Origin of the sequence: Mucilaginibacter phenanthrenivorans, from assembly GCF_024721155.1 — a bacterium.
Classification (GTDB): domain Bacteria; phylum Bacteroidota; class Bacteroidia; order Sphingobacteriales; family Sphingobacteriaceae; genus Mucilaginibacter; species Mucilaginibacter phenanthrenivorans.
This window is the reverse complement of the sequence record NZ_JAHVAP010000001.1, coordinates 287,424-518,109: the sequence shown is the minus strand read 5'-3', so window position 1 is coordinate 518,109 and position 230,686 is coordinate 287,424. Positions and strand designations below refer to the sequence as shown.

Genomic DNA, 230,686 nt, shown 5'->3' with positions numbered 1-230,686 from the left:
AGGTATGTGATTTTGAAACAGGTGCAGTTAATTCTGGTACCTGCTGAAGTAAAGGAAAAACTGTTGTCACAAAAAATCGCATGGATTAAACCACTCCTTTTGTCATACAAGCTTTTGCGTATAGTTAAATTAGAGGGTGGGCTAAAAAACGCATTGTTACCGCCTGCTTACCGGGAGAGAGTTCAAGGCTTAAACTACGCAAATTAGCGGGGCATGTCGGGCTTCCTTTAAAGCCATTAAAAATTTATACCTGGCATAAGTATAATATGATTAAACATATACAAACTTAAGCCAGGTATGATCGGTCATCAGTTTTATATAAAACTAATGATTAATGCGAACAAGTTGCAGACTACCAGCCAGAACCTTTTTTAGCAGCTCCGCTTTTTATGTGTTCTTCAGCAGTTGCCTTGCCCATAATTGCAGCCATCTTGTTACCGGCGCTGTCTTTTCCTGTTGCAATGTACCTACCTGATTTAATATCAATAACAGGATCGATCATTGGTACATTCTTAGTTTTTGTTTTTACTGAATAAGCAGTAATGCCATTTGTTGTTGCCATGATAAGTTTTTGTTTTTTTTAAGTTAAACCCTTGTTTGGGCATTTTGTTTTATAAATTGGTTTCAACTAATATAGTTATTCAAAATATATCTATATCTGGGTGGCAAGTTATATAATTATGCTTAACAAACAAATTTAACTTAACGGTGCTTAATTAATAGTTATTAACAATAGCTGCTTCGATTTAGCAAACAGGCTTTACGTTATGCTAAAAATTATATAAAATGTGTTAAATAACGGTCGGATTTGCTTATAATTGAAAACAATTTACAACAATTAATCAATTAAATTATGGGAAAAAGAGACTCAAGTATCCTGTACCTCGTGTTAGGTATTTACTCGCTAATGGTTAACTGGTACTACAATCATAATCTTATATTGCTTTTAATCAGCTACATATTCTGGCCGTTATATCTTATTTACGAATTGCTCACAGGCCACCTGTCAGGCGGAATGTGGAAGGAGATCCCGTTATCCTATTTTAAATAGTTTTTTTAGCTGTAAAGCCGCAAAATCAGCTGTCCTAAAATGTTAATAAAATTGGCCCATAAAAGGGCCAATTGTTAAAAAATGTAAAAAACGAAATACTTTATATTAAATTTAGCTAAAAGTCGTTCCTTTGCTAAATAATCATATATGAAGAAAATTTCACTTATTGCTATTTTGTTATCGGGCCTTTTATTTCTGGAAAACTGTAAAAAAGACACAGTAGTCGCCACCTCAGTCTCAACCTCCTTAATGATCGCTAATATACGGGACACTTCCTGGTACACTGATACTGTAACATCAACGTTAGTATATAACTCCGCTGCTAAAACAAAAACCTTCACTTGCGAGGGCACTGCCAATAGCAAAAAAGTAACCATATCCCTCACACGACCTTCATCTTCAAATACCAGCGGCTTTCCGTTGGGTACATTTACAGTTGATGCCACGCCTAACCTGCAAATGGCATTTTTAACGCCCAAAAGAGATTCGAACGGTAATATAGTTTATACGCCTAACGGCGTTATTCAGCCGGGGTCGGGTACGGTTGTTGTTAGCACGGTAGATTCTGTTAAGAATAAGATGACCGGAACTTTTAACTTTACAACTGTTGTAAACAATTACGACAGTAGTGGCAATGTGATATCACTTACTGTGGTGGCTGTTTCTGGCGGTGGATTTAACGGGGTCCCTTATACGTTTACTTCAAATTAAAATATTTTATCCTTCAGGATACTTAATAAAGGCATGGTGACGCTGTTACCGTGCCTTTTTGCTTTAGCGCCATGTGTTCCAAAACACATATTTTAAGAATTGTTACCTTTGCAAAAATTTAACTGAATGCCACCTAAAAACAAAGCCGTTTTTTTAGACCGCGACGGAGTGCTCAACCAGGAAATGGGTGATTACGTACGCAGAATTGAAGATTTCCATATCCTTGACAATTTCAATGCATTGAAATCGCTGCAGGACAAAGGCTATATGCTGTTAGTGGCCACCAACCAGGGTGGCCTTGCAAAAGGCTGGTATAGCGAAGATGAGCTAGCTAAAATGCACAACAGCCTAAAAAAAGTATACCATGAACACGGCGTTGAATTAACTGACTTTTTTTACTGTCCGCACCATCCTGCTTTTACAGGCGACTGTGACTGCCGCAAGCCAAAGCCGGGTTTATTACTGCAGGGAATTGAAAAATACAACCTCGATCCGGCAAAATCATATTTTATCGGCGACAGGGAAAGAGACATTGAGGCCGGCACAGCCGCTGGCGTAAAAGGCATTCTGATTAACAGCGACCAGCCAATTAGCGAAGTACTTTACTTAATTGAGTGAGGGTTGGAATAAGTTGTAGACGTTGTAGTGGTTGTAAGTGTTGAAAGCGCTTTTATTGTTATGGGCCATTATTAGCGGTTCATATTTATTTCTTTTTTTACAACCTTTGTAACCTTTACAACAACTACAACTTTTACAACCCTTAACAACATGAACGGTAAACGCTATTTAAATAATCTCGATTCATTAATAGCCGCCATTATTGGTTTTATAGTTATCTACCTGTTCACAAAGTACAGCGGAGTCGGCATTTCGCCCGATTCAATTATGTATGCCAGTACCGCAACTAATATCCAGGCTCATGGGTCGTTGTTGACTTTTAACAAGGGGCCGCTTGTTTTCTTCCCGGTATTCTACCCGTTTTTTCTTTCCATTATCCAATTTATAACAAGAGTTGACCCCATTGAAGCCGGTGCCATGATCAACGCAACCTTATTTGCAGCTGTGATATTTACCAGCGGCTGGATCATGGAGAAATTCATCTCGCATTCGCGGATTTATAAATGGCTCATATTGATCGCCATAATTTTAAGTCCCGGATTGCTGGAGATCTATACCTACCTGTGGTCTGAAACTTTATTCATTTTTGAGATCCTGCTCTTTATTATTGCTTACTGGAAATACCTGCAAACACACAGCACAAAAGCTTTAATATGGGTTGCGGTTATCACGGCAATCAGCTTTATTACCCGTTATGCAGGCGTGACAGTTGTAGGTGCTGGCGGGTTGATGTTGCTGCTGGATAATAAACTGACCATCAAAAAGAAGATCAGTCATATTTTAATATTTGGTTTTATTTCCATTTCGCTGATAGTTGGCAATTTGGTGCTAAACAGGATAAATTCAGGCTTAAGCACGGGCACGCGGTATCCGTCAATCACCCCATTTAAAGATAACCTCTATTATTTTGGCACTGTAATTTGCGACTGGGGCAGTTTAAGCAAAGCTGCATATCCCTTTGCTGCTGCTATTACTTCAATAGTTTTGCTGGCTTTAATCGGTATTTTGCTTTGGAAGGCTTTTAAAGGCCGCATAAACAGCTATGAGAACATTGTAATTGCATTTGCCATAGTTTACGGACTATTTATAGTGATCTCGGCTAGTATTTCCCGTTATGAACGCATCAATAGCCGCTTGCTTTCGCCGATGTTTATTCCGTTACTTATATCGTGTACCAGTTGGGTTCCTGATGTATTGATACTGGTTAAATCGAAAGCCAAGTATGCCCTGGCATCAGTTGCAATTATTTTGATGCTGGCCTTTGAGTATTTCACAGTTTTAACTGATTATCAGCGCTATGATGATGAATGTGACTACGGCGTGCCCGGTTATAGCGACGACGACTGGAATAAGTCGGAATTTATAGTGTATTTAAGACATCATAAAGATTTGTTTAAGCCCGGCATCCCAATCTATACGGATGCTGATGAAGCAGTTTACCTTTTTACCCGGATGTCGTCTACCGTGATACCGCATAAGGAACCCAAAGCCGGTGTAGAGAAATTTTACGCACAAAAACGATTCTATTTGATCTGGTTCACCAATCTGTATAACACTGAGCTAATCAGCCTGCCGGATATCATGAAGAACAAAAAGCTGGTAAGAATTGGCGGCGCAAAAGAAGGTGATATTTATTACTACGAGGGCAACTAGGTAATATGAAAAGAAGGAGATTCCTGCAAAATGCCGGTATATTAGGTATAGCGCCGCTGGTATCTTCTTCCATTCCAGTTGATGCGGAGAGTTTTCCATCATCCGCCACAAATACCCGAAAACTTTGGGTTAACTATCTCGAAAAACTGGCTGATCCGGTATTGACTGCACTTGCAGCTGATCAGCTTAAGGAAAAAATGCCTGTAGAGGCAAGGGAATCATCGCTGGTTAATGATCGGGCAAAATATACGCATCTCGAAGCCTTTGGGCGTTTGCTTGCAGGTATTGCACCGTTTTTGCAGTTGGATGAATTAAATCCCACAGAAAAAAAACTCCAGGACAAATATTTCAAACTCGCATTAAAGGGAATAGAAAACGCCACAAATCCAAATGCCCGGGACTATATGAACTGGGGTGATGAGGGCGGCCAGCCGTTGGTAGATGCTTCCTTTTTCGCCTATGCACTTGTGCGTTGCCCGAAATTATGGAGAAGTGTGGATGGTGATGCGCAGAAAAACGTTGTCGCCTGCTTACTGAAAACCCATAAAATTAAGCCGCCCGAAAATAACTGGCTGTTATTCGCCGCGATGATTGAAGTGTTTTTCATCACTGTAAACGAACCATTTGACTTGCCGCGGATAACATATGCCGTAAAACGTCATGAGGAATGGTACAAAGGCGATAGCATGTATGGCGACGGGGCAGAGTTCCATTGGGACTATTACAACAGCTTTGTGATCCACCCCTACCTTTCTGATGTGTTAAAGATAGCAGTTGTTAAAAATGCAGATTTCGAACCTATCCAGAAAAAAGTACTGGCCCGTAATTTAAGATATGCCGTTATCCAGGAGCGCTTAATAGCGGCCGACGGCACTTATCCAATAATAGGCAGATCGATAACATACCGTACCGGCGCTTTTCATCATTTGGCCAATATGGCGCTGCAACATCAATTGCCTGAACAGATCAAACCGCCGCAGGTACGTTGTGCACTAACCTCGGTAATAAACAAATTCACAACATCCAAAGATTTGTTTGATGATAATGACTGGTTACGCATTGGATTATACGGACATCAGCCATTATTGGCGGAAAGCTATATTTCAACGGGCAGCTTATATCTTTCCTCTGCAATATTACTCCCCTTAGGCCTGCCTGAATCCGATCCATTTTGGAGTGCCCCGGATGAGGACTGGACAGCCAAAAAGATTTGTAATGGCGTAGATTTGCCGGCAGATCACGCATTATAAATTCCGGAATTAAATTTTGCCGCGTGAACTAAACAATAATCAAATCGAAATTTAATTTTGATTTAATAAACAGTTGCCTATATTTGCGCTCAATATCTATCGTTTTACTATACAAAAAAATGAACGGTTATACATTATATCATTTGCACCTGCACCATCACCACCATGTGGTGATTAGATAATGTATGTTTCTACGCGAAATAACAACCCTCCGTTTATATTTTTATTATAGTTCCTTTAAACTCAATCAGTGAAAACACTTAAAATAGCGATCCAAAAATCGGGTCGGCTCAACGAAAAATCCGTTGAATTATTAAAAAATTGCGGCCTTAATTTTGAAAATTATAAGAGCTCGCTTATCTCCCCTGTTTCAAACTTCCCGCTCGAAATTCTTTTTCTGCGTGATGATGATATCCCGGAATATGTTCAGGACGGCATTGCCGACCTGGGTATAGTTGGTGAAAATGTAATTGAAGAAACCGAGGTTAAGGTTAGCTACCTGCAACGCCTTGGCTTTGGCAAATGCTCGCTTAAAATAGCTGTGCCAAATACCAACAATATTCAAAGCCTGGCCGATTTGAACGGCAAATCCATCGCCACCACCTACCCTGTTATACTGGGTAAATTCCTTAAGGAACAAGGCATAACATCTGATATCCGTACTATATCGGGCTCGGTTGAAATTTCACCCGGTCTTGGCTTAAGCGATGCTATTTGCGATTTGGTATCAACAGGCGGCACGCTGAAAAGCAATGGGTTAAAGCCATTTGCAGATGTAATGTCGTCAGAAGCGGTATTGATCGGACGTAAGGGAAGTGAAGATGAAGATTTGGTAAAGGAGTTGATCCAGCGAATCCAGTCTGTACTGCGTGCAAAGGAAACCAAATACGTAGTTTTGAACGTTCATAAGGATAATCTGTCGGCAGTTACGGCTTTATTACCAGGCGTTAAAAGCCCATCGGTGGTGCCCTTGGCTGAAGAAAATTGGGTTGCTGTACACACCGTTATCCCTGAACGTGATTTTTGGGACAGGATTAGCCAGCTAAAACAAGCCGGCGCACAAGGTATTGTGGTAATGCCGATAGAGAAGATAATACTATAAAGGCGAAGCCCCCCGGCCCCCTAAAGGGGGAGCAAAAGGCGGACGGGGTATAGAAATAATTAAAACAAAGCGGACATAACACCCCTTTAGGGGGTTTGGGGGCGTGAACTATGAAGGTATTCAACTATTCCGATTTAAGTAAATCTGAGATCCAAAAACTGGTTCAGCGCAACGTTGACCCGGCAAATGAAATCCGTGCTATAGTTGAGGATGTGATTGCGCATGTTCAGCAAAACGGGGACAGTGCTTTACTTGATTATGCTTTAAAGTTTGACAAAGTTGAGCTGGATAAGCTTTATCTTGATAAAAATGAACTAATCGAAATTGCCTCGACTGTTACCAACGAGCAAAAGGCGGCATTAAGAATAGCTTACAACAATATCTACAAGTTTCATGCTGCGCAGCTTAAAGGTGAGGACAAAGTAGAAACCATGCCTGGCGTAACCTGCTGGCGCGAATTAAGGCCGATTGAAAAAGTTGGCTTGTATATTCCCGGCGGCTCAGCGGTTTTACCAAGTACCTTTTTAATGCTGGGTATTCCTGCAAAAATTGCCGGATGCGGTGAAATAGTAGTTTGCTCTCCCCCACAAAAAAATGGGAGGGTAAATGCCTTTATAGCTTACGTTGCTTTGTTGCTTGGTGTAGATAAAATCTACCTCGCTGGTGGTTCACAGGCAATTGCCGCAATGGCTTACGGCACCGAAACAATTACAAAGGTTGATAAGATTTTCGGTCCTGGAAATCAGTTTGTAACTAAGGCTAAAACTATTATTCAGTCAACTACAACCACCGCTATTGATATGCCTGCAGGGCCTTCAGAAGTATTGGTTATAGCGGATGAAACGGCCAACCCTGTTTACGTTGCTGCCGATTTACTGGCACAGGCAGAACACGGCATGGATAGTCAGTCGATATTGGTTTGTACATCAACCAAAATTACTGAAGAAGTTTTGGCTGAGCTCGACAAGCAATTACCTGTACTGCCCCGCGCCGAAATTGCTAAAGTAGCTATGGTTAATTCATACATCGTTGTAGCGGATAATCTTTCCAAAGCAATGGACTTTAGTAACGCTTACGCACCCGAGCACCTGATATTGGCTACAGAAAACTGGCAAAGCATCACTGCGAATATCATTAATGCAGGTTCGGTTTTTCTCGGCAACTTAACTCCGGAAAGCGCCGGCGACTATGCATCGGGAACAAACCACACCTTACCAACAAGTTCTTATTCAAGGGCGTACTCCGGGGTATCAGTTGATTCGTTTGTAAAGAAGATCACATTCCAATACATCACACCCGAAGGTATTCAAAATATAGGCCCATCGGTTGAGATATTAGCGGAATTGGAGGGCTTGCATGCGCATAAGAATGCGGTGACAGTGAGAAGGTTTGAACCATGATTCATAAGATTTAAGGATTACCTCGATAAAAAAAAAGATCAAGACAATCCTTAAATCAGGCAAATCAAGGTTCAGAAAGTAACAAAATAGAATTTAAGACAATGTTCAGCATAAATAACATATTAAGAGAAAATATTAAAAACCTAACCCCCTATTCATCCGCGCGCGACGAATACCAGGGTGAGGCAAGTGTTTTTTTGGATGCGAACGAAAATGCTTATGGCTCACCGTTGGAGCAGGCATATAACCGCTATCCGGATCCATTGCAATTTGAAGTTAAAAAACGTTTAACCGAGATTAAAGGCGTGCCACCACGCAATATTTTTTTAGGCAATGGCAGCGACGAGGCCATAGATATCCTGTTCCGCAGCTTTTGTAACCCCGGTGTGGATAATGTGATCCTGGTTCCGCCTACTTATGGCATGTACCAGGTATCCGCCAATATAAATGATGTAGCTGTAAAAAATGTGCCGCTTACAGAAGAGTTTCAGCTTAATTTGGACGGTATTGCCGAAGCCATTGATGAGCATACCAAACTCATCTTTATTTGTTCGCCTAACAACCCTACCGGCAATTCTATTGATCGTACTGATGTAGAAACTTTACTGGCTAATTTTAGCGGCATTGTTGTGGTTGATGAGGCTTATATCAATTTTAGTCGCCAAAAAACCTTTATACAGGAGCTTACAGAATATGCTAACCTTGTAGTATTGCAAACGCTTTCAAAAGCCTGGGGACTTGCGGGCTTACGTGTGGGAATGGCCTTTGCCAGCGAAGAGATCATCGAAGTGATGAACAAGGTTAAGCCACCGTATAACGTTAACGAAGCCTCACAACAACTGGCTTTACAGGCATTGGCCAATGTTGATTTAGTAAATCTTTGGATAAAGGAAACCTTACAACAAAGAGACCTGCTGGTTTTGGGTTTGAAGGACTTTGATTTTGTGGTAGACATCTACCCATCTGATGCTAACTTTATCCTCGTAAAAACTACAAATGCAAACGGCATATACGATTTCCTTGTTAGCCAGGGCATTATCGTTCGCAACCGTTCAAAAGTTGAACTTTGTGAGGGCTGCCTGCGCATAACAGTAGGTACCCCGGACGAAAACAACATATTACTCCAAACTTTACAAAATTTTAAATGAGCAATCTGCAAAAAATACTCTTTATAGATCGTGACGGCACACTTATAGAAGAAACCCCGGATGAGCAGATCGACTCATTTGCAAAACTTACGTTTTATGCCGGTGCCTTGCAATACCTGCCTAAAATCGCAAAAGAACTCGATTTCGAGCTGGTAATGGTCACCAACCAGGATGGTTTAGGAACAGCGTCGTACCCGGAAGACACCTTTTGGCCGGTGCAGAATTTTGTTTTAAAGACTTTTGAGAATGAAGGCGTAGTGTTTTCAAATATTTGTGTCGACCGTACCTTCCCTGCCGAAAACGCACCCACCCGTAAACCGGGAATTGGGATGCTGCTGCAATATTTTGACAGAGAGAAGTATGATTTAAAAGGTTCGTTTACAATAGGTGACCGTAAGAATGACGTATTACTTGGGCATAATTTAGGTGCAAAAGCAATCTGGCTGAACGATGGTTCAAACATGGGAAGTCATGAATTTAGCGGGCAGGTCGAGGAAGACGCCGTAAAAAGCACAGTAGCCCTCGAAACTACCGACTGGCAAAAGATCTACGAATTTTTAAAGTTGGGCGAACGGACGTTTGAACATCGCCGCAGCACCAAGGAAACCGACATCTACATAAAAATAAACCTTGATGGTACCGGCGAATCAAAAGTATCAACAGGCGTTCATTTTTTTGATCACATGCTTGACCAGATTGCACGCCACGGCAGCATTGATTTAGAAATTGTTGCTAATGGTGATCTGCATATCGATGAACATCATACGATAGAGGACACAGGCATTGCGCTGGGTGAAGTTTTTGCTTTAGCCTTAGGGAATAAAAAAGGGATCGAGCGTTACGGTTTTTGTTTGCCGATGGACGATTGCCTGGCACAGGCAGCCATCGATTTTGGCGGCAGAAACTGGATTGTTTGGGACGCTGAATTTAAACGGGAAAAAATAGGCGAAATGCCAACAGAGATGTTCTTCCATTTCTTTAAATCGTTCAGCGATGCCGCAAAATGTAACCTGAATATAAAAGCAGAAGGCGAGAACGAGCATCATAAAATTGAAGCTATCTTTAAGGCCTTCGCGAAGGCTATAAAAATGGCTGTGAAACGGGATGTGAATAAGATGGTTTTACCAAGCACAAAGGGATTACTGTAGAGGCCCCCTAGCCCCCTGAAGGGGGAACACAAGTGGATTATGAAAAAGCGGATGTTTTTAGGTGCAAGCAATCTGATCTTTAAAAATGCAGAGGCACTACGAAATAACATGACGGCTGCTGAAACGTTATTATGGGGGTATTTGAAGGGCAATCAACTTGGTGCGAAGTTTAGGAGACAACATCCTTTAGGAATTTATATTGCTGACTTTTATTGTCATCAGCATAAATTAGTGATTGAAGTGGACGGGAGTATCCATGAGGTTGCCGAGATTGCCAAAAACGATTTAGAACGACAACTTAATATTGAAAATGATGGTATCAGGGTACTTCGATTTAAAAATGAAGAAATATACAATCAACCAGAAAAAGTATTGGAGACAATAACGCAAGCTCTTAGCTCCCCCTTTAGGGGGCGGGGGGGGCTAGGCATCATTCGATACGGTGCCGGGAATATTTTCTCATTAACTGCTGCCCTGGAGCGGCTGGGGATTCCTTATGGGATGATCAATAAGGAAGAAGATTTTGACCAGTTCGATCGTTATATTATTCCGGGTGTCGGGCATGCGGGTGCGGCCATGCATAAACTGGAAAGTACCGGGCTGGTACCGGCTATAAAAGCGCTTAAAAAACCGGTTTTAGGGATTTGTGTGGGAATGCAATTGCTTACTTCATATTCTGAAGAAGGGGACTCTAATCTCCTTGATCTTTTCCCGATAAAGACTTTAAAATTCGCCGGCGGTACTGACCTTAAAGTGCCACACACCGGCTGGAACCAGGTTTACCCGGAGTTGGAGAATCCTTTATTTGAAAATATTCCGGGCGGTTCCCACTTTTACTTTGTACATTCATACTTTATTGAGTATAATAATTTATACACTTTATCGTCAACAACTTATATAAACAAGTTTTCGGCATCAATTATGCGGGACAATTTCTATGGTGTACAGTTCCATCCCGAAAAATCAGGCGCATATGGTGAAACATTACTAAAAAACTTCTCAAACATTTAAAAACATGTACATTATTCCTGCAATTGATATTTTGAACAAAAAGGTGGTGCGCCTGCGTGAAGGCGATTACCAACAGGTTACAGAATACGACGTTTCCTTAGAGGAAATGATAGAAAAATATCAATCAAACGGCACGAACTTTATTCACATCATCGACCTTAACGGCGCGAAAAATGATTTCTCGAACCAGGAGTATCTTTTTGATGTGATCCGTAAAACTGACATGAAAGTGCAATACGGCGGTGGTATCCGCAGCATTGAAAAAGTTAAGGAGTTGATAGACTCCGGTGTTCACCGGGTTATTGTTGGTACACAGGCGCTTACCAACCCAACATTTTTACCGGAACTAAGCAAAGAGATCTGCGGTAAAGATAAATGTTCCGACCAGGTGGTTATCGCCATTGACGTGTTGGACGAAGTGATCAAGTATTCCGGATGGATGGAAAGCTCGCCAATCAAGCTGATGGATTACGTCGATAAATGCCTGCAATTGGGTTTCTTCCGCTTTTTATGTACCGATATCGACAAAGATGGCAAGCTTGGTGGTGCCGGGATTAAGCTTTACGAAAAGCTGCTTGACCACTCCCCTTTTATTAAGCTGATTGCATCAGGTGGTGTAAGTTCAATGGACGATGTGGAGCAATTAAGCAGGATAAAAGTTGAATCGTGCGTGGTTGGTAAAGCAATTTACGAGGGTCACATCACTGTTGAAGACGTAAAAAACTGGAACCTGGATGCCCTAATTTCTATTTAGCCCCCTAGCCCCCTAAAGGGGGAACAGAAGTTTGTTATGAGAAAGCAAATGTTTATGGGAGCTGATCGGATTATTTTTAAGAATGCTCACGCGCTTAGAAATAACATGACTCCCGCTGAAATGCTGTTATGGGGATATTTGAAAGGCGGGCAACTTGGTACAAAGTTCAGGAGGCAACATCCCTTGGGAATTTACATCGCAGACTTTTATTGTCATCAGTATAAGCTTGTAATTGAATTAGATGGCACAATACATAATCTTACTGAAATAGCAGCACAGGATGTTGAAAGACAGCTTAATATTGAAAACGATGGAATAAAAGTTCTCCGTTTTAAGAATGAAGAAATATTTAATCAGTTACAAAAAGTTTTGGACACTATAACACAACACGTTTCTTACTCTCCCTTTAGGGGGCCGGGGGGCCTCGCAAAGCGAATTATCCCTTGTTTGGACGTAAAAGACGGCCGCACTGTAAAAGGTGTGAACTTTGTTGATCTGCGCGATGCAGGCGACCCGGTTGAGCTTGCCTGGAATTACTCGCAACAAGGCGCCGATGAACTTGTATTCCTGGATATTACCGCGACTGTTGAACGCCGCAAAACAATGGTTGAGTTGGTAAAGGCCGTAGCACGCCAAATAAATATTCCCTTTACCATTGGCGGCGGAATTAATGAAATAGCAGATGCAGACGCGCTTTTAAACGCCGGGGCAGACAAGATCTCCATTAATTCGGCAGCAGTGCGTAATCCGGCTTTAATTGATGAACTGGCGAGGGCATTTGGAGTACAGTTTGTAGTGATCGCGGTTGATACAAGAGTTATCGCCAATAAAAATATTGTACACTTAAACGGCGGCAGGCTACCAACTGAAAAGGAAACACTCGACTGGATTCTGGAGGCGGAAAGCCGTGGCGCCGGAGAGATACTTTTAACATCGATGGATCATGACGGCACAAAGGCTGGCTTTGACAACCATTTTTTAAAACAAGTGAATAACGCGGTTAATATCCCGGTGATTGCATCAGGAGGAGCCGGTTCAGTACAGCATTTTGTAGATGTATTTGAGCAAAGTAATGTTGACGCAGCACTGGCGGCTTCAGTATTTCATTATGGTGAGATTTTGATCCCGGATTTGAAGAAGATCCTGAGGCGGAATAATATTGAGGTGAGGGAAGTTTAAACATAACACTTTTGTCATTGCGAGGAGGTACGACGAAGCAACCTCGTAACTGTGCATGTCCGCAATGCATTCGACGAGGTTGCCACGCTATCGCTCGCAATGACAAATCCGTATATAAAATAATATGAACATCGATTTCAACAAAACAGACGGACTAGTTCCGGTTATTATACAGGATGAGCAAACACTTGAAGTGCTGATGCTTGGCTACATGAACCAGGAAGCTTACGATAAAACTGTACAGGAAAATATAGTAACATTCTTTTCCCGCTCAAAACAACGCCTTTGGACTAAGGGCGAAACCAGCAACAATTTCCTGCATGTAAAAAGCATCGACATTGATTGCGATAACGATACCTTACTAATAAAAGTTAAAGCCGACGGTCCTACTTGTCATACAGGCTCGCGTAATTGTTTTAAAACGGAATATAACCAGAACTTTATACTACAGTTGGAAGCCATAGTTGCCGACAGATATGAGAACCCACAAGAGGGATCATACGTTAATAAACTACGTAGCAAAGGTTTAAATAAAATCGCACAAAAGGTTGGTGAAGAGGGAGTTGAAACCGTTATAGCTGCCCTTGCAGAAACTGAAACGGACCTTATTAATGAAGCTTCCGATCTTGTTTTCCACCTGATAGTTTTACTCCGCGAAAAGGGGTTAAACCTGGAGCGGATAGCTAAGAATTTAGAGGAAAGACATAAGTAGTTGATAGATCATAGTTCATGGTTCATAGCCGAAAAATGCAGCTGCCATGACCTATGAACCATTAACCATGAACTAAAAAACATGCTCGTAGAAAAAATAGCTGAACTAACCGGCCACGGCAACCCGATATTTACGCTTGAGCTTTCGCAAAAGCCGGGCATTTTGTTTACCGGCGGTAACGACAAGGGGTTAGTGGAATGGAGCCTGAAGAACAATGCCTTCATTAAGGTAATGTTTCCGGTTGTGGCATCGATCTACGCTATTCATTGCCCGGTTGACTTACCTTTATTATTTACAGGCTTACGCAGCGGTGATGTTTTAGCTTTTGACTTCCTCAAACAGCAATTGCTTCCACCACTGAGGTATCATCAAAAACCCATATTCGATATTAAGTCTGTTAAACGGAAACAAGAGCTATTGGTAGCATCGGAAGATGGTTCAGTTTCTATCTGGAGCTTAACAACATTGGAACTGCTCCATACGGTAAAAGTTTCAGATGACACAATACGGTGTATCAGTGTTTCGCCGGATGAAAAGCAGGTGGCATTTGGCTGCAGGAACAACCAGATCCATATTTACGACCTGGATGACTATACGCTGATAAAAACGCTGCAAGGACATACCATGTCGGTTTTTTCGCTGCAATATTCGCCTGATGGTAATTACCTGGCTTCAGGCGGGCGGGATGCGCAGGTAAAGATTTGGGATACCGCAACGTACAGCCTTTTGTACAATATCCCAGCGCACTTGTTTGCAGTGAATAGCATTGCATTTCATCCCGCCCAACCCTATTTTGCTACCGGAAGCATGGATAAAAGCATAAAGATCTGGGGCGCTGATGATTTTAAATTATACAAAAATATTAGTCGGGAAAAAGGCTACGCCGGGCACCAATTATCCATAAATAAGCTTACCTGGAATAGCAATCAACTGCTATCTGTTAGTGATGATAAAAAAGTGATTGTTTGGGATATTAACTTTGGAGGTTAAAGGAGTCTTCTAACTGTAGTTAACTTGTGCGTGTAGCGTTTTTGATCTTCAGAGTAAATACCTTTCTGGTCAATACCATCTATCTTAACTTTTCCTGATGCATGAATTATCCGCTCATTATTGAGCATAATGCCCACGTGAACAATCTTTCCCTCCTGGTTCTCAAAAAAAGCAAGGTCGCCTAACTGGGCATCATGTAGCGAATTGATGGCATGCCCCTGCTCAACTTGCATACTGGCATCCCGCTTAAGGTTAATACCCTGCGAACGAAAAACAGCCTGCGTAAACCCGGAACAGTCAATCCCAAAATGGGTACGACCGCCCCACAAATAAGGCGCATTCAAAAAGGAGCTTGCTGTTATGGCTATATTTTCAGTCTCACCGATCTCACCTATTATCTCAAATTTTTCGTCCCCTATCCTGCAGGTAGTGCCCTCTAAAAAAGACAGTGAACTACCCACTGGTAAATAAAGTATACTATTATTGGTTATTTTCCAGGCTTGGGTTACCGCCCGGTGAGTAATTGGCGGCGGGGTTTGCCGAATGCGCTTATAGGCCAAATGGCCCAGCATATTAAATTGCAGCTTACCTATCCAGCCGGGATAATTATCAAGGGAGGTTATAATCTTTACCCAGCTATCCTTCCACTCGGTGATCTCAAACGTTTCCCCAAACAAAACCTGGGATACCTGCTCGCTCCTATCGTTTGCTTCAGCACGAAGGGGTATAACAGAAAGATTACAAATACCGTATTCCATATAAAAGTGAAGCTGTGTACGAAAGACCAGGTTTAATGTTTCGACATACAAAAAAAGGGAAAAGTATCATATACCATTCCCTTTTTCAGATTGTAACAGACTTGTTACTCTCCCATATGAAGCCATTCTTTCTTGGCCAGCAACTCTTCCTTCGTTTCACGAATATCTTCATCATCCACACAACAATCAACCGGACAAACTGCGGCGCACTGCGGTTCATCATGAAAACCAACACATTCAGTACATTTATCAGGAACTATATAATAGATATCATCAGATAATGCGGCTTGTGTTTCTTCCGCACTCAGCGTGTTCCCATCGCCAAAATCAATCACGCCCTTTAATCCCGTACCATCAGAAAAGCGCCAGGCAGCGCCCGCGTCGTAAATAGCATTATTAGGGCATTCCGGCTCACAAGCTCCGCAATTTATACATTCATCGGTGATTTTAATCGCCATCGTTCTTTTAATATTATAATCTCAATAACTTTGCCTGCTGTTAACAAACATGCAAATATAACAAAAAAAAGATTTTAAGGGTTTCAATCCTTACCATATATATGTCAAAATTTACTAAAACGCAATTAATAGAGATCTTTGCCACCCTTGGAAACCGCTTATCCACCCCTGACGAGGAGTTATTAGCATTAATAGAAACAGAAAAACAATACAACGCCTGGTTTACTCCAGAAAGCGTCACCGAAGCTATAGACGCTATCAGCAGGATGTTAAACAAGGAGGATCTAAGCACATGGTTGAACAATTATACCATTGAAGGCGATAGATCTATTAAAAAAATAGGGCTGATTTTGGCAGGGAATATTCCGCTGGTAGGTTTTCATGATGTTTTATGTGTGTTAATTTCTGGAAATTTTGCGTTGATAAAGACATCATCACAGGATTCCCGGCTTATCAAGCACATTTTACAGATCCTGGCTGATATCGAGCCATATTTCGCCGAACAATACAGTTTGGTTGAGCGGCTGGAGAACTTCGATGCCGTTATCGCTACCGGCAGCAATAACTCATCGCGCTATTTTGATTATTACTTTGGCAAAGTGCCGAATATCATCCGCAAAAACCGCAACAGCATTGCCGTGCTTACCGGTGATGAAACTACTGATCAGTTATCAAAGCTTGGGCATGATATTTTTGACTACTTTGGTTTAGGCTGCCGTAGTGTATCAAAGTTAATGGTACCGAAGGGATATCGTTTCAACACTTTTTTTGAATCTATCGAGTCATTTAACCCGATCATCCACCATAATAAATACAACAACAATTATGGTTATAACCGCTCTATATACCTGGTAGGTAACGAACAGCACCTGGACAACAACTTCCTGTTGCTAAAGGAAAACCCGTCACTATCCTCTCCCCTTTCTGTGTTATTTTATGAATATTATGATGACCTGCAATCGGTACAAGATCTTTTGCAGCAACAAAGCGACAACATTCAATGTATAGTTAGCGCTGCACCAATAAAATCTGGTAGCCAGGTAGTTGATTTTGGAATGAGCCAACAGCCCGCTCTATGGGATTATGCTGATAACGTGGATACGATGGGGTTCTTGTTGGGAGTTCATGGTTCATAGATCATGGTTCATGGCAAAATCTCAATGAAGCGGCTATGAACTATTAACCGTCAACCAAAAGTCAATTCTCCTTCCCGGATAACGACAATGCAATTCCGTTGGGATAGGCCTGGTATAAAACGTAGGAGCCTTTTTCGTCCTTAGCCGCATCAACCCTTTGCATCCGCTTTCCCTGCCAAACCCAGGCTTTCTTCCAGTCGGCGGGCACATACGTTTTTAGGGTGAGCGGCAGGTCGTACATTATTTTATCGAGCGATTGCGTGAGCGTAATAAGTATTTTATCGTCCTTCTTCTCGTGTTCTACCTTACTGTGCTCACGTTCGCGCATGTACCGCGTAACATCCCCAAAAGTTGCAATCCACAGCTCTTTTTGATTCACCTTAATGTATTGAAAATATTCATCAAGCATGGTGTGTTGCAAAGCTTCATACCCAAGGTTATCAACGCCATGGATTACCAATACCAGCCAGATATTATTTTTTGCAACAGCGGTATCAACCCACGATTGCATTAACGACAATGGCGTTTTGGTAGTTGCGCCACGCTGCCATTGGATATAATCTTTATTTGTACTGCCGGGCGTTTGTTTGCTGGCGCGATCAATCTCCTTTAACCAGGGCTCAGGCATCCGGTTACGTAACGCCGGATAAATTTTATAGGCAATCTTCATTACCCGCTCATTTTCATATCCGTACGGCACCTCCGCCGAAAAAGTGTACCTCGCCCCCATTTTATCCCGGATCTCCTCCTTGCTTTTCTCTAGCTCATATTGGATATTAACAGAATCGAGGCCCGGCATGCTGGCATGGGTTATGGAATGGCTGGCAATTTCATATCCCCGGCCCCCATAGTTTTTTAAGTCCTCCCAGGTGAGGCCATCCTCCTGTAAAACCTCGTCGCAGGGCTGATATCCCGGCTGAAACTCACCATTACGTACCTTCCGGTAAAGCTCATCCATCACCTTAATACCTTCTTCCCTTGTTTTAGCCTCGTCATAAAGACTGGCTGCTTTGGTAACATAACTGATAGTCCCTTTATAGCCTAAATACCCCCCGGCGGAGCAGCGTTCAAGAAAATTATGCTCATTTGTTGGGATGGTAGCAGATTCCTTAATTATAGTTTTTACGGAGCGCCCAATAAATTTACCATGATATTTTGACTCGGGAATGCCGCCGGTTATCACGAAAAATGTGGCCGGTAGTTTAAGACGTTCCATTATCGGCAGGGCGTATTTGAACTGGTTGATGGAACCATCGTCGTAGGTAATTGAGAGTGCACCGTTTTTACCATCCTGCCACTTCGTAATTTCGGTTTGGCCAATTTTGGCTTGCTGGGCCTTACTTACAATAGTCGCCAGGCATAAGATCATTAAAATGAGAAAGCCTTTAAGAGGGGTATTTACTGCGCGCATAACTCAAATTTAACTGAATTAAGGCGTATTAATAGCAATAACGTAAATTTTACAAAACAAGATACGGATTACATGTTGAAGTTAATGCCAACCGACTTTCCGGTAAAGCCTATAGGGTTCTTCTCTAAAAATCGCCTCAGCTTATTTCCGTTATGCCTGTGAGTAGAATACATTGTTCCATCAAATATTAAAAGGAATATGCTTTGAACTATTATAGCAGAACCATCGCCCTTTAAATCGGAGAAGTTTTTATGATCGCCCCTTTGTTTAAGATAGATTCCGACACCTAAATAAGCTACATCCACGCAACCATTTATAAGAAAGGTTCTTTCTATTTTTCGTTGGGCCGCCAAGGTGGCCTGCCCGTTGAGTGACAGGTTCTGGTCGTTCTGCAGGGTACCAATAACTGCGGCAAGTAAATTTGTCGCTCCCCATATGGTCGTCATCTTATAAAACGACCTGTTAGCTCCTCCCTTTGAGTTCGACAAACCGGCAATACCAATACCAACGTTTGCGATTCCCCAACTTCCCAAAACCTCCATGCCGGCTCTTGTTGTATTAACCCGGTTGTAGTTAAATACTTTAAGGGAATCCTGGGCAAAGGCGCCCGAACAAATAATAAGCAGCAAAGCGGTAAAGATTCTTTTCATAGATATCAATTGTGCCGCAAGTTACTGAATTAAATTATCTAACCTATTGACTGGTCGTCACTTCCCCAGGCTGTAACTATTATATTCCTGGGCGTTGCATTATCCCGGTGTTCGCACAGGTATATGCCTTGCCACACGCCAAGGGCGAGGCGCCCGTTGCGGATAGGGATAGTAACCGAACTCCCTAAAATGGCGGCTTTAAGGTGCGCAGGCATATCATCGGGGCCTTCATCGTCGTGCTGGTAATCAGGATCATTTTCCCGTACGGTTTTATTAAAGTACATTTCAAAGTCCTTACGTACCGTAGGATCGGCATTTTCATTAATGGTAAGTGAAGCCGAAGTGTGCTGAATAAAAACCTGGCAAATGCCTACAGCCAATTCACTGATTTGCGGCAGTGCGAGGGTAACCTCGGATGTTATCAGGTGAAATCCTCTCCTTCGCTCCTTTAACTGCAACGCCTGCTGAAATATCTTCATTATAAAACTCGAATAAGAATATACAAATAAGGGCAATATTTGTACCACGTAAAATGTTCGTGGAGTAACAATCATGCAACAATAGCATTTCAAACATACTCACATTAATTACATTTACACATTATTTATATTTCGTTAACATCCCGGTATGAAAAAGTGCCTTTTAGTTATTTTTTTATCGTTCCTGTTTTGCGCGGCATTTGCACAAACCGGGCAAAATTTACCCGCCTCAATTGCCAATAACGGGAAGGTGTGGGCTTCTGTCTACCAGCAAAGGGCGGCAGAATACAAGGCATTATGCTTCCAGGCCTATAATATTGCCTGCCTGCGCTTGAACGAAGCCTTGCGAAAACATCATAAAAAACCATATGCGGTGGTTACCGATATTGATGAGACGCTACTTGATAACAGTCCCTACGATGCCCAACGCGCATTGAACAACCAGGAGTTTGATTTAAAAGCCTGGAAGGAATGGACGAGCAGGGGCATTTGCGATACCGTGCCCGGAGCGCCATCGTTTTTTAAATACGCTGCTTCAAAAGGAGTTGCGGTTTATTATATCACCAACCGCGATGAGGACGAACTTCCGGGCACCATGAAAAACCTTGCGCGTTATCATTTGCCTTACGCAGATGCTGAACATGTGATATTAAGGGCCAAAACATCAAGCAAGGAACAGCGCAGACTTGATGTTTTGAAAACCCATGAGATAATCTTGCTATGCGGTGATAACCTTCCCGATTTTGATGCCTTATACGATAATCACCCTACTGAAGAAAGCAGGAATGCTGCTACCGAAAAATTAAGAGCCCAATTTGGCAACAAGTATATTATTATACCAAACATAAGTTATGGCGATTGGGAAAGTTCCTTGTTCAAGTATGATAATAAGCTAAGCGGCGCCCAAAAGGATTCGATTATAAGGGCTAACATTAAGACCGACTAATCATCAAACGAGCAATCCTTCCATGATGAGACTTTGAATTTATAGCCAAGTACGTCATTTATTGCCCTGCTGCCGATTATTTTCCACCCGGTTAGCTCATCGCGGAACTGAGGGATTATCAAGCCAGCCTTCCTTGCCGATTCTGAATAAAATTCAGCCTTGGTTGGATGATCGGGTGAACTGGCATTGACTACAAGGCCAAACGCATTCTTGTTGATAATTTCAAGTGTAATACCAATGCAATCATCAAGGTGAATAAGATTAACAGGAGCTTTTCCGTTAGGGATATCAGCTTTTCCTGCAAAGAAACGTCCCGGATGCCTGCCCGGCCCAACCAATCCTGAAAAACGGAGTATAGTTGTTTTGAATGATGTTTGGTGCTGAAGATGCCGCTCGGCTGCCAGCAATATTTTGCCTGCTTCGGTATCAGGTAAAGGTACCGTAAACTCGTCGACCTCACTGTTAATGTCGCCATACACAGCGGTCGAGCTGATATAAATTACCCTCTTTATTTGATATTTAAGAATGGCTTCAATTATCCCATTTATCTTAGGAAGATAATCGCTTGCCTCGCCTTGCCTCGTTTTCGGCGGGATGCTTATGATAAGAATATCGCATTTAAAAAATTCCGGATCGTAATCTTTGCTTGCTGACTTAAAGCTAACTACGTATGGGGTGATACCCAATTCACCAAGCGAATTTAATTTTTCAGCAGAAGTGACAGAACCGTTGACGGATACGCCTTGCGCTAACAGCGTTTTTGCAAACGCTTTTCCGTACCACCCACACCCTAAAATACTAACGATCATGCTTTATAAAAGCACAAAGGTATTTTAATATTCCAGCTTTTGGCTGTTGAATCCTTTAGCCCTGGTAAGCCATCGATTTTGACAATTCTTCGTTCAAACGAAATTCCTTTTCAAGAACGCCGAGCTTCGTCATTGCCCGGGTGTACGCATCTTCTCCTAAAAGTAAATGGACGGGAGGGTTATCATCATCAGCAAGGCTGATCATTGCTGCTGCAGCCTTTTCCGGATCGCCGGCCTGGTGGCCATCCATTTGAAGGTATCGGGTGTGCGAATCTCTTACCTCCTGGTAATCATGAATAGGCTTTTTAGTCATTACTAACGAATCCCCGGTTAAGAAATTAGTTCTGAACGCACCCGGAGCCACAACCGTAACTTTTATTCCCATTGATTTCACGTCATCTGCCAATACTTCTGATAAGCCGATCACCGCAAATTTTGTGGCTGCATATAAAGCCCAGCCTGTTCCTGGAGCAATACCTGCTATTGAAGAAATATTAATAATGTGCCCCGATTTCCTTTCGCGCATAAAAGGCATCACCTCGCGGATAACGTTCAATGTACCGAACACATTGATGTCAAAGCTTTCACGCGCTTCCTCGTCCGTTAGCTCTTCAACGCTGCCACCTATGCCGTAACCGGCATTGTTTATAACCACGTCTATCTTATCAAAGGTACCAACGGTTATTTGAATAGCTTCCGCAACACTTTTTTCATCGGCAAGGTTAACGTACAGTGGTAAAAAGTTGTCAGATATATCACCCACAGCTTTAACAAGACTGGATACGTAACGCGAGGTAGCTGCTACCTTATGCCCGGCTGCCAGTAGCTGCTTTACTAGGCTCAGTCCAAATCCTTTGGAAGCGCCTGTAACAAACCATACTTTGTTTTCAATAATTTTGTCGTTTTTCATACAACAAAAATACGGCACGCCGGAGGGCAAGCGCTTGCATCATTCAAACCAATACTTACAAAATTCAAACAATTCTATAAACAGATGGCCTTGAATTAGTTTGTTTTTTAAAAAAGTTGTTGAAATGGGCGGGTTCTTCAAACCCAAGACTATAACTTATTTCAGATATATTCCAGTTGGTGTGCTTTAACAGGGCGATAGCTTCACTGGTAAGGCGCTCAAAGATATGTTCGGTGGTAGTTTTGCCTGTGGTTTGACGAATGGCCCGGTTGAGATGATTTACATGAACAGCCAATTGTGATGCATAATCCTTAGCAGACCGCAGGGTAAACCGCTGGGATGGTGATTCTATAGGAAACTGGCGTTCAAGCAATTCAGTAAAAACAGAGGTAATCCTTGAGTTTGCGTCGGGATGCTGATAAAGTGTTTTTGTGGGAGAAACTTTAAGCGCATAATGAATAAGCTCCGTTACATAGCTCCTCAGCAGATCATATTTAAATTTATAGTCTGATTGTATTTCATTCAACATTTTGTCGAACAAATCACTTACGTATTTATCCTGTTCGAGGTTCAGTGCATAAGCGGGCTCACCTCCTATTGCAAACATCGGCAATTCATGTATGTTATTCCGCAGCATCTCGGTGAAAAACGATTCCCTGAAGATGCAAAAGTACCCGGTCCGGTCGCCAGACATCGATTCAAGCGTATAGGGTACCTGTGGATTAAAGAAGATCAGCGTAGTGCCATCGGCATTAATGCTTTTGTCAGCATAGTGATAAATAGTTTTACCCCTAAACAGGCTGATCTTGTAAAAGTCGCGGCGGCTGTATTTTACAGGTGTAGCGTTAGGCCCGGTGCAATCCTCAATCCTGAAAACGTTAAAATGACCAATATCCTGGCTAAGATTTTCGGGCAGCCAATTGAATTTGTTCTGATAAAACTCCTGGAGTGTTTCGGTGTTTGCCATATAGCAAAGTTACACAATTCAAACCAATCAACACAAATAGCTAAATTAATGTTTGACCCACACCTCAATGTCCGCTGATTTTTGTCCCGCTTCCGAAAATGGTACAAGAATAATACTTTGGGTTTTATATCCAACCTTCATTTGCAGGCTATAGGCCTCCTTCCATCCCCAATCTGCTGGCAATGCCGATTTTGTGTCGCTTAGTTGAGATGTGCTATTTACATAATCAACCATCTTTAATGATGTAAGCCCTTTGTTTAATCCCTGGTCTATCGCCAATACCTGGGGGCCGCGTTTAAAGGCAACCGCATTTGGATATGACATACCTCCGGGCAAAACCTCCAGCGGCATATCAAATGAAACGACCACATTATCGCCCGGTTTCCACACCCGGTTAACACTTAACAATTGGCCATTTTTACCGGTATACGCTTCGTTCCCGACTCTAGCCACGAAGTTTTTCGCCCACAAAGGAACCCGAAAATCAATGGTAAAGGTTGCCGCTTTCGCAGGGTTTACAACATAAGTGACCTTGCCATCCAATGGAAAACTGGTCGTCGATTTTATCTTCAACAAAATATTTGAATTATCATTAGTAGTGATATCTGTAGTTGCCTCCGCATTTTCATACATCAGTACCGTGAAAACATGATCAATGGTTCCGCCCAGCATTTCCGGAATTAACGAGATGCCGCGGGGAACGCTCGATAAACAACAGGAATATCCCTGGTCGCAACGGTAAGGTTTTGCGCCCTGTAACGCGGTATAATAGCTTACACAGCCCGTTTGCGGATTTTCAGCCGCCAGCAAATGGTTATATACCGATTTCTCTAATTCCTCTGCATATTTGGCTTCCCCGGTAATTTGCAGCAATTGCAGGTTAAACTGGATCCAGGTAACAGTTACGCAACCTTCGCCCATATCATTTTTATTTTCAGCACCAAGAATGCCGGGCGCAACAAAGATCTCGTGATCGCTTGATGTACCGGTTATGTACAAACGATGCGTTGCAATATCAGTCCAGGCTGTTTGTAAAAGTTTCAGGTATTTATCTTCCCCGGTCAATTTGTAATATTTCAGGATCCCTAAAAAGCAGGATAACATTTCGTAAGCCTTCGCGTCCCCCACTTTTGTTACGTCTCCATATTTTTCCAGTTGACCAATGATCTTCGGGCCGGTTGGCTGCTCGTAAGCCCTCAGAATGTATTTACAAAAATCGAAGTATTTTTGGTCGCCGGTGTACCTGTACAGGTCAACCATTGGTTCCAGGATGCTGCCCGGCGCTAAGCCATTGTGATCCCCGGCTAACATCAGGTCCCGTTTGCCTTGGTCGTCGCCAAATGTTCTGCAGATCAAATCGGCAGCCTTTTTGGCGGTTTCCAGCGCGGGTTGATAACCGGTAACCGAATAATAGTTTAGCAAACCGATAATAGCATATTTATGCGCCCAAACGTCCCACTCCGTCCAGCGATCCTTCAGCAGGTATGTCCCTAAATAACCGTCCGGCATCTGGCAGGCAATGTATTTTTGCACCATGTCATCCATCAGGTGTTTTATTCGAGGATCGTGGCTATAGGCGTAAGTTTTTGATGCGGAGAACAGGAATTTCCCAACGTGCTCCCCTATCCAGGTTTGCGCTCCCGGCCTTTTTTTAAAGCCGGATAAAAGCGTGGCTGAATCTATTTGCAGTAGCCTTTTTTCAAGATTAATGTTCATCCGGTAGCCAAGCAGGCCGCCGATATTTTGATAATAAGCAGGAATATACCTGTCTGTTATTTTGTTGGGAGCAATTGGATCGTAAATTTTATGGGCACTTGTGGCTTGCGAGCCTGTAAAAATAAAAAGCAGCAGGTAAAAAAGTTTTTTCATGTGCAGGATATTTATGATAAATATACCACAATTTAGACTTGAAATTTAGGTTGATCGCGCCATCTAATTTCAATTTGCATTATCTTTAGCATCTACCAATTAAAGCAACAATGCCAGCTGTAAAAACTAAAATCCCGTGTTTACTGTCAATAGTTTTATTTTTTAGCCTGTATATACCTCATGCTAAGGGAATACCGGCTACAAAGGACTCTACCCTAAAAAAGGAAAACATTTTAAATATCATGCGCCAGGTTGCTGACTGGCAGCTGAACGAATGGAATACAAAAGGATTTAACCATCCGCCGGTAGACTGGACAAATGCCGCGTGTTATACCGGCTTTTATGCCCTGGGTGCAATAAAGGGAAATGATAAATACCTGGAAGCGTTAACCAAGATTGGAAGCGACCTGAACTGGAATACCGGCCGCAACCGTTTTATGGCTGATGATTATTGCATTGGTCAAACGTATTCATTGTTATATACAAGGTATCATGATAAAAAAATGATCGCCCCGTTTATAAAATTGGCTGATAGCATTTTAGATAAACCACACGATGAATCGCTGGAATGGAAGGATAACATTGCATCGCGCGAATGGGCATGGTGCGATGCACTGTTTATGGGGCCGACGGCTTTAAGCTATTTAAGTACGGCAACCAAAGATCCTAAGTATTTAAACACAGCCGTAAAACTTTGGTGGAAAACCACCAATTACCTTTATGATCCCACCGAACACTTGTATTTCAGGGACGGCAGCTATCTGAACAGGAAGGAGAAAAATGGCAAAAAGGTATTTTGGTCGAGGGGGAACGGCTGGGTATTGGCTGGGTTGGTTAGGGTGATGGAAAATATGCCTGCAAATTATCCTGATAAGTCGAACTTTGAAACGCTGTATAAGGACATGGCTGCCAGGATAGCGTCGCTGCAGCAGCCGGACGGCAGCTGGCACGCCTCGTTATTAGATCCGGAAAGTTACCCTGTTAAGGAAACAAGCGGCACAGGTTTTTATTGCTATGCGCTGGTTTGGGGGCTAAACCATAACCTGCTTGATGAGAAAACATATTTACCGGTTGTTAAAAAGGCGTGGGCCGCGCTTACGTCTTCTGTTCACCCGAACGGGATGCTCGGTTATGTGCAGCGCATTGGAGACAGCCCGGATATGGTTACCGAAAACAGTGCAGAAGTTTATGGAGTTGGTGCATTTTTGCTTACAGGGTCGGAATTATATAAATATGTGAGCCATCACCCGGCAATAAAGTAGTTTAGTTGCTGATTCGCAGATTTTTCCAATCGCCTCCGGAACCATTACCCGCCCAAAAGCCTATCATATCCCCAGTTAGTTTTACCAGTTGCTCCACTTCAAGGGATGGCTTTGCGTCGCCGTTAACAAATACGCTGAACTTTTTTCCCTTCACCGCTATCCGTACATGGAACCAACCATTGGGATCGGGTGGTACGGTTATGCCTTTTTCATATTTGCCGGGAAACTCAGCGCGTAGCTTCATCCATTCAAATTTCGGATCAGAGATATACTGGACATGATGAACCTTCTTTTCCGGGTCTGCTGATCTGAAATTAAATGGCCGGAAATAAATTGCATCATAAGTGGTATCATTAACCCCATGAAAGGCAACCCCTACGAAGCTCTGTTGTAAAACATCTTTACCCATTACATCAAATTCAATATTTCCGTTGGTAAATTTCATGCCTTTTATCCACGCAACACCATTATTTGCTGATTCATTTAAATGAATGACAGATGCCCTGCCATCGTTATTAATAGTCAATACGCGATTATAAACAGCAAAGTCGTCTATCTTTTTTACCTGGCCAAAACAATTTGAAATGATAAGGAATAACGCTGCGGCAAGAATGATTTTCATGATTTGATTGAGTTAACGCCCATATACAATAAGGCTTCAATAAATATGCCATCTACATAAACATCTGATTAATAATTTTTTAAGCTAATTTACCTAAAACAATCGTACGGTTTTGATATAATGATACGTACGGATGTGAACGAGGGTTAGTGACTTCGCGATTGATCAGGGTGAGCTATTGCCACCCGGCATAAAAGTTAATTCCGCTTATCAACTTCATTATTACCTGGCTATAGATTTTATGCTGTATATTTAATAAACAATTGCACACCTATTTTGTACTTATAAAAACCTGAATATTACCAAAATGAAGAAGCTATTTTTTATCATGATTACCTTGTTGCCTGTTACGGCAATTTGCCAAACCCTTAAAGAATATAAAGCGCCTAATGGAAAAACCTATCATATAGGCGATACGGTTAAAGTAGGAATGGGATCAATGCCTGATGGTAATTTTAAATATATCCAGGTAACCCAGCCATCATTTTTACCGCCGCGTCGTAATGGCAATGAGATGAATGCCCGCAAGGACTTTTCGCTTACCAATGCCATCATTAAAAAGATTAAATCTGTTTCACAAATTTCTGGAGGCGAGAAGATCATATTTACAACAAAAACCGGGGGATTGAATAATTACGACATCTGGATTGTTGAGGCAATTGCCGCCTGTGAGGTAACCCCTTGCACTGCCGCAGGATCAAATGCCGCCAGCCATGTTGGGGTTGCCGATGAGTTGCTGAAGCTTAAAAAACTATTGGATGCCGGAGGGATTACCCAGGCTGAATATAACGCGCAAAAGAAGAAGCTTTTAGGAGAATGATTTTCTTGACCAATAAAACTTACGAAGTTTCGAAAACTTCGTAAGTTTTACCGTCGGGTATTTTCATACCGGGCTTACTATTTAAACGAAACGCAAATGGTTTATGGCACCAGGTTCGATATCTGCGGCTATGCCACATGCTAAATTTGGCTAAAGCCGACATTTGTTTTGTTCTCTAACCCGTCGGTTAAAACCGACGGCAATGAAACAAGAACTAACTAATTCATTGCCGTCCCTTTTAAGGCTACCGTGTACCTGCATCTTTTTGCCAGGCAGATTTTTCCTGACCCATAGGGTCTACCGCTTTGTAGCTAATAGAAAGAGAGATATTTTGCCCCGTAGGTGGCTACCCTTTACCATCATTTCTGGCACGATGCGAGTACGGTGGTTACAAATCTAACGGCTGGGTAGCCTCTATGAGGCAAAAATCTTAATCAACGTTTTTCTACAAAGCGGTAGAGCCTACGGCTCATTGTCCTTCAGTATTCTTAAAAATTGTGGGGTACACGGTAGCCTTTCAAGGGACGGACTATAAATAACCTAACAAGGCCTTTAGTTAAAAATTCAGGGAGCAACAATTTGAAATGCACCCGTCGCGTCTCACCCATAAAAAGATTCAATATATTTAGCGGCAAGTATTATTCAATATGGACAGACGCACTTTTGTACAAAGCGCTGCAATATCAGGCGCTGGCCTGGCAGCTAACAGATCTGATTTATTTAAGGGTATGGGGTTACTGTTAAGCAACCGGCCACCTGTTTCCCTAAATGGCAACAGGTTTGTCACCTTCTGTATCATGATCCGAACTACACCGTGGGAGGTGTCCAGGGATGTTAAACTGCATCCGCGGGATGAAGCTGCATGGCATACTTTGGAGGGCGTTAAATGGATGCGGGAGGCCTTTGCCAAAAACAACCCTGACGGCAGGCTTACCTGGGGATTTACGCTGAATGCGCTGGAAGACAAACGAAAGAATTATGTTGAGATCAGGAACTATGCTGCAGAATGCCAGGAAAAATACGGCGACGAAGTTTCCTATTTCCCCGGATACTTCCCGGCCATGTACCTGCCGCGCGAACGGATAAACCGGGAGATGACCGAAGCGATTGAGACAATCACCGGTTTTGTAGGCAAGGGTTACCGGCCCCAGGCTATAATGGGTGGATTTTTATCGGCCAATAATTTACAATACCTGGCAGAAAAGGAAAAGATCCACGCGGTCCATGCAGTGATCTGGAGCCAGTCGAACATAGACGGCGGCGGGGCGGACGGCTCACCCTCCTATCCTTTTTATCCATCGAAGGAGCATTTTTGCAAGCCCGCGCAAAACAGCAGCGACTTTATTGATTGCGTAAACTTAGATGGCTGGACGATGGACTTCATTTGCGCACGCCGAAGCGGGGCATCGGATCAAAAGATAACCGGCTTTAACAGTCGACGCGGTGTCGGGCCGCTGGAAACATACGTTGGCTGGGGATTGGATCTGGGGCACAGGGAAGTGATGCACACCCAGTCCATCCATTTTGACAAAGGTTTTGAGTTAAATGGCTTTGGCTGGGTAACCAATATCTGGGAAGCCCAGCTGGTTTATGAGTTTGGGAAGGACCTGATCTGCGGTGCGCTGGAGATGTGGGTAACCGATACCAAAAAGCGCTGGCCCGATACCCAATTTGTAACTTTTGGCGAATATGGTAACATCTGGCGAAACCAATACAAAAACAACGACAAATGGAATTACCGCTTCGAGGAACGCGGCTCGGGTCTTGGTGACTCGTACAATAACCTGGAGATCAAATGGTTTATGAACAAGGAATTCCGGTTGGCAATATTACACGACTGGCACCAAAACACACCCGAAATGGTGATAGATTTTACCCGGTATGACCTGCACGCCAAAGAACCCGCAGACCCAAGTCCGGCGCATCCTGACAAAAACTGGAGCCTGATCAATGAAATTAACCAAAAAGGATTAAGGCCGCAGGATAAACCGCAATTGATTAAGGAATTGAGTAAAAAGGATCAGGATCTGATTACGGGGTATTATCCGGGGTTAATGTAAAACTTCGTTATTCATCCATCAAATGGCGAAGATATAAACGAAGAGCAACTCACTCTATTTTAAATTAACTTGGTACTATGTCACATCAGAAGAACCCTAAAGAAGCATCCAACATATTTCATCGTTTTATTACAGCGTCTGTTAGTAAAACATCTGTCGAAAACAAGCCTAAGAAAGAGGTTAAACCTAAGAAGTAATTTATTTCCCGTTAAATAGCAATGAAAATAAAGAAGTATTTAGCTTATTCTGCTCTTTCAATATTTATATTGTATTGGAGTTTTTCTGCTTACAAAATTTACAGGACGTTGAATTATGATTTTAACGGCAGGATTCAAAAAGTATCTTACGAATCTGGTAAATACCGTCCAACAATAACTGTAAATAATAAGCAATTTGATTTAGAATGGATAAGGTGGGTTGGCGACGAAGACAATGTAGTAGTGGGGGATAGTGTTGTAAAACATCAAAAGAGCCAATGGATGACCGTGATAAAAAAATAAACTGGTCTGATCTAACATGTATATTGTCCTGCAGCCTGTTCAAGTGTCCCACCTGAACAAATTAGACCTTGAGTGTCCACGCTCAAGTAAAACACTTGCAAAGCATTCCGCAGATGCTCTTCAAGTGTTTTAATAAATTTTCATCATATCATACGCTATTCACCTTTGCCAAAACGGAAGCCTACGATTTTTGGTTCTTCGTTTTCTATGGCTAAGCCTTGAATAAACAGCTGGTCGTCAATCAGCTTGTAATTGAGCGATGCCTCATCAATCTTATAGTTCTCCTGTTTAAAGATCTCTTTAAGCGGTTCCAGTATAGCCTTGCGGTCAAAGACCGGGCTGATGCTAAGATCATCATCAATTGTTTGCAACGTTACACCCGGCACCTTGTAGGAAAATATTTTTGAATTCATTTAACGAAGATACTGGTCATTACCATATCATGCAGGAATTTAATATATCATTCACTCCTCAAACTCTTTACCGGATTGGTGAGCGCCGCCCTGACGGATTTATACCCAACCGTAATCCATGCAATAAAAACCGAGGTAATGATCGCCAGGATAAATATGCCGGGGCCAATGGTGATCCGGTACGTAAAATCCTCCAGCCATGCATGCATAAAATAATAGCCAAGCGGTGCAGAGATGGCGAATGCAATAACAATAAGCACCGTAAATTCTTTGGAGAACAGGTACACGATGTCCCCTACCGAAGCGCCCAATGTTTTACGGATCCCTACTTCCTTAATGCGCTGCACCGCCATAAATGATACCAGGCCATACAAGCCCAGGCAGGAAATGAATATGGCAATCCCGGCGAATATTTTATAAAGCGAGGCTAATTCGTCCTCACTTTTATAAAAATCAGCGATCGTTTTGTCGAGGAATTGATATTCGTAAATGCCATCCGGGAAAGTTTTGTTCCATAGGCCTTCAATACCAGCCAGCGTTTGGTGCACATCCTTCGATTGAATTTTGATATTGAACTTTGAATAATGATCCTTCCATGGCCCCATCAAAACCGGCGGTATAGCTTTTCGCAACGAACCTGCGTTAAAGTCCTTCACCACGCCGGTTATCCGGGCATTCAGTTTTGGAACACCCCATAGCATAATGTATTTTCCTATGGCCTGTTTTGGATCGGTAATACCCAGTTTATGGATCAACGTTTCATTCACCACGTAACCGGATATGGTATCCGTGTTTTTGTAGGGCCCACCGGCTACAAACCGGATATCGTATAGTTTGAAATATTCCGGGTCGGCCCATTTCAGGCTTGAGTTAAAGTCGACTGCCTTTGGCGCGTTATCGAACCTAAAATCACTGAACCAGCCGCTGTTCTCGGCCGGCCCGTATAGGCTGATACTTACGTCCTTGATTCCCGGTTGCTGTAAGAGTTGCTCTTTTAATGCATTTATCCTTGTCTCACTAACGCTGTCGCCCGGAAACGGAACTGTAATTACGGCGTCCTTATTAAACCCCAGCGATTTATTCTTAAAGTAATTCATCTGGTAGATCAACACCAGCGTACCAATCACCAGGAATTGCGCGATACAAAATTGTGTTACTACCAATACCCGGCGCAAAGAGACTCCGCTTGAGCGTCCGGCTTTAATCTTGTTTTTCAACGCTTCTATCGGGTTAAACCCGGATAACACCAGGGCCGGATAGAACCCCGCAAGGAGGGTAACACCAACAACCACACCTATTAAAAACAAGAGCACCAATGTATTCAGTAAAAAGTCGCCGCTCAAATGTATTTCAAGCAGATCGTTTAACAGTGGTAATGCGATCATAGAAATTACCGAGGCAAGTATAACTGCAAATAAGGTGATGATGAGTGTTTCGCTGATAAATTGCAACACCAACTGGTAACGGTTACTACCCAGCACCTTTCTGATCCCTACCTCCTTCGAGCGGTTTATAGCCTGGGCCGTGGCAAGATTAACGAAATTCACACAGGCTATAATCAGCAGAAACAAGCCGATTAAGCTGATCACATTAATGAGCTGCTTACTAAATGGGTGCCCACCGTACACGCCAACCGACGTATCGTAGTGCATATCTGTTAACGGCTGCAATTGCAGGGAGTTAGTTTTATTATACGGTGGCGGGATGTGCTTCTTAGCGAATGCAACCAGGTCGGCGTTGAACTGCTTTTCGGTTATACCTGCCGGTAGAATTAGGTAGGTATTCCTGTCGCTGAATGTGCTTATCCAATCCTGTACGTTGCCGTTAAGATCGCCGCCCTTACTTACCAGCGTAGTCCATGACAACAATAACCTCATCGGGAAATCGGTATTTGCCGGTGTATTCTCAATGATACCTGTAACTTTAAAATCGCGCTTGTTTTCGTATTTAACCGTTTTACCCATTGCCGTGTTCCAGTCGCCGAAAAATCTGTCTGCTTCAGCGCGGCTCAATACCATCGCATTTGGTTCAGCCAATGCTGTTTTCTTATCCCCGGCAAGCCATTTGAAATTAAATATCTGAAAGAATTGCGGGTCAGCGTAGTAGGCAGAATCTTCCTTGAATTTTTTTACGGTGCTTCCGGCTATAGAGTAATGCGTACCGTCGTTCAGCATAATAGAACCTACATTCTTTAATTGCGGAAAATCAAGCTTCAGACCGTCTGCTAATGGCACTTGCGTTCCGCCACCCATCTTTACGCCATCAGGGCCGTGCGTGACATTTACTACCCGATAGATCCGTTCCCTATTCGTGTGGAAGTTGTCAAAGCTCGTTTCATACTGAACCACCAGGAATATCAGCAGGCAAGCGGCGATACCAATTGCCAGACCGGTAATATTGATAGCAGCGTAACTTTTATTACGCGTAAGGTTACGCCAGGCTGTCTTAAAATAATTCTTAAACATAAAATTGCGGTTTGATTTCTGGTTCGAAATTACCTCCGCAAACCCGGGATGACTGCCCAACTTATAAGATGGGTAATCTTTTTTCAAATCATTTTTATATTCCAGCGGGCTTTTCCCCGTTACCTGCTTAAAAATGCGGGTAAAAGTGCTTTGGGAGTTAAACCCCGATTCAAATGCGATCCCCAGCAGGGTGATATGATCATACGCCGGATCCTGCATTTTCCGCGTCACTGCCCAAACGCGAAACTCATTAATAAAATCATTAAAGCTTTTTTTGAGCGCCGTATTGATGATCCGGGATAGTTCATGGGTAGTTAGCTCCAGCTTTATCGCTAGTGAACCCAGGCTTAGTTCAGGATCTTCATAGCAGCGATTTTCTTTAACCACGTTTTTTAGCCAGGCCCCTTTTTGCTTCAGCTCTGCTGGCATAGTTGGTTTTAAAAACACGGGTGGATTATTTATTTCGCTCGCTTCCGGCCTCAAGAATGCTTTCGCCGCCATCCAAATCATCATAGAGAATAAAAGGAGGTACATAAAACAGGTGATTTGCAAGCCCGCGGAGAAAATCGCAACGGGGATCCACAGCAACCATACCAACCCAAAACCAGCCAATAAGTTGTCCAGCCACCGCAGCTCCAGCCGGTACCGGTCTCCGCCATTAAATTTGAGCTGTTTATAGTAATTTTCAATGAGCCTGTGGCATTGAAAGAGATAGCTAATAACCGAGATGAAAGCCAGTAATTGTAAAACCGGGTTTAACCGGTGCAAAATTTCTGTATCGTAAGTTTCCGTGCCTGTTATGATACTTTCCCGTACCCCCAAAGCAAAAGCAACAAACTCCAGCAACAGCGGGCTAAGATGCAGCCAATCCTTCCGGCCGAACTTATATTCCGGCCTGGCTATTTTCAACACATAAAAGTACAAAAGCGGCCCAAACGCAAGTGAAAACTGCATCGGTAAACGGCTCCAAAAAGGAACGAAAACTGCCAGGTGAATGTCAATAGCTAAGATCCTTGCTATCCACAAAAAAGCAACACCCAGCGCCATGGTCAAAAAGCGGTTAGCTGAACGGTTCTCCCGGTTCGAAAAGCACAAAAGCAAAATAAAAGTAAGGCCGATAAACAGCGCGCCAAAGAACGCTGCATCAAAAAGAGTAATATGAAATGTATATAGTTTCAAGTAATCAATCAGATCAATTCATGTTCCAAATTCATAAAACATTAATAAGCAGAATATTAATAAATAACTTAAACGAACAATTGTAACAAAACCGAACGGAAAGATGTTCGTTTTTAAACTTAAGACAGTACACGCAAACGCCTGGAAAGAGGGTTTTGCACGCTTTTAAGTTTACACCGGGTATTATCCGGGGTTGCTTTAAGCCTTATTACTCATCCATCAAGTGGCGAAGATATAACGCCGGGTTATCCAGGAACGATTTGGTAAGATAAAAATGTTCGGTGTTTTCGTACGTTGTTTCGCGAACGCCGTCTTCATCAAACTGGTAAATAGCGGCACCCGGATAACAAATAAGCATTGGCGAATGGGTGGCGATCAGGAACTGGGCCCGGCCGCTCCTATCAAGTTCATGGATAACCGACATGAAAGCTAAGATCCTTGCCGGCGATAAGGCGGCCTCGGGCTCGTCGAGGATATAGATGCCGGATTCAAACTGGTTGTTAAATAAGGAGAGGAAAGATTCTCCATGCGACTGTTCATGCAATGACCGCCCGCCATAGGCATTGAAAATGCGGCGGTCGTCCACAGCCAGTTCATCGATGTAGGAAGCAAAATTAAAAAAGCTTTCTGCCCGCATGAAAAAGCCTTCGTTGATCCGGCGTGGCGTCCATAACAGTTGCAAGTATGGCGCTAATGCTGATTCATACCCTTCAAACCTATGCCCGGTATTTAAATTGTGGTTCCTGTTACCTCCCCTCAGGCTGAACCCGCATTGTTCGGCAATCCCCTCCAGCAACGTAGACTTACCCGATCCGTTCTCGCCTACAAAAAATGTAACATTATTTTTCAGCCTGAGTTGCAACCCATTATTAAGGCTCGGGATGTTTTGCAGGTAACTGCCATCCTGCACAGGCGGGAGCGATATTTGAGATAAAAATGGCATGTGGTGCTTTTAATATTTCATATTTAGGATAATTTACTAACTAGCAAAATTAGAAACACTGATAATCAGCATGTTTCATAGCGTTCCGGGTGTTCCACTGTGAAAAATGGAACACTTCGCGGGCACGGACAAGGTAAGTGGGATAATTAATCACTCCACCCTACTCACACTATAAATCTTCAACGGCGCCACCAAATATTGGTCTTTATCTTTTTGTGCCTGAATTTTTTTCACAACACCCATACCGGCGATTACTTTACCGAAGGCGGCAAAGCCCTGCCCGTCGGGGTTGCGGGCACCGCCGTAGTCTAAAGCGGGCTGGTTACCGATACAGATGAAAAATTCGCTTGTGGCAGAGTTTGGGCCACTGCGCGCCATGGAAAGTGTGCCGTTTTGGTGTAGTAGCCCGGTAACTTTAGTTGTCTCAATTTTTATGCTCGGCAGGCTCGACTTTTCAGGCACATTGCCACCCTGTATCACCTGGATCTTTACTTTTCGTGTGGCTTCGTTAGCCGGGGTGCATACCCTGAAAAAACTGCTGCCATTGTATAGCTTTTTGTCGACATACTGCATAAAGTTTGCCACAGTTACCGGCGCTTTGGCGGGGTAAAGCTCGATAGCAATATTACCGAGCGGGGTTTTAATCAAGCAGTGCACTAGCTTCTGTGCAAACGCAGTGAATGATATTGTTAGTGCTAAACAAAGGGCGACAATTTTTTTCATGTTGCGATTATATCAAAATATTGAGAAAGTTACTATTTATCCGGTTTGGTTGGTCGCTATTTCAATCTTTTTGAGACAACGCCCGGTAATTAGCTGTTACAAATCCAGCCTCCTCCCAATTGCATCAAAAAATTTTCAAAAACATTTGCGTAGTTAAATAGCTACATATATATTTGTAGTCAAATAACTACACGATGAATTTAAGACGAGACGTATTCCAGGCCATAGCCGACCCGACTAGACGGGCTATACTCCTGTTGGTTGCCTCACAAACCATGACGGCAGGCGCAATAGCCTCAAATTTTGATACGGCCAGGCCAACAGTTTCAAAACACCTGCAGATCCTTACCGAGTGCGAATTACTTCAACAAAAGCAAAATGGCAGGGAAATTTACTACTATATCAACGCAAAAAACATGAAGGAAGTAGCAGACTTCATAGAGCCATTCCGCCAAATGTGGGATGACAGGTTCAATAAACTGGAAAGCATAATGAAAAACTATAAACCCAAAAATTAGATTACGATGGAACTAAAAACAAAAATCAGCGCAAACGACGACGAGCAAGGCCTGACAATTACGAGGGAATTTGACCTCCCGTTAGCATTGCTTTTCACAGCCCATATTGAACCCGAAATTGTTGAACAATGGATGGGAACGAAGGTTTTGAAACTCGAAGCCAAAAAAAACGGCAGTTACCAGTTTGAAACATCTGATGCTAAAGGAAACGTGGTATTTCGGGCGAATGGGGTAATCCACGAGTTTATTCCAAACCAGAAAATCACACGGACATTTGAAATGGAAAATGCACCTTTTGGGGTTCAGCTTGAGTTTTTAGAATTTGAACAGCTCACCGACGACACCAGCAAACTCACTATACATTCGATATATAAATCAGTTGCTCTCCGGGATCAAATGTTGAAGCTGCCTTTTGCCCAGGGTATAAACATGGCGCATAACAGGTTGCAAGACATCGTAAACAAATTAAAATAATTATAACATGGGAAAGAGAAAGTTGCTTTGGTATTGGATAATTACGGTATTATTATCCTTTTGTATTTTTTCGGGTGGATTGGCACAAGCTGTGCAGGTAAAAGGGGTTGTGCAGGGTTTTAAACCCCTTGGGTATCCTAATTACTTTATTTCGCTTATAGGGATTTGGAAGATGCTGGGCATAATTGCGATATTAATCCCTAATTTTAAATTGCTTAAGGAATGGGCCTACGCAGGCATATTTTTCGTAATGAGCGGAGCGGTGATCTCGCATATTGCCAGCGATGACGTTTCAATTCAAATAATTGCCCCGGTTGTGTTGGCCATTTTTACTGTATTATCATGGTATTTGAGGCCTGCTGATAGAAAAATTATTTCCATAAACCAATAGCAGATTTTCGAGGTTTGCTAAGAAAATGCATTAAACAAAATACATACACCATGATAGCACAAGAAATGAATCCCAAGGTCGATTTCTATTTCAATAAAGCCAAAAAGTGGCAGGAAGAAATCGAAAAACTAAGAATGATCGTTCTCGACTGCGGACTTACTGAAGAATTGAAGTGGGGTTGTCCGTGTTACACGCTTCAGAAAAACAACGTCGTATTGATCCACACATTTAAAGAGTACTGCGCGTTTTTGTTTTTTAAAGGTGTATTGTTAAATGATCCCGAGGGTATCCTGGTACAACAAACAGAGAATGTGCAGTCGGCGCGCCAAATCAGGTTCACCAATATCGAGGAGATTGTGGCGATGGCGGCCACCCTGAAAGCTTATATTTATGAAGCCATTGAAGTTGAAAAAGTTGGTTTAAAGGTGGAATTTAAAAAGACAGACGATTTCAAAATGCCCGAAGAATTTCAATATAAGTTAGAACGGATCCCTGCTTTAAAAACAGCTTTTGAGGCACTCACACCTGGGCGGCAAAAAGGGTACCTGCTTTATTTTTCGCAAGCCAAGCAATCCAAAACCCGGCAGGAAAGGGTTGAAAAATGGATCCCGCAAATTTTAGATGGAAAAGGGTTGGATGATTAATACACCTATAAGAAACAAATTGAACAGCCTTTAACATATCATCAATAATCGCCAGGTTAAGATTTTCAAAAAAATAACACTAATTTTAGGGCTATCAAATACCAATACAATTACTGTTAATTTTCGATTTTTTAAACCAGGTTAATAATCTAGATTAAGTTCTATAATCGCTTTTATATGAAAAGATATGTTTTAGTGTTCTTTTTATTCATCTATTTTTCAAGCTATTCGCAAAACACCATTAATAACTACAAATATGTAGTGGTGCCCGAAAAGTTTAATTTCCTTAAGGAAAATGATCAGTACTCACTAAACAGCTATACCAAAGGCTTTTTACAAGATAAAGGTTTTACAGTTTATTTTGATAATGCCGAATTGCCTAGTGACATAGCTAACAATAAATGCAGCGCATTAAATGCTGACGTATTGGAAAAAAGCGGAATGTTTAGCACCAGCCTTACGGTTATATTAAAAGATTGCCGGGGTAATGTTGTTTTCAAAAGTAAGGAAGGTAAAAGTCGGGAAAAAGATTATAAAACTGCCTACTATTTGGCTTTGAAGGGTGCTTTCGCATCGCTAGACAAAGTTTCGTATGTCAATAAAGGATCAACCAATGAGCCAGCTCAGCCGGTGGTTACATCAGCAGCTTCAACAGCTGCTGAAAAACCCACAACAGTAGCTTCAACAACACCAGAAAAACAAATAACTATTCCAGCAACTTCGGCAGAACCTGAAAAATCAAAAATAGCGACTTCAGTTCCCCCTGCAAAAACAACAGAAACGGTAACCAACCAGCCGGCTGGTACATTATATGCCCAGGCAATTGTCAACGGGTATCAATTAATTGATACTACACCGAAAATAGTTTTAACCCTCCTGAAAACTTCGGCGGAGAATTATTTTATAGCCAACAATGCTACTGCTAACGGAATAGTACTGAAAAAGAACGACGCCTGGTTTTTCGAGTATTACAAGGATGGTAAGCTTGTTTCTGAAAAGCTACTGGTTAAATTTTAACAGATGTAAATTTGATTACGGAAAGTAGTATTTTATTGAGCGTTTGATGTACCACACTTAATCAAGGGACAAAAAACTTTTATGCCGTCAGTTTGTTATCAAACAAGACACTAAAACGCTGATATCATGAATGCAAAAAGCACAGTTGGTACGGTCACTTTATATTTAGTAACCTACCTGGTTCTATTTTTTTCAGGATGTTCGACACCTCTTCTGGTATGTATGTTTCTGGCATCGCCATTCCTTATAATAGGGATGGTTTATATCGTTATAAAAGACGATCGTTACCAGTACCCTGAATTAAAAGAAGGTGAAGAATGGAGCTACCGCGACAAGAAGAAAGAAACCCTTGGTTTATTTTGGTAAAAGAACCTGGATATTTTCGAATTCCTGTTTATTCACTTCCTGTTAGTATATGCTAATGCAATCTTGCCCGGGCGGGTTAGCGTTCCGTTTTTTCACATGGAACACCCGGAACACTTTGAAACACGTTCATTATCAGACAATTTAGTTTTTACATCCCTGCCCCACTACTGTTTTTAATACCCTCCTTCTGCGCAGCAAAGGGAGGGTCGCCCAGCGAAGCGTCGGCGGGGAGTGTAAAACCGCCATGCATTCACGCAATTGCATTCACGCCGGTATCGCGCGCCTCTCAACCTAATAACATCACCCACCTCTCAAACCACTGACAAAACAGTGTCAGCACTTTAACCAAATCAACTCCGTAAATTTGTAGTAATCCATTATCACCATGCCAACCTACCCTCCCCGGAACTCCTTCGGACCTTCTTCCGAACGCCCGTCCTACATCGAACAACTGCGCGCCGAAAGCCGAGGACTACCGCTCCGTCCGGCTACAAAACAACGCCCCGAACGCGCACGACCCACGCCCGAAGACGCTCACCGCCTGTTCACCATCGAAAGAGGCAACCGCTGGCTCGAGCTGGCCCGCCGCGAACCCGAAGCCAAAATGCTGCTCGGCGAGCTTTGGCACTGGGGCGAACTCTGTATGCTGTTTGCGGATACCAATATCGGCAAATCAATACTCGCTGTGCAGATTGGCGAAAGCATCGCACGCGGACAAAGCCTCGCACCCTTTGCCTGCCAGGCGCCGCCCGCCCGGGTGCTCTACATCGATTTCGAGCTTGGACAAAGCCTCGCACCCTTTGCCTGCCAGGCGCCGCCCGCCCGGGTGCTCTACATCGATTTCGAGCTGAGCAAAACCCAGTTCGGTATGCGGTACAGCAAGGGCGAAGAGGATCACCAATTTTGGATAACTTTTTCCGCGCACAATACAATTTCCTGCCCGACCCGCCGCCCAATGTCGACGAAAACGAGCTGCTGATTGCGGCCATTGAATATAAAATAACCCAGTGTAAGGCCACGGTGCTCATCATCGACAACATCACCTGCCTGCGCGGCGGCACCGAAAATTCGGCGGTGGCGCTTGTGCTCATGAAAAGCCTTAAGTCGCTAAAAAACGACCACAACCTGTCCATCCTCGTACTGGCGCATACCCCCAAACGGCGCAACGCCACACAACCCATCAGTTCCGACGACCTGCACGGCAGCAAACTCCTCGTCAACTTTGCCGACAGCGCCTTTGCCATTGGCAAAAGCACCCTCGACAATGAGCTTTGCTACCTCAAACAGATCAAGCAGCGCAACACCCGCCAGCGCTACGGCCACGACAATGTATGCCTCTGCCGCATCCAAAAACCCGGCGCCTTTTTACATTTCGCATTCGAAGGCCACAGCCCCGAACGCCTCCACCTGCTCACCCGCACCGCCACAGACCGCCTGCAACTGGCCCAAAAAATAGCAGCCCTCTCCGCCAAAGGTTTCAGCCAGCGCGACATCGCAAAACAGTTAAACATAAGTTTGACTACGGTAAATAGGCTCCTTAGATGTGCAGATGGGGAAGAATGTGCGGATATGCGGATGCGTGGATGTGCGAATGAGGAAGAAGCATGTGCAGATGTGGAGGAAAAATGTGCGGATGGAGAAGTATATGCAAATGACCTAATGACCAATGACCAAAACAACCCGCCTGCAAATTCCCGACCTTGGGAGGGCAGGGAGGGGTTAACGAACTATGCAATCTCGCCGGAGACACAGACAGAGCATACAACAATCAGTGAGAATCCTGGCCCCGAGCGAATCCGAAAAACATCAACAATTGATGAACTGCTCTCGCCAGAACTGCTGGATCATATACTTAGGACGACGACGCGCGAAAAGGCCTCCCCCACGCGTCATTGCGAGGAACGAAGCAACCTCTACACATGCAAATCAGGAAGCAATAGCATTGTGGCGACCAAACAGCGGTCGTAAGGTCCCACCGAAATTAAGGTCCGTTGATTGTCCTACGCAGAGGTTGCTTCGTTCCTCGCAATGACGGTATGGTGGCAACGTCTCCGGGCAAGTCCACGCCAGGACATTTGCGTTAACGCCGCGCGTATATTTGACTCACCCCGGCGTTGCTGCGCTCGCCACCCCTCTCTGCTGCGCAAAGAGGGGATGAAATTTGTATTTCTTTTTTTCTTACCTCTTTACCGCTTGCGGAAGAGAGGTCGGACAGCGTAGCGTCTCCGGGTGAGTCCACTCTGCAACATGCTCAGCACGTGGACAGGCCGCTGCACACGTCGTCCTTCGAGAGGCTCAGGATGACACCCCATTTCCAATTCAATATAAACTTGTCCTGACGGTAATGACACCATGAAATCACTTTTTAGCTTTGCTCAATCTCTTTTAAGCTATTCATTTTTTTATAGGCTAAAAACCCTTTGATATCCTCAAAGTGCTCGCGTACACGTTTATTACCAAATTCAAATACTTTTTGCGCCAGGCCATCTAAAAAATCACGATCGTGCGACACGAGGATCAAAGTGCCATCAAAATCCCTAAGGGCATCTTTGATAATGTCTTTGGTCTTCATATCCAAATGATTGGTAGGCTCATCCAGTATCAATAAATTCACGGGTTCTAACAGCAGCTTGATCATGGCCAAACGGGTTTTTTCTCCCCCGGAAAGTACCTTGACTTTTTTGGTGGTGTCATCACCGCTGAACATAAACGCACCTAACAGATCTTTGATCTTTAGCGTACCATCACTTAACTGGATTTGATCAATGGTGTCAAATACGGTTAAGTTTTCATCAAGCAAGGCGGCCTGGTTCTGGGCAAAGTACCCAATTTTGGCATTATGCCCCACCTTTAAACTTCCTTCAAAATCTATCTCGTTCATGATGGCTTTGATCATGGTGGATTTACCTTCCCCGTTTTTGCCGACAAAAGCAACCTTTTCTCCCCGCTCTATCACCATAGATGCGTTTTTGAAAACTACATGATCGCCATAGGTTTTGGTCAGATCTTCCACTATTACCGGGTACTGGCCCGAACGTGGTGACGGTGGAAATTTCAACCGTAAAGCAGAAGTATCTACTTCGTCGATCTCTATAACGGTAAGCTTTTCAAGCATCTTCACGCGCGATTGCACCTGCAAAGTTTTGGAGTAAGTGCCCCTAAAGCGGTCTATAAATTCCTGGTTATCGGCAATAAATCGCTGCTGCTCTTCGTAAGCCTTCAATTGGTGCACACGGCGGTCGGCACGTAACTGCAGATAATGGCTGTATTTGGCTTTATAATCATAGATCCGGCCCATGGTCACTTCAATGGTCCGGTTGGTGATGTTATCTACAAAAGCACGGTCGTGCGAGATCACCATTACGGCCTTTGCCGAATTGATCAGGAAGTCTTCCAGCCACTGGATACTCTCAATATCCATGTGATTGGTCGGCTCGTCCAATAAAATAAGATCAGGCTTCTTTAATAAAATTTTGGCCAGTTCTATCCGCATGCGCCAGCCGCCGGAAAACTCAGAAGTCTGCCGGCCAAAGTCCTTCCGCTCAAAACCCAGGCCCTTGAGTACCTTCTCCGCCTCGGCATCGTAATTGGTTTCTTCTACTGTATAAACCTTCTCGCTGAGTTCCGATACCCTTTCAATCAGCTTCATATACTCATCGCTCTCGTAATCCGTACGAATATTAAGCTGCTCATTCACCTCATCAAGTTCCTTTTGCATTTGGTTTACCTCTGCAAAGGCCTTCATGGTCTCTTCAAAAACGGTAACCTTATCCAGCGTAAGCAAATGTTGAGGCAGATAGGCAATTACGGCTTCTTTGGGGCCGGTCACGCTGCCGGTGGTAGGCTTGGCTTCGCCCGCTATGATTTTAAGGATGGTGGATTTACCGGCACCATTTTTACCCATCAGGGCTATTTTATCGTTCTCGTTTATCGGGAAGGTTACGTCACTAAATAAGGTGGTTCCGCCAAATGAAACGGAAATGTTATTTACATTTATCACAGTATGGGAATATTGAAATCAGCCGCAAAGATAAACGAAAGTCATAGGTTTTCATTATGCGGCTTAACTTCCGGAGACTTTTTCTAAACGCCCCAGCTACCGCAGGCATTTTGTCGCTGCCGTAACCCTCGCTTGTGGCCCGCGTTTAGGTAGCCGATAGAAAAGTAACGGGAATTTAGACTAACCAATATTACACGGATCAAATGTTGCGGAGACGTTATAGCGTAGTATCAACCGGTTGAGCGCCATCGTAAGCTGCGCCTGATCCATGAATTGCAAGGCATGGAATTTGGGCTGGAACTGGGTTAATTATAGCATGCGATCAAATTTCTGCCCCCCGGTTCAAGCGTCCCGCATAGCCGTTAACCAAAGGATTAAAGATTTCATTAAATATCTGGAAAACAACCGCCTTTTCATTAAAATAAAGCTATACAAATATGGAAAAATCTAAGCGGTTTCGGCCATCGGCGAAGCCCTGTAATCATTAACTTCAAAAAAAATCTCTTAGGTTAATGGCTATGATGAGACACTTGGACAGACGGTACAATAATGGTAATAACTAATTCAGTTGGAGTCATATAAAAAAATGGCAAATACTGCAGAAGTTAGAATTTTTATTTCTATAATCGTAGAGCCTATTCTACAACCATAGAAGCAAAATTATCTAAAGCGAGGAGCAACTGATGGATATTACCTGGACGAATGTACTAAAGTTATAAAAAGTAAACTTAATGATATGAGAAGCATTATGCCCATAACGGCCGGGTCACTAACAATATTGATGTTCGTTTTTAGCTTAAATCACCATCCTTACAATAAATTAGTTGAAAATACGATGTCAGATTCACTAAAGGATACTGTTCTTTTCACAATCGACAACCCTAAATCCGAAAGTGGCAGGATGACGGGATTGCATTTTTACTACCTGGATTCCTTAGCTCATAGCCAGATGCCAAACATGAGCGGTAAAAACATCAAACTTCCATTGTATGCCCCAACAATATTGATAGAGGCTAATGCTCAACAAATTCCATTTTTAGTTTATCCCGGCGAGAGGATTAATATCAGGTATGCAGGAAGCGACTCTACTCAAATGTATATCCAGGGTAATACCCAACGAAATAATGAATTTATCTTTTTCAGGAAGCTGGTTAAAAAAACAGGCAACATTTATTATGGATTTACTTTGATGCCTTATCATAAAAAGGTAAATACCTTAACCAACATTCATGATCTTGAGAAAACAATAGATAATGTAAAAAATAACCGGTTGCAATTCTTAGATGGATATTCCCGGCAATTTCCTGTTAGTAATGATTTTAAAAAGATAGCTGTCAATTGCATAAAAAGCACAGCTATTAACGATTCGTTGCTGCTTTACTACAATAACCATGTTTTATTGGACAAGCAGAATTTATACAAAACTTTAGTTATCTCAAAAATAGCCGGGATCAGGAATGTTGGGTTTATGTCCTTTCCAATGTATGATGTAGCGTGTATGAATCTTGTTGCTATGGCTTTAGGCGGGCCACCCCACGATGCGATCAGCAACAACAGTGGTAGCTTAATCAAAAGATTTGATTTCGTCGAAAAAGAATTCACAGGAGTGACCAAAGATTTTTTAATGGCTAATGCCTTGTATGCTGCTAACCTCAACCGGGTGCCTATACCCAAAGCTTATATTGATAAATTTAATAAGCAATGCGCAGACAAAGGATATAGAGTTCTAATTGAAAGAAAATTAAATGACCATAGTAAGTCAATGACCTACGCCAGAGGCAGCAACAAACTATTGGCTACTGATGGCAAAACCGTGCAGGATTTAAGTATGCTAATCAAACAGTATAAAAACAAGCTTATCTTGTTTGACTTCTGGGCCAGCTGGTGTGGCCCATGCCGTGCAGAAATGCCCTATAGCGTTCTCTTGAAAAAAAAATACGCAGGCAAAAAAATTGCTTTCATTGCCATATCTACCGATGCCAACATCAACGACTGGCAAAAAGCTGCTAAAGAAGAAGCGATAGGAAATGGTGATAGCTTTTTATTATTAAATGCCGATCAGGCATCATTTGTAAAACACTATAAAATCAATGCTATTCCACGTTATATTTTAGTAGGCAAAGACGGAAACATTCTTAATGAGGATACCCCACGTCCTAGTGATCCAAAATTAAAAGTACTGATTGATGAATATTTGTAATATTTATACCCGCCTGTCCAAGCGAGCCGCCCCCCCTGGGGCGAGAATGCCGCGCCGGCCTAAAGAGGTGGAGTTCCCGTGACCCGCTGACAGCTAGCCCGCTTTTTGAACAGATGGGATTAGCGATAGTTCATGGCAACAGAATGTCTACTAATATGTCACTAATCTCTCGACGGGATATAGGTAAATCTCTTTTTTAATCGTAGAAACGGTTTTTCGAAAAAGGTATAAGACAATAGCGCTATAATAACCGTGATAAAAAAAGCGATAACGAAGCCAACATCGTTTTTCCAATCATACAAACCGATCATGGTGCTAAAAGATGCCAGTTCATCCTTAAATATCTGATAGACCAGCCAAAAAATTGTGATATGAAATATATACATGCCATAAGATATGCGACCCAAATACACCAGTGGTGCCGGCATGTTTTTTGATTGACTCCCATACAAAGAGAAAAAGAACAGTACAACTCCGGTAAGTATCAATAACCAGCCGGCTATTGCTTGTGGAATGGTTGAAAGGTGCGGAGAATCTGCATGAACCTCGCATACCATTGAGGCTAACAGCCAACATGCCAGGGCTGCAATGAATATGGCAATGCGGGTAACTACATGCCATTTGGGTTGCCAGCCCTTTAAATAAACGGATATGAGAATACCCATCGCAAAAAATTGAAATTGCACAAAGCTGTTTGTCCACTCACCGTTAAATCCGTTTGTGGGTTTTCGTGCGTAATAAATAACAGTTGCATAAGCTGCCAAAAGTGCAAGAAATGAAAAGATCTTTAATCCTCGCTTACCGGCAAAAAACACTACCAGTGGGAGTAAAATATAAAGTTGTTCTTCAACAGAAATGCTCCAGAGCGGGTTAATGGGATATGACGGAAGCCAGTCATGGAAAGTAATATACCAGTTACCTGAAAATAAACTGAATGCAAGTTGCGTTCCGGATGAAATATGCCCAAAGTTGTCTGAAAGGTGCGTAATTAACACCATTCCAAAAAAGAAGGTAAAATACAATGGCCAAATACGAAGGATGCGCCTGATGTAAAAAGATTTTATATTGATATTTCCGAATTGTTCTTGTTCTTTAGTAAGTAATTCTGTTATTAAAAAGGCGCTAAGGAAAAAGAAAAGCGGTACGCCAAAAACGCCCACCAAACTAATATGGTACCCCCAATAATATTGTGCCGGGTCAATGGGTGCGAGGTCCATTCGGTGTGTGCAGAATACAAATAGAAATGCACAAAGCCGAAGCAAGTCTAACTCGGGTTTGTAATATCTCGTTGGTGACATATAAAAATTTAGATAAGTCCGGTAAACGTCACTAAAATACAATATGTCGGGGCAATCGCGAATAGAATAGGGCATCAATTTAAAATATGCACATAGCCTGTGTAACCGTTATGTAGGCCCCTACTCTGTTTTGAATTAACATCTTTCACCTGCTTTCAAATTGCCATAGGTCACCAGCGAAACCACGGAGTTAAGGCTGCTGTTTATTTTAATGAGGTGAATCGAACCGCTAAAATTATCGCCGCACCATAACTTTTTCTTCCATTGTAACGGGATGCCTTTCTTCTGCTCAACGCCCCCGGGTTAACATCTTCATTTTCGCAAAGAAATCTTCAAATAGTAAACGTGTGTCTAAATATACGTAAACACGTATTTTTCTTCCATCCGGATTGTCTTCATAAGCGCCCTCACTGTCAATACGTGGAGCCTTTTTTGTCACATAGGCGCTGGAAGACGGATCCGGTTCGTAGGGGGATTGTAAAGCGGATAGCAACACGAGCGGACTATCGCCAAGTATATAAGTTTCGCCAAGGTTACCTTCGCTTTTTTTAACTCTAAGCATCAGATCTTCAAGCGCGGTAACCAGTAAGTGACCCGTTTCGCCGTAGGGCTTAATCTTTTCAATTAGCTCTGAATAAGCGATAAGCGGTTGCCGGTATGTGCTTCTTGGTACCTGCCAGACATTGACGGCCGAGCGATTAAATATGAGTTTTGCTGCGGCTATATCAATATTTAAATTATACTCAATACCTGAGGCCCGCGGCGGGGCCGGTGCCAGGTCGGGATATTCCGGCCCTCCAATCCATATCAGTGTGAACTTTCCGGCAATTTCCGGTGCCTTTAGAACAGCTGATGCCACTTCTGTCAGGCCTGCCCCGCATAGTATGTAAAGCGGTTCTTTAGTATCCGTCCTGAGCGTTTCCCGGATAATAAGATCAACTGCTTCACTTTGCACGGGCGTACTATCGTTAGGCATAGCGGTGTTTGAACCGGTAAATACCGGTATCCGTGTTTTTAGATGTAATGTACTTAGTAGTGCGTTGGCTTTTGCCGCAGCATGGACAGCTTGTATATCCGAGCTGTCAAACCAATCCTTCGGTCTTAAGTGTGACCCAATAACACCTCTTATTTCAACGGAAGGGGATAATGCAAGATGTGCCAGCTGAAATAATCCGTCCGGGTCGCCGCTAAAATCGTTATCAATGATTACCCGTGCCCTGGGAGTAATTAATGGAGGGTTCTGTACCTGGCCGTAACTGAGGAGACAAAACACGAAATATTGAAAGAAGAGAAGGGCGTATCTTTTCATGAATTGCAAACAAAGGTGTTAAGATAGATCAAATAAAATATCATCGGTCAATATTTTTTGTTTAAAAGCGGTGATGTGTAAGTATTGCGCTAAGTCGGTAACCGGGTTAATGCGATCGCTACTTACTGACTTAGATATAAAGTTAAACACTTTACAAAATGAAGTCAGACGGGGCCAATAAGACCATTGGTAACGCTCCGCCGGTTCAAGCGTCGCTTGTGGCCCGCTGTTTGGTCACCAAGCTATAACCGCGAAACTACCACGGCGTCATGCGAGGAACGAAGCAACCCGTACATAGGACAATCAATTATCGAGAATGCTTTTGGCGTGGATACCGCCGCGTGAATGGTGGTTACTTAGCTGGCGGAGCACGAGCCCACCTCTTTTGCCTGCCCGGATACCTGCACCAGGAGAGGGATGATTACTAAACTCTCCTTTAAATAGATAATACAGGCCTACTCAGAGCGGAGCGTTTTCACCGGGTTGGCTATTGCCGCCTTGATTGCCTGGTAGCTTACCGTAATTAACGCAATGAATAATGCAGAAAATCCGGCGATGGCGAACATCCAATATTGTATTGTTGTGCGGTAGGTATAATTCTGCAACCAATTGTGCATCAACCACCATGCTGCAGGGAATGCAATAACACATGAAACTGTCACCAATTGCAGGAATTCCCTGGCCACCAAACGGGTTAGCGTGGCAACTGATGCGCCGAGCACCTTCCTGATCCCAATTTCCTTTGTACGGCGTTCTGCCGTATAGGCAGCCAATCCAAACAAACCAAGGCATGAAATAAAAATGGCGAGCATAGCAAATAATCCCGCAAGGTTGCCGATAAGCGTTTCGGAAGAAAACAGGTCATTAAAATCTTTGTCGGCAAATCTGTACTCAAAAGGAAAGCCGGGGTTTTCCCTGGTCATTACATCACGGGTTTTTTCTAACGCCTGAGATAAGGGCACGTTGGATTTAAAGCGGATAGCCATAACGGTAGCTGAATAATTGCCGTTAAATATGACTAAAGGCGCGCCATTTCCGTATATATCGTTATAAATAAAATCCTTAATTATGCCAACGATGGTTAGTTTGTACCGGCCCGTGGTAATCAGGCTTCCCAGCTTACCTTCCTTACCCATCAACCTGGCCATACTTTCGTTTACAATCACACTTGTACTGTCCGTAAAACCAGTGTAAAAATCCCGCCCTTCTATCAATTGCATATGCATGGTTTTTAGATATTCCGCACTAACAACGTTGGAATGGATCGCCAGTTTAGCATTTGGATTTTTGCCCTGCCAGCTAAAGCCATCGCCAAAACTATACACATGCAAAGCATCATGTAAGCTCGTGGCTGCATTTTCAATATACCCGGTTGCAATAAGACTGTTTTTTATGACGCTGAAGTTTTTCTTCATGTTCCCCTGCATGTCCAGGTAGATAAGATTATTCTTACTATAACCCAAATCCCTTTCCTTGATGTGCTGAACCTGTTTGTAAACTACAATAGTACTGATGATTAAAATAACCGATGAAGCAAATTGTATGATCACAAGGCCCTTCCGGATAAAAACAACACTTGCAGCGTTTTTTATCCTGATCCCCTTTAAAACGCTTACCGGGTTAAATGATGATAAGTAAAAGGCGGGATAAAAACCGGCAACTATCCCTGCAATAATACCGATACCCAGCAGGCTCATGAGATGCGTGGTGTTAAATAAGTCTATCGATAATTGTTTTTGTACAAGGTTATTGTAAAAAGGTAATAAGATATAAAGCAGCCCCACCCCCATTACTATGGCGATAAATGACATCAGCAGGGATTCGCTGATAAACTTACCCACCAGGCTCATTTTGTTCGCGCCCATCACTTTGAGCACACCGACTTCCTTACCGCGTTGCTCTGAACGTGCAGTAGAAAGGTTCATAAAATTGATGCAGGCTATAAGCAGAACGATGGCCGCGATTATTGAAAAAAGCCTGACGTACCTTATACTGCCTCCGTCCTGCCGGCCATTCACAAAGTTGCCTCGCAGGTGCCAGTCGTTCATACTAAACAAAAAGCACTGATTGGTTGATTTGGCTACTTTAGTAGCTAAATAGTTTTTTAATTTTTTATTGATCGATGCCGGATTTGCCCGTGGCGAAAGTTCAACAATAGTTTCGGTAAGGTTATTGTTCCAGGGCTTTAACCATGTATTTGCATTTTCCCATGTGGTGTATGGAGCAAGCCATTGAAAATGATAGTAACAGTTTGCAGGCAGATCTTTATATACGCCGGTCACCTTATAAAGGCCGTCAACACTATATGCACCTTTAGCATTCATTTTGATGGTTTTTCCAACCGGGTTATCATTGCCAAAAAACTTTTGTGACATTGTTCCACTGATCACCACATCATCAGGGTTATTTAACGCCGTAGTACGATCACCGTAGACGAAGGTTAGCGCATACATGGAAAGCACAGAAGGATCGGCATACATACCGTTTTCCTTAATGGCTTTTTCACCCAACACCACAAGTTCATCCATTGGCCAGCTGAGACGCCCGCTATTAACAATACCGGGGATATCCGCCTTTAAGGCTGCAGCGAGTGGCCCCGGCGTAGATCCGTTGGTACTTATTCCTGCATCGCTTTTTTCATTTTGCATAACATGATACAGGTAATCACGCTTTGCGAAATTGTGATTGAAATTCATTTCATCTTCAACCCACAAAAAAATCAGCGCAGCACTTACTATGCCTATTGCCAAACCTGCAATGTTTAAGGCGCTATACACCTTGTTCTTTTTTAAATTCCGCCAGGCGGCTTTGAAATAATTTTCAAACATATAGTTGCGATTTAATTTGTCAGCAGACCACTTAGGTAGCGGATCATGACTCAAAATTAACGGCGCAAGTTGGTTCCTGACTCCCAGGTTATAAGATGGGAGTACTTTTTCAAGGTGGTTTTTATATTCCAGGGGCGTTTTGCCGGTTGTCCGCTTAAAAATGCGATGAAAGCTGCTTTGTGAATTGAACCCGGATTCAAAACCAATTCCGAGAAGGGTGATATGATCGTAGGCTGGGTCCTGCATTTTACGGGCCGCCGCCCGAACACGGTATTCATTGATGAAATCATTGAAACTTTTTTTCAGCGCCTGGTTGAGAATCCGCGATAGTTCATGTGCGGTAATGCCCAACTTTTCCGCAAGAGAACTTAAACTTAATTCAGGGTCCTGGTAGTGGCAGTTCTCCTCAACAATTCTTTTTAGCCAAATTCCTTTTTGTTTAAGATCTGTCGTCGGTAAAGGCGCCAAGATTAAAGGAGCATTTTGCTGAACGCCAATTTCTGGCCTTAAAAATACCTTAGCTGCCATATAGATCAACATCCACATTAAAAGAAAATAAATGGGATAATAGGCTTGAGCGCTTAATTTATGATCGTAAAAGCAATAGTCGACAACAGTAAAAGGGATCCACAATAGCCATATCAGCCCAAAACCCGACAACAGGTTTTGAAGCCATTGAAGTTCGTGCCGGTACCGGTCGCCGCCATTAAATTTTATTTTCTTGTAAAAACTTCGGATCAAAATGCCACATCGGTATAGATACAAAATGACCGAAATAAATGCCAAAAGGTGCAGGCCTGCGATTGATAATTGAAAAAAGAATAATTTGTCACTTACAACTCCGGCCCTCACAGCTTCCTGCGCCTGTAAAAAGTAAAAGCTCAATTCCAGCAACAAGGGCACGAAATGCAGCGAATCCTGGCGCCTGAACTTATATTCAGGGTAAATTATTTGCTGTACATAAAAATAAAGCAGCGGGCCTATCGCCAGTGAATAATGCAACGGCAACAGGCCCCAAATCGAATTATATCTGAAGAGTTTAATATCTGTCGCCACAGTCTGGCCTATCCATATTATTGCTATAGCAATAGTAATCGCCAAAAAACGGTTTGCTGTTTGATTCGACTTCCTGGCAAACCATAAAAGAAACGCAAATGTAAACGCGATAAACAGCGTTCCGAAAAACGCAATGTCATAAAGGTTAATATGAAACGTATAGGTTTTCAATTGGTGCAAAAGATCAACTAACGTTCCAAAAATATAACAATTTAATATACAGACAGTTGACCAATAATTCAAAATCCATATTGTATTAAAAGCGAACAACGTAATGTCCGGTTTTAATCCCCTTTGGCGCGAGAATGCTGCTCCATCATCCAGTCCGCTACTGTTAGCGTGCCGAAGCAGATTCATCGTTGAGGCTTCCCGTTACATGGCAATAACTATGCAGCTATTTCCCTACTTTGCAGAATGCCTCTTGTAAGCGGAATGCTTAAATTTTTATATGTCCGGGCAAAATGCCCGGGCGGGCGGGTTCTTCAAAATTTTGTAACCTTTTTATAAAGGAAATAATCCAATGAGTACAAACGACAACTAAAGATTATGGAAAACACAATAATTTGGGGACTAATAACGATAACCTTCGGCATTTGCATTTTTCTGGCCTGGTATTTCACGCATAAGGCAAGGCATCAGGAACGACTTATGATGATTGAAAAAGGTATGAATCCTAATGAAGAATTAAATAAGAACGGCGGAATAAAGTCAGCCATGTTTAAATTGGGAATTGTAATAATAGGCCTAAGTATTGGGTTGGCTATTATATCCATTCTTGTTGAATTTCATTCCTTAGGTATTTCCAATGCAACCCCAATGAGTATATTGGGATTATGCGGTGGAACAGCCTTAGTTATCGCTAACCGTTTATCTTCAACAAAAAAGTAATTATCCATGGATGACGTTTACGTGGAAAAAGTTTGTCAGGGCGATATAGAAGCTTTCAGGTATTTTCTAAAAAAGTATAAAGACATGGCTTTTTCTCTATCTGTTTCCATCCTTAAAGACGAATTTATAGCAGAAGAAGTTGTTCAGGAGTCATTTATAAAAGCTTTCAATGGAATTAAGTCGTTCAATTCTAAATCAAGTTTTCGTACCTGGTTTTATCGTATTGTTTTAAACGAAGCTTTTCAGCGGAGAAAGAAAATCAAAAGGGAATTTTTAGAGTTTCAACCGGACTATAATGAAGAAATTGTGGATGAAAGCTTCCTGTTAGCGCTTGATAAAGATGAACAAATACATACTATTAACGAAGCGCTAAAAATGCTTCCTGATCGTGAAAGCGTGGTACTAAGGCTTTTTTACCTGGAAGAGGAAAGTATAAAAGATGTGTGTGAAATTACCGGATGGAGCGAATCGAACACAAAGGTCATTTTGCATCGGGCCCGTAAAAGCATGTTAAATGCATTAAATAAATTAATAAAATTAAACCACTAAATATTTTCTCATGTCAAATCAGCTTCCAAAAGATCAATCGTTTTCTGAAATGATGAAAAAAAGCCGCCTGGCAATGCCTTTCAGCGACTTTGAAGAAAGAACAATGTCCAGGATTCATAAAGAAAATATCTTAAAAAGCGCCACGTCAAAATACAAGAAGCTCGCACTACTCTTTTTCATCATGGGGACAGGTTTTGGATTTGCAACAACGTACTTTTTATCCTTACCAAAGACAAGTATTGTTGGTATTCCCTCAGATACTATATTACTTGTGTGTCGCTTAAGTTATGTATTCTTAATTCTTACCCAATTAAATTCTATTCTTAAGCTTTTCTCAAAGTCCGATGAATACCGCTTTACCTAACACAAGACAAAACGACTAATCAAAATTTAAATTAACAGGCGCAATTATGCTCTCTGCTATGAATTGCTATGCCTAATCATATTCGGCTTTACAACTATAATTAAATTATACTGACATGAAAAAAATACAACTTATTTTATTACTGCTCATTTGTGCAAAAGTAAGCGCAGGCCAACAATTAACACTTACCGGGACTGTTAATGGAGCAGCAAAGCATAACTCCATTGAGGTAAATGTGCCATATGACGGGGAGTATTGGAAAAAAAAATCAGTTTATTTAAAACCTGACAGAACCGGTAGCTTCCATATTTCTTTTCCTTACCATACTGAGAAATTTATAATACTGACTTATAAAGAAGGTAAACAATGTTTGCTATTAAGCCCGGGCAGGCCATTGCGTGTTAATATCAATGTGGATAAGCCCCGGCAAATGTTCACCTTTCGGGGAAAAGCTAAAACAGAAAATGACTTGATGAAAAAGCTAAAATTGGAAGATGAGCGTAATCTTTCATTTATAAAGGAGTTAAAATCAAAAAACTCTTATGCAAACTGGTCGGTAGATTCTGTTATCAATATTAAGCGTCCAATGATCATGCACAGTCTTGACAGTATCCAACAATTGGTTTATCAGGCAGCTTTGCCCCTAAGTTTAAAAAAAGCAATTGCTACGGAAGTAAAATATTTTTATGCTAATGCAGTATCTCAGAACATAGGCAATTTATTGAACAACCGTAAAAATCGTATTAGTTTTAATACTCATTTCATAGATGCGGTTTTGTCAGATTTTAAAATACCAACAAAAGATGAGTTGAATATAAGCACAAGTGCTAATTTGTATTTAGATAGCTATTTCAGGTATAAATTATGGAAAACAGTTTACGATTATCGTACAGATAAGAATAAAGAACATGCAGATAGTATATTTACAATCAATACAGGAGTAAGTTATAAGGATCTCGAAAATGATCCGGACAGAACCAATGAAGTCTATCTTTTTTCTACACGTATGAAAACTATTATGCCCCCATATGCCTGGGAAAAGCATTTAACTAATTTACTGTTTAATTTTTGTATGTCAGGGCAATTACAGTCGGCTGCTAAACTACTGCTTTTCATCAAAGCTAATTGCACTAACAGGCGATATATAACGGCATCAGAAAGAATGTTTGCCCCGTTAATGGTAGCAAGAGATCAATACGCAAACAACCTGAATATTAAGATCAGACCGGATTATAAGAATATATCTTCATTAAAAACGCTTTTGGCGCCATATAAAGGTAAGGTTGTTTTTATAGACATGTGGGGCACATGGTGCCCACATTGTATTGAAGATATGGTTTTTGAACCGGCCTTGAAAGATCGGTTAAAAGGAAAAGATATCGTGTTTTTATATATAGCAAGGGATGAGGACAAGGATGATGAAGCGTGGCGCGATTTCATATTTATTAACAATCTTACCGGCGAACATGTGCGCCGAACGGCTGACCAGATTGCTCCACTATGGAACGAACTCGGGATTATCGATAGTAAACAAGCTTATCCGCATTATTTCATTATTGATAAATCAGGGAACATATTGGTTAATAATGCAAAAAGACCAGATGATGATGACGCCTTATATAACCAGTTGGTACAAACGTTGGGCGCAAAATAGCTTATCGTAATTGTATCCGGATGTGGGATCGAATTGATCCCCCCTTTAGCGTGAAAATGCCATGCCTGCCTAAAGAGGTGAAGATCTCGTGCCCCGCAGACAGTTAGCCTGTCATATTAGTCCGTAATTGAAAAGCCACGGACAGCGCGTTTACGTTCATTTTGCAGCGGACAGTAATTCAAAAGATCGCTTTGGGTTAACAAGCTTAATCCGGCCATCTGCCGAAACATCCGCTCCCTTTTTGATAAGCGATATCACTTCTGACGGCTTGAGGGATGGCTTAACAGCGATTAGCTTCGCTGCTAAATTTGCAATATATGGAGTAGCCATTGATGTGCCCGACAATAGAACCTTTGTTCCTCCCGGGGCAAAGCTTTCAACCAGGTAACCATTTGCATGTATGGCAACCTTGTTCCCGGTAGCAGTAAAATCAGTTTCGAGGCCGGCGCTGTTTACCGACCCTACCCCTATCATATTGGGGATATCGAGTGCCGCAGGGTATCTCAGGTCAATATTGGAATTGGAGTTTTTGTTACCGTTAGATGCAACAAACAGGATGTCAGGGGCCGAACTAAACGCATCATAAAGCGCATTTTTACGCATGGTCCATAACTTTACTGCCAGGGCTTTCTGATCTTCCTCGGGCATTTTTGGGTTGTATTTGGCTATATCGTTTTGATAATCGCTTACAAAATAACCCCAGCTCATGGTCACCACCCGCACTTTTGCAGCTTTCCAATATTTTACAAGGTCCTTCAGGTTTTTGGCCACTTTCTGTTCCGTTTCAACAGAAGGTGAGCCCCCATTTGGAGTAAATCCAACATCTTCGGTAAACCTAACGATAAGCAAACGCGCATAAGGGTTGCCACGCATGGCAATACCCGCTACATGCGTCCCGTGGATGTAGTCGCCCACAAAATTTATCAGGCCATAAATAGAGTCGCGTTGCACCACATTTGCTTTTGCCAGGGCGTCTTTATAATAATGGTAGTCAGCACTTTCCACACCTGCTTCATCTTCGCCGTTACCCTTTAGTAGCCGCACGGCACTTGGATATAGTTTTTGTTTTTCTGCTGATAAGGGCATTAGGAGGTGCTGATCTTTATTTTCTTTACCGTCATAAGCCACGCCATGAAGGTCATCCACATAGCCGTTATGGTCGTTATCCAATCCATCAATTTTTTCTTTTGGGTTAGTATATAGCCTGTCTTTAAAAAGAGAAATGTCGGTACCTAAATCAAATACCGATATGATCACAGGCTTATAGGGCTTTCCGGGTAACAGTTCCAAATCACGCGAGGGCCATATATTTACCTGGTTGCGCGCGTTTACATGCGTAACGCTGTCCATCACAGCGGTAACCACAGTACTCACCTTATCAAAATCATGCATTTCATAAAAAAGGAACAACACATAATCAATGTTTTTTACAGAAAGCGGTCCGTTAGCTATAGGTGGGTTCAGGTCGCTCGCGGCAATTTTAACGAATTCAGCGGCGGTCATGTTAGCATATTGCTGCCTGATTCGCTGCAATGATGATGCGGCTGTAACATATGGAATGGTATTTACCGCACGTGTAAAAATTGCTCTAAAATTGGCTATGTAGGCAGCCGACGCCGGGTCGCCCGCCGCTATCAACGATCTTTTCACTAAGGCACTGGTGGCTTTAGCTGCGGGTTTGACCTCCAGCAATCTTAAAGTATCATAATACGCCAATGCCTTTTTGCGATCGCCATCGTAAAAAGCCAGGTCCCCTAATACCCTGTAATGAGATTTTAAAACCGCGGTATCACGTATATCGAATTTAGCAATATCGGAAGCCAGGTCATTCCTCAGTTGTATGGCAAATGTTTTGATCTGCTGCTCATTGCCAAGCAATACATTAAGGCTGTCTTTAACCGGATAGTTATGGACAGGTAACTGGGCACCTGAACTAACAACAGGCTTTTGGGCCAACGAATTTGTTGAAAAGAGAACCAACAATGACAGGAAAATGCCAAACTTTTTTGCGACGAACACCGGTTTCATGCTACTAAATAATGATAAAGAATTACAAATTTATTTTTCTAAGATAGGAAATTGACTGTTCATTTTCCCTCCTCGAGCGCGAGAATACCGCGCAGGCTTAAAGAGGAGGAGTTCTCCTAACACCGCTAACAGGTAGCCCGCTTTACTAACCATCATCCAGCCCGCCACTGTTATCGTGACGAAGTATAGTTCGTCGGTTGAGGGATTGCGTTGCATCGTAATAAATATCCTGCTATTTCCCGACATTGCAAAAGGGCTATTGTAAGCGGTACGCTTACATTGGCTGTGGTTTAAGTTGGACACTGGAACCGGCGGAACGAAACGCCTGGGCAGGAGGGTACCGCTTGAACAACTCAAACCTCACCTATATCATAAGATAAAATCCGTTAGATAAATACATTAACTAAAACAAGACTTCGCTTTTCTGCTTGTACCATAGGCACAAATAGCTAAACTATGCAAGACAAATATTTAAAGCACCTGTTGTTATTATTATTATTTTCATGTGCCGTGATCTTGAATAGCTTTTCAAAGACACAAAAGTCGCTTTCCGACAGTACCAAAACTCAGAAAAATGAGAAGCCCGGGATTTTCGTCATAAAAAATGTGAATATAATTCCAATGACTTTAGAAAATAAGATTATTAAAAATGCCACCGTAGTTATTAAAGACAATAAAATACTATCAATCAATAAGCCTGTTACTGGTAATGCTGAAATTATTGATGGTAAGGGAAAATGGCTTATTCCGGGCCTTATTGATATGCACGTTCACAATATGGCCGATGTGAATTTGGGCGCAACGTTTCCCACAAAAGGGGCGAATGCCTTTACAAACACGCAGGATTTTATGTTGCTATACGTGGCAAATGGAGTTACCACAGTGTTTGAATTAAGCGCCAGGCCGGAACATTTTGGCGAAAGAAATGAAATTATCAAAGGCAATGTGATTGGCCCCCGCGTGGCGCTGGCATTTTTGATAGATGGTGGTGAAGGATCGGGCAATATAGCTAATACCCCTGCTGACGGACGGCAATCTGTACGCATAGCTAAAGCACAGGGATATGAATTTATTAAAGTGTATTCCCATTTAAATATTGAAACCTTCAAAGCCATTGTTGATGAAGCCGGCAGGCAACGGATGAAGGTTGTTGGCCATATTCCGAATGCTTTTAAAGGAAGGATAGAAGAAGCATTTGTGCCTAATTACGATATGGTGGCCCATGCGGAGGAATATGCTAAGCAAACAGACACCTTTAGCGACCATGATGCAAAACGGTTTGCACAACTTGCTAAAAAAAATGGAACCTGGCTGTCCCCAACTTTAACCGCCATAGTAAGAATCGGCGAACAAGCCCGTTCACTTGATGGAATTCGGAACCTGTCCAGCCTGAAATATGTGCCCCCCCTGTTGCAAAGTAAATGGCTAACGGCAAATAATTATAACAAGGGAACGACACCGGAATTTGTTGCGCATATTGATAAAATAGCAGATTTTAACATTCGTTTGGTAAAGGCTTTTAAAGAAGCCCGGGTGCCTATGGTTGCCGGAACAGATTCCGGAACTTCGGGAGTAGTGTGGGGATTTGCACTTCACGATGAAATCGAACTTTTAGTTAAAGCTGGATTAACCCCTGGAGAAGCATTAATTTCGGCTACAAGGTTACCTGCAACCTGGCTGGGTATTGATAATAAAATAGGAACGGTTGAAACCGGTAAATACGCAGACCTCGTTTTGCTTGATGCTAATCCCTTAACCGATATAAGCAACACACGTAAAATTTCCGGGGTGTTCGTAAATGGCCGGTGGCTCGATAAATCCGGGATCAATGCAATGCTTTCCGACCTTGCAAAGCGAAATGCAGCTTCAAAAAATAAATTCGATTGGAGTAAAAGAGGAGAATTGTAACGGGCTGCAAATGATGTAAACCGGCATGTACGCCGGGGCATAATTGCAATTCCGCTATTGCCCCCTACCCGTCATATTCGCTCCGGGGGGTGTATTGACAAAAGGCGCAAAAGATTCTTCAATAGCATTATTGATCTGTCGTTTAAATTCATACGGATCCGCAACAGGCGAAAAGATTTCTTCTAAATTGCCGGTTCGGATAATGATACTTCCGTAATTAAATATGCGGCCGATGATGCCCTGATCAATCACCAGGCCGTCTGAACGGTTTAGTTGTAGCTCAATTAACCTTCTTTTCGTAACGCCGGTCTTCATCATGATCCTGCGGTTGGTTACTGCGAATTCAGAGGTGCTGGAGCGGATATATGCATTGAGCAAAGTAATCAAACCAATTATCACTAACAATCCGCCTATAATTTTAACAACTTCAGTTTTCCCCCAAAGCGCAAATACAACTATTCCCAATATCAATAAAAAAACAGATTGCCCGTAGATCCACCAATGCAGTTTAGCCCGGTAAATTATCTGCTCGTTATTGGCTAAATTTTTCTCGATAAATGTCATAATGTATAATTTGTGATATAATGCAAATTTATATGATTTTGTTCTTTATGAGAACGAATTTAGACCAAATAGAAAAGAACCAGATTATAGAATGCCGCGTCGGCCTCCAGAGGTGGAGTTCTCCTGACCCCACTGACAGGTAGCCCGCTTTAGTAATCGTAATGCACAAATGCCTTTTAATGCTTATTTTCGACAAACCAATTCACCATGAAAACTTTAGCCGAATTTAAAGCATCATTAAATTCAGAACAGCCCGATAGCGCCCTCTCTGCGCAGTTAAAAAGCCTTTGGTACGATGGCAAGGGCGATTGGCACCAGGCACATGCACAAGTTGATCACCTGGATGACCGGGCATCTGCGTGGGTACACGCCTACCTGCACCGCAAGGAAGGTGATATCCACAATGCGGATTATTGGTACGGCAAAGCGCGCCAAACCCGCCCTACGCTTCCGCTGGAAAAGGAATGGGAACAGTTAGTAGTACAGTTTCTTTGAGCGGACTTTTGGAACAGGCCCTCTGTCCAGGACTGAACTTGCAGACTATTTACCTTTATTAGATCCCACAAATTTTAACATGTGGGATTTATTAAACGCCCTCTTAAAAACGTTAGCTCATTCCCAATCTCGCAAGTAATGCTTCGCGGTAGGTACTGCCGATAGGAATTTTCTCGCCGTTGATGATCAGCTGGTGCACCTCTATCATCGTAATATGCCTGACGGCTATCACATACGATTTGTGTACCCGCACAAAACCGGCGGCCGGGACGAGGTTAAAAATGTCGCTCATGTTTTCGCGGATCAGTATTTGTTTATCCTTTAGGTGAACGGCAATGTAATTGCCGTCCTTTTCAAGGTACAGGATATCGGCTATTTTCACCTGGTAGGTTTGCGGACCGCTTTTGATAAAAATAGTCGCCGCTTCATCATGCCTGGTAGTGGTATTGTTTTTTGTGGCCACCAGGTTCGCGACCTTATTAAGGGCCGCCAGGAACCGTTCAAAGGTGATTGGTTTCAGCAAATAGTCGATGGCGTTCAGGCCGTAACTTTCTACAGCATAGGTACTATAGGCGGTCGTGAATATGATCATCGGTTTTGACCACAGCGTCTCCACCAGTTGCATACCATTGATATCGGGCATGTTAATGTCGAGGAAGATCAGGTCCACCTTTTCCCGGTTCAGGTATTCTATCGCTTTGACCGGTTCGCGGAAGCTGGCTTTCAAATCTACAAGGCTGCTGTTTTTGCAATACCGTTCTATAACCTCCAGGGCTTTTGGTTCATCGTCAATGGCTATGCAGGTTATCATGACAGATCGATTTGGAGTTTAACCATAAATTTTCCATCCTCATCATTAATCACCAGGCTGTGTTTGGCCGGGTAAACCAGCTCCAGCCTTCGTTTCACATTTCCCAGGCCGATGCCGCTTATTCCCATTTCCATTTTTTTTATAAAGCTATAATTGGCGTTCTCACAATAAAACATCAGTTGCTTATCAGTCAGCGAAATAGAGGTCTTGATTTGCGACGAAGTCCCAATGGATACCCCGTGCTTAAAAGCATTCTCAATAAAAGGTATAAAAACCATGGGAGCGACAAATATACCTTCGATTTTATCAGGGTAATCAAATATTACTTTTACCTCTTCATCAGCATAACGCAATTTGTTTAACACGATACAATTCTGCAGGTATTCAATCTCTTGCCTCAGCGGCACGCGCTCCTCGTTGCTCTCGTAGAGCATATAGCGCATCATGCCTGAAAGCTTGGAAATGCCGTCGGCCAATTCATCGTTCCCTTTGCTTTGCGCCATCGAAAATAGGTTATTAAGCGTATTGAACAGGAAATGCGGGTTCACCTGCGACCTGAGGAACTTATTTTCGGTACTCAGCTGGACGAGTTCGCTTTTGGCCCATTGTTTCAGGAAGAAGTAAGCGAAGGATATGCCCAGTATCACCAAAAAGGCGAATAGCAGGATTGGCTGCAGATGCATCCAGTCGCTGATCATGAAGTTGATGACACCGACACGCTTTGGATCCGGACCGTCAAGACGACGGTGTAGCCTTACTTCAGAATCGTCCTTAATAACGCCGAGTTTTTTAAACTGAGCGGGTGGCATCGGAGGTGGCTCAATAGCCTGGTTGGCATTGTCAAACAGGGGACCAACTGTAAAGTAATTGGCGCCGAAGACCAACAAGAACCATCCGGCGCATATGGCCAGACGAACCAGGATGTTTTTATATCGGATAGCTTTTCTGAATACCCAGAATACATTACCATAAAAAAGCACCGCAAGGAAAATGAGGATAAGATAAACATAGGATGAAATGGACGTGTCTGAATACTGATCGCTGACTACATGGCGGGTTTTGGCCCATACATGAATATGCGAATTGTTTAGGGAGGTCAGCGTATAGAAAACACCTGCCCAAAACAGCAGATGCAGTAATATTTCTATCCTAAGTCTTTTTTTAGCCGAATGCATATTAACAAAGGTAAAATATCGCAGTTGCCATCAAAAAATTAGGTGATTAATCTTCCAATTTGATAGTCAAACGCAACAAATTTGAAATCCCGGATAACAAATAAACGTGTTTCAAGCATACTAAACCCGCATTGGTACCAAAGTTTTTAAGAAATGGTGTCACGTAAATAGTATTGTTTAAAAACATCATGAATTATGAAAAAGCAATTACTACTAACCATCGCTTTACTGTGGGCATTTGTTACCGCTGAAGCCCAAAAACCAGATACGGCGCGGGTGCTGGTGCATTACAAATTTACCCACGTAAGGGATACCACGGACCGGGCTCACCCCTACACGGAAAACATGGTGCTATTTGTGGGTCAAAGCGCAAGTTCTTATAAAAGTTACGACGGAATCTCAGCAAATGCCCAATTTAAAAAGGCGTATGCCGAGGCGGTGGCTGCCAGCCCGGATGGGCAGCCCAGGATAAATAGACGGGGTGCAGGTACACCCGTAGAATATTACCAGTTCCCGAATGAACAAAAATTGTTCACGAAAGATAACCTGATGTTCAACAACTACCTGATAGAGGCACCGATACCGGCGATCGATTGGAAGATCAGTGGTGATACAGCGACTTTTGGCGGCTTGCACTGCCAGAAAGCCATCGGTTATTTTAAAGGCAGGGACTACACCGCATGGTTTTGCCCCGATCTGCCGATGCATACCGGCCCCTGGAAATTAAACGGCTTGCCCGGCGTAATTGTAGACGCACACGATGCAAAAAACGAAGTGGTATTTAAGTTTGACGGGGTGGAAAAAGCAGTCCCTGCGCCGCCTTACACCGGGCCTGCTGATGCGGACCTCCCTCCCATATTACGGGGCTTGAACGATGACCAGAATTTGATTCAACCACCGGCCAAAGCTATCAAAGCCACACAAAAGGAATTTGATAAACTGAAGGCGACCATGGAGAAAGACCCCCAGGCATTTGCACAAGCCATTATGGCGGGCAATCGCGCCGATGGGGTTAAAATGGATAACATCAGGGTTGCAAAGGGTCCTGCTCCCCGTGGCCCTGTGACCAATAACCCGGTAGAATTACAGGAAAAGAAATGATACAGTTGGTGAGGGCTGCAGGATTGACGCTTTTATGCGTTTTACTTGCTGCATGGGGCTATGCCCAAACGGTAAAGGGAACGGTGAAAGATAGTACCGGGAAGGCGGTTCCGTATGCCACCATTAGCCTGAAGAATAGCGCTGGCAATGCCATTGTGGCCTATACTGTTACTGATAGCAAGGGTAGCTTTGCGTTGCAGGTTCCTGCGAATGCCGCTGCAAACAGCCTGGCGGTCGAGGCGCGCTGCCTCGGTTACAAAACCGTGGTGAAAAGCATAACAAGCTTTGATGCGCTCCTTGATTTTACCCTGGCGACGGCATCTAATCATTTGCAGGAAGTGGTAATTAAAAGCAGCCGGCCGATATTACGCACCCACGGCGATACGCTGAGTTACAAAGTGTCGGAGTTCGCTAATCCGCAGGACAGGACGATCGGCGAGGTGATCAAAAAGCTGCCAGGCATAACTGTCGCCGCTAACGGGACGATCAGTTATAACAACAAGCCGATTTCGGCTGTGTATATCGGCGGCGATAACCTGCTCGACGATAAATACAGTATTGCCACCAACAGTATTCCGCAGGTGGCCGTTAACCAGGTTCAGGTAATTCAAAATGACCAGCCCATAAAAGCATTGCGAAACAAGGTAATGAGCGATGATGTGGCGCTAAACCTGGAGATTAAAAAGGGTGCAAAGCTGCATTTGATGGGGCAGGAAAGCATCGGCGTTGGACTGCCGGGTAATTACGACGTCGATTTGAATGCCCTGATGTTTAAGGACAGTTACAAGGCGATCAATTACCTGGGGGGCAACAATACCGGCTACGATGTGCAACAAGACGTGCTATCACATAACTTAACCGACTATAACCAGCGGATAGACAATGCTTTGCCTGCCACGGTACTTTCATTGGGCGCAGTTAATACCCCGCAACTGGCAGAAAACAGGTATTTATTTGACCGGTCGGGTGTCCTTAACCTAAACAACCTCATCAATCTGAAAAAAAATGTACAGTTGAAGGTTAATGCGTATTATGTACATGACACACAGCGCCAGGACTACAGCCAGCAAACCACCGTCTTTTTGCCCGGCGACACGGTGAAATACAAGGAGATACAGCGCAACCGTTCAATTCCTGGTATCTTTCACGCACAATTTACGCTGAACATTAACAGGGATAAATATTACCTGAACGATGCCTTGCTGATGGATCATAAAAACATAACCAATTATTCGGGATTGCAAACCGGCAGTTCTGCAGTTAACCAGGTATTTAAGGATAATACCCTAAATTTTTCGAACGAATTCAATTTGATCAAGTCGTTAAAGTCGAATAATATTATCCAGGCCTACTCGTACGTCAGCCATTCTGCCGAGCCGGAGAACCTGGCGATCGGCCCGGGATACAACGCCGCGATATTCAATAACAATGTGCCTTACGCGCAACTGTTACAAAATGTGAATATACCCAGCTGGTACACCAACAATTATTTCTCGTTTAAGATCCCGTCAAACCTCATCACACAGAGTTACAGAACTGGCTTTAGCGTTCAATCGCAAACACTTACGTCGGGATTGAATGTCGTGCAAAATAACAACAGCGTTAACCTGCAGTCGGACAGTGCATTGAACCATTTAAACTGGACAAAGAAAAAGCTGTATGCCGAAGCGGCCTACGACCTGCCCGGCACAGTGCTGAAAGCAAACCTCACCTTGCCCCTTACGCTCCAGCAAATCAATTATTCCGATAGTTTATATGCCTTGAATAAGAACCTTACACGGTTATATTTTAATCCGCAATTGCGCCTAAAATACCAGGTGAGCGCAGAGGATTACCTGAACTTTATTTACAGTTACCGTAATGAAATTGGCACTATACAGAATGTTTACCCGGGATATATCCTGACCGATTACCGCACGCTGTATGCCAATAATGCCAGCCTCACCGAGCAGCAAAACCAGCAGGCGGGCGGCAGTTTCAGCTACCGCAAGGCCCTTACCTTATTTTTCTGGAGCATTAATGCGCTGTATACCCATACCGGAGCCAATAACATCGCATCGAGTGTGATCACCAATAATATACAGAAGGGTATTGTGCTGCCCTATCCCAACAGCACCGATTCGTGGATGCTCAACGGCTCCATCAGCAAATATTCATTTGCGCTGCGCACCACCTTTAGCGGAGCCATGCAGTGGCAAAGCAGCCGCTCGGTGCAGATCCAGAATAACACGCTATTACCGTTCAACACTACATCCGAAACATTGAATATGAGCGCCGATTCCAAAGTGAGCGACGTGATAAATTTCAACTACAAAGCCACATTGACGCAAACCGGAAGTCATTCGCCGGTGGAGGCTTCAGCTTTTCGAGTCGACCAATTGTTGCAGCAGGCTTCGGTTAACTACGACCCCGCCGATGATGTGCAATTCAAATTATCCGGCGAGCATTATTTCACCCGGCAGCAGGGCAACCCCGATCTGAAGTATTTTTTTGCAGATGCATCCTTAAAGTTTAGAGCAATTAAATGGAAAACCGACTTCGAACTCAGCGCTGTTAATTTCCTCAACGTAAAAACCTATAATGCGCTCTACCTGTCGGCAAATACATTGACGGCCAGTTCATATACCCTCCCGGGGAGAATTATAATGATTAAAATAATGTTTAATATCTAACAGTTTTATTGGAATACGAATGTTGTAAATTATATGATACATATGAATAACAGCATTCGTCTTTTAATTCAAGCGCTTAAACCTTTAGTGTCCAGGCAAAATGCTTTGACAGGAGAAATATAATCTTAATTTACTTTGCAATTCAAAGTTCTTTTTATATTTTTGAATTTCTAACAGCTTTTAAATCATAATTATCATAGAAATGGAAACAAAAACATTTAGCGATGTTACGAACTACAAACACACCCAAATTAGCTACCTGGTGCTGGTTGTTACGCTAGCCGTGTTCGCGCTTTTCGCAAAGGTTTATATTACGGGCTCTGCCGAGCCAGACTCGGCCGACTCCGGTCCAAATTTTGTCATTACCTTTTTAATGGCGCTGATTCTGTTTATTCTTGCGTCCCTTGTTTCACTTCAGGTAGTTATTGATGAAAAATATTTGAGAATCAAATTTAGCTTTGGCATTTATCAAAAAAAGTTTTCGCTTAATGATATAATGTCCGCTAAAACCGTAAAAAATCAGTGGCATTATGGATGGGGAATAAGAAAATGGTTATGGCCCAAAATGTTGATTTACAACATTTCCGGTTTTGATGCAGTTGAAATCAAACTAAAAAATGGTAAAACGTATAGGATAGGCACGAATGAACCTAAAAAATTAGAACAAACACTCCTTAACTCAATTAAATAGTGAAATGGCACGCTTGACAGAGCATTCGATTGATTAACCCCTTATTTCAGCGCGCTAACATCCGGCTTTAAACCAGTCATACTTTCGAGCGAAGCTGCAAAGTCCTGCTTCATTTGGGGCGACATCATTTTTACCCTTGCAACGTAATGGTTGGCGCCGGGCACTATAAATGTCTTAGCGTTCACCTTGTCGCTATACACCATTTTACAGGCGGTCCAGGTATCGCGGCCGCCATAGATATACAAGATATTATTGCCGTGTTCGGCCACCCATTTATTTACCTTCCGGTCAAAACTTGGATCATATTCCTTACGCGGAAGAGCAGGCGGCAAGAAGGCGGCCGATGGATTTTCGCCGCTCAAATAATGCAGGTAAGCTTTAAAAGGCTTCAGGCGGTATTTGTAGTAGCCCATTTGATAGGTCATATAAGCGTGGGGCAGAAAACCATTCACCGCATCCTCGTCCGAAAAATCACCAACTATATGCCCGTTAAAGGTACCTTTTAGCTGGGCCAGGTAATCGTCAAGGTTATCGCCCGTGGGTACGTCCTTATCGGTATAGACGGTTGTTTGCCAAAAGGCAAACGGGTATTCCAATACAGCATATTCAAAAGCAGCGCCTATGCTGCCAACTGCGGTATAATGCAGGTTTTTTTCGTGTTCCGGTACTTTCGCCAGGGCTTCGGCCTCGTGCTGCAACAAAAACTGCTGGAAATGCTTTATCTTTTTTACCATTTCGGCACCGCCGGCAGTATCCTGGAAGGTGTACACCCTTTTATCCTCAATATCATTGGGCATCGGCGCCACGTACGGCACAGATAACGCAACATCATCCGGGTAAAAGTAACGGTAAATAAGCGTGGTTTCGCCACCGCGACTTATCCCTGTGCTGATCCATTTATTGGCGTATAATTGATGAAATACCTGGTTAATATGGTGCAGGTCGGCGGTGGCCTGTTCAAATGTAGCGTATTGCCACTGCAGCGAATCAGGCTTCGACTTATTAAAAAAGCGAAACTCTACGTCCAGGTTGTTGCAGTGCAGCATTTTTTCCACCTCGTTACCGCCGCTCCTGCCGTTGTAGCCTTCAGTTTCCATCACCACTGGCTTATCGAACCCGCGGTGAATAAGATGCACCTGCTGGTAAAAATAGCCGATGGAAGGGTTGTTATGGTCAATTGGCTGCTTCACCGTCAGCTGATAATCCAGCCTATCAGGCAAATGTTTAACCTTAGCGATCACCTTTACGTCGGGCAATGCAGCCAACGCGCTGTCGATGTGCAGATCGTCAATTTGGGCCTGCGCGCCGGCGAAGCAAAAAGACAATAATAAAGCAACAAGTATTTTCGGCACCAGCATGCCCCGGTTGATCGGTTTCATTTTTAAGGTTTTATATGCTAAAAGTATTGAATAGATTAAAGGAAAGCAAATAAGGGGTTGAGGTATGAACCGGCGCGATAATATTTAATAGGAGATTTTTCGATTGATGATTAGAATCAAAAATCAATCAATATAACGACAATATACAGCATAACTTAATATGAAAAATCTGTAACTTCGTAAAGTCCGGGGCCTCACCACAATGAAAAGAAACAACATAATTCGTACGTGCTTCATTATCCTGTTTCTATGCCTGTGGTTATATCTGGATATCTATATCAAATTACAATCATTTTATTGGTTAATCTGTAAGTTAGTTTGCATGTTCCTGATTCTTTCCGGTATATTTTATACCAGGATAAAGAAAAAAGAAGAAAATATTTGGAGGAATATTATGTTCCTATGCTTGCTTTACGCCTACTTTGGATATACGGCTTACCAGGAAATTACGAAATTCAACAGAAATGTTTCCCTGGATAAATTTGGCAAAGCGTTTAACTACAGACGGCAAAGCCTGGGCATACCTATAATTCCCGCTGATTGGACTATAGAAAACAGAGGAAGTTTCTCAGTTAACTGGAAAGGGAAAAAAGATATTATAGGACATACCAGTAAACATATTTCTATTGATTCCTATACAGCAGATTATGAGATGGATTGGTATAATTTGAAACCTATTGATAGTATTAAAAGATCCATGAAAATAAGGACCGAATATGCGAAAGGAAAAGGCAAGGATTCTATATTTTATTATTTCGCCGTAGGCGATAGTACCAGAACGATATCGCGAAAACAGGCAGACAGTATATTTAACGCAGAGAAAATTAAGAAGGATTATTGAGGATACATATTGCTTCTCCCCTGCCTGTTTAAACGTCCCGCTTGAACCGGCGGCGGGGAAAATATCCCATTCGTCTCAATTATCGGCTCTAAAAGTTATTACTAAGCACTTTGCCGTTAAAACCTGTAATGGTACTTCCATCATAACGATATACGCCATCTACAGCGCCAAACCAAATACTTCCTTCATCATCTTCTAAAATCCCGAAAATCATTGGTTTATTTGTTATTTCGGCTACCGTTGGCTTTTTATCAGACAAGGACTTTCCGTCATACCGGGAAAGTGCCCAGGCCTGGCTATTATCCCTTTCTGAACTAGTCCAAATATTGCCTTTTTTATCCTCCATTATATAACCAACAAACTTCTGTGTGAAATTGGTAAATATACCGCCATCATAACACCAAAGACCATCAGGTCCACCAAGCCAGATTTTGCCTTTTTTATCTTCGATTATAGAACGAACATTCTTAAAGGGTTTGTCCTCATGGGTGAAAACGGTAAATGTTTTTCCATCGTAAACGCAGACATTTCCCCTTGTGCCAAACCAAAGTTTTCCAGTTTTATCTTCAATGATAGCGTTAACATCATTACTAGGCAAACCTCCCTTCATTGTATAATTTCGAAAGGACTTCCCATCATAACGGCTTGCTCCGCCTTCAGTGCCGAACCAAATATTACCGGTTTTATCTTCATAAATACAAGTAACCCCATTACCGGCAAGCCCCTCTTTTGTTGTGAAATTTCGAAAAGATTTCCCATCGTAACGATAAACACCTGAACCGATAGAGCCAAACCAAAAGTTTCCTTTTCTATCTTCCAAAACAGAAAAGAAGCGTGCGCGGCTCACTTTACTTGTAATATTGGTAAAAGATTTTCCATCGTACCAAAAAATACCATCAAATGCAGCAATCCAAATGTTGCCCTTTCTATCTTTTATGATATTTCGGGTGATCCATTCAGGTCCGGCGGAAGTGATTACGCTTTTGGGTTCGGACTTTATACTGTCTTTTGGGAGGTCTGTTTTGTTTTGTCCTCCACAGGAAGTGCACAAAACAAACATCAGGAACAAGGTGTAGACGGGAAGATATTTTATCATTTTACTTTTATGAACTTCAAAAAACCTAAAAATTTTTGTGGAGTTTGAATTTTTTTAACATCCTTTACTGGGTATGACATACATCACGTTACCTGAAACAGATAAATTGAAGCCATAATTTTCTATAGCAGGAAGTGACAGTTTTTTCCATGTTTTGCCCATGTCAGATGACCGAAATATACCATCTGAGCCGCCACATATTAAATATTTACCCATTTGTTTAATTGAGAAAATATTCGATGAAGATTTAAGTAAGCCTATTTTTTTCATTAATAAACTACTCCAGGAAGGTTGAAGTCCTTCTCCTATGTCATTCCAGGTTTTTCCACTATCCAGTGAAATATGTACGCTGTTTGTTTGGGTTATTGTGTTGTAGACTATAGCAGCAAATCCTCCATCTATACGTTCCACAGCGATACCAGCACCCCCTTCACTAATCACACGGTCCCAGTTTTCACCATTATCGGTCGATCTTAATATTCCCTGTGAGCTGGCAGCCAGGAGTACACCGTTTGACTCTACCATTTTCATTACCCAGCCTCCAACATGCACATATTTCCAGGTTTTCCCACTGTTAGTAGATTTATAAACGGCGTTGTTGGAGCCGACGAAAACCGTGCCTCCCGTAGTTTCAAAAACGCTGCTTACTTGTTTCTCTTTATAATTCGTGTACATCCAATCTATCGTTCTGTTAATGCGTACGGCTTGCTCTTGAAAATTCGTGTACATGGATGACCAATTATTCTTTCCGTTTATTTTTTCTAAAAATTGGCCCCTGAAATCATATGCAAATATCCCGTTCCTGCCTGGGGCAATGTTACGCTGATTACCAGGAAAAATTTCTTTTGTCCAAAAAGAAGTTGTGGAATTTGGTTCATTGTGATATATCCCATTTCCTGCACGTAAATAGAGCCCACTGTCATTTGCAAATAAACCATCTCTCCACACACCTTCCCTCTGCAATTTTTCAGGCAGTCCCTTGCTAATGTCCTGCCATGTTTGTCCGCCATCAGTAGATCTGAAAATTATGGTTACAGGCCCAGACTTAGCCCCTTTTGTTGTTTTCTCTCCCGCTTTCTTTTCTTTTAGTACAAAAGAATTTAGTAGAAATAATGCAAGGAGGACAGCCGGAATAACTACAAATAATCTTTTCATTTTTTTAAATTTAAAGTAAAACATATGTTTCATAATCTATTTTATGATCCTTATCAGAATTGATTCAGCAAAATTACTTTGATATTTTTCGGCCCGGAGAATTTGGATTGTAAATAAAAATGTAAACTTTGTAAATAAAAACTTGACACTATGCATCTTAGCCGAAACCTCCTCGCCGGGAAACGCAAGTACCTGTTCGCACTGATACTACTCTTATTTAGTTCTGTAATCTGCGTGGCTTTCAGTATGACCGGCGGTGATGACTTTGATATCGCCAGGAGAGAAGTTTTACTCCGCAGGATCGGACATGAACTGCTCTTACAGTCAGGCGACAGTACTTCGAGGGTACTCCCGGTAAAAAAGATTGCAGAAAATGAATACCAGATCAGTTTTGAGCATGAACTCACTTTTCAACCAGACTCCCTGGTGAATACTACCAGCCGTTTGCTGGCCAAAGACCCGCTGGCAAGTGATTATGTTGTCAACGTTGTGAACTGTGGCAACGCTGGTGTAGCCTATGGATACGCGATATCCAAAAATAAAAAAGATGATATTATAACATGCAGAGGAAGAAAGCAACCCCGGGCGTGTTACATGATCAACATTAAATTCAAACCGGGGGGTATAATCACAGCAAAGACCGGATACCTTTTGGGCAGCCTGCCATTTTTAGCCTTTGTTGGGTTTATTTTTTTCAGATCCGTTAAGCCGCGGAGAGCGCTGCCTGGCGGTCAGCATACTGACATGTTCACTTTAGGCGCGGTGTTATTCGATGCGAAGAATCGGAGACTCAGTATAAATGGAAGTACAATAGACCTCACCGGAACGGAAACACGCCTGCTGCTCATTTTCGCATTGTCTCCAAATGAGACTATAGAAAGAAGCCGGCTGCAAAAAGAGATCTGGGAAGATGAAGGTGTTATTGTGGGGCGCAGCCTGGATATGTTCATATCAAAACTTAGAAAAAAGCTGGAACCTGAGCCGAATATCAACATTGTTGTTATTAGAGGTAAGGGATATAAGCTTGAAATTAGCTCTTAAGAAGCCCCTTCCAGTCCAGGCGTCCCGCGCTTGAACTGGATGGCAACTAAAAACAACCTATGAGAAAGGTAATCTTAGCCATCAACATGAGTATCGATGGCTGCGTGGGCCACATGAGTCTTCCAGCCCCCGATGAGGAAGTTGGTGGGTATTTTAACGACCTGATGAATCAGGATGTTGACCTTATTGCCTACGGGCGCAAAATGTATGAGATCATGTTTCCCTATTGGGCCGACGAGGCCAATTGGGGCGACGAATTAGATACTGAATTTGGTCAAAGGCTCACCGCCATCGACAAAATTGTTTTTTCGCGAACCTTAGACAGCGCTGAATACAATACGCGTATTGTCAGTACAGACCCCGTGGAAGAACTGCTAAAACTGAAGCAGGCGCCGGGCAAAAACATTTACGTTGGCACGGTAAGCATGATCCCGCAGTTAGCACAGGCAGGTGTGATCGATGAGTATCATTTCTTCGTTGCCCCCGTGATCACCGGCCAGGGGCCGCGCCTGGTAGAGGACGGCACCCTGGCTGAGAAACTCAATTTAGAGCATGTAGCGACAAAGACTTTTAAATCGGGAGTTATAGCGCTTCATTATAAGAAGCGCGCATAATAACCCGATCGGTGTCGAATACTTACAATAAACCCCGGTTTTGAACAACACATTAGGGTGATAATACCGATCACACGCCAATTTACTCGCTCCTCAAACTATCAGCCGGATTTGCCAATGCTGCCTTGATGGACTGAAAGCTTACGGTAATTACTGCGATGACGATTGCTGTTACGCCGGCAACGAAAAATATCCACCAGCTTATATCAATACGGTAGGCAAAGGTCTGCAGCCATTTTTGCATCGCCCACCAGGTAAAAGGCGTAATTATGAAAACCGATAAAAGCACCAGGTAGATGAAATCCCTGCTTAACAGGGTGGCGAGTTGCAGTACTGTGGCGCCCAATACTTTCCGTACGCCAACTTCTTTTGTGCGTTGCCGGGTAAAAAAGGCAGTGAGCGCAAACAAGCCCATCAGGGAGATCGTGATGGCCACGAGCCCGAAAAACATAATGATCTTTTCCAGGCGTGCGTATGAACTCAATAAAGCTTCAAAATTCTGATCAACGAAAGAGTAGCGAAGCGGAAAGCCAGGTTCTATCGTTTTCCAGATCTGGGTGATTCCGGCGATAGATCGCTGGGCATGCCTGCTGTCCAATTTAACAAGCATGGTGCCGCCAAATTGCATCAGGCATGGTTGATGGTTACCAATAGTAAACACCACGGGCTGTATAACGTTTTCGAATCCCTGCACATTAAAATCTTTAACCACGCCTACGATCCGTACGGAAGTACTGTCACAACCAGGGAAGGCGATGACCTCTCCGACAGGATCGCGCAGTCCCAATTTTTGGGCTGCTGCCTCGTTAATAACAGCCGACCGTGTTTTCTGATCCTGAACATCATCAGTGAAAAGCCGGCCCTTTTTTAAAGACACGCCAAGGGTTTTGAAATAATCGGTACTGACCGAGACCGACTGCATACGATAGGCTGCGCCCTTGCTCTTGAATGGGATCGTCGAGGTGTCAACGCCAAAACTATCTCCCGGAACACTTGTTGTTTTGGCAACGGAAATAACTCCTGGTACCGAAAGCAGCAAGTTGCGGGTATGATCAAAACCTTGTCCACGGGTTTGCTGCTTCGTCTCCAGGCGCATCAATTGATCAGCCGAAAAACCCTTGTCCTTCATTTGCATAAAACTCAGCTGGCTTTTAATAACAATGATGGCGGTGATAAAAAACACCGATACCATAAACTGCACTACGATGAGACCGTTGCGGAATAATGTTCCTTTACCACCTGTAGAATAAATACCTTTTAAAACATCGACGGCATTAAATTTCGAGAGATAGACCGCGGGATATAACCCTGAAAGAAGGATAATTCCCGATAAACAACTTATTAATTGAATGACAACACGCAGCATTTCGTGCGGTTGCAAAAAACCGATGCCGATATTAAATGAACGGTTGATATAGGGTATTCCCCAAGCCAGCAGGATAACCGCTAAGATCAAACTTGCCAGGCATTGCAGTGAAGTTTCGGCCATGAACTGAAGGATCAATGGCATACGGCCCGCTCCCATTACTTTGCGTATGCCGACCTCCTTTGCCCGGCTGATAGATTGCGCGATGGCCAGGTTGCTGAAATTAATGGCCCCGGCCAGCAGCAGCAGTATAGCTAAAACCAGGAGAATGGTCACCGTTGAAAAATTACTGCTGCCATGTTTCGGGAAATTGTGAAAACGTGACACCTGGTCAATAAACAGGTTGGTTTTAGCGCCGGCTTTAGTATAGTTTTCGAAAGATACGCCACCGGCTTTGATGTGATCATTGTAATAAAGCCGGTTGATGGCTGTTTCAACCGTTGTGTCGTTTTCCGCCCGCCTGAGCTTGATATAGGTTTGACAGGAATAGTCTCCCCAGGAAAGATTTGACCTGCCCCAGGGGTCATGTATGATCATTCCGACAGGCAGGTGTGTGGCTCCCTGCTGGTCTTCCAATACACCCGTTACCATCAGGTCAGCACGATCGTTTAGTTTGATCGATTTGCCCATGGGGTCTTCATTGCCAAATAATTTACGGCTCAGGTCCCTGGTCAGTATAGCGGTCCCGGGCGCGTTCAGTGCAGTAGCCGCATTGCCGGTTGCCAGCTTATAAGGAAAAACCTTTAAGAAATTCGAATCGGCCGAAACGATATTTTTCTGATAAATTTTACGTTCACCTGCAGCCAGCAGGCTTTCTCGATCACCCGACGATTGTAACATGGTAGCCGCCTCGGCATTTTGATATTTTTGCGCCAGGAAACCGGCTAGCGGGTTTGGTGTATTTTTTAAAAAGTCTTCATCTTGGCGTAATGAAACATGATAAACTTTATTCAGTTCGGGGCTCCACTTGTCGTAGCTCAATTCATAGTTCATGTACAGCAGGATAACGATAAAGCTGCACAAACCGGCGGCGAGGCCGATCATGTTAATAGAACTGTAGGAGATGCTGCGCACGGTGTTGCGCCACGCGATTTTCAAATAATTGCGAAACATAGAATTGTAATTTAATTGTTCATGAGACCATGTAGAGGCTTCAGGAACTAAAATTAGCTGTCTCGTTCGGGAGTGAGGTTGCAAATGATAACTTGAAACCTCTTTTTCGAGTTCGCGCTTATATTCTGCGGGATTTTTCCCGGTCAATTGTTTGAAGGCCCGGATGAAGGTGGCTTTGGAGTTAAATCCGGCGTCGAATGCCATACCCAATAAGGTTATCCGGTCATAGGCCGGATCCCGCATTTTACCGGCCACATCCCGAACCCGGTATTCATTGATGAAATCATTGAAGCTTTTTTTGAACGCCGTATTGATGATCCGTGATAGTTCATGGGTAGTCAGCTCAAGTTTTTGAGCAAGTAAGCTTAAGCTCAGTTCAGGGTCCTGGTAATACAGGCCGGCTTGTACAGCCTTCTTTAACCAAATACCCCTTTGCTTCATTTCCGCAGGAAGCGGCGCCTTTAAAAACGAAGGAGGTTCGGTCGGCGTGCCAGCCTCCTCTCTTAAAAAAGCTGCGGCCGCCATCCAGATAGCAGCAGCCGCTAAAAGCAGGTATAAGGGATAATAAGCATGGATGCCTAACTGGTTATGATAATAAAAATAATCGACAGCTTTAAAAGGGATCCACAATAACCATAACATGCCGAACCCCATCAATAAGCGATGCAGCCAGCGCAATTCGTAACGGTACCGGTCGCCGCCGGTAAATTTTAGTCGTTGATAAAAAGCTTGTATCAGCCTGTACGACAGATATAAGTATATGGTGACTGAAATAAACGCCAGCAATTGAAATATCGGATTCAGTTGATGAAATATCAGCGTATCATAAGTAGCTGCTCCGGTTTTTATACTGTCGCTAACTTCCAGCGCCTGGGCGCTCAATTCCAGCAATAAGGGACTAAAATGCAGCAGATCCTTCCGCAGTAATTTATATTCAGGTCGGGTTACTTTAAGTACATAAAAAAATATAAGGGGGCCGAGTGCCATCGAAAACTGTAGCGGCAGCCAGCTCCAGTGCGGAAGGCAGGCAGTCAGTCTGATGTCAACGCACAACACCCAAACCATCCACAAAACGACTACGCCAAGCGCCAGGCCAAGAAACCTGTTCGCCGCCCGGTTGACCTTTTTGGTAAACCACATCAGCAGGATAAAAGTCAGCCCGATAAATACTGTTCCCTGTAAGGCAAGGTCATAGAGGGTGATATGGAAGGTGTATGCATTCAAGTGTTTTGATTGGCTCAAAGCCTGTTCCAGTTTACTAAGTTACTGATATATAGCAAACAGCATTTTATTTGCGCAATTTATTGTAACGTAACCGAACATTTGGCCGTTCGGTTTTGAATAGCGCATAAGATTTAGCTAAATAGGGGCATTTGATTTCAGGAGATTCCTGCAATTTTTTTTATTATCCTGCCGGTTCATACGTCCCGCTTGAACCCAAACACCTTTCAGTGTCCCGCTGACCTCACCAAACGATCTTCAGCGGACACCTAAAACCAGCCAAATCATTTAATCGGCAATTACCGGTGCAGGATTTCTTCTCAGTATAACTAACACCAGCATTATTACAACCGATAATAAAATAAACACCAGGTAGCTATAGCTCAAATTAAGTTGATCTTTGGCGGGAATGCCCGCTACCACAACGTAAGTAAGCAGCGAAAGAAGCACATACACCATGCCGCCCGTAAACCCACCCGACATGCCCGCATTTTTTGGGAACCTGCTCAAACAGTATGTAAAATAATTATTGTATGTAAAACCGGCGCCCACATGTATCACAAAAGCAAAAAACATCATCACATAAACATTGTTCACAAATTTTGCAGTTACAATCATTAACACTACCACTATAAGCTGCACTAAAATATTGATAAACAGCTTACCAAAAAAAGGCCGGTTGATCAATGCTTTACCAATAAAGCCGCCGGCCATCCAGGCCAGGCCCAAAATAAGCGAGCAATACCCCGCAACAACCGGCGTAAATTTAAAGTGATGCTCAATAATAAACGGACCGGTCATGTTATACATGATCACCATCGAATAAGCAAAGGTCAACATCAGGATACCAAGGCTGAACGTAGTTGCTTTGATCATTTCGACGTATATGGCAGCTATTTTTTTTAACCGGAATGCTGTGCGGTGCCGGATAGTTTCGCCGCTGTATAAAAGTTCCAGCACAGCTATAATTGATGCCAATGCCGCCAGGAAATAAAAATTTGATTGCCAGCCGAAGGTATGTTGAAAATAGCCTCCCAGGAATGGGGCCACTATTGGCCCGGCAGACCAAATAATGGTAAACATGCTGAGGTAATGTTTTAACTGTGCCCCTTCGTAAACATCCACAAAATAGGCCCGCTTGGCTATTACTATCATAGCTACCGTAATGCCGTGGACTATCCGCATGGCATAAATTACATAGATATTATGGGTAACGGCAATGATTATGCTTGCCAAAATAAACACCATGAGCGCTCCCGTACTGAACTTGTATCGGCCGTATGAGTCTAAAACACTGCCCAGGAACAACTGCGAGGTGCCATAGCTGATCAGAAACACCGTGAGGGTTAACTGCACCTGTATACTGCTGATGTGCATATCGGCGCCCATATTTGGTAACGAAGGAATATAAATATCTGTGGCAAACCCCGACAGGGGCAACAAAGCGAACGCCAGTATGGTTGAAACCCGCTGATTTTTGAGTTGTGATGTTGTTATAGCAGATGTTGTAAGCATTTGCCGCAAAGGTAGCAATAGCCCAAATGCAGATTGTTTGCTGGAAGTAATAAAGAGAAAGCCCGTTGTTTGAGCCCCCACCGGTTCCAGGGGCTTGAGTCGGCGAGGTCGCTGTTACCATTTGTAAGTGTTGATCTTAAAACATAGCGATTTTTCCAGCATCAAGCCACTCCGGTATCTCAATATCTTTTGCTTTCCGATGTTGCTGAAAAATTGTCCTTAATGCATTTAATGACCGATATGCTAAGGCGATAGTCTCTTTTTGCATTTCGGTAAATTTAACATCGTATTTATCCTCATCAATGCGATGTGCGGGATCTTGGCGTTCTCTACGTATCGTTTTTATGGGTTTAAATATAAAAGAAATTCCTTCAGGGTTTTCAAAGTGAAAACTATTAGTCAACCACTCTTCTAACAACGTAATGGTTCCCTTGGGTTTTCTTTCTCTTGTATTAGCGTCTATTATATCATAGTTATAAAGATCGATCTTTCCCTCAAAGAAGCTTTTATCAATATTTTCGGATAACATCTTATCTAATAGGAGAACGAAAGAGTTATAGTTTTTTAGTGTTGGACTAAAAAAGAAAGTAAATTCTTTAGGCTTTTTTTCTTCTTCAAAGTCGTTTCTAAAAAGTGCTTTATTGAATATCTTTTTTGTAAGCTTATTTATAAGTCTAAGTTCTTCAAGAAATGCACTGAAAATAGAATGTGTAAAGCTCCAATTCCCAGCTATCGTATTCTCATAATACTCTCTAACGACGTGATTGTCTTCCTTATTTGACTGCTTGCTTAACCAATATACTTGGTGCTCTTTTGTAAGATTTTTAAGATATCTTAAATACACAACAGCCAAGCGCTGCCTATTATTAGTAAAGCCCAACCCAAAAGTTTTGAGAAAAATCTCGTCTTCATCTCGAACTAATGGCTTTTCGTTTTCGTCATAATAGCAATGAATAGAACCTGAATAATCCTGCCACTCAAATCTATATCGTGGGTCAAGGTAATATCGTTCTAATACGTCGATATCAAAAAACATAGGAGTTAGCTGAGGAATTCCCATGGCCAAAAGCTTTGTAAATGGAAAATCTGCTAATTCTGAAAAGTCCCTTTTGTTTTTAAGATATGAAACTGATGGGTACAGACAAATTGGAAATTCAGTATCAGGTGAGACAACGGTGATGTCACCAAACTTTTGCTTTAGCAATTTTATATCTCTGGAATTATCTAATATCGTAACTTGGGCATCAATAGGATAATGGCGAGAATAAATAATATGCGGATTTGTGCTTGATTGAATTGAAACCTGGTCTGACTCCACAAGAGGAATAAGTACATCTATTATTTCAGAAGTTGTTTTCTCAAAGCTTTCCGCAAGATTCCAAAGAGAAATACCATTAAAATCGTTTGATGCAACAAAAAAATCAAAGACTTTTTTAATGACATCTTGGGATGTTGCTATCATATATTGCTTATCTAATAAAGATATCCTACTTATAAAAAGTAACAAGTGAAGTTATTAAAATCAATGGCAATGACCGAATTAAGTTTAAAGCTATAAGTTATTCGAATATTTGCCATTATTCCGCTGTTCGCAGGCTGTCTAAGCACTACGGTGTATGTAGTCTGCAACCATAGTATCTCAACTATCCGATACAGATGACTATAAAATTGTATCATGGCGGGATATTACCACTTATCAATCGCCGTGGAGACGAAATCCCTATGCATAAATATTACGGGCGATAAATGATGGGGCTCGAACCTAAACAACAAAGCCCGATATTTTCATACCAGGCTTTGTGTCGATTCTAAATGTACTCAGAGCGGGAATCGAACCCGCACTCCGTTTACGGGAACAGGATTTTAAGTCCTGCGTGTCTACCAGTTCCACCATCTGAGCAGGTGATTAAACCTTTAACAATAAATCCCTTCTTGTGGAAGGGATTTGAGCGAAAGACGAGATTCGAACTCGCGACCCCGACCTTGGCAAGGTCGTGCTCTACCAACTGAGCTACTTTCGCATTTTTTCATTTCCGTAAGCCTGATCTTCAATCGCTGACTATCTTTTCGCTTGCGGAGTGCAAATATAGACAGAATTGAATATTCTGCAAGATAAAAAATACATTTTTTTTAAGTTTTTTATAAGTCGCTGTTTTTCAAAACATCTAAAATCAAATCCGCTTCAAATCCTCGGCTTAAAGCGTATTGTTGCAGCTTATAGCTGCGTTTGTAGCCATCCTTTTCGGTAATGGTTTTTGCCTTTTTTGTTAAAACGGCCTCGAGGGTACGCAAATAATCGTCAGCATCTATAGTGAGCAGCGCTTTTTTTATCAGAATATCCGGCACTTTTTTAAATTTAAGCCCCTGTTTTATCTTGATCCTGCCCCACCCCTTTTGCTTAAACTTGCCACGGGTGTAGGCTTTTGCAAAACGTTCCTCGTTCAGGTAATTGCCGCCGATGAGCAGGCTGATGATGTTTTCTACCGCATCTGTCCATAATCCCCATTCATATAATTTGTCCCTAACCTCCTGCTGCGAGCGTTCCTGGTAGGCACAATAATGTTCGGCCTTTGCCAGGGCAACTTTTTCGTCGGTTATTTTCTTTGTTTTGGGGCTGTCCATTAAAACCAAAAATCGTTAAAAATTCTTCTATCTACAGAAATATAAGCAATTTCGTACCATGCTCAGCAATCAATATACCATAGCAGCTATCCGGCAAATAATAAATGCCGGCGGAATTATTGTTAAAGAATATAATATCAGCACTTTATTAACTGATAGTCGCCGGATCAGCAACCCTGACGGCGCATTGTTCTTTGCTTTGAGCGGCAGGCGCAATGGTCACGAGTTTATTGCCGAGGCCTATGCTAGCGGTGTCCGTAATTTTGTGGTGAGGCAGGGCAGTGAGATAAAAGCCCCCGAAGCCAACTTTTTAATGGTTGATGATGTGTTGGTTGCCTTACAAACATTAGCGGCCTACCACCGTAACCGCTTTGAACTTGAAGTGATAGGCATTACAGGCAGCAACGGCAAAACAATCGTTAAGGAATGGCTGTACCAATTGCTGTCTCCGGATAAAAACGTAGTTCGCAATCCTAAAAGTTATAATTCTCAAATTGGCGTACCGCTTTCTGTGTGGCAGATCAATGAGAAAAACAACCTGGGCATCTTTGAGGCCGGGATTTCCACTGTTAATGAAATTGATAAGTTGGAAGCCATTATAAAACCCTCGATAGGGATCCTGACCCACATAGGCCCGGCGCACGATGAAGGCTTTGAAAGTCGGGATCAAAAGGTAAAGGAAAAATTGAGGCTTTTTAAAAACTGCCGTTTGCTGATCCATAACTATGATCAATTAGTAAACTTTAAGGACAGCATCCCGGTAAAAAACTGCTTTACCTGGAGCACAACATTTAAACAAGCCGACCTGTATGTTTTCAGCTCGACTGTGATCTCCAAAAACTTCTACCTAAGGGCAAAGTACCAGGGCAAGGAGATTGAATGCCTGATCCCATTTTTGGACGAGGCATCGGTTGAAAATGCCACAGTTTGCTGGGCCACCATGCTGGCGATGGGTTACAGCGCCATTGAGGCTGATAAACGTATTGAACATTTAAATGCCGTAAGCATGCGGTTGGAATTAAAAAGCGGCATAAATGATTGTTCGGTAATTGATGACTCCTACAATTCCGACCTGCAATCATTAGAGATCGCCCTGAATTTTTTAACACAGCAAAATCAGCACCATAAAAAAACTTTGATCCTCTCTGATATTTACCAATCAGGTCTATCTGCCGACGTATTGTACAGGCAAGTTGCGGATATGATCAAAATAAAACAGGCAGATAAATTTATTGGCGTAGGCGATGCGCTCACGGCACACCAGGATTATTTTGATGTTCCGGAGAAATTCTTTTACCCGGATACCGCTACCATGCTGCAACACCTGCGGGCGCTGAATTTCAGGGAGGAAACCATCCTGATCAAGGGTTCACGCAGCTTTGAGTTCGAACGGATCAGTCGCGCGCTGGTACAAAAGGCGCATGAAACTATATTAGAGATCAACCTGAATGCTTTATTGAATAACCTTAACTTTTATCGATCCAAATTAAAGCCGGGCGTGAAGGTTATGGCGATGGTTAAGGCGTTTTCCTACGGCAGCGGCACGTTTGAGGTAGCCAACATCCTGCAATACAATAAAGTTGATTATTTGGCCGTGGCCTATATTGACGAGGGCGTGGCCTTACGTAACTCGGGCATTAGCCTCCCCATTATGATCCTGAATCCGGAGGCATCCGCATTTGATAAGCTCATCGAATTTAACCTGGAACCCGTTATCTATAGTTTCGGGCTATTTGACGACTTTATAAAATATGCAAAGGAACAAAATGTACTAAACTTCCCTATCCACCTCAAAATTGACACTGGTATGCACCGCCTCGGTTTTGAAAACCTGGATGTTGAAACCCTTTGCGACATGCTGGATGAAAACAGGTACGTGCAGATTCAATCGATATTTTCACATTTGGTTGCCAGCGAGGCCGCGCAGCACGATGAATTCACCAAAAAACAGATCAGCAGCTTCGAGAAAGCTTATAAGGAAATTGAGAAAACCCTGGGCTATAAAGTAATTAAGCACCTCAGCAATACTTCGGGAATCATCCGCTGGCCTGGTGCTCATTATGACATGGTAAGGCTGGGAATAGGCTTATATGGCATTGACATGGGGATGACAACACCGGATAGTGGCCTGCAACCGATAGCAAGCTTAAAAACCAGCGTTGCCCAGGTTAAAAAGGTTAAAGCCGGCGAGACCATCAGTTACAGCCGTAGCGGACGCCTGGCAAAGAACGGCCAAATTGCGACTGTGCGAATTGGCTACGCCGATGGTTACCTGCGCGCCTTTGGTAACGGGGTCGGCAAAATGCTGGTGAACGGAAAATTGGCCCCAACAGTCGGCAATATCACCATGGATATGTGCATGATTGATGTAAGCGGACTTGATGTACGCGAAGGTGATGAGGTAATTATTTTTAACGAGCAGCAGCGCATCAATGAGCTGGCCACGCAAATAGGCACCATCCCCTATGAAATTTTAACCAATGTTTCGCAACGGGTTAAAAGAGTGTATTTTTATGAGTAGATTTAAATAGATGAAGCAGATAGCCAGCGCCCTTTTACGGTATTTTATAAAAGGATTACTGATAGTAGTTCCGCTTGGCGCTGCCTTCCTGCTGATCTTTTGGGCTGTAAAAAGCCTGGATAGTGCATTGAATCTTAGTGATTACCTATGGAAGGACCCAAAGACGGGCAAGCCTATGTACATCCCGGGGCTGGGCATTGTAAACGTAATCGTACTTATCTTAATCGCAGGCATCCTGGTTACAAATGTGGTAACCGACCCTATAAAGCGCTGGTTCAACCGCTGGCTAAACAGGTTGCCGTTATTTAAATTTTTATACTCATCGATAAAGGACCTTACCGAAGCCTTTGTTGGCGAAGAAAAGAAGTTTAACGAACCTGTACTGGTAGAGATCAATGAATTCGGATTAAAAAAGATCGGGTTTATGGTACAAAAGGACCTTGCTGCGTTAAACCTTCCGGGCGAAGTCGCGGTTTATTTCCCCTGGTCGTATTCATTTGCGGGGCAGGTAGTCATCATACCTGCTGACAAGGTAAAACCTATCGACAAAAGTGCGGCAGATATGATGAAGTTTGTGATCTCGGGCGGCGTTAGCGGGCTGGACTAACATCATCTGCCAGGCTTTCCCCCTTTGGCCTTCTGAATGTAAGCAACGCCGAAATAACAGCCGAAATAGTTCCCAGCGCAGCCATGGTTAAGATCATCCCGAAAAAATTAAATACCGGGTTTTTGAAGGAGTCCACTTGCTGTTTTATCTCCCTGACCTTTGCGGCATATTGGGTTGGCGGCAGTACCTTACGATACTCCTCTACTTGAAATTGGTATATCCGCTCATAGAAATGGGGATCGATATAAATAACGTACACCGTCTCGATGATGGAATAAGAAACAGCCGGAATTACAATAATCAGCATTCCAACTTTTAGCGCCTGTAAAAAACTTATACTTCCGTTGTTCACCCGATCCCGATAATACCTTATGCCGAAATAAACAAACACCATAGGGCATATAATTGCAACATACCCTATGGCGCCCTGTGCTTTATGGCCGATACCTGTTATATCGATAATAAGCCAAACTAAAACGAACGTTACAAACTCACCAATTCCGGCATATAAGCCATAACGCACTATAATTTTTTTCATAACCTGCTGATTTTTAGAACAAATAAACGGCAAGTTTTGAATAATTGAAATATACGAAGGTAGTATTTGAGGTCTATTGCAAAAAATACAACTTTAGTAGTACGTGTAGAGACGCAATACTTTGCGTCTTTAAAGGATGATGAAATTTAACATGGGTAGTCTGAGACACAAAGTATTGTGTCTCAGACTACATATAGATTATTTAATTATAGATAACTCTAGCGCCTTTTTTATTGCTTCGGTACGCCGCTCAACCTGTAATTTCTGAAAGATGTTGGAGATGTGCTTTTTGATGGTATTTTCAGAGAGGAACAGTTTATCCGCAATTTGCTGGTTTGACAGGCCATCATGAATCAATAAAAGGATCTCTGCTTCGCGCTTACTAATACCGGATTGAATAAGCTGATCGTGATTAATGGCAACTGGTGTTTGTTGATTAACAACTACAGTTTTGGTGAACAGCTTCCTGCTTAACACAATTCCTATCACCAAAAACAACAGGCTGAATGCTGCTATCCAGAAATTGCCCGAACTTCCGCCGCTTACATTATAAAAATTTGCCACACGGAATAATATCAGCAGCGCAGTAATGAGTAACCCGAAGCCTATAACAACCTGTTTCATAATTATTATAAGCCACTAATTTAAGTTTTTTTGAAACTTCTAACAGCTATAAAGGTACTGATGATCATCAAAATGGATGCTAACAAATAAGGCGCTCCCGGAAAATGGACGATAGCCCCCTCCTTTTTTGTGAAGAAGAAAAACACATAACTTAATAAAAGCGGCCCAATAATAAGGCTGATGCTATTCAAAATGGCGAAGGCACCTTGTAATTCGCCTTGTTCATTTTTCGCAACCTCATCAGTTGCAATCCCCTGTAAGGCAGGGCCGGATAAACCGCCAAGGCAATAAGGCACCATGAACACATAAAGCATCCAGCCTTTTGAAGCAAATGCTATCAGCGCCAACCCTATCGCATAAAAAATTAAACCCGCGATGATATTTTTCTGCTGGCCAAACTTGGGGACAGTGTATCTTATTAGTCCGCCTTGTATAGCTACCAATACCACGCCTACAAAAATACCCAGGGTACCAACGCTTGCCGGAGTCCAGTCAAATTTTTCATAAAGAAAGGTGGACAACAAATACTCTACTGCCTTTTGTGCGATATACACAATAGCGGTGGCGCCCAACAAGCTGGCTAATGCGGGCCTTTTTTTATAGATCCTCCATAATGACAGGAACGGGTTAGCGCGGCTCCATTCAAATTTTCTGCGGTATTGCGGCTTAAGCGATTCAGGCAATACAAATAACCCATAAAAGCCATTGGCAAAAGCGAACCCCGCCGCCGCCATAAACGGTAACCTTAAATTAATAGCGCTCAGGTATGCACCCAGCGCAATTCCGAATATCAATCCTATCGCAGAAGCGGCGCCAACCAATCCAAAATTGGCCGCCCTTTTGCTTCCTGTACTTACATCGGCAATGTAGGCTGTGGCAGTTGACGTGCTCGCACCGCAGATCCCGGCAATGGTGCGACCAACAAATAGCCATAGAATCGAGGGTGAAAAGGCCATTACCAGGTAGTCGATTGCAAAACCGAATAAAGAGATCAGTAAAATTGGACGGCGGCCATACCTGTCACTAAGGTTGCCCATTACTGAGGCAAACAGGAACTGCATAGATGCATATACAAAGGTTAACCAGCCAATATAAGTTGATGCCTTGCTCACATCAATATTTCCTAAAACCTGGAGTAACTTAGGCATAACGGGAATGATGATCCCTAAACCCAGCACATCAATAAAGATGGTTACAAATATAAATCCAAGTGCTGCAGACTGTTTGGGTTTTGCCATATTGATTATTTCACCCTAAAAATACGGGAGACGTGTAAAAGGTTTTGATAGTTGTTAAATATTTGTTAGAGATTAGAGGCTGGAGGCTAGAGACTAGTTAAAAATATCCATTATCTAATTTGCTATTATCGGGTCTTCGTCCCTCCTTCTCTTAAAACTCCGTACTGCTAATATAGAGCTTAAAAGCATCAGAACCGCGCCTATTGCAAAAGGTGCTCCGGGAAATTGAAAGAAATGATTAGGTTTCGTGAAAAAATAAAAGGATTCTGTCATCAACAACGGACCAAAGATAGAGCTGAGACTCATCAGCCCTGTAAGGCCACCCTGTAAGTTCCCCTGTTCGTTAGGCGGCACATTATTACTCATATAACCTTGTAATGCAGGTCCGGCAATTCCACCCAGGCAATAGGGCACCAAAAAGGCAAACATCATCCAGCCTTTGCTTGCAACGGCAAATAAGGCCAGGCCGATTGCATATAGCAGTAAGCCGACCCAGATGCTTCGCTCCTGCCCAAGTTTCGGTATTATTATCCGGATCAGTCCACCTTGTACCAAAGCCACCATTAACCCCACAAAGCCAAGTGAATAGCCAACCCACGCTTCGTTCCAGTGAAATTTGTCCATGGTATAAAAGGTCCACACGCTTTGCACGGCCTGGGCCGCGAAATATACCAGGAACAATGATGCCGCTAAGCCAATAACTGATTTATATTTTTTCAGCTGAAATAACGAAGTGAATGGATTGATCTTTTTAAAATCAAGCGGCCTGCGGTTCTCAACAGCAAGCGACTCCGGAAGAATAAAATAACCATATACTGCATTAGCCAAAGCTAAAATTGCAGCAGCTATGAATGGATAATGTACATCGTATTTACCTAAAATACCGCCGAGCACTGGCCCGATAATAAATCCCAGGCCAAAGGCCACCCCTACCAATCCGAAATTGGCTGCACGTTTTTCGGGTTCGCTAATGTCCGCAATATAAGCTGTGGCAGTTGTAAAACTTGCGCCTGTAATGCCGGCAATAATCCGCCCAACAAATAACAACCAGATAGTTGGTGCAAATGCAGAAAATAAATAATCGACACTAAAGCCAAGCAGTGAGCAAAGTAATACCGGGCGGCGGCCAAACCTGTCGCTTAGGTTGCCGATTAGCGGCGCGCAAAAGAATTGCATGCTGGCATAAGCAGCTGTGAGCCAACCGGCGTATCCGGATGCGTCACTTACATCGCCGTGAATTAAGTGTTCAATTAGTTTAGGGATAACCGGTATAATGATGCCCAGTCCAATAACGTCAATTAATAATGTAGCAAATATAAAGCCCAGCGCAGCCTGCTTTTTCGGTTTATGCATAACGCGCAAAGTAAAAAATTTAATGTAATATTTTTAAACAATAAGTTGGAATTAAGAAAACAATGATCTACCTTTAACTAATAATATAGTTATAAATCACCAGGGCGCTATTCGCTCAAAATGTATTGTTAACATTTCCTTAATCCTTAAATACCACACTCATGAAAACTATGAAAACTTTATTGCTATTGCCGGGCGTTCTGGTAATGCATTTCGCCATCGCACAAACGGAATCTCACGTTAAACTCTCAAGCGACTATCCCTCCCCCGGTGAAAAGATCACGATGACGTACGATCCGACGGGAACCGTTGTCGATGGTAAAAAGGACATTACAGCTTCTGTATTTTATTTAGATAACAAAGATTACCCGGTTGCCGATATCGACCTAAAGCCTAATGGAAAATTACTAACCGGGGATTTAACCATTCCGGCCACTGCGAAATCTTTCTTCATTAAAATAAGCAGCGGCAGTGATGTTGATGCCAATAACGACAAAGGCTACACCTATTTAGTGTATAAAGACAAACAACCTGTTGCCGGAGCTTATGCGATGAATGGCAACTTACTAGCGAGCGGAATGGGGCAATATTTTGCTAAAATAAAAACTGACGCTGTCGCTGGCATGGAATTATACAAGAAAGAGTTTGCGCTGCATCCTGATACCAAAAAGGATTACGAGGCAAGTTATTATTATATGATTGCCCGTAAACCCGAGTATAAGGCAGAAGTATCTGAGGAAATCAAATCGCTTGAAAAAAGCAGCGATGAAAAGGACCTGATGATGGCGGTTAACCTCTTGAATATGACAAAAAGCAGCGGAGCCGACTCGCTAAATACGATTGTGAAAAACAAATTCCCGGACGGGCTAACAGTTAAGAATGAGTTAAGCACCTCGTTCTACAAGGAAAAAGACGTTGCTAAAAAAGATTCCATTTATAATGTTTACATTAAAAAATACCCTGAAGACAAAAGCGAAAAACATCCAATCCAGGACAATTTACGTGTTCAGCTGGCTAATGCTTACCTAACCAAAGGAGATATCACCAACTATGACAGGGTTGCTGCCCAGGTAAAAAACAAAAGCAATCTTGCTATGGGTTTAAATAACACAGCTTATCAATGGGCCGAAAAAGGTGAACACATGGACGATGCAGCGAAATTGTCAAAACAATCATTGGATATAGTTGCAGAAGATATAAAGAATCCCGTTGCTATGGCATATAGCTCACCTTCGCAGGCGAAAAAGAATTATGAAGAAAGTTACGATATGTACGCAGATACCTATGCATATATTTTAATGAAGCAAAACAAATTTGCGGAAGCGTTAAAGTATGAGCAACCAGTAGTTGACCATGCCAAGGCCACCGACCCGGAAGTAGCTGAGCACTATGTACAAATTTTGGGTGCCCTGGGCCAAAACGCCAAAGCATTTGAATATGCAGAAAATGCGATTAAAGATGCGAAGGGCACTGCTGTACTAAAGGATGAGTTTAAAAAGAATTATATCAAGGTAAAAGGAAGCGACAAAGGCTATGATGAATATTTTTCGGCATTAGAAGCGGCTGCAAAAGCCAAAGCAATAGCTGAACTTGCCAAAACAATGATTAACCAACCGTCACCCGCCTTTGCTTTGAAAGATCTTGACGGCAATACTGTCTCACTTGCAGACCTTAAAGGAAAAGTTGTAATAGTTGATTTTTGGGCAACCTGGTGCGGCCCATGCAAGGCATCATTCCCAGGAATGCAAATGGCTGTAAATAAATTCAAGGACAACCCTAACGTCAAGTTTTTATTTATTGACGTTTGGGAAACAGGGTCGAATTATGTAGATGGCGTAAAGAAATTTATTGCCGACAACAAATATACCTTCCATGTGCTGATAGATGAAAAGACAGAATCGGGCAAACAGGATAAGGTAGTGAGCACCTTTAAGGTAGATGGAATTCCTACCAAGTTCATCATAGATAAAGCTGGTAATATCCGCTTCAAATATGTAGGTTACTCTGGCACACCGGAAAAAGTGCTTAACGAGGTAATCAACATGGTTGATATAGCAGGTAATCCCGAAGCTTATGCATCTGCACAGAAAACAACTGAACCCAAAAGCGGTTCAAAATAAATAACAGACAAGAGCAATAAAAAAAGCGATGAACCCTTCAGTTCATCGCTTTTTTTCTGTTTAGAAGTTCGGCTTCAACACGTATTTATTATAGAAACGGAAGATATGCTCAGTAGCCTCTTCGGCGGTATCAACCACACGGTATAGCATCAGGTCATCAGGATGGATATTATGTTCCTGGTCGAGCATTTTTTGTTCAACCCAGTCAAATAAACCCTTCCAGTAATCAGTGCCAACAAATACAATCGGGAAGCGGGCTATTTTACCTGTTTGAATTAAGGTTATTGCCTCGAATGACTCATCCATGGTTCCGAACCCACCCGGGTACACAATAAAACCCTGCGAGTATTTCATGAACATTACCTTGCGAATAAAAAAGTAATCAAACTCGAGGATCTTATCCCTGTCGATATACTTATTATGGAATTGCTCAAAGGGTAGCTCGATATTTAAACCTACAGATTTACCACCTGCCTCATAAGCGCCTTTATTGGCTGCCTCCATAATTCCGGGCCCGCCACCCGAAATAACACCATATCCCCTTTCGGTTAAGATCCGTGCGGTTTCTTCCGCCATTTTGTAATACTTGCTATCGTTATGGGTTCGGGCAGAACCGAATATAGATACACACGGGCCGATTTTAGCCAATTTTTCAAAGCCGTCGACAAATTCGGCCATAATTTTAAAGATCTGCCAGGAGTCGGTAACCTTTATCTCCTGCCAGTTTTTGTTCTCAAAAGCTTGTCTTATTTTTTCTTCACCTGTCATAAGTAGTAGATAGTCCGGGAGTCCGAAAGTCGGAAAAGTCCGGAAGATAGAAACGGTTTATTTAATAGATATATTATTACAAATGGTTATTCATTAAGTTTTGCCTAACGCTCCAATCAGGCCAGCCTTACGGTTTTCGCACTTTTAGACCTCGCAGAAGATGTGATCCAAAGGCCAACAAAAGTAATTAATCCGTTAACTATTATCAGTTCGTTATCAAAAACGTAACCTCCCAGTAAAGTCGCGGAATTCAAACTGAGGTAATAGCAGATAGCCGGCGAGATCAAACAAATAAATGGCACCAGCTTATCCTTCACTTGCCTGTTCCCTAAAAACAATCCAAAGGAATATAAACCAAGTAATGGCCCGTAAGTATAGGATGCCACCTTAAAAATAGCGTTCACTACAGCAGTATTGGTTATAGCGTTAAATATAATGATGGTAAGCAGCATAGCCCCCGAAAATGCGATATGCACATAGTGGCGTGTGTTCACCATTTTTTTACTGTTAACATCCTTGTTTTTATTAAAGCCCAAAAAGTCGACGCAAAATGAAGTGGTAAGCGCGGTTAATGCTGAATCAGTTGTTGCAAATGTCGCCGCCGTTAAGCCAAGCATAAATACCATCGCAGGAACCAGTCCCAGGTATTTTAGTGCGATGGTTGGATACAGATAATCCGTTTTTTCAACCTTGATACCATACTTGGCAGCGTACATGTAAAGCAATGCACCAACCCCGAGAAAGAAAATATTGATGATCACAAATACAACAGTAAAGCTGAACATGTTCTTTTTCGCTTCGCGGATATTTTTGAGGCTCAGGTTTTTCTGCATCAGGTCCTGATCGAGGCCTGTCATAGCAACAGTAATAAACAATCCCCCTAAAAACGCTTTACTGAAATGGAATTTACTGGTTAGGAAATCGTCAAAGAAAAACACCTTTGAATAGCTGCTGTTTTTTACAGCTTCCGCCGCTTCAAAAATATTATAATGCAAACTTTGACAGATAAAATAGATGGACAAAAAGACTGACGACACCAGGAACAGTGTTTGCAGGCTATCAGTAATGATAATGGTCTTCAATCCGCCTTTAAACGTGTACGACCAGATCAGCACCAAACAAATCAAGCCTGTTACTGCGAATGGTACGTGATAGCTGTCAAAAATAAATTTCTGTAAAACTATCACCACTAAATAGAGTCGAAATGAGGAACCGATGATCCGGCTGATCAAAAAAATGCCGGCTGCCGTTTTATAGCTCCAGGTACCAAGCGCCCCTTCAATATAACTGTATATCGAGGTGAGTTTCAGCCGATAGTACAAAGGCAATAAAACTGTTGCTATAACCACAAAGCCAACGGCATTGCCTAAAACAAACTGGAAATACTCAAACTGGTCGCCGGTAGGCGCGCCAACTTTGCCGGGGACTGATATAAACGTCACCCCGCTTAAAGCCGTACCAATCATACCAAAAGCCACCAAATACCATTTTGAATTACGGTTGGCAACGAAGAATGTGTCGTTGTCTGATGATTTCCAGGAAGTCAGCCAGGAGATCACGAGTAAAACTAAAAAGTATCCTATTATAAATGAAAGCAGTATTCCGGGGGACATGAGTAGTTCATAGTTGATGGTTCATGGTTCATAGCCGTTTCACTTGTTCAACTATGAACCATGAACTATTAACCATGAACCCTGAGCGATTTACCTATTATTTTTTAAATTCGCAACATGAACTTTTCATCAAAGTTGCTGGAAGATGCTGTAGGCGAATTTGCGAAATTGCCGGGCGTGGGTCAAAAAACTGCGCTACGTTTGGTTTTACACCTGCTTAGCCAGGATAAGGATGATGTGGCGAAATTTAGTTCAACCATCAGTAAGCTGCGCAACGAGATCCAGTTTTGCAGGGTTTGCCTGAATATTTCCGATCATCCCGTTTGCGAGATCTGCTCATCCCCAAAACGGGATGGCAGCATCATTTGTGTGGTCGAAGATACCCGTGATGTAATGGCGATTGAAAATACCAATCAATATAATGGCGTTTATCATGTACTGGGTGGCTTAATATCTCCAATGGATGGCGTCGGTCCTTCAGATCTTGAAGTAGACTCGTTACTGGATCGCCTTAAGGAAAATGATGTTAAGGAAATTATTTTCGCCCTTAGCGCTACCATGGAGGGCGATACCACTATATTTTACTTAGACAAACGCTTAAAATCTTTCAACATAACTATCTCGACAATAGCGCGTGGCATAGCTTTTGGTGGTGAATTGGAGTATGTAGATGAAATCACCCTGGGGCGATCGATAGCTACGCGTGTTCCGTACACCAATTCATTGTCGAGGTAATATGAAGCTATCTGTTATTATTGTAAACCGCAACGCCTGTATCATGTTAAAACAGGCCTTAAATTCTTTAATTGACGCTTGTAAAAGCATTGATTATGAATTAATTATAGTAGACAATGCATCAGCAGATCATTCTCTTGACATGCTGGCGAATAACTTCCCTGGTTTAAAGGTAATTGTAAATGAAACAGACCTTGGTGTAGCCAAAGCCAACAACCAGGGATTAGAGGCTTGTACAGGAGAGTATATTTTAATAGTCAGTGCGGATACAATAATAATCAGGGATTCAGTTGAAAAGATGGTTGCGTTTATGGATACCCACACCGATGCAGGCGGAATGGGAATCAGGATGCTTAGTCCGCAGGGGCGTTTTTTACCGGAATCTATCCACGGCTTAACAAGCACATGGGGAGCCTTCCTGAAAATGATTGGTTTTGCCAAGCACCTTTCAAAGACCCGCTTATATGACCGTAACCGTAAGGATTGGGTGGAAGAGTTCCGCGAATCCGAGGTGGATATTCTAAACGGTGCCTGCATGATGTTGCGCAGAACCGCGTTAAATGAAGCCGGCATGTTTGACGAACGCTTCCTGATGTTTGGGCACGACATAGACCTGTCCTACCGCATCAGGCTTGCAGGCTTTAAAAATTACTACTTCCCAAAAACATATATCATTAACTTCGAAAGCCTCCGCTTATCGAAATTTAGCTGGGATTACATTAAGTATTTTTATGGCGCGATGTTTATATTCGCCGTCAAATATTTAATAAGGGTGCCTGAAATAAAAGTAAAGGGCATACCGCAATTGTTCCCTTCTACTTATGAAGTTAAATGATTTTGCAAGCCGGTTTGAACTGTGGTAAAATCTTGCTAAATTTGATATATGCAAGCCACGATTAATATCGAATTTGATGAATTACTGAAGATCGTTAAGAATCTACCCGGAAGCAAACCATCCATTCTTAAAGCAGAGATCGAAAAACAAACAACATCGGCAAATAAACGGAGCGATTTTGAAACTCTCCTTTTAGGCGGACCTACCTTCTCAGAAGAGCAAATAGAAGAAATTGCTAAAACCAGAACAGCTATAAATAAATGGCGGACAAAATAGTTTTGGCGGGTACCTCTATCCTTATCGATTACTTTAGAAAAACAAACAAACCTAATTCGGCATTTGTGAAATTATTCGAGCAGGGATATGATTTTTGTATTTCGGCAATAACCGAATACGAGATCTATTCGGGCGCGACACCAGCACAATTTAAATTTTGGGAGGCTTTTTTAGACAACGTTCGTGTTTTACCTTTTGATAGATCAACTGCAAAAGAAGCGGTCAATATTAACGCTGTACTAAAGACCAAAAGTAAACAAATAGATCTTGCCGACCTTTTCATAGCGGCAACCGCAATTTCAAATGACTTACCTTGTGCTACATTAAACAGAAAACATTTCGACAGAATTGACTCATTACAAGTAATAGAATTATAATCACCAAATATTTCCAGTGAGCCGCGCTCCTCTATTTTATGAACCTTACCAGTAAAATTGTTATTATAACCGGCGCATCTTCGGGCATCGGAAAATCACTTGCTATTGAATTTGCCAAACGCGGCGCTAACCTTGTACTGGGTGCAAGGCATTTCGTAAACCTTTGTACCATCACCCAACAGCTTGAACAACAATACAAGATCAGGGCTATTGCCGTGCAATGCGATGTAACTGTTGAGGCCGATTGCGAGCTATTGATCAAACAAGCGCTCGTTACATTTGAACGTGTGGATATATTGATCAATAATGCAGGGATCTCTATGCGTGCCTTATTTAACGATACGGATGTTAAAGTTTTAAAATCGGTAATGGATGTAAACTTTTGGGGAACAGTTTATTGCACCAAATATGCCTTACCCGAAATACTGAAAACGCAAGGAACAATTGTTGGCGTTTCATCAATAGCAGGTTATAAAGGCTTACCCGGCCGTACAGGTTATTCTGCATCAAAATTTGCGATGAACGGCTTTCTTGATGCATTGCGTGTTGAAAATTTAAAAACCGGGATTCATATTTTAACGGCCTGCCCCGGGTTTACGGCATCAAACATTCGTAATACCGCTTTAAACAAAGAGGGCAAGGAACAAAGGGAAAGCACTTTAAACGAAGAAAGCATGATGACCAGCGACGAAGTTGCGAAGATCATTGTTAACGGCGTTGAAAACAAAGCCCGAACTTTAATTATGACCGGACAAGGTAAGCTGACTGTGCTGATCGGCAAGTTCTTCCCTAAACTACTGGATAAGTTGGTTTTTAATAAGATGGCTAAGGAAAGAGATTCGTTATTGAGATAAACCCCATTGTCATTGCGTGTTTAAAAATCCGCTGGATTACGAGAGTGAAATGACAAGAAAAGGGGTGTCATGCTGAGGCACTCGAAGCATGTGGGCAAAGGCCTCTGCACCTGCTGAGCACGCGGATAGGCCACTGCGCACGTTAGGGGTGTCATGCTGAGGCACTCGAAGCATGTGGGCAAAGGCCTCTGCACCTGCTGAGCACGCGGATAGGCCACTGCGCACGTCGCACTTCGAGTGCCTCAGTGTGACACCCCACCCCAAGTGAATATAACTTGTCATGGGTAGGAGGAACGACGAAGCAACCTCGTCGCCATGCATATTCGCCATGCTTACGACGAGGTTGCCGCGCTATCGCTCGCAATGACAATATTAAAATAATTATACTTACCCCACAGCCTCCCCTACCTTTTCCAGCTCAAACATATCATAGTCACTAATCTTACTCAAATCCAATACAATTCTCCCCATCTCGTCCCGGTCAAAAACAGGTTTGAATTTTGCACCCCAAATAATCTCGTGTCCCTGGTATTGGGTACGGGAGTGAACGGTTTGTGAAAAAGTATCGTCAAACGCCCTCAATAATATGGCAAAGCCGGCTTCGGATTTTATCATATCTTCTTTGCTCATATCGATCATTGGACTATTTTCGTCAAGCGGATGCACAACTGTCCAGTTCAAGGTAAGCACACTCACTTTACTGCGTTCTACCTCAAGCGGATAAAAACGGCGGGTTGTTTTACCATCCACGGTCTCGTTGTAGGAGAAGATGATCTCTATCTCCAGGTCGATCAGCATATTACGCCGCAGGTTTGCCAGGCGGAACATAATCCCTCTACCCGTACCCATGTAAGGCGCCACCAATATATTTTTGCTATATACAATTTGAGCTGATGGCCTTGAAAAACGCCCATATAATAAGCCGGTAGCTAACGCAAAGGCAAGCAGGCCCATCATCGATTCCAATGCGGCCACACTGTTTGTACCCATCCCCTTCGGGCTGATGTGACCATAGCCAACAGTCGACATAGTTTGCGCCGAAAAAAAGAACGAATCCATAAAGTGGTTAAACGTGGTATTTCCCGAAGTCCCGTCTAAACCGTTCGGCCCGAACGACATGTAAATAAACGCAAAAATTATATTCACCAACAGGTAGCATGTAATTACCAGCAGCCAGAATTTGCGCCAGCTCATGGTTATCAGGGTATGATAGTTATTGGCCGTATTAAAAAAAGGTAATCCAACGCGCCTTACATTTGGAGAACCATCTTTATTCATCAGGGGCTGGTTCTTTATTACAGGCTGCGGGCCAAAGCCAAGATCATCTTCTGGGTTTATTTTACGTTCCGATTTTGCCATATTTCAGCCGCATTGGCTTTATGTTTTTGTAAAAATATCATTCTGCTTGCTTTTAGTAAAAACTATTTACATATTTGTCGTACAAAACAATAATGAAAATAATAAACAACAATTGGTGGTGGCTTAACGAGTAATCGTAAGGCAATTCCATTTTTGTTTTTTCAAAATATTCAGAAGGGTTGCCATAGTCGGCAACCCTTTTTTTTGCCCCCTGGCCCCCTAAAGGGGGAGTGAATTACGGGGAGGTATTTAATTAATATAATTAACCTTTTAAATTCCCCTTTAGGGGTTAGGGGCTTATGAAACAGATCTTAAATCATCTTTTTGAACACAAAACATTTACCCGCGAGCAATCAAAAGAAATTTTGACCGCTATCGCACAGGGCAAATACAACAATTCGCAAATGGCTGCTTTTATGACGGCTTACTGCATGCGCAGCATTACCGTTAATGAACTGGAAGGTTTTCGTGATGCCATGCTCGAGCTTTGCTTACCCATTGATTTGGAAACCGACCAGGTAATTGACCTTTGCGGAACCGGTGGCGATGGTAAGGATACATTCAATATCTCTACCCTCGCTTCATTTGTAGTAGCTGGCGCAGGATACAAGGTTGCCAAGCACGGTAACTATGGTGTTTCTTCAGGCTGCGGATCGTCAAACGTGATGGAGTTTTTAGGCTGCACATTTACCAATGATACCGATAAGCTAAAAACTGATATTGATAAAGCAAACATCTGTTTTTTACATGCGCCGCTTTTCCACCCGGCTATGAAAACGGTTGCTCCTATCCGCAGGGAACTTGGCGTAAAGACATTTTTCAATATGCTTGGCCCGCTGGTTAACCCCGTTAAGCCTAAAAACCAATTAGTTGGTGTATTTAATTTGGAGCTTGCGAGGGTTTATGCCTACCTGTACCAAAAATCAGATGTTAAATACACCATTGTAAATGCTCTGGAGGGTTATGATGAGGTGTCACTAACATGTGACTTTAAGACATTCTCGGGTGCCGGCGAAAAGATTAACAGCATTGAGGCGCTTGGTTTCGCTAAGCTGAATCCTAGTGAAATTCTGGGCGGCAGTTCGGTAAGTGAATCTGCAGATATTTTTGTTGAAGTATTGAACAACAAAGCTACATCTGCCCAAACCAACGTGGTTTTATGTAATGCCGCTTTGGCTATCAACACAATCAACCCCAAAAAAAGCTTTGCTGATTGTTTTTACGAGGCTGAAGCATCATTAATTGGCAAAAAGGCTTTAAAAAGCTTTGAAACTTTAGTGGCTAACTAAAATGAAGATAAAAATTTGCGGTTTACGCGATCCGGAGAACATAAAGGCGGTTGCAGCAATGGAACCGGGCTATATGGGATTCATATTTTATGGGCCGTCGCCACGATTTGTGGGTGAATTGCAAATAGAGGCGCTTGAAAGTATCCCGTCAACAATAAATAAAACAGCTGTTTTTGTTAATGAAAATGCCGAAACCATTAATAAGATCATCGACAAATATGATTTTGATTTTATTCAGCTGCACGGCGATGAAAGCCCGGAATTCTGTAAATCGTTAAGGGATAAAGCCATCGTGATCAAAGCGTTTGGGGTAAATAATGGTTTTGATTTCAAGCAACTTACCAAGTATAAAAACAAGGTCGATATGTTTTTGTTCGATACCAAAACAGACCAGCATGGCGGCTCCGGCAAAACTTTCGATTGGAGCATCCTTGATAAATACGACATGGAGATTCCATTCTTTTTAAGCGGGGGCATTAGCCCGGAAAACATTGAAGAAGTAAAATATATCAATCATCCTAAATTTTACGGCATCGACCTCAATAGTAAATTTGAGATCTCACCGGGTATGAAGGATATAGAAAAATTAGAAAAAGCATTTAATACAATAAAACAAAGCGCAGACTAATGAAATACGGAGTTAATGGACAAGGGTACTATGGTGATTTTGGCGGAGCTTATATCCCCGAAATGCTTTACCCCAATGTGGAAGAATTACGCCAGCAATACCTAACCATCATCAATGATGATGAGTTTAAGGCGGAGTTTAACCAGCTTTTAAAGGATTATGTAGGCAGGCCGTCGCCTTTGTATCATGCTAAAAGGTATTCTGAAAAATACGGCGCCAACATATTCCTTAAACGTGAGGATTTGAACCATACCGGATCGCACAAAATAAATAATGCCATCGGGCAGATCCTGCTGGCTAAGCGCCTCGGCAAAAAACGCATTATTGCCGAAACCGGCGCTGGTCAACATGGTGTTGCAACCGCTACGGTCTGCGCGCTGATGGGTATCGAGTGTGTAGTTTACATGGGCGAGGTAGACATGGAGCGCCAGGCTCCCAACGTATCGCGCATGAAAATGCTTGGTGCAAAGGTTGTTCCTGCTACATCCGGCAGTAAAACATTAAAGGATGCCACCAATGAAGCCTTGCGCGACTGGATTGGCAACCCTGTTGATACACATTATATCATCGGTTCGGTAGTTGGCCCCTATCCTTACCCTGATATGGTGGCACGCTTTCAGTCAATTATCTCCGAAGAAACTAAAAAACAATTGCTGGAACATACCGGTAACGAACTGCCTCAATATGTAATGGCTTGTGTGGGTGGTGGCAGCAATGCCATGGGTATGTTCTACCATTTTTTGGATGATGAATCTGTGAAATTGGTTGCCGTGGAAGCAGCAGGCAAGGGTGTAGACAGCGGCCATTCTGCAGCTACCACTTTTCTGGGTCGTGAGGGAGTTTTACATGGCAGCCGCACCATATTGATGCAGACGGACGACGGGCAGGTTGTTGAGCCTTATTCTATTTCAGCGGGGCTGGATTATCCGGGCATTGGCCCGCAGCATGCGCATTTGTTTAAGATCAACCGGGCGCAGTATGTAAGCGTTACGGATGATGAAGCTTTGCAGGCAGGTCTGCTTTGCAGCCAGATGGAAGGAATTATCCCCGCCATTGAGTCGGCACATGCAATAGCTTATCTTGAAAAAATGAAATTCAAACCAAATGACAACGTAGTTATTTGCCTTTCAGGCCGCGGCGACAAGGATTTGGACACGTATATTAAATATTTTGGATACTAATTAGTTCATAGTTCATGGATGATAGTTCATAGCAACTACTACCATGAACAATGAACCACCAACCATGAACTAACAAACATGAACCGTTTAAACCAACTTTTCAATACAAAAAAAGATAACCTGTTGTCTATCTATTATACAGCAGGCTATCCAGAACTAAATACAACCCTTGATATCGCCGAAGCTTTGGAAAGGGCCGGGGTAGATTTCTTAGAAGTAGGCTTCCCCTACTCCGACCCGGTTGCTGATGGCCCCACTATCCAGCATAGTTCCGAAAAAGCGCTTGAAGCTGGTATGACCCTTAATTTGCTTTTTGAACAATTAGCCGACCTGCGTAAACGGGTAACTATCCCAATACTGCTGATGGGTTATGCAAACCCAATGATCCAGTATGGCGTTGAACGCTTTTGTAAAAAAGCCGCCGTGGTTGGTGTAGATGGCGTTATCGTACCCGATCTGCCAATGTACGAGTATGAAACTTTGTACGCTGATTTTTTTAAAGCGAATGGACTAAGCAATATTTTCCTGGTAACGCCGCAAACATCTGAAGAGCGAATCCGCAAGATAGATGAGTTGAGCAACAGCTTTATTTATCTGCTTTCGTCGTCATCTATCACAGGCGGCAATTTGCAGGTTTCGGTTAACATTGAGGATTATTATAAGCGGATAAAGGCTATGCAGCTAAAGAATCCGGCGATCATCGGCTTTGGAATTTCAGATAATAAATCGTTCAGCAAAGCCTGTGAATACGCAAGCGGAGCAATTGTGGGTAGCGCTTTTGTTAAGCTTCTAGGGACAGAGGGGTACTTGGAGAAGATTCCGGGATTTATTGAGGCGATAAGACCTTATTAGAGATACAACTCCAACTCCCCCTTACCCTCACGAATAACTTCAAAGTCGCCGCCGGTACAATCCACTACGGTCGACGGGATATTTTCCCCGTAGCCACCGTCGATTACAAGATCTACCAGGTCTTCATATTTTTCGTGAATCAGTTCAGGGTCTGTTGAATATTCAATGATCTCGTCATCATCCTTTATGGAGGTTGAGAGGATAGGATTACCCAATTGCCTTACAATCTCCCGGGCAATATCATTATCCGGCACCCTGATCCCGACTGTCTTTTTATTGGAGCTTAACAGCTTGGGCACGTTATGATTTGCATTAAATATGAACGTAAACGGACCCGGCAGCGCCTTTTTTAACACCCTGAACGTGGTATTATCAATCGGTTTAATATAATCCGAAATGTGGCTCAGGTCAGAACAAATGAAGGAAAAGTTAGCCTTTTCAGGTTTAATGTTCCTGATCTTGCAGATAGCCTCAATAGCCCGGTGATTAGTAATATCGCAGCCAAGGCCATAAACGGTATCTGTTGGATAAATGATGAGGCCGCCTTTACGGAGCACTTCCACAACCTGCTCGATGGCCTTTGGATTTGGATTTTGGGGGTAGATTTTAATAAGCATGATGTGCTGCAAATATACGGTACAGTATTGTTAAAAAATAAAACCATCCTTTTTACAGAATGGTTTCATTTTTTTATAAATCCGAAATGGAAATTCCGAAATCCGAAATAAGATTATTTTTGCTTTGCAAACTGTACGTTGATCAGCAATTTGATATCCTCACCTACTACAATTGAACCTGCTTCGGTAACGCCATCCCAGGTTAAACCAAAATCCTTACGGTTGATTTTACCTGTTACTTCAAAACCAGCCTTGGTATTTCCGTAGAAATCATCAGTTGAACCACCGAATTCAGCAGCCAATGTAACTGATTTGGTAACACCCTTAACGGTTAAGTCACCTACCAGTGCAAATTCGTCATCACCTGTTTTTTTGAAAGAGGTTGATTTGAATGTGATCTGCGGGAATTGAGCAGCATCAAAAAATTCAGCTGATTTTAAGTGCTCATCTCTTTGTGTTTGGTTGGTATCGATGCTGTCGATATTTAAAGCGAAAGTAATTTCTGAATCTTCAAAATCGTCATTAGAGGTTTCAAGCGCTCCTTCGAAGCTTTTGAAGAAACCGCTAACTGTTGATATAACTAAGTGTTTAACTTTAAACTGTACTTCTGAGTGCATTGGGTCAAGAACCCATTTTGTTGCTGTTGCCATGACTTTTAATTTTTAATGATTGTTTTATAGAACAAATGTACATAATAGATGTTTAAACATCTAATTTATATTTCAATATTACATTTAGTTTACAATGTGATTTAGTAACAGCCAAACTACAGTTTTGTTGGCGTTATGGAGATTAACTTTCTGTTATCAAAAAGTTCACTGTTTATTCATAAATTCTGAAAGAATCCGGTGAAAATGGTGTGTACCCTGCTCCCGGGTAACGGAATAGCGGCCATGTTTGTAGAATCTTGATTTTACGCCACGCTGAACATTCTCCACAATTTCTTCGTCCTCCTGTTCAACCTTGTCAAGCCCTGCCCCTGCCCCTCTGTCCAGTTTTGATTCATCCCATACATAGGAAAAGAACTTTACCCGGCATTCATCAACAGCAACCGGCTCGACAACATTAACTGACAATCCCCATGGATAAAAATTAAACATCATATTGGGGAACACCCAAAAGTAATAGGCCGCCAGATTTTTACCGTAATCAGGCGACGACTCCGGCAGGTCAAAACAATCATCCGCTGTTTTGGCGAGGCCCAATTGCAAACTGGAATATGGGAAAAACAATTCGGTGGCGTATTCGCCAAAATCTATCACCGCGTTTAATCCGGCATGAACAAATGGGATATGGAAACCCTCGAGGTAATTTTCACAATATAACGCCCAATTAGCTTTCACATTAAATACCCTTGACAATTCGGGCTTAAACTTAAAGTCACTTAAAGGCATCCAGCTTATCCTTTCCATCATGTCCCTGAAAAAAAGTTCCTTTGGGTATTTATTATCCATTGTGGTAAACAGCAAACGCTCCCATTTAAACAACTCCAGTTTGGGCAGGTTATCCTCCTCTGCCGGGAAGTTTTCAACCTCCTTAAATTCAGGCATGGACACAAACTTACCGTCTAGGTTAAACATGCGCCCGTGGTAACGGCAACGCAGGTTATTTAGCTTGCAGGCCTTTTCAACAACCAGGTTGCCGCGGTGCGTACAAACGTTTGATAGTACATTGGTATTTCCTGCTTTGTCGGTCGTTAGCAAAAGCGGTTCATCCAGGTACCCTTCCAGCAATGTGAAAGGGTAAGCATTGTCACCGTTCTTCAGTAATTCATCGCTGCCAATAAACTGCCATGACGAACTAAAGATCTTTTCGCGGCATTGTTCAAACACTTCCCGGCTGGTATAAAAATCAGCATTTAAGGTTTTAGCTTTGGCTATATCCGGGTCGACGAAAAACTGGGGCATAATATTGGTTAAAGATGAATTGATACCGCAAGTTAAAGTAAAATCATTTAATTAGGCAGGGATTATAAATCCCCAAAGTGAGAAAACTATCCCCTACTTTTTAAAAGATAACAATTTGCCGGATATTTGCGTATTACACCTCCGGGTAACAAAAGGGGCAAAAATTACACAAAGGCCCTGCTTTTAGCCTTTGAGTTTATTTTTTCTTCGTTTTCCATATCTTGGGGCACTAAATTGGCTCACTAAGGAAACGTTTTATCATTCAGTTTAGAAAGTAAATAATGTTTGGCTTATTTATTGCCAATTGTTGATATAATATAATTATGAAAAGACTTTTAATTATAGTTTCATTTTTACCATTCCTGGCCTTAGCTCAAACTTCCGACGAACATTTGAAGGTGGCTAACGCCCTGGCGGCAAAAAAAGACTACCCTGCTGCAATTGCTGAATTTACCAAGGCTATTGACCTGAACGCCAACAGCGTAAAAGCATATTTATATCGCGGCAACGCTTACAGCAATAGTAACCATTTTGATGAGGCTGTTAATGATTATACCAAAGTAACAGCTATTGATCCGGGTAATGCTAATGCTTATTATTACCGTGCAAATGCCAACAGCAACATAAAAGCTTACAAAAGCGCAATTGACGACTATACCAAGGCCATTGCTTTAGGGCTTCACGAATCAGATATTTACCATTACCGCGCAAATGCCAAGGTTAATTCATCAGATTATGCAGGCGCTATTGAAGATTTTACCAAAGCCATTGAGCTTGCACCAAATAATCCTGAGCTTTATGAATACCGCGGTGTTGCCAAAACCAACGTGGGCGATTATAATGGCGCTATTAAAGATTACGACATCGCTGTAAGGTTAAATCCTAATAATGCAGACATATACTATTATAGGGCAAATTCAAAAAGTACCCTTGCCGATTATAATGGAGCAATAGCAGATTACAATACTACTATCCGGATGAACCCATCCAATTCGGAGGCTATTTTTTACCGTGGCAATACCAAAACTAATATCCGCGATTATAAGGGAGCAATTGAAGATTATAAAAAAGTTGTGGCGATGAACCCGGGTTTGCATAACTTATATTATTATTTAGCAAAAGCTATCAGTAACAGCTCGGATAATAAGGAAGCTATTCAATATTTCGACAAGGCTATTGCACAGGATCCAAATAATGCAGAGCTCTATCTATATCGCGGTGTTTCTGAAAGCAAATTGGAAAACAAGGATGCTGCCATGGCTGATTATAACAAAGCCATTGATATTGATGCCCATTTATCCGAAGCATTCCAAAACAGGGCTGATTTGAAAATCGACCAAAAAGACTATCACGGAGCTCTTGATGATGCAAACAATGCCGTTAATTATGGCACAAATAAAGACGGCTATGCTTACTTAATCCGCGCAAAAGCAAAAAGATATCTCCAGGACACCAGTGGTGCAATGGAAGATTATAATGCAGCTATCCGTATTGATCCTAAAAATACAGACGCATACTTTGGCCGTGGTGAGGTAAAAATCATGATGTCAGACTATCCGGGGGCAATTACCGATTTTAACAAGGCGATTGAGATGTACCCAAACAATTCCAATGCCTATTTAAACCGGGGCCTTGCTAAAAGCCGGATGGGCGATAAAACAGGCGCTATTGCAGATTATAAGCGCCAGATTGAACTGGATCCTAAAAACCAATATGCCTACATTCGCCTGGGTAAAATATTAATTGATGACAGGCAATACAACGAGGCCATTAACTTATTGAACAGGGTTATCACCCCGTCTATAAAAAATGGCAAGGTATTAGTACTTAGAGGCAATGCCTATGCGGGATTAGGTGACAATCGCTCGGCAATAATTGATTTTGACAGGGCTATTGCCGTGGACTCAAATGCAATTTCTGTAGCTTACAGCGGGCGTGCAGGCGTTAAGTTAGGCCTGAGAGATTATGACGGTGCTACTGCAGATATAAACAAGGCCATTGAAAAGGATCAGAACAACGATGACGCTTACTTCTCAAGAGGCAACCTAAAAATGATCCAGAAAAATTATGCAGGTGCCGTTTATGATTACATCAGCGTATTATTGATCAACCCGGATAACGTTAAAACCTATGCCTATCGCGGTCTTGCAGAGGCTTATACCAATGATACCTCGGCTATGAACGGTGATTTCAGGCAAGCCATGAAAGTTAGCCCCCGGGACGAAATGAACTACGTTTTACGCGGAAAAGCCGAGATTGTAATGAAGGATTATTATAGCGGTTTAAAGGACCTGGACAAGGCCGTTGAAATGAACCCGCATAACTTTGATACCTGGTTGGCACGCGGAATGGCAAAGCTACTCCAAAACGATAAAAGCGGTTGTACAGATTTAAAAAGAGCACAGGAACTTGGCTCGAAGGAAGCTGTTGATGACCTGGCCCGGTATTGCAGATAAGGGGAAGTCTCGAGTCTGAAGTCGGGAGCCCAAAATACTTCTAACTGTTGACTTTTGACTCAAGACTCAATACTACTGACTTAAGACTATTTACTTACCACCAGTTTACCGTCTGACAGGTCATTAAAATCTTCTTCGTAATTTACTTTTCCATTTGATAGCTTCACATAGTCAACCGAGCCAGTTCCCTGGAAGGTGTAATCTATCCCGATTATTTTGGCCTTGATGATGTCGTTGTTAACGGTGTAGACCAACTTATCGTTCACAAATATTTTGGCTTTTCTGTTTACGGCTTCAATCCTCACTTTCACATAGTTATTAAAGTCGACACCAAATGCAGAAAGATCCTGTTGCTTGCCTGATGCATAATAATTTGTAAACAGCAGATCGAGCGAAGAGATGCAGCCTTTGCTACAGAGCGGTATATAAATAGCTGTTCCTTCGCACAAGATATAGATCTTGCTTAGCTGGCATACCGCAGCCCCCTCTTTATAGTCGTTCTTTACGGCTGTTTCAAAAACAAAATTATCACTATAGATCGGGCCGAAATCGCGAACGTTGGCATAAAGCACATCGGGAGGTACCGGCTGTAGCTTTACATTTTTCGCCAAGATCTTTTCAATCGGCAACGACATTTTTCCGTTATGAATGGCATCTTCCTTCGGAAAATACACCGGCACAGGCGATTGCGTAACAGCCGGCATCCAACCCTTTGATTTTATAAGCAGCCGGTGCATGCTTACAATCCTTGTGCCCACAATAAGCTTTGCCTTATAATAATCAGGATAATAATAGATTGATGTATGCTGATGATCGTTTTTAGAAACTTTGACCTGCAGGTGCCTGTCCCATGATTGTTGAATAATTACCGAGTCGTAAGGCGATTTGGTTGCATCGTAACTAAACACAACAGAGTTTGGCAGCCCTTCGGTAACTATTTTTTTACTGCTAAAAGAGTAATTGCTATCTATTACCCCGGGTGGCTGGGGTTTGTTAAGCTGCATTATCGTAAAAACGCCAACTATAACAATAACGGTAAGTGAAACTCCTATCACAATGCCCTTGCGGCTCTTTTTAACCGACTGACCTTCCTTAACATCCGCAATAACGGGAACAGACTTTTCTTCAGCCTTATCAACGGCTATCGTGCCATTGCCATTTTGGGATTTAAAGCTCCGCCAGTTCTCATACCCTAAAAACTGAACAAGGGTATCCAAGGTATGTGTATTCGGCAAGCTTTCGTACTTCACCTTGCCCCAAACTCTTTTTAAGGTAACATGGCTTAAAGCTACACCAGTTTTATCCTGGATCTTTTCACTTAAGGTTACAAAGTCCTGGTTTGTCCATTCGCTGCTGTCGCCCCAACCGGTACTCGCTTCAAATAATTTCTTGGTTTTTTCAATAAAAAACTCATCGTTATGCATAGCCGAAAATCGTCATTATCCCACAAAAATATAACATATAGCCTAAGCCCGGGTTTTGTACAAACTTGTACAAACTTGTACAGGCCTTGAATAGTTAAACAGCCAACCTGTGCTTAACTTTATATTATAAATGTATTAAAAATCCATCCCGGATAAAATAGTACAACCAATTAAAACCTATTTGTTATGTTTAGTAAAAATACACACCGGGTAATTTTGTGGCTGTTGTATTTAAATTGCTTTTTGTTAACAACAGCAAGCGCACAATATTTTGATTTTACCGGTAATAAGAAAAAGACTGCGATACCATTCAGGCTGGTGCGCAACATGGTAATCATCCAGCTAAAAATAAACAACAAGGGCCCCTTTAACTTTGTTATGGATACAGGTGTGGGAATAATGATCATCACTGATCCAGGCCTGATCGATTCACTCCAGATCCCGGTGCACCGAATGCTAAAACTGCGCGGCTTTGGTGAAGATGAAGCTTATGATGCTTATGCCTCCCCTGAGCTTGCTATTACAGTATCCTGCTTACGCAGTTTTGCCGTTGACGCTGCTATTTTAAAAAAGGATCATTTCGGACTGTCAAGCTACGCAGGTATGCCAATCCATGGTTTACTTGGGTATGAATTCTTTAACAACCTGGCTGTAAAAGTGAACTTCAGTGATTCCACCATAACTGTGTACAACGCGAAGGATAAACATAAATTTGCAAAAGGTGAAAAAATACCCATCACCATTGAAGCCCATAAACCTTACATGGAAGCCAATGTTTATTTACCTGATGGCAATATAAAGAAGAGCAAACTGGTGGTTGACCTGGGCGCAGGTCATCCCCTTTCACTTGAAAATATTGACGAACATAGCGGAATTCAAAAGAAATGTATTCATGCAAATTTAGGCGTCGGCTTTAGTGGCCCTATAAATGGTTTTCTTAGCAGGATAAGCCAGATTGAGTTTGGGAAATATAAAATCAAAAACGTCATTTCCTCATTCCCGCAGGATGACTCTTTAAAAAACTATATAAATGTAAAAAGGGATGGCAACCTGGGCATTGGCCTGTTAAAAAAATTCATCGTAGTATTTGACTACCCCGATAACGCCATCTATTTAAAACCCGGTCCGAACTTCAAGGAGCCGTTTGAGCAGGACATGAGCGGCCTGGAATATTATGCAGACGGCGATGATTTTAAGCGAATCATTATTAGCAGGGTTGAACCGGGTTCCGCAGGAGATCAAATCGGCCTGGAAAAGAACGATGAGATCCTCGCCATAAATTTGAAGCCTATTGCCAAAATGAGTTTGGAAGAGGTAGACAGCATTTTTAAATCCTGGAATGACCGAAGCTTGTTGTTAGAGATCTACCACGATAACAGGCACGATTTGGTGATAATGAAATTGAAGAGGAGGATTTAACTAAGATTCATAGGATTAATTGGATTGAAGGATAAAACCCTCCTGCCGATTAAGATTTAATCTTACAAGATAAAAGCTTCCTAAAATCAAATTAATCCTAGGAATCTTAGTTTAATTAATTTCTAACTGATCCTTCGACGGAAACGCCGGAAAAATACCGTGTGGTTCGCTTTGGTACCAGTAGGATACGGTAGCAATATCATCCTGCAAAGGCATATACCTGCCATTACTGTGCCATCCCAGGTCTTGTATAGTAACCTTCAGATCCTCTTCAAAACGGATAGGATCTGCAATGTGCCAACGATAAAGACCGAAACGCTGGGCTATATCGTAATGCCCGTCGCCGCGTAATACCTGGGGCAGGCCGGTATAAGGGCCGCTGAATTCAGTATACTCACTGCCTTCAACGCCTACAGCATTTTTTCGACGGGTGTCAAAGTCATAAGCGCCGCAAAAATAATCTTCAGTTCCGGTGCCGTTAATTGTAGGGAATTTGGTGTCGCCGTCCATAAAGAACTTGATCTCCCCCTCGCCCCACCAGCCGTTTTTATTGGAACCATAAGCCATGTAAGTCCCTACGTATTGTCCCTTGCCCTTAATGCTGTCCACCAAAACATAATCCTTTTTTAACGGCACCGGGTTTACCCTGCGAAATTGCGCGTGAAAATATGCAGCATCTTTGGGCACATCGGTTAATGTATAATCGACCTGGTAATATAGAGACATATCTTCATCATCAATATTCTCCATGGTTATCTTGCATTTTTTACGAAATGGCATAGGCCAGTAACAATTCAAACCACTGCCAGGGTTCACCACAACGGCGAGAGAGGTTACAGGAGCATATCTGCCCCAGCCCACGCAAAAGAAGTCGCCGACAGGAACTTCAACAGATGGCGTAGTTTCATCGTCCCAATAAAAGCGGATGATTGAATAGCGCCAGTTACCTGTTGGGGTCATCCAGATATGCTGAATAGCACCCTGGTCGTTTATTTCGGCGATGGTGTAAGTGGTATGTTTTTTTATGATCACACTTGGGCTTACCTTCCAGGTTTGACCAAGCTCACGTGCGGCGCCTGCTCCTGTACCTGTCGTCGCCATACCTCCCTTGCCCTTTTCACCATTAAAATTTTCTGGGCTAATCGATCGGGTCTTAGCATCAGACATGCGATAGAGGTTACCCAAATTAACACCCAACCCATTAAATTTCTCCTGTGCCTGCGCCGATAAGGAAATCAAAGCGCCCGCCAAAACAATTAAAGCTGATCTTTTCATGTTACCTGTTAACTAAGTTTATAAAATTCGATTGCATTAAGTCCCCAAAAACGAGCCTGTTCATCAACAGACAGCTTCGCAGTATATTTTTCTACAATTCCGATCATTTTATCATACCCACCGGCAACATCACAAACCGGCCAATCAGAGCCAAACATTACCCGATTAGCGCCAAAAGCTTCAAACACAACGTTCAGGTAGGGTTCAAAGTCCCCTTCCTGCCAGTTTTGCCAGTCGGCCTCCGTTACCATGCCCGACACCTTGCACCAAACATTTTCATGCTGTGCAATAGTTCTCATACTGTTGGCCCACTTATCAATGTTTTTGTTTTTGATATCGGGTTTGGCAATATGATCTATAACATAGCGCACCCCCGATATATTCTTCACAAACTGGTTGGTGTAACCCAATTGATCAGGGAAGACAAGGATATCATAAGCCAGGTCGTAATTCTTAAGTGCGGCTATTCCCTTCATAAACTGCGGGTTCAGCATATAGGCCCGGTCAGGCTCGCCCTGCAATACGTGCCGAATCCCCTTCAGCTTTTTATTTTCGCTGTAATGAGCAATGCGCTCCCTTACATGCGGATCCATCAGGTTAACCCAGCCAACCACCCCTTTTATAAAATCATGCTGCTCAGCAAAATTCAATAAAAACTCAGTTTCAGCTTCCGACTGGTCGGCTTGAACTGCTATGCATCCGTCTATGTTATGTTTCTTTAATATCGGTTCCAGGTCTTCCGGGTAAAAGTCCCGTCGTATGGCGCTCATGGAATCATCTATCCAACTATCCCTTACCGGGTCAAACTTCCAAAAGTGCTGGTGTGAATCTATTTTCAATGAAGTATCTATATTTTATTATTTACTTAACTTAATCAACCACGCTCCCAATCAACTCAATCAACCACCCTAAGCATTCGCAAGCGCTCTATCCAGGTGCACGTATCCCCCATCTACATAAATTAACTGCCCGGTGGTATGGCTTGACCTCTCTGATAATAAAAAGGCTGTCATATCGGCTATTTCCTCCGCGGTTGTCATGCGGTTTCCCAGCGGGATCATTGCTTCTATTTCCTTCCTTTTCGCAGCCGGATCTGGCAGTGTATTTATCCAGGTCTCATAAAGCGGCGTCCAGCATTCAGCCACTATAATTGCGTTAACCCTGATCCCGTATTTTAACAATTCAACTGCCCATTCGCGGGTTAAGGCAGCACGCCCGCCATTTGCTGCAGCGTAACCGGATGTATTCCCCTGGCCTGTTTCCCATGTTTTAGAGGTAATATTCAATATCGGCCCCTTCGATTCCTTTAAGGCCGGCAAAGCAAAGTGCGCCATCAGGTAGTAATGAACCACATTTTTATGCAGCGATGCCATAAACTTCTCATAATTGCCATTTTCAAGCCCGACACCGTCATTTGCGCCTGCGTTGTTAACAAGACCGTCAATGCGGCCGAAATGTTGCAGGATCTCCTTCACCGCATTTTCGCAAGTTGCCGGTTCGGTAAGTTCGGCAACCACATGCCAGGCTCTTCCACCTGCCGATTCGATCTCCTTTACCGTTACCAGGTTATCCTCCGCACTTCTGCCAACTATTACAGGAACGGCGCCCTCTGCGGCCAGAACCTTCACTATTCCAGCTCCTATACCTTTGGCACCGCCCGTTACTATTATTATTTTATTTGTTAAACCTAAGTTCATGTTGTTATATAAAAAATGTAATTTATCTCACTTGCCGTATTAAATCATTTTGTCATTGCGAGCGAAGCGTGGCAACCTCGTCGAATACAGGGCGAACTTGTATATCTGTCATGCATAGCTACGAGGTTGCTTCGTCGTTCCTCCTCGCAATGACAAAGGGTATTAGTGCCCTGCAGCAATTTCTAATTTTTTGATATTCAAATTCCTATAGGCAAAATACAGGATGTATGAAAAACATATTATCGGTATCAGGTAAGCAAATTTAATGCTGCTCAAATCAGATACCTTACCCATTATCGGTGGGATTATAGCTCCGCCAACTATCCCCATTATTACCAGTGATGATCCCAATTTTGTCCTGGAACCCAACCCAACCGTGCTTAACGAAAATACCGTTGGGAACATGATCGACATAAAGAACGTAACACCCATTAATGCATAAATTGTAAACATGCCATGCAGGAAAAAGATCCCGACGAGCAACAACACATTCATTGAACAATAAAAGGCAAGCAATTTTACGGGATTTATAAATTTCATCAAATAAGTACCGCTGAATCTGCCCAGCATAAAGCAAAAGGTAGCTGCCGCTAAATAAAATTTCGCCGAGGTTTCGGTTAAGCCGGCCACCCTTTCGGAATAACGGATAAAGAAGCCAAGGATCCCGGCCTGGGCCCCAACATAAAAAAACTGGGAAATTATTCCTTTTCTTAACTGGTTTACCTTAAGTAATGCCCAGATCTTACTTAGTAATGTACCCGTTTCCACATCAACCTCCTCGCTACCTTCTTCAACAATTTCGGGCAATGGAGTTCTGAATATCAATATTGCTACAACCAATACAACCAACCCAATAATTAAATAAGGGATTTGCACTGCGGAAGCTTCTTTGTTTAAATAATCATTTAATTGCCCCGGCGTCATGGCTGCTTCCTGTGCTGCAGTTAAGTTTTTACCCGAAAGGATAAATATTCCGCCGGCTAAAGGGCCAAGTGTAGCAGCCAATCCGTTGAATGATTGTGAAAAATTTATACGCTGTGTTGCAGTTGCAGGGTCGCCAAGTATGGTTATATAAGGATTGGCCGCTGTTTCCAAAAATGCCGCCCCGCTGAAAATCACAAATAAAGACGATAAGAAAAATGCGTAACTTCTGACTGCGGCCGCGGGAAAAAACAAAAACGCCCCTATGGCAAAAAGAACAAGGCCTAATAAGATTCCGCCCTTATACCCATACCGGTGCATAAACCGCGCAGCTGGTATAGGTAACAGAAAATAAGCAATATAGGAAGCAGAATCAACCAATGACGATTGAAAATCTGTTAACTGGCAGGCTTTCTTTAGGTGTGCAATTAATATCGGGTTCAGATTTAAAGCAAACCCCCATATAAAAAACAAGGAGGTAACTAAGGCTAACGCGACAAACTTTTGGTCTTTTGACATGAATTCGGTTTAAAATTGGTTAATAAATAATTGGCGGCTGAAGATAATTATTTAAATGCAGCTTGTATGTCTTGTAGCGATATTCCGAGTGTTTTTAACACAATATTGTTCAATTCCTGCTTATCCCCGGTAAAATGAAATACACTATGGTTATGCGTCAGCTTTTCATTTGGCTTCAAAAACGCTGCCGGCGATACACTTTCAATTTCATAGAATGGTCCCATCTGTGTCTTATCAGCAAGCGGGCCGTCGTTGTAAGCGTTCACGGCGTCACCTACAAATGGATCACGATCAGTGCGCCATTCCTGGTTCAGGTAAATCGCCTTCGGATTCGTGTCAAATAACGTAATGGTGAGTACATTATTTTCCGCATCATAATTACCCGCCATATTTTTTGCCCTTGCCGCTTGCATCCCAAGCTTACCGCGCGATTTGCCGTCAGCCTTAAATAACAGGATGCCGTTATTATATTTTATCCTATCCTTAGGGATTTCGCCAAAATAATCAGTAGTAGCTACCTTGCCAGTCCCATCATTGTAAGGAACGATGGTAACGGCTTGTGGCGACGGAGTGAACATATCCAGATTCCAGATGCAGGGAGCGCCGGATTGTTTTTCCCAGGCTTTATCACCTGTGTTAGTTAATGTTGTAGTTGTGTGAAAGGCTACCGATTTAACCTTGCTATCCATATCTATCCCCAGTATCTTTTTAACATCAGCTGGTTCAATAATTTGTATATCACGGTTAATTAACAAACTAAGCGTTGTACCTGCATAATTCAACAGCTTAGCCGATTTGCTCAGCGACGCCTTTTTATCAGTATTTGAAACGAGTTTCCAGGCTTCATTATCCACAGCAGCGGGCGTGTGCCAATTGGCAAATTCCATTTTCGTGCCGGGCTTAAAGAAAAGGGAGAACTTACCGCCCTCCGGTCCCAGCCATAGCCTGTCCTCTCCCCCATAAGCATTCATATGCTCATCCAGCTTTTCCTGGCTGAACGTTTTATAATTAATCCATCCAAAACTTTTGCCATTTACGCCGTCTGCCGTTGATGTAAATACCTTAGCTTGGTATTTCGGTGAAATGATGATCTGCCCGCTACCATCCTTACTGTTTAGTACAACAACACTGTCCTTCCTTTTTAAAAAATCCAGGTCATAGCCAAAGGTTCCCTTTTTATAAGGGCTCTCAACAACTTCCTGCTTTGGCGCCTTTTTTTCCTGGCAGGCGCTCAGGCATAAGGCCGCCAGGATAATGGACGAATATTTCAGAATACTCATAATTTAATTGGATTTATGTTTGGGGTTTATCGCAATGGTATTCACAAGTGTACCAATTTTATCAATGCTGATCTCGATAACGTCACCTACATTTAGGGTAAATTCACCGGGAGGCACAAGGCAGGTACCGGTCATCAGGAAGCAACCATAGTCGAAGCTCATTTCGCTATACAGGTAAGATACCAGTTCATCAAATGACCTTTTTATCCGTGAAACAGTTGTTTCATCATTAAAAATAATATTGCCATTGCGCTTTATGTTCAACTTTATGGCTGTTTCGCCGCCAATGTGGGCTGAACTAACATACAAACAAGGTCCTAGTCCGGCGCTTTTTTCATAGATCTTAGCCTGCGGCAGGTAAAGGGCATTTTCACCCTCTATACTGCGGCTGCTCATATCATTACCTATGGAATAGCCCTGGATATTTCCCTTAGAATTAATAAATAAGGTAAGTTCAGGTTCCGGCACGTTCCATGCGGAATCCTTGCGAATATAAACCTGCTGCCCGTGTCCCGATACGCGTGATGCTGCCGCCTTAAAGAACAATTCCGGTCGTTCGGCATCATACACCCTATCATATAAACTTGCAGCACCCGAAACTTGTGATTCCTCCATCCGGGCATCGCGGCTTTTCAGATAGGTAACTCCTGCTGCCCAAACTTCCTGGCGGCTTATCGGCGATAGTATTGAGCCATCCGCCAGCCATTTGGCTTTTATGGCATCTGTTAATTGTGTTGCAGATTTGGTTTTGGCTTTAAGATACCACTCAAGATCATCCCGGTTTATCAATGTATCCCATGGCTCGTCAATCACAAACGACGCATCGTTATATTCCAGTAGGATGCCTTTAATTGTGTTATACAATTTCATGATCAAGTTTAAAGTTTTTTTCTTTAAATGTATAATATACAATCATTAATTAGGAATCCATCCGAGTTAGTGGTGCTTAACCCGGAAGGCATTTGAGTACACCACGTCAAAATTGACAATTCGAGGCAGGGTGTAACCCTTCTTTATCTACAGATAAGACAGGTTTGCCATTTTTGTAGGTAACTATCCAAATGCTGTCGAAATCGTCGTCGCCCCACTTAAGCCCTTTGGTTTTTACTCCAAGAGCCTTCAAAATATTATCCATGGCTTTATGTTCCCAAACAACTAAAACAGTACCGGTTTGTGCCTGTATGCTTTGTGCCAAAGACGGGTAATCATCTACTGCATATTTGCTATTGATGCTTAAGCTATATTTTATTGCCAATGGACTAGCAGTCTGGAACATCCTTGCATGTGTGGTAGACGACTTGGCATTGAGCGTTGGCACAAAAATAACCGATGGCGTTCCGAATTTGCTGACGATAACCTTAGGGAGTTGTATTGCCCGGTTTAGCCCCTGGCAGTTTAGGCTCTCGCCGGTTGCTTCCTTTTCGCCGTGACGCACTAGCACTATCTTCAAATTGTCAGACTGTTGTGCATTTGCACACGAGGAAATACCATCAACCATAAAAATTATAGTTAATAATAACAGGATGTTTTTCATAAGTTGATGTCGTTTAAAAAAGGTATGCAGGGTAAAGGTGCTGTTAATTTTTATTTTGTGGAACGTGTTTTTTTATTTTTATATAGATGAGCTTCGACGTTGGGGTATTGCTTTTCATCGCAACGCTGTCAATTGGCACCAGGACGTTTGTTTCAGGATAATAAGTGGCGGTGTTTCGTTCGGGAATATTATAGGGCACTACCACGAACAGGCGTGCAACCCTTTCCTTTCCTCCATGGTAATTAAATAAGTCTACCTGCTCTCCTTCTTTAAATCCCGCTTTTTGAATATCCTTGCGGTTCATAAATATTACCCTGCGTTCATTGTGGATGCCACGATACCGGTCATCAAGGCCATAAATGGTTGTATTAAACTGGTCGTGGCTGCGTACGGAGGTCATCATATATTCATCGTCGGCCAGTTTGTGTTCAGGCAGCCCGGCAATGGTAAATGGCACCTTATCGCCAAACTCCTTTGTTTTAAATTTACCCTCGCGCGGGGCATTTGGCAGGTAAAATCCGCCGGGCTCGCGCACCCGCTTGTTGTAGTCATCAAAACCGGGGATCACCTTTTCAATTATATTGCGTACCTCATCATAACTTTTGGCGTATTTATCCCAGTCGATAACCGATCTGCTGCCAAGTGTTGCCTTTGCCAATTCACAAACTATCTGGTTCTCGCTCATCAGATCATCCGAAATCGGATCCAAAACGCCCTTCGACATCTGGATCACTCCCATCGAGTTTTCGCAGCTTATAAGCTGCACCTCGCCGCCAACAACGTCCTTGTCGCTTCGGGCCAGTGTGGGGAGTATAATTGATTCCTCACCATGAATTAAATGGCTGCGGTTTAACTTGGTAGAAACATTTACCGTAAGCTTCATTTTGCGCATTCCTGCGGCAGTATAAAGGGTATCCGGCGTAGCCGACAGAAAGTTTCCTCCCATAGCAAAAAACACCTTCAATTTACCAGCATTCATCGCTTCAATAGATTCCACCACATCGTAACCGTGCCCGCGGGGTGGCTCAAAACCGAATACTTCCTTAAGCTTGTCCAGTTGTTCGGGCTTCGGCTTATCCCATATTATCATGGTGCGGTTACCCTGTACGTTGCTATGGCCGCGAACCGGGCAAAGGCCTGCACCGGGTTTGCCAATAGCTCCCTTAAGCATAGCAAGGTTTACAATTTCCTTAATGGTGTCAACTCCGTTTACCTGTTGGGTTACCCCCATTGCCCAGCAGATTATTATTTTGCCGGTGTTCTTCAGCATTTCTGCGGCTTCCTTAATTTGCCTTAAAGGAACGCCTGCAGCAACTGCAAGGTCATCTACCTTATACTGATCAAGGTGGTGCAGGAAATCGGTATAGCCAACCGTGTTTTTTTTGATATGCTGGTGATCGAACACGGTACCCGGATTCTCCACCTCTGCTTCATAAAGCAATTTTTCAATGGCTTTTAACAGCGCCATATCACCATTTATCTTTACCTGCAGGTAAAGATCAGCCAGTTGCGTACTAATGCCCAGTACCCCCTTTACCGTTTGCGGGTTTTTGAACCCCATCAAACCGGCCTCATGGAGCGGGTTAACCGCAATTATTTTTGAGCCGTTTTCCTTAGCTTTTTGCAGCGCAGTAAGCATCCGGGGGTGATTGGTGCCTGGGTTCTGCCCCATTATGATGATCACATCCGTATCGTAAAAGTCATTAAGAGTAACCGTTCCCTTTCCAATACCTATGGCTTCGGCCAGCGCAACACTGGTCGATTCATGGCACATGTTAGAGCAATCAGGCATATTATTGGTTCCGAACTCTCTTACAAACAACTGGTAAGTAAACGAAGCCTCGTTACTGGTACGGCCCGACGTATAAAATGCTGCCTCATCTGGTGACGCTAAGGCATTTAAATGACCGGCAATCTTTTTAAAGGCGGCATCCCAGCTAATTGGCTGATAATGCGTGCCGCCTTTGGGCAGGTATACCGGCTGGGCTATTCTCCCTTTTTTCCCTATTTCGTAGTCGTTCAGTTTAGCAAGATCAGCAACAGAATTTTGCGCAAAGAAGTCTGCAGTTAGTTTTTTGGTGGTAGCTTCCTCTGCAAGCGCCTTTGCGCCATTTTCGCAATATTCGGCAATTGGCGAACGATCATCATCCGGGTCGGGCCAGGCGCAACTGGAGCAGTCAAAGCCGCCTTTTTTGTTCATGTGGAATAACGCCTCCATACCCCGCGCAACCCCTGCTTCCTGTATCACATCGGTCATCGCAGCAGTTACTGCCGGGATTCCTGCAGCCCATGTTTTGGGCTCAGTAACTTTTAAATCCAGCAGTTCCTCCGGGTTTTCGGCTGCTGGTGTTTCTATTTTATCGCTCATAACGTTTTCTCAGCTAAAGGATTGGGGTAATTATCACTTTGGTCTTCGGCAACATTATCCAGGCAGGTAAAATCCTTTTCAACCAATAAATGCAGCGGATGCCGGGCGCTCTCAAAGCCTACCTTATCCGTATTGGCCAATTCGTCAATCATCTTTTTCGGCATAAACAGGGTGATGGTGCTGTTATTAAAAGTTGCTGAAAGCTCATAATCTTCCACTATCTGTATTTCATAAACCAACTTTTGCAGGCCAAAGTCCACGCTGTCTTCCAAACGTCCGTTCTTAACCAATGCAGCTACATCCGACTTTGTGAGCCGGTACCTGATTGAATTGCTTTTAATCCGTATTTTCATGAATAGGTAATAGTATGCGGTGACCCGCGGTATAAATATTAAAACGTTGGTTTCGTAAAAAACCGATTAACGTTATATCAAATTCTGCTGCCAGCTCAACTGCCAGGCTTGACGGTGCTCCAACTGCTGCAATAATTTTAATGCCGGCCATTACCGCTTTTTGAATTAATTCAAAGCTGGCGCGCCCGCTTAAAAGCAGGATCTGATTATCAAGCGGTAACAAATTTTGTTTGAGAGCAGCGCCAATTAGCTTGTCCAAAGCATTGTGCCTGCCTACATCTTCCCTGAGCAAAAGCAATTCACCGTCTGAATTAAACGACGCCGAAGCGTGTAAGCCGCCGGTAGCTTCAAAAACCTGTTGCTTCTCCCGCAACATAGCGGGCAATTTATGAAGTAACTCACCATTCACAACAATATTATCGCTGTGTTGTACAAAATCACCAACGGTACGAATGGCATTTATGGAGCCCTTGCCGCACACGCCGCAGCTTGATGTTGTATAAAAGTTGCGCTCTGTATTTTGCAGGTTGGGAATTACACTATCGCGTAGCTTTACCTGGATCACGTTTTCTTTGTTTTCCGCGCAGGCAATAAAGCAATGTTCTGCATGGGCAATATCCGTACTGCTTTTTACAATTCCCTCTGTAAATAAAAAGCCCGTTGCAAGCTCTGCGTCATTACCCGGCGTGCGCATGGTAACTGAAATATTCTGAACCTTTGGCTGGCCGGCTAACATATATTCCAAACGAATCTCCAAAGGCTCTTCAATGGCAAGCGCATCATAGGTGTCAATACATTCAGCATCAATCACATTGATAATTGGGATTCGTTTTATTTCAGACATAAAATTTGCGATGACGAGTTTGAGCTAAAAATGCCTCTTCCTAATTTATAGAAAACCATTGCCGATTCAGATTGTTTCAGATAAATATACGGGCAAATAATTCGAACTAACAACCTGTTTTTATTACAATTTACCCTAATTTTACCCCATGAAGATCAAGATCCTGGCATTCGGCATAGCAAAAGACATCTTCGGCACCCCGTCGGTTAACCTGGAGCTGACCAACGACGCAACCGTTTATAATTTAAAATACCTTTTAGAGCAGCGATACCCTCGTTTAAAGCAATTGGCCTCCTACATGGTGGCAGTGAATAATGAATACGCCTTGCCTGGCGATAACCTGCATGAACGGGATGAAATTGCTATTATACCGCCGGTGAGCGGGGGATAATTGATTATTTATTTTGAACCATGATTCGCCTGATTTAAGGATAGCCTTGATTTACGCGTTAGAAATCCTGTAATCTTTTAATCCCATAAATCAAGGTTCAGATAATTTGCAATGACATTGACCACCAACATCCAAATATTCTCCTCTCCCTTAAACATCCAATCCTCTATAGACTGGATCATGTCGCCCGAATCGGGCGGCATTGATGTGTTTATAGGCACAGTACGTAATGCCACCAAAGGTAAACGAGTGATCCGGCTTGAATTTGAAGCTTATGAACCGATGGCAATTGCCGAAATGGAAAAGATCGCTAAACAGGCTTTTGAAAAATGGCCTGTTCAAAAAATATTGATCCATCACCGTACCGGGATATTGGAAGTTGGAGAAGTACCTGTACTAATTGCTGTATCAGCAGCTCACCGTGCGGCAGCCTTTGACGCATGCAGGTTCATCATCGACACATTAAAACAAACAGTACCTATCTGGAAAAAGGAGATCTTTGAGGATGGCGAGGTTTGGGTGGCGGCGCACCCCTAGTTGATTAGAGACTGGTTGATTAGAGATTAGTTGTCAACTGGCTACTTGTTTTGCCAGTCTTTCAAACCATTTTCAAGTGAAAATACTTCTGCGACGGGGAATTTGCTTTTAACAATCTTTACAGCTTCACCGCTGCGTTTGCCGGAAGCACAATAGAATACTATTTTTTTGTTTGGGGCGATGATATCAAGATGGCTGCATATTTCCGCAACCGGAATATGTTGGCCACCGATGTTGAATGTATCTCTTTCTTCTGCGGTCCGTACATCTATTAGGGAAACTGATCCCTTTTCAATTTCTTTTTTTAAGTCGTTAGCAGATATCGTGGGGATGACGATGGTTTCAATCAGCCTGCTGATGTGGGTTTGGGTCACATCGCCAATTTTTATTACACGGCTCTGTAGCGTTTGGGCATCAAAAACCAGGATCTTCCCGGTTAGTAATTCCCCTGTTTTGGTAATATACTTGATAACCTCGTTAGCCTGGATGCAGCCAATTATACCGGCAAGCGTTGGAATAACCCCACCCTCGGTGCAATTAGGGATTTGTGTAGCATCAACTTTGGGAAACAAATCGCGGTAATTGGGCGATCTTTCGTCCTGTTCATCGGCAACATTCCATACAGCTACCTGTCCTTCAAACTGGTAAATTGCCCCGTAAACCAATGGTTTTCCATTAATCACTGCGGCATCGTTGAGTAAATACCGGGTTTCGAAATTGTCGGTTCCGTCAACAATAATATCATAACCTGCAATCAGGCTCATTACATTTTGTGAAGTGATCCTTTCATCGTGCGGCACTAATTTAATCCCCGGATTTTGCTTTTGCAGCCGTTCGCAGGCTACTGCAACCTTCTTTTGGCCTTGATCTTCAGGGCTATATAAAACCTGGCGATGTAAATTACTTTCTGAAACGGTATCAAAATCGGCAATGCCTAAAGTGCCTATTCCTGCGGCAGCAAGATATTGTGCAGTTGGACAGCCAAGTCCGCCTGCGCCAACCACCAGCACCCGCGCATTTTGCAACAAGGTTTGGGTTTGCTCACTAAAACCGGGTAAAGCTATCTGGCAACTGTATCGTGTAAAGTCTGGATTCATTCGGCGGCTAGTTTTTGGTGAAGCGTTCTCTTTACCCGCTCCAACTCATCAATGGTATTAACGTTTGTAAGTGCTCCGGGGTTTTCGGAATGTAGCAAAGTAACGTCACTATTTATTAACACTTTCCGCGGACAAGAATATCCCTGCGCCAAAAACGATAATAACAGCGGATAGCTTTTAGGTTCCCAAATGGTTATCAACGGTTCAGGAAATTCATTAACCGGACTCTGATAAGCGGTAGCCACTGAAGATGCGTTCCTGTTATCAACCAAATATTGCAGCGCATTTTCGTCCATCAGCGGTAAATCGCAGGCAATAACTAACCACGCGTTATCCGGCTTTTCCCGAAATGCTGATAAAATTGCTCCATAAGGTCCTAACCCGGTAAAAGTATCCGGCAGACTTAAATAATCGCTATCGATCTCCTGTTGCTGATCAGCACGACAGGAAATAAACACCTCGTTACAGAAGGACTTTAAAAGATCGGCCATGTGGTAGCGCTGCTCCTTCCCATGCCAGTTAACAGCGCCCTTATCAAAACCCATCCGCTGGCTTTTGCCACCCGCGAGCACGAGACCATTAATTACAGGCTTTGCCTCCTGCATTTGTGCTTTAAAAAAGGCCGTTATATTTTCAATATCGTCGATTCTGTACAAGGGTAAATGCTGCCAATTTGGGACAGTATCCTTTATAAAATCAAAAACCTCATCCGTATTATCCGTTAGCAAAATCATTTGCACGTTTGTTAACTGATCGATCCTTTTTTGTAACGACGCTCTTTTATTTTCGCTGATGATGACCACCTGCGCCTTGCATTGGTGATGATTCCCGTTTACCAGCACCAAATCAACTTCAGCGAACGCATCTCTTAATTTAAAGCTATTAAATTCACCTGCATAGTTTAACTGTCGATAGTTAATTTGATCTGTATACTCTAATGCAGCGCCATTCGCCAGTCGTCCGGGGGTAAGCATAATATCATCATTATGCGTGGTGTCGACATAAGCGCATTTATAATCAGCGGATAAGGCAGTAATTAGTTGCCCCGCCAATAGTTTTATTACGGTACAAGGCGCACCAACAATAGCCCACTCATTGCGGTTAAAGGTGCCGAATGCTGGCCTAATCAATTTAGTATGCTTGCTATGCTCTTTTGAAATCACGTTTACCTCCTGTTTTTTCAATCAGCTTTGTTTCTTTTATAATAATATCGTGGCTCATGGCCTTACACATATCATAAACGGTTAATGCAGCAATTGATGCGCCAACCAAGGCCTCCATCTCCACGCCTGTTTTAGCGGTGATACTCGCCATACAATCAATAACAACTTCCTGTTTTTCATTCAGGCTGATGGTAATATTGCAGTTATCCAAACCCAATGGATGGCACAGCGGAATCAAATCCCCCGTCTTTTTAGCCGCCATAATGCCTGCAATTATCGCAATTTGAAACACGGAACCCTTTTTCGTTTGCAAGTCGCCATCGGTTAAATTGATCAAAACCTCTCGAGGTAATGACACAATACTCCGCGCTGTAGCCGTACGGCGGGTTATTTGCTTACCGCCTACGTCAACCATATTAGGATTACCTTGTTTATCGAGATGAGTTAACATAAATTTTAATTCCTTATCGTGTTTACCAATCCTATAATCGTATTATCCTACAAATCTTAGTTTAGAATTGCCATACCTTAAAAACTTCTCCCTTTTTAAACTCATTACGCTCCAAAGGTAGTTCCATAAATGCATCTGTATCAGTTAAGTTAGCAAAATCTCCTGAACCATTGCCTTCAACAGGAGTTGCCACCAACTGACAATATTCGTTTTGATGCAGCTTTACCTGTAAAAAGTATTTTAACGGATGATGAAAGCTTACCCGGTCGTTCAATACCGCGCGAACTTGCGGATTGCCTTGAATTCCTAATGACGCATTAAGCCAGGGTAAAAAATAACGATGCAGGCACATAAACGTTGCTACCGGGTTACCGGGAAATGCAAATACCAAAGGTCCCTTATTGTGCTTACCAAACCAAAATGGCTTACCGGGCCGTTGCTGCACCTTATAAAGAAGCTGTTCAACGTTCAATTCTTCCAATGCTTTTGGAATGTGATCGAACTTACCCATAGAGATGCCGCCGCTTAACAGCAATACATCATAATTTTCAAGGCAGTTTTTTAGCTGCTTTTTGATGATTTCCGGGTTATCGGGCAGGTGAAGCATGTCCGCTTCGATATGATGCTTTTGCAAAACTGCCTTAACTGTGTAATTATTTGACCTCCGGATTTGATACGGAGACGGCGACTGATCAACCTCAACCAATTCATCGCCCGACGAAAGGATCATCACCCTTGGGAGTTTCTTCACCCTTAACTCTGTTTCACCAACAGACGCCACCATACTGATCAACGCCGGGGTTATTAGCTGACCAATGGAAGCAACAAGATCGTCCTGCTTTTTATCCTTCCCTTTATAATGGATGTTCTGACCGCGTTTTATTTCGTGGGTTACTAAGGTTGCAAGGCCGGCACGTAGCTCCAGGTCTTCATAACGAATTATTGTATCCGCAGATGCAGGCAACATGGCGCCGGTCATGATCTCTACGCAATCGTCATGTTCTTCCAGGTCAACAGGCTCATCACCCGCAGCCTGCGTTGCTTTTATCTTAAAGGTGCTAACTCCGGATTCAATAGCATTATAATTTACTGCAATGCCATCCATAGTAACCCTGTTAAAGGGCGGCAGATCTCGGTCGGCTTTAATATTTTCGGCTAATACCCTGCCCAGGCTAAGGTCGAATGGAATGATCTCTGCCCCGTAATCTCCTGCCTGTGCAAGTATAATTTTTTCAGCTTCTTCAACAGTTATCATATCACCGGCTTTTGTAATTTGTATTTCTTAACCGCCAATTGTGGCCATCGATTCATGTACACCCTGACTTTCGGCCCGCTGGTGTTCTGCCTCCCAGCCATCTTTTACACGGTTGTTAAAAGTATTCAGCAAGCGTTCCTTCAAATCATCTTCATTAATTCCTTGTCGTAAAAGATCCTTAATATTCATTACGCCATTGTCATACAAACACGTTTTCAGCTCCCCTTCGGGGGTAATTCTAATGCGGTTGCAGGTTCCGCAAAATGTACGGGAATAGGCTGCAATTATCCCTACGCTGCCCTTATGCCCCGGCAACTGGTAATTGTATGAAGTTGAGTATTGAGCATCATCCAGCTTTTTTATTGCCGGATAGTGTGCTTTTATCTCGTCTAAAATCCGCACATAATCCCACTTCAAACCTGCATAAACATGGCCATCTCCATTAAATGGCATTTCTTCAATAAACCGCACGCTCACAGGCAAATCCTTTGTCAACTCAACCAGCGGAATAATATCCTGCGTATTTTTACCGTCCATCACTACCGCATTTACCTTTACCTCAATATCGTGCTTTAAAAGTTCATCCAGTGTTTTCATTACATTACCAAATTCATCGCGTTTGGTAATGGCGAAGAAACGGTTGGCATCTAAAGTATCTAAACTCAAATTTACTGAGCTTACCCCTATCCTTTTTAACTCAGCCACATGCGGCGCGGTTAAAACGCCATTAGTTGTGAGTGTTAACTCCTTTAGCCCCGGCAATTCAGATAAAGCGGTGAGCAACTTCATAATATCCTTACGGACAAACGGTTCGCCACCGGTTATCCTGATCTTTTCAATTCCCATTTTTACCAGCAGCGCGCAACTCTGCAGCATTTCTTCGTACGTCATCAATGCCGAGCGGGAAAGCCAGTTAAGTCCCTCCTCGGGCATGCAATAAAAGCAACGCAGGTTGCACCTGTCTGTTACGGCAAGCCGCAGGTAGTTAATTTTTCGTCCGTGGTTATCTGTCAGCAAAAAAATAATCGTTTTGTAAAACAAAGATGTTTGTGTAAAGGTAAATAATACAAGCCAGCACATTGTTTTTTCATTGTACTATTTATGGTATAATTAACATATTATTTACAAAAGCATGAATTTGTAGTGGTTATTTAAAGCCGATATTTAACCTATTGAAGTATCTTTGTTAACAACATCTTCCAAATTGAAGGAACTACAGGACATAGTAAACGCATATGACAAAGCTGCCGGAGCCGGCAGGCAAACTGCCCTGGCAACAGTAGTGCTGGTTGAAGGTTCGTCATACAGGCGGGCGGGTGCACGCATGCTGGTTACCGAGGATGGCGAACTTACCGGTGCAATAAGCGGTGGCTGCCTGGAGGGTGATGCATTAAGAAAGGCCCGTTTGGCCATGGCACAAAGTAAGCCAATGCTGGTTACTTATGATACCACCGATGATGACGATGCCAAATTTGGCGTAGGCTTAGGTTGCAATGGTATTATCCACATACTGATTGAACCATTATTCCCGGGTAGTGAAATTTCGCCTATTAATTTATTCAAACAGTTTCTGAGTAAACGCGAGCAGGTTGTCCTGATCACCATATTTTCATTGAGTAACAGGCAAGCAACGCAGCCCGGTACCTGCCTGTTGATGGACTCAATTGAGCAAACCAATGGTTCTATCCCGGATAACGAGATCCAACAGGCGGTATTGGCAGACGCACGGGATGTGTTAAAGAACGGTAACTCAGTTACCAAAACTTATGTCTATGGCAACGGTTATACCTGCTTTATAGAATTGTTGCAGCCTGCCGTTTCGCTGGTAATTTTTGGCGCCGGCAACGACGCCATCCCGATGGTACAATTTGCGGCCGTTTTGGGCTGGCATGTATCGTTAGTGGACGGCCGTGCAAATTATGCTGTACCGGAGCGTTTTCCGCTCGCCAAAAAAATCATCATATCAAAACCAGGCCCGGCCCTTTCTAACCTAAAATTTGATGACAGGAGCGCCGTGGTTCTAATGACGCACAATTACAATTACGACCTGGCAATCCTCAGGCAACTTTTGCCGATTCAACTTCCTTATGTTGCATCACTCGGCCCTAAGAAGCGATTGCAGCGAATGCTGGACGAGATACAAGAAGAAGGGATTAATATAACACCCCCACAATTAAATAGTGTTTATGGCCCCGCAGGGATAGATATCGGATCAGAAAATGCTGACGAAATTGCATTATCTATAATTGCAGAAATACAAGCCGTGTTAAACAAAAAGACTGTAAACTCGTTGAGAGATAAAACATCGGTACATAACCGCCACGCTGAACAGGTTGTTCAGCAAACCGTTGTGATTGATGAAATAACTCCATACGCTAAATGACCGGGATAGTTATTCTCGCCGCAGGCTCCTCGAGCAGGTTAGGCAAACCTAAACAGAACTTAATTTATAAGGATAAAACGCTCCTCCAGCGAACAATCAACGCAGCATTGGAAACCGGCTGCCTGCCGGTTATTGTAGTTTTAGGCGCAAACGCCGATCTCATCAAACCCATTGCCGAAGATTTACCCGTTGAGATTATTTATAATGATGATTGGGAAGAAGGCATGTCGTCATCAATTCGCGCAGGGATCAACGCACTGCAAAAAAACGAGACCAAGGTTGATTCTGTTATTTTAATGCTTTGCGACCAACCATTTGTAGATGCAGAGATCCTAAAACAGCTAATTCCTACAAATTCCGCAAAAAACATAACGGCCAGCGCATACAACAGGGCCATAGGTCCGCCGGTTTTCTTTGACGGCTATTATTTCCCGGAATTACTTTTGCTACAGGGTAACGAGGGTGCTAAAAAGCTAATGCTAAAATATGAGGTCAACATCACCACAATTCCATTCCTTTTGGGAAGCGTGGATATTGACACTACTGAAGATTACGAGAACCTGAAGCAGAATTCTTAAACATTTGTAATTGCGGGTACCCCCGCAATTACAAATGTTATTTTATTATTTCACTACCGAGAACCTGTAGATAGTTTGAGTTTTATATGTTTCGCCTGGCTTCAACTCAGTTGACGGAAATTGCGGCTGATTAGGTGAATCAGGAAAATGTTGTGTTTCCATTGCAAAACCGGTACGGTGTCCATCCTTTTTACCACCCCACAAAGTATTGCTGCCGTCCATAAAATTCCCGCTATAAAATTGCAGGCCTGGCTCGGTGGTAAATATTTCCATTTTAATGCCGCTTAAATCGCCCGTTACTGTTGCTATTGATGTGGTAATATCATGCTTATCTAATACAAAATTATGATCATAACCTTTTCCATTCTTCAACTGCTCGTCTTTTACTTCTATCCTGCTTCCAATAGTAGTTGGGGAGCTAAAATCGAAGGGGGTACCCGCTACCGGCACAATTTTACCTGTAGGGATCAACGTTGTATCAACCGGTGTAAAATTACCGGCTTTTAATTGCACGACATGGTTAAGTATAGTACCGTTTCCAACACCGTTAAGGTTAAAATAGCTATGGTTAGTTAAATTTACAATAGTGTTTTTATCTGTTGTTGCCTCGTAGCTAATCTTAACTGCATTATCATCGGTAAGTTCATAAGTTACCTTACAATTTAAATTTCCCGGATACCCTTCTTCCATATCCTTCGATAAATAGGTAAGCACTATCGTGTGATCATCTGCTTGTTTGGCATCCCACACAACATCATTAAATCCAACTTTACCACCATGCAGCGTATTAGGTTTATTGTTAATAAACAGGTCGTATTTTTTTCCGTCCAGTACGAAATGTCCTTTGGCAATCCTGTTGCCATAACGACCGATGGTAGCACCGTAATAATTTGAGAGCGCCTTTTTATAGCCGTCAATATCATCAAACCCAAGGGCAACATCGGTTAATTTACCTGTTTTATCCGGGACTAAAAGCCCAATCAAATGCGCTCCGTAATCAGAGATTGCAGCCTGCACGCCATTTTTATTTTTAAGCAGGTAAAAATGTGATTGCTTGCCGTTAACTGTTTTTTCAAATCCTTTAGCTGGTGGCAATGTTGCCGTAGTTGTACTATCTGTCATAGTGGTGGTGGATGTTTTGTTTGCTGATTGGTTGCAGGCTGTAAAATATATCATACAGGCAGGCAATAGAATTGCTGGTAAATTTTTAAGTCGTTTGTTCATAAAATGGCTAATTTAATAAATTGGTTTATTCAGTTGTAATAGTTATTTACTGTTCAGGTTCTTAATCAAATCAACTTCTTCCTTTTTGTAAGGACTACCATCCTTTCGGAAAATATCGTGAAACCAAACTTTAGGCTCCGAACCATCGGGCATTGGCGTATCCCAGGCGTAAATGGTATTTGTTTTACCGCTTACAAAACCCCAGTTAATAGCGCCAACATGTTCCTTTTTCAGCATAGGCGTGGTATTTTCAAAGGTACTGTTGCGTGGACGGGCCATATATTCGGTGCAAATAACAGGGCGATTATTTAATTTAAGCAACTGAACCACGCGCTGGTGTAAATCAGGTGTATCATAACAATGATAAGTAATCACGTCGGAGTTTTGAAGCTGGATCTTATTAAATGTTTCCAAATCCCAATTCCACATGCCTGAACTTACCGGTTGATCAGGGTTTATTGCGTGAGCCCACGCAAATACCTTTGGCAACAGCCTTGATGCTATTTTATTTTTGTCGCCGTTACCGGGCTCATTATATAAATCCCATAACAAGATCCGCTTATCGTGCTTAAATGAAGTTAAAATATCATCAACATAAGCTTTAAGCGCTAAGAAATCAGCCGGAGTTGTGAGGAGCCTTCCGGGGTCCTGCATCCAGCCTGAATTATGGATTCCGGGCTTCGGCGCGGGCTGTTTGCCGGGTTTGGCGTTGGGATTCCAGCAATCATCAAAAAATACAAATATGGTTTGAATATGGTGCTTATCGGCGATAGCCAAGTATTTGTTTATCCTATCTTTAAAGCCTTTTGGGTCTTCCTTCCAAACAACGCTGTGCAAAAACACGCGCATGGCATTAAAGCCAATACCTTCGGCAAAACCAAGTTCTCGGTCTATTGTAGCCGGGTCAAACGTATCCGCCTGCCACATTTCCAGCTGATTAATAGCTGTGCTCGGTGTAAAATTGGCGCCGTTTATCCATTTGTGCTGCGCATACCAGGCATTTGCCTTAGCGGCAGGCCAGACACCTGCAGCTTTGTTTTGCGCAATGGCCGTAGAAAAGGCCAGCGATAGCGTTAGAACGATTAGAATTTTGTTTCTCATTTTATTATGTTGGTTTATTCTGATGGTGCGTCTAAAGCAATTCCCTCTTTAACCGGAATACCGAAATTTGGTGATCCATCCTTATCCCAGGTAAACTGTTGCATTCTCGGGGACCTTTGTTTACCACAGCCCTGCCCGGGCGCTGAGTTTGCGTGGTAAAGAATCCAATCCTCTTTCCCGTCCGCAGATTTAAAAAATGAATTATGCCCCGGCGCATACACGCCATTTTCCGGAGATTGTTTAAATACAGGCGTTTCAGATTTAGTCCATGAAGCGGGGTCAAGTAAATCCTTATCCGCAGAAGTGCATAACATGCCCAGTGCATAATAATCCGTCCAGCAGCCACTTGCTGAATAGATCAGGAACAGCTTATTGCCATGTTTGAGTATTTCCGGTCCCTCGTTTACATTAACATGCGGCGGATTGCTCTTTTCGCCCAGGTCGCCGTATTTTTCCCAATCATAGGTCGGAGAAGATATCTTTACCCGTTTACTCCCGATAGTCCATGGATTTTTTAGTTGCGCGATGTAAATATCCTGCTCACCATTTTGATCGCCTTCCCATCCGGCCCAGATCACATAAAGCTTACCCTTGTTTTCAAACATGGAAACATCAATGGCCCATTTATTTGTATCATCGCTTAATTTTCCCTTGAATGTCCATGTGCCTTCTAACGGATCAGCCGATGCGTTTTCAAGCACATAAAGGCGGTGGTGATTGTTGTCGCCATCATCTGCAGCAAAATACATATACCATTTATTATTTATAAAATGCAGTTCGGGTGCCCAAAGCTCCTTTGAATACATGGTGTTTGGCGGCGGCATCCAGACAGTTTTATTCTCCCCCGATTTAAGATTGGCCATGTTTTTTGTTTTATACAAAATCAACCGGTCGCCCATTGAATTGGTGTAATAGTAATAACCGTTATGATAAATAACCCATGGGTCAGCCCCGGATGGCAGCAACGGATTAGTAAACTGCCTTTTAACGGGTTGCGCAGATACTGAACTGAATATAAAAACTGTTAAGAATACATTTAAAAGTCGCTTCATAACAAATTACTAGCTCATATTAATTGAATGTTTTTGTTGATGTATTAGGCTTACCGAATTTTAAAGGTAGTTTTTTATTTATTTAAGCAAAGATAAATTTTGATTTTTTGCTCAAAATCTTAATCCGCCCAAATCAACAACTGCTGAATCGCAGATATAGGTCGGCACAATTCCGGTAGCCGTTATACGGTTATTGGCATCTTTAGGGAGGGTATTTCCCGATAATACCAACACGGTATCCAACCCAAACTTATTACCGCCCAAAATGTCGGTTTGCAGCGTATCGCCTACCATAACTATTTGTTGCTTGGTTACCGTACGATATTCGCGGATCAAATCGAATGTAAACATAAACATCTGAGAATCAGGCTTACCGAATCTTATAAATTGCCTGCCAATAATGCTCTCAATCATTGCTGCTATGCCACCTATTGCGATACCCACATCATGTATAGATACAGGATATGCTTTGTCTGTATTTGCAACTATAACCGGGATCGTTCTTTTACGGAGAATATTCACTGTTTTATTCAAATCATCACACCAGTTGAAACCCTCGTCATCTAAAAAGATCAATGCATTAACTTTATCTATATTATCGGCATTAATGGAACTTACCGGCAAGGTATGTAAACCAGAGCTTTCAATATAATGCGATGATTCGGGGGTGCCCAAATAGGCAACTATACCATCATCAACCTTTAAATCAAGATATTCCTTGGTAAGCATCCCTGAGGATACGATCCTTTCTGGTGTTATAACCGTTAATCCTGCGCGATGGTAGCTTTCTGCCAGTTGCAGTGGGCTGCGGGAGGCATCGTTGGTAACAATATAATATTCCTTCCCTTGTTCCGACAGGTAGTCAAACGTATTTTGAATGCCCGGCATCAGGCCCTGGTAAGTTTTAATTACTCCAAATGCATCAAAAAATATAATATCGTATTTGTCAATGATGGACTTAAAGTTTTCGATGCGTTTCATGCTAGAGATTAGAGGTTAGAGACCAGAGATTAGTTGACTTGTATATTTCAATTAGTTTAGACCGAGCGCCTCGATGATCTTCTCCGCATCAAAATCTCTATCGACAGACGGCAGGTAAATATCAAATGCTTCGGCTTGTAATTTTTTGGCGTATTGTTCATTAAAAAAATACTTGCCGTCTTTTATCACGTAATTTAAAATAAAAAAGCGGTACGCTTCCTTTAAAAAACGGATCTCGTCGGCAGTTATGGGGTTTACTTTGTGATATTCCTTCAGGAAGAGGATAAACCGGTCCTCCATCATGGTAGTTATCACATAGCTGAATACGGTACGGTCTCCCCTGTCTGAACATACCCGGCTAAAGAAATAAAAGTCAAGAATGCGGTAGCTCATCCTAAACCAATCGTAATCCCAGCGTGAATACAGTTCCAGGTCCGGTGTTACCGAAAAGTTGCCGATATTCCAGTCGATAAAAACAGGAATGATCTCAAACGAACGCATGTTGTGTTTCGAGCGGTTTTTTATGAACAGGTCGCAATGATATTTCAGGAAATCAACCTGCATAGCCGATCCGTATTGCTTCTCGTTAATTTCGAGGTCCTTCTGTAACGCAAAAATATCGGTACGCAGTGTTTTGGATGATTTCGGCAATACGTTTTTAACCCTCGAACATGCTTTATGGAATTTCCCTACCTGTTGCCCTAATTTTTTAATGTGGTGATCTTCCAGCCTGCGCGGCAAACGATCAAGGATACGTGTAGGATTATAAAACACTACCCACGCATCTGTTTTGCCTTGTTTATGCCGGTAAATATAAACCCGGTTATTTTTTAATAACGATTTGGAAAGCAGGTTTTCAAACGGGTAAAGCAAATTGTTTGAAAGGCTGTGTATGATCCGATGATCTTCCTTAAAATGCTCATAAACTCCAAAGTAGGCTAGTTTAGCTATAACAATATCGCCATCATGAAAGGTGATGCGGAACACATGGTTTGTAGAAACCATGGCGCTGATATCCTCAATCTCACTGATCGACTTGGATGCATCGTAACCCTCCCAGGCTTTTTTTATAATAAAGGTATAATCTAATGGTGTCAGTGCTTTTGCTTTCGATTTTAACGGCTGCTCAAGCTCTGCAAGGTGTAATGCTGTCATTATTAATTATATAATTTCAAAGTATCTTTTTAATTCCCAGTCAGTAACGCTTTTGCCAAACTGGCGGCATTCCCAAAGGCGGGTATTAGTAAAGTGGTCAACAAAAGCTTCGCCAAATAGTTCTTTTGCTATAGCTGAATCCTTCATGATATTTGTTGCGTCAAACAGGTTCGACGACAAACTGCCGTTACGTTTATCCTGGTACCCATTTCCAACGGTGGCCGGGATAGTTAGAGGCAGCTTATTTTTTATTCCGTATAACCCTGATGCCAAAGCAGCGGCCATTGCCAAATATGGGTTTGTGTCGGAGCCTGGAATGCGGGTTTCCAGGCGGGTATAGTTTTCCGAGGTGTGAATCACTCTTAAAGCAGTTGTGCGGTTGTCAACACCCCAGGTTACCGTGGTCGGCGCCCAGGCACCCTCAACCAAACGCTTGTAGCTATTTATTGTTGGCGCATACATTGGCAGGATCTGAGGCAGGCAGTGCAGCTGACCAGCTAAGTAATGCTTGTGCAGACCGCTCATATTAAACTCATCATCAGCATCATAAAAAAGATTCTTCAACTTATCCTTTGTCCATAAGCTTTGGTGGATATGCCCGCTGCAGCCTGGCAAATTCTCGTTCCACTTGGCCATAAAGGTAGCCACAATGCCATGTTTGTTCGCGATCTCCTTTACCGCAGTTTTAAACAACACTGCTTTATCAGCTGCTTCTAAAACACTATCGTGCAATATAGCTGCTTCATATACTCCCGGACCAGTTTCGGTATGTAAGCCCTCTAACGGCACATTAAATTGCAGCAGCAGATCAAACAAGTCATTATAAAACTCATCGTTCAGCGAGGTACGCAATATAGAGTAACCGAACATACCGGGTGTTAGGCTTTCCATATTGGCAAAACCCTTTTCCTTTAAGCTTTGTGGTGTTTCACTAAAATTAAACCACTCAAATTCCTGGGCGAACTCGGTATGGTAACCCATATCGTCGCATTGTTTCGCAATGCGTTTTAAAAGACTCCTCCCGCATGCCGGCAGATCATTCCCGTCAGCCTTGCTAAAATCGCCCAAAAAGAAAGGAATGTTATCATCCCATGGAACGTTCCGTAAAGTCGCAAGATCTATCCGGCACATCTGATCCGGATAACCGGTATGCCAGCCGGTGAGCTTCACGTTGTCATAACAGGCATCGCTGCTGTCCCACCCCCAAACCACATCACAAAAGCCATAACCACCCTCCAATCCGTCAAGAAACTTTTTTGGATGGATCACCTTACCGCGTAAAACACCGTCGATATCGGCAAAAGCGAATTTTATCTTTGTTATGTTATTTTCTTTAAGGTAGGTTTTGATCTGTTCTTCGTTCATGGTACGTAAACTAAATGGCGGGGCAATTTAAGCAAGATAAATGTAAAGGATAAACAATAAAATTGTATACCTAATCTATACGTTGCCAATTGTACCTTTGTTTGAGCAAATCTGCATAAATGGCGCAAACAAGCAAGTATTTATTTGTTTACGGAACCTTGTTATCTAAGGAAAATGAATTCGGCAAGTATTTAAACCGGAATTGTTCCTTTTATACCGATGGGAAATTTAAAGGCAGGCTTTATGATGTTGGCGAATACCCGGGTGCTGTGTTGGATATTAATGGGCTGAATTACGTGTATGGTAAAGTATACCGGCTAAATAATGCCGATGAAATATTAAACAGGCTTGATGACTATGAGGGATTCGGTCCCGAACAGGACCAGCCTAATCTATTTACAAGAGAACTGATAAATATAGAAACGAGGAATGCGCTGATTGTATGTTGGGTGTATTTATACAATTTACCTGTTAATGATTTTAGATTGATAGCATCCGGCAAGTATCATCATAAAAAATCCCCCGGCGTTTTACCACCAGGGGACGAGAACATATTAGTTTAGTTAGGAAGTTAGAGTACAGCCGATTTAACGGTTTTGATGATAACAGCAGCAACCTTGTACGGATCAGCAGCCGAGTTAGGGCGACGATCTTCCAGGTAACCATTCCAACCTTTTTGAACAGTGTAAAGCGGGATGCGGATAGAAGCACCACGGTCAGATACACCATAGCTATAGTCGTGGATAGAAGCAGTTTCGTGCTTACCGGTTAAACGCAGCTCATTGTGCGCACCATAAACGGCAATACATTCAGCAACAGCCGGACGGAAAGCTTCGCAAATTTTGTCGTAAGTTTCTTTGCTGCCTGCAGTTCTCAAAGTAGTATTTGAGAAGTTAGCGTGCATACCTGAACCATTCCAATCTAATTCGCCCAATGGTTTGCAATGCCAGTTGATCGATACACCATGTGCTTCGCCAATTCTTTCAAGCAAGTAACGTGCAACCCAAATCTGGTCACCAGCTTCCTTAGCGCCTTTAGCGAAGATTTGGAATTCCCACTGACCTGCAGCAACTTCAGCGTTGATACCTTCAACGTTTAAGCCTGCTTCAAGGCAGATATCCAAATGCTCTTCAACGATATCACGACCGTAAGCATTGTTTGCGCCAACTGAACAGTAATAAGGACCTTGCGGACCAGGGTAGCCACCAGCAGGGAAACCAAGCGGTTTGTTGGTTTCAGGATCCCATAAAAAGTATTCCTGCTCAAATCCGAACCAGAAATCATTATCATCATCCTGGATCAAAGCACGGCCATTTGACTCATGTGGAGCGCCGGTTGAATCAAGTACTTCGCACATTACCAGGTAAGCATCTAGCCTTCCCGGATCTTTACAAATAAAAACAGGCTTCAATACGCAATCAGATGAACCACCTGGTGCCTGCTCGGTTGACGAACCGTCAAAGCTCCAATTTGGGCAATCTTCTAATTTACCGCTGAAATCTTTTTCAATTTTTGTTTTACTGCGCAGGCTCTGTGTTGGTTTGTAGCCATCAAGCCAGATGTACTCGAGTTTAGTTGCCATTGTTTAATGAATTTATAATATAGGGTTGAAATCTTATTTTTTGTAAACGTTATCTACAAATATTGATGCGAATTTAAATTATTTTTATAAAATTCATTACAAAATGTAAAAAAAATTCTAATTATTTTTAAAAACACCTATTTATAGTATGAAATTGACGAAAAAACATCAAACAATTGTAAACTTATTAACAAGTGGTTAAAATTTGCAGGAAACGAGCAAATAGGTCTTTAAATAAGCACTTATACATAATAAATTAAACCAGAATCAATCGATTGAAAGAAGCAGATTTCAAATCGATTGATAATCTATGATTTACCAGTTAATCACAAATCAGACATCGAAATTCCGAAGTCCCAAATCCTTAACCACATATTGCAGATTTTTTACACAGGGAAAAATATTAATCTCTATCTTCGGCCAATTTATTTTTCCATCTGCAAATCAAATTAGTAATATGAAGATAACTGTTGTTGGTGCCGGAGCTGTTGGAGCTACCTGCGCAGATAATATCGCCAGGAAGGAACTGGCCGAAGAACTTATTTTGTTAGACATCCGCGAAGGTTTTGCTGAAGGCAAGGCTATCGATATGATGCAAACGTCGGCCCTTTTAGGCTTTGATACCAAAGTTAAAGGTGTTACCAATGATTATGCAGCTACTGCAGACTCAGAAGTTGTAGTAATTACTTCAGGCCTGCCGCGCAAACCGGGTATGACCCGCGAAGAACTGATCGGCACTAACGCTAACATCGTAAAAAGCGTAACCGAAAACATACTTAAATATTCTCCGAACACCATCATCATCGTGGTATCAAACCCGATGGATACCATGAACTATCTTACCCTTAAAACTTCGGGCTTACCAAAGAACCGCATTTTAGGTATGGGTGGCGCACTGGATTCAGCACGTTTTAAATACTACCTAAGCCAGGAACTGGGCTGCTCTCCTGCTGATTTAAATGCAGTAGTTATCGGCGGTCACGGTGATACTACCATGATCCCGTTGATCAACCACGCTACCTGGAACAGCATCCCTGTTACCCAGCTATTGAGCAAAGAACAACAGGACAAAGTAGTTGCAGCAACAATGGTTGGCGGTGCTACCTTAACTAAACTGATCGGTACTTCTGCATGGTATGCACCAGGCGCGGGTACTGCTGCAATGGTTGAAAGCATTGTACGCGACGAGAAAAAACTGATTTCATGTGGTGTTGCCCTTGACGGCGAATACAGCCAGAAAGATATTTCACTGGTTGTTCCGGTTATCCTTGGTAAAGGCGGTTTCGAAAAGATCCTTGATTTTAAATTGAGCGATGCTGAACAAGCTGAATTTAACAAGAGTGCAGATGCCGTACGCAATATGAACCAGGTTTTGGTTGATACCGGCGTTATTTAATATTTGCTATTATCTATTATAGAAAGGCTTTCACTGATTGTGGAGGCCTTTTTCTGTTTATTTAGTTTATTCAACCTACACTAAAAACAATCGGCACACTATATGCAACCCGAACGGGCTTGCCCCCGGCCAAAGCCGGATTCCAAATTGGTGATAATTTAATCACTCTTAAAGCCTCGTCGTCGATACTTTTAGAAACACTTTTGGTAATTTTAAAATTTGTCAGGGATCCATCAGCTTCGACTACGAAATTGACAATAACTTTTCCCTGTTCTCCTTGTTCCCGTGCATCGCGTGGATATCTTATAGTTTGAGCCAAAAATTTTGCAAATGCTTCCATACCACCCGGAAATTCGGGCAGAACATCAACATTTTTAAACGCATAATCCGCAAGTAACATCTTATATGTATCCTTATCGAATGGATTTCCCTTCAGATACATTGACGTTGATTTGCCATACTTAGTCGACGCGATATGCCATTCCCCTTCCTGGAGTCCATTTTCAATTTTACCTTCAGCTATAACCATAGTAAAGTTGTCATCAAACTGCACCCATTTTCCGTTCCCATTTTCCGCTAAAATATTTCCTGTCGAATCCCTACAATCGCGGAAAAGAACTTTCCCGCCAGGCGAGTAATCTTTAATCGTATACAATTTACCATTGGGATAATAATAAATTTCGTGACCGGTATGCTTACCGTCAATAAAAATTCCGGTTTGCATTTTTTTACCATTAGGATAATAAGCAACAAACCTCCCCTGGTATAACAAGTTCACATCATTAGTTTTTGAATTTGTAATCAACCTAACTTTACCGCTTTTGTCGTATTCATAAACCACATACATTGTTTTATCAACGTTAGTGTCAGGAGGTAAGACAACCATGCTGTAGTCCGACTTTTCTTTTGATGAAACGAGTTTTCCGGAATTTGTAAGATAATATACTATGCCACCCGTTTGCGCATATACAGTAACGTATAAAAATATACTTAACGTAAAACTTAATATATTTTTGATCATTAGCGAAAGCAATTTAATTAGATAGCGTGAATGATATGGGTATGGTAGTTTCCATCCTCACAGGAGTTCCTTTTTCATCAAGCCCCGGAATCCATTTAGGCGAAAGGTGCAGGAATCTTACACATTCCTCATCACAACCGTCACCAATACCCTTTTTCACTCGTATATTAGTTAATGTACCGTCCTTTTCTACAACAACGATTAGGATTACCTTACCTTGTACGCCATCCTGTCTGGCCTGAACGGGATAATGTATATTTTGAGCAAGAAACTTACCGAAACCTTGCGCTCCCTCAGCAAATTCAGGAGCTTTTCCATTTTTAACTTTTGTTATAATGGTGTCAATACCGGGTTTGTATCGATACGTTGTATTTAAACTCTTCCCTTTTTCATAAAAGGAAGCAAAATCCTCGTACTTATTTAAGCTTCCTTTCCACTCTCCCTCTTTTAATCCGTTTACAACTTGCCCATTTGCTGTTATAAGCGAAAAATTATCATCATATTCAACCCAGCTTCCATTGCCATTTTCAGCTAAAACGCGGCCAGTGGAATCACTACACCCACTTAAAAGGGGTTGTTTAAAATCTAAATAATCTAAACTGCTATAAAACTTACCATTCGGATAATATTTAGTTTCATGCCCAACCGGCCGACCATTTAAAAAATTGCCGATTTTACTTTTTCGACCGTTTGGAAAATAAGCGACATACCGACCCTGGTATTGTAAATTTAAATCGTTTGTGTTTGAATTAGCCATTAATTTAGGCTTACCATTTTTGTAGTATTCATATACAACATACATTGTTTTATCAACGCTGGTATCCGGCGGCAAAACAACCATAGAGTAGTCCGCACTATCTTTCGAAGTTACAAGTTTACCTGAATTTGTAAGGTAATATACCAGACCACCTGTCTGCGCATTAACCGCGCAGACGCTTAAAAAACTGACGACAAAAACTAATAAGTATTTAAACATATCGAAACTCCTCATTTGTAATATTCACGCACCAAATACAAATTTTTATCCACGCTGGTATCAGGCGGCAAAACAACCATAGAGTAGTCGGCGCTATCCTTTGAGGCTACAAGTTTCCCTGAATTTTTAAGATAGTATATGAGCCCACCCGACTGCGCATTAACAGCACCGGCAAAAACCAGAAAGGTAAAGAATGTAAGTAAAGGTTTAAGCATAAATAATATTAACTACCTGCAATATACGCTAAGCTTTTAACAATGCATAACACTGGTTAGCAATTTCCAATTCTTCATTTGTCGGCACAACAAGGATTTTGGTTTTCGCATCTTCTGCATTAATTTCCCTTATGCCCGGTACACGTTCAGAGTTTTTAGCCAAATCAATTTCAATCCCGAAATAGCTCATATCGCGACAAGCCATCTCGCGAACCAGCGCATCATTTTCTCCTACCCCTGCAGTAAAGATGATTGCATCCAATCCATTAAGCGCTGCTGTGTAGGAACCTATGAACTTTTTAATGCGATAGGCGTAAATTTCATAAGCCAATTTTGCATTAGCATTCCCCTCCTCAATCATCTTCCTGATGTCGCGCATATCGCTGTGTCCGGTAAGGCCAACCATCCCGCTTTGCTTTGTTAACAGGTTGCTTAATTGTTCAGAGGTGTATCCCTCCTGCTCTATCAGGTAAAGCAATACCGAGGGGTCTATATTGCCACACCGGGTACCCATTACCAGGCCATCAAGCGGCGTTAGCCCCATGCTGGTATCCAAACACACGCCGGCTTTAACAGCAGCCATACTGCAGCCGTTCCCCAAATGTATGGTGATTAGCCGCGCGTTCGGATTGTTCAAATACTCCATGGCACGTTCAGACACGTATTTATGGCTGGTTCCATGGAATCCGTAAACTCTTATACCCAAATCTTTATAAAAATTTTCAGGCACCGCATACCGGTAAGCCTTTGCCGGCAGGGTTTGATGAAATGAAGTATCGAACACCGCCACCTGGACAGCTTTCTTAAACATTTGTTCAGAAACCTCAATACCTTTGTAATGTCCCGGGTTGTGCAATGGCGCAAGCGGGAACAACCGTTTAATTTCCGCCTTAACTTCGGGTGTGATAATGGTTGTTTTTGTGAGTGTTTCGCCCCCTTGTACAATACGATGGCCAACAACCTCCAACTCGGATGGATCCTGTAATACTGCTATATCCGCGCGGGTTAATAGTTTACCCACTTCAAGCATGCCCTGTTCATGGTTAGCAATAAAGCCCTCGGTTTTTATCACCTTTTCGGTGCCAGATACATTTATTTTATGGGTGATAATAGAATTTTCCAACCCTATCCTCTCCACCAGCCCTGTGCAAACAGGTTCAGTTGAGGGGAATTGAAAAAACTGGTATTTGATGGAGCTGCTTCCGGAATTAAGAACCAATATATTCATAAGTATTTTTATCAGGCTTGCTGACTTTGTATTGCGGTGATTATTACTGTGTTAAAAACATCATCAACGGTACAGCCACGGCTCAGGTCGTTTACCGGCTTATTTAGCCCTTGTAACATTGGCCCGATAGCAAGCGCGCCGGTTTCCCTTTGAACTGCCTTGTAAGTATTGTTGCCGGTGTTCAGATCCGGAAATATCAACACACTCGCCTGACCTGCCACTTCGGAGTTTGGCATTTTTTGTTTTCCCACTATCGGGTCAACAGCCGCGTCATATTGAATAGGGCCCTCTACTTTTAAATCGGGACGTTTTTCCCGTACGAGTAAAGTTGCCCGCCTAACCTTTTCTACGTCCTCGCCCGCACCTGATGTTCCCGAAGAGTAAGACAACATGGCAATCCTGGGCTCTATGCCAAAACGTTTGCTGTTATCTGCTGATGAAATAGCTATCTCCGCTAGTTCTTCCGCTGTTGGGTTGGGATTAACCGCACAATCACCGAATACCGACACCCGGTCTGCAAGGCACATAAAAAACACAGACGACACCGTTTTAATGCCCGGTTTGGTTTTAATAAACTGCAATGCCGGTCTGATGGTGTGCTGGGTTGTGTGTGTGGCTCCTGAAACCATGCCATCGGCGTGCCCTTTGTACACCATCATTGTACCGAAGTAGGAAACATCTGTCATCAGGTCGCGCGCCATTTCGAGGGTTAGGTTTTTGCTTTTGCGCAACTCGTAAAGGGTGTTTACATAATCATCATAATTTTCGGAATTAGCCGGGTCGATGATCTTTACTTTGCTTTCATCAAGCGTAATCCCCAGCCTTTTTGCCGATGCGTTGATCTCCACAGGATTTCCCAGCAGCGTAAGTGTAACCAATCCTTGCGCAATTAACCTGGAGGAAGCCAACAGGATCCTGTCATCATAACCTTCGGGCAGTACTATATTTTTAATTTCCTGCCGCGCCCACTTGCTCAGCTGGTATTGAAACATATGCGGCGTAATTGCCTCAGAATGATAAGTGGCTATCTTTTTGTCAAGGGCGGCTATATCTACAAACTTGTTGAACGAATCAATAGCGATCTGGATCTTTTTATCATTATCCTTTGTTATTCTTGCCTTTACTGTCGCCACGTTGGTGGTTGTTTCAAAGGTACCTGTTTCTACTGAGATGATAGGTACCACTACCTGCAAACCTTCTATCAATCTCATCACAGGTTCTTCAGGCACTACGCCGGCCGTTAAAATTATTCCGGCTATTTTGGGATAGCTGGAGGATAAGTTTGCCTGCAACGAACTGATGATAATATCGCCACGGTCGCCGGGCGTTACGATCAATACATTTTCTTTAATAAAACCTAAAAAGCTTGGCACCTGCATGGCTCCTGTAACAAAATTGTCAACCTGGTTATTCAGGTATTCTTTGCCAAAAAGCAATTTGCCGCCAAGTTTCTGATAGATGTCCCCCATCGTCGGATTTTGAAGCGCTTTATCAGCCGGGATAACCGCGCTGATTATTTCGACAGGCAGCTGAACCTTCAAAAGTTCCCGCACATCTTCCGCTTGTTCCGGCAGCACCCTGTTGGCAATAATCCCTAACACCTGGATCTCCCGTTCCTCGAACGTGTGCAAAAAGTTCAAACTATCCCGTATGATCTCTGCAGTTGTCTTCCTTTCGCCCGATACCACCAATAACGCAGGTGCATTAAGGTTTTTGGCGATCATCATATTGGTTTCCAGTTCAAATGCGGTCCCTTGCCCCAGGAAATCACTCCCCTCTAATACTGTAAAATCGTAATTTTCTTCCAGCTTTTTAAACCTGCTGATGATGGTATCTATCATTTCACCCTGGCTCTGATCCTCCAAATGCTGCAATACCTCCTGCCGTGTATACGCATAAGTGTCCTCAAACTTTAGGGGCAGCTGAAAATGGTCTATGATTGTCCTGATATGGATGTCTTCTCCGTCTTTGGGATCATTTTTTATGACAGGTTTAAAAAAACCTATTTTTTGCGCCTTGCCGAGGAGCATATCTACCAGGCCAAGTGCTATGATCGATTTACCGCTGTAAGGTTCAGCAGAAGCTATGAATATTGTCTTAGTCATACATTTCAAAAGTACGGGTTTTCACCCGGTTTTGGGTAAGGTGTCAGGGTGATATTTAAGCTGATTTTAAGTAAATGGGGGACTTTTTAATCAGACAGCGACAAACATGTTACAACTCAACTTGAGCCGCTTTTGAAGCGGGCATTTTAATGGTAATTAAAATATTACAATTATAACCACCAACAAATCAAACATTTCCAGGCAACTGTTCCTTTATTCATTAAAAAATTAAAAGACTCAGCAACTAGCCGATACAAGCTATGCCTTTGAAAATAAGAAATATAATACTTGTGTTCTTGATCCTTACCGGCTTTAACGCGGCCAGGGCACAAGACAGCACCTTGATAGGCAAAACCCTGCGATGGGATTTGGTGAAATGTATCGACTATGCCAAGAAAAACAACATCCAGATCAATACCCTCCGGTTGTCGCAGTTAACAAGCCAGCAGGAATATTTACTGGCAAAGGCGGGGCGGCTGCCAAGTTTGTCGGGATCAGCCTCGCAAAACCTTGAGCACATCAATACCAACAGCAGGAATAATGGATCCGTCAGCACAGTGGACAGTAATGGTGTAGTAATTAACAATAACAAAGGCTCATCCTTTATTGCATCGGGTTCCTACAGCTTAAATTCTACCGTTACCTTATACAATGGGAATTTTATAAATAACGATATCAGCCAGAAAAACCTCGGCGTGCAAGCTGCCAACCTGAATATCATTCAACAGGAAAATGACATTACCTTACAAATAACCCAGGCTTACCTTACCATTTTATTGGATAAGGAAAATGTAATTTATGACAAGGATTTAGTAACCACCACAACGGCCCAGGTAAAGCTGGAGCAGCAACGTTACGACGTAGGCAGCGTTGCCCGTGCGGCGCTTATACAATTACAGGCGCAGCAGGCCAACGACAAGTACACACTTGTGAACCAGCAAAATACGGAACGCGGTGACCTGCTCACCCTAAAACAGTTACTGCTCTTACCGAGCGATGTTGATTTCGACATTATCAAACCAGATACCATTACGCCAATTGATACAATTACCGCTTTTCATGACGTTGAAAAGGTCGCCCTTACAACCCGCCCGGAAGTAAAGAGCGGCGAATTAAGTGTTAAGATAGCACAATACGATGTTGAAAAAGCCAGGGCGGGTTATAAACCTACCTTAACAGCCGGCGGATCGCTTAATACCGGGTACACTAGCGGGCAAGGCAATTTTGGCAACCAGCTTAACTACAATTTCAACCAGCAGATCGGGCTAAACCTCGCTATCCCAATATTTACTAAAAGGGTAGTAAAAACACAAGTTGAAGAAGCGAAGATTAATGTGGAACAATCACAGCTTAACTTAAGAAACACTAAAACAACTCTTTCACAAACAGTGGAGCGGGCTTTTATAAACGTTCAAAATTCAAAGAGCCAATATGATGCTGCGCTTGAACAATATAAATACAGTAAGGAAAGCTACCGCATTGCCAGCGAACAATTAAAAGTTGGGGTAGCCAATACCGTTGACTTCTTGCTGCAAAAAACTTTGTTCGTGCAGGCTCAGCAAGCTTTTATCCAGGCAAAATATAACGAGTTGCTAACTTTAAAGATCTATGACTTTTACAGAGGGATCCCTATCAAACTATAACCGAACGATGCCATGAAACCAATTATCAAAAAAATATTAATAATTGCCGTTATCCTGATAGTGGTTGTGCTGATATGGTTCCTGTTCCTCCATAAAAAAGATGCACCTATTGTAATACAGGCCGAAAAGCCAGATACCGGGTACATTGCCCAAAGCGTAACTGCTACCGGTAAAATTGAACCGGTTGATACAGTAACCGTAGGTACCCAGGTCTCCGGCATTATCAAATATTTGTATGTTGATTTTAACTCGAAAGTTAAAAAAGGCCAACTATTAGCCGAGCTTGATAAAACGTTATTGCAGGCCGCCCTCGATCAATATAAGGGAAGTCTGCTAAATGCTCAAAGTCAACAGGTATTTGCAAAAAACAATTTCGACAGGCAAAATCTATTATTTAAAACAGATGCGATCAGCAAGGCAGATTATGACAGCGCGCTAAACACCTACAATGCTGCCAAAGCCAATGTTAAGAGTGCCCAGGCGCAGGTAAATTCGGCACAAAAAAATCTTTCATATGCTGATATTTATTCGCCAATTGACGGCGTGGTGCTGAATCGCAACATCGCGGTCGGACAAACGGTTGCTGCAAGTTTCAGCACACCTACGTTATTTATCATCGCTAAGGATATTACCAAAATGGAGGTTGAGGCAAATGTAGATGAAGCAGATATCGGCGATGTAAAGGCCGGTAACCGCGCATCGTTTACGGTTGATGCCTTTATAAACGATTCATTCGGGGGCACAGTTGAAGATATCCGCCTGCATCCGTCTGTGTCGGCAAACGTGGTAACCTATACGACAATTATTAATGCGCCAAATAAGGACGAGAAGCTAAAACCGGGAATGACGGCCAATATCATCATATACACGAAAGAAGTAAACGGTGCTATGCTTATCCCCGCAAAGGCATTGGCCTTTACCCCCGACTCATCCCTGGCGAAGGATTACGAAATTATAGGTAAGGTACCACACAAGAAAATGAAAAAAGGCAGCGCTGCCAGTGGCGGAGATGCAGGCGCAAACCAGCTATCACATACGGCAAAAAGCCGGAATGATAGTTCAGGTATTACAAAACAACACGCAACAGTTTGGCTACTGCAGGGCAAAAAGCTGGTGCAAAAACGAATAACCATCGGCTTAAACGACAATACGCACGTTGAGGTATTATCGGGCCTTGCTACAAGCGACCTGGTAATTACAGGTGTAACCGGTGGCGCGGCCGGCAAAGCAGGGGCGGCAACTACACCTGGTGCAAGTCCATTCCTACCGCAACGCCGTGGTGGCGGCGGTGGCGGTGGAGGTGGAGGAGGCCGTACCCGATGAGCAAAAAAATATTAGAAATCAAGGCACTGAAACGCGAGTTTATAATGGGTAGCGAGACAGTCCACGCGCTCAGAGGTATAAACTTTGAGGTTGATGCTGGCGAGTTCGTTACCATTATGGGTAGCAGCGGGTCGGGCAAAACAACTTTGCTTAATATTTTGGGTTGCCTGGATAAACCTACCATCGGAAATTATTTTTTGGATGGTGTGGATATTAAAAGTTTATCACGTGATGAACTTGCCCAGTTACGCAATCATAAAATAGGCTTTGTTTTCCAGGCTTATAACCTGCTGCCGCGTACCACCGCGCTTGAAAATGTGGAGCTGCCGCTATTGTATAACAAGGAAATAAGCGCTGCAGAACGGCGTGAAAGAGCGATCCACGCTTTAGAAGCGGTAAAACTAGCAGACCGGCATGATCATACACCAAACCAACTATCGGGTGGGCAACAGCAACGTGTAGCCATTGCCCGCGCGCTGGTGAATGAACCTGTTATGATCCTGGCTGATGAGGCTACGGGCAACCTTGATAGTCGTACGTCGTACGAAATTATGGCCCTGATGCAGGAGTTAAATTCCAAACAGGGTAAAACCATCGTTTTTGTTACGCATGAGCCTGATATCGCTTCATTCAGCAGCCGCACCATACAATTACGCGACGGCATTATTCAAAAGGATAGCCGCAATGAAAATATCCGCAGCGCAAAAGAAGTACTCGAAAATTTACCGGTAACGGATGATTATTAATTAGTGAATTACTGAGTTAGTGAATTAGTGATTTAAAAAAGACCAATAGCACAAGACAAATGAGTAATGACCACTGCCCAATGACCAAAATAAAATGAGTTTCGTAAACCTGATACGGATAGCGCTTAAGGCATTGCAACGCAATAAACTGCGGGCATTTTTAACTATGCTCGGGATTATCATCGGTGTGGGCTCTGTTATTGCCATGGTGGCCATTGGCCAGGGATCAAAACAAAGCATCCACGACCAGTTAAGCAATATGGGTACCAATATGATCACGGTGCAGCCTGCTAGTAATCTTAATGGTGGCGTACGGATCGCCGGTGCTAGTTTTCAAACCCTTACCGCTAAAGACATTACCGCTTTAAAAGCGACCGTAAAAAACATATCTGAACTATCGCCCTCGGTTAGTTCAAAAGGACAGGCCATAAACGGCGCTTTAAACTGGCCCACCACAATGTCGGGTGTAAGCCCGGAATACCTCGATATCCGCAAATTGAGTTTAAGGGATGGAATTGCGTTTACTGAAAATGACGTCAGGACTTCTGCCAAAGTGTGCCTTATCGGCCAAACTGTAATTGATAATCTATTTCCCGGCGGTGAAAATCCCATCGGTAAGATCATCCGTTTTGGGCACATTCCCTTTCAGATAATCGGCGTACTGGCACCCAAAGGATTTAATGCATTTGGGCAGGACCAGGATGACATCTTGATTGCACCTTATACTACGGTACAAAAGCGGATTTTGGCTTCTATTTACTATTCTAACATCTATGCATCAGCCATAGATGAGCAATCAACCGATGCAGCCGTAGCAGAAATGACTCAAACACTTCGCGACTCTCACCGCCTGCGTTCATTTGAGGACAATGATTTTACTGTGCGCACCCAACAGGAACTGATAGCTACCCTAAGTTCAACCAGCGGCCTGCTCACTGTGCTGCTTACTGTAGTTGCAGGTATTTCATTAGTAATCGGCGGCATAGGTATTATGAACATCATGTATGTATCCGTAACTGAACGTACAAAGGAGATTGGTCTGCGTATGTCGATAGGCGCGCGAGGCAAGGATATTTTGATGCAATTTTTGATGGAGGCCGTGCTCATCAGTATTACCGGCGGCGTTATCGGTGTGCTGCTTGGTTTTGTATCCACCCAAATAGTTACGCTTACGCTTGGCTGGCCTACTATTGTTTCAGAATCGTCTGTAGTACTTTCCTTTGTGGTATGTGCTGTTACGGGAATTTTCTTCGGCTACTACCCTGCTCAAAAAGCTTCAAGACTTGACCCGATTGAGGCATTGCGGTACGAGTAAGCCGGCAGTCGCAAAGAAATTAGTTCTATTTGAAATGTTTATCAATTGCCGTTAATAACTCTCCTGTTATTTTTCCGTTTGTAGCCAATAGTTCACGGGTTTGCAAAACTTCTTCTCCGCCTTTAAAGTTCACTACGTCTCCCCCGGCCTGTCTTACAATTAAAACACCTGCGGCTATATCCCATGGATTTAAGTTGTATTCATAAAACGCATCGAACCTTCCACAGGCTGTATAGGCAAGATCCACAGCTGCAGAACCCAAACGCCTTAAGCCATGACAGCTTTTCATCAGCTCGGTAAAAAGATTTATATAAGCTGCCTGTTTCGAAAAATCATAATACGGAAAGCCAGTTGCCAATAGGCTTTTGCCTATATCCGGGCTATCGCTTGTATTAATTACGTTTCCGTTTAAATAAGCGGCCGATCCCTGCCAGGCATAAAAGCATTCGTCCTGGTTTACCTCGTACACAACCCCAATAACCAGTTCATCATATTCCTGCAAAGCGATACTGACAGAATAAACAGGCAAGCCGTGGATAAAATTAGTGGTGCCATCAAGCGGATCAATTATCCAGTTGTAACGTTCGCCGGTTTTGTTGATTGTTTTTTCTTCGGTGATAAAACCAGCCTCGGGCAAGATGTTTTGCAGACCAATTACGATCATCTCTTCCGCGGTTTTATCTACATATGATACAAGGTCGTTCAAGCCTTTTATCTCGATCTTATCAACGCTAAACGTTTTCCGCTGCTCCCTGATAAAACTACCGGCTTCCTTAGCAATTTCAATTACTTTATCTGTTAACTGATCAAACATAAGTATGAATTAAATGGACACGAATGTCATGAATTATATCGAATTACACGAACCAAGAAAATGATTTTACCGGGTTAAGTTAAAAATCAGGAATTATTCGCCCGTATCCTGATGCCTTAGCGATAAACTAAATGAAAACACCCGGTGGATAAAATAGCTTGCGAAAAACAGGCTCAATGCAGCTAATGGACGAGCAACCGGTGGGTACATACTCAGCCATTGGATAAAAATTTTCAATATAGCCAGGTTGGCAAAAAAGCCGATTACAGCGACGGATACAAACCTGAAAAATTGTTTGTAAGGCGGCAATTTTGACTCAGAAAATACAAAGTACTTGGTTATGATAAAGTTAACAACCACTCCCATAAAAAACGATATAGCCAGCGAAAGCGTAGAATTGCGAACTGTAAAAGAAAATATATAGTAAGTTTTTTGAACGAGAAAATTGTGATAAAACAAATAGAATGCAGAAATATCAACCAGGAATCCTAATCCCGCAGAAAATATGAACCTTATAATATGGTTATTAAGCAGCTTATTACCCAGGTTTATCTCAGCCATGTTTCGGGAGGGTCTGTTTTCTTCGCAATCCGGTAATAATTAAAACAGCGCCTCCTGTTACCATAAAAAGCGAGATCATTTCAGCCTGTGTGAAGCTTATTCCCGCAACATGGTATAATGTATTTACCCTTATTAACTCAATTAAAAACCGTTCAACGCCGGCTAATATCATATAGATCCCGAACATCATACCCGGAATTTTTATCCTGTCGCGAATGCTCCATAAAAACAGGAACAGCAGGATACAAACAATACACTCATAAAATGATGTAGGAAATACCGGCGCCGGCAGTTCATGGTTAAATTTTCCAACAAAACCAGGAATAGGTATTCCCTCGTTATTAACATTATGCGGAAATTTAAAGCTCCAGGTCCAATCGGGTGCCCAGCTTAGCCAATGCGGTTTGGGAGCCAGGTTATTTTTCCCCCAATCACCATCGCCTGACATCTGGCAGCCTATACGACCGATACCGTAAGCCAACATCATGCCCGGGCCACCAATATCCAGCATATCAAGCGGCTTAATACCGTTTTTCTTAGCTACATATAAAACTGCTGCGCCACCGCAAATTAAGCCGCCATAAAACGTAAGGCCGGCAAATCCTATCAGCATCCCAACCGGGTCGCGCATAAACTCGTTCCAGTTCTCCAGTGCGTTAAATAATTTCGCCCCGGCAAAACCGAACACCGCCGACCAAAGCAAAATACTGCCCATCAAATCACTTGGATGTACGGTAACCTTTTGTGTTTTAGGCTCAGGTAACTCCTGCTTTTTTGCTTCATAGTAAGCCCAGTACGCAAAAATGGCCGCCCCAATGATCCCGCCGATCCAATTACCCCGCAATGAAAGAATAAAACCTTGTGTATCAGCAAGCACCTTGCTGAAATTAAGTGCCATGTCAACTAACTTATATCCTAAAACAAATCCAAAAAGTCCATTTCCAACCAACTCACCAACTGAAGCCGGCTTACCAATTGTTACCGTTTTTTCGAACGAATGAACATAACCTAGTTTTTCCTTCCGTTTAAACTCCTGTATAAATGCCCAATAGGCACCCATGAAGGCAATGGCAACAAAAAAACCGAATGTTTGGACAATTTGCAAAAACGGAAGTTCGAGGCCGGTAAGGTATTGAATTAGGTAGTATAGATTTGGAAACATCGTTTGTAATTTGGCACCAAGATAGGGTTAATGAGCTAATATTTCTTCGCTTTCAGTTATTTCAACATCACCGTCAGGTGATATTTTTGTTAAGTGCACCGTTTTTAATTCGTTTACAAGCAATGGATCATATTCCGTTTTCACCTTTACGTAATTGCGTGTAAAGCCATGCATAAGGCCATCCTTAGTTTCCCTTTCAAACAACACTTCCTCTACTTTATTAAGTTGACCTTCATAAAATGCCCGGCGTTTCTTGTCAGACAAGATGTGGAGCATCTTATTCCGTTCAGCACGTGTTGATCCCGGTACCACGCCACTCATTTCATTGGCCAGCGTATTCTCCCTTTCAGAATAGGTGAACACATGCAGGTATGAAACGTCAAGCTCATTTAAAAAATTGTAGGTATCAATAAAATCTTCTCTTGTCTCGCCAGGAAAGCCAACTATAACATCTACACCAATACAACAATCAGGCATTACTTCCTTTATTTTGGCAACCCTGCTTACATAAAGGTCACGTTTATACCGGCGGCGCATTAGCCCTAAGATCTTATCAGAACCTGATTGCAGGGGAATATGAAAGTGTGGTACAAACCGCTTTGATTGATCAACAAACTCAATGATCTCGTCACTTAACAGATTCGGCTCTATAGAAGAGATCCGGATCCTGTTGATCCCGTCTATATCGTCTAAAGCCTTAACCAAATCAAGGAACTTGTCCTCGCGCTTACCATTTCTTATACCAAAGTCGCCGAGATTTACACCTGTTAAAACTATCTCTTTTACACCGGAGATAGCAACTTCCTTAGCCTGCGCAACTACATTTTCAATGGTATCGCTGCGGCTGCTGCCCCGGGCCAGCGGAATGGTGCAAAATGTACAGGAATAATCACAACCATCCTGAACCTTTAAAAAGGTACGGGTACGGTCGCCAAAAGAGAAACCGGGAACAAAATCCTTAGCTTCCGATACCGGCTGATTATAAACCATTGTCTTATTTGTTTTTGTAAGATCGGTGATGTAATCAACTATCTGGAATTTCTCTGCAGCGCCCAAAACCATATCAACGCCAGGGATCTCTGCTATTTCCTTAGGTTTTAACTGGGCGTAACACCCAACTATGGTAACAAATGCGTTAGGCGAGATCTTTAGCGCTTCTTTAACTACCTTTCTGCATTTTTTATCTGCATGATCAGTAACCGAGCAGGTATTAATAACATATACATCAGGGGTATCGGTAAACTCAACCGTTTGAAAACCAGCGTTATTAAACTGGCGCCCAATGGAAGAGGTTTCTGAATAATTCAGCTTACAGCCTAACGTATAAAATGCTACCTTTTTGTTCATTTTTAAAGGTTGCAAAGATACTCATTTTGTAAATAAAATCGCCAGCCAAATTTCCCGGGGTACCTGCGAAGCTAAAAATCTGCGGAACTTACCCTATTCAGTCCCCCACCGATAGCTGTCATTATCCAGGCCAATCAGGTCGACGATACGATTAACTACCGTCATGGCCAGCTCTTCAATGGTTTGCGGCTTGCTGTAATATGATGGAATCGCCGGGCAGATGATCCCGCCCGCCTCGGTAACCGTTTGCATATTACGGATATGGATCAGGTTGAATGGTGTATCGCGCGCAACCAGGATAAGCTTGCGCCGTTCCTTTAAAATAACATCGGCTGCCCGGCTGATCAAATCGTCGGAAACGCCTGACGCTATCCGACCAAGCGTGCCCATGGAACATGGAACAACAACCATGGTATCGAACTTTGCCGAACCCGATGCGAAAGGCGCCATGAAGTCAGTTTTAGGGTAAACTTTATAAGGAATCGACTTATAGTCATCGTCATCCAGCTCAAATTTCCATACGTCCTTTGCGTTATCCGACATCACGACGGCAACCTCGGTAATTTGCTCACCCAGTTCCTGAAGTTTTTTCAGTAGTAATTTGGCGTATATCGAACCGCTGGCACCGGTTATCGCAACAACAATCTTTTTCTTCATTTCCATATAAACAAATCCGGCTCGTAAAAGTTATAGGCATAAAAAAGGGTCGAATATAAATACTCGACCCTACATCTACCTATGAAAAACATGCCCTTTGAGAGGGCACTACAAATGTACTAACAGTTTTTTAATTTTTAAATAATTTCTTAAAATAAATTTAACCTGCTTTTGGAAAGTTTTTTTCTATAAGCGTTTGAATTATACCGTCGACCAGCCCGACAGTAGGCACATAAATATTTTTTATGTTGGCCCATTTCATCACGGTAATATAGATCTCACAGGCGGGAATTATTACGTCGGCACGATCCTGGTTAAGACCAAGTACATTTATCCTGTCTTTAAGTGAAAATGAATTTAAATACCCATAAAGAGATTTAAGTTTACCAAAGCTTAATGGTGATTTTTCCTTTTCTTCGGAAAGCTTGTATAATTTATTGATATTACCACCTGTGCCTATGCCCGAAATAATTTTGAATTGCTTGGTGTTCTCACGAATAAAATCCCTCATATCATTCCAGCTTTCTTCAGTATCCTGGTTATCAAGCATCCTGATGGTGCCTATATTAAACGATTTGGATGCCCACATTTCTCCGGATGAAAAGAAGGACAACTCCGTACTCCCGCCGCCCACATCAATATAAAGGTAATTTTTGCTTTTATCGATGGTTTGTTCGGCATGACTTGCGTAGATCATTCCGGCTTCTTTTTGTCCATGAATAATTTCAAGATCAACGCCGGCTTCTTCGTTAATCTGCTTTACTATATCGGTTCCATTTTTGGCCTCACGCATGGCTGATGTTGCATACGCCATATAGTCGGTTACCTTGTACACCTCCATTAGCTTGCCAAAAGCCTGCATCGTTTTTACCAGGTCGGCGATTTTTTTATCAGACAGCTGCTTATCCAGGAAAGCGTCATCACCCAGGCGCAATGGAACCCTTATCAAGGTGTTTTTTTTAAACGAAACTGACCCATTGTTTTCAATAATATCAGCGATAAGCAAGCGGACTGCATTTGAACCTATATCTATAGCGGCGTATCTCAATTTATTATCCTTTATGTTTTAAATAGTTGTAAGTATCAACCTGTGCCCGGTGCGGTAGCTCAGAGCGGGTTTTGTGGTATTTATTGGTATTGTGAATATTAATTTCGCGCGATTTGGTGTTGTCTTCAAGTTGAAGATCAATAATGTCACGGATCTCTTTTTTAAGCCCTTCATCGTATATCGGGAAGCCGACTTCAACCCGGGTATCAATATTACGGGTCATAAAATCGGCAGATGTCAGGTAGATGAGTTCATCGCCGCCGTTGCAATAAATATGCACCCTCGCGTGCTCCAGGTATTTATCTACAATACTGATCACCTCAATATTTTCACTATACCCTTTTACCCCTGCAATAAGGCAACACATACCTCTTATAATCATCTGGATCTTTACTCCCGCATTACTAGCCTGGTAAAGCTTATTGATCAGTTGTTCATCAGCGAGGCTGTTCATTTTTAATATCATATACGCCTGCTTTCCGGCCTTAGCGTTTTTTATCTCATTGTCAATGAGTTTGTATATGGCCGGGCGTGCATCAATTGGCGAAACGATCAAACTCTTTAATCCCTTTGGTAAAATATTTTTGCTCAAGGCTTTGAAAACATTTACCAGGTCGGCCGTTATCCTTTTGTCAGCGGTAAGCAGGGTATGATCGGCATACATCCTTGCCGTTTTTTCATTAAAATTTCCGGTAGACAAACAAGCATAATAAGCAGGCCGCTCCTTTTCAGTCCGCATTACAAGGCAAATCTTCGAGTGTACCTTGTAGCCTTCAATGCCATAGAGTACGGTAACCCCTTCTTCTTCCAGGCGCCTGCTCCATCCTATGTTATTTTGCTCGTCGAACCTTGCGCGGAGTTCTACAAGACAGGTTACCTTCTTGCCATTTTTTGCAGCACTCATTAAGGCATGCATTATCCGGGAATTTTCCGCCAGGCGATAAACCGCTATACTGATCTCTTTTACTTTTGGATCGATAGCCGCCTCCCTTAAAAAATGAATCACGTAGTCGTACGACTGATAAGGCGTACTGATCATAAAATCTTTCTTTGCAATCATTCCCATCAAGCTTTTGCCAAACGACAAGCCTTCAACCGGCAATGGAATGCTTTTTTCATATTCCAGTTCCGACCGGCCCACGTTTGGAAACGAGATGAAATTTTTAAAGTTATGGTAACGATTCCCCGGAATAAGGCTTTCTCCATGCAGCCCCATTTTATTCACCAGGTACTTAAGCATATCTAACGGCATTTCCGAATCGTAAAGCAACCGCATTGGCTTGCCTTTTTTGCGCTTTTGCAGGCTCTTTGAAAGCGAATCGATGAATTTCTCGCTTACTTCCTTATCAAGATCAAGTTCAGCATCACGGGTAAGCTGAATAGAATATGCCTCAATGGAGTCATGTTCAAATATGAAGAAGATATCCTCCAGGCTATACCTGATGATATCATCCAGTAAAATAATAAATTTAAGGTTGTTAGTTTCGGGCAATACGATAAAGCGGGATAGCGTATCCGGAAACTCAATCAATGCAAGGCGTGATTTTTTATTTTTAGTGAGCTTTACAAAAAAATAAATTGCCCGGTCGCGTAGTTCGGGCAATGGTAACGCCTCATCCAGCATTATTGGCACCAGTGTAGCCAGCAAACTTTCTCTGAAATATCGTTTAACAAACTCGCCCCTGCTTACATTCAACTGTTTGTCATTCAGGATAAAGATCTTTTCTTCAGCAAGCTGCTTTACAATGATGTTTTCGTACAGATTGTTAAACTTTCGTTCCTGCCGTACTACAATGTTTTTTATCTGGTTTAAGATCTTCTTTGGATTATACCCTAAAATTTCCTTAGCCTTTTCATTCAAATTTGCGAGGCGGCTTAGTGTAGCTACTCTTACACGGTAAAACTCATCGAGATTGGATGAAAATATGGCTAAAAATTTAATCCTGTCAATTAACGGAACCGTTGGATCGGCAGCCTCCTGCAAAACGCGATCATTGAAATATAACCAGCTTATTTCACGATTAATTAAGGGTACGTGTTTACTATCCATATAAAAGACTGGCCTTTCGGCCGTGGTTTACAAATCTGCTTATTTAAATGTTAACTTAATATTAACTCATTGGTATGTTAGTGTGTTTTTATTATTTAGTTAATGAGGAGAAGTTCATGGTTGATGGTTCATAGTTCATGGTAGCTGCATTAAATGGGTAAAGCTTTTGAAGCATAATCCATATTCTTCGTCTATGAACTATGAACCATCAACCATGAACTAAAAAATCCTACCTTTGCCATAACACCAAATTTACCTTTACTATGCCAACATTTGATATTGTAAGCAAAATAGACGGCCAGACGCTGGATAATGCAATTAATATTGCGAAAAAGGAAATATTGAACCGTTATGACTTTAACGATTCAAAAAGCACCATCGACCTTGATAAAAAGACCAACACAATAACTGTGGTAACTGAAAATGATATGCGGTTAAAAGCTATCAGCGATTCTATCATCAGCCGCATGGTAAAACAAAGTCTGGACCCCAAAGCTTTGGATTTGGACGGTAATGTACAATCCGTTTCCGGTAACATGCTCCGTAAGGAAATAAAGATAAAAGAAGGTATCGATAAAGAAGCTGCAAAAAAAATCGTTAAAAAAATAAAGGACAGCGGACTAAAGGTACAGGCATCCATAATGGAAGATCAGGTTCGGGTTCAGGGCAAAAAGATAGATGACCTACAGGCAGTTATCAGCCTTTGCCGCAAGGACGATTTCGGGCAACCTTTGCAGTATATTAATATGCGGGATTAGGTGAATGCGGAATTATCTGTCTGAATCAGAATTTTCAGAATTAATGAATTAACAGAATTCCGAAAATTCTAAAATCTTGTAAATTCTGATTCAGACAAAAGAAAAAGACCGCTCCTTGCGAAGCGGCCTTTTCAAACTAAACCAACTATTATGAAAACACTCTTTTTATTTCGGAATTCGGATATTCGATTTCGGATTTAATATCCTAATCAAACTTTATCTTTCGGACTTTCGGTCTTTTCTGACTTCCCGACTCCAATTATTTTACAGAAATTTCGCGTGACTGAATTTTAGCCTCTTCCTTTTTAGCTACGTTAAGCTTTAAGATCCCGTCAGCATATTCAGCTTCAATCTTTGAATGATCAGCAGTTTCAGGTAAGGTAAATGACCTGGTGAATGAATTGTAGCTATATTCACGTTTGCTAAATTTCTTACCTTCTTCAACGTTTTCTACCTTCTTATCAGCAGATACGCTCAATACGTTTTTATCAAGGCTGATCTTAAAATCTTCCTTTTTTAAGCCCGGAGCAGCCAATTCTATCTGGAACTCGTTTTCAGTCTCTGCAATGTTAACAGCAGGAACACGGCTTGATAATTTGTCGCTCAAAAATGAGTCGTTTAAAATCGAATCAAATACGTCGCTAAAAAATGGATTAACGCCGTGATTCTTTTGTCCGTTTGCAAATTTTACTAAAGTCATGATTATATTCTCTTAAGTTTTTCTTTTAATATATTTGCTAAGTGTTTATCAACTGTTATACCAAGGGGAAAAAACGCATCAAACACGACACAATGTCTGTTGCAATTCAAAACATACAGACAAAATGACATTTTATGAGTGAAAAAATAGCCGATTATAAATACAAAACACCCATCGCGATCCGATTTTCAGATATTGACGCCGTAGGGCATGTTAACAATGCCATTTACCTAACCTATTTTGAAGTTGCACGTTTTAACTATTGGAAAGAGGCGATCAATTGGAACCTACGTGAAAACGGGGTGATAGTGGGACGGTCGGAAGTTAATTATCTGAAACCAATTACATTGGAGGACGAGATATTTTGTTATGTACGCACAACAAGGATAGGGAACAGCAGCTTTGATATAATGCATTTATTGGTGAGAATAACGCCACACGGCGAAGAGATCTGCACGACAGGAAAAACTGTATGCATCAGCTATGATTACTCCTTGAATAAGTCCATATCTATTCCACAGAAGGAAAGAGACATGATGATTGCTTATGACGAGCCTGGATTGATCCTGAATACTAATTGAACCGGGATTAATGGATTTTAGGGATTTATCAGATAAAAGCTCAGATTATTTAACACCCGCTAGTTGACCGCTTACAAGGGAATCTCTTCTAATCCAGAAAATCCGCTTAATCCCGGTTCAGAAAGATTTCACCTGCTCCATTTGCAGCAGCTTTTCATCCAGTTTGCTTATTTTTTGCCGGTGCCCCGTAACCATTATGGCCAGTTGCAAACAGCCATCCTTTTTGGAAACCTGTACCCGTCTTGAAGTCAATTGCAAAGCACTAATAGCTTCTTCGACCGAATCCATATTAGCATAGCTGGAATCTGTAAATACAATTACAAAAAGCTTGTCGCGATGGATCTTGTCTATGTATCTCTCAAGCAGGTTAAAAAACAGCAGCACCATCAACGTAATAACTGTACAAATTAGCGCCAGTGTATAATTCCCTGATCCGGCCGCCATTCCTATTGCTGCAGAGATCCATATCACCGAAGCCGTTGTCAGCCCGCTAACCGTTATATTGTCCTTAAAAATTACACCCGCGCCAATAAAGCCAATACCTGTTACTATGTTGATGTTAACCCCTGCTCCGGCCCGCTGCGCAACCATAGTGTAGATTGTTGAGCCAAGACAAATTAAAATAATGGTGCGAAAGCCTGCAATCTTATTTTTATACTGCCGCTCCAAACCTAATAAGCCCCCACAAACAACCGCTATAGCTATTTTAATCAGGTCCTGATCCGTTATGTTAAATTCTAATGCAGACAATGTTAATTAATGATTTAGTGAGTTTGTGAATTATTGAACCGGATTAAGGGAGTTAACAGATTCTTTAAATGCAATCGAATTAATTAAATCCGACAAATCCCTTAATCCCGGTTCCGGTCAAAGATTTTTCCGGGGTTTAAGATACCATTTTTATCAAACACTTGCTTTATCCCGCGCCATAAGGCAAAATGAACTTCGCTGTATTTTATTGGCATAAATCCCTTTTGTACCAAACCAATACCATGCTCGCCGGATAAGGTTCCGCCAAGGGAGACTGTAAGCTCAAAGATCTCGCGGATACCATCCTTTAATTTAGTGTTCCAGTCTTCGTCACTCATTTGGCCTTTGATGATATTTACATGCAGGTTTCCATCGCCTGCATGACCATAACACACTGATTCAAAGCCATATTTAACCCCCGTTTCTTTAATCCCTTTAATCAGCTCCGGCAAGCTTGCGCGCGGAACAACGGTATCCTCCTCTTTATAAACAGAATTTGATTTTACTGAAACGGCCATCGTCCTGCGTAGGCGCCATAGTTCTTCTTTTTGTGCAGATGTATCAGCAAATAAAACCTCCTTACAATCAAATTCCTCCAGCACCTGGTTTATCTTCTCACAGTCGGTAAAAATCACCTCCTGGTTGGTCCCGTCTACTTCAATTAGTAAAAAAGCTTCAATGCCGTCTTTCAGATCGAACACAAGCCCATCCTTTTCTATCACCCACTCCACTCCTCTCCGTTCCATAAATTCCAGGGCTGACGGAACAATGCCTGCTCTGAATATAGCAGATACTGCACCACAGGCGGCTTCGTTGGAAGTGAACGACGCCAGCATTAGGGCATCTAACGTTGGCCGAGGGATAAGTTTTACAACTATCTTGGTAATTATCCCCAAAGTGCCCTCCGATCCTATCATCAATTGGGTAAGGTTATACCCTGAAGCATATTTTAAAGTATTGGCGCCAGTCCAGATTACTTCGCCGGATGGCAGCACAACTTCCAGGTTTAAAATATATTCCCTTATGGTACCATATTTAACCACCCTCGGTCCGCCTGATCCGTGCGAAACATTGCCTCCGATAAAGCAGCTGCCTTTACTTGCCGGGTCAACCGGATATAGCAGGCCCTTTGCTGCAACCTGATCCATAAACTCCTCAGTAACTACACCAGGCTCCACGGTAGCCTGCAGGTTTTGTTCGTCAATTTTTAACACCTTATTAAAACGTTCCATCGCTATGAGCAAACCACCCATAACAGGTAGCGCCCCGCCACTCAACCCTGTTCCCGCGCCGCGCGGGGTAACGGGAATTAAATTCTCATTACAAAGCTTCATTAATGCCGAAACCTCCTGCGGCGATTTTGGTTTTGCTACCACTTCCGGGTAAAAGCGCAGGTCTTCTGTTTCATCATGGCTGTATTTTTCCAGTTCGACGTTACTAGTTATAACCTCATCATCCCCAACTATCTGCCTGATAGCTGCAAGTATATTTTCCGTGATTTTATTATAGCTCATATTGTTATAACAATATTTGAGTAAGCAACTTTACCATTAAGCGGCGGATTCATTTTTTTTAAAGAAACCCTGATCGAATCAGTAAAGGGAAATTGACTTTTTATTTCGTTAGCGATCGCCTGGGCCACTGTTTCAATCAGTTTGGAGGTCTTTTTCATTTCAGCCTCTACAATACCATAAACCCTTTCGTAGTCAACTGTATTACTAATCTCATCATCCTTCAGGTTTTTTACCGGCGCAAAACTCACATCTACGTCAACAATAAATCTCGTTCCCAGTTTTTGCTCCTCAGGGTAAAACCCATGGAATGCGAAAAACTCGGCTCCGTGCAATGCTATAGTAATCATAAATCAAATGTAATTATGATTTATGATTTCACATGTTTCATTTGGATTTAATACTTGGAATTAAAAATTCCGAATTTGAAATTCCGATTTCCGAAATCAAAACCCCTATCTTTGCCCACCAATTATCCACTTTATGTCTAAAAAAGATCTTTACGAATCGCCTGATTATTATTTAGCTGATGAATTGTTTACTGAAGAGCATAAGCTGATTCGCGCAACTGTACGCGATTGGGTTAAAAAAGAGGTAAGTCCTATAATAGAAGATTATTCTCAACGTGCTGAATTTCCAAAACACTTAATAAAAGGCCTTGGTGAAATAGGCGCTTTCGGCCCAACTATCCCCGTTGAATATGGGGGTGCCGGATTGGATTATATGTCGTACGGTATCATCATGCAGGAAATTGAGCGTGGCGATTCAGGCATCAGGTCCACTGCATCTGTACAGGGATCATTGGTAATGTACCCGATATACGCGTATGGCTCAGAAGAACAAAAACATAAATATCTCCCTAAGTTAGCTACCGGTGAATTAATGGGCTGCTTTGGCCTTACCGAACCCGACCATGGTTCAGACCCGGGCGGGATGACCACCAACTTCAAGGATGCAGGCGATCATTACCTGTTAAATGGCGCTAAAATGTGGATCTCAAACTCACCTTTTGCAGATATAGCCGTTGTTTGGGCAAAAGACGAAAGCGGCAAGATTCGTGGACTAATAGTTGAACGGGGCATGGAGGGTTTTACCACGCCCGAAACTCACAATAAATGGTCGTTACGCGCGTCAGCCACCGGTGAGTTGGTTTTTGACAACGTTAAAGTACCTAAGGAAAACTTGTTACCAAATGTGACCGGCTTAAAGGGACCTCTTGGCTGTCTTAACCAGGCACGTTACGGTATTGCCTGGGGTGCATTAGGCGCAGCAATGGATTGTTATGATACGGCTTTAAGATATTCTAAAGAGCGCAAACAGTTCGGCAAACCTATTGGCGCGTTCCAGCTTCAACAAAAAAAACTGGCTGAGATGATCACAGAAATCACCAAAGGTCAATTATTGGTATGGCGTTTGGGAACTTTAAAAAACGAGAACCGGGCCACCCCTGCTCAAATCTCCATGAGCAAACGGAACAGTGTTGAAACAGCACTTAATATTGCCCGGGAAGCGCGTCAGATGCTGGGCGGAATGGGCATTACCGGCGAGTACCCGATAATGAGGCACATGATGAACCTGGAATCAGTTGTGACTTATGAAGGAACTCATGATATCCATTTATTAATTACCGGTTTCGACGTTACAGGACTGGAAGCTTTTAAATAATAAGTAACCTTAATCAATAAATAACCGTTTAATTATAAATGAATTTATTCCCCTTGGGAGTAAAATGTAAATTTGTATATTACATATTGATTAATAGTGCCCAATCTCCTGATTAATACCACTTTCAACATCAACAGGCTTTTGCTTTTATTGGCGACTGTTTGCTGGCTGGCGTCGTGCGGAATAAAGGCGGACGATACAGGCGATTATTCTGAACAATTTAAGACGTTTTCGACAAATCTTTCCAAACCGCGACACCACATTAGTTTAGAGGATGACCAACGCTTTATAGATTCCGGGTTTCGCGAAATTAAGAACCCTTACATCAACGATATTTTCAGGTATTACGGATTAAAATATCTTTACTACAAACGGGGTATCATGAAACCCCGCATGGCTCTTGTATACGCCGACAGTATGCTGATGATGGCAAAAAAAAGTATTACCAGAAAACAGTATGTAAGCAATTACGCCGAAGCAAATTTTGCTATGGGTGACGCGTATTTCGACCTTTCCCAGCTCAGCCATGCTTATCAATGTTACTACCAGGGTTATTTTCTGGGTAAAAACAATCTAAAAAACGAAATCCTCGCTGAGTATACCTATCGCATGGGGATGGTGATGTTTAAGCAGGGACATTATCCTGAGGCTGCTAATTACTTTAAAACCAGCTTCAGGCAAAGTTTGTCGTACAAGGACAGCTTCACTGCATTTTACCAGCGCCAGGAGCTACTTGATAATATCGGCGAAAGTTTTAAAAACAATGGCGAACTGGATAGTGCGGCTATCTGGTTTAATAAAACATTGCGATACATAAATAACAATAGCAGCGGATACCAAAATCAGGGCCAGGCGAGGCTTACTAATGTTGCGCGTGCCGTTGTTTATGGCAACCAGGGCGAAATTGCTATGTTAGAGGGCCAATCTGCACAGGCTGAAGAGCTTTTACAAAAAAGTATTAAAATAAATCTTAAAAAGATAAACGACTTTACCAATGCCCAACTCGCTGAAATCAATCTTGGTAAATTATATATCAACACCCGGCGATATCAGCCATTCGCAACATTGTTCAGCGATTTACGAAGACAACTTGATACGGTAAAAAACGAGGAAGCAGAAACCAATTGGTACTTTTTGATGAGCAAATACTACCAGCAAACCGGTGATTTTGCAAATGCCTACAAGCATGTTCAAATTTATAATTCATTAAAGGATTCCACAAGTAAGCGTATCAATTCGTTGAAAGAAACGGACGTAATTCAGCAAAAAGAAAATTACGATAAGCAATACCAAATTGAGGACCTAAAAGATAACAATAAGCTTCAGCGGATCTATATCTATCTGTCAGCGATTTGTGCGGGAATGGCAATAATAATTATTTTGTTAGTATACCGTAACTGGAAGAAATCGAAGCAAGATGTGCAAATTGTAAGTGATTTAAACAAACAGATAAACCTGCAAAAAACTGATCTCGAGGTCACACTCGAAGAACTTAAGCAAAGCGATCAGGAAAAAGACAGGATCTTGAGGGCTGTTGCACATGATCTTAGAAATCCGATAGGTGGTATAGCTTCTTTAAGCCAGGTAATGATGGAAGATGAGCTTACAGACGATCAAAAAGAATTAATTGCACTTATAAAAGAAACATCAAACAACTCATTGGAATTAATAAACGAGATCCTTGAAGTAACAAATAACGGCACTGCACAACTTAATAAGGAGCTGGTGGACATGAATTCTCTATTAAACATGAGTGTGGAATTATTGCGATTTAAAGCCTCGGAAAAGAATCAAACAATTAAACTTGAATTACTGACCGATCCGGAAGACTTATTTGTAAGCAGGGAGAAAATATGGAGGGTTGTTGGTAACCTTATAAGTAATGCCATCAAATTCAGCCCGGCTGGCGAAACCATATTTGTAAAGGCTACAGTTGCAAAAAGTGAACTTATCATCTCGGTTAAAGACGCTGGCATAGGAATCCCTGAAAGTGTGGGAACTAAAGTATTTAACACATTTACCGAAGCTAAAAGACCAGGAACTGCCGGTGAAAAATCCTTTGGGCTAGGGCTATCTATAAGTAAACAAATAATTGAAAGTCATAATGGTAGGATTTGGTTTGACACCAATCCTAAAGCAGGGATAACATTTTTTATTGCACTGCCACGTCAGCAAAAAAGCGACTCACCTAAAGTTCAGAATTCTGATTTAGAGATAAAAGCTTATTCCTGATAAAGCCTTCAGAACTATTTGCCGCTTAAAAACCGTCCATACCAATGCCCTGATCCTTTAATGATCCGCTGTTGTGTGTCAAAATTAATATGTATCAACCCAAAACGCGGATGATAACCTTCTGCCCACTCAAAGTTATCGGTAAGCGTCCAGATAAAATAACCACTAATCTTCAGGCCTTCATTTTTTGCCCTTAATACCTGCTGCAAATAGCTTTGCAAATATGCAATCCGCCGAGTGTCCTCAACTTTGCCATCGCTTACCTCGTCAGGAAACGCTGCGCCATTCTCAGTTACGATGATGTTTTTTATTTGAGGATAGCTGTTAAACTTTTTGATCATCTGGTAAATAGATGCAGGGTACACCTCCCATTTCATGCTTGTTAACGGCACCCCCCTTTTTTCTGCCTTCACCAGCGATGCGCCAACATAAGGCGTAAAAAACGAGTTTTTAACAATTTCGCGTGTATAGTTTTGCACGCCGATAAAATCAAAATCAAACTTCATTTCATCCTCGTCCCCGGGTAGTTGGTATTTTGCAACGCCCTTTAATGCAGGCACATCAGCAAAAGGGTATCCCAAACCTAAAATTGGCTCAATAAAAAGCCTGTTAAGTAAGGCATCAACCCTTTTGGCGGCGTTTACATCTTTCATCTTATCGGAATGCGGCTCGATATACGAGCACGAAAATGTTGTACCAACCTGTGCGTCGGGCACTAAACTGCGCAGTATCCTACCACCCGCTGCCATACACAAAACGGCGTGATGAATAGCAGGTAAAAAATTCTTCAACCCTGTTCTTCCCGGCGCGTGGATGCCCAGGAAATAGCCGGCGCCGGTAAATACGCCGGGCTCGTTCATTACCATCCAGTGCTTTACCCGGTCGCCAAAATTTTCGGCGCAGGCAGTTACAAATGCTTTAAACCAAGTTACAATGTCACGATTTGTCCAGCCGCCCCTTATCTCAAGAGCCTGTGGCAAGTCCCAATGATAAACTGTAACCCATGGCTCAACTCCCTGTTCAACGCAATAATCGATAACACGGTTATAAAAGTCGACACCTGCCTGGTTTATTTCGCCGGTACCATTTGGAAATATACGGGTCCATGATATGGAAAACCTGAAACAGGGGATGTTCATCTGTTTGATCAGGTCGATATCTAGTTGGTATAAATTGTAGAAATCGCAGGAAATATTGGGTTTGTCGCCATTCAGGATCTTACCTTTTTTTGCTGCAAAAGTATCCCAAATGGATTCCCCCTTTCCATCGGCATCACAGCCACCCTCTATCTGGAACGAAGCCACGGAGACTCCCCAAATAAAATCGTCGCCAAAAGGTTGTTTATTGAAATCTAGATGCTGCGAAGTGCTTTCCATTAAAGAGCTATTGTAGTGCCAAATTGTGCAATACAATCAAATAAACGAAATTTTTAAACAAATAATTAGTGAATGAAAGATGACCTCATACTTTTCAGGATCATCCACTCACGGAAATTTGTAATAAGCTTCGAAAACTTTATGATGAATTTCATAACAAATGTGTTTATTTAATTATAAAGGTAATGCAGCGTTATAAACCTGTGATGTCGGTATCATTATGTTATTGTTAACTGATAATCACTGCGATAGCCTATTTGTTTTAATGCTTGCGATATTTTTAATTTTACAGCATGAAAAACTATTTTATCCGGCTTTTAAACTACGACCGTTACGCTAACGAAACAATATTGGCCGCTATGCTTAAGACAGATCCGCCCGAAAAGTCGATCCAATTAATGGCACATTTACTAACAGCCCAACAGATCTGGCTAAACCGCTGTAAAGGATTGCCACCGATAGCCAGCGTCTTATGGCCGGAGGGTAAAACAGAAGCCTTTGTCGGTACTATCACGTCAAATAGCGAAGCTTGGTCAAGCTACCTGGATACATTACAGCCGGATGATTTTGAAAAAGCAATCAGCTATAAGAATTCACAGGGCGATAGCTTTCAGAATAAATTGAGCGATGTACTTGCTCATTTAATTAACCACGGCACCCATCACCGCGCTCAAATAGGCCAGCAACTGAAGTTTGCGGGAATTGAAAGCCTGCCCAATACCGATTATATTTTCTACATAAGACAATTAAATGGCTAACCTATGTTAGCTGTTGCTTATTTTTGACCGCATAAAAACCTAAAAATGAAAAAAACGCTACTGATATTATTTGCCTGCTCCTTCCTGTTCGCCTGCTCAAACAAAAAAGCAGAAAAAAGTGCCGCCATGGACGATGTCATGAAAGTGCATGAAAAAGTCATGGAAGTTGACGGAAAGGTTATAGCAAACCGCATGAAGCTTGACACATTGATAAAAACAAATGCTGTTGCTGCGAAGGATTCAGCGGTAATCCTTAGCAAAAAGTTATCGGCTGCTGAGGATGCAATGGAGAACTGGATGCATAAATTTGATTATGAACAAAAAGGAAAATCAGATGCCGACGTTATTTCCTATATGAACGATCAAAAAAAGCTGATCCTGGGTATAGATGCTCAATTAAACGCCGCCGTTGCTGAGTCAGATGCTTATCTCAAAAAAACCAAGGCAAAATGAAGAAACTGATCTATGCTGCCACAATAATTTTGTTAATCAGCGCCTGTAAATCAAATAATTCGACGTTACCGATTTACGGCAACAAAAAACCGGTTACTAAAACAGTGAACGGTAAACAGGTTACCGATACTATTTATCAAACCATTCCTGATTTTAAATTTGTTAATCAATATGGCGATACAATAACCGGGAAAAATCTTGACGGAAAGATCTATGTGGCTGATTTCTTTTTCACCACCTGCCCTACCATTTGCCCGGTGATGCACCGTAATATGCTGCCGGTTTATAACGAGTTTAAGAGCAATCCTGATTTCCGCATCATATCGCATTCCATAGACCCTAAATACGATACCGTACCTGTATTAAAAAAATACGCCGATAAAATGGGCCTAAGCGGTAACACATGGTGGCTACTACATGGCGACAAAGACGCAACTTATACCATTGCAAAAAGCTATTTAACATCTGTACAGGAAAAAAACCCACAGGGAAACTACGTACATGATGGCTATTTTATTTTGATCGATAAACAAAAACGGATTCGCGGCACCTATATGGGAACCGATCCTGCTGAAGTGGAAAAAATGACTGCCGATATCAAAACCTTAATGGCTGAGCCTGATCAAAACCCAACCAAATGAAGGTTAAAATAATCGGCTGTATTTGTTTCGTGGTAATTGCGTTCGCGATTTCATGCCAGAGCGATGAACGCATTGAGTTTAACCGGTACTATTCAAACGGGAGCACAGTTTATCAGGCCAAATGCCAAAATTGCCACGGCATTAAAGGTGATGGTTTGCAAAGCTTCATCCCTCCGCTCACCGATTCATTATATTTAAAAAACAACAAGAAAACATTGGCTTGCCTGTTAAAAAATGGATTAAAGGGGAAAGTCATCATCAATAATAAGGCATTTGACGGTGAAATGCTCCCAAGCGGCCTTACACCGCTTGAAATTGCCCAGGTACTTACCTACGTAACCAATTCATTTGGAAATAAGGCAGCAACCAGCACCGTTGAAACAGTTAATGCCGACCTGGCTAAATGCAATTAATTATAGCTACCTTAACTGTTCACATTTAAACGCAATGAGCATTTTCAACCCTATTTCATTAAATAAGCAGTTTGAAGTAAACGGATCTGCAGGATCTATTGACAATTACATTTCTAAAAATGAGCCCCATGGCTTTTCCGCACATAAAGTTTCAAAGAACGAGTATAAGTTTTTGTCGGACCTTTCGCTGGGCACCTTAATAAAAAACAGAAGACCGGGCTCCGTTAACGGCATCCATACTAAAGTTGTAATAACGCCTGTAAACAAGGATAAGGCTATTGTAAACCTGGAGAGTAAATCGAGATTCGAACTGATCTTGATAATAGTTCTTTGGGCTGTAATTTTATTATTACAGCTAGTGGCAAAACAACCTGTTGCCGGTTGGATAACTGCCATATTGTTTCCTGCGTTACTGGTATTCTTTTTTCTTCTGCATCGTATCCAGGTAAACGTTCTGCAATCGAAGGTTGAGCGGTATTTGAAGCAGTATAACGCTATCTCCGCAAAAAACAAGTAACTTTGCTATGCAAAACGTTCTATCGCTGTTGGGATTTATCCCGACGGAGGAAAGTCCGGGCAACACAGAGCATCCTGCTTCCTAACGGGAAGGCGCCGACAGCCGGCGACAGCAAGTGCCACAGAAAATATACCGCCCCGATTCGTTGGGGTAAGGGTGAAAACGTGAGGTAAGAGCTCACGGCTTTTCCGGGCAACCGGGATTGCGGTAAACCTCAGGAGTTGAAAAACCAAATAGGTCCTGGACGCGGAGCTGCTCGTTTCCTAATCTATCTGCGCAAGCAGGTAATTTGCCAGGATGGGTAGGTTGATTGAACCTGTTAGCGATGACAGGGCCAGATTAATGATAGAAGCCATTTATTTATAATGGAACAGAACCCGGCTTACAGCTTTGCTGCTGATATACCCCTTTCGGTAAAACGGGAGGGGTTATTTTTTGAAACGATTTTGGGATGTGAAGGGTTAATGAAATACTGTTTACAGATTAATCTTATCTTAATAAAACCAATCACCCCAAAATGTGTTTGCTTTTCTATACATTTACATATATTCGCAACATCATATCTCCAAAAGAAAAACTTATAAGAAACAATGGCCAAAATTTTAATTATTGATGACGAACGCGCTATACGCAGCACGCTACGCGAAATTTTAGAATACGAAGACTACATAGTAGAAGATGTTGACAATGGAATTGACGGTTTAGAATTAATAAAGGCTAACGACTACGACCTTGTTCTTTGCGATATAAAAATGAACCGCATGGATGGCATGGAAGTGCTTACCGAAGGGCTTTCTTATAAACCTGATCTTCCTTTTATAATGATCTCTGGTCATGGAACGGTGGAGACTGCTGTGGAAGCCAGCAAAAAAGGTGCATTCGATTTTATTTCAAAACCACCTGATCTTAACCGCCTGCTAATCACTGTTCGCAATGCGTTAGACAGGGGAAGCCTTGTGACAGAAGCCAAGGTTTTAAAAAGAAGAGTTTCAAAGGTCCGTCCTATTTTAGGCGAGTCCCAGGCAATTTTAAAGATAAAGGAAACTATTGATCGCGTTGCGCCTACCGATGCTCGTGTACTGGTTACTGGCGCAAACGGAAGTGGTAAGGAACTGGTTGCCCGCTGGCTTCACGAGAAATCAAACCGCTCAAGCGCACCATTGATTGAAGTTAATTGCGCGGCAATTCCGTCTGAACTTATTGAAAGTGAATTATTTGGACACGAAAAAGGATCTTTTACCTCAGCTATAAAACAACGCATTGGTAAATTTGAATCAGCCAACGGCGGAACTTTGTTTCTTGACGAAATTGGTGATATGAGTCCGTCAACCCAGGCAAAAGTGTTGCGGGCGCTGCAGGAAAATAAAATAACACGTGTTGGTGGTGAAAAGGAAATTGAAGTTGACGTACGCGTTGTTGCTGCAACCAATAAGGACCTGCTGAAGGAAATTGAAGCTGGCAACTTCCGTATGGACCTTTACCATCGCCTAAGCGTTATCCTGATCCATGTACCACCGCTTACCGACCGCAGGGATGATATCGGGCTGCTTACGCAAAACTTTTTGGATGAGATCTGCAATGACTATGGCATGCCGGTTAAAAAGATTTCCGAAGCTGCCCTTGACGCACTTAAGGCGTTACCATGGACAGGCAACATCCGTGAGTTGCGCAACATGGTAGAACGCCTGATAATTTTAAGTGACAGGACCATTACAGATGGTGACGTTAAGGCTTTTGCCAATCCGTCATCTCCGGTAGCGGCAAGCAATGATGCGGCCGCGGCGCAAACAGATTTTGATCAATTTACTAACTTCCAGGAGTATAAGGATTTTGCTGAACGCGAATACATCAAATTCAAACTGGAGAAAAACAACTGGAACGTGTCAAAGACTGCCGACGATATTGATATTCAAAGGAGCCACCTTTACAGTAAAATTGAAAAATTCGGTTTGAAGAGGGGGGAATAGCTTGGTGAGTGGTTGATTGAGTTAGATTGAGTTGATTAGGTTAATAGCACTACCCAGCGAGACTAACTTAATCAACCACTCTCCTAATCAACCCAATCAACCAAACTATTAATCAACCACTAACTAAAACTTTGTTTTACCCCATAAAAAACCTACCTTTCGGTTACTAACCTAATAGTAAACCGTAATGGCTTCACCAGCAAAAACCCAACAACCTGCAGACGATTTCGACGCTGCCCCTACCCGATTATTTTCGTTAGACGCACTACGAGGCTTTGATATGTTTTGGATAATGGGCGCCGACGAAATCTGGCACAGCATAAAGCATGCTACGCATGGGCAATCGGCCTTTTGGAACACAATGGCGGAGCAATTTACCCACCCGGACTGGAACGGTTTTCACGCTTACGATCTGATCTTTCCGCTTTTCCTTTTTATGGCTGGAGTATCAACTCCATTTTCGGTAGGCCGTGAACTGGAAAAAGGGAAAAGCCGCGAGCAATTATTGCTTAGAGTTATGAAAAGAACCCTAATATTAATTCTATTAGGTTTTCTCGTGAACAACGGGCTCCAGTTGCGACCGATCTCTGAATTCCGCTTCCCCAGCGTACTTGGCCGAATTGGCATTGCCTACATGTTTGCAAACATTATTTACCTCTACGCAAAGGAATGGACGCTTATATTTTGGTTCTTCTTTTTTATAGTTGGTTATTACTTACTGCTAAAATTCACATCGGCGCCGGGTTTTCATTCCGGCGACCTAACCCCTATGGGTAATTTTGCCTCTTACATGGATCGCATTACATTGCCCGGGCGGTTGTATGTCCCATACCCGGATGGCAGACCGAATATGCACGACCCGGAAGGTTTGTTTTCTACAATTCCTGCTATAAGTACTGGCTTATTAGGCATCATGGCCGGATTAACCTTGAAAAACAAAACGCTTTCGCAAAACGCTAAAACCCTGCGCCTGGCAATTGCTGGCGTTATATTCCTGGTAGTAGCACAAATCTGGAACATTGACTTCCCTATCAATAAAAACCTTTGGTCAAGCTCATTTGTGATGCATGTTGGCGGGATAAGCTTGTTACTAATGGCACTATTTTACTATGTGATAGATGTTTTAGGCTATAAAAAATGGGCGTTTTTCTTTAAGGTGATCGGGATGAACTCCATCCTCATCTACATATCAGGGCACTTTATAAAATGGCAGTACGCCAACGATGGCTTTTTTAAATGGCTGGGCCAATTAGCCGGTGATCCATGGGGTGCCGTATTGATGGCTATAACCTTACTGATAGTAAAGTGGATGTTCCTTTATTATCTATATCAAAAGAAAACGTTTTTACGGGTGTAGGTTATTGCCTTACCGCAATCTGTGCATTCTTCATTTCCTATGGTTAATTTTAACACGAGGTCACAAAGAATGCACAGAGGTTGGTGAATATGCTACTTTTCTAATATTACCTTAAGAGATGCCGGCGAGTAATTCACTGATTTTAAAGTTTTATTATCCGCTGTGCGGTAAACCAAAAACAATCCGTCGATCTCCTTATGATAGGAATCGATATCCGCTGTGTTTTTGTAATGTGCTATAGTTTTCTCAGCCTCTTCAACAGTTTTGCAAGCCTTGCTCATGTTTGAGCGATGAACCTCATCAAACAATTCCTTAAACTTTTCAGCAAGTCCAAATTCCAGTATCGCGCCTGATAACACATATTGCAGATCGCAAAAGGCATCGGCAACTTCAACCAAATCATTATCATCAATAGCTTGCTGCAATTCCTTTAATTCCTCGGCCAAAAGGGAAATGCGTAAAGCTGCTCTTTCTTTAGAGGGTATTGCCGGCTGCGGCACAATAGGGTGTTTAAATGTTGTATGGAATTCTGCTACCTGGTTTAAAGAGTTTGTATCTTTTATCATAATTATTCTGTTGCTTATTTGTTTAAAGCAGTGTTGCTAATATAGAAATATGTGCTTGCTTTGTACAAAACTTGTCAAAATAAAACGTCGTTATTAATACGGGCACAATTGTTGAATAAATAATTCATGCGAACATTAAACCGTTTGTAATAACGTTAGTCTATAAAGAAAACAGCAGCGAAAGACTGTTCAACTAATATCAATATGAAAAAGGCATTAAAATATTTTGTATTCACAAGCTTAAGCGGACTATTATGTTTGTTTTTAGCTTTTCCGGCAAATGCTCAGCACAGAGGTGGTGGTGGTGGCGGCGGTAGTCACGGCGGCGGCGGCGGCGGTGGTCATTTTGGCGGCGGTGGCGGCGGTCATGTTAGCAGCGGTCGTTCAGGCGGCTTTTCAGGCCATTCATCATTCTCAGCGCCGTCAGGTTCACAACGTTCATTTGCTCCCCGTGGCAGCGCGGCGGTAAGAGGCGGCTCGTTTCAGCGTGGTCAATCTTTCCAAGGCAACTCGCGTTTTAACGGCAGAGTTGGCGTAAGTGCAAACCGTGGCTTTACAGGTAACAGGGCTTACGCAGGCTCAAGAGGCTATGTTGGCGCCCGCGGCTATGCAGGTTCTCGTGGTTATGCAGGTTCAAGAGGTTATGTTGGCGCACGTGGTTATCGCGGTGGCTACTATGGCCATAATGGTTTTGGATATGGTCGCGGTCATTATTACGGCCCAAGTTATTGGGGCGGTCGTAGCTATTGGGGCTATCGTGGTGGATTTTATTACCACGGCGGCTTTTTCGCAAGCCTTTACTATCCACGCATAGGCTTTAGCATAGGCTATTTACCATACGGTTATTACCCATTCTATTGGGGCGACGCCCAATATTACTATAGCAATGGCTTTTACTACCAACAGCAAAACAACCAATATACAGTAGTTGAACCACCATTAGGTGCTGAAATTTCACAATTGCCTGCAAACGCGCAGTCGATCATGATAAATGGCGCACAATATTACGAGCTGAATGGTGTTTACTATCAGCCTATAACAAAAGATGACGGTTCGCAAGTATACGTCATTGCAGGTAAGGATGGTCAGTTAGACACTGATCAACAGGGCCAGGTACAGGGAGGAGATCAAGGTCAAACTGACCAGGCTCCATTACCGAAAACAGGTGATATATATAATGACCTGCCACAAGGCACCCGCACTATTCATGTAAACGGACAAACCTTATTTGTTTCTCCTGATGATGTGTACTACCAGGAAACAACTGACACCGGTGGTAACAGGGTGTACAAAGTTGTAAGCACCCCCGCAGACGAGCCTCAAAACTAAAAAAAAATAAGACCTACTTTAAAGGGTAATCCGGCATGGGTTGCCCTTTTTGTTTGTTCACCCGCGTATTTTTCAGCTTCGCCTGCTTATATTTATCACATATGAAAGCGACTGTTAAATTTACCTGATGGATAAAACCGAAAAACGAATCTGCTGGTACAGCTCATTGCTCATTGCTTTACTTATGAGCAGCCCCAGGTTCCTGGCGCTTCGGGAAAACGGCATTATTGCGCATTACTGGCATTTTAATCTCGCGGAACTTATTTTTCAGCTACTTTCCAGCACAACTTTCTGCTACCTGCTCTTTTATCTTAACCTTAACCGAACAAGTGCTTTGTTCATATCGCATAATTCGAAAAAGTACACCACGACCTTTTTTTTAAACTTTGGGGTGCTATTGGTTTTTTGCTTAACGGCAGGAATAATTCAGCGGCACGTTTTTTTTAGTACTCAATTACGAAATATCTATTGGTCGGGCTATTTTTCCAGATACGTTTTGAGCGGTTTTTTGGCTGGGATACTCATAAAAATTATCCTGTTGCTCCGTGAGAGTAAGCGAAAGGACAAAGAGAATGAACAATTGAAAACCGCTTATCTTGAAGCAGAGCTGGAATTGCTAAAGGAGCAGCTTAACCCTCATTTTCTATTTAACTCATTGAGCACGCTTTCGGGGATTGTTAGGGAAGATCCTGCTAAGGCTCAGCATTTCATCAATCATTTATCAAAGATATTCAGGTATGCGCTTACCCAAGCCGGCAATCAATTGGTAAGCCTGGGCAACGAATTAAAGATGATTACTTCGTATGAACAATTGCTTGTTATGCGTTTTGAAAAAGCGTTTCAGTTAACCATTGATATCGATGAAAAATTCAACGATGTGCTTATCCCCCATTTAACATTACAGCCGCTAATAGAAAATGCCGCTAAACACAACTCGGCCACGCTGGCAAAACCGTTAAAAGTGAAAGTATATATAGCTGAAAACATGCTGGTTGTATGCAACAACCTCAACATAATTGCGGAGCCGGAACATAGTACAGGCATAGGGCTCGCCAATCTGAACAGTCGCTTCAGTATATTGATGCACCATGAAATTGAGATCGAACAAAGTGCCGAATACTTCATCGTAAAATTACCTCTTAATATATGAAGCAGTTGAAAGTAGTAGTAATTGAGGATGAGCCGGTTTCAGCGCGTAATTTGGCGCATGTGCTGCAAACGATTGATGATGGTATACAGGTTATAAATATCCTTTCAGGCGTAAAGGACGCCGTAGAATGGTTCTCGGAGCAGCAAACCGGCTACGATCTTATTTTTATGGATATCAGGTTAGCAGATGGTTTATCATTTGATATTTTCAAACAAGTCAAGATAACAAAGCCCGTTGTATTTGTCACTGCATATAACGACTACGCCATACAAGCCTTTAAAAATAACGGGATCGACTATATCCTTAAACCTTTTGACCAGCACGAGGTTAAGCAGGCTATCGATAAATTCAAAAACCTGGTAAATCAACCGGGGCAACAACCACGCGAAACAGATCTTTCTGAACTTATTGAGCAGCTAAGCGTAAATTCAAAAGCCTATAAGAAATCTTTTCTTGTACACTTCAGGGACAAACTCATCCCGGTCGAAACGGCAAAGATAGCGTGGTTTTATACAGCAAATGAATTGGTTTACGCGCAAACCACAGATGCCAGGCAATACGTTATCGATTTTACGATGGAGCAATTGGAAAAACAACTCGACCCCACTGTCTTCTTTAGGGCAAACAGGCAATTTCTGATCAATCGCAAGGAAATAACCGAAGTAGATTTTTACTTTAATGGCCGTTTATCAGTTAAAATAAAACCTGCGCCGCCTGAAAGCATCATTATAAGCAAGGCCCGTGTGCCTGAGTTTAAAACATGGATGAATAACTGATCACTTCGCCCCCGGTATTGTCAGCCTCACCTTATTTCCGGCAACCCATCCTGCTTTTTTGAGTCAATTTTACATCATCAAAAAATGATGATTATTAATTCACTTAAAAAATAAAAAGATGAAACATACAGCAGGGCCTTACAGGCTATGGATTCTCGGCTTTTTACTGCTTATTGTATTAGCAGAGATAGCATGGAGCTGGAAAAACGACAAACGGGCATACGAGATTAAGGAAACATTCTCCAATCTGGCGGTACTGGCAGGATTCCAATTTTCAAAGGTATTATTTGCCGGATATCAATTGGCGATACTTGGCTTCTTTACCGCATTGGTACCGTTTACCCTTCCCCGCAACGGCTGGGTATTTTTACTAACCTTTATTACAACCGATTTTATTTACTACTGGTTTCACCGGGTCTCGCACATCTGGAAACCGCTTTGGGCCTTTCATATGGTGCACCATTCAGCTATGCACATGAACCTTACGGCCGCCTATCGTCTAAACTGGCTTTCGGCAATAATAAGCCCGTTATTTTTTATCCCCGCAGCAATATTGGGCATGCCGGTAGATTATATAGTGATCTGTTATGCACTCAACCTGGTTTACCAATTCTTTTTACATACTGAGGCCGTAGGCAAACTGGGTGTGTTTGAGGGAATAATAGATACGCCATCGGCACATCGGGTACATCACGGGAGCAACCCTGTTTACATCGATAAAAACTTTGGAGGCGTACTTATTATCTGGGATAAATTATTTGGAACCTATCAGCCCGAAACCGAAAAGGTTAATTACGGACTGACCAGCGGCTCAATGGGTTACAATCCCTTTAAGCTTGTCTTTAAAGGCTTTACAGACTTGTTTACAGGAAAAATGAAGCTCAAAAGTTAGTTCACCCCCGCTTTGGGACGTTTCACCTTTTGGCTTTAAACCCATGGTTTGTACAGGCGTTTAACAATAAAAACTAAAAAACAATTAAATCAAACAAATTATTAAAAAGATGAAAAACATGTTTATTACCTCAAAAACGTTGTTCGCTGTATTAATTGCAGCAGGACTAACCTTTAGTGCCACAAGTTGCAAAAAAGACAGCAGCACCTCCACAACTGATACTGTAACCGAGGCCGACGCAGCAGAACTGACCACCGATGCTGTATCCCCCGAAACAGGCGGCATGACTGCACAACTTAGCAGCTCGGTAACTATTGAAAAAACGGTGGCCTTATCCTGTGGTGTGCAAAAAGATTCAACAATTATTAAGTCGAGCGCCACAGGAGCATCTCCAATCTATAATTATAATTTAAGTTGGAATTACATATTAACCTGCAATGGATTAATTCCAAGTCAGCTTGCATTCAATTTCAGTGGCACCGGCAGTTATGACGGCCCCCGCCTTTCATCAACAGATAAAAGTAACGGCTCATTTACGCTTACCGGTTTGCAGGCTGCATCTTCACAATACCTATTCAGTTCTACTTACTCACGTACAGGAACCACCGTATCTAAAATTGCAAGGCAGTATACTTTTACGAGCGACATAAAAATCACTTCCTCAAACATCGCGATTGACAAGGTTACACAACAAATTGTTTCAGGAACCGGAACCGTTGTTATCAAAGCCACTTCAAGTTCCGGAAAAACGTTTAACTTTACCGGAACCCTTACATTTTTGGGTGGTAAAAAAGCAACGGTTGTATTAAACAGTGGCGCTACTTATACCATACAATGGTCGTAAATTTTGGATAACAATATGAAACAGAGCAATAAATACGTAGCTGCGTTAATTATCGTACTAGTTAACGTACTAACTGTAACCAGCTTAATGGCGCAAACCAACATGGCCGATTTAAAAAATGCTACGCCTGACCAACGCGCTGCATTTCAAACAAATATGATGAAGACCAAATTGAAGCTCGATTCGCCGCAGGTAACCAAAGTGCAGGCCATCAACTTAAAATATGCCCAAAAAATGGAGCCCATTTTAAAAGGCAGCGATGGCCGAATGTCGAAGGCAAGGCAAGCTATGGCTTTACAAAAACAAAAAGATGGCGAATTGCAATCTGTTTTTACAAAAGATCAGTTTCAACAATACCAGGAGTTTGAACAGGAAATGAAAAGCAAATTGATGAGTCATATGGGCAGCAACTAGCATCATGTACTATTAATGGCTAGTCCTTATCATTAATGTGGTAAGGACTTTTTTATTTATAATTCTATTATACCGTTAAAACTTTTTTCTTGTTTATTCCTTATAATCATAGCTATTCGTCCTAAATTACAATGAAGATCCTCTTGTCTTACAAGTTATTGATTTTACTTGTTGCAATTTTTCTACTGTCCCCGTTGTCAACAAGGGCTTACTCTGTATTAACGCATGAGGCACTTATTGATGCAAGCTGGAACAAAAACATTAAACCCCTGCTCCAGCTTAAGTTCCCTAACGCAACTGATGATGATTTAAAAAAAGCCCATGCTTATGCATATGGAGGTTGCTTACTTGCAGATATGGGCTATTTCCCTTTTGGAAGCGTATACTTTACAAACTTATCACATTATGTTCGAAGCGGGGATTTCGTTGAGAACCTGCTCTCTGAATCAGAAAATATTAATGAATACGCATTTGCACTTGGCTCACTTTGTCATTACATGGCTGATAAATACGGACATTCTATAGGGACCAATCATGCAGTTCCACTAGTTTATCCAAAGGATAAGGATAAATTTGGCGATGTTGCCACTTACGAGGAGGATCGCATTGCACACAGCAGGGTTGAATTATCATTTGATGTTTTAGAAACAGCCAGGGGAAACTATGCGCCGGAAGCCTACCACGATTTTATAGGATTTGACGTTGCCAAACCAGTACTTGAACGCGCATTTTTAAAAACTTATGGCGAGGATATAAATAACGTTTTTGACGATCTTGACCTTGCCATTTCAACATACAGGTGGTCAGTTAAAAATTTAATGCCTACGGTTACGCGTGCAGCCTGGAAGTTAAGAAAAGAGGAGATCCTAAAATCGAACCCAAGCGCTAACAGCCATTCCTTTCACTATAAAATGAAAAAGAAGGCGTACATTAAAGAGTTTGGTTCCTCCCGCCGCAGGCCAAAGTTCGGCGAACGGGTTTGGGAATTTATAATAAGCATACTGCCAAAGGTTGGGCCGTTGAAAGCACTTAAATTTAAAGACCCCGGTCCGAAGGGGGAAGAATTGTTCATTCGCAGCTTTGATACGGTGCTGGTTCACTATCATATTGCACTCGCCGCCTTAAAATCCGGACGGCTGGATCTTCCGGATGTTGACTACGATACTGGCAAACCCACCAGGATCGGCGAATACGAGCTTGCTGATAAAACTTACGGAACCCTTGTTGAGCGGCTGCAGGATACGAAATTCAATAACCTTACAACGCCGTTAAAGAATAATATTCTTAAATTTTACAACAAGGTTGATACCGCAGCATTTGCGCAAAAAGAGCCAAAGGACTGGAAGAAAACTTATACCGCGCTGCAAGCAATCAAAGCCGCGAATACCGTTGTTGTTGATAGCCTGAAAACCGCAAAAGGGTTAAACTACAAACTAAATGAGCCGGTTACGAAACCAGCAGGAAGTCAATAAAGACTTCTTTCGAATCTTAACCTCCGGTCTCTAATTACTATAACTACTTCAGATATTTATTATACCAGGCAACATACCTTGTGAGCCTGTCAACCTGGTAACTTGGTACAGTGATTTCATGAAAGGTATTAGGGTAAAGAATTAATTCGGTTGGGATATTTTGTGATTTTAGCGCCATGTACATTTGTTCACTGCCAGCTGTGGGTACGTTAAAGTCCTTCAATCCCGACATAAACATCACCGGCGTCTTTATCTTATCAGCATGAAAAAACGGATAGGATAATTTTATCCATTTGTCCTGGCTCTTCCATGGCGGGCCTAGCTCGTTCTCGTACTGTAAAACATATTCATCGCTGCCGTACATGCTGGTTTGCAGGGCACTGCCCGCGCCGGCTATTCCAGCCTTAAAACGGGTATCAGTGGCTATGGTGTAGTCTGTTAATATTGCTCCGTAGCTCCATCCACCAATCCCCAGGTGATCAGGATCCGCAATTCCCCGTTTTATTAATTCATCAACAGCCCCTAAAAGATCTTTTACCTCCTTATTTCCCCAGTCAGCATTTATCGCTTTTATATAATTAAGGCCCCTGCCATAGCTTCCCCTATAATTCACAGCTGCAACCGCGTACCCGGCACAAGCTAATGTTTGCCGTTCTTCGTCAAAGGAATATTCGTCCTGCCAAACGGGGCCGCCGTGAATATAAAGGACAAAGGGTGATTTTTTTGAATGGGTGCTGTCCTGCGTATAAATCAACCCTGATACCGAAGTTCCATCCTTGCTTTTCGAATTAAAGCCCTCAACGTGTGCCAGCTTTAAGCTATCCAACCAATCCTGGTGATGTGTTAACTGTTGCAGTTTGCCGCCGTCAACGGTGTATAATTCAATTGGCCTGTATGGGGTACTTAATTCTACTACCCATTTATTGGTCATAAGGGGTACAATGTTTGAAATAACATATTTTCCGCTGTTTACCGTATTTATTTTCTTTGTGCCGATGTCATAGCTTGCAAGATAAATCCTGCGGTCGTCGCTAACCAAAAAAGCGAGATTTTTACTATCCTTACTCCAGGTTGGTACTGTTACCGGTCTGTCAACTTGTAATGTTAAAGCAGTACTCTCGCTGCCGTCTGCATTCATTATACAAAGCACATCCTGATCATACATGGTGTAGGTAACATCGGTTGTTGACCGTAGATAAGCAATAAATTTACCATCTGGACTCCATTTGGGGCTTAGATCGTGTCCGCTCCAATTGGTAAGTTTTGCTACACTGCTACCCGGCTTTGCTTCAATGGTAAAAATATCATCGTTATCATTTCGTTCCGGATCAGCGGTCCGGTTACTTACAAAAGCTACCCGGGTTCCGTCAGGCGACCATTCGGCCATCTTTTCATCTGTGTTCCCTTTCGTTAATGTATCCAGTTTTTTTTCTTCGATATTAAAAAGGTATAAGTGCGTATACTGGTGCACCAGGTAACCCTCAATATCCTGTTTGTAATGATACCTGTCTATTCTTATCGGTAATGGATTTTTAGGTTCTTCTTTCGCTTTGGCTTCCGGATCCTGGATCGTCAGTAGTAATTGTTTTGAATCGGGCGACCATGAATAATCGTTTAAATCCCCCTTAATATCGGTTAACTTTTTAGCCTCCCCACCCCTTCTGTCGAGTAGCCAAACCTGTGCACCATTCTTTGAGTTTCGTGACGATAAAAATGCCAGGTATTTTCCATCGGGGCTCCAACGGGCATTGTTTGCGGAATCCGCTCCATGTGTAAGCTCTATTGATTCGTCGCTTACGAGGCTGCGCATCCACAAGTGCGAAATGCGGGCATCCTTCGCTGTGTCAACCGTAGAAAGACTGTACACTACCCATTTATCATCCGGCGATACCCTGGGTTCGCTCAACGCCTTTATTTTCAGGAAATCGGACGGTTTGAATGGAGGCTTAACTGTCTGAGCAAATGCCAGGCTCAGGCAAAACGGAACGGCTAACAGAATACTTTTTTTCATTGTGAGATTAATAGCAGCAGGTAATTTACAAATGTTTATTTATAATTTTAAGTTTATAGCCTGTTGTCTATAACAAGAATACAAGCCATAAAAAAACCGGGAAGTAATGTCCCGGTTTTTTTATGCTAGTTAATATTACTCTGCCCCATAACCCGGGTTTTGTTTGAGTTTTGGATTTGCATTAATATCCTGTTTCGGAATCGGAAAAACCAGCTTATTGGAGTTATAAGGAACGGCTCCAATTGGCGATTGCTGAATCCTTTTCCCATCATGTAAAAAGAAACCGCCTTCAAAAGCCAACTCTCGGATCCTTTCATCCAGTATGGATTTGGAATCCGCCAACTGAGTGGGGGCATCAACATTAACAGCGGTCAACGGTGTCGCCTTGGCTCGTGCGCGGATAGTGTTTACGTCTGCAAGAGGTGTGGCACCGATAGAGGAACCATTACGGAAATTTGATTCGGCCCTTATTAAATAAAGTTCTGCCAATCTAATTACGTGCACATTGCCAATAGAATTGTCAAATTTACGACACCTGAATGTGGTCGTATTATCGGTCGGATCATCGTACTGATAAAGTGCAGCTCGGGTGTCTGTCGCGCCATAGATATCTGTAAAATTGTCATTTACGTGAATATCTCCACGACCAGCATAAGTTTTTGACGCGTAATAGGTATTAAGTGAATTAGTGCCTTGTTGTGAAGTTACCTGTATAGCAAATACATCTTCGGGTGTATTGTCAATATGTACCGGGTTTACACCTCCGGGGTTAGGAAATTCAGCAGCATAATTTGTATTCAATTCGAAAGCCCCGGAAGCAATTACCGTATTTGCTTCTGTCGCAGCTTTAGCGTAGTTTCCTTGTTGCAGATATAACCGTGCTAATATTGCCGCCGCTGAATATTTAGTGGCGTAAAAACTATTGGTTTCAGGCATTTTTGCTTCTGCATCAGTAAGATCTGCTATAGCTTGCGCATATGTTGCAGCAACCGTTGCTCTCGCTACATAAGAGTCAGGACCAAGCGCAACCGTAGGCGTTAATACAATTGGGACACCCGGGTTAGTATTCGGATCGCCGTCATTCCAATCCTTTCCGAAAAGCCTGGCAAGGTCAAAATAAACCAAGCCGCGCAAAAATTTAGCCTCCCCTTCCGTACGATCTTTATCTCCCGAAGCAACCTTCGATAAATTGGCCAATACATTATTGGTTTGGTTGATCACCTGGTAAGCATCCTGCCATGTGCCCGAAACAAAAGTATTGTCAATTAATATTGCCTGGTCCGCCATTTGTGTTAAGCCCTGGAATGTTCCGTTAAAACTTACATCTGTTTGCGTAGCCATTAAATCGGGGTAAACAAATACACCTCCTCCGTATAGATCGGATAAACCCATCCTGTTATATGCGCCTACAAGCGTGCTTTGCACGTCCTGCGCTGTTAATATGGCCTTGTTTTGGTCGATTGACTGGTGGGGATTCAGATCAAGCTGCTTATTGCATGCACTAAACATCAATAATGCACCCAGCGCTCCTATATATATATTGTTAAATTTTTTCATTGTCTTACTCTTTAAATTATAATCCAACATTTAAACCAAATGTAATGGTACGGGGTTGCGGCGCCGAATAGAAGTCGTTCGACAGGTTAATATTGGTTGCCTGAAAATCGGCATTAACCTCAGGATCCCATCCTTTGTATTTGGTTATTAAAAACAGGTTATAAGCGTTCATGAATATCCGCACCTTATCTATCTTCACCTTTTTTAACAAATCCGGCGAAAATGTGTAGCCAAGTGTCACAGTTTTTAAACGAACATAGGACCCGCTCGATAAATACCTGCTTGATGGATCGGTACCATTTGCATAAAATTGACGTGGTTCGGGCACCTGGGTTATATCACCTGGTTTATTCCAATAATTTAACTGATCTAGGGTTTGATTATCCAGCCCGTTGCTTGCAGATGAGCTCATATACTGGCCTGCGGCATTGTAAATTTTGTTACCGAACGCACCATAAAAAGTAAACGACAGATCAAAACCCATATAGTTAAACGTATTGGTAATGCCACCCGTATACCTTGGTGTAGGGTTACCTAACGGAACTTCAGTTGCCTTGTTAGGATCGTTGGTTGTAGCCCTGTTTCGTGTTCCATCTGCTTGTATGTTATTCAGGTAATATAAAGCGTCGCCATTCTTAGGATCGGCACCAGCAAATTCGTGCCCGTAAAACACGCCTATTTCCTGGCCCTCAATTACACGGTTTAAGTCCGCGCCATCATCTATAATCTGGCCATTGGTGTAAGTCACCTTGTTTAGGTTGTACGAAACGTTAAAACTGGTATTCCATTTAAATTTCCCCACAAAATTGTCTGACGCCAGTGTTAACTCGAAGCCCCTGTTATATAATTTGCCGAGATTTTGAGTTTGAAAAGCGATCCCCATTGTCTCAGGGATATTAACATTTAACAACAGATCACGGGTATTCTTTTTGTAATAATCAAAAGTACCTGAAAAACGGTTATTGAAAAACCCAAAATCAACGCCTAAGTCAAGCTGTGCAGTTTTCTCCCATTTAAGATTAGGATTTGCCAATTGTGTAAATCGCTGCCCTGCAAGTCCATTATAACCAGCACTGGTAAATAGACCCAGGGATGAATAATCGCCAATTTCAGCATTACCAGTTAACCCATAGCTCGCTCTCAATTTTAGTTCACTTAGCGATTGCCAGTTTTTTAGAAAACTTTCCTGGCTCATCATCCAGCCAACGGAAGCTGCAGGAAATACCCCGTAGCGGTTATTGGCACCAAACCTTGATGATGCATCATCGCGAACACTGGCAGATAACAAATATTTGCTTTTAAATGCGTAATTGGCCCTGGCAAAATATGATACGAAACTATATTCAGACTGAGTAGATGAACCGCCTGATATTAACGCTGCTGACGCCACCTTTTTATAAGAATCCGATGGAAATTGCTTGCCCTGTACATCATTCCCCAAAAGGTTGCTGTATTCATAACTTGTACCACCGGTGATATCCAATGAATGGTCCTGGCTAAAGATATTTTTATAGGTGATAAAGTTGTTTACCGTATAGTGCACTATCGAGGTATTTGTATTCTCACCAAATCCATTAGGCGTTCCAGTATCAGCTGCAGTCAGGCTGTTGAAATAGCTATCTTCATTTTGATTGGTTTGGTCAATACCAAATTCCGAACGGAACGTTAAATGTTTTACTATGTCCCAATTTGCAAAAACGTTACCCAGCGTGCGGTATACATTGGTATGGTAGTAAGCATTTTTCACGTTGATCAGCGCATTATAATACAATGGATAAGATCCATCATGATCTCCCGGAGGCGTACCGCTTATCAATCCTGTACGCGGGTCGATTACCGGGGTTATCGGCGAAAGAGCAACGATTTGTAATGGCGTTGAGAACTGGTCATCATTACTCAAACGCTGGTTATAGCTGTGGGTAAAATTCAGGTTCATGCCTACGTCAAGATTTGAAAACACTTTGGTGTCGATATTAACCCTGCCGCTATATCGTTGAAACTTATTTCCCTTTAGAATACCGGTTTGATTAAGCGCCTGCATCCCTATAAAATAGGTTGTTTTATCACTTCCGCCAGATACGTTTAGGTCATACTGCTGCTGAGGGGCACTTTGAAAAGCCTGCTTCTCCCAGTCAGTATTGGTTTGGTTCCATTTCGAATTACCTGCCGCTAAAAATGTGAAATAGCTGTCATCGTTTTCATAAGCAAGCGCATCGGCCATCGTATCAAAATATCCGTTTAATACATCCTGGGTCGCTGCCCCTACTACCGCGCGCTGTTCAATTTTAAGCCATTGATCGCTATTTAAAAACTGGCGATGACGTGATGGCGCGCTTGATCCGAATTGTGCGTTAAAGTTAATCTTAGCATTGCCCGTTTTTCCTTTTTTGGTGGTGATTAATACAACACCGTTTGATGCACGCGCACCATATATTGCTGTAGCGGCCGCATCTTTTAAGATCTGATATGATTCGATATCATTGAAGTTGATGTCGGCGAGTGGATTTGATGTGGCTCCATTGCTCGACAAGTCGGTCTGGTTAACAATTATTCCATCAATAACTACCAGGGGCTGCGTACCCGCAGATATTGAAGATTGTCCCCTAATACTAATAGTTATACCCTGCCCAAGCTTTCCGCCTTGCGCCTGTATGTTTACACCAGCCGCCTTTCCCTGCAATGCCTGTTCAAACGTGGTAACCGGTGTTTCCGCCACGTCCTTTCCGGATACCGATGCTATTGAACCGGTCAACGAACCGCGCTTTTGGGTACCATAACCTACAACCACCACCTCGGTAAGCTGTTTAGGGTCCGTTTCTAATTGTGCATCCAGCGTGTTGCCGGTTATCGGCAGGTCGGATTCTTTGTACCCGATATATTTAAACACCAGCGTTTTTGTACCTGCCGGTACAGTTAAAGAATATAAACCATTTAAGTCTGTTTGTGTGCCGGCTGGTGCGGCTCCTTTGGTGGTCACCGTTACCCCAGGTAATGGTGATCCGTCTTTTTGGTCAGTTACTTTACCCTTTATCGCACGGCTTTGTCCGTAAGCAAGTGAAAAACAGAAAAATAAAAGAAAAAAAGAGAGTAGGTTTTTCTTCATATATAGTTAATTATTGTTTTAAAAGGTAACGGAATTGTAATTTACCAATAAAATGGTCGTTTAACAATAAAATTTTTAATTTTTTTTCTTAAACGTTAAGAATTTTGCACAATGACTATTAAATCTATATATATAGATACCTATTAAATAGTGTTTAGGTTGCCAACAGGCATATTTTTATTTAGGTGGCATTTACGAGAACTCATTGATTATTAACCCGCAGAAAATATTATCATAAAAAAGCCGTGGAAATTTGTTCTAAAACATATTTCCACGGCACCATTTATTCCTTGCCAAACCTATTTATTAAAGGCTAATCTCACCCCGTCTAAAAATCCTTCACGTTATCATTCGGCATCCGATCGATTAGTTTATTATAAGGATCAATCCCAGCCCTTACCGGTTTACCTGCTACAACAATCATAATTTTGTGCTCACCAGCCGTGAGTTTATATTTTTTAAGATACAGCGGATTTACCTGTGTTTGACCAGTTTTATTTTTTGTTTCAGCGGCAAACACGCCTATATCTATATAATCATTCATCGGCGCATCCACATAATTGCCTTTACCCTTGATGTGCGATTTTGCTGTGCTAACGTCTAAGGTTACCTTATATTTATTGTTACCCAGCGGCGCGGCATTTACAGTTATTACGCGATTATTATAAAAGGTGATCTTTTCCCAGGTATCGGTTAAATAATATTGTACAGAATCAGGCGTATGCTTTTTAAGGTATCTATACAGATCGGTACTTCCTGCATAAGGCGGTTCCTTTTTAAATGCGTATTCATTCTTAAATTCCTTCAGGGCGGCATTCATATTATCGTCACCTATCAAATCGCGCAAACCATATAAAGCGTTGCCTGCCTTGTTTTCCCACTCAAACCATTCGTTAGCTCTCATAAGCGGGTGTTCAGCTTCTTCTGTCCTACTGTGCATGAAAAGATACCCCCACATTTGGTCAACCAGCAGGTTGCGCATATTATTTTTGCCATAACGTTTTTCGGCCATTACATACGCATCATATTTCGCAAGTCCTTCAGGTATCACCAGTGAGCCGACGGTATTATTAGGCGCAACCTGGAACCGCCACCACTGCTGCGCTAATTGCTGGGTTGCCATGTAGTAACAATAGTCAAACTGATCAGTGTCTTCAAAGTCTGCGTTCCACCCCAGCCGCTCTCCGTAAGTATCAAGCGATGTCATGGACATAGATCGTGAGCTATACACACCGGTTTCGGCCAGGCTCATGGTTTTAAATGGATAATTACCATAAACACCGGAATAATACTTCAATCCATCCTTAAATGCATTCATAAAGCGGCCGATATTTGCGTCGTGTTTCTGGTGATAGTAAATATTAACATCAACACTCTTACCGCTGTCAATCTTTGCAACATCGTGCAACACGGCGTACCTGGCACTTGAAATTCCGAAAGGCGGATATAGCCCCGGTTTATCCTGTACATAGTGGAAATAATTACGGCCATTAGCCTTCCATTGTTTCTGCAGTTCACCGGGCGCTATCGCTGTTTGATCGCCCGATGTGCTCACGGTAAGATCGAGCTTAAAAAGCATGGCGGGCTTACCTGCCTTAAGCCTGTTTATTCCTTCGGGATCATTCAGTGCTACCTCTTCTTCTATTTTCGGCGGCAGGTTATTTTTTTTTCGCTCATACGGGCTATACAGTTCGTCATCATCATCATAGCCTAAACCAGGTAATCCGCTTGAATAGAATGTGCCATTTCTTAATATATTGGCACTGTAAAGGTCGTTGCCGAACCCATTGTAGAACACCGCGGAGTTTATTTCAACTACGATGGAGTCACCTGGCATAATGGCCCTATTAAATTGATAAAGCCTGAAATCGGATGAGTCTTGCTTTGGCTTGAAAAAATCCAGTTTTCCGCGCGGGTAGATTAACGGCACAGTGTAGGGAATTGCCGTGCCACCAGCCTTTAGACCGTATTCTGTTAATCCGTCTGCGTCAAGCAGCATTCTACTAATCGGTTTATTTGTTTTGTTTAACAAAGTAACAAAGCCGTGCGTTTGAGCGCGTTGCTGATCCGGAAAAAGATCAACAACCAGTTTCATGGCGCTTACCTTGGGTAGCGGCAAGCTGTCGAAATGTTTTAACTTCCTTTCGTACAATACTGCCCTTTGGTCGTTTTCTGAGTTAGTAAGGTAATTATTGAGATAACTTACGTTATAGTAAATAAATGAACCGACCGCCAAAAAGCATACCAACACAACAACAGCTATAATTCGGGTTTTGGTGTCAAAACGTTCCTTTACCAGTTGTAGCCGTTCTTTAAAGGTTGATGATACCCCCCGGTAATAAAACAGGGCGGCCAATATGATTAACAGACCTGCAGCCAGTTGCCAGTATAAATTAAACCAGGCCACCGGACCGGCCATATGGCCAATACCGTCCATATCCGAGATCTGGTATCCCGGAGTATACGAATACAGTAATGGGTTGTAATTAAATATCGAAGTTATATGCAAAAAGTATACAACCACCCAAATTGCAATACCTATGCCATGCGCAGCAAATTTATTATTCACAACAACATGGATAACGTACGCAAAAGCCACCATCTCTAAAAACTGCGGCAGTATCAATGTAAAAACAGCCCCAAGATAAACTGTGAGGTGAAGCTGTGTGTAGCCTTTCACCAATTGGATTACAATACCCAATACCATTGGTACAAATGACAGGCCCAAAGCAAGTATCATCAAACTTAGCAGCTTTGATCCGTTTAAAACCCAGTTAGGTGCCGGCAGCGAATCGTTTATAAATGCGTAACGGGTAATTCGGTCGCGATGGACAGTTTCACCAGTATAAAATATAATGATAAAGAAGATGAAGAATAAAAAGACCTCGTTGAAAATTGACAACATCGATACAGTCCGTGGGAAATCAGGGATGCCATAGTTGTTATCGCTTCCCATATAAAATACAAAGCCGAGAAAAACCAGTCCGCACGACATAATTATCCAGAAGTAATTGTCTCGGATAATATTCAGCAACTCCGTCCTGGTAAGGCTAAATATTGTTTTAATATTATATGAACCTGCAAAACTGGTGGCAACCGTTGGTCTTGTTGCGTTGCGATTGACCTTAACTTCATCCTTCAAATTGCTTTTATCGCGCTTACCGCTAAAAAAGTCCTCGAAGTTGAATCTTATATAAGTAAAAATCAAAAGCGCGATGCTTATTGCAGGCCACAGGAATCGGTTCAACAATAATGACCCATTAAACATGATCATGGTAGTGTTTCTTACCTCATCATTAGCTGCATGGTCTTGCCCGCGGATGCCGTTAAAGGCAAAAGGATCGGCCAGGTTTATCACATCCTGGTTATTGGTGTGGGCCAAAAAAAACTGTGCGATCAAATAGCCTAAAAACAGCACTAATCCGCTACTGTAAATCACCTTTATATTTCGCGTAATTGCTACCAGGCCATAAAATATTGATGATGTGAAAACAAGGTTTGGGAGACCTATAACAAAAAACGGCTGCAAATAATATTTTAAAAGATTCGGGCCATATCTCGCCGCCGGATTCTGGCCTGTTAAAGGGCCAAGCTTGGTTCCAGCGAAAACCCCAAGAAGAACCGCGCTGCCTATAATCAATACAAATAATAAGGAGCTAAAGTATCGTCCCCAGAAATAACCGAACTTGGTTATGGGATAGGTTAGATAATAATCCTTTGTATTATATTCTATATCCTTGTATAGGGGCATCCCCATAATGGCGGAAGTTACCACCATCATCATAATAGAGATCCAGCCCATTGCAAACGCTATCAGCATAGGGCTGTTAATGTGCTCCTTTTCGCCTACAGGCAGCGCTCCGAACGTAAACGACAGCGTGATAAAAATAAATGCAGCCGCAAAGTAAACATAAACCGCAGGCCGTCTGAGCTTGTTTTGAAGCTCGAAAATGAATATTTTCCAGAACATAATCGGTTGATTTTTAGAGGTTAAATTGTATTTACATCTACCCGGGTAGCAATATTGCTGAAGTAAACATCTTCCAGGTTGGGAACAGCCGGTGCGAAGCCGCGACCAGGATCGGATCCCTGGATAACGCGAATGTGAAGCTTGCCGGTTTTCAGCTGAGTTGAGATCACATCGAAGTCATCCTGGTAAAACCCAAGCTCAGCTTTATCAATTGCCTTGGTGAATATCTTTCCCTCTAATTCATTTACGGCAGTATCAGGCTGCCCGGCATACAACACCTCACCCTGGCAAATAATTGCAAAGTTTGAGCAAAGCGTACTTACATCCTCAACAATATGGGTTGATAAAATAACTATAGTATTCTCGCCCAACTGGCTCAACAGGTTATAAAAACGGTTGCGTTCTGCGGGATCGAGGCCAGCGGTTGGCTCGTCAACAATTATTAGCTTTGGATTACCTATTAAAGCCTGCGCTATGCCGAAGCGTTGCTTCATGCCGCCGGAAAACGTACCGAGATTCTTCTTCCGGTCTTTACTCAGGTTAACATTATCCAGCAATGCCGCCACCAGTTCCTTTCTTTCAACCGCATTTCCTACTCCTTTAAGTTGTGCAATGTGATCGAGCATTCTTTCAGCCGAGATCTTGGGATACACGCCAAACTCCTGCGGCAAATACCCCAGTAATTGCCTTACCTGGGTTTTGTTTTTTAGCACGTCCAGGTCGTCTAAAAAAATGGTGCCCGCATCGGCTTCCTGTAAAGTTGCGATAGTGCGCATCAGCGAAGATTTTCCGGCACCATTTGGGCCAAGCAAACCAAACATTCCATTATCTAATGTTAATGAAACATCCTTCAGCGCCTGCACACCGTTTGCGTATGTTTTTGAGAGTGAATTTATTTGTAATTTCATATCTGTTAAAGTTTAAGGGTTATTTTTTTATGAGTGATTTGGTAGCAGCGCCGGTTAATATTAATTTGGCGCTATCTGCAATTTGGTAATCCAGGTTTTGGATGGCAGCTTCACGTAATTGAAGCTGGCTTCTGTTAAGTATAATTAAACTTGCTTTTTTTAATTGATTATCCTCAAGGATTGTTAAGTCCGACCTGCTCCCTTTAGCTAACCCAACCGTAGCAGTAAATGCCCCAATATTATTTTGCTGGAGAATTATTGAGCTCGCGTGCGTTTCGAAAAGTCTTAAACTATCAAGTGTAAAACCGCTGATAATGGTTGGCCGCCATTTAAAATCCTCACTTGCGAGTGTATCTGTAATCTGCCGGTCGCCCGCCATGTAAATCGCATCTGCATCAAATCTTTTAAGATCGGGACAGGTTATCGTCATCACATACGCTCCCCGGGCATTTAGAAACCCTCCCGGAAAAGCGGTGTCTATATAAAGTGTTTTTCCAACTTGTTTTACGATAGTATATTCCTTTGCGATAGGATCAATACGTACGCTAAATGCGCCTTGTTTAACAATAACATTTACAGCGGTTGAAGCGCCCAGTTTTATTGCGTTAAAATCCTTAAAATCTAACGTTACATAATCATTAAACTGATCCTTATAGATGCCGCTAAGAAACGATTTCCTAAGCATAAGGTCATAAAACACCATTGATGTTACCATCAGTAAAACAGCAGCTATCGTTAGTTTAATACTAGTTTTCATCGTTCTTTTTGTCTGTTGTTGTGCTGTAATTTGCTGATTTAAAACTTTCAAACCGCTCTTCTATCTCTTTTGCAGAAATATCCAGCAGGTACATATTTTTAAATAGTTCGGGCAGGTTTTGTGCTAGGAAATTTTCTTTACGCAGCCGTTTTACCGTTTCGTAACCGTCAGCGGCTACAAACAGCCCCAATCCCCGCTTGTTGTAAACCACTTCCTGCTTCTGCAAAAACTCGTACGATCGCATTACCGTGTTTGGATTTACCTCCAGTTCAATAGCCAGGTCCCGCACCGACGGAATCTTTTGTTCCGGCGGCCATTTGTCAAGCAGGATATTATCGCACACATAAGCCGCTATTTGCAGGTATATGGCTTCGTTATCTTTAAATTCCATATCCCTATACCTGCCTTTCCTTTAACCTATAATATGCTGCAATCCAAAAAATTACAGTTACGCTGACCAAAATCCAAAAAATTAACGTATCGTCATGTCGGGATACTGCTACTGCTATATTCCTGTTATTTTCATAAAACATGATGTTACTAAAAGGAGTCGCCGGCCTAACCTGCCGGCCTACCATAGATTCAATAAATGAGGTGTTAACGAGCGTTAGCATCACTACCGAAATAAAAAAGCAAAAGGCGGTTTGTATAAAATGCAGCCGCTTAAAAAAAACTGCGCCCCAAATTGATATGCTATGAAGTAATGAGAAGGCTATAAAAAGTATCTGTGTTTCGCCTGAAAAAATATTAAGTACGGTGATGTGCTGATTTGGCCAATGTTTAATATTTAGCAAGAATAATAATACAAGGTAAAAACTGCCCGTGTAAACCAACGTGAATATTACGTAGGAAAACAACCAGCCAACCAGGAATTTTTCAAAATGGGATGCCGGTAAAGTAAAATAAGCAATGGCCTTGGTATGATTGCCTGTATCAGCAAATATGGAACTTGTGAAAATAGTTCCTGCCAGATAGAATATCACTACAAAAAGTACCACCTGCATACTCAGATCAATAGGTTCACCTATCAAATAGACTAAAAAGCTGCCCCCCACCAGCATCACACCTAATAGCACAGATAACGCCATAAGGTATGTTTTGTAATGCTCCGAAAATTGTTTTTTAAACAAACGGCCAAACCGTTTTAAATTAAACACGTTATTCATATTCAGCGGCGTTAAGAATTTTTATAAGTGAATTATTACCCTGAGTTACCGCATTAAAAAATAGCTCAAGATCAATCTTGCTAAACTTTCCGTTAGTATTTTTGATGATGGCATTTTTGCCACGCATTCCGTCTTCTTCATACAACACATCCAAATTTTTTGTATTGTCAAATACGCCAAAGGTTATCCTTTCAGTTATTTCCTCAACTGTGCTGTTTACAACAATTTCCCGATCGTGTAGGATTAGCAATGTATCGATCAGGCTATCAAGGTCCCTCACCTGGTGAGTGGAGATAACTATACAACGGTCTTCGGTTAAAACAGAGGCAATTAATTTGCGGAACTGAACCTTTGATGGAATATCAAGCCCATTGGTAGGCTCATCCATTATCAGCAAACTGGTATTGGTAGCAAGTCCGAATGCGATCATCGTCTTTTTTTGCTGTCCGAATGATTGCTTATCCATTACTGAATCAGGATCGATATCAAGCACTTTAAGGTATTGATAAAAATCTGCGATGCTGAATTTGGGATAAAAAACTCCGGTATTAGTCACAAACTGACCCGGCGTTAATGACGGTACGAACAGTTCCTCTGCTAAAAAGTAAACATCCTCCAAAACTGACACCGGCCGACCCGCAACATTGCTCCCGTTAAATAACACTTTCCCCTTTTCAGGATAAGCCAGGCCGATCATATTTTTTAGCAGGGTTGATTTACCGGCCCCATTCTTTCCAAGCAAACCATAAATATGGCCCTCACTTAAGTTAAGATCCAGGTCCTTAAAAAGCAGTGGTTTACGCCGGTAACCAAAACATAAGCCTTTAATTTCTATCATTTTATCACTACAGTGTATTAGTATAATAGTACACTACAAATATAGAATAGAAATATTGAGATTAACAAATTATTTGAAAAATAAAATTTAACCGGGCAAATGTAACCGATAGGAATAAACAATCACCCAAATCGTTATTCAGCGTCTTTTTTGTACAATAAAAATGCGCTCCGGATCTCATCCCGGAACGCCTTAACCAACTAAATCTGCATATAGATCAATATGCTTATCCTAGTACTTCTTATCGATAATTTGACAACAATGCCTGTGTACGCTGCATCCATGCCTGGTCAACACCCTCATAATCATTGATCAGGTTGCTGCCATCAAAATTGCAAAAGCTGTGATAGCCGAACGTGGTATTGTTGCGCAGCTTGCTGTTCATATAATCGATATTTTGCTGAGCGTAGTCAAGCCAGGCGGTATTACCATCCGCCTGGTAAAGTTTGATCATTGCCTGTGATCCCCATACACACCAGGCAGGGTTGATCCTGCCGTCGGTTGTATTAAAAATGTAAACATGATAGGTGCTGTTCCACAAAGTAGTATTCATGGCTATACCTAAATTTTGTGCCTTGGTAGTGTAGGTTGGTGCAGCAGCAATAGTTGCATATAAAAGATCGGCTTCCAGCATAATGGCATTATCGTAAGTGAATTTCTCGGTGTGCTTGGTCCCTGCCCCTGCGCCATCAATTTTCCAGATGTATAAACCTGAAGTGCTATCATACATGTTCCCCTCAAGCCATGTACGTACGGAATTGGCCCAACTGAGGTAAAAGCTTTGTCCCGTAATTTGATACAGACGCAAAAACAATTGCATGGTAAGGCCGTTGGTCTGGGTGGGCTTAAGGTCGTGTGTGCCGGTATGCCACCAAAAACCACCACCGTAAGTAGTATCCCACTGGCCGCTGTTCATCAGCCAGTTGGCAATAGCCTTGGCCGAATTTAAGTAGTTGGTTTGTGTCGTCCCGGTGGTTACATTATAGGCATCAAGATAAGTAACCCCTGTTAAGGCATTATCATCTACATACTGGTCTCCGCCCGCCCCCGAACCATCGGTGTTCGCCGCTGAAAAATAGCCACCCAGGCTTGATCCCGTGTTCCACATGTGCCCCATCCATGTATAGCTGTTATTCATATACGCCGCGTAGCGCGAATCACCAACGGCTACAAATGCGGCATCGGCGTAGATCTGGCTGGCGTTATACCATTCATAACAGCTGTTGGTGGTGGTGTTTACCCGGTAACTGTTGTAGGTTGTAAGGATATTACCGACAACAAAGCTGTGCGTTTGCTGGGCAAGGTTCCAATAGGCCGAACTGCTGTTTAACGGCGTTTTAATGTCCTTTTTTGAAAGTTGTGGTGAAGTGGAACTTTTGATCTCCTTTTTACAGGATCCGACTGATGCCAGCATTAACAATGCTGCCAGGCCTTTAACTAAGTGTTGTTTTTTCATATATCAGGTTTTAAAATTTGGTTTCGTTACCTTTAATTTCATCCAACACAGATCTGCTTCAATAGAGGTTTATATGTAATAATGTATGTACATTATTGTCGACATAACTCAACTATCCGCCGTTTTAATTATCACATCGTTCGCCAATTGCTATTTACGTCCGCTCTCCACTTCGCTTAACCGCGCGTACAGTTCCGCTATGCACGCCTCATCCAGCAGCCATTTAGGCTTAGCCATTTCTGTCGCATTGGTCGTCCAGCTTTTTGTTAAGAAGCCATACTTATCGCGGGTATTTTCCCATGCATAATCAAGGTTCTTCTCTAAAGCCGACAAGTAAACATAATTACCGCCCACCTTATATAATGCCTGGTATCCACGGGCCAATACTGTTACAAACCACGGCAGGTCTATCTGCATGGATAGGTTTGCATCATGCTTTAAATCAATAAAATGTTGCGTTGTGTTTTTGGCGATAATTTGCGCCTCGGCCAGGTATTTTTTCTCGCCGGTAAATTGGTACAACATTACCGCTGCCTCCAGTACTGCGCCTGAATTATACGTCCAGTAAGTTTCGTTAACAGCGCCGTCGGTCGTTTTTTTATCGTTGTAAAAAACACCGTCAGGATTACGCAGGTTGGCTTCCATCCAGTTATAAAAACGTTTACCCCAGGTTAAATAATAAGAATCCCTTGTTGCCTTATAAAGCTTGAACGCCACCAGCAGGTCCATACCATTACTACACGCCGGCTTCTGGTCCTTATGCCCCTCTACCCAGTACACGCCGCCGCCAAGCCGGTCATCCCATCCGCTGATGATAAACTTAAAAACATCCTTTGCCCTGTTAAGATATACTGCGCTCTTCGTATTAAAATAAGACTCCATGTATTCTATCCCCACAAGGCCATTGTCATCATAATACCTGTCGGCCTTTTCAAACATCGACGGATAAGCCTGGTAGCCAACAGGCATTCGGGTGGTATCCCGATAAGTTTCCATTCCGGCAGCCATATCAGCCAGGTACGGCAAATATTTTTTTCTTTGGGATGGAATATGCAGCAGCACATTTGTCGCCGAAAATACACCCGAATAAGGCCATAAAAAGCTCACTTCCTTTTCCTTGACCTTGCTTCCCTGCATATAATCGAGGGAATCGTGCTTTGATGATGGGAAATTTTCAAGATAAAGATGCGGGTGTGCCGGCACCCGGTAATACTTTTGAATATTATTGTACATCAATTCCGCCCGGCGCAGATACTCAGCTGATTTTGTGCGCTGCTGTGCGTCAGCAACTTCTTGCGACATTAATATACCGGTCAAAAACACCAGCATAGGCCATATTTTAACTGGCTTTAAATCCATTTTTCTATTTTAGGTAGATGATCTTCTTAAACAATAACTACTGTACAGATGGCGGCGGTGTTTTACTTCCCCATGCCTTATTTGGCTGGCTACCCATAGTAAATACCATTGTACCACCCTTCATCAGTTCATCCCGGTACAACCAGCAATTGTTTAATGGCTTACCATTAAACAGAACCGACTGCACGTACATATTTTTCTTCGAATTATTTTTCGTTTCGATAGTAAGCGTTCTATTATTGCCAAGCTTAATGGTCGCCTTGTCGAACACAGGGCTACCCAGCTCAACTATCGGTTTTGAATCGGTAAACCCTTTTACATCGAACAAACCGAGCGCGGTCATTACATACCATGAGCCTAATTGCCCCTGGTCCTCATCCTGTCCGTAACCATAGCCGTGGATCGGTTCTATTCCATAAAATTCGTCAGAGATCACCCTGGTCCATTTCTGGGTTAACCATGGCTTACCTGAGAAATTGAACAGCCAACAGATATGCAGGCTCGGTTCGTTGCCATGGTTATAAATAGCGTTGATTCCGGCAAAAGCGTTGATCACCTTGCCACCGCCAAAACCTCCCTTTTCAGACTCTATAAAAATACTATCCAGCTTAGTATTGAAATCTTTTTTTCCAAAGGTCGAAATCAAAGCTGCCGGGTTTTGCGGTACGTAGTAGGTGTACTGCATGGCATTCCCCTCCTGGTAACCGCGCCATGGTGCATACGGATCAAATTTGTCAATAAATGTACCGTCTGCTCTTTTAGGCTGAAGTAATTTATTCACCGGGTTATAAAGATTACGCCAGCCGTTTGAATATTTAATCAGCTTTTTATAGTCATCCATTTTACCCAGGTCCTTTGCCATTTGGGCCGCGGCAAAAGCGCTAAAGCTGTATTCCAATGTATGTGATGCCGAAAAATGCGCACCTGTTGAGTCTGTTTTATCATCCTCGATAAATGGCGAGTAACCGTATTTCAAAAACGCCTTCGTATCCATCTTTCCCGATCCTACCTTCCGATTTTTATACCCTAGCTCGTTGTTCAGTACCGCCTGGTAAGCATAATTAACGTCATAATTCCGAATCCCGACCTGGTAAGCTGCCGCTATGGTCAAGCCAACAAAATTCGTTCCTACGCCTGATACATATTCGCTATTTACAATTCCATCTCCAAACCAACCCTTGTCTTTATAGATCTGCAATTGCGTATGCACAAAATCCTCATACCAGCCGGGGTATGATAACGACCATAACTGCGTTAAATCCCAAAATCCGCCCCAAATAGCATCGGTATTCATAAAGTTATAGCTCTGCTTGCCATGGCCATCAAGTGATAACTGTCCAACTTTTCCGCCATGCGCAGGATAAGCTCCGTTAACATCGCTGGCAATCCCTCGCCCCAGTAAGGCATGAAACAGGCCGGTGTAGAATTTTATTTTGGTGGTATCATCTCTGCCCTCAACCTTTAGCCTGCCCAACTCCCGCTCCCAGATTTTTTGCGCGTTTATTTTAGCCTGGTTAAAGGTTAGGTTGTTCGCTTCCGTTTGCAGGTTCAATTTGGCGTTAGCTTCTGAAGTATAAGAAAGCCCTACTTTTATTTCAATGGATTCATCTTTGGTAGTTTTGTAATCAAAAAACAAGCCCGCCCCTATTCCTTTGGCTGATGACGAAGTTTGGGTAACTCCCGCAGCGGTAAATGAGCCAACACTTTCAGGCTTTTTGCTTACCTCGCCATACACATACATATTAACCCTGCCGCCTTCGTCATAGCTTTTTACATATTTGGGATAGGTAATCACAAAGCCAGCAAAATGAGTGGCATCAATCATTTTAACGCCGGCGTCCATAACCGGGCCGCTTTCGCCTTGTACACTACCGATGTCAAGAATAATGTGCGATTGATTGCTTTCAGGAAAAGTATATCTATGAAAGCCAACCCTTTTTGTTGCTGTAAGCTCGGCAGTTATATTGTAATCATCCAGTAACACTTTGTAGTATCCCGGTTCAGCCACCTGGTTCTTGCGGTCGAAGTGTGAGCGGTAGCCGGTATTCGGCGTATCAAGCGCTCCTGGCTTTACTTTTAAGGGGCCGGTTGTAGGCATAAAGCTAACGCCGCCAAGCTGCCATTCATGGAAATGGGCAAAGCCCTCGATGGAGTTTTGGCGGGTATCATAGCCCACAGCCTCCCAGCCCTGGTTATTACCGTAATGGGCATTGGTTGACGGCGCTAACTTTGCCATACCACCAGGTACTGCCGCCGGGGTATAAAAAAACCACCTGCTATGCGCTGTCCCGATATTCGGATCTACATATTTTAATAAACTTTGCGCGTTTACGATGCTCCCTGACAGCAACAACGCCAGCACGAAAAAGGATGATCTGATTGTTCTCATTTAAGTATTATTTGGTAACTGGCCTGTGGAAGCAATAACTGTCCTCAAGCCTCTTGAATAGCGATGAATTTGAAACCCATCGCTAAGAAAAATCTTTATTTATATTTTGAAAGCATCGCCTGGATCCGCTGCATCCATGCCTGATCAACACCCTCCAGATTGGTATACCTGCCTGCACCATCCAAACCCGCATATTGATAATAGCCAAAACTTGCCGCGTCCCGCAATACCACATTAATCGCATCAATATTGCCTTTTGCGTAGGTAAGCCAGCTTGAGTTTTTATCGGCTTCGTAAAGTTTGATAAATGCCTCTGACGCCCAGCCGCTATAACAGCCGTTCATCCTTATATCGGTGGTGTTAAAAATAAATACGTTGTGTGCGCTGTTCCATAAAACGCTAATCATTGTATTGGCCAGTCCCTGCGCCTTAGCAAGGTAACTCGCATCGCCCATTATATCGGCATAAAGTATATCGTCTTCAACCACTATGGCATTGTCATAAGTAAAGTTTTGGGTATCCACTTTGCCTCCTGCTTCAATTTGCCATATATACAAGCCGTTGCTGCCTAACATTTTAGTGTTAAGCCAGGTATTTACAGAAACCGCCCAGTCATGGTAAAGTGTTTTGCCTGTTATTTTATACAGTCTTAAAAAAAGCTGCAAAGCAATTGCATTGGTTTGTGTGGGCTTGACCGGTTTATCGGTGTTCCACCAAAAGCCACCACCAAAAGTGTTATCCCATAAGCCACTGTTTATAATCCAGTTGGCGGTATTTTCTGCCGCGGTTAAATAAGCTGCTTTGGTAGTGGCATCTGTACTTACTTCGTAAGCTTCCAGGAAAACCACGCCGGTTAACGAGTTATCATCAACATATTTTGTGCCTGACGAGCCGCTGCCGTCAAGATTTGAAAACGCGAAATATCCGCCTATTACGTTACCCTTATCCCACATGCCATCAAGCCAATGAAAGGTTTTGTTCATACTTGTAGCATACGCCGATTTCCCGATGCCGACCATCGCAGCATCAGCATAAATCTGGCTTGCATTGTACCATTCATAACTGGTACTACTTTCGGTGGTTGTATTTGCGCGGTAACCGCCGTAGGAAGTCAGCAGGTTATCGGTAACAAATTCATTTGTCTGAAGCGCCTTTGTCAGGTAAGCCGAAACCGTGACAGTGGTATCTGGCGGCGTATTGCCTCCGTTGTTCCCTTTTTGAGGCGTTACCTTTTCCTTGCCGCACGATGCCAAAATTAATAAAGCAGCCATTCCTCCGTATAAAATATTTTTCATAGTATGTGATCTTTAACGATGCACCTGCCGCAATTGGCTGCAGGCGCATCGTTTGTTAAGCAGGTATTACTGTAAAACAGTAATTACCTGTGTGTAGGTATCTTTAGCCTTAAAGTATACATCCGCTTTTACAGCTTTGGTATCTGCGGCGTGGTCAAATTTATAAGTGTTATTCCATTGGTCGTTGGTAACAGGCAAAAGATAGTAGTAATCTGCAGTTACCGATGGCGGATAATTATTATTGTTTAAATTTTCGCTGCCCCAGTATTCAAGTCCGGCTGATGTATGCAAGATATATTTATACCGCTCATCCCGTCCCCATGAAAACTGGTAGAAGGTAACCGGGATCTTTGCCGCTTCCCAGGTACCGGCACCAACATATTTTAGCTGCCCGATCTCACTGTCATAAGCCGACATAAACAAGCCTAAACCCGTAATTTCCGTAACATCTGTAGTGGCTACGTTAAAATCATAATCCAACCTGAATACCTTTGTACCGCCTGTTACGGTAGTGGCTGAACTGCCTTGCTGAATCAAACCATTAGCATCAATATAATATTTGGTACCGCTACCGTCTGCTTTGTCGGTTAACTGATAAGTACCTGCCTGTAACGATGTGTAAGCTTCAAAAACACCGTCGGCAGTTTTCTTAAACGGAACAGCCTTCGTCATATCGGTACCGCCCTCGGTAGCTGTTCCGGTAAGAAACAACGCATCAGGCAGTACGGCAAAACCGGCTGGTCTTTCAATGGTTAAGCTTCTTGAAACGGTGCTAACTACTTTATTTGTCGCCTTTGATGCTATTATCGCCCATTTGATCTTACCTGAGCTTGATGCCTGGATCCCCGCCAATGATGCAATTTTGTTCAGGTCCTTTTGAGTGATGGTAGCCTGGGGCTGAACACCTGAACCATCAGAAAGCGTCTTGTAAACCGGTTTGCTAAAGTTACCGTCCGCCTTGTCAAAGGCTACTTCATAAAGTACAAGATCACCATCAGCGGCCTGCGTTGCGCTCCATTGGAACACGAGGCTTGCTCCGGTTGCAGGCGCTAACTTAATATCAGCCTGGTCCGATGGCGCGCTAAGCGTCCCAACCGGGTTGAGGCCAAGGTTCAGGGTCCTTGTATCCTTTTTACAGGATGTAAAAGCAATTATGGCTAACATCACCATAAAGCTTGATTTTACTAATGCTTTCATATTTCTTCTTTAATTTTTTCAATTAATAATTAGGGTTTTGTGTCAGGTGCGGATCCAAACCAATCTCGTTTGATGGTATTGCCCACAAATAATCTCGGGCCGGGTCAAACTTCCGTTTCTGTGTCCTGATGTAGCCATTATCGGTACTTTGATCTGTCGAGAATTTAGCGCCGTGTGCATAACCGTTCATCACGGTCTCAGCTATTTTCCATCTTCTTATATCGTCAACACGTAAGCCCTCCATAGCCAGCTCAACTCTTCTTTCGCGTCTGATGATGTTGGTCATATCGCCAGTCCCAGGGTAAGTTAATGCTCCCGGATCGGTAAAGCCGGCCCTTGTACGCAGCGCGCCAATGGTTTTCCCCCAAATTGTAGCATCCATTTGTCCAAGGCTGTTCTTTGCTTCCGCGTAGTCCAGCAAGATTTCCGCATACCTTATTAAATGAAGGTTGTTACCCGACACATAACTTGCCTGCGCACTTGGGTCGAAATACTTTCTCCAGTAGTATGCCGTTGCCGATGAGCTTTGTGAGCTTGGTGTATATTCATCAGCGCCGGGTTGAACAGGGTCTGAACCAGGTTTTATGTAGATAATTTTGTTCGATCCGTTAACGCCGCCGCCGCTGTTCCACTGGTAGCCGTCGTAAACAACAGTTGCGGTTAGCCTTGGGTCGCGGTTAACATAAGGGTTGTTTTGATTATATCCTGAGCCGGCGTCGTTTATTCCTTTGCCGTTCAGCATAATATAATCATTAACCAATTCTTGCGTTGGGGCCATATTACTTACGCGACCACCAACAGAGCGTGGCGCAAAGTCCCAGAAATCCTGCCAGGTGCGGATAGTAGGTACGTACTGTATGGAAAGGATTGTTTCGCTATTGGTTTTGTTAACTGTAGGGCTGCTGAATAAGTCGCTGTAGCTTGGGTTTAACGAGTAAGTTCCGTTAGTCCCCTGGTCGTTCATTAGCTTTTCGCAAACGGCTACTACATCGGCCATCCGGTTACCCTGGTACAATAAAACCCTTGCCTCTAAAGCTAAGGCAGAGGCTTTGGTTATCCTGCCATTTTCGCTCGCAGGCATCGCATCCTTCGACGGCAGTGCAGCAGCGGCGGCGTCAAGCTCGCTCAATACAAACTTAACCACGTCGGCCTTTGGTGACCGGGCTACCGCTTTTGCCTCATCCGGTGTTTCATCATGGTCAAAAATCGGTACATCGCCATACCATTTGGTGAGGTTAAAATGTTCAAATGCACGAATAAAGCGGGTTTCAGCCTTAAGCCTTGCAATTGTGGCAGCGCCAAGGGTTGTATTTTGATCAATATTTGCCAGGAAAATATTACATGATTTTATGGCTGAATAGTAGTAGCCCCAATCACCAACAAACTTGGCAGTATTGGCAGTTGCATTACCGCTTGCTATCAGGTTTAAATCACCGGCAGGCGAATAAGCGTTGTCAGAAACCGCTTCGGGATTGAAATATAAGGCACTGTTATAAATTAAGCTGTAATTATTATACAACGCGCTATAAACATTCTGGTCAACCTTCCAAAAGGTAAGGTCCGAAAACTTGTCTGTTGGCGCTATATCTAGTTTTTTACATCCTGACATTGCAATTGCTGCAAAGGATATAATGTAAAGCTTCTTTAAAAATTTCATATCTGTATTTTTAAAATATCGTTAAAATGTTACGTCAAGTCCGGCTCCATAAAATACCGGCAACGGATAGGCCCTGGCGCTATTTGAAAATGCACTGGTGTTTAAGTTGTTACCAAATTCCGTTGTTTCAGGATCGATAAACTTCAGCTTGGTGAGGGTAAACATGTTTTGCCCGATAAGGGAAACCCTTAATTTCTCAATGCCAAGTTTCCGGGTTACATCCTTTGCAAACGTGTAACCAATGTTGACGTTCTTTAACCTTACATAGGCGGCGTTAAACTTGTATAGATCAGAACCTGTACGCCAGTTATAGGTATTTGATGGCGAGCCGATAGCAGCCAACCTAGGAAATCTTGCATCAGGATTTGCAGGTGTCCAAAAATCGGTTTGATGCTCATATAGGGTTGCACCATAATTATAGTGGAATGGCTCAACCAGCTCGCCCCGTAAAAACTCGTCCCTTTTGCCAACACCCTGTATAAACATCGAAAAGTCGAAGCCATGGGTTGCCAACCTGTAAGTGAAGCCAAAGGTGTAGCGCGGGAATGGATTACCTAATACAGTTTTATCCTTGTCATCTATCTTCCCGTCACCATTCAGATCCTTAAATTTCAAATCACCCGGGCCAACTTCGGCTCCTGCAATTTTTGGTGAATTATTTATATCAGCCTGGTTTTGGAAAAAGCCATTGGTTTCATAACCATAATATTGGGTTACCGGCTGGCCTACTTTCCTGATTAACTGGAACACGTCCTGGTTAATGATCTGCTCAGTTGTTCCGCCTGTTAACTGCAGTAATTTGTTCTGGTTATCAGATATATTAGCACTAAAACTTTGGGTCAGGTTGTTCCCCCTCAAGTTGTAGGTAATTTCAAAGTCCCATCCTTTATCTCTTACCTTAGCCACGTTATAGTCAGGCAATGCGGCTCCAAAAAGCACAGGAACGTCATACCTTGGTTGTAAAATATTACTGGTTACCTTGTTAAAGTAATCGAATGATGTAGTGATCTTATCATTAAAAAATGATGCGTCGAAACCAATATTTAAGGTCGCTGCCTTTTCCCATGTAAGGTCATGGTTCGACAATAAGGTACCTGCGCCGCCAACCGGGATATTGTTGAAGCCGTAAGCACTTGCATAGTTGAAATATGTGGTTTGATATTGGTAGTTGCCTACGTTTTGGTTACCCAGTATCCCGTAGGTTGCGCGCAGCTTTAGGCTGTTTACTGTATTTTTTATCGGTTGCATGAACGATTCATCCGAGATCAGCCAACCACCGTTTATCGACGGGAAAAAGCTGGCGCGATTTCCTTTAGCGAATTTTGATGATGCGTCATCACGGAATGTAGCTTCCAGGAAATACCTGTTTTTAAAAGAATAGTTCAGCCTGCCAAAAACAGAAAGCAAGCTATTTGCATTAATTGCAATGCTGTTATTCGAACTAACCGGGTCAACTATTGTACCGGTGGTTGGTGTGCCTAATTGTGGATCAGTCAAGGTTTTTTGCAATTGGAAGCCTCTTTCTGTATAGTTTTCGCTCGATACGCCAAGCTCAACTTTAAAAGTATGTTCCTTAATGCTTTTGCCATATTCAGCGTATACCTGGGTGTTCATCAGCAACGATTTGGCGTTCCCGTCCAATACCGCGCGGTCATCACCGTAAACTCCGGATGGCAAGTAATTAACCTGTGTTCTTTTATAAAAAGTACCGTCATTTTCAACTGTACCACCAAATACACCGGTTATTTTCAGATCCTTCGTGATGCTTAACTGACCATTAAAGGCTCCGAAGATTTGATCGTTATCTGCCTGGTTGTACCCACCCTTTTGTAATACACCATATTCGTTGTATTGGGATGCCACCGGATTGGTCAAATAGTTACCGTTAGCATCCGTCCAGCTATAGTTTATCGGAACACGGTTTGCATCGGCAAAAATATTGTTGTCGCCAACGCTATTTGTTTTGTTGCGGGTTTTGGTATAGTTCAGGATAATGTTAGCCCTAAATTTACCAATTACCGATGTCTGGTTTAAGCGCAGGTTATATTTCTGGTAACCAAAATCGGCACCGTCGCCGCCGTTACCTATCAGGTTACTACCCTGGTTCTGGTATCCGGCTGATACATAATAGGAGCTGGTTTCGCTGCCCCCTGTAATGGCTACATTGTGCGATTGCTGTGGTGCTTTTTTCAATAGATGCTGAACATCCCATGTTCCGTTACCGGCGTCCTTTAATGCCTGGATCTGATCGGGTGAGTAAGCCGGCGGTAAACCTGAATTTACAAGCGATTCATTTTTGTAGTACGCATTGTCGGACGCGCTAACCTTTTTCACCAGCACATCGGCATCTTGCAAACCATAGCTGCCATTGTAGGTTACGCTTGGCTTTTGGTTTAACCTGCCGCCCTTTGTTGTTACCACTATAACCCCGTTAGCAGCGCGCGAACCGTAAATAGCCGCCGAGCCGGCATCCTTTAACACAGATACGCTTGCAATATCATTGGGGTTTATTGTGTTTAAATCGCCGCCAACTATACCGTCAATAACAACCAGCGGTGTATTATCCCCTAGTGTACCCACCCCCCGGATGTTTACTAAAACGTTGCTTCCCGGATCAAGGGTGCTTTGTTGAATAATCAAACCCGGCGATTCACCCTGCAATGCCTGGTAAGTATTTAATACCGGCTTGTTTTCAATATCCTTTGAGCTGATTGTACTAACCGCTCCGGTAACACTCAATCTTTTTTGTGTGCCGTAACCCACAACGACAACCTCGTTCAGTTTACTGGTGCCGGGCTTCAGGCTAACATTAATAACGGCCTTGCCGTTAATGGCTACTTCCTGCTTATCGTAACCCAAAAATGAAAAGGTTAAGGTTTTGCCGGCATCCGCATCGGCAACATTTAATGTGTAATTTCCCTTCACATCGGTAACTACGCCATTTGCCGTTCCGGTAACGGTTACACTAACCCCCGGCAAAGGCTGCCCGGATTCATCGGTCACCGTTCCGCTTATTCTTACAACAGTGGCAATGTGGGTTTTCAAATCACCGCCTGTTGCACCGTAACTGAATGATACGGGCAGCGTTATGGCCCCCGCAAGCAAGCAGGCAGGCAGCCATTTGATCTTTCCTAATTTGTGTAGTAGTTTAATTCTCATAATTATTAGTTTACTTGGTTGATTGGTTATTTATTAGATTGATGTTTGCTAAAACTTTCCTTCCAGTACGATTCGATATTTTCAAGCGACCGGCCTTTTGTTTCGGGGATCAGCTTCCAGGTGAGCCATAAGGCGGGTGAGCAGCAGATCGCGAAGATCCAGAACGTCCATGATGAGCCGAGGCCCTCCAGCATTACCGGCGTTAACTGGCCCACCAGGAAATTGCCTATCCACAATGAAAGTGTTGCTAAAGCCATGGCCTTGCCCCTGATAGCATTCGGGAAGATCTCCCCGATCACCACCCAGCAAACCGGGCCGAACGAAAATGCAAAGCAGGCTATAAAGGCAAGAATGAAGATCAGGATCCAGGGGCCGGAAGTAAGTCCGGCGGCAAACAGGATCCCAATAACAATTAGTGATAATACTGCGCCTCCAATCCCTACAAATAATAATGGCCTGCGACCCCATTTATCAATAGTAAAAATGGCTACGAACGTAAAGACAACGTTTACCAGCCCAATGGTAACCTGTCCGCCTAAGGCATTATTCAGGGTAAATCCCGCTTGCTCAAGTATTCTTGGCCCGTAATAGATCACCGCATTTATACCACATACCTGCGAAAGGAATGGCAGTAATAACCCTATCCACAGTGCTTTGCGGTAAACCGGTTTAAACAACTCCTTTAAGGAGCCCGCAGCATCATCGTCACCCGTAGCCTTAAAAGCGGCGATCTCGTTTTTGGCGGCATGTGCACCATCAATCTTTGTTAAAATATCCTGTGCCTTTTGTTCCTGCCCCCTCAAGAGTAACCACCTTGGCGACTCGGGAACCATAAACAACGAGATGAGGAACACGGCAGCCGGAAGCGCTCCCAAACCAAGCATGGCGCGCCACACCTCGGCCGAAAAAATCCTGTCCATGCTCCCGCTGCCAAATGAGCCACCGGAATGATTAACGAGGTAAGCATTTGAAAAATAAGCAAGTACAATACCTATGGTTAATGCCAATTGGTAAAGAGAAACCATCATTCCACGGAAGCGGGATGGGGAAAACTCAGAGATATATAGCGGCGATACCATCGACGCTACCCCTATCCCCAGGCCTCCTATCAGCCTGAAAATAATTAGTGTTGTAAACGAATCTGAAAGCATACACCCCAATGCCGAAGCAAGAAATAGAATGGCTGAAAGAATGAGCACAATTTTACGACCGTATTTGTCGCTCAATTTACCTGAGATGCTTACGCCTATGATACAGCCAAGCAGGGCGCAACTCACAAACCACCCTTCATGAATGGCATCAAGGTTAAAATCGTGCTTTACCAGGCTCACGGTGCCCGATATTACAGCTGTATCAAACCCGAATAAAAAACCACCAAGGGCAGCCACCAGGCAAACCAGGTATAAGTAGGTATTGCTCTTTTTTACTGAAATATTCATTGTTGCTGTGCTCATGGTTTATTTTAAAAATGCTTTGATAACTTTTGCCTTACTCTTACCAAGGTTGGTAAGCTTGTAGCCGGTTGCGGCCGCGGGTATCACGAATGTTTCGGCATAAGCGAACTTTCTTTTACTCCCGTCGGCTGTTTCCACTAATACTGAATGACCTTCAACCAGCATCATTACATGGCAGCAATCATTATTTTCGACAGTTACTTCGCTGTCAAAATCAATGCTGTGTACATCGTAAAAATGTTCGGCATGGGTCGGAAGATGAATTAGCTCCCAATCATTGCCCGCGCCAATAACCGATGGTTTGGATATGAGTTCTTCCTTAACTTTTTCGCCCTTCCTGTCAAAGTACAGGTTATTGAATGCATGGTCGATGTTTATCGGGCGCGGGTTGCCGTCCAGGTCAAGCCGCAGCCAGTCGTACATTTTAAAGGTGAATATGTATGGGGTCGCGCTGATCTCCAGCACAAGGTTACCCGCGCCTGCGCTGTGCACCGTGCCGTTAGGAATTAAGAAAAGATCGTGTTTTTTTGCCGGGTGTGATTGCACAAAATCGGTAATGTTAAGCTCAATATTTTCATCCTGGCTCCTTTCCAATTCATTTCGGAATTTTTCAGGTTCGATGTCTTCCTGGAAACCTAAATAAACGTTAGCGTCGGCTTCACAATCAAGTATGTAATAGGTTTCGTCCTGGGTAATAGTTTCACCAAATACATCCTGTATGTATTTAAGGCGCGGATGGCATTGGATGGACAGGTTGCCACCGTCATAGGTATCTAAAAAATCGAAGCGGATCGGGAATTCATGACCAAAATTATCGGCATGTTTGCCAAGCACCTGCCTGTGGTTATGGAACATTAAAAAGTCAAATGAAGCTTCCAGTAACCAGCCATCGCTTTCGAATACCAGGCCATTTTCCGGCACGATCAGTTCGAACGACCATGCGTAATTTACCACGTCCTCATTCACGTTTGGGATATGTTGTTTTAACCATTGCCCGCCCCAGGCTCCCGGCTCGAACCATGGCCTAACCCTGATTGTTGATTTACTTATTTTATTCAGGCCATCCTTAAAATCGGTTGTCAGCATCCAGTTAATATCTGTGGGCCACTGGCCGTCTGCTACTACCGTTATTTTATTTAAATTTTCCTTTTTATGCTGGTTCAATAACACCCAATCAACAAAGTAAAACCGTTTGTACATCAGGAACGGTTCGGCAAGGGTATCGCCCCCAAGGTTATAAACAGAGCCGGCTCTCATCCGGAATTGCAGTTCGTTCTTCGGGAGGTCGATATAAATTACCGGCGCATCCCATTTACATAAAATCGCAGCGGTACCGATTACAATATTGATGTCGCAGGCATTATCGGGCGTTTGCGCACTTAAATCACCCGCCCGGTAAAAGTCCTGTAATTGCAATGTACACCTGGTACCCCATACTGAATCGCCTTCGCCTAAGAATGGCTGTATTAACTCATTAATTTCTTCTGAAGATTTTAAGTAGTCTGAGGTTTTCACCCAGTTTACCTCTAAGCCTTCAGCATTAATTTGTTTTTCAAGCTCCTCAATTATGGTATTATAAAATACACCTTCATACCCATCGATAACTACTGTTTTTTGGGCAACTATCCATTGCGCTAACGAGGCATAGCCATTAAAGATCTTACCGTTTCCAAGATTGGAGACAGGATAAATATCATAAACACCATCGGCTGTATTATAATTGTCCAACCGCGTTGGCATAAGATACTGCGACGATTTGCGCAGCTGTTTTTCTGTCTCGGTTTTGTTAGCAGTGTTATCAGTAGTAGTATTCAAATTCATATTAAATTGTAGTAATGTACATACATATTAATTATCACATAAAAAACCTCAAAGTGAGGATGCCTTGCATGTGTTTCAAGAAAGCTTTAACAAATGGTCTATAATGTTATAATGTACAAACATATAAATAATTTCATTAATCCAAATTATTTATTGAAATATTTAGTAACAGCTCACAAGTGCAGGGAATTACGTTTTAAGCGCCTATAAAACATGTCCAAACAATAAAACTAGTCTGCAAAAATGTTTACTATTGTAAATTATTAAACTGATGAAGTATTCTATCGACCACAAAAGCCCTATCCCGCTTCATGCCCAGGCTGAGACGATTTTAAGGAATTTAATTGCAGATGAAGAATATCAAAACGGCAAGGTATTACCTAACGAGGTTGATTTGGCCAATAAACTCGCCATATCGCGCACAACCTTAAGACAAGCTATCAATAAACTCGTTTTCGAAGGCTTGCTAATCCGCAAAAAGCGTACGGGGACTAAAGTTGCGCAAGGGGCAGTTAGTTCAAAGTCGAACAACTGGCTTAGCTTTTCGCAGGAAATGAAGCTGCGCGGGATCCCGATTAAAAACTTTGAATTGCACGTTAGCTGGGTCTTCCCTGATGAGGCGCTGGCTAATTTTTTTGAAATAAAACCCGACCGGAAAGTCTTGAAAATGGAACGCGTGAGGGGACGTCCTGATGAACCCTTTGTTTATTTCATTTCCTATTTTCATCCGCGGATTGGCTTAACCGGCGACGAGGATTTCAAAAGGCCCCTGTACGAGATGCTTGAAAATGAATATTCGATCATAGCTACCCTATCCAAAGAGGAAATCAGTGCCCATGCAGCAGATACATCGACTGCTAATAAGTTAAGAATCCAAACAGGCGGCCCGGTATTATTTAGAAAACGCTTCGTATTCGACCAGGGAGAGCGGCCAATTGAATATAACCTTGGCTATTATAAGGCGGACAGCTTTGTTTATACCGTAGAAAGCAGGCGGTAGTCCCTTCGGGAATTTCTTTTGCGAAATCCACCACGGCAGCTACTCAGGATCAACATACCGTAACAAAAATTAAGGCATTGCTGGGATTTGTTGTATTTTAGTGCATGCATCACGCCGTAATACAATACACCTGCCTGCTGGTGATCATTCTTTTTGTGGTTATGCTGGCCCAAAAAATCAGGGTCGCCTACCCTATCCTTTTAGTGCTTGTTGGATTACCATTAGGATTTGTGCCTTTTTTGCGCGGTATAGAAATCCAGCCAGACCTTATTTTTGTAATCTTTTTGCCGCCATTACTATACGAGGCAGCCTGGAACACATCATGGAAGGATTTCTGGAAGTGGCGGCGGGTGATCAGCAGCTTCGCCTTCCCGGTGGTTATTCTCACGTCATGTGTGGTAGCTTTTGTATCGGCCGCACTCATCCCGGGGTTTACATTAGCTGCGGGCTTTTTATTAGGCGGTATCGTTTCCCCGCCTGATGCGGTTTCTGCCAGCGCTATTTTAAAAACCATTAAAGTACCCAAACGCTTTGTAACAATTGTGGAGGGCGAAAGCCTGATGAACGATGCCTCCAGCCTTGTGGTCTTCCGGTTTGCGCTGGCGGCAGTGCTTACAGGCACTTTTGCGTTCGGGGCAGCCGCTGCAAGTTTTGTCACTGTAATTGTGTTGGGCATTTTTGTCGGGATAGCGGTGGCGTTGTTTTTTTATGCCATACATCGCTGGTTGCCTACAACCACTAATATGGATGTAGTGCTTACCTTTATCACCCCATATGCAATGTATATGTTGGCTGAACAGCTTCAAGTCTCGGGTGTTTTAGCGGTGGTGAGCGGCGGGCTGTTTTTATCGGTCAGGCGGCAAGAATTCCTATCGCACCGTAGCCGTCTGCAGGGCGTCAATGTCTGGGAAGCCGTTGCCTTTGTACTAAATGGCATCGTATTTATACTGATTGGCCTGGAGTTCCCGGTGGTCATCAAGAATCTTGGAGCGGGCGGATTGAAACTCGCTATTAATTATAGTTTGATCATTACCGGCGTGTTAATTGTCGGCCGTTTTTTATGCACTTATGCCGCAACGATTATTACGATGGTCATGAGCAGGATTATTACCGTGGCTGACCCTAGCCCAGGATGGAGAGCTCCTACCATGCTCGGATGGACGGGCATGCGGGGTGTGGTTTCCCTGGCGGCAGCACTCAGCATCCCATTGACACTGGCTGACGGACAACCCTTTCCTAACAGGGACATGATTTTATTCATCACTTTTACAGTGATACTGGTTACCCTGGTTCTCCAGGGCCTTACACTGCCGCTGGTTGTAAAATGGGTAAACATGCCAGACCCTGACCTGACAATTTCCATGGAGCAACAGCGACAACTGGTAAGGAAAAAGCTGGCACACCTGTCGCTAACTATACTGAATGAAAAGTACAGAGAACTGGTAAAAGGTAACGCGATGATAAAAAGCCTGGTGTCACGTTACAATGCCGATATGGACCTGCTAAAGGATTGGGAGAAAGGTGATAACGAAGCACGGGCCAAAGTTTTTTATAAGGATTACCGCCAGGTAATGGCGCATTTATTAAAGGAGCAACGCGCCTTGCTTCTTATCCTCAATAAGAAGGAGAACATCAGCGACGAACTTGTAAAACAACAATTCGAACTATTGGACCTGGAGGAGGAAAAGCTGCGTCAGCATTTTGAAGCTATTGATTGATAGCATCTTGTCATAAATTCTTCCGAAATAACTCCCCTGCTCAGTATATTTTCCGTTTTATTTTCTTGAGCTCTCACTCGGTGCAAATCACCAGTTGATAAACAACTTAGCCATATACCGCGAATAGCTGCTCAAAGTCATTACTTATCGTTGCGAACCCGATACATAAATATTGTTTCCGTTTATCCTAAACATCTATCACCACTGGATATAAATGCCCCGCTACTATAAACCACCCTATAAATCGGTTATCTCCAACCCGTTAGGCAATCCGATAATTATATTTTTTGAAAAAATAATTTGGATGTATCGAATTTGTTACTACCTTTATTTCAATAACAGAACAGACCAGAACAGAATAACCAATTCAACCAGTTAACCAATTTATCTTTACTCAATTATGAAAAAAAAAGTACCACCTAAAAAATTAGGCTTGATTTCTTTGTGCTGTCTTTTGCTGCTATGCTATCAGCAAGCCACTGCACAAAAAGCCAAAAGCATTACTGGCCATGTTACCGACGAACGTGGTTTAACGTTACCTGGCGTGAGCGTTTTACTCAGTGGAACGTCAGCCGGCACAACTACAGACCAGAATGGCTATTACAAAATCAGCGTTCCTGATAATGCGACCATTGTATTCTCTTATTTAGGATATCTGAAAAAGACAGTTCTGGTCTCCAGTGAATGGAATGGAGACGTCGTGATGGTTATTGACAAGAAATCCGGAGACCTGGGAGAAGTTGTCGTGATCGGCTATGGAACCAGGAAAAAAGCCAACCTTACCGGGGCGGTTAGTACCATTAAAGGCTCGGAGCTTGAGAAATCCCCTGTTGCCAATATTTCCAATTCCCTCGCAGGCGCAGTGTCCGGGCTAATCGTCAATACGCCGAGCGGCGAACCAGGAGCTGACGATGCAACCATATTTATTCGCGGGAAGGGCACGCTGGGCAATACCAGTCCATTGGTCGTGATCGACGGAGTTCCTGACCGGGACTTTAACCGCCTGGATCCGGCGGATATCGAGACCTTTACTGTGCTGAAAGACGCTACCGCGGCAATTTATGGCGCCAGGGCTGCGAATGGGGTAATTTTAATCAGCACGAAAAGAGGCACAGCGGGCAAATCAACATTTTCATTTACCTCAAACTTTTCACTCTCACAGCCAACAAGGGTACCAAAAATGCTTAGTTCATGGGAGTATGCACAGTCGGCGAATGAATATAATGAATTGGTGGGCCAGCAACCGCAGTATACCGCTGATGACATACAAAAGTACAAGGATGGTTCAGACCCGCTTGGGCATCCGAACACCGATTGGTGGAAGGCATTAATGAAGACGTGGGCCACCCAAACGAATAATACACTGTCACTCAGGGGCGGATCCGATAAGATTAAATATTTTATATCCGGCCAGCATTTGTACCAGAACAGTATGTACAATAGTGGCACGGATTATTATAAAAATGATAACGCTCGCGCGAACGTAGACATTGCGGCTACGGATAATTTTAAAATAAGCCTCGACGTAATGTACAGAGCTGAACACAGAACCGGTGAAGCGCCGGGTTATGATGCCAACGCTATATTCAGCCAGCTTTGGACTGCCTACCCGTACCTGATTCCTGTATATCCTAATGGTAAGGTGGGTGTTGGCATTGGCGGTGGCCCCGGCAATAGCATGGTCTATGTACTAAATGGCGATCTCGGCACCACAAATTACGATTATGATTACCTGCAAACCAAAGCGTCATTCAACTGGGCGCTGTCGAAAATAACCCCCGGCCTACATTTGGATGGTTATTATTCATATGACTTAAACATAAACCGGTATAAGGGATTTGATGCAACACCACCTCCTGCGTATAGTTATAACACTGCTACCCAAACTTATACAGAGGTTACGTCTACCGTACCTCCTGATTTGACCCTTAGCAATACGTTGAACTACAGCAGGCTAACAAACATTAAGTTGGGATATGAGCGTAAGTTTAATAAAAGTTCGATCGAGGCATTTGTTGCTTATGAGCAGCAGCAACAAACATTTAATGAACTGGATGCCTACCGCACAGGCTTCCTGAGTAATACTGTCCAGGAATTATTTGCCGGCAGCACGGTTGGTGAGACAAATAACTCTGCCACCACTACATTTGCCCGGCAAAATTATCTTAGCCGAATCTCGTATAACTACGATAATAAATATTTACTGGATTATAATATGCGTTATGATGGGTCTCCAAACTTTCCTGCCGGCAAACGGTTCGGGTTTTTCCCGTCACTATCCGGAGCCTGGCGAATTTCCCAGGAGAGCTTCTTCCATTCATCAGTAGTTGATGACTTGAAGCTAAGAGGGTCCTGGGGTAAAACCGGGAACGACGCGGTGGATGCCTTTCAATATATACAAACGTATAATTTGCAGGCTGGCCGGTTATCCCAGTATCTTGGCGCCGGTTATTTTTACGGCCCCAGCGCGGTGCAGGTTCCCGGGTTCACACTTGGCCCAACACCTAATCCAAACATCACCTGGGAGGTTGCCACTACAACCAACCTTGGTTTAGATATGCAGCTGTTTCATTCCTTATCTGCAAGCATTGATGTATTCCGATCCATGCGCAATAACATTCTTGTAAAGCCAAGCGCTGCAATTCCGGATTATACCGGCCTGACCCTACCTGATGAAAATCTTGGAAAAGTACAAAACAAAGGCATAGAGTTAGACCTGGGTTATAGCAAAAAAGTTAGCGATAATTTTTCCTACAATATTAATGGAAATATGACCTATGCGGTAAATAAAGTGATATACGAAGCAGAACCAGCTAATGTTCCGGGCTACCAGAAGGCCACGGGTCATCCTATCGATTCCTATCTCTTATACCAGGCTGACAGAATATTTCAAAACACCGCCGAGCTGAATGCATATCCTCATCCAACTGGTACGGGAGTGGGTGATATTAGGTACAAGGATGTGAATGGAGATAATGTGATTAATCAACTCGACGAGGTGAGAACTAACTTATCACACACACCTGAAATGCTTTTTGGCTTAACCCTCGGCGGTAAGTATAAAAACTTTGATTTTACGATCTTTTTCCAGGGACAGGCAATGGCAAAGGCCATTTTGATGCCTGGTGGTTTAAATATGGCTGAGCAATTCTTTACTGATCGCTGGCAGAAGGAAGGGGATACTACCTATCCACGCACCTTCAATGGAGCGTCAGAAAGAAGTTACGGGTCAAATACCTATGCATCCACGTTCTGGTTAAAAAACGATGCCTTTGTACGATTGAAGAATGTTGAATTCGGATATAGTCTTCCGAAAAACCTTCTCAGTAAAATTAATGTGAAGTCAGCCAGGGTTTTCGTTAGCGGAAACAATTTGTTTTCCATAGATAGTTTTGGGCCATCATTCGATCCGGAGAGTGCGAGCGGTACGGTAAATTATGGTAAATACTATCCGCAGCAGAGAATTATCAATTTAGGCGCAAACGTTACATTCTAAAAATAGAGACATGAAAAAATTATGTATAATGATAATTTCAATACTTGTTCTCTTTGCAGGGATATCCTGTAAAAAAGTATTGGACCTAAAGCCTACGGGTTCCTTTTCATCGGATAACGTATGGAGGGATCCTGCCCTTATCCAGGTGTTTGTAAATCAAATATATAAAGAATCGGTTTTTGCCTTTAAGGATGGTGGATTCGGGTGGGGCTCGCAAACAGACGAGTTATATAGTAACTTTAACTGGTGCTCCGAAAACACTTATACACTGGGACAGGAAACCCCGGATAACCAGGGCAGCTCGTTTCCGTTGAACTACAGCTCAACTCTTAACTACTGGACTACTTTATACAGTACCATCCAAAAAACGAACCTATTCTTTCAAAATATTGGGCAGGCGGATACCGTAGGTGCAGGGCAGGCCATAAATAATCTAAAAGGTGAAGTGCATTTTTTGAGGGGTCTGTGCTATTTCGAATTATTGAAGCGCTTCGGCGGAGTACCGCTGATTACCAAGGTTTACACAACTAATGATAATACATTCACTGATGCAAGAGCGACCTGGGAACAGACACGGGATTTTATCCTGAGTGATATTAGCGCTGCGGCGGCGATATTACCCAAAGTTTATGCAAACAGCGGGGACTATGGAAAAGCAACCCTGGGTGCAGCTTTGGCGCTTAAATCACGTTTATTGTTATACGCAGCAAGCCCGGAATACAATACAGCCAACGATGTATCCCGGTGGCAGTCGGCGGCCGATGCAGCAAAGGCTGTAATTGACCTGGGTGTTTATAGCCTGTACGGAAATGCAGCTACTTATAACACTATTTTCACCGACAACTTTAACAGCGAGGTGATTTTCTCACGTGTGTTTAGCCCAACTGTTCAGGAAGACAGGTACAATACGCTTTACCGGGACCTTAGCCCGAACGGCTACAACGGCTATAGTGCTTATAACGTACTGGAGCAAATGGTTGAAGATTTCGACATGGCCGACGGTACTCCTTTTGCCTGGACTAATCCCGTTACCAATCCTTACCTGAACAGGGACCCGCGCTTTTACGCCGACATCCTGTATAATGGTGCGCCGTTCCAGAACCGAACAGCTCAATTTTACGAAGGCGGGCTTGATTCAAAAGAGAGTGCGCTGTCGCCATGGAACGCATCAAAAACCGGTTACACGATCAGGAAAATGATTGATGCCAGTTACAATTTTAATATCCAGCCTTATAGCGGCTGCCAATGGGTTGCTTTCAGGCTAAGTGAGATGTACCTAAATTATGCAGAAGCAGAGGCAGAACTTGGCAACAGCGGACAAGCTTTACTTTATCTGAATAAAATAAGAGAAAGAGTAGGTATGCCGGATGTGACTGGTTCAGGAACTGCGCTGATCGACCTGGTGCGTCATGAAAGAAGAATAGAGTTATGTTTTGAAGGACACCGCTATTTCGATATCCGCAGATGGGGCATCGCTGATATTGGTTCAAAGGATGCATTAGGAATCACCATCACACCTGTTCCTGCTAATTCCACTACCAATTTTACTTATCAAATATTTACAACCCAGAAAAGGGTTTGGTTGCCGGCTTCTTATTATTATCCTATCCCCCGCAAGGAGATACAGATTGATCCGTCGATCAAACAAAACCCCGGTTATAATTAAGATAAATAATAAAACAACACAAAAAAGGCAGCATATGGCTGCCTTTTTTTAATTTGGCTAAAATTAAGCGTTTTTAATGGATAGAATTTTTGAAGAAATAAGGAAGCTGGCCGAAATACCCTCTTATTCGAAGCATGACAGGTTCGTTCAGGGGATCATCAATTCCATTGACGAAAAAATAATCGGGCAGGATGAAGTGTTACCTTCAGTAAATAAATTAATTAAGGAACTTGGTTTTTCACGGGAAACTATTGTAAAGGGATATAAAGACCTGATAAGCCGCGGCATTGTGGAAGCTAAAAACAGGCTTGGATATTTTGTCGGTAATGGAAATACGGGTCAAACCCAAAATGTAGCGCTTTTAATGTACAACCTTGATACTTTCGAGGAGCAATTTTATAGGAACTTCAGGCATGAATTGGGCCCGAATGTGCAGCTGACTACCTATTTTCACCATGGCAACATTGAAATTTTTGAAACAATTTTATTGCAGATAAGGGGTAAATATGGCATGTATGTAGTAGCGCCAATTCCAAATCCTAAGTCAAAGGAATTATTGGAAACAATCCCCCGTAATAAATTCCTGATGTTTGACCGCTATGAACCGCTGGATGGTGAATTCAATCACATTACCCAGGAGTTCGAAGATGCTTCTTACCAGGTGTTTTCCAAACTGGCGCCCAGGATAAAGCAATTTGATGAGTTTATATTTTATCATTCTCAAAATTCTTTGGACCCAAAGGAAATTGTACGGTCATTTAAAAAATTTCTGAAGGATTTTGAAATCAATGGGCGTATTGAGGAAGAATATGTTCCCGGATCCGTCGAAAAGGGTAAGGTATATTTCACCCTCGATAACTTTGCCTTATGGCAGATCATGCGTGATTGCAAGACCAAAAAGCTAAAACCCGGTAAAGATCTGGGTGTACTGTCGCATAACGATGAACCGGCCAAGGAAATTATTGGCATCACCACCTTTTCTGCCGATTTCTCAAATATGGGAAAAATGGCGGGTGAGGCTGTTTTATCCAGGAAAAAAATACAATTGACCGTTCCGATGATCTTATTTGGCAGGCATACACTTTAGGCGTTCGTCATGAATCCTATAATGATCATCGGCTTTCTTTTTTTTACCGGGATCGTCGTTTTCACTTCATGGTACAAATCAAGGCGAAACAAGGTTAGCACCTTAAACGGGTTATTTTTTGCAAACAGAAATCTCGGCTTTTTATTGGTAGGCGGTGGCCTGTTATTTACCAATATCAATACAGCCTCGATTATTGGAGAAAATGAACTAACCTACACCAAAAATATGACTGTGATGGCCTGGGGTATCACCTCGGTTCTGGCCATGTTGATCGTTTCAGAATTTTCAATGCCATTGTACCTCAAACTTGGTATTGCTACCACACCTGACTACCTCACCGCGCGGTACGGATTAGGTACCGGAAAACTAGTATCCTTTATATTTTTGATCAGCTATATTATCAACTTGCTCCCGTCCTTATTATATGGTGGAGCCATTGCCTTTAATGGATTATTTCATTTTTCGGATGTTTGGAAAACCGACTATTGGGCCACCATCTGGATCCTGATCTGGGTCATGGGTACAATTGGCTGCTTATTTTCCATGCTGGGAGGATTAAAAGCGATCACGATATTGGATATCCTGCTTGGCATTGGTTTCTTTACGGGAGGGCTTTTATTGCCTATTTTTGGATTAAAATACCTGGGACATGGGAGTTTCCTCCAAGGTTTGCACACGGTCCTAACTTTACACAAAGAGCACCTAAACAGTATCGGCTCACCCTCCGACCCTATCCCATTTAGTACTTTGTTCACCGGCATGTTATTAGTGAATCTTTATTACTGGGGTACCGAACAATATATTGTTCAACAGGTGCTGGCCTCAAAAGATTTGAAGACCTCTCAGAAGGGTATTGCTGTTGCATGTTTTGGAAAGCTTATTTCTCCTTTGGTGCTGAATATACCTGGCCTGATTGCAGTCCACATCTTTACCAAAATGCACAATACAGCAGAAGCGTTTCCCAGGCTGGATAGCCTTGTTTCGCCTCCTTTTATAGCAGGGTTTATTGCGGCTGTAATTTTTGTAGCGGCCTTAACAACCTTTAATGCAGGCCTCAACAGCTCGAGCACCTTGTTTGTGTTGAATATTTACAAGCCGTGGTTGGCAAAAAAATCCAGATCGGTTCCTGAAATTGAATTGGTAAGAACAGCTAAAAGATTCGAAATCATCGTTTGCCTTGCGGCAATGTTTATTGCGCCTTTTATCATCTTCGCCAAACACGGGTTTTACACGTATATTCAAATTGTTAATGGATTTTTTAATGTGCCTATTTTTACCATCATGTTTATGGGGTTCATTACAAAAAGAGTCCCTGCAATAGCGGCGAAAATCGGGTTGGCCTTTTTCATTGTCTCCTATGGTTTAACCCAATTGGTTTTTGATTTACACATCCATTTTCTTCATATCCTGGCCATCTTATTTGTATTAACCTGCGGCATTATGCTACTTATCGGGAAACTTTATCCAATGCCCGTTCCTTACACACAAAGGTTAAATAACCTGGTTGATTTAAAGCCCTGGAAAAACCGGCATTTTTTTACCGGCATCTTATTGTTAATGATGATCCTGATGTTTATTTTATTTTCTCCGCTTATGCTGGCAAAATAAATTTGCATCGTTACTTGAAAATTTCTATTTTTATTAAATATAACAGAATAGAACAGAACAGAAACTATACTATTATAAGAATGCTTTTTCTGTCACTTTTGATTCGGCTTATTGAACCGGGTTGAATGCACCAATTATTTTTATAAATCTAAATTTATTAAGAACAAACTACTATTTATCATGTACTTATTTAAATACAAAGCAGCTTTAACCCTGCTAATACTCTGTATATGTTCTTTTGCGAATGTCATTGCCCAGCAAAAAGGCGTGTCTTTTACCTCATCCGATAAGGACCTTGAGCGGGCATTTAATTGGGCAAGAGAAATGGCGCTGCATTATAAAGGCAAGGCAGGTGATCCCGTTGGCCCATGGTATGAATCTGCCCTTCCGCCGAGGGATGCATTTTGTATGAGGGATGTATCGCATCAGTGCATAGGCGCGGAAATATTAGGGTTAAGTCGTGAAAACAATAATATGTTTAACCTATTTGTAAGTAATATTTCTGCTTCAAAAAACTGGTGTTCTTACTGGGAAATCAATAAATACTCGAAACCCGCACCGGAAGACTACAGGAATGATAAAGAGTTCTGGTATAACTTGCCTGCCAATTTTGATTTATTATATGCCACCCACAGGCTGTACCTATGGACTGGTGATAAGCATTATATCAGTGATCCGGCTTATGTTCGTTTCCAGCAGAAATCTGTTGGAGAATATATAGATAGCTGGGTGCTTTCGGCCGATTCCCTATTGAAAAGACCTGCCCATCCTAACGCACCAGTTCCATATAATGAGGGTGATTCCTTCCATCGTTGTCGTGGCCTACCCTCCTACTCTGAAGGCGTAGCTAATTTGAAGACAGGAGTAGACCTGGTAGCGGCTCTATACAGGGGACTGCTAACTTATTCGGAGATCCTGTCTGAAAAAGGCCGGAAAAAGGAAGCTGCCTTGTATGCCAAAAAAGCGGAACAATACCGGCAGCGCCTGGAGGCGGACTGGTGGGATGAGAAAGAAGCGCGCTACTATTCTTATTTAAGCAATGACGGTAAATTCGGCAAGGAAGAGGGTGAACCTTTTTTGCTTTGGTTTGATGCCTTGAAGGACAGTACCCGAATAAGGAAGACCATTGCGCATATTGCTTCAAAAAACTGGAACATGGAAAACACTTCCTACCTACCTCTTGTATTCTATAAAAACGGTTATTGGGATAAAGCGCGGGAATATATTCTTTACCTTTCGGACCCTGCCACTGCCAGGCGGGAATATCCCGAGGTTTCCTTTGGTGTGATTGAAGGGATCGTCCAGGGGCTAATGGGCATTACACCTGATGCACCGGGCGCCACAATCAGCACTATCTACAAATCAAACGGAACAGGCAATGCAGTAATTAATCAATTGCCCCTTTTGCATACAACGATAGATTTGGCCCATATAAGCAAACAGCAATCGGTCATAAAAAACACAGGGCAGCAACCATTCAAATGGAAAGCTATGTTTTATGGCGCTTATAAGCGGGCTTATCTGAATGGAAACCTGCTTCCTTTAAAAAAAGGGACCGATCAGCAGCAAAGAGAAATTTCGATTGTGGAAACAACTGTAAAGCCTGGTGAGAAGGCAGACATAAAAGTGGTATACTAATTCGCAAGCCTTATCTATTACATTTATGAAAGTCTACAAAATCAAGGTTCCTTTAATTTTACTTGTTCTATTTGCTCAAATTTCACTGAGGGCCCAGCAAATAGCATTACCCAAACAAACCGACAGGTGGCATATTGAACATAATGGAAGCATTACCTGGAACATCGGAGACAGGATCCCACATGCCGATCATATCGAAATGTCTGGCGAAAAAGTTTCCTTGTGGGTAGCTTACTCCATTGATAGTTCAGGTATTTCCAAAATCAGCCGGACCGTAGTTTTCCCAACATTCCGGATGCTCCCTGATGATACAAGGAGCCATATCAGCTTCACTTTTAATGACAATGAACTACCCCGGATTTATATTAATAACCAACTGCTCAGAACGGATATTTCCCAAAAAGAGGAGAATAATACACTTGCATTTCGGGTAAAAAGCATCAATCAGCATGGCATTATGCGCATTATGGCTGAGGTAGGGAACCCTGCACAGGTGAAAATTGAGCGCAGCCTGTTCCCTTCGGTTAAAAAGCCAATGGCTATTGAAGAGTTTAAACTGACCAACATCAGCGACAAGCCGGTAACTGTATCCATGGAAAAATTGATCCGCGAAGTGACTACAGATTCCATCAGGAGCAAGTCTTCACCGCATACAGTTATCATGAAGTCCGTTAATGAGGGCAGTCGCATATTACAGGCCGGAGGATCAACCATTTTTTCTGTTTGTTATTTGGCTACTGATCATCCCTCTTCCTCACTGCCTGTTTACCCGGAGGAGGAAGAAAAGGCAAGAGCGAACCGGATATCCGAAATTTTGGCGCCTTTGCAGTTAGAAACACCCGACACGATATTAAATACGGAATTTGCCTTTGCTAAAATACGCGCAACCGAAAGTATTTATAAAACAAAGGGTGGGTATATGCATAGTCCGGGCGGCCTGTCATATTATGCGGCTATCTGGGCTAACGACCAGGCTGAATATGTAAGTCCATACTTTGCTTTTTCGGGCGATAGCATAGGTAACTTGTCTGCAATGAATTGTTATAGGCTGTTTGCCCGCTATATGAACGCCGATTACAAGCCGATCCCAAGTTCAATAGTCGCGGAAGGTGATGCGTTCTGGAATGGCGCCGGCGACCGGGGGGATCAGGCAATGATCGCTTATGGCGCATCAAGATATGCCCTTGCCTATGGCAATGCTGATTCTGCAAAAGTTTTATGGCCATTAATAACCTGGTGCCTGGAATATAGCCGCAGACATATCAATGAACAGGGGGTTGTAACGTCCGATGCTGATGAGTTGGAAGGCCGGTTCCCGGCAGGAAAGGCCAACCTTTCTACCAATTGCTTATACTATGATGCCCTGGTTTCAGCCGCCCTGCTTGGCAAACAATTACATATGCCCGATAATCAAATTGTACCTTATACCAAAGAGGCCAATCAACTTAAAATTAATATTGACAGGTATTTTGGGGCCACTATAGAGGGGTATAAGACTTACAAATACTATGAAACCAATTCCGTTTTGCGGGCATGGATCTGTATGCCTTTAGCTATGGGAATATATGACCGCAGTAAGGGGACTATCGAAGCGCTATTTTCTCCAAAGCTTTGGACGGCAGATGGTTTGGCTACGCAGGAGGGTGAAAATACATTCTGGGACCGGGCAACACTGTATGCCCTTCGCGGTGTGTTACAGGCCGGAGCAACAGAAACAGCGATGACCTTTCTGAAATATTACTCCCGCCGCAGGTTATTGGGAGAACACGTACCCTATCCTGTAGAGGCTTATCCTGAAGGCAATCAAAGACAGCTTTCTGCAGAAAGTGGCTTATATTGCCGGATATTTACAGAGGGGCTGTTTGGAATTAGGCCAACCGGGTTTAATAGTTTTAATTGCACGCCCAGGTTGCCCGATAATTGGAACCAAATGACGTTACGTCATATTCATTCCTTTGGGGCAGACTTTGATTTGAAAATTTCAAGGCAGACAAATAGGAAAATATTGGTTAGTGTTTCAAAAGGAAACAAACAGCATACTTATACACTTTCAAACGGGGGTACGGCGCATATTCAATTATAATTTATCTTTGGTTTCTTCGTATGAATAAAAGGAGTTATTGCCATTTTTTATTGATTATACTACTACTGAACGGCAAAGTCGGTATGCTATATGCCCAAAAAGTTACGTTGTATCCATCATTTGATAGCCGTATCCATTCCCCCGGTAAAACCATTTATTATATTGATCCGCAAAAAGGCAATGACCAAAATAGCGGTACAATTATTAAAAATCCCTGGAAAACCTTTAAACGAGCTAACCAGTTAATATTCTCAGCCGGGGACAAGCTGATGATTCTGGCACCTGGTAAGTTTCATCAATCATTGGTGATGATGGCTGGAGGAAATAAGGCATCACCGGTAACCATCAGCTTTGCACCCGGCAGATACGATTTTTATCCTGACTCTTCTTTTAAAACCCGCTTTAATATTTCTAATACGAATGATACCCCTTTGGCGCTGAAGGCCATTGCCCTATATTTTGTTAATTCAAAATACGTCAGGTTAAATGCCCCTGGTGTTAAGATAGTTTTGAGGGGCAAAATGATAGAAACCTGTATCGACAAGTGCGAAAACATTAATGTTCACGGCATCAGCTTCGATTATGCCCGACCAACGGTGTCTGAATTAAAAGTAATAAATGTAGCTGATCATTATGCTGATTTGAAAATCCACGGGGATTCAAAATATAGTATTAAGGATAGTTTGCTTACATGGGAAGGAGAAGGATGGCGCTACCCGCCGGGATGGTACTGGCAGGTACTCGATCCAAAAACAGGGGATCTTTCCCGGGTTGACATGAATTTGAACAAAGCTAGGTTTGCAAATATTGGCGGAATGGTGAGAGTTTTCTTCGCACAAAACCCAGGCTTTAAAACAGGAATAATTTACCAAACCCGGGACGTAACAAGAGATTGTGCCGGCATATTTATGCAGCGGAGTAAAAATATTTCGCTAAAAAACATCCATATCTGCTTTATGCACGGGATGGGGGTTGTAAGTCAGTTTTGTGAGAATATTACTATCGATTCCCTTTCAGTAAAACCCGATAAAAAGTCCGGAAGAACATGTTCGGCATGGGCGGATATCCTTCATTTTTCTGGTTGCAGGGGTATGATAGCTATAAACAATTGCTTTCTATCTGCAGCTAATGACGATGCGATAAATGTACACGGCACCTATTTGAAAATCTTAGAAAACCCATCCCCAAATCAAATAAAAGTGCGTTTTATGCACAATCAAACTTATGGTTTTGATGCTTTTAAGGCGGGTGATAGTATCGATTTTATACATTCAGCAAGCCTGCTGCCATTTGGGAATGACGTGATAACGGCCACAGAAAGATTGAATGATAAGGAGATCCTTTTAATGCTTCAAAAACCGGTTCCCGCCGATATCATGAATGATGGAGTGGTGGAAAATATTTCCTGGACACCAAAGGTGTGGATTCACAATACAGTTATAACAAAAATTCCGACCCGGGGCATTTTAATTACTACCCGCCGCAAGGTAATTATTGAAAACTGTACGTTTCGGCGCGTACACTCCAACGGCATATTGGTAGAAGATGATGCGGAAAGTTGGTATGAATCCGGAATAGTCAAAGACTTAACTATACGTAAAAATAATTTTGTTGAATGTGGCGAACCCGTTGTTAGTATCCACCCGGAAAACAAAGTATATAAAGGGGCTGTGCACCAGAATATTTCGATCATTGGGAATAGGTTCATATTGAAGGATACCAGTGCAATGAGCGCGCAAAGTGTATCTAATATTTCATTTTCGGATAATGAAGTTAAAACGCATGTCCCCGTAAAAATAAATGGGCTGATTGAATTAAAAGATTGCCAAAATGTTAAGCTTTCGGATAACAAGATCCTTATTAAACGATAGCAGATCTGTTTTATAAAAGCCCAGCATATAACGGCGAACGCCATCGTTAACGGACCAATGAATTTGTAACAAATATAAATCAAAAAACAAGCTGACTAGTATTAATAAGGGGCATTTCTGGTAGCCTTCTCAATGCTGTCCCACATCGCATCAGGCACCATTTGCAGGGCATTAAACTGGCCCGCGCCCTGTAGCCATTCGCCCCCGTCAATAGTAATTACTTCTCCGTTAATATAGCCCGAAAAATCAGAAACCAGGAAAGCTGCGAGGTTAGCTAATTCCTGGTGTTCCCCTACCCTTTTTAGCGGAACACGATTTTTAAAATCAAATTTTTCTGCCATTGTACCCGGTAACAGACGTTCCCATGCTCCTTTTGTTGGGAACGGACCCGGCGCAATTGCATTACAACGAATGCCATGCTGTCCCCATTCTACAGCCAGCGATCTAGTCATGGCAAGTACCCCGCCTTTGGCACAGGCCGACGGAACTACATAAGCTGACCCGGTAAAAGCATAGGTGGTAACAATATTAAGAATATTACCAAGTATTTTTTCTTGGATCCAGTACTTCCCCAAAGCAAGCGAGCAATTCACAGAACCTTTTAAGACGATATCAATTATAGCCGAAAAGGCATTTGAAGATAAGCGCTCTGTCGGAGAAATAAAATTACCCGCTGCGTTATTTAACAATACATCAACTTTACCGAATGTGTTAACAGCTTCCTCAAGCATATTTTCAACTTCTTCATATTTTCTTACATCGCATGCTATGGCCATCACTTTTCCGCCGGTGGCTGCTTCCATTTCTACAGCTGTTTGTTTTAGTACGTCAAGTTTGCGGCTGGTAATAACCAAATTGGCCCCAAGTTTTAAAAAGTAAGTGCCCATGGCTTTGCCAAGGCCGGTGCCGCCACCGGTAATAATAATGGTTTTTCCCGCTAAAGCATCATCCTTTAACATGCCTGTGACACGTCCTTGTGTTTGTTCCATCGTGATCTTATTTGTCGGCTTTACTTTTTGTATTAGTTTTTTACGGAAGTAACCTTTGACTTTAACTTTTGAATGATTATTTCCAGACCGGCCCTAGTTTCGGGGGCCCACCATTGCTTAAGCATTTGATCGATTGTGGTGCTTTGATCTTTGTCCAAATGACTGATCAATTTATTCCGCAAGTTTAATTTGCTTTGGCCCCATGTTACCGGACTAAACTGCATATAAGTTCTCATCTTCTTTTCTGCCTGGGCCAGCAGCCTGTCTGCCGCGCAAACTTCATCTATCAGCCCGATTTTTAATGCTTCGTTCACATTTATAAGTTTGCCCTCCAGCAGATATTGATAAGCCTTTTGCGTTCCAATCCAAAATGCATAAACTTCAAATATACTTTCAGGAACGATGATGCCAACGGGGATTTCATTTAAGCCAATGATATATTCTCCTTCGGCCATTAAACGGTAATCGCAGCAAATGGCCAAAACACATCCCCCCGCCGGGCTATGGCCGCTAATGGCTGCTACCATTGGTTTTTTAAAAGATATGAGAACGCGCTGGAGCTCAAAAAAATCAGTCCAAAACGCCTTGACTTGTACCTCGTTATACCCGTACACTTCAATAAGGTCAACGCCCGACGAAAAAAAGCCCTGCTTACCTGTTAATATTACCCCGCCAACTTCGTCATCTTTTTCAATCTCCTTTATAAAGGCAGTCAATTCCTTCACCATTTGGTGATTTATTGGGTTCGACCTGCCCCTGTCTAAAGCAACAACTGCAATTTTATCATTTATCGTAATTTGTACGGTCTCCATCAGTTTATTTATCAGGGGTTGACACTAATTCTGTTTGATCATCATACATCTCCTCTATTTGGGAATTATATTTTTCAGTGATTATTTTGCGCCGCATTTTTCCGGTTGGCGTAAGTTCGCCGCTCTCCACCGTCCACTCGTTTTGAAGAATAGTAAACTTTTTTATTTGTTCCACATGATTAAAGTCCGGGTTATAACCAGCAATAATTGACTCATACATAGCAATAACACGGCTATCTTTAATCATTTCCCCGTTTGATACATCAGGGATGTTGTTTTTCGTACACCATGGTTTTAAGTTAGCGTAGGAAGGTACAATAAGCGCTGAAGCAAATTTCTTTCCGGCACCCACTACCATCATCTGCTCTATAAAGTAATTTTCCTTCATTTTATTTTCAATAGGCAGCGGGGCTACATATTTACCTCCGGAGGTTTTGAAAATCTCTTTTTTCCTGTCGGTTATTTTAAGAAAGGAATCTTTATCCAGTTCGCCAATGTCGCCCGTACAAAACCATCCATCATGCAGTACTTCGGCGGTAAGCTCCGGATTTTTATAATAGCCGGGCATTACATTCGGCCCCTTGCACAATATTTCGCCATCATCCGCAATTTTCACCTGCACGCCGCTCAATAATGGCCCTACAGTCCCAAACTTTCTTTTCTCCGGCAAATATTGGTTTACGGAAATAACCGGCGAAGTTTCTGTAAGCCCGTACCCCTCTAAAATAACAATTCCGGCAGCTGTAAAAATTCTTTCCAGCCTGATGGGGCAGGCAGAGCTCCCTACAACAATGGCCTTTACATTGCCGCCTAAGGCTGCGCGCCACTTACTAAAAACAAGCTTATCAACAATAGCCAGTTTGATCCGGTACCATAGGCTTTTGTTCGCGATTTCAAACTGATCACCAATTTTTACCGACCATAAAAACATTTTGCTTTTTATCCCGGTTAGTTTTTTGCCTTCAACAATGATCTTTTCAAAGACCTTCTCAAGCACCCTTGGCACAGCGGTAAAAATATAGGGTTGCACCTCTTTAATATTCAAACCTATAGTATCCATACCCTCGGCGTAATAGATTGAAAAGCCGAAGAAAAGATAGATATAAGAACACATTTTTTCAAAAATGTGGTTTACCGGCAAAAAACTGAATGCCCGTTTTTCTTCTATGGGAATTTGCCCAAGCACATCCCCTGAAGCCATGGCATTACTTAAAATATTTTTATGGGTAAGCATTACCCCTTTAGGCTTCCCCGTAGTACCTGAAGTGTATATGATGGTGGTAATGTTATCTTCGGTAATACGATCGCTGATTTCCGATAAGTTCCGGCGGTCATCATCTGTAACCGGTTTTAGCAATTCGGCCCAGTTGCTGCACCCGTCTAACTGATCGAAGGTATAAATTGCTTTTAATGAAGGGATGTTATTGCGGATGCTGCTTACTTTTTCATACAATTCCTTATTGCTGATAAAAATAATCTTGACTTCCGCTTCAATCAGGATTTGTTCAATCTCCTTTGCATTTGTATTCGGATATAATGGCACCAAAACAGCCCCGGTTTGCTGCACGGCAAGATCGGTAATTATCCACTCGGGTCTCCCGCCACTGATCAAGCCCACTTTGTCGCGGCCCTCCACAGTACCATCACCAGCCGAAATACCTGATTTCAACAAAGCAACAGCCAGCTGTAAAACCATTGCGTGTACTTGTTGAGTACTATATGACTGCCAAACGCCATTTACTTTCGCATTTAAAAGATCGGGCCTGGGTTCTTTTGCTTGTACCACCATGCAATCGAATAATCTTAGGGCTTTTTCAGTTGTTTCCATTGCTTGTTAAATACTTTGTTATTAAATTATTTACCGTCCTAATCCAGGGTTATAGCAATTCAAATATGCCCGCAGCTCCCTGGCCGGTGCCCACGCACATGGTAACCATGCCATATTTTTTATCCCTGCGTTTCAGTTCGTTAAAAAGCTGAACGGATAGTTTTGCCCCGGTGCATCCAAGCGGATGGCCCAAAGCAATTGCCCCCCCATTTACATTAACAACTTCAGGATCAAGTTCCAGACCTTTTATTATTGCAAGAGACTGGGAAGCGAAGGCCTCATTTAGCTCTATCAAGTCAATGTCCTGTTGTTTTAACCCTGCGGCCTTCAATACTTTCGGGATAGCTACAAGCGGGCCGATACCCATTATACGGGGCGGGACGCCGGCAACGGCATAATTAACCAATCGGGCAATGGGTTTCAGGTTATTTTGTTTTAAAAAACGCTCGCTAACAACCATTACAAAAGCAGCACCATCACTTGTTTGCGATGAATTACCCGCGGTTACTACGCCTTTGGCATTAAAGACTGGTTTCAGCTTGGCCAGGGCGTCCAACGATGTATCACTTCGAGGGCCTTCATCAGTATCAACCTTAAATTCCCTTTTCCTTTTTTTACCAGTGTCATCTACATATGTTTCAGTAATATTTACCGGTACGATCTCCTCTTTAAACTTTCCAGCGGTAATCGCTTTTATGGCTTTTTGGTGCGAATTAAAAGCGAACTGATCCTGTTCTTCCCTTCCAATATGATATTCCTTTGCAACGGCTTCTGCCGTTAAACCCATTCCCCAGTAATAGTCGGGGTGCGCAAGGGCTATCTCGGCATTAGGCACAATACGCCATCCACCCATTGGCAGCAGACTCATGCTTTCAACACCGCCTGCAATAATGCAATCGGCAATTCCGCTGTGTATTTTGGCTGAGGCGATTGCAATGGTTTCTAAACCTGATGCACAATATCGGTTTACGGTCATTCCGGGTACTTTATCAGTATCCAATGCCATTAAAGAGATGAGGCGGCCCACATTTAAGCCTTGTTCAGCTTCGGGGGTAGCATTACCCACAATTACATCATCAATTTGCTCTTTATCGACATTGGGCACTAACGTTAAAAGCTGTTTTATGACATCCGCGGCAAGCGTATCAGGCCTGGTAAACCTGAAACCACCTCGGGTTGCTTTTCCTATTGCGCTACGGCTACCTGCAACTATGTATGCGTTCATTTATTTTAAATTTTTCGATTAAACTAATTTCTAAGCACTTTGCCACCAGTCAGGATAGACTGAATACGTTCCAGTGTTTTCTTTTCAGTACAAAGGGAAAGAAAAGCCTCTCTTTCCAGGTCAAGCAGGTAAGCCTCACTAACTAAGGCTGGCTGTGACAAGTCGCCGCCCGAAAGTACAAAGCCCAATTTTTGCGATATCTTTACATCATGCTCGCTAATGTAATTACCACTATACATGGTATTGGCTCCTACGTAAGCCAACCCAAGCGCCTGGTTACCTAAAACTTTGATGTCAGTTCGCTGAACCGGTTGTCCATAGCCTTCATCGGCAAGCTGCAAACAATGCTTTTTTGCTTCGGCAAGCAGCCTTTTTTGTGACACCACTATCACATCCCGTCCTTTTTTAAGATAGCCAAATTCAAAGGCTTCATAAGCAGAAGTGGAAACTTTTGCCTGTCCTATAGTCAAAAAACGTTCCCTGAAATTATTTAATTCTATATCACCGTCCTGCAATTCATCCGACAAGCGAAGGGCAAACTCTTTAGTTCCACCTCCTCCAGGAATCAAACCCACTCCAAACTCAACGAGGCCCATATACAATTCTGCATGTGCTACTACTTTATCCACATGAAGGCATATTTCGCAGCCGCCGCCCAAAGCCATTTGATGAGGGGCTGCCACAACAGGTATTGACGAATAACGCAAACGCATCATTGTATTCTGAAACGCTTTTATAACCATGTTCAGCTCATCAAACTCCTGCTCAACAGCCATCATAAATATCATCCCCACATTGGCGCCGGCACTAAAATTAGCCCCTTCATTGGATATTACCAGTCCTTTATAGCTGGCTTCAGCCAACGTGATGGCTTTATTAATCCCCTCGATCACCTCACCGCCAATTGTATTCATTTTAGTATGGAACTCCAGGTTGAGAATACCGTCGCCGATATCTGTAATAGTGGTCCCGCTGTTTTTCCATATTATTTTCTCTTTGCCGAGGTTTTTCAGCAAGATATAGTTCTCCGTCCCGGGGATGACTTTATAGCCCCTTGATGGGATGTCGTAA

The 230,686-nt window shown here is 42.6% G+C and carries 197 protein-coding genes, 2 tRNA genes, 1 other RNA gene and 2 pseudogenes (2 of these 202 only partly in view); 96 read left to right on the top strand and 106 right to left on the bottom strand.

The window, feature by feature from the left end:
• A protein-coding gene (locus KXD93_RS02265; RefSeq protein ID WP_258135235.1) for an oxygenase MpaB family protein crosses the window boundary here: on the top strand, window positions 1–207 show its end. The gene continues 558 nt to the left of window position 1, outside the view; 207 of the gene's 765 nt are visible here — the last part of the coding sequence; its start codon lies off the left edge, out of view; the stop codon is at window positions 205–207.
• 145 nt (window positions 208–352) lie between these two features.
• On the opposite strand, the gene KXD93_RS02260 is transcribed toward KXD93_RS02265, so the two are convergent.
• Entirely contained in the window at window positions 353–562 is a 210-nt protein-coding gene (locus tag KXD93_RS02260) for a hypothetical protein (RefSeq protein WP_258135234.1), read from the bottom strand.
• A 291-nt stretch (window positions 563–853) separates the two neighbouring features.
• On the opposite strand from KXD93_RS02260, the gene KXD93_RS02255 reads away from it, so the two are divergent.
• From KXD93_RS02255 to KXD93_RS02180, 16 genes and pseudogenes are all read left to right on the top strand, one after another.
• The gene (locus KXD93_RS02255) at window positions 854–1,051 is read left to right on the top strand and encodes a hypothetical protein (RefSeq protein ID WP_258135233.1); all 198 of its coding nucleotides are present in this window, start codon (window positions 854–856) and stop codon (window positions 1,049–1,051) included.
• A 147-nt stretch (window positions 1,052–1,198) separates the two neighbouring features.
• A complete protein-coding gene (locus KXD93_RS02250) occupies window positions 1,199–1,762 on the top strand; it encodes a DUF6252 domain-containing protein (RefSeq protein WP_258135232.1) in 564 nt (187 codons plus the stop codon).
• A 126-nt stretch (window positions 1,763–1,888) separates the two neighbouring features.
• Complete coding sequence (locus KXD93_RS02245) at window positions 1,889–2,380, top strand: D-glycero-alpha-D-manno-heptose-1,7-bisphosphate 7-phosphatase (protein WP_258135231.1); 492 nt, start codon at window positions 1,889–1,891, stop codon at window positions 2,378–2,380.
• 150 nt (window positions 2,381–2,530) lie between these two features.
• Window positions 2,531–4,033 carry a hypothetical protein gene (locus KXD93_RS02240; protein WP_258135230.1) on the top strand — a complete coding sequence of 501 codons (1,503 nt, stop codon included), beginning with the start codon at window positions 2,531–2,533 and terminating at the stop codon, window positions 4,031–4,033.
• Window positions 4,034–4,038: 5 nt separating this feature from the next.
• Entirely contained in the window at window positions 4,039–5,283 is a 1,245-nt protein-coding gene (locus KXD93_RS02235) for a DUF2264 domain-containing protein (protein WP_258135229.1), read from the top strand.
• A 250-nt stretch (window positions 5,284–5,533) separates the two neighbouring features.
• The gene (hisG, locus tag KXD93_RS02230) at window positions 5,534–6,385 is read left to right on the top strand and encodes an ATP phosphoribosyltransferase (protein ID WP_258135228.1); all 852 of its coding nucleotides are present in this window, start codon (window positions 5,534–5,536) and stop codon (window positions 6,383–6,385) included.
• A 110-nt stretch (window positions 6,386–6,495) separates the two neighbouring features.
• Window positions 6,496–7,785 carry a histidinol dehydrogenase gene (gene hisD, locus KXD93_RS02225; protein ID WP_258135227.1) on the top strand — a complete coding sequence of 430 codons (1,290 nt, stop codon included), beginning with the start codon at window positions 6,496–6,498 and terminating at the stop codon, window positions 7,783–7,785.
• 101 nt (window positions 7,786–7,886) lie between these two features.
• Window positions 7,887–8,933: a histidinol-phosphate transaminase gene (gene hisC, locus KXD93_RS02220; RefSeq protein ID WP_258135226.1), complete on the top strand. Its 1,047-nt coding sequence runs from the start codon at window positions 7,887–7,889 to the stop codon at window positions 8,931–8,933.
• Window positions 8,930–10,081, top strand: coding sequence for a bifunctional histidinol-phosphatase/imidazoleglycerol-phosphate dehydratase HisB (gene hisB / locus KXD93_RS02215; RefSeq protein ID WP_258135225.1), 1,152 nt, complete (start codon window positions 8,930–8,932; stop codon window positions 10,079–10,081). The genes hisC and hisB overlap by 4 nt, the downstream gene beginning before the upstream one ends.
• Window positions 10,082–10,120: 39 nt before the next feature.
• A pseudogene (locus KXD93_RS02210) lies at window positions 10,121–10,465 on the top strand (endonuclease domain-containing protein); the annotation flags it as partial.
• Complete coding sequence (gene hisH / locus KXD93_RS02205) at window positions 10,463–11,092, top strand: imidazole glycerol phosphate synthase subunit HisH (RefSeq protein WP_258135695.1); 630 nt, start codon at window positions 10,463–10,465, stop codon at window positions 11,090–11,092. The pseudogene KXD93_RS02210 and the gene hisH, both read left to right, overlap by 3 nt.
• A 4-nt stretch (window positions 11,093–11,096) precedes the next feature.
• Entirely contained in the window at window positions 11,097–11,846 is a 750-nt protein-coding gene (locus KXD93_RS02200) for a 1-(5-phosphoribosyl)-5-[(5-phosphoribosylamino)methylideneamino]imidazole-4-carboxamide isomerase (RefSeq protein ID WP_258135224.1), read from the top strand.
• Window positions 11,847–11,882: 36 nt separating this feature from the next.
• A pseudogene (locus KXD93_RS02195) lies at window positions 11,883–12,227 on the top strand (endonuclease domain-containing protein); the annotation flags it as partial.
• Window positions 12,225–13,025: an imidazole glycerol phosphate synthase subunit HisF gene (gene hisF / locus KXD93_RS02190; RefSeq protein WP_258135694.1), complete on the top strand. Its 801-nt coding sequence runs from the start codon at window positions 12,225–12,227 to the stop codon at window positions 13,023–13,025. The pseudogene KXD93_RS02195 and the gene hisF, both read left to right, overlap by 3 nt.
• A 124-nt stretch (window positions 13,026–13,149) precedes the next feature.
• Window positions 13,150–13,737 (top strand): bifunctional phosphoribosyl-AMP cyclohydrolase/phosphoribosyl-ATP diphosphatase HisIE, encoded by a 588-nt coding sequence (hisIE, locus tag KXD93_RS02185; RefSeq protein WP_258135223.1) that lies wholly within the window; start codon window positions 13,150–13,152, stop codon window positions 13,735–13,737.
• An 81-nt stretch (window positions 13,738–13,818) separates the two neighbouring features.
• Complete coding sequence (locus KXD93_RS02180) at window positions 13,819–14,727, top strand: WD40 repeat domain-containing protein (protein WP_258135222.1); 909 nt, start codon at window positions 13,819–13,821, stop codon at window positions 14,725–14,727.
• Here the strand turns inward: KXD93_RS02180 and KXD93_RS02175 are convergent.
• Together KXD93_RS02175 and KXD93_RS02170 are read right to left on the bottom strand one after the other, a co-directional pair.
• On the bottom strand, window positions 14,724–15,485 hold the full coding sequence (locus KXD93_RS02175; RefSeq protein WP_258135221.1) for a C40 family peptidase: 762 nt from the start codon (window positions 15,483–15,485) through the stop codon (window positions 14,724–14,726). The genes KXD93_RS02180 and KXD93_RS02175 overlap by 4 nt on opposite strands.
• A gap of 104 nt (window positions 15,486–15,589) precedes the next feature.
• Window positions 15,590–15,943 (bottom strand): 4Fe-4S dicluster domain-containing protein, encoded by a 354-nt coding sequence (locus KXD93_RS02170; RefSeq protein ID WP_073400611.1) that lies wholly within the window; start codon window positions 15,941–15,943, stop codon window positions 15,590–15,592.
• Window positions 15,944–16,044: 101 nt separating this feature from the next.
• On the opposite strand from KXD93_RS02170, the gene KXD93_RS02165 reads away from it, so the two are divergent.
• The gene (locus tag KXD93_RS02165; protein ID WP_258135220.1) at window positions 16,045–17,079 is read left to right on the top strand and encodes an acyl-CoA reductase; all 1,035 of its coding nucleotides are present in this window, start codon (window positions 16,045–16,047) and stop codon (window positions 17,077–17,079) included.
• Window positions 17,080–17,140: 61 nt separating this feature from the next.
• Here the strand turns inward: KXD93_RS02165 and KXD93_RS02160 are convergent, their stop codons facing one another.
• From KXD93_RS02160 to KXD93_RS02150, 3 genes are all read right to left on the bottom strand, one after another.
• Window positions 17,141–18,490 (bottom strand): polysaccharide deacetylase family protein, encoded by a 1,350-nt coding sequence (locus KXD93_RS02160; RefSeq protein WP_258135219.1) that lies wholly within the window; start codon window positions 18,488–18,490, stop codon window positions 17,141–17,143.
• Between the two features lie 68 nt (window positions 18,491–18,558).
• The gene (locus tag KXD93_RS02155; protein ID WP_258135218.1) at window positions 18,559–19,140 is read right to left on the bottom strand and encodes a DUF6992 family protein; all 582 of its coding nucleotides are present in this window, start codon (window positions 19,138–19,140) and stop codon (window positions 18,559–18,561) included.
• Between the two features lie 38 nt (window positions 19,141–19,178).
• Window positions 19,179–19,619, bottom strand: a complete 441-nt coding sequence (locus KXD93_RS02150) for a secondary thiamine-phosphate synthase enzyme YjbQ (protein WP_258135217.1) — start codon at window positions 19,617–19,619, stop codon at window positions 19,179–19,181.
• A 148-nt stretch (window positions 19,620–19,767) separates the two neighbouring features.
• On the opposite strand from KXD93_RS02150, the gene KXD93_RS02145 reads away from it, so the two are divergent.
• A complete protein-coding gene (locus KXD93_RS02145; RefSeq protein ID WP_258135216.1) occupies window positions 19,768–20,565 on the top strand; it encodes a 5'-nucleotidase, lipoprotein e(P4) family in 798 nt (265 codons plus the stop codon).
• Here KXD93_RS02145 and KXD93_RS02140 read toward each other — a convergent pair.
• From KXD93_RS02140 to KXD93_RS02125, 4 genes are all read right to left on the bottom strand, one after another.
• A complete protein-coding gene (locus tag KXD93_RS02140; protein WP_258135215.1) occupies window positions 20,562–21,374 on the bottom strand; it encodes an SDR family oxidoreductase in 813 nt (270 codons plus the stop codon). The genes KXD93_RS02145 and KXD93_RS02140 overlap by 4 nt on opposite strands.
• Window positions 21,375–21,429: 55 nt before the next feature.
• Window positions 21,430–22,284, bottom strand: coding sequence for an SDR family NAD(P)-dependent oxidoreductase (locus KXD93_RS02135; RefSeq protein ID WP_258135214.1), 855 nt, complete (start codon window positions 22,282–22,284; stop codon window positions 21,430–21,432).
• Between the two features lie 64 nt (window positions 22,285–22,348).
• Window positions 22,349–23,251 carry a helix-turn-helix domain-containing protein gene (locus tag KXD93_RS02130; RefSeq protein ID WP_258135213.1) on the bottom strand — a complete coding sequence of 301 codons (903 nt, stop codon included), beginning with the start codon at window positions 23,249–23,251 and terminating at the stop codon, window positions 22,349–22,351.
• A 45-nt stretch (window positions 23,252–23,296) separates the two neighbouring features.
• Window positions 23,297–25,120, bottom strand: coding sequence for a beta-L-arabinofuranosidase domain-containing protein (locus KXD93_RS02125; RefSeq protein WP_258135212.1), 1,824 nt, complete (start codon window positions 25,118–25,120; stop codon window positions 23,297–23,299).
• A 110-nt stretch (window positions 25,121–25,230) separates the two neighbouring features.
• Here KXD93_RS02125 and KXD93_RS02120 point away from each other — a divergent pair, with 110 nt between their 5' ends.
• Window positions 25,231–26,382: a glycoside hydrolase family 88/105 protein gene (locus KXD93_RS02120; RefSeq protein ID WP_258135211.1), complete on the top strand. Its 1,152-nt coding sequence runs from the start codon at window positions 25,231–25,233 to the stop codon at window positions 26,380–26,382.
• 1 nt (window position 26,383) lies between these two features.
• Here the strand turns inward: KXD93_RS02120 and KXD93_RS02115 are convergent, their stop codons facing one another.
• Window positions 26,384–27,004 carry a hypothetical protein gene (locus KXD93_RS02115; RefSeq protein ID WP_258135210.1) on the bottom strand — a complete coding sequence of 207 codons (621 nt, stop codon included), beginning with the start codon at window positions 27,002–27,004 and terminating at the stop codon, window positions 26,384–26,386.
• 307 nt (window positions 27,005–27,311) lie between these two features.
• On the opposite strand from KXD93_RS02115, the gene KXD93_RS02110 reads away from it, so the two are divergent.
• From KXD93_RS02110 to KXD93_RS02100, 3 genes are all read left to right on the top strand, one after another.
• Entirely contained in the window at window positions 27,312–27,824 is a 513-nt protein-coding gene (locus KXD93_RS02110; protein ID WP_258135209.1) for an SHOCT domain-containing protein, read from the top strand.
• A 647-nt stretch (window positions 27,825–28,471) separates the two neighbouring features.
• On the top strand, window positions 28,472–29,884 hold the full coding sequence (locus tag KXD93_RS02105) for a DUF3863 domain-containing protein (protein WP_258135208.1): 1,413 nt from the start codon (window positions 28,472–28,474) through the stop codon (window positions 29,882–29,884).
• A gap of 218 nt (window positions 29,885–30,102) precedes the next feature.
• On the top strand, window positions 30,103–30,384 hold the full coding sequence (locus tag KXD93_RS02100) for a hypothetical protein (protein ID WP_258135207.1): 282 nt from the start codon (window positions 30,103–30,105) through the stop codon (window positions 30,382–30,384).
• A 155-nt stretch (window positions 30,385–30,539) separates the two neighbouring features.
• On the opposite strand, the gene KXD93_RS02095 is transcribed toward KXD93_RS02100, so the two are convergent.
• The 4 genes from KXD93_RS02095 to KXD93_RS02080 all read right to left on the bottom strand — a co-directional run bounded on the left by KXD93_RS02095 (window position 30,540) and on the right by KXD93_RS02080 (window position 36,107).
• Window positions 30,540–30,797, bottom strand: a complete 258-nt coding sequence (locus KXD93_RS02095) for a hypothetical protein (RefSeq protein ID WP_258135206.1) — start codon at window positions 30,795–30,797, stop codon at window positions 30,540–30,542.
• 47 nt (window positions 30,798–30,844) lie between these two features.
• A complete protein-coding gene (locus tag KXD93_RS02090) occupies window positions 30,845–34,441 on the bottom strand; it encodes an ABC transporter permease (RefSeq protein ID WP_258135205.1) in 3,597 nt (1,198 codons plus the stop codon).
• Window positions 34,442–34,649: 208 nt separating this feature from the next.
• Window positions 34,650–35,384, bottom strand: coding sequence for an AAA family ATPase (locus KXD93_RS02085; RefSeq protein ID WP_258135204.1), 735 nt, complete (start codon window positions 35,382–35,384; stop codon window positions 34,650–34,652).
• A gap of 150 nt (window positions 35,385–35,534) precedes the next feature.
• Window positions 35,535–36,107 carry a peptidylprolyl isomerase gene (locus KXD93_RS02080; protein ID WP_258135203.1) on the bottom strand — a complete coding sequence of 191 codons (573 nt, stop codon included), beginning with the start codon at window positions 36,105–36,107 and terminating at the stop codon, window positions 35,535–35,537.
• Between the two features lie 194 nt (window positions 36,108–36,301).
• Between KXD93_RS02080 and KXD93_RS02075 the strand changes: the two genes are divergently transcribed.
• The 8 genes from KXD93_RS02075 to KXD93_RS02040 all read left to right on the top strand — a co-directional run bounded on the left by KXD93_RS02075 (window position 36,302) and on the right by KXD93_RS02040 (window position 41,485).
• Window positions 36,302–36,625 (top strand): ArsR/SmtB family transcription factor, encoded by a 324-nt coding sequence (locus tag KXD93_RS02075; protein ID WP_258135201.1) that lies wholly within the window; start codon window positions 36,302–36,304, stop codon window positions 36,623–36,625.
• 6 nt (window positions 36,626–36,631) lie between these two features.
• Window positions 36,632–37,099, top strand: a complete 468-nt coding sequence (locus KXD93_RS02070) for an SRPBCC family protein (RefSeq protein ID WP_258135200.1) — start codon at window positions 36,632–36,634, stop codon at window positions 37,097–37,099.
• Window positions 37,100–37,106: 7 nt separating this feature from the next.
• A complete protein-coding gene (locus tag KXD93_RS02065; RefSeq protein ID WP_258135199.1) occupies window positions 37,107–37,490 on the top strand; it encodes a DoxX family protein in 384 nt (127 codons plus the stop codon).
• Between the two features lie 50 nt (window positions 37,491–37,540).
• Window positions 37,541–38,134: a YdeI/OmpD-associated family protein gene (locus KXD93_RS02060; protein ID WP_258135198.1), complete on the top strand. Its 594-nt coding sequence runs from the start codon at window positions 37,541–37,543 to the stop codon at window positions 38,132–38,134.
• Window positions 38,135–38,311: 177 nt separating this feature from the next.
• Window positions 38,312–39,151, top strand: coding sequence for a hypothetical protein (locus tag KXD93_RS02055; RefSeq protein WP_258135197.1), 840 nt, complete (start codon window positions 38,312–38,314; stop codon window positions 39,149–39,151).
• Between the two features lie 126 nt (window positions 39,152–39,277).
• On the top strand, window positions 39,278–39,517 hold the full coding sequence (locus KXD93_RS02050; protein ID WP_258135196.1) for a hypothetical protein: 240 nt from the start codon (window positions 39,278–39,280) through the stop codon (window positions 39,515–39,517).
• A 385-nt stretch (window positions 39,518–39,902) separates the two neighbouring features.
• Entirely contained in the window at window positions 39,903–40,496 is a 594-nt protein-coding gene (locus KXD93_RS02045; protein WP_258135195.1) for an AAA family ATPase, read from the top strand.
• Window positions 40,421–41,485: a helix-turn-helix domain-containing protein gene (locus KXD93_RS02040; RefSeq protein ID WP_258135194.1), complete on the top strand. Its 1,065-nt coding sequence runs from the start codon at window positions 40,421–40,423 to the stop codon at window positions 41,483–41,485. The genes KXD93_RS02045 and KXD93_RS02040 overlap by 76 nt, the downstream gene beginning before the upstream one ends.
• A 397-nt stretch (window positions 41,486–41,882) precedes the next feature.
• Here KXD93_RS02040 and KXD93_RS02035 read toward each other — a convergent pair whose 3' ends face one another.
• Complete coding sequence (locus tag KXD93_RS02035) at window positions 41,883–43,517, bottom strand: ABC-F family ATP-binding cassette domain-containing protein (RefSeq protein ID WP_308726276.1); 1,635 nt, start codon at window positions 43,515–43,517, stop codon at window positions 41,883–41,885.
• 835 nt (window positions 43,518–44,352) lie between these two features.
• Between KXD93_RS02035 and KXD93_RS02030 the strand changes: the two genes are divergently transcribed.
• A complete protein-coding gene (locus tag KXD93_RS02030; RefSeq protein ID WP_258135193.1) occupies window positions 44,353–45,717 on the top strand; it encodes a TlpA family protein disulfide reductase in 1,365 nt (454 codons plus the stop codon).
• Window positions 45,718–45,878: 161 nt separating this feature from the next.
• On the opposite strand, the gene KXD93_RS02025 is transcribed toward KXD93_RS02030, so the two are convergent.
• The 3 genes from KXD93_RS02025 to KXD93_RS02015 all read right to left on the bottom strand — a co-directional run bounded on the left by KXD93_RS02025 (window position 45,879) and on the right by KXD93_RS02015 (window position 52,379).
• Entirely contained in the window at window positions 45,879–47,015 is a 1,137-nt protein-coding gene (locus KXD93_RS02025) for an acyltransferase family protein (protein WP_258135192.1), read from the bottom strand.
• Window positions 47,016–47,304: 289 nt separating this feature from the next.
• Window positions 47,305–48,324 (bottom strand): nucleoside hydrolase, encoded by a 1,020-nt coding sequence (locus KXD93_RS02020; protein WP_258135191.1) that lies wholly within the window; start codon window positions 48,322–48,324, stop codon window positions 47,305–47,307.
• 455 nt (window positions 48,325–48,779) lie between these two features.
• The gene (locus tag KXD93_RS02015) at window positions 48,780–52,379 is read right to left on the bottom strand and encodes an ABC transporter permease (RefSeq protein ID WP_258135190.1); all 3,600 of its coding nucleotides are present in this window, start codon (window positions 52,377–52,379) and stop codon (window positions 48,780–48,782) included.
• A 375-nt stretch (window positions 52,380–52,754) separates the two neighbouring features.
• On the opposite strand from KXD93_RS02015, the gene KXD93_RS02010 reads away from it, so the two are divergent.
• The 4 genes from KXD93_RS02010 to KXD93_RS01995 all read left to right on the top strand — a co-directional run bounded on the left by KXD93_RS02010 (window position 52,755) and on the right by KXD93_RS01995 (window position 55,663).
• Window positions 52,755–53,096 carry a DUF6249 domain-containing protein gene (locus KXD93_RS02010; protein WP_258135189.1) on the top strand — a complete coding sequence of 114 codons (342 nt, stop codon included), beginning with the start codon at window positions 52,755–52,757 and terminating at the stop codon, window positions 53,094–53,096.
• A gap of 6 nt (window positions 53,097–53,102) precedes the next feature.
• Window positions 53,103–53,645 carry an RNA polymerase sigma factor gene (locus KXD93_RS02005; protein ID WP_258135188.1) on the top strand — a complete coding sequence of 181 codons (543 nt, stop codon included), beginning with the start codon at window positions 53,103–53,105 and terminating at the stop codon, window positions 53,643–53,645.
• 10 nt (window positions 53,646–53,655) lie between these two features.
• Window positions 53,656–54,009 (top strand): hypothetical protein, encoded by a 354-nt coding sequence (locus KXD93_RS02000; protein WP_258135187.1) that lies wholly within the window; start codon window positions 53,656–53,658, stop codon window positions 54,007–54,009.
• Between the two features lie 115 nt (window positions 54,010–54,124).
• Window positions 54,125–55,663, top strand: a complete 1,539-nt coding sequence (locus KXD93_RS01995; protein WP_258135186.1) for a TlpA family protein disulfide reductase — start codon at window positions 54,125–54,127, stop codon at window positions 55,661–55,663.
• Window positions 55,664–55,819: 156 nt separating this feature from the next.
• On the opposite strand, the gene KXD93_RS01990 is transcribed toward KXD93_RS01995, so the two are convergent.
• Entirely contained in the window at window positions 55,820–57,691 is a 1,872-nt protein-coding gene (locus tag KXD93_RS01990) for a S8 family serine peptidase (protein WP_258135185.1), read from the bottom strand.
• Window positions 57,692–58,147: 456 nt separating this feature from the next.
• Between KXD93_RS01990 and KXD93_RS01985 the strand changes: the two genes are divergently transcribed.
• Window positions 58,148–59,599, top strand: a complete 1,452-nt coding sequence (locus KXD93_RS01985) for an amidohydrolase family protein (RefSeq protein WP_258135184.1) — start codon at window positions 58,148–58,150, stop codon at window positions 59,597–59,599.
• 54 nt (window positions 59,600–59,653) lie between these two features.
• Here the strand turns inward: KXD93_RS01985 and KXD93_RS01980 are convergent, their stop codons facing one another.
• The gene (locus KXD93_RS01980; protein WP_258135183.1) at window positions 59,654–60,163 is read right to left on the bottom strand and encodes a PH domain-containing protein; all 510 of its coding nucleotides are present in this window, start codon (window positions 60,161–60,163) and stop codon (window positions 59,654–59,656) included.
• A gap of 207 nt (window positions 60,164–60,370) precedes the next feature.
• On the opposite strand from KXD93_RS01980, the gene KXD93_RS01975 reads away from it, so the two are divergent.
• Window positions 60,371–60,658, top strand: a complete 288-nt coding sequence (locus KXD93_RS01975) for a hypothetical protein (RefSeq protein ID WP_258135182.1) — start codon at window positions 60,371–60,373, stop codon at window positions 60,656–60,658.
• Window positions 60,659–60,770: 112 nt separating this feature from the next.
• Here KXD93_RS01975 and KXD93_RS01970 read toward each other — a convergent pair whose 3' ends face one another.
• Both KXD93_RS01970 and KXD93_RS01965 read right to left on the bottom strand, forming a co-directional pair.
• The gene (locus KXD93_RS01970; RefSeq protein WP_258135181.1) at window positions 60,771–61,469 is read right to left on the bottom strand and encodes a LytR/AlgR family response regulator transcription factor; all 699 of its coding nucleotides are present in this window, start codon (window positions 61,467–61,469) and stop codon (window positions 60,771–60,773) included.
• Entirely contained in the window at window positions 61,466–62,644 is a 1,179-nt protein-coding gene (locus KXD93_RS01965; protein WP_258135180.1) for a sensor histidine kinase, read from the bottom strand. Before KXD93_RS01965 ends, KXD93_RS01970 begins: the two co-directional genes overlap by 4 nt.
• Window positions 62,645–62,839: 195 nt before the next feature.
• On the opposite strand from KXD93_RS01965, the gene KXD93_RS01960 reads away from it, so the two are divergent.
• From KXD93_RS01960 to KXD93_RS01950, 3 genes are all read left to right on the top strand, one after another.
• Window positions 62,840–63,745, top strand: a complete 906-nt coding sequence (locus tag KXD93_RS01960) for a GLPGLI family protein (protein ID WP_258135179.1) — start codon at window positions 62,840–62,842, stop codon at window positions 63,743–63,745.
• On the top strand, window positions 63,742–66,417 hold the full coding sequence (locus tag KXD93_RS01955; RefSeq protein ID WP_258135178.1) for a carboxypeptidase-like regulatory domain-containing protein: 2,676 nt from the start codon (window positions 63,742–63,744) through the stop codon (window positions 66,415–66,417). Before KXD93_RS01960 ends, KXD93_RS01955 begins: the two co-directional genes overlap by 4 nt.
• A 202-nt stretch (window positions 66,418–66,619) precedes the next feature.
• Window positions 66,620–67,108: a hypothetical protein gene (locus KXD93_RS01950; RefSeq protein ID WP_258135177.1), complete on the top strand. Its 489-nt coding sequence runs from the start codon at window positions 66,620–66,622 to the stop codon at window positions 67,106–67,108.
• 41 nt (window positions 67,109–67,149) lie between these two features.
• Here the strand turns inward: KXD93_RS01950 and KXD93_RS01945 are convergent, their stop codons facing one another.
• Window positions 67,150–68,487: a serine protease gene (locus KXD93_RS01945; RefSeq protein ID WP_258135176.1), complete on the bottom strand. Its 1,338-nt coding sequence runs from the start codon at window positions 68,485–68,487 to the stop codon at window positions 67,150–67,152.
• Between the two features lie 322 nt (window positions 68,488–68,809).
• On the opposite strand from KXD93_RS01945, the gene KXD93_RS01940 reads away from it, so the two are divergent.
• Window positions 68,810–69,328 carry a hypothetical protein gene (locus KXD93_RS01940; RefSeq protein WP_258135175.1) on the top strand — a complete coding sequence of 173 codons (519 nt, stop codon included), beginning with the start codon at window positions 68,810–68,812 and terminating at the stop codon, window positions 69,326–69,328.
• Window positions 69,329–69,416: 88 nt separating this feature from the next.
• Here KXD93_RS01940 and KXD93_RS01935 read toward each other — a convergent pair whose 3' ends face one another.
• Entirely contained in the window at window positions 69,417–70,424 is a 1,008-nt protein-coding gene (locus KXD93_RS01935; protein ID WP_258135174.1) for a ligand-binding sensor domain-containing protein, read from the bottom strand.
• Window positions 70,425–70,478: 54 nt separating this feature from the next.
• Entirely contained in the window at window positions 70,479–71,579 is a 1,101-nt protein-coding gene (locus tag KXD93_RS01930) for a WD40/YVTN/BNR-like repeat-containing protein (protein ID WP_258135173.1), read from the bottom strand.
• A 150-nt stretch (window positions 71,580–71,729) separates the two neighbouring features.
• Here KXD93_RS01930 and KXD93_RS01925 point away from each other — a divergent pair, with 150 nt between their 5' ends.
• Complete coding sequence (locus KXD93_RS01925; RefSeq protein WP_258135172.1) at window positions 71,730–72,620, top strand: winged helix-turn-helix domain-containing protein; 891 nt, start codon at window positions 71,730–71,732, stop codon at window positions 72,618–72,620.
• A gap of 59 nt (window positions 72,621–72,679) precedes the next feature.
• On the top strand, window positions 72,680–73,234 hold the full coding sequence (locus tag KXD93_RS01920) for a dihydrofolate reductase family protein (protein ID WP_258135171.1): 555 nt from the start codon (window positions 72,680–72,682) through the stop codon (window positions 73,232–73,234).
• Between the two features lie 82 nt (window positions 73,235–73,316).
• On the opposite strand, the gene KXD93_RS01915 is transcribed toward KXD93_RS01920, so the two are convergent.
• From KXD93_RS01915 to KXD93_RS01890, 6 genes are all read right to left on the bottom strand, one after another.
• Complete coding sequence (locus tag KXD93_RS01915) at window positions 73,317–76,955, bottom strand: ABC transporter permease (RefSeq protein WP_258135170.1); 3,639 nt, start codon at window positions 76,953–76,955, stop codon at window positions 73,317–73,319.
• A gap of 267 nt (window positions 76,956–77,222) precedes the next feature.
• On the bottom strand, window positions 77,223–78,449 hold the full coding sequence (locus KXD93_RS01910; protein WP_258135169.1) for an MFS transporter: 1,227 nt from the start codon (window positions 78,447–78,449) through the stop codon (window positions 77,223–77,225).
• 136 nt (window positions 78,450–78,585) lie between these two features.
• Window positions 78,586–79,911, bottom strand: a complete 1,326-nt coding sequence (locus KXD93_RS01905; RefSeq protein WP_258135167.1) for a hypothetical protein — start codon at window positions 79,909–79,911, stop codon at window positions 78,586–78,588.
• 353 nt (window positions 79,912–80,264) lie between these two features.
• Window positions 80,265–80,349 (bottom strand) — tRNA-Leu (locus KXD93_RS01900).
• Window positions 80,350–80,397: 48 nt separating this feature from the next.
• Window positions 80,398–80,470: transfer RNA gene (locus tag KXD93_RS01895), tRNA-Gly, on the bottom strand.
• Window positions 80,471–80,588: 118 nt separating this feature from the next.
• Window positions 80,589–81,071: a regulatory protein RecX gene (locus KXD93_RS01890; RefSeq protein ID WP_258135166.1), complete on the bottom strand. Its 483-nt coding sequence runs from the start codon at window positions 81,069–81,071 to the stop codon at window positions 80,589–80,591.
• 58 nt (window positions 81,072–81,129) lie between these two features.
• On the opposite strand from KXD93_RS01890, the gene KXD93_RS01885 reads away from it, so the two are divergent.
• Window positions 81,130–83,592, top strand: a complete 2,463-nt coding sequence (locus tag KXD93_RS01885; RefSeq protein ID WP_258135165.1) for a bifunctional UDP-N-acetylmuramoyl-tripeptide:D-alanyl-D-alanine ligase/alanine racemase — start codon at window positions 81,130–81,132, stop codon at window positions 83,590–83,592.
• Between the two features lie 10 nt (window positions 83,593–83,602).
• Window positions 83,603–84,199, top strand: a complete 597-nt coding sequence (locus tag KXD93_RS01880) for a DUF502 domain-containing protein (RefSeq protein ID WP_258135164.1) — start codon at window positions 83,603–83,605, stop codon at window positions 84,197–84,199.
• On the opposite strand, the gene KXD93_RS01875 is transcribed toward KXD93_RS01880, so the two are convergent.
• The 4 genes from KXD93_RS01875 to KXD93_RS01860 all read right to left on the bottom strand — a co-directional run bounded on the left by KXD93_RS01875 (window position 84,183) and on the right by KXD93_RS01860 (window position 87,952).
• Window positions 84,183–84,737, bottom strand: coding sequence for a DUF4199 domain-containing protein (locus KXD93_RS01875; protein WP_258135163.1), 555 nt, complete (start codon window positions 84,735–84,737; stop codon window positions 84,183–84,185). The genes KXD93_RS01880 and KXD93_RS01875 overlap by 17 nt on opposite strands.
• A gap of 198 nt (window positions 84,738–84,935) precedes the next feature.
• The gene (locus KXD93_RS01870; RefSeq protein ID WP_258135162.1) at window positions 84,936–85,361 is read right to left on the bottom strand and encodes a response regulator transcription factor; all 426 of its coding nucleotides are present in this window, start codon (window positions 85,359–85,361) and stop codon (window positions 84,936–84,938) included.
• A 20-nt stretch (window positions 85,362–85,381) separates the two neighbouring features.
• Window positions 85,382–86,599 (bottom strand): TCR/Tet family MFS transporter, encoded by a 1,218-nt coding sequence (locus KXD93_RS01865; RefSeq protein WP_258135161.1) that lies wholly within the window; start codon window positions 86,597–86,599, stop codon window positions 85,382–85,384.
• A 114-nt stretch (window positions 86,600–86,713) separates the two neighbouring features.
• Window positions 86,714–87,952: a TCR/Tet family MFS transporter gene (locus KXD93_RS01860; RefSeq protein WP_258135160.1), complete on the bottom strand. Its 1,239-nt coding sequence runs from the start codon at window positions 87,950–87,952 to the stop codon at window positions 86,714–86,716.
• Between the two features lie 161 nt (window positions 87,953–88,113).
• Here KXD93_RS01860 and KXD93_RS01855 point away from each other — a divergent pair, with 161 nt between their 5' ends.
• Entirely contained in the window at window positions 88,114–90,072 is a 1,959-nt protein-coding gene (locus KXD93_RS01855) for a redoxin domain-containing protein (RefSeq protein ID WP_258135159.1), read from the top strand.
• 60 nt (window positions 90,073–90,132) lie between these two features.
• Here KXD93_RS01855 and KXD93_RS01850 read toward each other — a convergent pair whose 3' ends face one another.
• Window positions 90,133–90,840 (bottom strand): LOG family protein, encoded by a 708-nt coding sequence (locus KXD93_RS01850; protein WP_258135158.1) that lies wholly within the window; start codon window positions 90,838–90,840, stop codon window positions 90,133–90,135.
• A gap of 116 nt (window positions 90,841–90,956) precedes the next feature.
• The gene (locus tag KXD93_RS01845) at window positions 90,957–92,453 is read right to left on the bottom strand and encodes a sodium:solute symporter (RefSeq protein ID WP_258135157.1); all 1,497 of its coding nucleotides are present in this window, start codon (window positions 92,451–92,453) and stop codon (window positions 90,957–90,959) included.
• Window positions 92,454–92,570: 117 nt separating this feature from the next.
• Here KXD93_RS01845 and recR point away from each other — a divergent pair, with 117 nt between their 5' ends.
• From recR to KXD93_RS01820, 5 genes are read left to right on the top strand one after another with little or no spacing between them, the layout of a single operon-like run.
• Window positions 92,571–93,188 (top strand): recombination mediator RecR, encoded by a 618-nt coding sequence (gene recR, locus KXD93_RS01840; RefSeq protein ID WP_258135156.1) that lies wholly within the window; start codon window positions 92,571–92,573, stop codon window positions 93,186–93,188.
• 1 nt (window position 93,189) lies between these two features.
• Window positions 93,190–94,023 (top strand): glycosyltransferase family 2 protein, encoded by an 834-nt coding sequence (locus tag KXD93_RS01835; protein ID WP_258135155.1) that lies wholly within the window; start codon window positions 93,190–93,192, stop codon window positions 94,021–94,023.
• A gap of 48 nt (window positions 94,024–94,071) precedes the next feature.
• Window positions 94,072–94,299, top strand: a complete 228-nt coding sequence (locus KXD93_RS01830; protein WP_258135154.1) for a hypothetical protein — start codon at window positions 94,072–94,074, stop codon at window positions 94,297–94,299.
• Window positions 94,284–94,676, top strand: coding sequence for a type II toxin-antitoxin system VapC family toxin (locus KXD93_RS01825; protein WP_258135153.1), 393 nt, complete (start codon window positions 94,284–94,286; stop codon window positions 94,674–94,676). Before KXD93_RS01830 ends, KXD93_RS01825 begins: the two co-directional genes overlap by 16 nt.
• A 38-nt stretch (window positions 94,677–94,714) precedes the next feature.
• On the top strand, window positions 94,715–95,530 hold the full coding sequence (locus KXD93_RS01820) for an SDR family oxidoreductase (RefSeq protein ID WP_258135152.1): 816 nt from the start codon (window positions 94,715–94,717) through the stop codon (window positions 95,528–95,530).
• 387 nt (window positions 95,531–95,917) lie between these two features.
• On the opposite strand, the gene KXD93_RS01815 is transcribed toward KXD93_RS01820, so the two are convergent.
• Window positions 95,918–96,889 carry an ion channel gene (locus KXD93_RS01815; protein ID WP_258135151.1) on the bottom strand — a complete coding sequence of 324 codons (972 nt, stop codon included), beginning with the start codon at window positions 96,887–96,889 and terminating at the stop codon, window positions 95,918–95,920.
• A 299-nt stretch (window positions 96,890–97,188) separates the two neighbouring features.
• Here KXD93_RS01815 and trpD point away from each other — a divergent pair, with 299 nt between their 5' ends.
• From trpD to trpA, 4 genes are all read left to right on the top strand, one after another.
• Window positions 97,189–98,178 carry an anthranilate phosphoribosyltransferase gene (gene trpD, locus KXD93_RS01810; RefSeq protein ID WP_258135150.1) on the top strand — a complete coding sequence of 330 codons (990 nt, stop codon included), beginning with the start codon at window positions 97,189–97,191 and terminating at the stop codon, window positions 98,176–98,178.
• A 1-nt stretch (window position 98,179) separates the two neighbouring features.
• Window positions 98,180–98,806, top strand: a complete 627-nt coding sequence (locus KXD93_RS01805; RefSeq protein ID WP_258135149.1) for a phosphoribosylanthranilate isomerase — start codon at window positions 98,180–98,182, stop codon at window positions 98,804–98,806.
• Window positions 98,806–99,987, top strand: a complete 1,182-nt coding sequence (gene trpB, locus KXD93_RS01800) for a tryptophan synthase subunit beta (protein WP_258135148.1) — start codon at window positions 98,806–98,808, stop codon at window positions 99,985–99,987. The genes KXD93_RS01805 and trpB overlap by 1 nt, the downstream gene beginning before the upstream one ends.
• A 78-nt stretch (window positions 99,988–100,065) precedes the next feature.
• Entirely contained in the window at window positions 100,066–100,839 is a 774-nt protein-coding gene (gene trpA / locus KXD93_RS01795; RefSeq protein WP_258135147.1) for a tryptophan synthase subunit alpha, read from the top strand.
• Here the strand turns inward: trpA and KXD93_RS01790 are convergent.
• From KXD93_RS01790 to KXD93_RS01780, 3 genes are all read right to left on the bottom strand, one after another.
• Window positions 100,836–101,456: an L-threonylcarbamoyladenylate synthase gene (locus KXD93_RS01790; RefSeq protein ID WP_258135146.1), complete on the bottom strand. Its 621-nt coding sequence runs from the start codon at window positions 101,454–101,456 to the stop codon at window positions 100,836–100,838. The genes trpA and KXD93_RS01790 overlap by 4 nt on opposite strands.
• 113 nt (window positions 101,457–101,569) lie before the next feature.
• The gene (locus KXD93_RS01785) at window positions 101,570–102,106 is read right to left on the bottom strand and encodes a YceI family protein (RefSeq protein WP_258135145.1); all 537 of its coding nucleotides are present in this window, start codon (window positions 102,104–102,106) and stop codon (window positions 101,570–101,572) included.
• Window positions 102,107–102,271: 165 nt separating this feature from the next.
• Window positions 102,272–103,363: an aromatic ring-hydroxylating oxygenase subunit alpha gene (locus KXD93_RS01780; RefSeq protein ID WP_258135144.1), complete on the bottom strand. Its 1,092-nt coding sequence runs from the start codon at window positions 103,361–103,363 to the stop codon at window positions 102,272–102,274.
• A gap of 323 nt (window positions 103,364–103,686) precedes the next feature.
• Between KXD93_RS01780 and KXD93_RS01775 the strand changes: the two genes are divergently transcribed.
• Complete coding sequence (locus KXD93_RS01775; RefSeq protein ID WP_258135143.1) at window positions 103,687–105,819, top strand: tetratricopeptide repeat protein; 2,133 nt, start codon at window positions 103,687–103,689, stop codon at window positions 105,817–105,819.
• An 86-nt stretch (window positions 105,820–105,905) separates the two neighbouring features.
• Here KXD93_RS01775 and KXD93_RS01770 read toward each other — a convergent pair whose 3' ends face one another.
• Window positions 105,906–107,243, bottom strand: coding sequence for a hypothetical protein (locus tag KXD93_RS01770; protein ID WP_258135142.1), 1,338 nt, complete (start codon window positions 107,241–107,243; stop codon window positions 105,906–105,908).
• A gap of 186 nt (window positions 107,244–107,429) precedes the next feature.
• Between KXD93_RS01770 and KXD93_RS01765 the strand changes: the two genes are divergently transcribed.
• Window positions 107,430–108,662, top strand: a complete 1,233-nt coding sequence (locus KXD93_RS01765) for a PDZ domain-containing protein (protein ID WP_258135141.1) — start codon at window positions 107,430–107,432, stop codon at window positions 108,660–108,662.
• Between the two features lie 111 nt (window positions 108,663–108,773).
• Here the strand turns inward: KXD93_RS01765 and KXD93_RS01760 are convergent, their stop codons facing one another.
• The 10 genes from KXD93_RS01760 to fdhD all read right to left on the bottom strand — a co-directional run bounded on the left by KXD93_RS01760 (window position 108,774) and on the right by fdhD (window position 119,453).
• Window positions 108,774–109,937, bottom strand: a complete 1,164-nt coding sequence (locus tag KXD93_RS01760) for a glycoside hydrolase family 172 protein (RefSeq protein WP_258135140.1) — start codon at window positions 109,935–109,937, stop codon at window positions 108,774–108,776.
• Between the two features lie 8 nt (window positions 109,938–109,945).
• Window positions 109,946–110,776 carry an amidohydrolase family protein gene (locus tag KXD93_RS01755; protein WP_258135139.1) on the bottom strand — a complete coding sequence of 277 codons (831 nt, stop codon included), beginning with the start codon at window positions 110,774–110,776 and terminating at the stop codon, window positions 109,946–109,948.
• Window positions 110,777–110,845: 69 nt separating this feature from the next.
• Window positions 110,846–111,634 (bottom strand): SDR family oxidoreductase, encoded by a 789-nt coding sequence (locus KXD93_RS01750; RefSeq protein WP_258135138.1) that lies wholly within the window; start codon window positions 111,632–111,634, stop codon window positions 110,846–110,848.
• A 162-nt stretch (window positions 111,635–111,796) separates the two neighbouring features.
• Window positions 111,797–113,074, bottom strand: coding sequence for an L-fucose:H+ symporter permease (fucP, locus tag KXD93_RS01745; protein WP_258135137.1), 1,278 nt, complete (start codon window positions 113,072–113,074; stop codon window positions 111,797–111,799).
• Window positions 113,075–113,121: 47 nt separating this feature from the next.
• Window positions 113,122–114,354, bottom strand: a complete 1,233-nt coding sequence (locus tag KXD93_RS01740; RefSeq protein ID WP_258135136.1) for a DUF6786 family protein — start codon at window positions 114,352–114,354, stop codon at window positions 113,122–113,124.
• A 3-nt stretch (window positions 114,355–114,357) separates the two neighbouring features.
• Window positions 114,358–115,224 carry a fumarylacetoacetate hydrolase family protein gene (locus tag KXD93_RS01735; RefSeq protein ID WP_258135135.1) on the bottom strand — a complete coding sequence of 289 codons (867 nt, stop codon included), beginning with the start codon at window positions 115,222–115,224 and terminating at the stop codon, window positions 114,358–114,360.
• A 106-nt stretch (window positions 115,225–115,330) separates the two neighbouring features.
• On the bottom strand, window positions 115,331–115,888 hold the full coding sequence (locus KXD93_RS01730; protein ID WP_258135134.1) for a histidine phosphatase family protein: 558 nt from the start codon (window positions 115,886–115,888) through the stop codon (window positions 115,331–115,333).
• Window positions 115,889–115,931: 43 nt separating this feature from the next.
• The gene (locus KXD93_RS01725; RefSeq protein ID WP_258135133.1) at window positions 115,932–118,256 is read right to left on the bottom strand and encodes an FdhF/YdeP family oxidoreductase; all 2,325 of its coding nucleotides are present in this window, start codon (window positions 118,254–118,256) and stop codon (window positions 115,932–115,934) included.
• Window positions 118,253–118,609 (bottom strand): DUF7009 family protein, encoded by a 357-nt coding sequence (locus tag KXD93_RS01720; RefSeq protein ID WP_258135132.1) that lies wholly within the window; start codon window positions 118,607–118,609, stop codon window positions 118,253–118,255. Before KXD93_RS01720 ends, KXD93_RS01725 begins: the two co-directional genes overlap by 4 nt.
• Window positions 118,593–119,453, bottom strand: coding sequence for a formate dehydrogenase accessory sulfurtransferase FdhD (gene fdhD, locus KXD93_RS01715; protein ID WP_258135131.1), 861 nt, complete (start codon window positions 119,451–119,453; stop codon window positions 118,593–118,595). Before fdhD ends, KXD93_RS01720 begins: the two co-directional genes overlap by 17 nt.
• A gap of 148 nt (window positions 119,454–119,601) precedes the next feature.
• Here fdhD and KXD93_RS01710 point away from each other — a divergent pair, with 148 nt between their 5' ends.
• Together KXD93_RS01710 and KXD93_RS01705 are read left to right on the top strand one after the other, a co-directional pair.
• On the top strand, window positions 119,602–119,844 hold the full coding sequence (locus tag KXD93_RS01710) for a MoaD/ThiS family protein (RefSeq protein WP_258135130.1): 243 nt from the start codon (window positions 119,602–119,604) through the stop codon (window positions 119,842–119,844).
• Between the two features lie 111 nt (window positions 119,845–119,955).
• Window positions 119,956–120,381 (top strand): molybdenum cofactor biosynthesis protein MoaE, encoded by a 426-nt coding sequence (locus tag KXD93_RS01705; protein WP_258135129.1) that lies wholly within the window; start codon window positions 119,956–119,958, stop codon window positions 120,379–120,381.
• 41 nt (window positions 120,382–120,422) lie between these two features.
• Here the strand turns inward: KXD93_RS01705 and KXD93_RS01700 are convergent, their stop codons facing one another.
• The 5 genes from KXD93_RS01700 to moaA form a co-directional block, all read right to left on the bottom strand.
• Complete coding sequence (locus KXD93_RS01700) at window positions 120,423–121,478, bottom strand: HesA/MoeB/ThiF family protein (protein WP_258135128.1); 1,056 nt, start codon at window positions 121,476–121,478, stop codon at window positions 120,423–120,425.
• Window positions 121,475–122,662, bottom strand: coding sequence for an NTP transferase domain-containing protein (locus KXD93_RS01695; protein WP_258135127.1), 1,188 nt, complete (start codon window positions 122,660–122,662; stop codon window positions 121,475–121,477). The genes KXD93_RS01700 and KXD93_RS01695 overlap by 4 nt, the downstream gene beginning before the upstream one ends.
• Window positions 122,622–123,092: a cyclic pyranopterin monophosphate synthase MoaC gene (gene moaC / locus KXD93_RS01690; protein ID WP_258135126.1), complete on the bottom strand. Its 471-nt coding sequence runs from the start codon at window positions 123,090–123,092 to the stop codon at window positions 122,622–122,624. Before moaC ends, KXD93_RS01695 begins: the two co-directional genes overlap by 41 nt.
• Window positions 123,093–123,153: 61 nt before the next feature.
• Window positions 123,154–124,347 carry a molybdopterin molybdotransferase MoeA gene (locus KXD93_RS01685; protein WP_258135125.1) on the bottom strand — a complete coding sequence of 398 codons (1,194 nt, stop codon included), beginning with the start codon at window positions 124,345–124,347 and terminating at the stop codon, window positions 123,154–123,156.
• A gap of 27 nt (window positions 124,348–124,374) precedes the next feature.
• Window positions 124,375–125,427, bottom strand: coding sequence for a GTP 3',8-cyclase MoaA (moaA, locus tag KXD93_RS01680; protein ID WP_258135124.1), 1,053 nt, complete (start codon window positions 125,425–125,427; stop codon window positions 124,375–124,377).
• 103 nt (window positions 125,428–125,530) lie between these two features.
• Here moaA and KXD93_RS01675 point away from each other — a divergent pair, with 103 nt between their 5' ends.
• On the top strand, window positions 125,531–126,730 hold the full coding sequence (locus tag KXD93_RS01675) for an XdhC family protein (protein WP_258135123.1): 1,200 nt from the start codon (window positions 125,531–125,533) through the stop codon (window positions 126,728–126,730).
• Entirely contained in the window at window positions 126,727–127,308 is a 582-nt protein-coding gene (locus KXD93_RS01670) for a nucleotidyltransferase family protein (RefSeq protein WP_258135122.1), read from the top strand. Before KXD93_RS01675 ends, KXD93_RS01670 begins: the two co-directional genes overlap by 4 nt.
• Before the next feature lie 45 nt (window positions 127,309–127,353).
• On the opposite strand, the gene KXD93_RS01665 is transcribed toward KXD93_RS01670, so the two are convergent.
• The 6 genes from KXD93_RS01665 to KXD93_RS01640 form a co-directional block, all read right to left on the bottom strand.
• On the bottom strand, window positions 127,354–128,532 hold the full coding sequence (locus tag KXD93_RS01665) for an aldose epimerase family protein (RefSeq protein WP_258135121.1): 1,179 nt from the start codon (window positions 128,530–128,532) through the stop codon (window positions 127,354–127,356).
• A 42-nt stretch (window positions 128,533–128,574) separates the two neighbouring features.
• Complete coding sequence (locus KXD93_RS01660; RefSeq protein ID WP_258135120.1) at window positions 128,575–129,633, bottom strand: glycoside hydrolase 5 family protein; 1,059 nt, start codon at window positions 129,631–129,633, stop codon at window positions 128,575–128,577.
• 14 nt (window positions 129,634–129,647) lie between these two features.
• The gene (locus tag KXD93_RS01655) at window positions 129,648–130,685 is read right to left on the bottom strand and encodes a glycoside hydrolase family 43 protein (RefSeq protein WP_258135119.1); all 1,038 of its coding nucleotides are present in this window, start codon (window positions 130,683–130,685) and stop codon (window positions 129,648–129,650) included.
• A gap of 111 nt (window positions 130,686–130,796) precedes the next feature.
• Window positions 130,797–131,666, bottom strand: a complete 870-nt coding sequence (locus KXD93_RS01650) for an HAD-IIA family hydrolase (protein ID WP_258135118.1) — start codon at window positions 131,664–131,666, stop codon at window positions 130,797–130,799.
• A gap of 51 nt (window positions 131,667–131,717) precedes the next feature.
• Window positions 131,718–132,821, bottom strand: a complete 1,104-nt coding sequence (locus KXD93_RS01645; protein ID WP_258135117.1) for a hypothetical protein — start codon at window positions 132,819–132,821, stop codon at window positions 131,718–131,720.
• A 6-nt stretch (window positions 132,822–132,827) separates the two neighbouring features.
• Window positions 132,828–134,186 (bottom strand): glutamine synthetase family protein, encoded by a 1,359-nt coding sequence (locus KXD93_RS01640; protein ID WP_258135116.1) that lies wholly within the window; start codon window positions 134,184–134,186, stop codon window positions 132,828–132,830.
• Window positions 134,187–134,305: 119 nt separating this feature from the next.
• On the opposite strand from KXD93_RS01640, the gene KXD93_RS01635 reads away from it, so the two are divergent.
• Window positions 134,306–134,749, top strand: a complete 444-nt coding sequence (locus KXD93_RS01635) for a gamma-glutamylcyclotransferase family protein (RefSeq protein WP_258135115.1) — start codon at window positions 134,306–134,308, stop codon at window positions 134,747–134,749.
• An 8-nt stretch (window positions 134,750–134,757) separates the two neighbouring features.
• On the opposite strand, the gene KXD93_RS01630 is transcribed toward KXD93_RS01635, so the two are convergent.
• On the bottom strand, window positions 134,758–135,768 hold the full coding sequence (locus KXD93_RS01630) for a glutamine synthetase beta-grasp domain-containing protein (RefSeq protein WP_258135114.1): 1,011 nt from the start codon (window positions 135,766–135,768) through the stop codon (window positions 134,758–134,760).
• Window positions 135,769–136,225: 457 nt separating this feature from the next.
• Here KXD93_RS01630 and mdh point away from each other — a divergent pair, with 457 nt between their 5' ends.
• Complete coding sequence (gene mdh, locus KXD93_RS01625) at window positions 136,226–137,164, top strand: malate dehydrogenase (RefSeq protein WP_258135113.1); 939 nt, start codon at window positions 136,226–136,228, stop codon at window positions 137,162–137,164.
• Window positions 137,165–137,234: 70 nt separating this feature from the next.
• Here mdh and KXD93_RS01620 read toward each other — a convergent pair whose 3' ends face one another.
• The 5 genes from KXD93_RS01620 to pta are packed head-to-tail and all read right to left on the bottom strand — an operon-like array spanning window position 137,235 to window position 142,709.
• The gene (locus KXD93_RS01620; protein WP_258135112.1) at window positions 137,235–138,185 is read right to left on the bottom strand and encodes an energy transducer TonB; all 951 of its coding nucleotides are present in this window, start codon (window positions 138,183–138,185) and stop codon (window positions 137,235–137,237) included.
• A 13-nt stretch (window positions 138,186–138,198) separates the two neighbouring features.
• A complete protein-coding gene (locus KXD93_RS01615; protein WP_258135111.1) occupies window positions 138,199–139,161 on the bottom strand; it encodes an energy transducer TonB in 963 nt (320 codons plus the stop codon).
• Between the two features lie 11 nt (window positions 139,162–139,172).
• The gene (locus KXD93_RS01610) at window positions 139,173–139,376 is read right to left on the bottom strand and encodes a hypothetical protein (RefSeq protein ID WP_258135110.1); all 204 of its coding nucleotides are present in this window, start codon (window positions 139,374–139,376) and stop codon (window positions 139,173–139,175) included.
• Between the two features lie 28 nt (window positions 139,377–139,404).
• Window positions 139,405–140,604: an acetate/propionate family kinase gene (locus KXD93_RS01605; protein ID WP_258135109.1), complete on the bottom strand. Its 1,200-nt coding sequence runs from the start codon at window positions 140,602–140,604 to the stop codon at window positions 139,405–139,407.
• An 11-nt stretch (window positions 140,605–140,615) separates the two neighbouring features.
• The gene (gene pta, locus KXD93_RS01600) at window positions 140,616–142,709 is read right to left on the bottom strand and encodes a phosphate acetyltransferase (protein WP_258135108.1); all 2,094 of its coding nucleotides are present in this window, start codon (window positions 142,707–142,709) and stop codon (window positions 140,616–140,618) included.
• Between the two features lie 260 nt (window positions 142,710–142,969).
• On the opposite strand from pta, the gene KXD93_RS01595 reads away from it, so the two are divergent.
• The 4 genes from KXD93_RS01595 (at window position 142,970) to KXD93_RS01580 (ending at window position 147,736) form a co-directional block, all read left to right on the top strand.
• Window positions 142,970–144,352: a TolC family protein gene (locus KXD93_RS01595; protein ID WP_258135107.1), complete on the top strand. Its 1,383-nt coding sequence runs from the start codon at window positions 142,970–142,972 to the stop codon at window positions 144,350–144,352.
• Between the two features lie 12 nt (window positions 144,353–144,364).
• Window positions 144,365–145,675 carry an efflux RND transporter periplasmic adaptor subunit gene (locus tag KXD93_RS01590; RefSeq protein ID WP_258135106.1) on the top strand — a complete coding sequence of 437 codons (1,311 nt, stop codon included), beginning with the start codon at window positions 144,365–144,367 and terminating at the stop codon, window positions 145,673–145,675.
• On the top strand, window positions 145,672–146,421 hold the full coding sequence (locus KXD93_RS01585) for an ABC transporter ATP-binding protein (protein ID WP_308726275.1): 750 nt from the start codon (window positions 145,672–145,674) through the stop codon (window positions 146,419–146,421). The genes KXD93_RS01590 and KXD93_RS01585 overlap by 4 nt, the downstream gene beginning before the upstream one ends.
• A gap of 94 nt (window positions 146,422–146,515) precedes the next feature.
• On the top strand, window positions 146,516–147,736 hold the full coding sequence (locus tag KXD93_RS01580; protein ID WP_258135105.1) for an ABC transporter permease: 1,221 nt from the start codon (window positions 146,516–146,518) through the stop codon (window positions 147,734–147,736).
• A 25-nt stretch (window positions 147,737–147,761) separates the two neighbouring features.
• On the opposite strand, the gene KXD93_RS01575 is transcribed toward KXD93_RS01580, so the two are convergent.
• The 7 genes from KXD93_RS01575 to ppk1 form a co-directional block, all read right to left on the bottom strand.
• On the bottom strand, window positions 147,762–148,550 hold the full coding sequence (locus KXD93_RS01575) for an inositol monophosphatase family protein (protein WP_258135104.1): 789 nt from the start codon (window positions 148,548–148,550) through the stop codon (window positions 147,762–147,764).
• Window positions 148,551–148,643: 93 nt separating this feature from the next.
• Entirely contained in the window at window positions 148,644–149,111 is a 468-nt protein-coding gene (locus KXD93_RS01570) for a GtrA family protein (protein ID WP_258135103.1), read from the bottom strand.
• On the bottom strand, window positions 149,104–150,273 hold the full coding sequence (locus tag KXD93_RS01565; protein ID WP_258135102.1) for a prolipoprotein diacylglyceryl transferase: 1,170 nt from the start codon (window positions 150,271–150,273) through the stop codon (window positions 149,104–149,106). The genes KXD93_RS01570 and KXD93_RS01565 overlap by 8 nt, the downstream gene beginning before the upstream one ends.
• A 27-nt stretch (window positions 150,274–150,300) precedes the next feature.
• Window positions 150,301–151,620, bottom strand: coding sequence for a tRNA (N(6)-L-threonylcarbamoyladenosine(37)-C(2))-methylthiotransferase MtaB (mtaB, locus tag KXD93_RS01560; RefSeq protein ID WP_258135101.1), 1,320 nt, complete (start codon window positions 151,618–151,620; stop codon window positions 150,301–150,303).
• A gap of 93 nt (window positions 151,621–151,713) precedes the next feature.
• Entirely contained in the window at window positions 151,714–152,277 is a 564-nt protein-coding gene (locus tag KXD93_RS01555) for a UbiX family flavin prenyltransferase (RefSeq protein WP_258135100.1), read from the bottom strand.
• A gap of 160 nt (window positions 152,278–152,437) precedes the next feature.
• On the bottom strand, window positions 152,438–153,325 hold the full coding sequence (locus tag KXD93_RS01550) for a Ppx/GppA phosphatase family protein (protein WP_258135099.1): 888 nt from the start codon (window positions 153,323–153,325) through the stop codon (window positions 152,438–152,440).
• A 4-nt stretch (window positions 153,326–153,329) separates the two neighbouring features.
• The gene (gene ppk1 / locus KXD93_RS01545) at window positions 153,330–155,375 is read right to left on the bottom strand and encodes a polyphosphate kinase 1 (protein ID WP_258135098.1); all 2,046 of its coding nucleotides are present in this window, start codon (window positions 155,373–155,375) and stop codon (window positions 153,330–153,332) included.
• Between the two features lie 263 nt (window positions 155,376–155,638).
• On the opposite strand from ppk1, the gene KXD93_RS01540 reads away from it, so the two are divergent.
• Window positions 155,639–156,133: a YajQ family cyclic di-GMP-binding protein gene (locus tag KXD93_RS01540; protein WP_258135097.1), complete on the top strand. Its 495-nt coding sequence runs from the start codon at window positions 155,639–155,641 to the stop codon at window positions 156,131–156,133.
• 259 nt (window positions 156,134–156,392) lie between these two features.
• Here the strand turns inward: KXD93_RS01540 and KXD93_RS01535 are convergent, their stop codons facing one another.
• Window positions 156,393–156,833 (bottom strand): Hsp20/alpha crystallin family protein, encoded by a 441-nt coding sequence (locus tag KXD93_RS01535; protein WP_258135096.1) that lies wholly within the window; start codon window positions 156,831–156,833, stop codon window positions 156,393–156,395.
• A gap of 134 nt (window positions 156,834–156,967) precedes the next feature.
• Between KXD93_RS01535 and KXD93_RS01530 the strand changes: the two genes are divergently transcribed.
• Window positions 156,968–157,414, top strand: coding sequence for an acyl-CoA thioesterase (locus tag KXD93_RS01530; RefSeq protein WP_258135095.1), 447 nt, complete (start codon window positions 156,968–156,970; stop codon window positions 157,412–157,414).
• A 117-nt stretch (window positions 157,415–157,531) separates the two neighbouring features.
• Here the strand turns inward: KXD93_RS01530 and KXD93_RS01525 are convergent, their stop codons facing one another.
• From KXD93_RS01525 to folB, 3 genes are all read right to left on the bottom strand, one after another.
• A complete protein-coding gene (locus KXD93_RS01525) occupies window positions 157,532–158,164 on the bottom strand; it encodes an MgtC/SapB family protein (RefSeq protein ID WP_258135094.1) in 633 nt (210 codons plus the stop codon).
• Window positions 158,165–158,265: 101 nt separating this feature from the next.
• Entirely contained in the window at window positions 158,266–159,678 is a 1,413-nt protein-coding gene (locus KXD93_RS01520; protein ID WP_258135093.1) for an FAD-binding oxidoreductase, read from the bottom strand.
• Window positions 159,675–160,025: a dihydroneopterin aldolase gene (folB, locus tag KXD93_RS01515; RefSeq protein ID WP_258135091.1), complete on the bottom strand. Its 351-nt coding sequence runs from the start codon at window positions 160,023–160,025 to the stop codon at window positions 159,675–159,677. The genes KXD93_RS01520 and folB overlap by 4 nt, the downstream gene beginning before the upstream one ends.
• A 133-nt stretch (window positions 160,026–160,158) precedes the next feature.
• Between folB and KXD93_RS01510 the strand changes: the two genes are divergently transcribed.
• The gene (locus tag KXD93_RS01510) at window positions 160,159–161,340 is read left to right on the top strand and encodes an acyl-CoA dehydrogenase family protein (RefSeq protein ID WP_258135090.1); all 1,182 of its coding nucleotides are present in this window, start codon (window positions 160,159–160,161) and stop codon (window positions 161,338–161,340) included.
• A gap of 96 nt (window positions 161,341–161,436) precedes the next feature.
• Entirely contained in the window at window positions 161,437–163,572 is a 2,136-nt protein-coding gene (locus KXD93_RS01505; protein WP_258135089.1) for a tetratricopeptide repeat-containing sensor histidine kinase, read from the top strand.
• Between the two features lie 14 nt (window positions 163,573–163,586).
• Here KXD93_RS01505 and KXD93_RS01500 read toward each other — a convergent pair whose 3' ends face one another.
• On the bottom strand, window positions 163,587–164,948 hold the full coding sequence (locus KXD93_RS01500; protein ID WP_258135088.1) for a GH1 family beta-glucosidase: 1,362 nt from the start codon (window positions 164,946–164,948) through the stop codon (window positions 163,587–163,589).
• Between the two features lie 293 nt (window positions 164,949–165,241).
• Here KXD93_RS01500 and KXD93_RS01495 point away from each other — a divergent pair, with 293 nt between their 5' ends.
• The 8 genes from KXD93_RS01495 (at window position 165,242) to KXD93_RS01460 (ending at window position 171,054) form a co-directional block, all read left to right on the top strand.
• Window positions 165,242–165,706 (top strand): DinB family protein, encoded by a 465-nt coding sequence (locus KXD93_RS01495; protein WP_258135087.1) that lies wholly within the window; start codon window positions 165,242–165,244, stop codon window positions 165,704–165,706.
• Window positions 165,707–165,751: 45 nt separating this feature from the next.
• Window positions 165,752–166,159: a hypothetical protein gene (locus tag KXD93_RS01490; protein WP_258135086.1), complete on the top strand. Its 408-nt coding sequence runs from the start codon at window positions 165,752–165,754 to the stop codon at window positions 166,157–166,159.
• Window positions 166,156–166,800, top strand: coding sequence for an SCO family protein (locus tag KXD93_RS01485; RefSeq protein WP_258135085.1), 645 nt, complete (start codon window positions 166,156–166,158; stop codon window positions 166,798–166,800). The genes KXD93_RS01490 and KXD93_RS01485 overlap by 4 nt, the downstream gene beginning before the upstream one ends.
• Window positions 166,797–167,213 carry a c-type cytochrome gene (locus KXD93_RS01480; RefSeq protein WP_258135084.1) on the top strand — a complete coding sequence of 139 codons (417 nt, stop codon included), beginning with the start codon at window positions 166,797–166,799 and terminating at the stop codon, window positions 167,211–167,213. Before KXD93_RS01485 ends, KXD93_RS01480 begins: the two co-directional genes overlap by 4 nt.
• Window positions 167,214–167,247: 34 nt before the next feature.
• Window positions 167,248–167,730, top strand: a complete 483-nt coding sequence (locus tag KXD93_RS01475; RefSeq protein WP_258135083.1) for a hypothetical protein — start codon at window positions 167,248–167,250, stop codon at window positions 167,728–167,730.
• 6 nt (window positions 167,731–167,736) lie between these two features.
• Window positions 167,737–168,131: RNase P RNA component class A (gene rnpB / locus KXD93_RS01470), an RNA gene on the top strand.
• Between the two features lie 189 nt (window positions 168,132–168,320).
• The gene (locus KXD93_RS01465) at window positions 168,321–169,697 is read left to right on the top strand and encodes a sigma-54-dependent transcriptional regulator (RefSeq protein ID WP_258135082.1); all 1,377 of its coding nucleotides are present in this window, start codon (window positions 168,321–168,323) and stop codon (window positions 169,695–169,697) included.
• 187 nt (window positions 169,698–169,884) lie between these two features.
• Window positions 169,885–171,054, top strand: a complete 1,170-nt coding sequence (locus tag KXD93_RS01460; RefSeq protein ID WP_258135081.1) for an acyltransferase family protein — start codon at window positions 169,885–169,887, stop codon at window positions 171,052–171,054.
• Between the two features lie 92 nt (window positions 171,055–171,146).
• Here KXD93_RS01460 and KXD93_RS01455 read toward each other — a convergent pair whose 3' ends face one another.
• Window positions 171,147–171,620: a pyrophosphohydrolase domain-containing protein gene (locus tag KXD93_RS01455; RefSeq protein WP_258135080.1), complete on the bottom strand. Its 474-nt coding sequence runs from the start codon at window positions 171,618–171,620 to the stop codon at window positions 171,147–171,149.
• A 204-nt stretch (window positions 171,621–171,824) separates the two neighbouring features.
• Here KXD93_RS01455 and KXD93_RS01450 point away from each other — a divergent pair, with 204 nt between their 5' ends.
• The 7 genes from KXD93_RS01450 to KXD93_RS01420 all read left to right on the top strand — a co-directional run bounded on the left by KXD93_RS01450 (window position 171,825) and on the right by KXD93_RS01420 (window position 178,497).
• Window positions 171,825–172,949 carry a DUF6515 family protein gene (locus tag KXD93_RS01450; protein ID WP_258135079.1) on the top strand — a complete coding sequence of 375 codons (1,125 nt, stop codon included), beginning with the start codon at window positions 171,825–171,827 and terminating at the stop codon, window positions 172,947–172,949.
• 127 nt (window positions 172,950–173,076) lie between these two features.
• A complete protein-coding gene (locus KXD93_RS01445; RefSeq protein ID WP_258135078.1) occupies window positions 173,077–174,099 on the top strand; it encodes a sensor histidine kinase in 1,023 nt (340 codons plus the stop codon).
• Window positions 174,096–174,875 (top strand): LytR/AlgR family response regulator transcription factor, encoded by a 780-nt coding sequence (locus tag KXD93_RS01440; protein WP_258135077.1) that lies wholly within the window; start codon window positions 174,096–174,098, stop codon window positions 174,873–174,875. Before KXD93_RS01445 ends, KXD93_RS01440 begins: the two co-directional genes overlap by 4 nt.
• A gap of 118 nt (window positions 174,876–174,993) precedes the next feature.
• Entirely contained in the window at window positions 174,994–175,767 is a 774-nt protein-coding gene (locus tag KXD93_RS01435) for a sterol desaturase family protein (protein ID WP_258135076.1), read from the top strand.
• 109 nt (window positions 175,768–175,876) lie between these two features.
• Complete coding sequence (locus KXD93_RS01430) at window positions 175,877–176,611, top strand: hypothetical protein (protein WP_258135075.1); 735 nt, start codon at window positions 175,877–175,879, stop codon at window positions 176,609–176,611.
• 15 nt (window positions 176,612–176,626) lie between these two features.
• Complete coding sequence (locus KXD93_RS01425; RefSeq protein WP_258135074.1) at window positions 176,627–177,025, top strand: DUF4890 domain-containing protein; 399 nt, start codon at window positions 176,627–176,629, stop codon at window positions 177,023–177,025.
• A gap of 131 nt (window positions 177,026–177,156) precedes the next feature.
• Window positions 177,157–178,497: a zinc dependent phospholipase C family protein gene (locus tag KXD93_RS01420; protein WP_258135073.1), complete on the top strand. Its 1,341-nt coding sequence runs from the start codon at window positions 177,157–177,159 to the stop codon at window positions 178,495–178,497.
• Window positions 178,498–178,540: 43 nt separating this feature from the next.
• On the opposite strand, the gene KXD93_RS01415 is transcribed toward KXD93_RS01420, so the two are convergent.
• The 18 genes from KXD93_RS01415 to KXD93_RS01330 form a co-directional block, all read right to left on the bottom strand.
• The gene (locus tag KXD93_RS01415) at window positions 178,541–180,508 is read right to left on the bottom strand and encodes a S9 family peptidase (protein WP_258135072.1); all 1,968 of its coding nucleotides are present in this window, start codon (window positions 180,506–180,508) and stop codon (window positions 178,541–178,543) included.
• Between the two features lie 135 nt (window positions 180,509–180,643).
• Window positions 180,644–182,065 carry a RagB/SusD family nutrient uptake outer membrane protein gene (locus tag KXD93_RS01410; RefSeq protein WP_258135071.1) on the bottom strand — a complete coding sequence of 474 codons (1,422 nt, stop codon included), beginning with the start codon at window positions 182,063–182,065 and terminating at the stop codon, window positions 180,644–180,646.
• 16 nt (window positions 182,066–182,081) lie between these two features.
• Window positions 182,082–185,168: a SusC/RagA family TonB-linked outer membrane protein gene (locus tag KXD93_RS01405; RefSeq protein ID WP_258135070.1), complete on the bottom strand. Its 3,087-nt coding sequence runs from the start codon at window positions 185,166–185,168 to the stop codon at window positions 182,082–182,084.
• 328 nt (window positions 185,169–185,496) lie between these two features.
• Window positions 185,497–189,138: an ABC transporter permease/M1 family aminopeptidase gene (locus KXD93_RS01400; RefSeq protein WP_258135069.1), complete on the bottom strand. Its 3,642-nt coding sequence runs from the start codon at window positions 189,136–189,138 to the stop codon at window positions 185,497–185,499.
• A 20-nt stretch (window positions 189,139–189,158) separates the two neighbouring features.
• A complete protein-coding gene (locus KXD93_RS01395; protein WP_258135068.1) occupies window positions 189,159–190,046 on the bottom strand; it encodes an ABC transporter ATP-binding protein in 888 nt (295 codons plus the stop codon).
• A gap of 19 nt (window positions 190,047–190,065) precedes the next feature.
• Window positions 190,066–190,803 carry a hypothetical protein gene (locus KXD93_RS01390; protein ID WP_258135067.1) on the bottom strand — a complete coding sequence of 246 codons (738 nt, stop codon included), beginning with the start codon at window positions 190,801–190,803 and terminating at the stop codon, window positions 190,066–190,068.
• The gene (locus tag KXD93_RS01385; RefSeq protein ID WP_258135066.1) at window positions 190,793–191,194 is read right to left on the bottom strand and encodes a GntR family transcriptional regulator; all 402 of its coding nucleotides are present in this window, start codon (window positions 191,192–191,194) and stop codon (window positions 190,793–190,795) included. Before KXD93_RS01385 ends, KXD93_RS01390 begins: the two co-directional genes overlap by 11 nt.
• 4 nt (window positions 191,195–191,198) lie before the next feature.
• Window positions 191,199–191,969: a hypothetical protein gene (locus KXD93_RS01380; RefSeq protein ID WP_258135065.1), complete on the bottom strand. Its 771-nt coding sequence runs from the start codon at window positions 191,967–191,969 to the stop codon at window positions 191,199–191,201.
• The gene (locus KXD93_RS01375; protein ID WP_258135064.1) at window positions 191,962–192,807 is read right to left on the bottom strand and encodes an ABC transporter ATP-binding protein; all 846 of its coding nucleotides are present in this window, start codon (window positions 192,805–192,807) and stop codon (window positions 191,962–191,964) included. Before KXD93_RS01375 ends, KXD93_RS01380 begins: the two co-directional genes overlap by 8 nt.
• A 241-nt stretch (window positions 192,808–193,048) precedes the next feature.
• Window positions 193,049–194,263, bottom strand: a complete 1,215-nt coding sequence (locus KXD93_RS01370; protein ID WP_258135063.1) for a glycoside hydrolase family 76 protein — start codon at window positions 194,261–194,263, stop codon at window positions 193,049–193,051.
• A gap of 150 nt (window positions 194,264–194,413) precedes the next feature.
• Window positions 194,414–195,622 carry a glycoside hydrolase family 76 protein gene (locus tag KXD93_RS01365; protein ID WP_258135062.1) on the bottom strand — a complete coding sequence of 403 codons (1,209 nt, stop codon included), beginning with the start codon at window positions 195,620–195,622 and terminating at the stop codon, window positions 194,414–194,416.
• A gap of 37 nt (window positions 195,623–195,659) precedes the next feature.
• Window positions 195,660–198,011, bottom strand: a complete 2,352-nt coding sequence (locus KXD93_RS01360) for a GH92 family glycosyl hydrolase (protein ID WP_258135061.1) — start codon at window positions 198,009–198,011, stop codon at window positions 195,660–195,662.
• 95 nt (window positions 198,012–198,106) lie between these two features.
• Window positions 198,107–199,306 (bottom strand): glycoside hydrolase family 76 protein, encoded by a 1,200-nt coding sequence (locus KXD93_RS01355; RefSeq protein ID WP_258135060.1) that lies wholly within the window; start codon window positions 199,304–199,306, stop codon window positions 198,107–198,109.
• Between the two features lie 66 nt (window positions 199,307–199,372).
• Window positions 199,373–200,503 carry a SusE domain-containing protein gene (locus KXD93_RS01350; RefSeq protein WP_258135059.1) on the bottom strand — a complete coding sequence of 377 codons (1,131 nt, stop codon included), beginning with the start codon at window positions 200,501–200,503 and terminating at the stop codon, window positions 199,373–199,375.
• Between the two features lie 22 nt (window positions 200,504–200,525).
• Window positions 200,526–202,160 carry a RagB/SusD family nutrient uptake outer membrane protein gene (locus KXD93_RS01345; protein ID WP_258135058.1) on the bottom strand — a complete coding sequence of 545 codons (1,635 nt, stop codon included), beginning with the start codon at window positions 202,158–202,160 and terminating at the stop codon, window positions 200,526–200,528.
• A 21-nt stretch (window positions 202,161–202,181) separates the two neighbouring features.
• On the bottom strand, window positions 202,182–205,319 hold the full coding sequence (locus KXD93_RS01340; protein WP_258135057.1) for a SusC/RagA family TonB-linked outer membrane protein: 3,138 nt from the start codon (window positions 205,317–205,319) through the stop codon (window positions 202,182–202,184).
• 26 nt (window positions 205,320–205,345) lie between these two features.
• On the bottom strand, window positions 205,346–206,773 hold the full coding sequence (locus KXD93_RS01335) for a sugar porter family MFS transporter (protein ID WP_258135056.1): 1,428 nt from the start codon (window positions 206,771–206,773) through the stop codon (window positions 205,346–205,348).
• 3 nt (window positions 206,774–206,776) lie between these two features.
• The gene (locus KXD93_RS01330) at window positions 206,777–208,594 is read right to left on the bottom strand and encodes a class I mannose-6-phosphate isomerase (RefSeq protein WP_258135055.1); all 1,818 of its coding nucleotides are present in this window, start codon (window positions 208,592–208,594) and stop codon (window positions 206,777–206,779) included.
• A 271-nt stretch (window positions 208,595–208,865) separates the two neighbouring features.
• Here KXD93_RS01330 and KXD93_RS01325 point away from each other — a divergent pair, with 271 nt between their 5' ends.
• From KXD93_RS01325 to KXD93_RS01285, 9 genes are all read left to right on the top strand, one after another.
• A complete protein-coding gene (locus KXD93_RS01325) occupies window positions 208,866–209,594 on the top strand; it encodes a GntR family transcriptional regulator (RefSeq protein ID WP_258135054.1) in 729 nt (242 codons plus the stop codon).
• A gap of 104 nt (window positions 209,595–209,698) precedes the next feature.
• Window positions 209,699–211,312, top strand: a complete 1,614-nt coding sequence (locus KXD93_RS01320) for a Na+/H+ antiporter (RefSeq protein WP_258135053.1) — start codon at window positions 209,699–209,701, stop codon at window positions 211,310–211,312.
• 400 nt (window positions 211,313–211,712) lie between these two features.
• Complete coding sequence (locus KXD93_RS01315) at window positions 211,713–214,808, top strand: SusC/RagA family TonB-linked outer membrane protein (RefSeq protein ID WP_258135052.1); 3,096 nt, start codon at window positions 211,713–211,715, stop codon at window positions 214,806–214,808.
• 10 nt (window positions 214,809–214,818) lie between these two features.
• A complete protein-coding gene (locus tag KXD93_RS01310; RefSeq protein WP_258135051.1) occupies window positions 214,819–216,474 on the top strand; it encodes a RagB/SusD family nutrient uptake outer membrane protein in 1,656 nt (551 codons plus the stop codon).
• 76 nt (window positions 216,475–216,550) lie between these two features.
• Complete coding sequence (locus KXD93_RS01305) at window positions 216,551–217,561, top strand: GntR family transcriptional regulator (protein ID WP_258135050.1); 1,011 nt, start codon at window positions 216,551–216,553, stop codon at window positions 217,559–217,561.
• Window positions 217,562–217,570: 9 nt separating this feature from the next.
• Complete coding sequence (locus tag KXD93_RS01300) at window positions 217,571–219,169, top strand: solute:sodium symporter family transporter (protein WP_258135049.1); 1,599 nt, start codon at window positions 217,571–217,573, stop codon at window positions 219,167–219,169.
• A gap of 180 nt (window positions 219,170–219,349) precedes the next feature.
• Entirely contained in the window at window positions 219,350–220,807 is a 1,458-nt protein-coding gene (locus tag KXD93_RS01295; protein WP_258135048.1) for a hypothetical protein, read from the top strand.
• Between the two features lie 25 nt (window positions 220,808–220,832).
• Window positions 220,833–222,890 carry a hypothetical protein gene (locus KXD93_RS01290; protein WP_258135047.1) on the top strand — a complete coding sequence of 686 codons (2,058 nt, stop codon included), beginning with the start codon at window positions 220,833–220,835 and terminating at the stop codon, window positions 222,888–222,890.
• A gap of 20 nt (window positions 222,891–222,910) precedes the next feature.
• The gene (locus KXD93_RS01285) at window positions 222,911–224,761 is read left to right on the top strand and encodes a right-handed parallel beta-helix repeat-containing protein (protein WP_258135046.1); all 1,851 of its coding nucleotides are present in this window, start codon (window positions 222,911–222,913) and stop codon (window positions 224,759–224,761) included.
• A 101-nt stretch (window positions 224,762–224,862) separates the two neighbouring features.
• Here KXD93_RS01285 and KXD93_RS01280 read toward each other — a convergent pair whose 3' ends face one another.
• The 5 genes in view from KXD93_RS01280 to KXD93_RS01260 are tightly spaced (at most 49 nt apart) and all read right to left on the bottom strand, a layout consistent with a single transcriptional unit that may run on beyond the window.
• A complete protein-coding gene (locus KXD93_RS01280; RefSeq protein ID WP_258135045.1) occupies window positions 224,863–225,750 on the bottom strand; it encodes an SDR family oxidoreductase in 888 nt (295 codons plus the stop codon).
• Between the two features lie 32 nt (window positions 225,751–225,782).
• Window positions 225,783–226,562, bottom strand: a complete 780-nt coding sequence (locus tag KXD93_RS01275) for an enoyl-CoA hydratase/isomerase family protein (protein ID WP_258135044.1) — start codon at window positions 226,560–226,562, stop codon at window positions 225,783–225,785.
• A gap of 4 nt (window positions 226,563–226,566) precedes the next feature.
• The gene (locus KXD93_RS01270) at window positions 226,567–228,390 is read right to left on the bottom strand and encodes an AMP-dependent synthetase/ligase (RefSeq protein WP_258135043.1); all 1,824 of its coding nucleotides are present in this window, start codon (window positions 228,388–228,390) and stop codon (window positions 226,567–226,569) included.
• A gap of 49 nt (window positions 228,391–228,439) precedes the next feature.
• Window positions 228,440–229,615, bottom strand: coding sequence for an acetyl-CoA C-acyltransferase (locus tag KXD93_RS01265; protein WP_258135042.1), 1,176 nt, complete (start codon window positions 229,613–229,615; stop codon window positions 228,440–228,442).
• 23 nt (window positions 229,616–229,638) lie between these two features.
• Window positions 229,639–230,686, bottom strand: the 3' end of a protein-coding gene (locus KXD93_RS01260) for a 3-hydroxyacyl-CoA dehydrogenase/enoyl-CoA hydratase family protein (RefSeq protein ID WP_258135041.1). It continues 1,334 nt past the right edge of the window; the window shows 1,048 of its 2,382 coding nt (coding positions 1,335–2,382); the start codon falls outside the window, past its right edge; its stop codon occupies window positions 229,639–229,641.

Bases quoted from the DNA above. Each gene is read 5' to 3' on its own strand.
- KXD93_RS02260 (WP_258135234.1), bottom strand. From the start codon at position 562: ATGGCAACAACAAATGGCATTACTGCTTATTCAGTAAAAACAAAAACT.
- KXD93_RS02255 (WP_258135233.1), top strand. From the start codon at position 854: ATGGGAAAAAGAGACTCAAGTATCCTGTACCTCGTGTTAGGTATTTAC.
- KXD93_RS02250 (WP_258135232.1), top strand. From the start codon at position 1,199: ATGAAGAAAATTTCACTTATTGCTATTTTGTTATCGGGCCTTTTATTT.
- KXD93_RS02245 (WP_258135231.1), top strand. From the start codon at position 1,889: ATGCCACCTAAAAACAAAGCCGTTTTTTTAGACCGCGACGGAGTGCTC.
- KXD93_RS02240 (WP_258135230.1), top strand. From the start codon at position 2,531: ATGAACGGTAAACGCTATTTAAATAATCTCGATTCATTAATAGCCGCC.
- KXD93_RS02235 (WP_258135229.1), top strand. From the start codon at position 4,039: ATGAAAAGAAGGAGATTCCTGCAAAATGCCGGTATATTAGGTATAGCG.
- hisD (WP_258135227.1), top strand. From the start codon at position 6,496: ATGAAGGTATTCAACTATTCCGATTTAAGTAAATCTGAGATCCAAAAA.
- hisC (WP_258135226.1), top strand. From the start codon at position 7,887: ATGTTCAGCATAAATAACATATTAAGAGAAAATATTAAAAACCTAACC.
- hisB (WP_258135225.1), top strand. From the start codon at position 8,930: ATGAGCAATCTGCAAAAAATACTCTTTATAGATCGTGACGGCACACTT.
- KXD93_RS02200 (WP_258135224.1), top strand. From the start codon at position 11,097: ATGTACATTATTCCTGCAATTGATATTTTGAACAAAAAGGTGGTGCGC.
- hisIE (WP_258135223.1), top strand. From the start codon at position 13,150: ATGAACATCGATTTCAACAAAACAGACGGACTAGTTCCGGTTATTATA.
- KXD93_RS02180 (WP_258135222.1), top strand. From the start codon at position 13,819: ATGCTCGTAGAAAAAATAGCTGAACTAACCGGCCACGGCAACCCGATA.
- KXD93_RS02175 (WP_258135221.1), bottom strand. From the start codon at position 15,485: ATGGAATACGGTATTTGTAATCTTTCTGTTATACCCCTTCGTGCTGAA.
- KXD93_RS02170 (WP_073400611.1), bottom strand. From the start codon at position 15,943: ATGGCGATTAAAATCACCGATGAATGTATAAATTGCGGAGCTTGTGAG.
- KXD93_RS02165 (WP_258135220.1), top strand. From the start codon at position 16,045: ATGTCAAAATTTACTAAAACGCAATTAATAGAGATCTTTGCCACCCTT.
- KXD93_RS02160 (WP_258135219.1), bottom strand. From the start codon at position 18,490: ATGCGCGCAGTAAATACCCCTCTTAAAGGCTTTCTCATTTTAATGATC.
- KXD93_RS02155 (WP_258135218.1), bottom strand. From the start codon at position 19,140: ATGAAAAGAATCTTTACCGCTTTGCTGCTTATTATTTGTTCGGGCGCC.
- KXD93_RS02150 (WP_258135217.1), bottom strand. From the start codon at position 19,619: ATGAAGATATTTCAGCAGGCGTTGCAGTTAAAGGAGCGAAGGAGAGGA.
- KXD93_RS02145 (WP_258135216.1), top strand. From the start codon at position 19,768: ATGAAAAAGTGCCTTTTAGTTATTTTTTTATCGTTCCTGTTTTGCGCG.
- KXD93_RS02140 (WP_258135215.1), bottom strand. From the start codon at position 21,374: ATGATCGTTAGTATTTTAGGGTGTGGGTGGTACGGAAAAGCGTTTGCA.
- KXD93_RS02135 (WP_258135214.1), bottom strand. From the start codon at position 22,284: ATGAAAAACGACAAAATTATTGAAAACAAAGTATGGTTTGTTACAGGC.
- KXD93_RS02130 (WP_258135213.1), bottom strand. From the start codon at position 23,251: ATGGCAAACACCGAAACACTCCAGGAGTTTTATCAGAACAAATTCAAT.
- KXD93_RS02125 (WP_258135212.1), bottom strand. From the start codon at position 25,120: ATGAAAAAACTTTTTTACCTGCTGCTTTTTATTTTTACAGGCTCGCAA.
- KXD93_RS02120 (WP_258135211.1), top strand. From the start codon at position 25,231: ATGCCAGCTGTAAAAACTAAAATCCCGTGTTTACTGTCAATAGTTTTA.
- KXD93_RS02115 (WP_258135210.1), bottom strand. From the start codon at position 27,004: ATGAAAATCATTCTTGCCGCAGCGTTATTCCTTATCATTTCAAATTGT.
- KXD93_RS02110 (WP_258135209.1), top strand. From the start codon at position 27,312: ATGAAGAAGCTATTTTTTATCATGATTACCTTGTTGCCTGTTACGGCA.
- KXD93_RS02105 (WP_258135208.1), top strand. From the start codon at position 28,472: ATGGACAGACGCACTTTTGTACAAAGCGCTGCAATATCAGGCGCTGGC.
- KXD93_RS02100 (WP_258135207.1), top strand. From the start codon at position 30,103: ATGAAAATAAAGAAGTATTTAGCTTATTCTGCTCTTTCAATATTTATA.
- KXD93_RS02095 (WP_258135206.1), bottom strand. From the start codon at position 30,797: ATGAATTCAAAAATATTTTCCTACAAGGTGCCGGGTGTAACGTTGCAA.
- KXD93_RS02085 (WP_258135204.1), bottom strand. From the start codon at position 35,384: ATGCCATTTTTATCTCAAATATCGCTCCCGCCTGTGCAGGATGGCAGT.
- KXD93_RS02080 (WP_258135203.1), bottom strand. From the start codon at position 36,107: ATGAAAAAAATTGTCGCCCTTTGTTTAGCACTAACAATATCATTCACT.
- KXD93_RS02075 (WP_258135201.1), top strand. From the start codon at position 36,302: ATGAATTTAAGACGAGACGTATTCCAGGCCATAGCCGACCCGACTAGA.
- KXD93_RS02070 (WP_258135200.1), top strand. From the start codon at position 36,632: ATGGAACTAAAAACAAAAATCAGCGCAAACGACGACGAGCAAGGCCTG.
- KXD93_RS02065 (WP_258135199.1), top strand. From the start codon at position 37,107: ATGGGAAAGAGAAAGTTGCTTTGGTATTGGATAATTACGGTATTATTA.
- KXD93_RS02060 (WP_258135198.1), top strand. From the start codon at position 37,541: ATGATAGCACAAGAAATGAATCCCAAGGTCGATTTCTATTTCAATAAA.
- KXD93_RS02055 (WP_258135197.1), top strand. From the start codon at position 38,312: ATGAAAAGATATGTTTTAGTGTTCTTTTTATTCATCTATTTTTCAAGC.
- KXD93_RS02050 (WP_258135196.1), top strand. From the start codon at position 39,278: ATGAATGCAAAAAGCACAGTTGGTACGGTCACTTTATATTTAGTAACC.
- KXD93_RS02045 (WP_258135195.1), top strand. From the start codon at position 39,903: ATGCCAACCTACCCTCCCCGGAACTCCTTCGGACCTTCTTCCGAACGC.
- KXD93_RS02030 (WP_258135193.1), top strand. From the start codon at position 44,353: ATGTCAGATTCACTAAAGGATACTGTTCTTTTCACAATCGACAACCCT.
- KXD93_RS02025 (WP_258135192.1), bottom strand. From the start codon at position 47,015: ATGTCACCAACGAGATATTACAAACCCGAGTTAGACTTGCTTCGGCTT.
- KXD93_RS02020 (WP_258135191.1), bottom strand. From the start codon at position 48,324: ATGAAAAGATACGCCCTTCTCTTCTTTCAATATTTCGTGTTTTGTCTC.
- KXD93_RS02010 (WP_258135189.1), top strand. From the start codon at position 52,755: ATGGAAAACACAATAATTTGGGGACTAATAACGATAACCTTCGGCATT.
- KXD93_RS02005 (WP_258135188.1), top strand. From the start codon at position 53,103: ATGGATGACGTTTACGTGGAAAAAGTTTGTCAGGGCGATATAGAAGCT.
- KXD93_RS02000 (WP_258135187.1), top strand. From the start codon at position 53,656: ATGTCAAATCAGCTTCCAAAAGATCAATCGTTTTCTGAAATGATGAAA.
- KXD93_RS01995 (WP_258135186.1), top strand. From the start codon at position 54,125: ATGAAAAAAATACAACTTATTTTATTACTGCTCATTTGTGCAAAAGTA.
- KXD93_RS01990 (WP_258135185.1), bottom strand. From the start codon at position 57,691: ATGAAACCGGTGTTCGTCGCAAAAAAGTTTGGCATTTTCCTGTCATTG.
- KXD93_RS01985 (WP_258135184.1), top strand. From the start codon at position 58,148: ATGCAAGACAAATATTTAAAGCACCTGTTGTTATTATTATTATTTTCA.
- KXD93_RS01980 (WP_258135183.1), bottom strand. From the start codon at position 60,163: ATGACATTTATCGAGAAAAATTTAGCCAATAACGAGCAGATAATTTAC.
- KXD93_RS01975 (WP_258135182.1), top strand. From the start codon at position 60,371: ATGAAAACTTTAGCCGAATTTAAAGCATCATTAAATTCAGAACAGCCC.
- KXD93_RS01970 (WP_258135181.1), bottom strand. From the start codon at position 61,469: ATGATAACCTGCATAGCCATTGACGATGAACCAAAAGCCCTGGAGGTT.
- KXD93_RS01965 (WP_258135180.1), bottom strand. From the start codon at position 62,644: ATGCATTCGGCTAAAAAAAGACTTAGGATAGAAATATTACTGCATCTG.
- KXD93_RS01960 (WP_258135179.1), top strand. From the start codon at position 62,840: ATGAAAAAGCAATTACTACTAACCATCGCTTTACTGTGGGCATTTGTT.
- KXD93_RS01955 (WP_258135178.1), top strand. From the start codon at position 63,742: ATGATACAGTTGGTGAGGGCTGCAGGATTGACGCTTTTATGCGTTTTA.
- KXD93_RS01950 (WP_258135177.1), top strand. From the start codon at position 66,620: ATGGAAACAAAAACATTTAGCGATGTTACGAACTACAAACACACCCAA.
- KXD93_RS01945 (WP_258135176.1), bottom strand. From the start codon at position 68,487: ATGAAACCGATCAACCGGGGCATGCTGGTGCCGAAAATACTTGTTGCT.
- KXD93_RS01940 (WP_258135175.1), top strand. From the start codon at position 68,810: ATGTTCCTGATTCTTTCCGGTATATTTTATACCAGGATAAAGAAAAAA.
- KXD93_RS01935 (WP_258135174.1), bottom strand. From the start codon at position 70,424: ATGATAAAATATCTTCCCGTCTACACCTTGTTCCTGATGTTTGTTTTG.
- KXD93_RS01930 (WP_258135173.1), bottom strand. From the start codon at position 71,579: ATGAAAAGATTATTTGTAGTTATTCCGGCTGTCCTCCTTGCATTATTT.
- KXD93_RS01925 (WP_258135172.1), top strand. From the start codon at position 71,730: ATGCATCTTAGCCGAAACCTCCTCGCCGGGAAACGCAAGTACCTGTTC.
- KXD93_RS01920 (WP_258135171.1), top strand. From the start codon at position 72,680: ATGAGAAAGGTAATCTTAGCCATCAACATGAGTATCGATGGCTGCGTG.
- KXD93_RS01910 (WP_258135169.1), bottom strand. From the start codon at position 78,449: ATGCTTACAACATCTGCTATAACAACATCACAACTCAAAAATCAGCGG.
- KXD93_RS01905 (WP_258135167.1), bottom strand. From the start codon at position 79,911: ATGATAGCAACATCCCAAGATGTCATTAAAAAAGTCTTTGATTTTTTT.
- KXD93_RS01890 (WP_258135166.1), bottom strand. From the start codon at position 81,071: ATGGACAGCCCCAAAACAAAGAAAATAACCGACGAAAAAGTTGCCCTG.
- KXD93_RS01885 (WP_258135165.1), top strand. From the start codon at position 81,130: ATGCTCAGCAATCAATATACCATAGCAGCTATCCGGCAAATAATAAAT.
- KXD93_RS01880 (WP_258135164.1), top strand. From the start codon at position 83,603: ATGAAGCAGATAGCCAGCGCCCTTTTACGGTATTTTATAAAAGGATTA.
- KXD93_RS01875 (WP_258135163.1), bottom strand. From the start codon at position 84,737: ATGAAAAAAATTATAGTGCGTTATGGCTTATATGCCGGAATTGGTGAG.
- KXD93_RS01870 (WP_258135162.1), bottom strand. From the start codon at position 85,361: ATGAAACAGGTTGTTATAGGCTTCGGGTTACTCATTACTGCGCTGCTG.
- KXD93_RS01865 (WP_258135161.1), bottom strand. From the start codon at position 86,599: ATGGCAAAACCCAAACAGTCTGCAGCACTTGGATTTATATTTGTAACC.
- KXD93_RS01860 (WP_258135160.1), bottom strand. From the start codon at position 87,952: ATGCATAAACCGAAAAAGCAGGCTGCGCTGGGCTTTATATTTGCTACA.
- KXD93_RS01855 (WP_258135159.1), top strand. From the start codon at position 88,114: ATGAAAACTATGAAAACTTTATTGCTATTGCCGGGCGTTCTGGTAATG.
- KXD93_RS01850 (WP_258135158.1), bottom strand. From the start codon at position 90,840: ATGACAGGTGAAGAAAAAATAAGACAAGCTTTTGAGAACAAAAACTGG.
- KXD93_RS01845 (WP_258135157.1), bottom strand. From the start codon at position 92,453: ATGTCCCCCGGAATACTGCTTTCATTTATAATAGGATACTTTTTAGTT.
- recR (WP_258135156.1), top strand. From the start codon at position 92,571: ATGAACTTTTCATCAAAGTTGCTGGAAGATGCTGTAGGCGAATTTGCG.
- KXD93_RS01835 (WP_258135155.1), top strand. From the start codon at position 93,190: ATGAAGCTATCTGTTATTATTGTAAACCGCAACGCCTGTATCATGTTA.
- KXD93_RS01830 (WP_258135154.1), top strand. From the start codon at position 94,072: ATGCAAGCCACGATTAATATCGAATTTGATGAATTACTGAAGATCGTT.
- KXD93_RS01825 (WP_258135153.1), top strand. From the start codon at position 94,284: ATGGCGGACAAAATAGTTTTGGCGGGTACCTCTATCCTTATCGATTAC.
- KXD93_RS01820 (WP_258135152.1), top strand. From the start codon at position 94,715: ATGAACCTTACCAGTAAAATTGTTATTATAACCGGCGCATCTTCGGGC.
- KXD93_RS01815 (WP_258135151.1), bottom strand. From the start codon at position 96,889: ATGGCAAAATCGGAACGTAAAATAAACCCAGAAGATGATCTTGGCTTT.
- trpD (WP_258135150.1), top strand. From the start codon at position 97,189: ATGAAACAGATCTTAAATCATCTTTTTGAACACAAAACATTTACCCGC.
- KXD93_RS01805 (WP_258135149.1), top strand. From the start codon at position 98,180: ATGAAGATAAAAATTTGCGGTTTACGCGATCCGGAGAACATAAAGGCG.
- trpB (WP_258135148.1), top strand. From the start codon at position 98,806: ATGAAATACGGAGTTAATGGACAAGGGTACTATGGTGATTTTGGCGGA.
- trpA (WP_258135147.1), top strand. From the start codon at position 100,066: ATGAACCGTTTAAACCAACTTTTCAATACAAAAAAAGATAACCTGTTG.
- KXD93_RS01790 (WP_258135146.1), bottom strand. From the start codon at position 101,456: ATGCTTATTAAAATCTACCCCCAAAATCCAAATCCAAAGGCCATCGAG.
- KXD93_RS01785 (WP_258135145.1), bottom strand. From the start codon at position 102,106: ATGGCAACAGCAACAAAATGGGTTCTTGACCCAATGCACTCAGAAGTA.
- KXD93_RS01780 (WP_258135144.1), bottom strand. From the start codon at position 103,363: ATGCCCCAGTTTTTCGTCGACCCGGATATAGCCAAAGCTAAAACCTTA.
- KXD93_RS01775 (WP_258135143.1), top strand. From the start codon at position 103,687: ATGAAAAGACTTTTAATTATAGTTTCATTTTTACCATTCCTGGCCTTA.
- KXD93_RS01770 (WP_258135142.1), bottom strand. From the start codon at position 107,243: ATGCATAACGATGAGTTTTTTATTGAAAAAACCAAGAAATTATTTGAA.
- KXD93_RS01765 (WP_258135141.1), top strand. From the start codon at position 107,430: ATGTTTAGTAAAAATACACACCGGGTAATTTTGTGGCTGTTGTATTTA.
- KXD93_RS01760 (WP_258135140.1), bottom strand. From the start codon at position 109,937: ATGAAAAGATCAGCTTTAATTGTTTTGGCGGGCGCTTTGATTTCCTTA.
- KXD93_RS01750 (WP_258135138.1), bottom strand. From the start codon at position 111,634: ATGAACTTAGGTTTAACAAATAAAATAATAATAGTAACGGGCGGTGCC.
- fucP (WP_258135137.1), bottom strand. From the start codon at position 113,074: ATGTCAAAAGACCAAAAGTTTGTCGCGTTAGCCTTAGTTACCTCCTTG.
- KXD93_RS01740 (WP_258135136.1), bottom strand. From the start codon at position 114,354: ATGAGTATTCTGAAATATTCGTCCATTATCCTGGCGGCCTTATGCCTG.
- KXD93_RS01735 (WP_258135135.1), bottom strand. From the start codon at position 115,224: ATGAAATTGTATAACACAATTAAAGGCATCCTACTGGAATATAACGAT.
- KXD93_RS01730 (WP_258135134.1), bottom strand. From the start codon at position 115,888: ATGAAAAACATCCTGTTATTATTAACTATAATTTTTATGGTTGATGGT.
- KXD93_RS01725 (WP_258135133.1), bottom strand. From the start codon at position 118,256: ATGAGCGATAAAATAGAAACACCAGCAGCCGAAAACCCGGAGGAACTG.
- KXD93_RS01720 (WP_258135132.1), bottom strand. From the start codon at position 118,609: ATGAAAATACGGATTAAAAGCAATTCAATCAGGTACCGGCTCACAAAG.
- fdhD (WP_258135131.1), bottom strand. From the start codon at position 119,453: ATGTCTGAAATAAAACGAATCCCAATTATCAATGTGATTGATGCTGAA.
- KXD93_RS01710 (WP_258135130.1), top strand. From the start codon at position 119,602: ATGAAGATCAAGATCCTGGCATTCGGCATAGCAAAAGACATCTTCGGC.
- KXD93_RS01705 (WP_258135129.1), top strand. From the start codon at position 119,956: ATGACATTGACCACCAACATCCAAATATTCTCCTCTCCCTTAAACATC.
- KXD93_RS01700 (WP_258135128.1), bottom strand. From the start codon at position 121,478: ATGAATCCAGACTTTACACGATACAGTTGCCAGATAGCTTTACCCGGT.
- moaC (WP_258135126.1), bottom strand. From the start codon at position 123,092: ATGTTAACTCATCTCGATAAACAAGGTAATCCTAATATGGTTGACGTA.
- KXD93_RS01685 (WP_258135125.1), bottom strand. From the start codon at position 124,347: ATGATAACTGTTGAAGAAGCTGAAAAAATTATACTTGCACAGGCAGGA.
- moaA (WP_258135124.1), bottom strand. From the start codon at position 125,427: ATGTGCTGGCTTGTATTATTTACCTTTACACAAACATCTTTGTTTTAC.
- KXD93_RS01670 (WP_258135122.1), top strand. From the start codon at position 126,727: ATGACCGGGATAGTTATTCTCGCCGCAGGCTCCTCGAGCAGGTTAGGC.
- KXD93_RS01665 (WP_258135121.1), bottom strand. From the start codon at position 128,532: ATGAACAAACGACTTAAAAATTTACCAGCAATTCTATTGCCTGCCTGT.
- KXD93_RS01660 (WP_258135120.1), bottom strand. From the start codon at position 129,633: ATGAGAAACAAAATTCTAATCGTTCTAACGCTATCGCTGGCCTTTTCT.
- KXD93_RS01655 (WP_258135119.1), bottom strand. From the start codon at position 130,685: ATGAAGCGACTTTTAAATGTATTCTTAACAGTTTTTATATTCAGTTCA.
- KXD93_RS01650 (WP_258135118.1), bottom strand. From the start codon at position 131,666: ATGAAACGCATCGAAAACTTTAAGTCCATCATTGACAAATACGATATT.
- KXD93_RS01645 (WP_258135117.1), bottom strand. From the start codon at position 132,821: ATGACAGCATTACACCTTGCAGAGCTTGAGCAGCCGTTAAAATCGAAA.
- KXD93_RS01640 (WP_258135116.1), bottom strand. From the start codon at position 134,186: ATGAACGAAGAACAGATCAAAACCTACCTTAAAGAAAATAACATAACA.
- KXD93_RS01635 (WP_258135115.1), top strand. From the start codon at position 134,306: ATGGCGCAAACAAGCAAGTATTTATTTGTTTACGGAACCTTGTTATCT.
- KXD93_RS01630 (WP_258135114.1), bottom strand. From the start codon at position 135,768: ATGGCAACTAAACTCGAGTACATCTGGCTTGATGGCTACAAACCAACA.
- mdh (WP_258135113.1), top strand. From the start codon at position 136,226: ATGAAGATAACTGTTGTTGGTGCCGGAGCTGTTGGAGCTACCTGCGCA.
- KXD93_RS01620 (WP_258135112.1), bottom strand. From the start codon at position 138,185: ATGATCAAAAATATATTAAGTTTTACGTTAAGTATATTTTTATACGTT.
- KXD93_RS01615 (WP_258135111.1), bottom strand. From the start codon at position 139,161: ATGTTTAAATACTTATTAGTTTTTGTCGTCAGTTTTTTAAGCGTCTGC.
- KXD93_RS01610 (WP_258135110.1), bottom strand. From the start codon at position 139,376: ATGCTTAAACCTTTACTTACATTCTTTACCTTTCTGGTTTTTGCCGGT.
- KXD93_RS01605 (WP_258135109.1), bottom strand. From the start codon at position 140,604: ATGAATATATTGGTTCTTAATTCCGGAAGCAGCTCCATCAAATACCAG.
- pta (WP_258135108.1), bottom strand. From the start codon at position 142,709: ATGACTAAGACAATATTCATAGCTTCTGCTGAACCTTACAGCGGTAAA.
- KXD93_RS01595 (WP_258135107.1), top strand. From the start codon at position 142,970: ATGCCTTTGAAAATAAGAAATATAATACTTGTGTTCTTGATCCTTACC.
- KXD93_RS01590 (WP_258135106.1), top strand. From the start codon at position 144,365: ATGAAACCAATTATCAAAAAAATATTAATAATTGCCGTTATCCTGATA.
- KXD93_RS01585 (WP_308726275.1), top strand. From the start codon at position 145,672: ATGAGCAAAAAAATATTAGAAATCAAGGCACTGAAACGCGAGTTTATA.
- KXD93_RS01580 (WP_258135105.1), top strand. From the start codon at position 146,516: ATGAGTTTCGTAAACCTGATACGGATAGCGCTTAAGGCATTGCAACGC.
- KXD93_RS01575 (WP_258135104.1), bottom strand. From the start codon at position 148,550: ATGTTTGATCAGTTAACAGATAAAGTAATTGAAATTGCTAAGGAAGCC.
- KXD93_RS01570 (WP_258135103.1), bottom strand. From the start codon at position 149,111: ATGGCTGAGATAAACCTGGGTAATAAGCTGCTTAATAACCATATTATA.
- KXD93_RS01565 (WP_258135102.1), bottom strand. From the start codon at position 150,273: ATGTTTCCAAATCTATACTACCTAATTCAATACCTTACCGGCCTCGAA.
- mtaB (WP_258135101.1), bottom strand. From the start codon at position 151,620: ATGAACAAAAAGGTAGCATTTTATACGTTAGGCTGTAAGCTGAATTAT.
- KXD93_RS01555 (WP_258135100.1), bottom strand. From the start codon at position 152,277: ATGAAGAAAAAGATTGTTGTTGCGATAACCGGTGCCAGCGGTTCGATA.
- ppk1 (WP_258135098.1), bottom strand. From the start codon at position 155,375: ATGGATAGTAAACACGTACCCTTAATTAATCGTGAAATAAGCTGGTTA.
- KXD93_RS01540 (WP_258135097.1), top strand. From the start codon at position 155,639: ATGCCAACATTTGATATTGTAAGCAAAATAGACGGCCAGACGCTGGAT.
- KXD93_RS01535 (WP_258135096.1), bottom strand. From the start codon at position 156,833: ATGACTTTAGTAAAATTTGCAAACGGACAAAAGAATCACGGCGTTAAT.
- KXD93_RS01530 (WP_258135095.1), top strand. From the start codon at position 156,968: ATGAGTGAAAAAATAGCCGATTATAAATACAAAACACCCATCGCGATC.
- KXD93_RS01520 (WP_258135093.1), bottom strand. From the start codon at position 159,678: ATGAGCTATAATAAAATCACGGAAAATATACTTGCAGCTATCAGGCAG.
- folB (WP_258135091.1), bottom strand. From the start codon at position 160,025: ATGATTACTATAGCATTGCACGGAGCCGAGTTTTTCGCATTCCATGGG.
- KXD93_RS01510 (WP_258135090.1), top strand. From the start codon at position 160,159: ATGTCTAAAAAAGATCTTTACGAATCGCCTGATTATTATTTAGCTGAT.
- KXD93_RS01500 (WP_258135088.1), bottom strand. From the start codon at position 164,948: ATGGAAAGCACTTCGCAGCATCTAGATTTCAATAAACAACCTTTTGGC.
- KXD93_RS01495 (WP_258135087.1), top strand. From the start codon at position 165,242: ATGAAAAACTATTTTATCCGGCTTTTAAACTACGACCGTTACGCTAAC.
- KXD93_RS01490 (WP_258135086.1), top strand. From the start codon at position 165,752: ATGAAAAAAACGCTACTGATATTATTTGCCTGCTCCTTCCTGTTCGCC.
- KXD93_RS01485 (WP_258135085.1), top strand. From the start codon at position 166,156: ATGAAGAAACTGATCTATGCTGCCACAATAATTTTGTTAATCAGCGCC.
- KXD93_RS01480 (WP_258135084.1), top strand. From the start codon at position 166,797: ATGAAGGTTAAAATAATCGGCTGTATTTGTTTCGTGGTAATTGCGTTC.
- KXD93_RS01475 (WP_258135083.1), top strand. From the start codon at position 167,248: ATGAGCATTTTCAACCCTATTTCATTAAATAAGCAGTTTGAAGTAAAC.
- KXD93_RS01465 (WP_258135082.1), top strand. From the start codon at position 168,321: ATGGCCAAAATTTTAATTATTGATGACGAACGCGCTATACGCAGCACG.
- KXD93_RS01460 (WP_258135081.1), top strand. From the start codon at position 169,885: ATGGCTTCACCAGCAAAAACCCAACAACCTGCAGACGATTTCGACGCT.
- KXD93_RS01455 (WP_258135080.1), bottom strand. From the start codon at position 171,620: ATGATAAAAGATACAAACTCTTTAAACCAGGTAGCAGAATTCCATACA.
- KXD93_RS01450 (WP_258135079.1), top strand. From the start codon at position 171,825: ATGAAAAAGGCATTAAAATATTTTGTATTCACAAGCTTAAGCGGACTA.
- KXD93_RS01445 (WP_258135078.1), top strand. From the start codon at position 173,077: ATGGATAAAACCGAAAAACGAATCTGCTGGTACAGCTCATTGCTCATT.
- KXD93_RS01440 (WP_258135077.1), top strand. From the start codon at position 174,096: ATGAAGCAGTTGAAAGTAGTAGTAATTGAGGATGAGCCGGTTTCAGCG.
- KXD93_RS01435 (WP_258135076.1), top strand. From the start codon at position 174,994: ATGAAACATACAGCAGGGCCTTACAGGCTATGGATTCTCGGCTTTTTA.
- KXD93_RS01430 (WP_258135075.1), top strand. From the start codon at position 175,877: ATGAAAAACATGTTTATTACCTCAAAAACGTTGTTCGCTGTATTAATT.
- KXD93_RS01425 (WP_258135074.1), top strand. From the start codon at position 176,627: ATGAAACAGAGCAATAAATACGTAGCTGCGTTAATTATCGTACTAGTT.
- KXD93_RS01420 (WP_258135073.1), top strand. From the start codon at position 177,157: ATGAAGATCCTCTTGTCTTACAAGTTATTGATTTTACTTGTTGCAATT.
- KXD93_RS01415 (WP_258135072.1), bottom strand. From the start codon at position 180,508: ATGAAAAAAAGTATTCTGTTAGCCGTTCCGTTTTGCCTGAGCCTGGCA.
- KXD93_RS01410 (WP_258135071.1), bottom strand. From the start codon at position 182,065: ATGAAAAAATTTAACAATATATATATAGGAGCGCTGGGTGCATTATTG.
- KXD93_RS01405 (WP_258135070.1), bottom strand. From the start codon at position 185,168: ATGAAGAAAAACCTACTCTCTTTTTTTCTTTTATTTTTCTGTTTTTCA.
- KXD93_RS01400 (WP_258135069.1), bottom strand. From the start codon at position 189,138: ATGTTCTGGAAAATATTCATTTTCGAGCTTCAAAACAAGCTCAGACGG.
- KXD93_RS01395 (WP_258135068.1), bottom strand. From the start codon at position 190,046: ATGAAATTACAAATAAATTCACTCTCAAAAACATACGCAAACGGTGTG.
- KXD93_RS01390 (WP_258135067.1), bottom strand. From the start codon at position 190,803: ATGAAAACTAGTATTAAACTAACGATAGCTGCTGTTTTACTGATGGTA.
- KXD93_RS01385 (WP_258135066.1), bottom strand. From the start codon at position 191,194: ATGGAATTTAAAGATAACGAAGCCATATACCTGCAAATAGCGGCTTAT.
- KXD93_RS01380 (WP_258135065.1), bottom strand. From the start codon at position 191,969: ATGAATAACGTGTTTAATTTAAAACGGTTTGGCCGTTTGTTTAAAAAA.
- KXD93_RS01375 (WP_258135064.1), bottom strand. From the start codon at position 192,807: ATGATAGAAATTAAAGGCTTATGTTTTGGTTACCGGCGTAAACCACTG.
- KXD93_RS01370 (WP_258135063.1), bottom strand. From the start codon at position 194,263: ATGAAAAAACAACACTTAGTTAAAGGCCTGGCAGCATTGTTAATGCTG.
- KXD93_RS01365 (WP_258135062.1), bottom strand. From the start codon at position 195,622: ATGGATTTAAAGCCAGTTAAAATATGGCCTATGCTGGTGTTTTTGACC.
- KXD93_RS01360 (WP_258135061.1), bottom strand. From the start codon at position 198,011: ATGAGAACAATCAGATCATCCTTTTTCGTGCTGGCGTTGTTGCTGTCA.
- KXD93_RS01355 (WP_258135060.1), bottom strand. From the start codon at position 199,306: ATGAAAAATATTTTATACGGAGGAATGGCTGCTTTATTAATTTTGGCA.
- KXD93_RS01350 (WP_258135059.1), bottom strand. From the start codon at position 200,503: ATGAAAGCATTAGTAAAATCAAGCTTTATGGTGATGTTAGCCATAATT.
- KXD93_RS01345 (WP_258135058.1), bottom strand. From the start codon at position 202,160: ATGAAATTTTTAAAGAAGCTTTACATTATATCCTTTGCAGCAATTGCA.
- KXD93_RS01340 (WP_258135057.1), bottom strand. From the start codon at position 205,319: ATGAGAATTAAACTACTACACAAATTAGGAAAGATCAAATGGCTGCCT.
- KXD93_RS01335 (WP_258135056.1), bottom strand. From the start codon at position 206,773: ATGAGCACAGCAACAATGAATATTTCAGTAAAAAAGAGCAATACCTAC.
- KXD93_RS01330 (WP_258135055.1), bottom strand. From the start codon at position 208,594: ATGAATTTGAATACTACTACTGATAACACTGCTAACAAAACCGAGACA.
- KXD93_RS01325 (WP_258135054.1), top strand. From the start codon at position 208,866: ATGAAGTATTCTATCGACCACAAAAGCCCTATCCCGCTTCATGCCCAG.
- KXD93_RS01320 (WP_258135053.1), top strand. From the start codon at position 209,699: ATGCATCACGCCGTAATACAATACACCTGCCTGCTGGTGATCATTCTT.
- KXD93_RS01315 (WP_258135052.1), top strand. From the start codon at position 211,713: ATGAAAAAAAAAGTACCACCTAAAAAATTAGGCTTGATTTCTTTGTGC.
- KXD93_RS01310 (WP_258135051.1), top strand. From the start codon at position 214,819: ATGAAAAAATTATGTATAATGATAATTTCAATACTTGTTCTCTTTGCA.
- KXD93_RS01305 (WP_258135050.1), top strand. From the start codon at position 216,551: ATGGATAGAATTTTTGAAGAAATAAGGAAGCTGGCCGAAATACCCTCT.
- KXD93_RS01300 (WP_258135049.1), top strand. From the start codon at position 217,571: ATGAATCCTATAATGATCATCGGCTTTCTTTTTTTTACCGGGATCGTC.
- KXD93_RS01295 (WP_258135048.1), top strand. From the start codon at position 219,350: ATGTACTTATTTAAATACAAAGCAGCTTTAACCCTGCTAATACTCTGT.
- KXD93_RS01290 (WP_258135047.1), top strand. From the start codon at position 220,833: ATGAAAGTCTACAAAATCAAGGTTCCTTTAATTTTACTTGTTCTATTT.
- KXD93_RS01285 (WP_258135046.1), top strand. From the start codon at position 222,911: ATGAATAAAAGGAGTTATTGCCATTTTTTATTGATTATACTACTACTG.
- KXD93_RS01280 (WP_258135045.1), bottom strand. From the start codon at position 225,750: ATGGAACAAACACAAGGACGTGTCACAGGCATGTTAAAGGATGATGCT.
- KXD93_RS01275 (WP_258135044.1), bottom strand. From the start codon at position 226,562: ATGGAGACCGTACAAATTACGATAAATGATAAAATTGCAGTTGTTGCT.
- KXD93_RS01270 (WP_258135043.1), bottom strand. From the start codon at position 228,390: ATGGAAACAACTGAAAAAGCCCTAAGATTATTCGATTGCATGGTGGTA.
- KXD93_RS01265 (WP_258135042.1), bottom strand. From the start codon at position 229,615: ATGAACGCATACATAGTTGCAGGTAGCCGTAGCGCAATAGGAAAAGCA.